At 59.8% G+C, this 229,219-nt stretch carries 204 protein-coding genes and 9 tRNA genes (1 of these 213 cut by a window edge); 124 read left to right on the top strand and 89 right to left on the bottom strand.

Annotated features, from left to right (window positions below):
* From AC559A_RS03440 to AC559A_RS03425, 4 genes are all read right to left on the bottom strand, one after another.
* Positions 1–599: the 5' portion of an ABC transporter substrate-binding protein gene (locus AC559A_RS03440; RefSeq protein WP_498816251.1), read on the bottom strand. The gene continues 565 nt to the left of window position 1, outside the view; 599 of the gene's 1,164 nt are visible here — the first part of the coding sequence; its start codon is at positions 597–599; its stop codon lies beyond the left edge, outside the window.
* Positions 600–779: 180 nt separating this feature from the next.
* Positions 780–1,517: an acetolactate decarboxylase gene (gene budA / locus AC559A_RS03435; RefSeq protein ID WP_028572463.1), complete on the bottom strand. Its 738-nt coding sequence runs from the start codon at positions 1,515–1,517 to the stop codon at positions 780–782.
* 65 nt (positions 1,518–1,582) lie between these two features.
* Positions 1,583–2,554, bottom strand: coding sequence for a UDP-glucuronic acid decarboxylase family protein (locus AC559A_RS03430; RefSeq protein ID WP_028572464.1), 972 nt, complete (start codon positions 2,552–2,554; stop codon positions 1,583–1,585).
* A 53-nt stretch (positions 2,555–2,607) separates the two neighbouring features.
* The gene (locus tag AC559A_RS03425; protein WP_211239050.1) at positions 2,608–3,282 is read right to left on the bottom strand and encodes a TMEM165/GDT1 family protein; all 675 of its coding nucleotides are present in this window, start codon (positions 3,280–3,282) and stop codon (positions 2,608–2,610) included.
* A 210-nt stretch (positions 3,283–3,492) separates the two neighbouring features.
* Here AC559A_RS03425 and AC559A_RS03420 point away from each other — a divergent pair, with 210 nt between their 5' ends.
* Both AC559A_RS03420 and AC559A_RS03415 read left to right on the top strand, forming a co-directional pair.
* On the top strand, positions 3,493–3,768 hold the full coding sequence (locus tag AC559A_RS03420) for an AbrB/MazE/SpoVT family DNA-binding domain-containing protein (RefSeq protein ID WP_028573522.1): 276 nt from the start codon (positions 3,493–3,495) through the stop codon (positions 3,766–3,768).
* Positions 3,752–4,081, top strand: a complete 330-nt coding sequence (locus AC559A_RS03415; protein WP_498816250.1) for a type II toxin-antitoxin system PemK/MazF family toxin — start codon at positions 3,752–3,754, stop codon at positions 4,079–4,081. Before AC559A_RS03420 ends, AC559A_RS03415 begins: the two co-directional genes overlap by 17 nt.
* Positions 4,082–4,159: 78 nt before the next feature.
* On the opposite strand, the gene AC559A_RS03410 is transcribed toward AC559A_RS03415, so the two are convergent.
* The gene (locus AC559A_RS03410) at positions 4,160–4,792 is read right to left on the bottom strand and encodes a peroxiredoxin (RefSeq protein ID WP_051434604.1); all 633 of its coding nucleotides are present in this window, start codon (positions 4,790–4,792) and stop codon (positions 4,160–4,162) included.
* A 320-nt stretch (positions 4,793–5,112) separates the two neighbouring features.
* Here AC559A_RS03410 and AC559A_RS03405 point away from each other — a divergent pair, with 320 nt between their 5' ends.
* The gene (locus AC559A_RS03405) at positions 5,113–6,285 is read left to right on the top strand and encodes a glucokinase (protein ID WP_498816249.1); all 1,173 of its coding nucleotides are present in this window, start codon (positions 5,113–5,115) and stop codon (positions 6,283–6,285) included.
* On the opposite strand, the gene AC559A_RS03400 is transcribed toward AC559A_RS03405, so the two are convergent.
* The 6 genes from AC559A_RS03400 to ald all read right to left on the bottom strand — a co-directional run bounded on the left by AC559A_RS03400 (position 6,286) and on the right by ald (position 12,229).
* Positions 6,286–6,714 carry a thioredoxin family protein gene (locus tag AC559A_RS03400; RefSeq protein ID WP_051434606.1) on the bottom strand — a complete coding sequence of 143 codons (429 nt, stop codon included), beginning with the start codon at positions 6,712–6,714 and terminating at the stop codon, positions 6,286–6,288.
* A 62-nt stretch (positions 6,715–6,776) separates the two neighbouring features.
* Positions 6,777–8,159 carry a sigma-54-dependent transcriptional regulator gene (locus AC559A_RS03395; protein ID WP_498816247.1) on the bottom strand — a complete coding sequence of 461 codons (1,383 nt, stop codon included), beginning with the start codon at positions 8,157–8,159 and terminating at the stop codon, positions 6,777–6,779.
* 39 nt (positions 8,160–8,198) lie between these two features.
* Entirely contained in the window at positions 8,199–9,341 is a 1,143-nt protein-coding gene (locus tag AC559A_RS03390; RefSeq protein WP_498816245.1) for a tetratricopeptide repeat protein, read from the bottom strand.
* A 302-nt stretch (positions 9,342–9,643) separates the two neighbouring features.
* Positions 9,644–10,291 carry an outer membrane lipoprotein periplasmic chaperone LolA gene (lolA, locus tag AC559A_RS03385; RefSeq protein WP_498816244.1) on the bottom strand — a complete coding sequence of 216 codons (648 nt, stop codon included), beginning with the start codon at positions 10,289–10,291 and terminating at the stop codon, positions 9,644–9,646.
* Between the two features lie 46 nt (positions 10,292–10,337).
* Positions 10,338–10,901, bottom strand: coding sequence for a bifunctional pyr operon transcriptional regulator/uracil phosphoribosyltransferase PyrR (gene pyrR, locus AC559A_RS03380; RefSeq protein WP_498816243.1), 564 nt, complete (start codon positions 10,899–10,901; stop codon positions 10,338–10,340).
* A 230-nt stretch (positions 10,902–11,131) separates the two neighbouring features.
* Complete coding sequence (gene ald / locus AC559A_RS03375) at positions 11,132–12,229, bottom strand: alanine dehydrogenase (protein WP_498816241.1); 1,098 nt, start codon at positions 12,227–12,229, stop codon at positions 11,132–11,134.
* A 261-nt stretch (positions 12,230–12,490) separates the two neighbouring features.
* Here ald and AC559A_RS03370 point away from each other — a divergent pair, with 261 nt between their 5' ends.
* The 4 genes from AC559A_RS03370 to AC559A_RS03355 all read left to right on the top strand — a co-directional run bounded on the left by AC559A_RS03370 (position 12,491) and on the right by AC559A_RS03355 (position 18,950).
* Positions 12,491–15,076, top strand: a complete 2,586-nt coding sequence (locus tag AC559A_RS03370; RefSeq protein WP_498816240.1) for a heavy metal translocating P-type ATPase — start codon at positions 12,491–12,493, stop codon at positions 15,074–15,076.
* An 88-nt stretch (positions 15,077–15,164) separates the two neighbouring features.
* Positions 15,165–15,473, top strand: coding sequence for an IscA/HesB family protein (locus AC559A_RS03365; protein WP_084032023.1), 309 nt, complete (start codon positions 15,165–15,167; stop codon positions 15,471–15,473).
* A 355-nt stretch (positions 15,474–15,828) separates the two neighbouring features.
* Positions 15,829–16,188 carry a hypothetical protein gene (locus AC559A_RS03360; protein ID WP_035261724.1) on the top strand — a complete coding sequence of 120 codons (360 nt, stop codon included), beginning with the start codon at positions 15,829–15,831 and terminating at the stop codon, positions 16,186–16,188.
* Positions 16,189–16,280: 92 nt separating this feature from the next.
* Positions 16,281–18,950, top strand: coding sequence for a TIGR03960 family B12-binding radical SAM protein (locus AC559A_RS03355; RefSeq protein ID WP_498816237.1), 2,670 nt, complete (start codon positions 16,281–16,283; stop codon positions 18,948–18,950).
* A gap of 11 nt (positions 18,951–18,961) precedes the next feature.
* On the opposite strand, the gene AC559A_RS03350 is transcribed toward AC559A_RS03355, so the two are convergent.
* Positions 18,962–22,345: a PAS domain S-box protein gene (locus tag AC559A_RS03350; protein ID WP_498816236.1), complete on the bottom strand. Its 3,384-nt coding sequence runs from the start codon at positions 22,343–22,345 to the stop codon at positions 18,962–18,964.
* A gap of 415 nt (positions 22,346–22,760) precedes the next feature.
* Between AC559A_RS03350 and rplM the strand changes: the two genes are divergently transcribed.
* The 4 genes from rplM (at position 22,761) to AC559A_RS03330 (ending at position 27,165) form a co-directional block, all read left to right on the top strand.
* Positions 22,761–23,189, top strand: coding sequence for a 50S ribosomal protein L13 (rplM, locus tag AC559A_RS03345; RefSeq protein WP_028572479.1), 429 nt, complete (start codon positions 22,761–22,763; stop codon positions 23,187–23,189).
* Positions 23,190–23,201: 12 nt separating this feature from the next.
* Entirely contained in the window at positions 23,202–23,594 is a 393-nt protein-coding gene (gene rpsI, locus AC559A_RS03340; RefSeq protein WP_028572480.1) for a 30S ribosomal protein S9, read from the top strand.
* Positions 23,595–24,001: 407 nt separating this feature from the next.
* Entirely contained in the window at positions 24,002–24,967 is a 966-nt protein-coding gene (locus tag AC559A_RS03335; RefSeq protein WP_498816234.1) for a DUF58 domain-containing protein, read from the top strand.
* Positions 24,964–27,165, top strand: coding sequence for a transglutaminase TgpA family protein (locus AC559A_RS03330; protein ID WP_498816232.1), 2,202 nt, complete (start codon positions 24,964–24,966; stop codon positions 27,163–27,165). The genes AC559A_RS03335 and AC559A_RS03330 overlap by 4 nt, the downstream gene beginning before the upstream one ends.
* Before the next feature lie 61 nt (positions 27,166–27,226).
* Here the strand turns inward: AC559A_RS03330 and AC559A_RS03325 are convergent, their stop codons facing one another.
* The 4 genes from AC559A_RS03325 to AC559A_RS03310 all read right to left on the bottom strand — a co-directional run bounded on the left by AC559A_RS03325 (position 27,227) and on the right by AC559A_RS03310 (position 30,181).
* Positions 27,227–27,997 carry a purine nucleoside phosphorylase YfiH/LACC1 family protein gene (locus AC559A_RS03325; RefSeq protein WP_498816231.1) on the bottom strand — a complete coding sequence of 257 codons (771 nt, stop codon included), beginning with the start codon at positions 27,995–27,997 and terminating at the stop codon, positions 27,227–27,229.
* Positions 27,994–28,575: a 5-formyltetrahydrofolate cyclo-ligase gene (locus tag AC559A_RS03320; RefSeq protein ID WP_498816230.1), complete on the bottom strand. Its 582-nt coding sequence runs from the start codon at positions 28,573–28,575 to the stop codon at positions 27,994–27,996. Before AC559A_RS03320 ends, AC559A_RS03325 begins: the two co-directional genes overlap by 4 nt.
* On the bottom strand, positions 28,575–29,882 hold the full coding sequence (ahcY, locus tag AC559A_RS03315) for an adenosylhomocysteinase (protein WP_498816228.1): 1,308 nt from the start codon (positions 29,880–29,882) through the stop codon (positions 28,575–28,577). Before ahcY ends, AC559A_RS03320 begins: the two co-directional genes overlap by 1 nt.
* Before the next feature lie 223 nt (positions 29,883–30,105).
* Positions 30,106–30,181 (bottom strand) — tRNA-His (locus AC559A_RS03310).
* Between the two features lie 328 nt (positions 30,182–30,509).
* Here AC559A_RS03310 and murA point away from each other — a divergent pair.
* The 8 genes from murA (at position 30,510) to AC559A_RS03270 (ending at position 38,043) form a co-directional block, all read left to right on the top strand.
* Positions 30,510–31,763 carry a UDP-N-acetylglucosamine 1-carboxyvinyltransferase gene (gene murA, locus AC559A_RS03305; RefSeq protein ID WP_028572484.1) on the top strand — a complete coding sequence of 418 codons (1,254 nt, stop codon included), beginning with the start codon at positions 30,510–30,512 and terminating at the stop codon, positions 31,761–31,763.
* A gap of 68 nt (positions 31,764–31,831) precedes the next feature.
* Positions 31,832–31,908, top strand: a tRNA-Arg gene (locus AC559A_RS03300).
* Between the two features lie 198 nt (positions 31,909–32,106).
* Positions 32,107–32,640, top strand: a complete 534-nt coding sequence (locus tag AC559A_RS03295) for a hypothetical protein (RefSeq protein WP_498816226.1) — start codon at positions 32,107–32,109, stop codon at positions 32,638–32,640.
* Positions 32,641–32,659: 19 nt separating this feature from the next.
* The gene (locus AC559A_RS03290) at positions 32,660–33,538 is read left to right on the top strand and encodes a patatin-like phospholipase family protein (RefSeq protein WP_498816225.1); all 879 of its coding nucleotides are present in this window, start codon (positions 32,660–32,662) and stop codon (positions 33,536–33,538) included.
* Positions 33,539–33,580: 42 nt separating this feature from the next.
* Positions 33,581–35,551 (top strand): DNA mismatch repair endonuclease MutL, encoded by a 1,971-nt coding sequence (gene mutL / locus AC559A_RS03285; protein ID WP_498816223.1) that lies wholly within the window; start codon positions 33,581–33,583, stop codon positions 35,549–35,551.
* Positions 35,552–35,738: 187 nt separating this feature from the next.
* Positions 35,739–37,151 carry an RtcB family protein gene (locus AC559A_RS03280; RefSeq protein WP_498816222.1) on the top strand — a complete coding sequence of 471 codons (1,413 nt, stop codon included), beginning with the start codon at positions 35,739–35,741 and terminating at the stop codon, positions 37,149–37,151.
* An 81-nt stretch (positions 37,152–37,232) separates the two neighbouring features.
* Positions 37,233–37,309, top strand: a tRNA-Pro gene (locus AC559A_RS03275).
* A gap of 185 nt (positions 37,310–37,494) precedes the next feature.
* Positions 37,495–38,043: a type I restriction enzyme HsdR N-terminal domain-containing protein gene (locus AC559A_RS03270; protein WP_498816220.1), complete on the top strand. Its 549-nt coding sequence runs from the start codon at positions 37,495–37,497 to the stop codon at positions 38,041–38,043.
* A 102-nt stretch (positions 38,044–38,145) separates the two neighbouring features.
* Here AC559A_RS03270 and AC559A_RS03265 read toward each other — a convergent pair whose 3' ends face one another.
* From AC559A_RS03265 to AC559A_RS03255, 3 genes are all read right to left on the bottom strand, one after another.
* Entirely contained in the window at positions 38,146–38,589 is a 444-nt protein-coding gene (locus tag AC559A_RS03265) for a PIN domain-containing protein (protein ID WP_498816219.1), read from the bottom strand.
* Positions 38,579–38,809, bottom strand: a complete 231-nt coding sequence (locus tag AC559A_RS03260) for a hypothetical protein (RefSeq protein ID WP_028572490.1) — start codon at positions 38,807–38,809, stop codon at positions 38,579–38,581. The genes AC559A_RS03265 and AC559A_RS03260 overlap by 11 nt, the downstream gene beginning before the upstream one ends.
* A 204-nt stretch (positions 38,810–39,013) precedes the next feature.
* Positions 39,014–39,715: a zinc dependent phospholipase C family protein gene (locus tag AC559A_RS03255; RefSeq protein ID WP_498816217.1), complete on the bottom strand. Its 702-nt coding sequence runs from the start codon at positions 39,713–39,715 to the stop codon at positions 39,014–39,016.
* Positions 39,716–39,965: 250 nt separating this feature from the next.
* Here AC559A_RS03255 and AC559A_RS03250 point away from each other — a divergent pair, with 250 nt between their 5' ends.
* The 4 genes from AC559A_RS03250 to AC559A_RS03235 all read left to right on the top strand — a co-directional run bounded on the left by AC559A_RS03250 (position 39,966) and on the right by AC559A_RS03235 (position 45,108).
* Entirely contained in the window at positions 39,966–40,964 is a 999-nt protein-coding gene (locus tag AC559A_RS03250) for a DnaJ C-terminal domain-containing protein (RefSeq protein ID WP_498816216.1), read from the top strand.
* 24 nt (positions 40,965–40,988) lie between these two features.
* On the top strand, positions 40,989–41,306 hold the full coding sequence (locus AC559A_RS03245; RefSeq protein WP_028572493.1) for a chaperone modulator CbpM: 318 nt from the start codon (positions 40,989–40,991) through the stop codon (positions 41,304–41,306).
* A gap of 66 nt (positions 41,307–41,372) precedes the next feature.
* Positions 41,373–43,979 (top strand): ATP-dependent chaperone ClpB, encoded by a 2,607-nt coding sequence (gene clpB / locus AC559A_RS03240; RefSeq protein ID WP_498816214.1) that lies wholly within the window; start codon positions 41,373–41,375, stop codon positions 43,977–43,979.
* Positions 43,972–45,108: a DUF1786 domain-containing protein gene (locus tag AC559A_RS03235; RefSeq protein ID WP_498816213.1), complete on the top strand. Its 1,137-nt coding sequence runs from the start codon at positions 43,972–43,974 to the stop codon at positions 45,106–45,108. The genes clpB and AC559A_RS03235 overlap by 8 nt, the downstream gene beginning before the upstream one ends.
* Here AC559A_RS03235 and AC559A_RS03230 read toward each other — a convergent pair whose 3' ends face one another.
* The 3 genes from AC559A_RS03230 to AC559A_RS03220 form a co-directional block, all read right to left on the bottom strand.
* A complete protein-coding gene (locus AC559A_RS03230) occupies positions 45,109–45,501 on the bottom strand; it encodes a PAAR-like domain-containing protein (protein ID WP_498816212.1) in 393 nt (130 codons plus the stop codon). It lies immediately after the preceding gene.
* Positions 45,502–45,646: 145 nt separating this feature from the next.
* On the bottom strand, positions 45,647–46,411 hold the full coding sequence (gene xth, locus AC559A_RS03225; protein ID WP_498816211.1) for an exodeoxyribonuclease III: 765 nt from the start codon (positions 46,409–46,411) through the stop codon (positions 45,647–45,649).
* Positions 46,412–46,420: 9 nt separating this feature from the next.
* On the bottom strand, positions 46,421–47,104 hold the full coding sequence (locus AC559A_RS03220; RefSeq protein WP_498816210.1) for a metallophosphoesterase family protein: 684 nt from the start codon (positions 47,102–47,104) through the stop codon (positions 46,421–46,423).
* A gap of 195 nt (positions 47,105–47,299) precedes the next feature.
* On the opposite strand from AC559A_RS03220, the gene AC559A_RS03215 reads away from it, so the two are divergent.
* The 3 genes from AC559A_RS03215 (at position 47,300) to rsgA (ending at position 49,704) form a co-directional block, all read left to right on the top strand.
* Positions 47,300–47,701, top strand: a complete 402-nt coding sequence (locus tag AC559A_RS03215; protein ID WP_498816208.1) for a VOC family protein — start codon at positions 47,300–47,302, stop codon at positions 47,699–47,701.
* Positions 47,702–48,229: 528 nt separating this feature from the next.
* Positions 48,230–48,637: an RNHCP domain-containing protein gene (locus AC559A_RS03210; RefSeq protein WP_051434610.1), complete on the top strand. Its 408-nt coding sequence runs from the start codon at positions 48,230–48,232 to the stop codon at positions 48,635–48,637.
* A complete protein-coding gene (gene rsgA, locus AC559A_RS03205; RefSeq protein WP_498816207.1) occupies positions 48,634–49,704 on the top strand; it encodes a ribosome small subunit-dependent GTPase A in 1,071 nt (356 codons plus the stop codon). Before AC559A_RS03210 ends, rsgA begins: the two co-directional genes overlap by 4 nt.
* A 47-nt stretch (positions 49,705–49,751) precedes the next feature.
* On the opposite strand, the gene cls is transcribed toward rsgA, so the two are convergent.
* The gene (gene cls, locus AC559A_RS03200) at positions 49,752–51,206 is read right to left on the bottom strand and encodes a cardiolipin synthase (RefSeq protein ID WP_028572501.1); all 1,455 of its coding nucleotides are present in this window, start codon (positions 51,204–51,206) and stop codon (positions 49,752–49,754) included.
* A gap of 175 nt (positions 51,207–51,381) precedes the next feature.
* Here cls and AC559A_RS03195 point away from each other — a divergent pair, with 175 nt between their 5' ends.
* A complete protein-coding gene (locus AC559A_RS03195; RefSeq protein WP_245590047.1) occupies positions 51,382–52,743 on the top strand; it encodes a glutamine synthetase family protein in 1,362 nt (453 codons plus the stop codon).
* A 66-nt stretch (positions 52,744–52,809) separates the two neighbouring features.
* On the opposite strand, the gene AC559A_RS03190 is transcribed toward AC559A_RS03195, so the two are convergent.
* The 5 genes from AC559A_RS03190 to yajC all read right to left on the bottom strand — a co-directional run bounded on the left by AC559A_RS03190 (position 52,810) and on the right by yajC (position 58,642).
* A complete protein-coding gene (locus AC559A_RS03190; protein ID WP_035263079.1) occupies positions 52,810–53,883 on the bottom strand; it encodes a KamA family radical SAM protein in 1,074 nt (357 codons plus the stop codon).
* Between the two features lie 336 nt (positions 53,884–54,219).
* Complete coding sequence (locus tag AC559A_RS03185; protein ID WP_498816205.1) at positions 54,220–55,266, bottom strand: ADP-ribosylglycohydrolase family protein; 1,047 nt, start codon at positions 55,264–55,266, stop codon at positions 54,220–54,222.
* A 211-nt stretch (positions 55,267–55,477) separates the two neighbouring features.
* Positions 55,478–56,563: a protein translocase subunit SecF gene (gene secF / locus AC559A_RS03180; RefSeq protein WP_498816203.1), complete on the bottom strand. Its 1,086-nt coding sequence runs from the start codon at positions 56,561–56,563 to the stop codon at positions 55,478–55,480.
* A gap of 15 nt (positions 56,564–56,578) precedes the next feature.
* Complete coding sequence (secD, locus tag AC559A_RS03175; RefSeq protein WP_028572505.1) at positions 56,579–58,180, bottom strand: protein translocase subunit SecD; 1,602 nt, start codon at positions 58,178–58,180, stop codon at positions 56,579–56,581.
* Between the two features lie 114 nt (positions 58,181–58,294).
* Positions 58,295–58,642, bottom strand: a complete 348-nt coding sequence (yajC, locus tag AC559A_RS03170; protein ID WP_028572506.1) for a preprotein translocase subunit YajC — start codon at positions 58,640–58,642, stop codon at positions 58,295–58,297.
* A 658-nt stretch (positions 58,643–59,300) separates the two neighbouring features.
* On the opposite strand from yajC, the gene AC559A_RS03165 reads away from it, so the two are divergent.
* Entirely contained in the window at positions 59,301–59,639 is a 339-nt protein-coding gene (locus AC559A_RS03165) for a P-II family nitrogen regulator (protein WP_028572507.1), read from the top strand.
* A 71-nt stretch (positions 59,640–59,710) separates the two neighbouring features.
* Positions 59,711–60,964, top strand: coding sequence for an ammonium transporter (locus tag AC559A_RS03160; RefSeq protein WP_035261734.1), 1,254 nt, complete (start codon positions 59,711–59,713; stop codon positions 60,962–60,964).
* 89 nt (positions 60,965–61,053) lie between these two features.
* Here AC559A_RS03160 and AC559A_RS03155 read toward each other — a convergent pair whose 3' ends face one another.
* The 10 genes from AC559A_RS03155 to AC559A_RS03110 all read right to left on the bottom strand — a co-directional run bounded on the left by AC559A_RS03155 (position 61,054) and on the right by AC559A_RS03110 (position 71,693).
* Complete coding sequence (locus AC559A_RS03155; RefSeq protein WP_498816202.1) at positions 61,054–62,538, bottom strand: beta-barrel assembly-enhancing protease; 1,485 nt, start codon at positions 62,536–62,538, stop codon at positions 61,054–61,056.
* An 83-nt stretch (positions 62,539–62,621) separates the two neighbouring features.
* The gene (gene rho / locus AC559A_RS03150; RefSeq protein WP_028572509.1) at positions 62,622–63,869 is read right to left on the bottom strand and encodes a transcription termination factor Rho; all 1,248 of its coding nucleotides are present in this window, start codon (positions 63,867–63,869) and stop codon (positions 62,622–62,624) included.
* A gap of 673 nt (positions 63,870–64,542) precedes the next feature.
* A complete protein-coding gene (locus AC559A_RS03145) occupies positions 64,543–65,085 on the bottom strand; it encodes a CarD family transcriptional regulator (RefSeq protein ID WP_028572510.1) in 543 nt (180 codons plus the stop codon).
* 83 nt (positions 65,086–65,168) lie between these two features.
* Positions 65,169–65,825 carry an aminoacyl-tRNA hydrolase gene (gene pth / locus AC559A_RS03140; RefSeq protein ID WP_498816200.1) on the bottom strand — a complete coding sequence of 219 codons (657 nt, stop codon included), beginning with the start codon at positions 65,823–65,825 and terminating at the stop codon, positions 65,169–65,171.
* A 183-nt stretch (positions 65,826–66,008) separates the two neighbouring features.
* The gene (locus AC559A_RS03135; RefSeq protein WP_028572511.1) at positions 66,009–66,620 is read right to left on the bottom strand and encodes a 50S ribosomal protein L25/general stress protein Ctc; all 612 of its coding nucleotides are present in this window, start codon (positions 66,618–66,620) and stop codon (positions 66,009–66,011) included.
* A 25-nt stretch (positions 66,621–66,645) separates the two neighbouring features.
* Positions 66,646–67,599 carry a ribose-phosphate pyrophosphokinase gene (locus tag AC559A_RS03130; RefSeq protein WP_028572512.1) on the bottom strand — a complete coding sequence of 318 codons (954 nt, stop codon included), beginning with the start codon at positions 67,597–67,599 and terminating at the stop codon, positions 66,646–66,648.
* 21 nt (positions 67,600–67,620) lie between these two features.
* Positions 67,621–67,695 (bottom strand) — tRNA-Gln (locus AC559A_RS03125).
* A 27-nt stretch (positions 67,696–67,722) separates the two neighbouring features.
* Entirely contained in the window at positions 67,723–68,601 is an 879-nt protein-coding gene (gene ispE / locus AC559A_RS03120) for a 4-(cytidine 5'-diphospho)-2-C-methyl-D-erythritol kinase (RefSeq protein ID WP_028572513.1), read from the bottom strand.
* 97 nt (positions 68,602–68,698) lie between these two features.
* On the bottom strand, positions 68,699–70,108 hold the full coding sequence (locus AC559A_RS03115) for a DegQ family serine endoprotease (protein ID WP_498816198.1): 1,410 nt from the start codon (positions 70,106–70,108) through the stop codon (positions 68,699–68,701).
* A gap of 127 nt (positions 70,109–70,235) precedes the next feature.
* Positions 70,236–71,693 carry an Ig-like domain-containing protein gene (locus AC559A_RS03110; protein WP_498816197.1) on the bottom strand — a complete coding sequence of 486 codons (1,458 nt, stop codon included), beginning with the start codon at positions 71,691–71,693 and terminating at the stop codon, positions 70,236–70,238.
* Between the two features lie 146 nt (positions 71,694–71,839).
* On the opposite strand from AC559A_RS03110, the gene AC559A_RS03105 reads away from it, so the two are divergent.
* From AC559A_RS03105 to AC559A_RS03075, 7 genes are all read left to right on the top strand, one after another.
* Positions 71,840–73,087, top strand: coding sequence for an ABC transporter substrate-binding protein (locus AC559A_RS03105; protein ID WP_028572516.1), 1,248 nt, complete (start codon positions 71,840–71,842; stop codon positions 73,085–73,087).
* Positions 73,088–73,092: 5 nt separating this feature from the next.
* Complete coding sequence (locus AC559A_RS03100; RefSeq protein WP_337833224.1) at positions 73,093–75,120, top strand: ATP-binding protein; 2,028 nt, start codon at positions 73,093–73,095, stop codon at positions 75,118–75,120.
* Between the two features lie 14 nt (positions 75,121–75,134).
* Complete coding sequence (locus tag AC559A_RS03095; protein WP_028572518.1) at positions 75,135–75,863, top strand: response regulator; 729 nt, start codon at positions 75,135–75,137, stop codon at positions 75,861–75,863.
* A 31-nt stretch (positions 75,864–75,894) separates the two neighbouring features.
* Positions 75,895–76,458, top strand: coding sequence for a TlpA family protein disulfide reductase (locus AC559A_RS03090; protein ID WP_498816196.1), 564 nt, complete (start codon positions 75,895–75,897; stop codon positions 76,456–76,458).
* A 72-nt stretch (positions 76,459–76,530) separates the two neighbouring features.
* A complete protein-coding gene (locus AC559A_RS03085) occupies positions 76,531–78,291 on the top strand; it encodes a rhodanese-like domain-containing protein (RefSeq protein WP_084032027.1) in 1,761 nt (586 codons plus the stop codon).
* On the top strand, positions 78,288–78,767 hold the full coding sequence (locus AC559A_RS03080) for a MauE/DoxX family redox-associated membrane protein (RefSeq protein WP_028572520.1): 480 nt from the start codon (positions 78,288–78,290) through the stop codon (positions 78,765–78,767). The genes AC559A_RS03085 and AC559A_RS03080 overlap by 4 nt, the downstream gene beginning before the upstream one ends.
* Before the next feature lie 288 nt (positions 78,768–79,055).
* On the top strand, positions 79,056–79,373 hold the full coding sequence (locus tag AC559A_RS03075) for a hypothetical protein (RefSeq protein WP_498816194.1): 318 nt from the start codon (positions 79,056–79,058) through the stop codon (positions 79,371–79,373).
* Positions 79,374–79,595: 222 nt separating this feature from the next.
* Here AC559A_RS03075 and AC559A_RS03070 read toward each other — a convergent pair whose 3' ends face one another.
* The 5 genes from AC559A_RS03070 to AC559A_RS03050 all read right to left on the bottom strand — a co-directional run bounded on the left by AC559A_RS03070 (position 79,596) and on the right by AC559A_RS03050 (position 84,974).
* A complete protein-coding gene (locus tag AC559A_RS03070) occupies positions 79,596–80,321 on the bottom strand; it encodes a 4Fe-4S dicluster domain-containing protein (protein WP_498816193.1) in 726 nt (241 codons plus the stop codon).
* A 13-nt stretch (positions 80,322–80,334) separates the two neighbouring features.
* Positions 80,335–83,373: a formate dehydrogenase-N subunit alpha gene (gene fdnG / locus AC559A_RS03065; RefSeq protein WP_084032028.1), complete on the bottom strand. Its 3,039-nt coding sequence runs from the start codon at positions 83,371–83,373 to the stop codon at positions 80,335–80,337.
* A 37-nt stretch (positions 83,374–83,410) separates the two neighbouring features.
* Positions 83,411–83,638: a hypothetical protein gene (locus tag AC559A_RS03060; RefSeq protein WP_028572525.1), complete on the bottom strand. Its 228-nt coding sequence runs from the start codon at positions 83,636–83,638 to the stop codon at positions 83,411–83,413.
* A gap of 85 nt (positions 83,639–83,723) precedes the next feature.
* Positions 83,724–84,581, bottom strand: a complete 858-nt coding sequence (locus AC559A_RS03055) for a transposase (protein WP_035261743.1) — start codon at positions 84,579–84,581, stop codon at positions 83,724–83,726.
* Positions 84,582–84,851: 270 nt separating this feature from the next.
* Positions 84,852–84,974, bottom strand: coding sequence for a hypothetical protein (locus AC559A_RS03050; protein WP_281172408.1), 123 nt, complete (start codon positions 84,972–84,974; stop codon positions 84,852–84,854).
* On the opposite strand from AC559A_RS03050, the gene AC559A_RS03045 reads away from it, so the two are divergent.
* The 18 genes from AC559A_RS03045 (at position 84,964) to brxL (ending at position 111,320) form a co-directional block, all read left to right on the top strand.
* Entirely contained in the window at positions 84,964–85,428 is a 465-nt protein-coding gene (locus AC559A_RS03045) for a universal stress protein (protein ID WP_028572526.1), read from the top strand. The genes AC559A_RS03050 and AC559A_RS03045 overlap by 11 nt on opposite strands.
* Before the next feature lie 54 nt (positions 85,429–85,482).
* Positions 85,483–86,541 (top strand): type IV pilus assembly protein PilM, encoded by a 1,059-nt coding sequence (gene pilM, locus AC559A_RS03040; protein WP_498816191.1) that lies wholly within the window; start codon positions 85,483–85,485, stop codon positions 86,539–86,541.
* Positions 86,538–87,122, top strand: a complete 585-nt coding sequence (locus AC559A_RS03035; protein WP_028572528.1) for a PilN domain-containing protein — start codon at positions 86,538–86,540, stop codon at positions 87,120–87,122. Before pilM ends, AC559A_RS03035 begins: the two co-directional genes overlap by 4 nt.
* Positions 87,115–87,756: a type IV pilus inner membrane component PilO gene (locus AC559A_RS03030; protein WP_028572529.1), complete on the top strand. Its 642-nt coding sequence runs from the start codon at positions 87,115–87,117 to the stop codon at positions 87,754–87,756. The genes AC559A_RS03035 and AC559A_RS03030 overlap by 8 nt, the downstream gene beginning before the upstream one ends.
* Before the next feature lie 26 nt (positions 87,757–87,782).
* Complete coding sequence (locus tag AC559A_RS03025) at positions 87,783–88,418, top strand: pilus assembly protein PilP (protein WP_498816190.1); 636 nt, start codon at positions 87,783–87,785, stop codon at positions 88,416–88,418.
* Between the two features lie 175 nt (positions 88,419–88,593).
* Positions 88,594–90,324 carry a type IV pilus secretin PilQ gene (locus tag AC559A_RS03020; protein ID WP_498816188.1) on the top strand — a complete coding sequence of 577 codons (1,731 nt, stop codon included), beginning with the start codon at positions 88,594–88,596 and terminating at the stop codon, positions 90,322–90,324.
* A gap of 137 nt (positions 90,325–90,461) precedes the next feature.
* Positions 90,462–91,574 (top strand): histidinol-phosphate transaminase, encoded by a 1,113-nt coding sequence (hisC, locus tag AC559A_RS03015; RefSeq protein WP_498816187.1) that lies wholly within the window; start codon positions 90,462–90,464, stop codon positions 91,572–91,574.
* Positions 91,567–92,316: a (d)CMP kinase gene (gene cmk, locus AC559A_RS03010; protein WP_498816186.1), complete on the top strand. Its 750-nt coding sequence runs from the start codon at positions 91,567–91,569 to the stop codon at positions 92,314–92,316. The genes hisC and cmk overlap by 8 nt, the downstream gene beginning before the upstream one ends.
* Positions 92,317–92,545: 229 nt before the next feature.
* Complete coding sequence (locus tag AC559A_RS03005; protein ID WP_498816184.1) at positions 92,546–94,654, top strand: SEC-C metal-binding domain-containing protein; 2,109 nt, start codon at positions 92,546–92,548, stop codon at positions 94,652–94,654.
* A gap of 504 nt (positions 94,655–95,158) precedes the next feature.
* Complete coding sequence (locus AC559A_RS03000) at positions 95,159–95,932, top strand: BrxA family protein (protein ID WP_498816182.1); 774 nt, start codon at positions 95,159–95,161, stop codon at positions 95,930–95,932.
* Positions 95,913–96,512, top strand: a complete 600-nt coding sequence (locus tag AC559A_RS02995; RefSeq protein WP_498816181.1) for a BREX protein BrxB domain-containing protein — start codon at positions 95,913–95,915, stop codon at positions 96,510–96,512. Before AC559A_RS03000 ends, AC559A_RS02995 begins: the two co-directional genes overlap by 20 nt.
* A complete protein-coding gene (gene brxC / locus AC559A_RS02990; protein WP_498816180.1) occupies positions 96,509–100,156 on the top strand; it encodes a BREX system P-loop protein BrxC in 3,648 nt (1,215 codons plus the stop codon). The genes AC559A_RS02995 and brxC overlap by 4 nt, the downstream gene beginning before the upstream one ends.
* Before the next feature lie 3 nt (positions 100,157–100,159).
* Complete coding sequence (locus AC559A_RS02985; protein ID WP_498816179.1) at positions 100,160–101,014, top strand: HEPN domain-containing protein; 855 nt, start codon at positions 100,160–100,162, stop codon at positions 101,012–101,014.
* 27 nt (positions 101,015–101,041) lie between these two features.
* Entirely contained in the window at positions 101,042–104,881 is a 3,840-nt protein-coding gene (gene pglX, locus AC559A_RS02980; protein WP_498816177.1) for a BREX-1 system adenine-specific DNA-methyltransferase PglX, read from the top strand.
* Positions 104,878–105,990, top strand: a complete 1,113-nt coding sequence (locus AC559A_RS02975) for an AAA family ATPase (protein WP_498816176.1) — start codon at positions 104,878–104,880, stop codon at positions 105,988–105,990. The genes pglX and AC559A_RS02975 overlap by 4 nt, the downstream gene beginning before the upstream one ends.
* Positions 105,987–106,682 (top strand): DUF4276 family protein, encoded by a 696-nt coding sequence (locus AC559A_RS02970; RefSeq protein ID WP_498816175.1) that lies wholly within the window; start codon positions 105,987–105,989, stop codon positions 106,680–106,682. Before AC559A_RS02975 ends, AC559A_RS02970 begins: the two co-directional genes overlap by 4 nt.
* A gap of 10 nt (positions 106,683–106,692) precedes the next feature.
* The gene (locus AC559A_RS02965) at positions 106,693–109,287 is read left to right on the top strand and encodes a PglZ domain-containing protein (RefSeq protein WP_498816173.1); all 2,595 of its coding nucleotides are present in this window, start codon (positions 106,693–106,695) and stop codon (positions 109,285–109,287) included.
* On the top strand, positions 109,287–111,320 hold the full coding sequence (gene brxL / locus AC559A_RS02960; protein ID WP_498816172.1) for a protease Lon-related BREX system protein BrxL: 2,034 nt from the start codon (positions 109,287–109,289) through the stop codon (positions 111,318–111,320). Before AC559A_RS02965 ends, brxL begins: the two co-directional genes overlap by 1 nt.
* 31 nt (positions 111,321–111,351) lie before the next feature.
* Here brxL and AC559A_RS02955 read toward each other — a convergent pair whose 3' ends face one another.
* The 3 genes from AC559A_RS02955 to AC559A_RS02945 form a co-directional block, all read right to left on the bottom strand.
* The gene (locus tag AC559A_RS02955) at positions 111,352–111,555 is read right to left on the bottom strand and encodes a hypothetical protein (RefSeq protein WP_498816170.1); all 204 of its coding nucleotides are present in this window, start codon (positions 111,553–111,555) and stop codon (positions 111,352–111,354) included.
* The gene (gene mazG, locus AC559A_RS02950) at positions 111,536–112,333 is read right to left on the bottom strand and encodes a nucleoside triphosphate pyrophosphohydrolase (RefSeq protein WP_498816169.1); all 798 of its coding nucleotides are present in this window, start codon (positions 112,331–112,333) and stop codon (positions 111,536–111,538) included. Before mazG ends, AC559A_RS02955 begins: the two co-directional genes overlap by 20 nt.
* 169 nt (positions 112,334–112,502) lie before the next feature.
* Positions 112,503–113,066 carry a CvpA family protein gene (locus AC559A_RS02945; protein WP_498816167.1) on the bottom strand — a complete coding sequence of 188 codons (564 nt, stop codon included), beginning with the start codon at positions 113,064–113,066 and terminating at the stop codon, positions 112,503–112,505.
* A 397-nt stretch (positions 113,067–113,463) separates the two neighbouring features.
* On the opposite strand from AC559A_RS02945, the gene AC559A_RS02940 reads away from it, so the two are divergent.
* The 6 genes from AC559A_RS02940 to AC559A_RS02915 all read left to right on the top strand — a co-directional run bounded on the left by AC559A_RS02940 (position 113,464) and on the right by AC559A_RS02915 (position 120,988).
* Positions 113,464–115,398, top strand: a complete 1,935-nt coding sequence (locus tag AC559A_RS02940; protein WP_498816166.1) for a DUF294 nucleotidyltransferase-like domain-containing protein — start codon at positions 113,464–113,466, stop codon at positions 115,396–115,398.
* A 24-nt stretch (positions 115,399–115,422) separates the two neighbouring features.
* Positions 115,423–116,157: a 3'-5' exonuclease gene (locus AC559A_RS02935; RefSeq protein ID WP_084032216.1), complete on the top strand. Its 735-nt coding sequence runs from the start codon at positions 115,423–115,425 to the stop codon at positions 116,155–116,157.
* Between the two features lie 165 nt (positions 116,158–116,322).
* On the top strand, positions 116,323–116,574 hold the full coding sequence (locus AC559A_RS02930; protein WP_028572539.1) for a DUF4212 domain-containing protein: 252 nt from the start codon (positions 116,323–116,325) through the stop codon (positions 116,572–116,574).
* A gap of 72 nt (positions 116,575–116,646) precedes the next feature.
* Positions 116,647–118,422 carry a sodium:solute symporter family protein gene (locus tag AC559A_RS02925; protein ID WP_028572540.1) on the top strand — a complete coding sequence of 592 codons (1,776 nt, stop codon included), beginning with the start codon at positions 116,647–116,649 and terminating at the stop codon, positions 118,420–118,422.
* Between the two features lie 233 nt (positions 118,423–118,655).
* On the top strand, positions 118,656–119,234 hold the full coding sequence (locus AC559A_RS02920) for a PAS domain-containing protein (protein WP_498816165.1): 579 nt from the start codon (positions 118,656–118,658) through the stop codon (positions 119,232–119,234).
* Entirely contained in the window at positions 119,162–120,988 is a 1,827-nt protein-coding gene (locus AC559A_RS02915) for a PAS domain-containing hybrid sensor histidine kinase/response regulator (protein WP_498816163.1), read from the top strand. Before AC559A_RS02920 ends, AC559A_RS02915 begins: the two co-directional genes overlap by 73 nt.
* A gap of 97 nt (positions 120,989–121,085) precedes the next feature.
* On the opposite strand, the gene amrB is transcribed toward AC559A_RS02915, so the two are convergent.
* Positions 121,086–121,889: an AmmeMemoRadiSam system protein B gene (amrB, locus tag AC559A_RS02910; RefSeq protein ID WP_498816162.1), complete on the bottom strand. Its 804-nt coding sequence runs from the start codon at positions 121,887–121,889 to the stop codon at positions 121,086–121,088.
* 357 nt (positions 121,890–122,246) lie between these two features.
* Here amrB and groES point away from each other — a divergent pair, with 357 nt between their 5' ends.
* From groES to AC559A_RS02895, 3 genes are all read left to right on the top strand, one after another.
* A complete protein-coding gene (gene groES / locus AC559A_RS02905) occupies positions 122,247–122,537 on the top strand; it encodes a co-chaperone GroES (RefSeq protein ID WP_028572557.1) in 291 nt (96 codons plus the stop codon).
* 71 nt (positions 122,538–122,608) lie between these two features.
* Positions 122,609–124,255 (top strand): chaperonin GroEL, encoded by a 1,647-nt coding sequence (gene groL, locus AC559A_RS02900; RefSeq protein WP_028572558.1) that lies wholly within the window; start codon positions 122,609–122,611, stop codon positions 124,253–124,255.
* 199 nt (positions 124,256–124,454) lie between these two features.
* Entirely contained in the window at positions 124,455–125,465 is a 1,011-nt protein-coding gene (locus tag AC559A_RS02895; protein ID WP_498816160.1) for a GGDEF domain-containing protein, read from the top strand.
* A 19-nt stretch (positions 125,466–125,484) separates the two neighbouring features.
* On the opposite strand, the gene hflX is transcribed toward AC559A_RS02895, so the two are convergent.
* The 3 genes from hflX to AC559A_RS02880 all read right to left on the bottom strand — a co-directional run bounded on the left by hflX (position 125,485) and on the right by AC559A_RS02880 (position 128,514).
* Positions 125,485–127,005 carry a GTPase HflX gene (hflX, locus tag AC559A_RS02890; protein ID WP_498816158.1) on the bottom strand — a complete coding sequence of 507 codons (1,521 nt, stop codon included), beginning with the start codon at positions 127,003–127,005 and terminating at the stop codon, positions 125,485–125,487.
* Positions 127,006–127,130: 125 nt separating this feature from the next.
* Entirely contained in the window at positions 127,131–127,742 is a 612-nt protein-coding gene (locus AC559A_RS02885) for an IMP cyclohydrolase (RefSeq protein WP_028572561.1), read from the bottom strand.
* A gap of 208 nt (positions 127,743–127,950) precedes the next feature.
* Positions 127,951–128,514: a tetratricopeptide repeat protein gene (locus AC559A_RS02880; protein WP_498816157.1), complete on the bottom strand. Its 564-nt coding sequence runs from the start codon at positions 128,512–128,514 to the stop codon at positions 127,951–127,953.
* 258 nt (positions 128,515–128,772) lie between these two features.
* Here AC559A_RS02880 and flgB point away from each other — a divergent pair, with 258 nt between their 5' ends.
* The 11 genes from flgB to AC559A_RS02825 all read left to right on the top strand — a co-directional run bounded on the left by flgB (position 128,773) and on the right by AC559A_RS02825 (position 138,700).
* Positions 128,773–129,183: a flagellar basal body rod protein FlgB gene (gene flgB, locus AC559A_RS02875; protein ID WP_498816155.1), complete on the top strand. Its 411-nt coding sequence runs from the start codon at positions 128,773–128,775 to the stop codon at positions 129,181–129,183.
* A complete protein-coding gene (gene flgC, locus AC559A_RS02870; protein ID WP_498816153.1) occupies positions 129,183–129,620 on the top strand; it encodes a flagellar basal body rod protein FlgC in 438 nt (145 codons plus the stop codon). Before flgB ends, flgC begins: the two co-directional genes overlap by 1 nt.
* Before the next feature lie 36 nt (positions 129,621–129,656).
* Entirely contained in the window at positions 129,657–129,962 is a 306-nt protein-coding gene (gene fliE, locus AC559A_RS02865) for a flagellar hook-basal body complex protein FliE (protein WP_028572565.1), read from the top strand.
* 130 nt (positions 129,963–130,092) lie between these two features.
* Positions 130,093–131,694, top strand: coding sequence for a flagellar basal-body MS-ring/collar protein FliF (gene fliF, locus AC559A_RS02860; RefSeq protein WP_498816152.1), 1,602 nt, complete (start codon positions 130,093–130,095; stop codon positions 131,692–131,694).
* Between the two features lies 1 nt (position 131,695).
* Positions 131,696–132,697 carry a flagellar motor switch protein FliG gene (gene fliG, locus AC559A_RS02855; RefSeq protein WP_035261753.1) on the top strand — a complete coding sequence of 334 codons (1,002 nt, stop codon included), beginning with the start codon at positions 131,696–131,698 and terminating at the stop codon, positions 132,695–132,697.
* Positions 132,684–133,406: a FliH/SctL family protein gene (locus tag AC559A_RS02850; protein WP_498816150.1), complete on the top strand. Its 723-nt coding sequence runs from the start codon at positions 132,684–132,686 to the stop codon at positions 133,404–133,406. The genes fliG and AC559A_RS02850 overlap by 14 nt, the downstream gene beginning before the upstream one ends.
* Entirely contained in the window at positions 133,406–134,731 is a 1,326-nt protein-coding gene (locus AC559A_RS02845; protein WP_498816149.1) for a FliI/YscN family ATPase, read from the top strand. Before AC559A_RS02850 ends, AC559A_RS02845 begins: the two co-directional genes overlap by 1 nt.
* On the top strand, positions 134,728–136,329 hold the full coding sequence (locus tag AC559A_RS02840) for a cobyrinic acid a,c-diamide synthase CobB (RefSeq protein WP_498816148.1): 1,602 nt from the start codon (positions 134,728–134,730) through the stop codon (positions 136,327–136,329). The genes AC559A_RS02845 and AC559A_RS02840 overlap by 4 nt, the downstream gene beginning before the upstream one ends.
* 2 nt (positions 136,330–136,331) lie before the next feature.
* Positions 136,332–136,991 (top strand): precorrin-8X methylmutase, encoded by a 660-nt coding sequence (locus AC559A_RS02835; RefSeq protein ID WP_498816146.1) that lies wholly within the window; start codon positions 136,332–136,334, stop codon positions 136,989–136,991.
* 69 nt (positions 136,992–137,060) lie between these two features.
* Positions 137,061–138,209 carry a cobalt-precorrin-5B (C(1))-methyltransferase CbiD gene (gene cbiD, locus AC559A_RS02830; RefSeq protein ID WP_498816145.1) on the top strand — a complete coding sequence of 383 codons (1,149 nt, stop codon included), beginning with the start codon at positions 137,061–137,063 and terminating at the stop codon, positions 138,207–138,209.
* Positions 138,210–138,265: 56 nt separating this feature from the next.
* Entirely contained in the window at positions 138,266–138,700 is a 435-nt protein-coding gene (locus tag AC559A_RS02825) for an MOSC domain-containing protein (RefSeq protein WP_028572571.1), read from the top strand.
* Positions 138,701–138,846: 146 nt separating this feature from the next.
* Here the strand turns inward: AC559A_RS02825 and AC559A_RS02820 are convergent.
* Positions 138,847–138,933, bottom strand: a tRNA-Glu gene (locus AC559A_RS02820).
* Between the two features lie 161 nt (positions 138,934–139,094).
* Between AC559A_RS02820 and AC559A_RS02815 the strand changes: the two genes are divergently transcribed.
* The 14 genes from AC559A_RS02815 to AC559A_RS02750 all read left to right on the top strand — a co-directional run bounded on the left by AC559A_RS02815 (position 139,095) and on the right by AC559A_RS02750 (position 151,474).
* The gene (locus AC559A_RS02815; RefSeq protein WP_498816144.1) at positions 139,095–140,207 is read left to right on the top strand and encodes a tyrosine-type recombinase/integrase; all 1,113 of its coding nucleotides are present in this window, start codon (positions 139,095–139,097) and stop codon (positions 140,205–140,207) included.
* A 74-nt stretch (positions 140,208–140,281) separates the two neighbouring features.
* The gene (locus AC559A_RS02810; protein ID WP_498816142.1) at positions 140,282–140,800 is read left to right on the top strand and encodes a hypothetical protein; all 519 of its coding nucleotides are present in this window, start codon (positions 140,282–140,284) and stop codon (positions 140,798–140,800) included.
* Positions 140,761–141,699, top strand: coding sequence for a hypothetical protein (locus AC559A_RS02805; RefSeq protein ID WP_498816141.1), 939 nt, complete (start codon positions 140,761–140,763; stop codon positions 141,697–141,699). The genes AC559A_RS02810 and AC559A_RS02805 overlap by 40 nt, the downstream gene beginning before the upstream one ends.
* Positions 141,700–141,807: 108 nt before the next feature.
* Positions 141,808–142,038, top strand: coding sequence for a helix-turn-helix transcriptional regulator (locus AC559A_RS02800; RefSeq protein ID WP_498816140.1), 231 nt, complete (start codon positions 141,808–141,810; stop codon positions 142,036–142,038).
* A complete protein-coding gene (locus AC559A_RS02795) occupies positions 142,025–144,070 on the top strand; it encodes an AAA family ATPase (protein ID WP_498816139.1) in 2,046 nt (681 codons plus the stop codon). Before AC559A_RS02800 ends, AC559A_RS02795 begins: the two co-directional genes overlap by 14 nt.
* A gap of 271 nt (positions 144,071–144,341) precedes the next feature.
* On the top strand, positions 144,342–144,887 hold the full coding sequence (locus AC559A_RS02790) for a hypothetical protein (RefSeq protein ID WP_498816138.1): 546 nt from the start codon (positions 144,342–144,344) through the stop codon (positions 144,885–144,887).
* 30 nt (positions 144,888–144,917) lie between these two features.
* Positions 144,918–145,997, top strand: coding sequence for an ATP-binding protein (locus tag AC559A_RS02785; protein ID WP_498816136.1), 1,080 nt, complete (start codon positions 144,918–144,920; stop codon positions 145,995–145,997).
* 15 nt (positions 145,998–146,012) lie between these two features.
* Positions 146,013–146,675 carry a ribonuclease H-like domain-containing protein gene (locus AC559A_RS02780; protein ID WP_498816135.1) on the top strand — a complete coding sequence of 221 codons (663 nt, stop codon included), beginning with the start codon at positions 146,013–146,015 and terminating at the stop codon, positions 146,673–146,675.
* On the top strand, positions 146,666–148,036 hold the full coding sequence (locus tag AC559A_RS02775) for a DEAD/DEAH box helicase (RefSeq protein ID WP_498816134.1): 1,371 nt from the start codon (positions 146,666–146,668) through the stop codon (positions 148,034–148,036). Before AC559A_RS02780 ends, AC559A_RS02775 begins: the two co-directional genes overlap by 10 nt.
* The gene (locus AC559A_RS02770; protein WP_498816133.1) at positions 148,026–148,481 is read left to right on the top strand and encodes a hypothetical protein; all 456 of its coding nucleotides are present in this window, start codon (positions 148,026–148,028) and stop codon (positions 148,479–148,481) included. The genes AC559A_RS02775 and AC559A_RS02770 overlap by 11 nt, the downstream gene beginning before the upstream one ends.
* Positions 148,429–148,695, top strand: coding sequence for a hypothetical protein (locus AC559A_RS02765; protein WP_498816131.1), 267 nt, complete (start codon positions 148,429–148,431; stop codon positions 148,693–148,695). The genes AC559A_RS02770 and AC559A_RS02765 overlap by 53 nt, the downstream gene beginning before the upstream one ends.
* A 144-nt stretch (positions 148,696–148,839) precedes the next feature.
* On the top strand, positions 148,840–149,376 hold the full coding sequence (locus AC559A_RS02760) for a hypothetical protein (protein ID WP_498816130.1): 537 nt from the start codon (positions 148,840–148,842) through the stop codon (positions 149,374–149,376).
* Positions 149,377–149,944: 568 nt separating this feature from the next.
* Positions 149,945–151,027 carry a hypothetical protein gene (locus AC559A_RS02755; RefSeq protein WP_498816128.1) on the top strand — a complete coding sequence of 361 codons (1,083 nt, stop codon included), beginning with the start codon at positions 149,945–149,947 and terminating at the stop codon, positions 151,025–151,027.
* Between the two features lie 159 nt (positions 151,028–151,186).
* A complete protein-coding gene (locus tag AC559A_RS02750) occupies positions 151,187–151,474 on the top strand; it encodes a hypothetical protein (RefSeq protein WP_498816126.1) in 288 nt (95 codons plus the stop codon).
* A gap of 221 nt (positions 151,475–151,695) precedes the next feature.
* On the opposite strand, the gene AC559A_RS02745 is transcribed toward AC559A_RS02750, so the two are convergent.
* From AC559A_RS02745 to AC559A_RS02680, 14 genes are all read right to left on the bottom strand, one after another.
* A tRNA-Glu gene (locus tag AC559A_RS02745) sits at positions 151,696–151,773 on the bottom strand.
* A gap of 13 nt (positions 151,774–151,786) precedes the next feature.
* Positions 151,787–151,860: transfer RNA gene (locus AC559A_RS02740), tRNA-Gln, on the bottom strand.
* A 104-nt stretch (positions 151,861–151,964) separates the two neighbouring features.
* Positions 151,965–152,312, bottom strand: a complete 348-nt coding sequence (locus tag AC559A_RS02735) for a hypothetical protein (RefSeq protein WP_028572572.1) — start codon at positions 152,310–152,312, stop codon at positions 151,965–151,967.
* A gap of 19 nt (positions 152,313–152,331) precedes the next feature.
* Positions 152,332–152,907 (bottom strand): DciA family protein, encoded by a 576-nt coding sequence (locus tag AC559A_RS02730; protein WP_051434621.1) that lies wholly within the window; start codon positions 152,905–152,907, stop codon positions 152,332–152,334.
* Between the two features lie 66 nt (positions 152,908–152,973).
* On the bottom strand, positions 152,974–154,143 hold the full coding sequence (gene metK, locus AC559A_RS02725; RefSeq protein WP_028572573.1) for a methionine adenosyltransferase: 1,170 nt from the start codon (positions 154,141–154,143) through the stop codon (positions 152,974–152,976).
* Between the two features lie 13 nt (positions 154,144–154,156).
* Entirely contained in the window at positions 154,157–154,810 is a 654-nt protein-coding gene (locus AC559A_RS02720; protein WP_051434622.1) for a DUF502 domain-containing protein, read from the bottom strand.
* Between the two features lie 26 nt (positions 154,811–154,836).
* Positions 154,837–155,175, bottom strand: coding sequence for an aspartate 1-decarboxylase (gene panD / locus AC559A_RS02715; RefSeq protein WP_245590051.1), 339 nt, complete (start codon positions 155,173–155,175; stop codon positions 154,837–154,839).
* Between the two features lie 28 nt (positions 155,176–155,203).
* Complete coding sequence (panC, locus tag AC559A_RS02710) at positions 155,204–156,055, bottom strand: pantoate--beta-alanine ligase (protein WP_498816123.1); 852 nt, start codon at positions 156,053–156,055, stop codon at positions 155,204–155,206.
* Positions 156,056–156,127: 72 nt separating this feature from the next.
* Positions 156,128–156,910, bottom strand: a complete 783-nt coding sequence (gene truA, locus AC559A_RS02705) for a tRNA pseudouridine(38-40) synthase TruA (protein WP_498816122.1) — start codon at positions 156,908–156,910, stop codon at positions 156,128–156,130.
* Positions 156,911–157,107: 197 nt separating this feature from the next.
* A complete protein-coding gene (locus AC559A_RS02700; RefSeq protein WP_028572578.1) occupies positions 157,108–157,764 on the bottom strand; it encodes a MotE family protein in 657 nt (218 codons plus the stop codon).
* A complete protein-coding gene (gene fliJ / locus AC559A_RS02695; RefSeq protein WP_028572579.1) occupies positions 157,724–158,167 on the bottom strand; it encodes a flagellar export protein FliJ in 444 nt (147 codons plus the stop codon). Before fliJ ends, AC559A_RS02700 begins: the two co-directional genes overlap by 41 nt.
* 3 nt (positions 158,168–158,170) lie before the next feature.
* The gene (locus AC559A_RS02690; protein WP_498816119.1) at positions 158,171–158,911 is read right to left on the bottom strand and encodes an adenosylcobinamide-GDP ribazoletransferase; all 741 of its coding nucleotides are present in this window, start codon (positions 158,909–158,911) and stop codon (positions 158,171–158,173) included.
* A 58-nt stretch (positions 158,912–158,969) separates the two neighbouring features.
* Positions 158,970–159,875 carry an NAD(P)-dependent oxidoreductase gene (locus AC559A_RS02685; RefSeq protein WP_028572581.1) on the bottom strand — a complete coding sequence of 302 codons (906 nt, stop codon included), beginning with the start codon at positions 159,873–159,875 and terminating at the stop codon, positions 158,970–158,972.
* A gap of 86 nt (positions 159,876–159,961) precedes the next feature.
* Positions 159,962–160,837 carry an Mrp/NBP35 family ATP-binding protein gene (locus AC559A_RS02680; RefSeq protein ID WP_051434624.1) on the bottom strand — a complete coding sequence of 292 codons (876 nt, stop codon included), beginning with the start codon at positions 160,835–160,837 and terminating at the stop codon, positions 159,962–159,964.
* 219 nt (positions 160,838–161,056) lie between these two features.
* On the opposite strand from AC559A_RS02680, the gene AC559A_RS02675 reads away from it, so the two are divergent.
* Positions 161,057–162,148 carry an NAD(P)H-dependent flavin oxidoreductase gene (locus tag AC559A_RS02675; protein WP_498816118.1) on the top strand — a complete coding sequence of 364 codons (1,092 nt, stop codon included), beginning with the start codon at positions 161,057–161,059 and terminating at the stop codon, positions 162,146–162,148.
* A 217-nt stretch (positions 162,149–162,365) separates the two neighbouring features.
* Here the strand turns inward: AC559A_RS02675 and AC559A_RS02670 are convergent, their stop codons facing one another.
* Positions 162,366–162,524: a hypothetical protein gene (locus AC559A_RS02670; protein WP_156932946.1), complete on the bottom strand. Its 159-nt coding sequence runs from the start codon at positions 162,522–162,524 to the stop codon at positions 162,366–162,368.
* Here AC559A_RS02670 and mgtE point away from each other — a divergent pair.
* Positions 162,523–163,899 (top strand): magnesium transporter, encoded by a 1,377-nt coding sequence (gene mgtE / locus AC559A_RS02665; RefSeq protein ID WP_028572583.1) that lies wholly within the window; start codon positions 162,523–162,525, stop codon positions 163,897–163,899. The genes AC559A_RS02670 and mgtE overlap by 2 nt on opposite strands.
* 109 nt (positions 163,900–164,008) lie before the next feature.
* On the opposite strand, the gene AC559A_RS02660 is transcribed toward mgtE, so the two are convergent.
* Positions 164,009–165,775 carry an ABC transporter ATP-binding protein gene (locus AC559A_RS02660; RefSeq protein ID WP_028572584.1) on the bottom strand — a complete coding sequence of 589 codons (1,767 nt, stop codon included), beginning with the start codon at positions 165,773–165,775 and terminating at the stop codon, positions 164,009–164,011.
* A gap of 48 nt (positions 165,776–165,823) precedes the next feature.
* Between AC559A_RS02660 and AC559A_RS02655 the strand changes: the two genes are divergently transcribed.
* Positions 165,824–166,930 carry a glycosyltransferase family 9 protein gene (locus AC559A_RS02655; protein WP_028572585.1) on the top strand — a complete coding sequence of 369 codons (1,107 nt, stop codon included), beginning with the start codon at positions 165,824–165,826 and terminating at the stop codon, positions 166,928–166,930.
* Here the strand turns inward: AC559A_RS02655 and AC559A_RS02650 are convergent.
* From AC559A_RS02650 to mutT, 6 genes are all read right to left on the bottom strand, one after another.
* Positions 166,902–168,236, bottom strand: coding sequence for a 3-deoxy-D-manno-octulosonic acid transferase (locus AC559A_RS02650; protein WP_498816115.1), 1,335 nt, complete (start codon positions 168,234–168,236; stop codon positions 166,902–166,904). The two genes, AC559A_RS02655 and AC559A_RS02650, sit on opposite strands and share 29 nt — an antisense overlap.
* Positions 168,237–168,311: 75 nt before the next feature.
* Positions 168,312–169,256 (bottom strand): aminotransferase class IV, encoded by a 945-nt coding sequence (locus AC559A_RS02645; protein WP_498816113.1) that lies wholly within the window; start codon positions 169,254–169,256, stop codon positions 168,312–168,314.
* Positions 169,257–169,555: 299 nt separating this feature from the next.
* Positions 169,556–170,581, bottom strand: a complete 1,026-nt coding sequence (locus tag AC559A_RS02640; protein ID WP_498816111.1) for an aspartate-semialdehyde dehydrogenase — start codon at positions 170,579–170,581, stop codon at positions 169,556–169,558.
* Between the two features lie 194 nt (positions 170,582–170,775).
* Complete coding sequence (gene metF, locus AC559A_RS02635; protein WP_498816109.1) at positions 170,776–171,651, bottom strand: methylenetetrahydrofolate reductase [NAD(P)H]; 876 nt, start codon at positions 171,649–171,651, stop codon at positions 170,776–170,778.
* A 65-nt stretch (positions 171,652–171,716) separates the two neighbouring features.
* A complete protein-coding gene (locus tag AC559A_RS02630) occupies positions 171,717–172,922 on the bottom strand; it encodes a type II secretion system F family protein (RefSeq protein WP_498816108.1) in 1,206 nt (401 codons plus the stop codon).
* A gap of 46 nt (positions 172,923–172,968) precedes the next feature.
* Complete coding sequence (gene mutT / locus AC559A_RS02625) at positions 172,969–173,388, bottom strand: 8-oxo-dGTP diphosphatase MutT (protein ID WP_035261764.1); 420 nt, start codon at positions 173,386–173,388, stop codon at positions 172,969–172,971.
* Positions 173,389–173,507: 119 nt separating this feature from the next.
* Here mutT and AC559A_RS02620 point away from each other — a divergent pair.
* Positions 173,508–173,584, top strand: a tRNA-Arg gene (locus tag AC559A_RS02620).
* A gap of 450 nt (positions 173,585–174,034) precedes the next feature.
* On the opposite strand, the gene AC559A_RS02615 is transcribed toward AC559A_RS02620, so the two are convergent.
* The 7 genes from AC559A_RS02615 to AC559A_RS02585 all read right to left on the bottom strand — a co-directional run bounded on the left by AC559A_RS02615 (position 174,035) and on the right by AC559A_RS02585 (position 185,091).
* A tRNA-Ser gene (locus AC559A_RS02615) sits at positions 174,035–174,126 on the bottom strand.
* Positions 174,127–174,430: 304 nt separating this feature from the next.
* A complete protein-coding gene (ruvX, locus tag AC559A_RS02610) occupies positions 174,431–174,856 on the bottom strand; it encodes a Holliday junction resolvase RuvX (RefSeq protein ID WP_498816107.1) in 426 nt (141 codons plus the stop codon).
* 17 nt (positions 174,857–174,873) lie between these two features.
* On the bottom strand, positions 174,874–176,280 hold the full coding sequence (locus AC559A_RS02605) for an NAD(P)-dependent malic enzyme (protein WP_498816105.1): 1,407 nt from the start codon (positions 176,278–176,280) through the stop codon (positions 174,874–174,876).
* A gap of 44 nt (positions 176,281–176,324) precedes the next feature.
* Entirely contained in the window at positions 176,325–179,918 is a 3,594-nt protein-coding gene (locus AC559A_RS02600) for an FAD-binding and (Fe-S)-binding domain-containing protein (RefSeq protein ID WP_498816104.1), read from the bottom strand.
* A gap of 107 nt (positions 179,919–180,025) precedes the next feature.
* Positions 180,026–182,368 carry a carbamoyltransferase HypF gene (hypF, locus tag AC559A_RS02595; protein WP_498816103.1) on the bottom strand — a complete coding sequence of 781 codons (2,343 nt, stop codon included), beginning with the start codon at positions 182,366–182,368 and terminating at the stop codon, positions 180,026–180,028.
* A gap of 136 nt (positions 182,369–182,504) precedes the next feature.
* Complete coding sequence (locus AC559A_RS02590; protein WP_028572596.1) at positions 182,505–182,987, bottom strand: chemotaxis protein CheW; 483 nt, start codon at positions 182,985–182,987, stop codon at positions 182,505–182,507.
* 76 nt (positions 182,988–183,063) lie between these two features.
* Positions 183,064–185,091, bottom strand: coding sequence for a methyl-accepting chemotaxis protein (locus AC559A_RS02585; RefSeq protein WP_028572597.1), 2,028 nt, complete (start codon positions 185,089–185,091; stop codon positions 183,064–183,066).
* Positions 185,092–185,478: 387 nt separating this feature from the next.
* Here AC559A_RS02585 and rpsU point away from each other — a divergent pair, with 387 nt between their 5' ends.
* The 6 genes from rpsU to AC559A_RS02555 all read left to right on the top strand — a co-directional run bounded on the left by rpsU (position 185,479) and on the right by AC559A_RS02555 (position 192,828).
* Positions 185,479–185,682 (top strand): 30S ribosomal protein S21, encoded by a 204-nt coding sequence (gene rpsU, locus AC559A_RS02580; protein ID WP_028572598.1) that lies wholly within the window; start codon positions 185,479–185,481, stop codon positions 185,680–185,682.
* Positions 185,679–186,125, top strand: a complete 447-nt coding sequence (locus tag AC559A_RS02575) for a GatB/YqeY domain-containing protein (protein WP_498816101.1) — start codon at positions 185,679–185,681, stop codon at positions 186,123–186,125. Before rpsU ends, AC559A_RS02575 begins: the two co-directional genes overlap by 4 nt.
* Positions 186,126–186,148: 23 nt before the next feature.
* Positions 186,149–188,494, top strand: a complete 2,346-nt coding sequence (locus AC559A_RS02570) for an endonuclease MutS2 (protein ID WP_498816100.1) — start codon at positions 186,149–186,151, stop codon at positions 188,492–188,494.
* Positions 188,495–188,559: 65 nt separating this feature from the next.
* Positions 188,560–190,365, top strand: coding sequence for a DNA primase (gene dnaG / locus AC559A_RS02565; protein ID WP_498816099.1), 1,806 nt, complete (start codon positions 188,560–188,562; stop codon positions 190,363–190,365).
* On the top strand, positions 190,365–192,131 hold the full coding sequence (rpoD, locus tag AC559A_RS02560) for an RNA polymerase sigma factor RpoD (RefSeq protein ID WP_028572602.1): 1,767 nt from the start codon (positions 190,365–190,367) through the stop codon (positions 192,129–192,131). The genes dnaG and rpoD overlap by 1 nt, the downstream gene beginning before the upstream one ends.
* Before the next feature lie 31 nt (positions 192,132–192,162).
* Positions 192,163–192,828 (top strand): thermonuclease family protein, encoded by a 666-nt coding sequence (locus AC559A_RS02555; RefSeq protein WP_028572603.1) that lies wholly within the window; start codon positions 192,163–192,165, stop codon positions 192,826–192,828.
* A gap of 65 nt (positions 192,829–192,893) precedes the next feature.
* Here the strand turns inward: AC559A_RS02555 and AC559A_RS02550 are convergent, their stop codons facing one another.
* The 3 genes from AC559A_RS02550 to AC559A_RS02540 are packed head-to-tail and all read right to left on the bottom strand — an operon-like array spanning position 192,894 to position 195,780.
* Entirely contained in the window at positions 192,894–193,334 is a 441-nt protein-coding gene (locus AC559A_RS02550) for a host attachment protein (protein WP_498816097.1), read from the bottom strand.
* A 59-nt stretch (positions 193,335–193,393) separates the two neighbouring features.
* Positions 193,394–195,190, bottom strand: a complete 1,797-nt coding sequence (locus tag AC559A_RS02545; protein WP_498816096.1) for a sensor histidine kinase — start codon at positions 195,188–195,190, stop codon at positions 193,394–193,396.
* On the bottom strand, positions 195,187–195,780 hold the full coding sequence (locus AC559A_RS02540) for a ferritin-like domain-containing protein (protein WP_498816094.1): 594 nt from the start codon (positions 195,778–195,780) through the stop codon (positions 195,187–195,189). The genes AC559A_RS02545 and AC559A_RS02540 overlap by 4 nt, the downstream gene beginning before the upstream one ends.
* A 107-nt stretch (positions 195,781–195,887) precedes the next feature.
* Between AC559A_RS02540 and AC559A_RS02535 the strand changes: the two genes are divergently transcribed.
* From AC559A_RS02535 to recR, 15 genes are all read left to right on the top strand, one after another.
* Positions 195,888–196,907, top strand: coding sequence for an Lcl C-terminal domain-containing protein (locus AC559A_RS02535; protein ID WP_498816093.1), 1,020 nt, complete (start codon positions 195,888–195,890; stop codon positions 196,905–196,907).
* Between the two features lie 188 nt (positions 196,908–197,095).
* Entirely contained in the window at positions 197,096–197,563 is a 468-nt protein-coding gene (gene nuoE, locus AC559A_RS02530) for an NADH-quinone oxidoreductase subunit NuoE (protein ID WP_498816091.1), read from the top strand.
* Positions 197,560–199,428, top strand: coding sequence for an NADH-quinone oxidoreductase subunit NuoF (nuoF, locus tag AC559A_RS02525; protein WP_498816090.1), 1,869 nt, complete (start codon positions 197,560–197,562; stop codon positions 199,426–199,428). The genes nuoE and nuoF overlap by 4 nt, the downstream gene beginning before the upstream one ends.
* Positions 199,429–199,485: 57 nt before the next feature.
* The gene (locus tag AC559A_RS02520) at positions 199,486–199,734 is read left to right on the top strand and encodes a type II toxin-antitoxin system HicB family antitoxin (RefSeq protein ID WP_028572609.1); all 249 of its coding nucleotides are present in this window, start codon (positions 199,486–199,488) and stop codon (positions 199,732–199,734) included.
* On the top strand, positions 199,734–199,952 hold the full coding sequence (locus tag AC559A_RS02515) for a type II toxin-antitoxin system HicA family toxin (RefSeq protein WP_498816089.1): 219 nt from the start codon (positions 199,734–199,736) through the stop codon (positions 199,950–199,952). Before AC559A_RS02520 ends, AC559A_RS02515 begins: the two co-directional genes overlap by 1 nt.
* Positions 199,953–200,040: 88 nt before the next feature.
* The gene (locus AC559A_RS02510; protein ID WP_498816087.1) at positions 200,041–202,566 is read left to right on the top strand and encodes a sulfide/dihydroorotate dehydrogenase-like FAD/NAD-binding protein; all 2,526 of its coding nucleotides are present in this window, start codon (positions 200,041–200,043) and stop codon (positions 202,564–202,566) included.
* Positions 202,567–202,635: 69 nt separating this feature from the next.
* Positions 202,636–202,884, top strand: coding sequence for a DUF433 domain-containing protein (locus AC559A_RS02505; protein WP_498816085.1), 249 nt, complete (start codon positions 202,636–202,638; stop codon positions 202,882–202,884).
* Positions 202,881–203,267, top strand: a complete 387-nt coding sequence (locus AC559A_RS02500) for a DUF5615 family PIN-like protein (RefSeq protein WP_498816083.1) — start codon at positions 202,881–202,883, stop codon at positions 203,265–203,267. The genes AC559A_RS02505 and AC559A_RS02500 overlap by 4 nt, the downstream gene beginning before the upstream one ends.
* A gap of 62 nt (positions 203,268–203,329) precedes the next feature.
* Positions 203,330–204,739, top strand: a complete 1,410-nt coding sequence (gltA, locus tag AC559A_RS02495; RefSeq protein WP_498816082.1) for an NADPH-dependent glutamate synthase — start codon at positions 203,330–203,332, stop codon at positions 204,737–204,739.
* A gap of 37 nt (positions 204,740–204,776) precedes the next feature.
* Positions 204,777–206,207: an Asp-tRNA(Asn)/Glu-tRNA(Gln) amidotransferase subunit GatB gene (gene gatB / locus AC559A_RS02490; RefSeq protein ID WP_498816080.1), complete on the top strand. Its 1,431-nt coding sequence runs from the start codon at positions 204,777–204,779 to the stop codon at positions 206,205–206,207.
* 39 nt (positions 206,208–206,246) lie between these two features.
* Complete coding sequence (gene mtnA / locus AC559A_RS02485; RefSeq protein WP_028572612.1) at positions 206,247–207,278, top strand: S-methyl-5-thioribose-1-phosphate isomerase; 1,032 nt, start codon at positions 206,247–206,249, stop codon at positions 207,276–207,278.
* A 15-nt stretch (positions 207,279–207,293) separates the two neighbouring features.
* Positions 207,294–208,745, top strand: coding sequence for a ribosome biogenesis GTPase Der (der, locus tag AC559A_RS02480; RefSeq protein WP_498816079.1), 1,452 nt, complete (start codon positions 207,294–207,296; stop codon positions 208,743–208,745).
* A gap of 302 nt (positions 208,746–209,047) precedes the next feature.
* Complete coding sequence (dnaX, locus tag AC559A_RS02475; protein ID WP_498816077.1) at positions 209,048–211,060, top strand: DNA polymerase III subunit gamma/tau; 2,013 nt, start codon at positions 209,048–209,050, stop codon at positions 211,058–211,060.
* A gap of 97 nt (positions 211,061–211,157) precedes the next feature.
* Complete coding sequence (locus tag AC559A_RS02470; protein ID WP_028572615.1) at positions 211,158–211,469, top strand: YbaB/EbfC family nucleoid-associated protein; 312 nt, start codon at positions 211,158–211,160, stop codon at positions 211,467–211,469.
* 12 nt (positions 211,470–211,481) lie between these two features.
* Positions 211,482–212,087: a recombination mediator RecR gene (gene recR, locus AC559A_RS02465; protein ID WP_028572616.1), complete on the top strand. Its 606-nt coding sequence runs from the start codon at positions 211,482–211,484 to the stop codon at positions 212,085–212,087.
* Between the two features lie 262 nt (positions 212,088–212,349).
* On the opposite strand, the gene AC559A_RS02460 is transcribed toward recR, so the two are convergent.
* The gene (locus AC559A_RS02460) at positions 212,350–213,813 is read right to left on the bottom strand and encodes a M23 family metallopeptidase (protein ID WP_498816076.1); all 1,464 of its coding nucleotides are present in this window, start codon (positions 213,811–213,813) and stop codon (positions 212,350–212,352) included.
* A 340-nt stretch (positions 213,814–214,153) separates the two neighbouring features.
* Between AC559A_RS02460 and AC559A_RS02455 the strand changes: the two genes are divergently transcribed.
* The gene (locus AC559A_RS02455; protein WP_028572617.1) at positions 214,154–215,107 is read left to right on the top strand and encodes a membrane protein; all 954 of its coding nucleotides are present in this window, start codon (positions 214,154–214,156) and stop codon (positions 215,105–215,107) included.
* Positions 215,108–215,127: 20 nt separating this feature from the next.
* Here AC559A_RS02455 and AC559A_RS02450 read toward each other — a convergent pair whose 3' ends face one another.
* From AC559A_RS02450 to AC559A_RS02430, 5 genes are all read right to left on the bottom strand, one after another.
* A complete protein-coding gene (locus tag AC559A_RS02450; protein WP_028572618.1) occupies positions 215,128–215,346 on the bottom strand; it encodes a hypothetical protein in 219 nt (72 codons plus the stop codon).
* On the bottom strand, positions 215,346–216,539 hold the full coding sequence (locus tag AC559A_RS02445; protein ID WP_498816075.1) for a tetratricopeptide repeat protein: 1,194 nt from the start codon (positions 216,537–216,539) through the stop codon (positions 215,346–215,348). Before AC559A_RS02445 ends, AC559A_RS02450 begins: the two co-directional genes overlap by 1 nt.
* A gap of 236 nt (positions 216,540–216,775) precedes the next feature.
* Positions 216,776–217,504: a TIGR04282 family arsenosugar biosynthesis glycosyltransferase gene (locus tag AC559A_RS02440; protein WP_498816073.1), complete on the bottom strand. Its 729-nt coding sequence runs from the start codon at positions 217,502–217,504 to the stop codon at positions 216,776–216,778.
* Positions 217,501–218,232, bottom strand: coding sequence for a TIGR04283 family arsenosugar biosynthesis glycosyltransferase (locus AC559A_RS02435; protein ID WP_051434632.1), 732 nt, complete (start codon positions 218,230–218,232; stop codon positions 217,501–217,503). The genes AC559A_RS02440 and AC559A_RS02435 overlap by 4 nt, the downstream gene beginning before the upstream one ends.
* 3 nt (positions 218,233–218,235) lie before the next feature.
* Entirely contained in the window at positions 218,236–220,722 is a 2,487-nt protein-coding gene (locus AC559A_RS02430) for a Lon protease family protein (RefSeq protein ID WP_498816072.1), read from the bottom strand.
* 427 nt (positions 220,723–221,149) lie between these two features.
* Here AC559A_RS02430 and AC559A_RS02425 point away from each other — a divergent pair, with 427 nt between their 5' ends.
* From AC559A_RS02425 to AC559A_RS02380, 10 genes are all read left to right on the top strand, one after another.
* Positions 221,150–221,425, top strand: coding sequence for an AtpZ/AtpI family protein (locus tag AC559A_RS02425; RefSeq protein WP_028572619.1), 276 nt, complete (start codon positions 221,150–221,152; stop codon positions 221,423–221,425).
* Entirely contained in the window at positions 221,391–221,822 is a 432-nt protein-coding gene (locus tag AC559A_RS02420; protein ID WP_035261769.1) for an ATP synthase subunit I, read from the top strand. Before AC559A_RS02425 ends, AC559A_RS02420 begins: the two co-directional genes overlap by 35 nt.
* Before the next feature lie 5 nt (positions 221,823–221,827).
* A complete protein-coding gene (gene atpB, locus AC559A_RS02415; RefSeq protein WP_028572621.1) occupies positions 221,828–222,520 on the top strand; it encodes a F0F1 ATP synthase subunit A in 693 nt (230 codons plus the stop codon).
* A gap of 69 nt (positions 222,521–222,589) precedes the next feature.
* Positions 222,590–222,913 carry an ATP synthase F0 subunit C gene (gene atpE, locus AC559A_RS02410; protein ID WP_028572622.1) on the top strand — a complete coding sequence of 108 codons (324 nt, stop codon included), beginning with the start codon at positions 222,590–222,592 and terminating at the stop codon, positions 222,911–222,913.
* Between the two features lie 108 nt (positions 222,914–223,021).
* A complete protein-coding gene (locus AC559A_RS02405) occupies positions 223,022–223,681 on the top strand; it encodes a redox-sensing transcriptional repressor Rex (RefSeq protein WP_051434633.1) in 660 nt (219 codons plus the stop codon).
* Positions 223,681–224,178, top strand: a complete 498-nt coding sequence (gene rfaE2 / locus AC559A_RS02400; protein ID WP_498816070.1) for a D-glycero-beta-D-manno-heptose 1-phosphate adenylyltransferase — start codon at positions 223,681–223,683, stop codon at positions 224,176–224,178. The genes AC559A_RS02405 and rfaE2 overlap by 1 nt, the downstream gene beginning before the upstream one ends.
* A 145-nt stretch (positions 224,179–224,323) precedes the next feature.
* Complete coding sequence (locus AC559A_RS02395) at positions 224,324–225,670, top strand: TrpB-like pyridoxal phosphate-dependent enzyme (RefSeq protein ID WP_028572624.1); 1,347 nt, start codon at positions 224,324–224,326, stop codon at positions 225,668–225,670.
* 773 nt (positions 225,671–226,443) lie between these two features.
* Positions 226,444–227,460 carry a DUF3089 domain-containing protein gene (locus AC559A_RS02390; protein ID WP_498816069.1) on the top strand — a complete coding sequence of 339 codons (1,017 nt, stop codon included), beginning with the start codon at positions 226,444–226,446 and terminating at the stop codon, positions 227,458–227,460.
* Positions 227,461–227,600: 140 nt separating this feature from the next.
* Positions 227,601–228,770 (top strand): ATP-binding protein, encoded by a 1,170-nt coding sequence (locus tag AC559A_RS02385; RefSeq protein ID WP_498816068.1) that lies wholly within the window; start codon positions 227,601–227,603, stop codon positions 228,768–228,770.
* 25 nt (positions 228,771–228,795) lie between these two features.
* Complete coding sequence (locus AC559A_RS02380) at positions 228,796–229,080, top strand: chromate resistance protein ChrB domain-containing protein (protein ID WP_498816303.1); 285 nt, start codon at positions 228,796–228,798, stop codon at positions 229,078–229,080.
* Positions 229,081–229,219 lie beyond the last annotated feature (139 nt).

Raw genomic sequence — 229,219 nt, 5'->3', positions numbered from 1 at the left:
TCGTGGAACAGCCGCAACTGCCGGGCGTAGCGTTCCGGTTCGACCTTGGCGTGGAGATGATCAAAGCCGGAATCGTCCATGCTCTGGATGATCCCAGAGGCCAGGGGGTTACTGGTGGAGGCGACCACCGTGGCCGTGGTGTGCTGGTCATTGGCCAGATCCAGTCCGGCCCAGGTGCCCAAGGCCAGGATCAAGTCCAGATCCTTGTCCCGTTCCAACCGTCCGAGCAACTCGGCCTTGGTGGCTTGACGCAAATCAACATTGAACTCAGAGGTATAAAAAGCGTCCTTGACGAATTCCAGGTAATCGGACTGGATGTTGTCCGCCACCCACTCCCAGGTCCGCCGATGATCCGGATCGTACTCCGTCGGCAACGACGCGGCCTTGATCCAGCCCAGATCCATCAGCCCAGCGACGATCCTCAGAAAAATCACCTCATAATCCGGAAAGGCTCCTCCCTCCAGATAACCGATCCGCCACTTTTGCCCGTTATTGTCCCGAGGCGCGGTGTCCGCGTCCTGGGCCCAAGACGCGGACGTCGCGAACGTTAAAAGGCAGATCATGCCGATGCAAACAAGAATTCTCCAAACTCGTCGCATATTCCTACCTCCGGATGCGTAGAGGTGAAGGGGAAAACAGAGGGATGGCCGAATTGCCAGCCCTTGTCGCGTCAATCCGTCATCGAAATCGCTATCGAGATCGAAATCGTTTTCTGACAAGCTTTCGATTTCGATTTCGATAGCGATTTCGATCCGGAAAGCGTCAGAGTGTCTTTGTCATCAACCCTGCTCGGTTTCCGCCTGGTGCAAGGCCTGGGTGGTGTCCCGGCTCAGGTCCGCGGTCAGGTAGTCCAGGGTCACGGGCAGGTCCATGCGCAGGCTGCGCAGGATCTGAATCCCGATACGGGCGCGCACGGCCCGGCATTGGAGGAGGTGCCCGCCGCGCTGGCGGTCCTCGGAAATGAAGTGCAGGTGCACTCCGGGCACGCTCAGGGAGGACATGAACCTCGGAGTGAAGAATCCGGCCAGAGTTCCGGAGAGATTGCTCATCTCAAAGGTGGGTTGATCCCTGGTCGCCTCGGTCAGGGGCCGATACTGGTCCTGCTTGGGCACGGACCGGGTGCGCACGAACTCGAAATCTCCGTCCACCCGCAGGGCGTACATCATGTTCGGAGAAGGAAACTCGTTTTCCAGCAGGGCCAACAGGGTCTCCAGATCCGTGAAGCCGGAGTCGATCTCCTCAAAGGTCAGTTCCCGGAAAAAACAGACGCAGGCAAAGGGCGTCAAGACGTCGTCCCCAGGCCTGTGCACCCGACCGTCTCCGGTGATCTGGAACGCCGAGCCGCCCAAGAGGACGAGTTCCCCGTCCAGATCGTTGAACGTCCCCAGCCCGAAATCTCCATGTTCCCTGAGCTGGCCCAGGGTGGTGTTCTGGCGGTAGATCCCTTCCACCAGGGCGTTCACCGGAGCGGAAAGGTACAGGGTGTCCCGTTCCGGTTCTCGAGAGTGTTCCGTCATGCTGACCTCCAGCGAGTCGTCGTCCGTCTATCCCGATTCGTCTAGCCCCGATCCGTCTAACCCGTCTAGCCAAGGATGCCCGCCGGACCGAATTTCTTGATCAGATGCTCGAAGAAGTCCACGGTCTTGACCAATCCGTCCTCGAGCTTGACCCGTGGTTCCCAACCCAGCCGCTGCTTGGCCAGGCTGATGTCCGGCCTACGACGTTCCGGGTCGTCTTTGGGCAGCGGCTTGTACACGATCTCCGACGCGGACCCGGTCATGGCCACCACTTTCTCGGCCAGTTCCTTGATGGTGAATTCCCCGGGATTGCCCAGATTGACCGGGCCGGTGAATTCGTCCGGAGAGTCCATCAGCCTTAGAAATCCGTCGATCAGATCCTCCACGTAACAGAATGACCGAGTCTGCGAGCCGTCGCCGTAAATGGTGATGGGCCTGCCCAACAGGGCCTGGACGATGAAGTTGGAGACCACCCGACCGTCGTTGGGATGCATCCTCGGCCCGTACGTGTTGAAGATCCGGGCTACCTTGATCCGCAGCTTGTGCTGGCGGTGGTAATCGAAAAACAGGGTCTCGGCGCAGCGCTTGCCTTCGTCGTAACAGGAACGGGGCCCGGTGGGATTGACGTTGCCCCAGTAACTCTCCGGCTGCGGGTGCACGGTGGGATTGCCGTAGACCTCGGAGGTGGAAGCCTGCATGATTTTGGCCCGGGTCCGCTTGGCCAGCCCGAGCATGTTGATGGCTCCATGGACCGATGTCTTCGTCGTTTGCACCGGATCGTGCTGGTAATGGATGGGAGACGCCGGGCAGGCCAGGTTGTAGATTTCATCCACTTCCACGAACAGCGGAAAAGTCACGTCATGGCGCATGATCTCGAAGTGCTTGTTGTCCAGCAAATGCTCCACGTTCATCCGGGACCCGGTGAAATAGTTGTCCAGGCACAGCACCATGCAACCGCGCTCCAGCAACCGTTCACACAGCCACGATCCCAAAAAACCCGCCCCACCGGTAACCAGAACACGTTTGTGAATATGCATCGAATCGTCCCTCTCCTGAAGTAAAATTGAGCGGCCACGGCCTTCCGTAGGTGCTACGAAATCGCTTGCCAAGTCTGAAAGGCCGCGAAGAGCGCCAAGATGATGAAAAATATCCCGCTGACGCGGTGCAGCAGTTTCATGGGAATGCGTTGCAGCACGGTGCAACCGGCCCAGATCCCCAGGGCGGAGGTGAGGATCAAGGCCGTCGTGGCTCCGGCCCAAACGGCCAGGGGAATACTCGTACTGCTCAAACCGACCACGGCCAACTGCGTCTTGTCGCCGAACTCGGCCACGAAGATCAGGGCAAAAGTGGCCAGGAAAATGCCGTGCCCGCTTGGCGGACTCGCGCATTCCCGGTCAGGCTCCTCCTCGGCCCGCATGCTCTGGATGCCGAAGACCAGAAACAACACCGCCACAATGGCATAGACCATCACCTCCGGAATCCAATTGGCCAGGGCCGCTCCGAAAACCACCGCCAGGGTGTTCAAGACCACAAAGGCCAATGCACTGCCGACCATCACCGGAAAAGCCCGGTGCCGGGCGGCCATGACCATACAGACCAACTGGCTCTTGTCGCCGATCTCCGCGGCGAAGATCAACAAAAAACTGGTTCCCGAGGCAATCAGAAAGTCGATCCCGCCAACGCCCAGCCCCGTGGCGGCCAAAACCGCAAGAACGTGCTCCATGGCTTCCTTGTTTATGACCAAGACCGTCGGCACGCGCCCCATTTGAAACATCCACGCCGACCAGATCATTCCCCGCGTTTCCGCGTCACCTCTAGCAGGGTGCACGGATGAAGGGCAAGCCGTCGGAGATGGTGTCGTGGGGATCACGACCGTTCCAATTGACACGACCGAAATATAGTAATTACAGTAATTATATTTCTATTGAAATGAAGCGGAACAGCATCTCGAACACGGCACAAAGGAGCACAACGCATGGAGCATCACGCCCGCTCACACCCCATCAAGCTCGTTCCCATCGGCAACTCGAAAGGCGTCAGGATACCGAGCAAACTCATCAAGAAATACGGTTTTCTAAGTACCCTCGTGCTGGAGGAAACCGAAAAAGGATTGCTCTTACGCGGAGAAAGGGACGGCAAGCTTAGTTGGGAGGACACATTCCAGACCATGGCCGAAGAAAAGGAGTCTTGGGACGATTTCGAGGCCACACTGCTGGACGGGTTGGAAAATGGCGATGACGACAATTTCTAGATACGAAATTTACCTTGCCGACCTCAACCCGACCATCGGAGGAGAGATCAAAAAGGTCCGCCCGGTGGTCATCGTCAGCCGGGACGAAATGAACCGACACCTGGAAACCGTGGTCGTCTGCCCACTGACCACGCGCCTGCATCCTCGCTGGCGCTCTCGCCTTCAGGTCGAATGCGCGGGGAAAAGCTCCGAAATCGCCGTGGATCAAATTCGAACCATCAGCAGGCAGCGGCTGATCCGGAAAATCGACCAGATCTCCGACGCCCAGGCAGCCCAACTGCGCACCCTGATCACGGAAATGTACGCCGAGTGACCCACGTAAAAAAAGAACGGGTCAACGTCACAAGGACGCCGACCCGTTCAATGGCCATTCCAGGGAAGGGATGACCGTCTATTCATTCAAGGATTCGTACACCTTGCCCACCAGCTTTTCCGACGGCGTCAGGGTCTTTTCGCCCTTGGTCCATTTCGCGGGGCAGGCTTCCGCCGGATGGTCCAGGAGGTAGATGTTGGCCTCCATCTTCCGCAGCAGCTCGTCCGAGTTCCGCCCCACGTTGTAGAAATTGATCTCCGAAGAGACCAAAACCCCTTCCGGATTGATGATGAACGTCCCACGCAGATCCAACCCGGTATGGCAGTCGTAGACCCCGAAATAGCGGGACACCGCGCCGTTGGGGTCCGCGGCCATGATGTACTTCACCTTCTCCAGCAGCTTCTCGCTGTTCCTCCAGGCCAAGTGTGAGAACTTGGTGTCCGTGGACACGGCGACCACCTCGCAACCCATCTGCTCCAGGGCCGCGTATTTGTCCGCCAAGTCGGCCAATTCCGTGGGGCAGACAAAGGTGAAGTCCGCCGGGTAGAAAAAGAGCACTACCCATTTTCCGGCCTTGTTCAGTTCCTTCAAGCTTACGGTCCCGAAAGACCCCTCTTTCGGGTCGTAGGTTTCCATGGTGAAATTGCAAACCTTCTTTCCAATTTTCACATGTTCCACCGGTTCATGATGCGGTTTGACGTCACATCCCATAACAAGTTCCTCCCTTGGTTGAGTAGGTTGAATGTCGCAACTGGCAGACACGAGTTCTTTATTAAGAGGAATGATTCACATTGTCAAGAATAAAATTTGACTCAACCGAGACGTTCCCGCGCCACAAATTGCCGTCATCGCGTCCCGCGGGGAAAAACGGCCTTCCTTGCAGGCTGATAACGCCTCTCCGCCTCGCCCAACCGAAGGCCCTGGCTCTCGGAATCAGCCGCTTTTTGGTTGCCGTTATCCCAGGCGTGGTGCTATTGGTAGCCGTTCCGATCTACAACGTCTCGCCCAGATTGATTCACAAGGGAGGAAACATGTCCGAAACAGGAAAGAGCAAGGGCCATTACGCGGGGCTTTTTGGGGATCAAAGCTCCCGATGTTGCGCCGTGGTGTTTGGTGAATCGGAGCAAACACCTCCAACCCCCCTGTATCTGGCAGCGGACATCGGAGGGACCACCAGTCGGTTCGCGCTGTTTGAGGATCTCGGCGGCACCATGCGGCTCCGCAGCGTGGAGCGGATTCCCACCTCTGAGGCAGAATCATTCAATGATCTATTGCGATTGCTCAAGGACGGCCCCCTGGGGCCGGAGTTGTCGCACTGTCGGGCCGGGGCTCTGGCCGTGGCCGGAGCGGTGCAAGGCGGGATCCAGGCCGACCCGCCGAACATCCCCTGGGCCATCGACGTCCGCTCCACGAACCTGTCCGGCCTCCCGGACACACTGATCCTGCTCAACGATTTCGCGGCCCAGGCTTATGCCTGCAAGACCGCGGCCCTGGATGAGGCCGTCACGATCAACGCCGGTCGGCGGAATGAACGGGGCATGGTGGGAGTGATCGGCGCGGGGACCGGGCTGGGCCATGGGATGCTGGCCCCGTTGCCTGAGCAGGGCTTGGGGGACTTTCCTGGGAGGAGCTTTCTGGCATGGCCTTCGGAGGCGGGACACGCCGCTTTCGCGTTCGTGAACCGAGAGGAGGCGGCCTTCGAAGACTTCGTGCGCCGCGAACTGGGGCTGGAGTATGTTTATGGGGATGTGGTCGTTTCCGGCCAAGGCTTGGCCTTGCTGCACCGCTTCCACTTCGGCCAGGACCTCAGGCCGGAGCAGGCTGCCGCCGCCATGGACGAAACATCGCCCGTGATGAGCTGGTTTGCCCGGTTCTACGGCCGGGCCTGCCGCCACTTTGCCCTGAATATTCTGGCCACCGGCGGAATCGTGGTCACCGGCGGGGTGGCGGCCAAAAATCCCGGCCTGATGCGACACCCGGAGTTTTTTCGCGAATTCACGGACAACCCCAACTACCGGGCTCTGCTCCAGGACATCCCGGTCGTCCTGAATACCAACCAGGACAGCGGACTGTGGGGCGCGGCCCTGGCAGCCAAGCTCGCGGCCCGGAGGCGGCCGATACCCTCAGCGACGCCGCCTGAACCGCACGGCAATCACGAGACAGGGAGAACGTGCGCTGAAGGGCGGCTCGTCGCCGACGGATGATCAGCCCGTCAAGCCAAGGCTCGAAAATCGGGACAGGATGTCCGCCTTGGACATATAGCCCTCGTAACGCAGAACCTCCCGTCCGTCCTGGTCAAAAAAGATCAGGGTCGGCAGGACGCGGATGGTCCCGAAGGAGCGCCCGATGTCCGGACGAAGGCCCACGTCGAAGGTGTAGATGCGAAACGCTTCGCCGTGCCCTCTCTCCAACTCCGCCAAGATGGGGATCATCCGTTTGCAGTGAATGCAGTTTTCGGTTTTCAGGTTCACCAGTCGCGGCAATTCTCCCGGCACCCCGGGCAGGGCCGGGGCCGGATCGATTTCCGGTCCGGTCAATTGGGACTGGGTGGTGGTGTAGTGTTGGATCAGCCCCACGGAAGCGAACAGGGCCATGAGGATGACGATGATTCCGGCTTTGCTGTAGGAGGTCATAATGTAAAGGTATGAGGGTTGGGGGTGAAACGGGTTCGGTTGCCGTTCTGCGCCAAAGGTCTTCAGTCCGCTGTCTTGAGGCCGAGACCACGGAGCTTTTTGTACAGATAGGTGCGCTCCATGCCGATGGTTTCCGCCAGCCGGGTGACGCTGCCGTTGCAGCTGTTCAGCTTATCCTCCAGAAACTTGGCCTCGAACTGGGCCCGGGCCGCCTTGAAGTCCACCGGCCAGTCGTCGTCCGGGTCAAAAGGTCCGCGACCGTTGCCCGCGCCGTGGTCCGTGACCAGCATCTCCGGCGGCAGCATCTCCGGCAGGATGGTTTGTCCGGGATACATAATGCACATCCGCTCCAGAAAATTCTTCAACTCGCGGACATTGCCCGGCCAGGGGTAACGTTGCAGTGCGGCCATGGTCTCCGGGGGAAAGCGCAGGGCTTTGAAACCCTGGGTCCGGATCAGGCCGCCCATGAAATCGGCCAGGAGCAGCGGAATGTCCGCGACCCGCGCCCGCAGGGGCGGGACATACAGCGGAAACACCTTCAGCCGGTAGTAGAGATCCTCCCGAAACCGTCCGGCGCGAATCTCCTCGGGCAGGTTCTTGTTCGTGGCCGCGATCACCCGGACATCCACCTGGATGGTCTTCCGCCCTCCGACCCGTTCAAAACGCTGCTCCTGCAGGATGCGCAGAATCTTGGCCTGGGTCTTCAGGCTCATGTCCCCGATTTCGTCCAGAAACAAGGTGCCGCCGTGGGCCAACTCGAACTTGCCCACCTGAGCCCGGTCCGCGCTGGTGAAGGCGCCTTTTTCATGACCGAACAGCTCACTTTCGATCAATTCCTCGGGAATGGCCGCGCAGTTCACCTCCACCAGGAGCTTGTTCACCCTGTGACTGAGCTGATGCAGGGACCGGGCTACGATTTCCTTGCCGGTGCCGTTCTCGCCGGTGATCAGCACCCAGGCCTCGGTGGGCGCGACCTGACGAACCTGCTGCTGCAACTGCTGGACCCGGGGCGTCTCCCCGGTCAATTCCTGGACCCGAGTGTCCCGGATCTGGCTGCGCAGAACCATGTTTTCCTGGCGCAGTTCCTTGAATTCCACGGCCTTGGCCGTGGTCACCAGGACCTTTTCCAGGGAGAGCGGCTTTTCGATGAAGTCGAAAGCGCCTTTCTTGATGGCCATGACCGCGGTTTCAATATTGCCGTGGCCCGAGATCATGATCATCGGCAGATGCGGCAACGCCCCGTGAACCCGATCCAGCACCTCCAGGCCGTCCATGCCCGGCAACCAGATGTCCAGAAAGCACAGATCCGGGTCGGCTTCGGCAAGCACCTCCAGACCTTGTTCCCCGCTGGCCGCCTCCCGGACCTCGTGGCCCTCGTCCTCCAGGATGCCCCGCAACGTGGTGCGAATGTCCTCTTCGTCGTCAACTATGACGATCTGGGCCATGGCCGTCCTCACGGGGTAAAAGGAAAATCGGAAGAACCATCACGGACAGTAGCCTTCCTTACGGGCAAAATCCAGGGTCGTGCAGCGGCCCAACGCGCAGGCCGCGCGCAGATCGTCGCATCCTTGGGCCAGTTGACCGAGTTGCAGAAGGACCACCCCGCGGTTGTTCAGGGCCCCGTAATTGTCCGGTTCCAGGCGGATCACCCGGGTGTAATCGTCGATGGCCTGGGAATACTGCTCCAATTCCTGGTGCGCCAGGCCGCGTCCCAAAAGGGCCTGGGGATGATCGGGCTCCCGGCTCAAGGTCTGGGTAAAGTCGGCCACGGCCCGTTGATGATCCGCGGCCAAAGCGTACAACGAGGCTCGGTGAAAGTGAATCAGCGCATCTCCAGGGGCCAAGCGTAAGGCAGTGTTGAAATCGTCCAGGGCGGAACGCAGATCGCCCTGAGCGCCGGAGGTCAGCCCTCGCTCCATGTAGGCCGGAGCGGTGGGCTCAAGGCGAATGGCCCGCGTCAAATCGGTCAAAGCCGGGTCCAGCCGCCCCAGTTCCCGCAAACTCTTCCCTCGCCCAAACAGGGCTTCGGCGGACTCCGGCGCCAACGACGCGGCCACGTCGAAATCGGCCAGGGCCTGTTGGTGATTGTCCCGTTCCAGATACAGCCGCCCCCGGTACAGGCGGCCTTCCAGATGGTTCGGGGAGGCCCGCAACAACCGGCTCAGCTCCTCCAGAGCGCGGTTGAGGTCTCCGGCTTCCAGACGGGCCCGAGCCAGTCCGAACAAAGCCCCTTCATTCTCCGGAGCCAATTGGACCGCCTGCTCGTAATCAGCCGTGGACCTGGCCCAATTGCCCATCCGGGCGTAGGCTTCTCCGCGCAGCTTCAGGACCGTGGGATCGCCCGGGGCCAAGCGCAGGGCTTGGTCCAAGTCCACGATGGCCCGTGGGAAGGATCGATTGGACATGTGCCGCTGAGCCCGGGCGATGTACAGCGCGGCGTTATGCGGATCATCGCTGATGGCCTGGTCCAATTCGTCCAGGGTCATGTTTGCGGCCGCGTCCGGAATGGCCGTGAAGGCCCGGTCCACGACCGGCGGAGCCAGCAGAAAAAGGCAGGCTGCCAGGACAAGAAAGAGGGAACGAAAAGGAGGGCGAAAAAAGAGTAGCGAAGATGTACCTTGATGCATGGAAAAACTCAGGAGCGTTTCCGAGGGTTCGACAAAAGAAGAACTTGCCGTAGCAGAAGGAAAAATGCAAACCCGGGCCACGGTGTGGTTCACGGTGCCGAATTGTTTGGTTGACATTGTTTCGATCACCCGGATTGAAGGTGATGGGTGCCGTAGGGGCGCACCTGTGTGTGCGCCCCTTGTGGGTTGAGGCGACGTCTCGAATGGGCGAAATTCACACGATTGAGCGGCAAAACGTTGCAAACGAAACCATCAAACCAGCGGGATCGGCCATCCGCAAGGGCGGACACACAGGTCCGCCCCTACCGCACCAGAACCCCTTTCGGCGGCGTGAAATCGAACAGCGTGGGCTCCAAGTCCGGATCGAGACGCAGGTTGTGCAAGGTAACCTGGTTGATATTGCCGTAAAAATCCACGGCCAGGACCTGCTGCAACAAGAACGTTTCCGGATCGACCCGGATCGTGGCCTCCACCAGGCTGGGCTCCGGAACACGGGGCCGGAGACGGATCACCGTGGCGGCTGTATCCTCGGCCAGGTCCACCTCGGTCAGAAAATCGTCGTCCAGCCGGGCCTGCCCGGAGAGAATCTTCAGCACCGTGGCTGAACCGAGCACGTCCTCCACGGCGTAGCGATACGCGATTTCCTCGTCCTCGAAATAGTTCCAGACCACTTCGGAACCGACGATGAGCAGTTCCGGTTCAGGACTGACGGTTTCCCAGCGGATCAGCCCGGGATACCGAAAATACAGGACTCCTCGACGCTCCTCGCTCTCCCGGCTGGCGGCCACCGTCAGTTCCTGAGTAAACTCGGCCTGGAACGACTGGATGGATTCATACCGGCGCTGAATTTTTTCAACGATCCCCTCCTCCGCCAGGGCCGTGCCCGCCGCACCCCAAAAAATGGCCGCCAGTCCGACAATCCCTACGAAAGCTCGAAAAAAATGGCCCATGACTCTCTCCCCTGATGTCGACTTCCGCTCCGAGCTCGGAGCGTTATCACTTCATCTCGCTCAAAAAAACCACGTCCTCTCCATCCTGCTCCTTGACGTACACGTCCACCTGTTCCTGCTGGGAGGTGTTCACCTTTTTCCCGACATAGTCCGCATGGATGGGCAGTTCCCGGTGACCGCGGTCCACCAGGACCAGCAGTTCCACTCGTTTCGGACGTCCATAGTCCAAAATGGCTTCCAGAGCCGCGCGAATGGTTCGCCCCGTGAACAGGACATCGTCCACCAGGATGATTTCCCGGTCGTCCACGGGAAACGGGATCCAGGTTTTGTGAATCTGCGGCTGGCCGTCCAGATTGGTCCAGTCGTCGCGGTACAGATTGATGTCCAGACTGCCAAAGGGAATTTCCCGCCCAAAGCGCTGCTCCAGGACGGATTTCAGCCGCTTGGCCAGCTCCACCCCGCGGCGTTGAATCCCGACCAGGGCCAGGTTCGCGCCCTCGCCGTGCCGTTCGATGACCTCGTAGGCCAATCGTTCCATGGTCCTTCGGATTTCCTCGGCGTGCAGCAGGGTCTTTTTATCCGTCTGCGCGCCTCCAGCCGGTGTCATCATGAGGAGTCTCCTTCATCGTCCGTCTCACCAAGCCAACTGACGGCTTTTATCCGTATTCAGCTTAGGGAGTTGTCTGATCCCAATTTACCATTTTTGCCCTGCCCGAGCTTTCTGCTCCGCGAGAGTGGGAGGAGGCATGTAAAATGGTGGGACAGGCATCTTGCCTGTCCGTGCAGGCAGGATGCCTGCACCACCCTATTCACAAACGCTCATTCAGTAACAGCCATCCCTTAAAATTCCGCCCATTCATACTCGCAGGCCTCAGCCACGGCCTTGTAGACCACCTTTCCGCGGACCACGTTCAAACCCTGACGCAGGGCCGGGTCTTCCTGGCAGGCTCGGGGCCACCCCTTGTCCGCCAATTGCAGGGCGTAGCGCAGGGTCGCGTTGGTCAGGGATTCCGAGGCTGTCCGGGAATACGCCCCGGGCATGTTGGCCACGCAGTAAAGATTGACGCCGTTGCCCACTCGAAAGCAAGGATTGTCGTGGGTGGTGGGCCGGGACAGTTCCGTGGATCCGCCCTGGTCGATGGCGATGTCCATGATCACCGAGCCGGGCTTCATGGCCTCGATGATTTGCCTGGTGATCAGCTTGGGCGCGGAGGCTCCGGGAATGAGCACGCAGCTGATGACCACGTCCGCCTTGACCACCTGGTCTTCGATATTCAGGGCGTTGGAGAACAGGGTTTTGATTTTCTGGTCCAGATGGTGGTACAGTCGATAAATTTTGGCCATGTCCACGTCCAGGACCAGCACGTCAGCTCCCAGCCCCACGGCCATCTGAGCCGCGCCCGCGCCGGAGATGCCCGCGCCGATGATCACCACCCGGGCCGGCAACGTGCCGGTAACTCCGCCCAGAAACACGCCGCCGCCGCCGTTATAGTGGCAAAGCATTTCCGTGGCTTTGGTCACGGACATCCGCCCGGCGATCTCGGACATGGGCGCCAGCAGCGGCAGGCTTTTGTCCGGCAACTGCACGGTTTCATAGGCAATAGCCACGCAACCGGACCGGACCAGGGCGTCGGTTAAGGTCTTGTTCGCGGCCAAATGCAGATAGGTGAACAAAGTCAGGTCTTCGCGCAGGTACCTGTATTCCTGGCTGAGCGGCTCCTTGACCTTGATCACCAGTTCCTGGCTCCAGGCCTCTTCCGCGGTTCCCATCCGCGCCCCTTGGGAGACGTAGACGTCGTCCAGGGCCCCGCAGCCGTCTCCGGCCCCGGATTCCACGACCACCTCATGCCCGTGCTCCACCAGGGCCTTGATCCCGGAGGGAAACAACCCCACGCGGCGCTCCTGCGCCTTGATCTCCTTCGGTACTCCGATCCGCATATGGTTTCTCCTTGCAAGATGGCGTCCAAATGTATCGACGATCAGTACGCATCGAAATCGGTCTTGGGCGAAAAATTTTCAATGCATGATCAGGGTGAGCTTTTTTCGATGTCGATTTCGATAGCGATTTCGATTGATTCCATGGTCGTTGTGAAAAGCCGGTTCACAACAGCGGAGAAAAATCGTACCGTACAAACCAAGCGACCGCGAGTTTTCGTGTCCCGCCCCACGCCCCCCTCTACCATCAAACCCGGAAGCGCCATGAACACTCCTCAGTCCAATGTCCATGCCCGGCACCCTAGTCAGCCCGAAGCCCGCCGCAAATCCGAATACGTCGTCCAGGGCATGACCTGCGCGGCCTGTGTGCGCCGCGTGGAAAATGCCGCTTCCGGGGTGGCAGGGGTCCGTTCCGTCTCCGTGAACCTGGCCACCGAAACCATGTCCGTGGAGTGGGACCCGAACGCTTCACGTTCCGAGGACCGTGAGGGTCGCCTGCTTCAGACCGTCCGGGATGCGGGATACGACCTGCGCGCTGACCCCGAGACCGACGCGTCCGCCGACCTTTCGGGCGGTCAGGTGGAGCTGGGCATTCGGGGCATGACCTGCGCGGCCTGCGTGCGTCGCGTGGAGCAGGCCATTGCCGGATTGGAAGGCGTGGATTCGGCCGAGGTCAATCTCGCATCTGAAACGGCTCAGGTACGCTTCCAACCCGAAAAGGTCAATCTTCCGGCCATTCTGGAGGCCGTCCGTGACGCGGGGTACGAGGCCTTTACCCAAGACTCCGGGCAGGGAGGGCCGCGGGAATCGCTGATGGACGCGCAACGCCGGGAAATGCTCAAGCGGCTGGCAACCCTGCGTTCCAAGCTGATCCTGGCCATGGCCTTCGCCGTCCCGATCTTCATCATTTCCATGGGTGAAATGGTCGGCCTGCCCATGCCGGGGTTGCTCAGCCCGCACCACTCCCCGCTGACCTTCGCCTTGGCCCAGTTTCTGCTCACCCTGCCCGTGGTCTGGGCCGGTCGGGAATTTTACCTGCGCGGCTTTCCCAACCTCTGGAAGCGGGCCCCGAACATGGATTCCCTGATCGCCGTGGGCACCGGCGCGGCGGTGGTCTACAGCACCTGGAACCTTCTGGAGATCGCCCTGGGACACGAACCCATGGCCAGGGCCATGGACCTGTACTTCGAATCCGCGGCCGTGATCATCGCCCTGGTCACGCTGGGCAAGTACCTGGAAAATCGCTCCAAGGTGCGCACCTCGGATGCCATCCGGCAACTCATGGCCCTCACGCCGAGCACGGCCACCCGAGTTCGTGACGGCCGGCGGGAAAGCATCCCCGTGGAACGGATCCAGCCCCAGGACCTGCTCCTGGTCAAACCCGGGGAGCGTATTCCCGTGGACGGCAAGCTCACCGAGGGCCAGACCAGCGTGGACGAGTCCATGCTCACCGGGGAAAGCTTGCCCGTGTCCAAAAAGGAGGGCGATCCGCTGATCGGCGGCACCCTGAACGCCCACGGCTCCATCTACATGGTCGCCGAGCGAGTCGGCCGGGACACGGTCCTGGCCAGGATCATCCGATTGGTCCAGGAAGCCCAGGGCTCCAAGGCCCCCATCGCCAGCATGGTGGACCGCCTCAGCCTGTACTTCGTGCCCATCGTGATCTGCGTGGCCGTGCTCTCCGGCCTGGGCTGGTATTTTTTGGCCGGGGAAGCCTTCACCTTCGCCCTGCGAATCTTCATCGCGGTGCTGGTCATCGCCTGTCCCTGCGCCATGGGGCTGGCCACGCCCACGGCGATCATGGTCGGTACCGGACGCGGAGCCCAGCTCGGCGTGCTGATCAAGGGCGGGGAAGCTCTGGAAATGGCCCGCGGCGTAAAGACCGTGGTCCTGGACAAGACCGGCACTCTGACCGAAGGCCGCCCGGCAGTGACCGACATCCTCATCCTGTCCGGCCAGGCCCTGTCTGAAAACGAGCTGCTGCGTCTGGCCGCCGGAGCTGAAGCCCGCTCCGAACACCCCCTGGCCGCGGCTATTGTCCAGTCGGCCCGTGAACGCGGCCTGGAAGAGCCTCGGGCCGATGACTTCGCCTATATTCCCGGACAGGGTATCCGGGCCCGGGTGGAAGGCCGTGTTGTGCTCCTGGGCAACAGTCGGCTCCTGGAGACCGACCAGGTTCAAGGTTGGGACTCCGCACAACTTCGGGAGATGCGCGACAAGCTGTCCGGTCAGGGCAAGACGCCCCTGCTCATGGCCGTGGACGGTGTCGCGGCCGGAATTCTGGCCGTGGCCGACCGGATCAAGCCCGAGGCCGGGGAAGTGGTCGCCAAGCTGAAGGGCATGGGCCTGCGGGTGGTCATGCTCACCGGCGACAACCTACGCACAGCCCAGGCCGTGGCGGCCCAGGCCGGAATCGACGACGTCCGGGCCGAGGTCCTGCCGGAGAACAAGGCTGAAACCGTGGCTGAACTCCAAGCACAGGGGATCAAGGTGGCCATGGTCGGTGACGGAATCAACGACGCTCCGGCCCTGGCCAAGGCCGATCTGGGCGTCGCCATGGGCACGGGCATCGACGTGGCCATGGAATCCGGGGACATGGTCCTGATGAGCGGCAATCTGCACGGCCTGACCACCGCCCTGACCCTCAGCCGGGCCGTTGTCCGGAACATCAAGCAGAACCTGTTCTGGGCCTTCGCCTACAACGTCATGGGCATCCCCATCGCCGCCGGCCTGCTCTACGCCTTCGGCGGCCCGACCCTCAGCCCGATGATCGCCGGAGCGGCCATGGCCATGAGTTCGGTTTCCGTGGTCACCAACGCCCTGCGTCTGCGTCTTTTTCAGCCGTCCTGATCCCTGCCGGGACCCTTGGAATTTGACAAAACGTGTTCACGTATTTAATTATGGTGGACTTGACGAACTATTTCACTTGGAGGTTACAATGTTTGAATTGACACCGTCCGCGAAGCAGCAGCTGGACAGCTATTTTCAGGGCAAGGACAGCTCGCCCATCCGCGTGTACATGGCCCCCGGCTGAGGCGGTCCGAAACTTGCTCTTGCTCTGGATGAGCAGAGGGATTCCGACAGTGTGCACGCGATCGAAGGCTACACTTTTGTCGTCGATCAAGATTTGATCAAGAATGCCGGCGGCATCAAGGTCGACATGACCCCTTACGGGTTCGCCGTCAGCTCGACCGTGAGCATGGGCGGCGGAGGCGGAGGCTGCTCAGGTAGTTGTTCTTCCTGCTAGCAGTGCCTTCGGCCCGCGAGGCCCTGGCAACGACTCACGACAACGCGGGTGGAGCCGTTCGGCTCTACCCGCGTTCCCTTTTTCATTCTCCAGCGTATAGGCGTCTTCATCGAAATCGAAATCGCGATCGCGATCGCGATCGAAATCGAAACCTCATCCATGAAGATGACGTCATCACAGGGTGATGAACAGTATTTTCCAATTCCGATTTCGATTCCGATTTCGATCGCGATTTGGATTTTGATAAGAACGAATCCCCCCCTGTTGATCTTCCGCCCTTCCTTGACAGCGGCGTATCCAGTCCATAGGTTATTTTGTTTTTTACATCTTTATTTCACGGAAAGGAGAGCAATTCATGGCTTACGATATCCGATTGGTGAAGCTGATCACCGGCGACCTGGCCCTTGGCAAGTGGGAGGAAAGCGAACACAAAATCAAGGACATCGCCGTCATCCAGACCATGCCCACCCAGAGCGGCGGCGTCCAGATGATGCTCCTGCCCTTCGGCTACCCCTTTGAGAACGAGATCACCGGCGAAATTTCCATGGACCACATCATTTACGTCTACAAGACCTTCCCGGACGAGCTGAAAACCAAATACATGGAAGCCAGCAGCAACCTGACCCTGTCCTCTCCCGGGGACCTGCAACGCCTGAAGAACATGGGCGGTCCCGGTGGAGCTCCCGGCGGGAAAGGCATCTCCCTGATCAAATAGCGTCCCTTCCGGCTTCGGACCCCTTCTTCGACAAAGGGCGGCGGTGCTCCCCATATCCCGCCGCCCTTTGTTCGTTCTATGAGACCCACCCCATGCGTGACCTGCTCCCCCTGCTTCCCCGCCCCAGCCAGTACCTGGGCACCGAGCCCAATGCCGTGCACAAGGACCCTTCCCGCGTGCAAGTGCGCGCGGCCCTGGCCTTTCCGGACCTGTACGAGGTGGGCATGTCCTACCTGGGCGGGCGCATCCTTTACCATGCGGTGAACGCTCATCCGGAGTTCTGGGCCGAACGGGCCTTTGCCCCGCCTCTGGAAGCGGCCCAAATCCTGCGAGACTCGGGAACGCCTTTGAGCACCCTGGAATCCGGCACCCCCCTGCGGGACATGGACGTCCTCGCCTTCAGCCTGACCCACGAGTTATGCTATACCAACGTTCTGTACATGCTGGACCTGGCGGGCATCCCGTTTCGCTCCCAGGACCGGGACGAGAGTCATCCCCTGATCCTCGGCGGCGGCGGAGTGGTTTTCAACGCCGAACCCATGGCTCCGTTTTTCGACCTGTTCCTGGCCGGGGACGGGGAAGAGGCCCTGCCGGAAATCCTGGCTCTGGTCGACCGTTGTAAGACCCAAAGCCTCTCCAGGGCCGAATTTCTTCAGGCGGCCCGGGAGATCACCGGCTGCTACGTGCCGTCGTTTTTTACCGTCGACGAGTCCGACGGCCCCACCGGACACGCCGCAAGCTTCTCAGCTGCGCTCCGCCCCCGTTACGCCAACTACGCCCAGGTGGAGAAACGCATCCTGCCGGACCTGAGCGCCGCGGACTTTCCCACGAACCAGGTTGTTCCCTTCGGGCCGGTGGTCCATGACCGTCTGAGCATCGAGATCGCCCGGGGCTGCACCCGGGGCTGTCGATTCTGCCAGGCCGGGATGATTTATCGTCCGGTCCGGGAACGCCGCCTGGACGAGTTGGACAGGATCATCCAGCAGGCCCTTGGACGGACCGGGTTCGACGAGCTCTCCTTTCTCTCCCTGAGCACCGGGGACTTTTCCTGCCTGGACGCCCTGTTTCAGCGCAGCCATGCCCGGTGCCGGGATCGGCAGGTCTCGGTCTCCCTGCCCTCGCTCCGGGTGGGCTCGGTCAGCGGCCAGGTCATGGACATGATCGCCGGGATCCGCCGCACCGGCATCACCCTGGCCCCGGAAGCCGGAAGCCAGCGCCTGCGGGACGTGATCAACAAAAACATCACCGAACAGGCCCTGCTGGACCATACCCGCGAACTCTTCGCCCGGGGCTGGTCCGCGGTGAAGCTCTACTTCATGATCGGCCTGCCCACGGAAACGGACGAAGATTTGCGGGCCATCGTGGACCTCTGCCTGAAAGTGGCGGCCACGGCCGGGGAGCGGGCCAAGCGCTTGCAAATCACGGCCTCCATCTCTCCCTTCGTGCCCAAGCCCCAGACCCCGTTCCAGTGGGAGGAGCAGATGTCCTTCGAGGAAACCCGGCGGCGTCTGAATCGGCTCAGGGACCTCTTTCGGCCGCACAAGCGGCTGGTGATGCGCTGGCATATGCCGGAAATGAGTTACCTGGAGGGCGTCTTTTCCCGCGGGGACCGAGCTCTGGCGAACGTGGTGGAACGGGCTTTCGCCAAGGGCGCGCTCTTTTCCAGTTGGGCCGATTCCCTGAGCCTGGAGTCCTGGCTGGAGGCCATGCGGGAATGCGGCCTGGACCCGGACTGGTATCTGCGGGCCAGAGACCCGGAGCAGCCGCTGCCCTGGGACCACGTTTCCAGCGGTATCCGCCGCTCCTTTTTGCTGCGGGAGCGCCGCCTGGCCCTGGAGGGCCGAACCACGCCGGACTGCCGCAACGGCAAATGCCTGGGCTGCGGCGTCTGCACCACGACCAAGGTCAAGACCGCGCTGCGCCGCCAGACCGGCCTGGACATTCGGCCTCGGGTGAATCAGGACGAGCACGCCGACAGCTTGGCCCCGTGGCTGGGGAATGGAAAGGATGGGAGAGATGGGACGGATGCGGAGGACGGCCGGAGCCGGTTGGTTCCGGCCCGGCAGCCCGAGGAGGACGTGGACCGGACACCAGAGCAAGTCCCTGAAGACCTGGGGGCCAAAGCCAACGCCCTGCGCATCGCCTACCGCAAGCTCGGCCCGGCGGTGTATTTCAGTCAACTGGAACTGACCCGGCTTTTCGAGCGCTGCATGCGCCGGGCCGGGGTGGCCATGAGCTTCTCTCAGGGCTTCCATCCCATGCCCCGGATGTCCTTTGGCCGGGCTCTGCCCGTGGGCGTGGGCAGTGTTCGCGAGGAAATGGTCGTGGTGCTGCGCGCGCCCATGACCGCCGCCGAACTGTGCGCCCGGCTGGCTCCGGAAGTGCCCAAGGGGCTGGAGATTCGCGGCGTGGAGGACGCCCCGCTCAAGGGGCGGGCCGATCAACCGGCTTTTGAGGAATACCTGCTCCACCTCCTGGGCCGCGAATCATCCTCAAGGGCTGAAGCAACGGCCATATGGCGGTCGTTCCTCTCCGCTGACCAGTTCCCCTTTGCCAAGAAGACCAAGCGCGGCTCACGAGAAATCAACCTCCGAGCCCTGTTCCGGTCCATTCGCTTCCTGGGCGAAAACCGTCTCCGGCTGCTCTTCGACTTCCGGGAAGACTACCTCAACCCCTGGGCCGCCATCACCGCCGTGACCCCGGAACTCTCCTTCCAGACCGCCCGACTGACCAAGATCCGGGGGTTGACCGTCGAGCCTTGAAAAATCCCTAACTATGCCTCCCTGATTTTGTCTTGCGAAAGCGTGAAGAAAAAGGTCGAGCCGAGACCAGGCGCGCTTTCAGCCCAGATCCGGCCGCCGTGCCGCTCCACGAATTCCTTGCAGAGCAACAGCCCGAGACCGCTGCCGCTCTCTCCTTCGGTTCCGCGGTTTCTCGTCTTTCTGGTCATGGAAAAAATGCCTTCCATGGTTTCCCGGTCCATGCCCACACCGGAATCTTGAACAGCGACGGTGACGTCGGCATTCGCTTCCACCGCGCGGATGTTCACCGTTCCCCCACGCTCCGTGAACTTGAGGGCATTGGAGAGCAGGTTGCGGATCACCGTGTTGAGCATGGCCTGGTCCGCGGAAACGACCAACTTCGAGGCCACCGTGTTGCTCAGGACGACCTCTTTTTGGATGGCCCACGGACGGAGAAGCCCTATGTTGGCGGCGATCACCTCGCGCAAAACGCACGGGACCGGCTCGAATGCCGTCAACCCTCGCTGCATCCGTGACCAGTCCAACAAATTCTCCAGCAACGCGAAAAGATCGCCCACGGTCTTGCCCATGATCTTCGCGATATTCCGCAGCTCTTTCGGGGACAGACCGCCGTCGTCCCGGCCCATCATCTCGGCCAATCCCAGCAGGCCGGACAAGGGAGACCTGAGATCATGGGCGATGATGGAGAAAAATTTATCCTTGTCCGCCAGAAGAGCCTTCAATTCCTCTCGGCTCTTTTCCAAAGCCTGCTCGGCCAACTTGCGCTGGGAGATGTCCTCCCGGATCAATATCCCTCCAGCGACCTTGCCTTCGTGAATGAGGGGCACTCCTCGAATGCTTGCCCAACCGCAGCCTCCCCCGGAGAATTCGGGAAAAAAGACCTCTCCCAGCTCGATACATTCTCCCTTGAGGATTTTAGCCGCTTCTCCGGCGACTCCCGCCTTCACCAGCCCCGGAAGTTCATGGATGAGCTTGCCCAAAAAGAAGCTTTTCTCCAGCTTACCCTGGGCAAACACGTTCATGTGCCAGTCGTTGACAAAGGTCACCCGCCCCTGGTGATCGAAGCGCATGATGGAAATTGGACATTTTTCCGCAAGAGTTTTGAATTCCTCCCGGCTTTCCCGCAAGGCCTGCTCGGTTCGACGCTGCTCGCTGACGTCCTGAAAGATGCAGTGGGTCCTTTGGAACCGGCCCTGCCCGTCTTTCTGAATCTTGCCGTTGAAAAAGACGAGAATGGTCGAGCCGTCCTGCTTGATCATCTCGAATTCAACGCCCAGGATTTCGCCCACCGCCTTGAATTTGGGAAAATTCTCCTTGAAATGGTCTTTCCAGCCAGGAGGCAAAATGTCACTGAAATTCTTGCCGATGAGTTCCTCTCGGCTGTAGCCAAGCACATCCAGAAAGGCTTGGTTGATGTCCAGGAAATTGCCCTTTTCGTCCAGGGACTGATAGGGCATGGGAGCGTTCTGAAACAGCAGCCGAAAGCGTTCCTCGCTGTCCAGTCGTGCCTGCTCGGCCAGCTTGCGCTGGGTCACGTCGGCCATGGTTATGAACGAACAATTGTTTGCGAAAAAATTCCCCCGAAATTCGACATGCTTGACCATGCCGTTCGCGCAGGTCACCGGGTATTCCCGAATTGCCTCGGCAGCTTCCCGTGTCGTCTGTTTCCAGTTTTCAATGACCTCTTTTCGCTGTTTTTCGTCCGGATAGGCCAAGGGAAACCAGTCCTCAAGCGTGCGAATCCTTCCCGGAGGATAGCCGGTCATTTCGTGAAATTCGTTATTGCTCTTCAGGAGGTTGCCCGCCCCGTCCCAGGCGACGACTCCCAGGGGAAGATTCTCCAATAAGCTCTCCAGTTCAAGGGTTTTGCGTTCAAGGGCCGCTTCCGTGTTTTTGAGCTCCGTAACGTCCATTATCATAATCAGGGAACCCCTGAAATTTTTCTTGGAGTCGAGGAGAGGGGTGGCGGAATGCAGGGTCCAGATCGCGCGCCCATCCTTATGGATCAGCCGGAGAAGGTGACGAACATGATTGCCTTCGCGATTCTTGGCTGCTTGGGTAGCCGCTCTATCCAGATCTTCCGGATGAAAATATGCAAGTGCGAAGGTATCCACTACTTCCTCGGGTGTGTAACCAAACAAGGCCTCAATCTTCTGGTTGACGAAGGTGATCCGCTGCTCCTCATCCACCATGACGATGCCTTCATTGGCCGTTTCCAAAATCTGACGATGCAGACGTTCGCGCTCTTCGAGACGCTCATGGATTTCCATGAAATACGTCAGGTCATGGATCGTGACCACCACGCCGGCCACGTCTCCGTTTTTGTGGCAGGGGGTGTAGATTACATGAACGTATTTTCGTTTACCATTCCGATACGTCCGCCATTCTTGAAAAAAAGCCGGTTGTCCGAGTTGCAGCGCCTTCTCGATTCTGGATTTCAACGTCTGATCAAAAAACTCCTGACCCCAATAATCAATCAGGAACTCGGCCCACTGCCTGCCCTCAATGTCGGCGGCGGACATGCCCGACAGTTTTTCGTGTGCCCGGTTGACCGCAACGATGACCCCGTCGGCGTCGACAAACGCCTGGGCGTCGTGGGAACTGTCCACCATCTGCTCGAAGATGCGCAGTCCTTTCTCCGCCTGTCTCCGTTGTTCCGCCTCCTGCTTGTACTTTTCCGCCACCTCGGCAAGATCCTGATTCTTTCGAACCACATAAGCTTCCAGCTCTTCCTGGCGCAGCCCGACGGCCTGGTTCAAGACCACACAATCCGTGACGTCCTGAATGATCAGTTGCGTCGCCGTCGGATCATCCGGACTGGGTCGAAACGTGTCCGGATTAAGCATCAGCTTGCGCTCCTGGTCCTGCCTGGTCACGATGTCGACCAACATGCCGGAATCCGCCCGTCTCTGAGTCGCCATCTCCAAATAGCCAGCCGTCGCTTCCTGCTGGGACGGATGCACATGCCGCAGGAAGCGTTTGATCGTCGGCTTGACGGAAAAAGGGGCGTATCCCAGTAAGATGTACAAAGACTCGGACCAGAAAGGCTTCAAATTCGGTCCGCCCATAACCCAGGTCGCCAGGCGGGCCATGAAGCAAAACTGTTTGCCCGAAGGCATCCGGGATTCGTTTGTCGGAGAAGGAATTATCGCGTTCGAGGTCGGTGGAGTACGGTCAAAGAGCAGAAAAAAATTCAAGGGCGGCGTCTCCAGGGCCAGGGCCAAGTCCTGGATCAGCGAGAAGGAGGGCAAGGCCTCGCCCCGTTCGACCCGGCCAACATGCGTCACACTCAACCCGACCCGAGCAGCCAGTTCAGCCTGGGTCATTCCTTTCAGTACGCGCAAGTACTTCAGTCGGCTGCCAAAGGATTGGGCAACACTTCCGCCTTTGGTCATCTTGCCTCCCGGCTCGCCATTCGCGACTCTGAACGCATCGGAAAGATACAATTCTCGATTTTATACGCTTTTTCGTCTTGCTTCGACTTGTTTTCAGGCATGTCCAGAACTGTGTGTGTGTGTGTGGGGGGGGGGGGGGCATCTTAGAGTTTCCTTGGTATTCTTCGGGATGACGTGCATCACCTGTCTCGTCCGTGACCGGACAATCCGCATTGTTTTTGTTTTTGTGAAGAATCTAACAAAAGATGCCCCGTGAGGAAACAACATTGGATGTGCTTTTTAAGCAGTTTTTGTACCTGAGGGAAAAATCGGACAAACCAATCCGAGCTTGTTTTTCTCGACTCATGGCTTGACAGACTTCACCCTCTCCGCTTATAGGCTTCCTCTTTCAGTTCTGAACGAGGAGACGGAGCGCATGAAGACATATTCCCCGACAGCGGCGGAGCTGAACCGCGAATGGTACGTGGTCGACGCCGAAGACAAGATTTTGGGCCGCCTGGCGAGCACCATCGCCATGCGCCTGCGTGGAAAACATAAGCCTGAATTCGTCCCGCATATGGACAACGGTGATTTTATCGTCGTGGTCAATGCTGAGAAGGTCAAGGTTACGGGCGCCAAGCTGGATCAGAAGATGTATAATCGCCATTCCGGCTACATGGGCGGCCTGAAGCAGACCAAGCTGCGGACCATGCTTCAGAAAAAGCCTGAGCACGTCCTGCAGCACGCGGTCAAGGGCATGCTGCCCAAGAATCGCCTGGGACGCGCCTTGCTCAAGAAGCTGAAGGTATACCCGGGTACCGAGCATCCCCATGCGGCACAACAGCCGAAACAATTGGATTTTTAAGAGAGGTCGCGCATGAGCAGTGAATTCTTCTACGGAACCGGACGCCGGAAATCCGCCGTTGCCAGGACCCGCATCTATCCCGGAAGCGGACAGATTCTGGTGAACAATCGGCCCTTTGACGAATACTTTCCTCGGGCCACTCTGCGGATGATCGTGCGCCAGCCCTTGAACCTGACCAAAACCCTGGGCAAGTTCGACATCAAGGCCACCGTGGACGGCGGCGGCGTTGCCGGACAGGCCGAGGCCCTGCGCCACGGCATTTCCCGCGCCCTGCTGGCCTTTGACTTAGAACTGCGGCCGACCCTGAAGCGCGCCGGCCTGCTGACCCGGGACGCCCGGATCAAGGAACGCAAAAAATACGGCCTGCGTTCCGCCCGAGCCCGGTTCCAGTACTCCAAGCGGTAATATCCGCCCTTTTCGACATTGCTTTTCAGGCGGATCTCTCCAGAGAGGTCCGCCTTTTTTGTTTTCTGCCTGTAACTACTCAGTACATTTTGTGTCCGCTCTTGCTCCGGCAATCGGTATCGGGGTCGGCGCTTCGCTATCGGAGTCGGAATCGAAACATGAAGAATTTAGAACGCATCCCAGCGTTTTCGATCCCGATTCCGATCCCGATTCCGATTCCGATTCCGACCCCGGCAGCAGAATTACTCTCTGTGCTGAGTAGTTGCACATTTTTTTACTTTCTCGGCATAAAATATCGTCCTTTCAGAACTCAAGCCAATTCTATGCCCAAACCCGGTGGTTAAAACCACCGGCTCTACGATTTCTCCCTTCCAGGGAGGATAAAACAAAATGCCACACGACCCTCCATGAAAAACAGACGGAGTGACCACCTCCCAGTACGGCTGGGGACCAACCGCATCTACATTCTGCCCACCAAAACCGGAACGACCTTTTTCATCCTGCTGGTCGTCCTGCTGCTGATCTCCATCAACTACAACAATCCGCCGGGCTATCTCCTGACTTTCCTGCTGACCGGCATCGCCCTGGTCGGTATTTTTCACACCCATCGCGGTCTCTCCGGGCTGCTGATCAGCCACGGTGCGGCATCGCCGGTTTTTGCGGGCGGCCGAGCGGAATTTCCGGTCGCGGTCACCAACCCGAGCCGGTGGCCGCGTCACGGGATTCAGGTCGGTTGGGCCCGGGTCGATACCGGACCACTCAAAGACGTCCCCGCCGCCGAAGAGCAGATATTTCTTCCGTCCTTGCCCGCAGCCACCCGAGGAGCATTGCGGCCAAAGCGGATCGTTGTCGCCACGGTTTTTCCCCTGGGCCTGTTCCGGGCCTGGTCCTGGGTCGCCCTGCCATTGCGCTGCGTGGTGTACCCGGCCCCGAATCCGAGGGCTTCCGTCTTTGATCAACAAAGCGCTTCCCTGGACCAAGGCGAGGACCGTCCACGGGCGGGAAACACCCTGGAAGGCGAGGAATACCATGGCTTGCGTGCATATCAGATGGGCGACCCCTTGCGTCGGATCGCCTGGAAGGCCGTAGCCAGGGGCACGGAGCTGGTATCCAAGGAGTTCGCCGACGACGCCCGTCAGGAGGATATCGTGCTGGACTGGAACGCCCTGCCCGGCGAGGAGACCGAGGCCAAGCTGTCCCTGCTCTGCCGTCTGGTGCTGGACGCGGAGGCCGCTGGGCAGGGCTACAGTCTGCGGATTCCCGGCCAACGCATCCCCGTGGGCAACGGACCGCGCCAGATGCACGCCTGCCTGACGGCCCTGGCGCTGTTCGCCATGCCTGATTCAGAGCCAGTCGACGAGGTCCGGCGATGATGATCCGTGCCTCGCGAACCCTCCTGCGTGATCCCCTCGGCCCCTGGGTTTGGATTCTCGGGCCGGCCTTCCTGGCCGCGTTGCCGCATTTCGCCAGATATCCGGCGTGGATCGGATTGACCTGCGTCGGCTTATGGACCCTGTGGCTCTCCACCTTGCAACGCCCAGGATTGACGCCGTCCAGAATGATCCGGTTCGCCTTGACTCTGGGCTGCGTCGGCGGCGTCTACTTCAGCTTCGGCTACTTGCTGGGGCCGGAACCCGGTACGGCCCTGCTCCTGCTCCTGCTGGCCCTGAAGCCCTTTGAGGCCAAGGGACGCCGGGATCAGATCCAGATTCTGTTCATGACGTACCTGCTGGTGCTGCTCCAGTTTCTGCACAGCCAAAGCCTGCTGGTGGCGGGATACATGATTTTGGTCGTGCTGATCGCCACGGCGGCCCTGGTTGGCGTCGCCCACCCGGCCAGCCAGACCGATCCGCGATTTCGGCTGCGCCAGGCAAGCGTCCTGCTGCTCCAGGCCCTGCCGGTAATGCTGATCCTGTTCGTGCTCTTTCCCCGCCTGCCCGGCTCACTTTGGGGCCTGTTCCAGACCCCGCGAACCGGGCTGACCGGGCTCAGCGACACCATGAGCCCGGGAGACATCAGCGAACTGCTGCAATCCTCGGAAGTGGTCTTCCGGGTCGCCTTTGACGATCAACCGCCGGCGGTCGGCCGGATGTATTGGCGAGCCCTGGTGCTCTGGGAAACGGACGGGCGGACGTGGCGGGTCGGCGAATCCGACCGAGAATCCGACCGAGAATCCGGGCGGAAATCCGGCCGGGAGTCCGGACAGTGGCAGGTCCGGCCCCTGAGCGAGCCCGTGGAATACGTCCTGACCATGGAAGCCCATGGCCAGCGGTGGCTTCCGGTCCTGGAAATGCCGCTGCAAGGCAACCAGGGAAGGCAACGTGGCACATGGGCGGACGCCTTGCCCGAGACGCCCCCCGATACGCCCCCTGGCACGATGCCTGCCACGGGCCCGGACACGTCACTCCCAGCGACTCCGGCGTCTCTTCCAGCCCCTCAGGGGCTCACGGCTGGGGAACTCGAACCGGCTTCGGACTTTCGTCTGGAAGTTCGTGAAGAACTGCGTCGCCGCGCCCGGTTTCAGCTCCAGGCGGCCCTGGAATTCGAGACGGACGCCCCGACGTCGGGAGAGCATCTTCGTGCCCTGGAGCTTCCGCCCTCCGGCAACGAGAGGGCCAGGGAACTCGCACGAAGTTGGGCCACGACGGCCATGGACGAGCGGACCGTGGTGGACCGAGCCTTGGATTTCTTCCGCGACGAGACCTTTGACTACACCCTGCGTCCGCCCTTGCTGCGCGAGGAGGCCGTGGACGACTTTCTGTTCCGGACCCGGAGCGGGTATTGCGAGCACTATGCATCGGCCTTCACCTTCCTGATGCGCGCCGCCGGCATCCCGGCCCGGGTGGTCGTCGGCTATCAGGGCGGGGACCGCAATCCCTTGGGAGACTACTTCGTGATCCGGCAGTATCACGCCCACGCCTGGAGCGAAGTCTGGTTGGAGGAAACCGGCTGGACCCGTGTGGATCCGACCACGGTGCTCGCACCGGAACGGATCGACGTGGGTGCCGGGGCCCTGGTGCCGAATATCGACATGCCCAGAGTGCTTTCCAGCCGGGAAATGGGGTGGGTGATCAGCGCCTGGCGCGGCCTGACCCAGGGCTGGGACGCGGCCAATACGGTCTGGAATCAATGGGTCCTGGATTTCGGCTTCGAGCGGCAGCGCCGTTTCCTGGAGCGTTTCGGCCTGGCCGGAACGACCCGTCTGGAACGCCTCGGCCATCTGGCCCTGGCCCTGAGCCTGAGCTTTGTCGCCGCGGCCCTGGTCTACGGTTTGATCCTGCTCCGCTCACGCCCGCCCGAGGACGTCCTGGACACAACCTACGCCAGGTTCTGCCGCCGTCTGGCCAAAATCGGCATCCCCCGCTTTCCTCAGGAAGGGCCAAGAGATTACGCCCTTCGAGCCGCCGGGCTGCGCCCGGACCTGGCCGAATCAATCATGGCCGTCAGCGAGGGCTACATCCGATTGCGCTACGGGGCGTCCCCGTCGCTTGCCCCGGACACGGCCTCTCTCAAGGCCCAACAGGACGAATTGATCCGGACGGTTCGCGCATTTCACCCCAAGCCGAACTGACCAGAACCGCGAGAGATGAGGTCGGAATATGCGCCCTGCCGTGCTACCTGACGGCACTGGATCAGGCGATCCGGATCAATCCGACCTGACGGCCGGTTGTCTTGTCGCGGCGGTAGGAGAAGAAGGTTTCAGGCAGGCCGGCGGTGCAGAGGTCCAGGCCGAAGACGTGGGCCGGGCGGAGGCCGGCGGCCAGGAGTTGATCCCGGGTCAGCCGCCAGAGGTCCACGGTTTTGGCTTCGGAGTCGAAGTAGTCGAGGAATGCGTCGCCCCATTCCAATTCAAAGTTGACGAACTCACTGGCGCCGGGTCCCAGACTGGGGCCGCGCACGGCCAGAACGTCTTCGGGACGAAGGTTGTAGGCCCGGCAAAACGCGGCTACGCCTTTTTGGGGGAAGCCCTGGCGGTTGCCGCGCCAACCGCAGTGCAGGGCCGCCACGTGCCGTCCGCCCCGATGGGCCAGGAGGATGGGCTGGCAGTCCGCGGTTTTCACGATCAGGGCCAGACCGGGGCGGGACGTGGCCGAGCCGTCGGCCTCCAGGGTGGGGCGCGGGGAGACGGCGTCATCACTCGTTCCCGCATCCGTTCCCGCACTTGGCGGGCCTGGTTCGATGATCATTTCCACGCCGTGGACCTGCCTGGTCTCGAACCAGTGGCCGAAGTCCAGCCTACGTTGCAGAATCTGACGGTTGGCCAGGACCCTGGCGTCCTCGTCCCCCACTTCAAGGGAGAAATTGGCCTCGGCGTAGGGCCCTTGGCTCACGCCGCCCAGCCGGGTGGTGAAGGCCGCCTGGATGTTCGGCAGGCCGGGAAAGGAAAAGGGGATGATGGTCATCGCGGGGGGCGGATGGTTTCCCGCTCCGTGCAGACCACGCGTACGGGCTGGTCGTGGGCTTCCCGGGGCAGGTGGTCCAGCAGGGTGTCGTGGAAGGTCGGGCCGATGGTCAGGATGTGTGGATCGAGCCGGGAGAGCAGGCGGTCATAGTAGCCGCCGCCAAAGCCCAGCCGGAATCCATCGCGGTCAAAGGCCAGGGCCGGGACCAGCACGGCGTCCGCGTCGTGCGGAGCACACTGGGTGCAAACCCGGCGGTCCGGCTCAAGGATGTCGTAGCGGCCGGGCAGCAGTTCGTCTTTGGACCGAAATTCCAGGAAATCCATTTCCCCGAAGCGCTCCGGGCAACAGCATGGGGCCAGGGTGCGCACACCCCGGCCCCAAAGTTCCCGGATCAGCGGCCACGTGTCCACTTCGCCCGGCAGGGGCAGATAGACCAGGACGGTCCGCGCCCCGCCGAGTATCCGGGCCCATTCGGGCAGGCCGCGAACCTGTTGGAGAATCCGCTCGTGGACCGCCGGGTCCGCGGCCGACGCCTCGCGCCGGACCCGCAACCCGCGGCGCAACGCGGCCTTGTCCATTAGTAGCGATAGTATTCCGGCTTGTAGGGGCCGTCCTGGGATACGCCCAGATATTCGGCCTGGGCCGTGGTCAGGGTGGTCAGGCCCACGCCCAGCTTGCCCAGATGCAGCCGGGCCACCTTTTCGTCCAGCAGCTTGGGCAGGACGTAGACCTTGTTTTCGTACTTGCCGGGGTTGGCCCACAGCTCAATCTGGGCGATGACCTGGTTGGTGAAGGAGGCGGACATCACGAAGGAAGGGTGGCCCGTGGCGCAGCCCAGGTTGACCAGCCGTCCCTCGGCCAGGAGGATGATCCGCTTGCCGTCCGGGAAAACGATGTGATCCACCTGGGGCTTGATGTTGATCCAGTTCAGTTCGCGGATTCCGGCCACATCGATTTCCAGGTCGAAGTGACCGATGTTGCAGACGATGGCCTGGTCCTTCATCACGTCCATGTGCGCCCGGGTGACCACGTCCCGGCAGCCCGTGGCCGTGACGAAGATGTCGCCGAGCGGCGCGGCCTCTTCCATGGTCAGCACCTGGTAGCCTTCCATGGCCGCCTGCAGGGCGATGATCGGGTCGACCTCCGTGATCAGCACCCGGGCCCCCAGGCCGCGCATGGCCTGGGCGCAGCCCTTGCCCACGTCCCCGTATCCGGCCACCACCACGACCTTGCCGGCCACCATCACGTCCGTGGCCCGCTTGATCCCGTCGGCCAAGGACTCCCGGCAACCGTAGAGGTTGTCGAACTTGCTCTTGGTCACGGAGTCGTTGACGTTGAAGGCCGGGCACATCAAGGTGCCTGCTTTTTCCATCTGGTAGAGCCGGTGCACGCCGGTGGTGGTCTCCTCGGACAGGCCGCGCACGCCCTCCATCAGTTCCGGGCGTTTCTCATGCAGCACCTGGGTCAGGTCGCCGCCGTCGTCCAGGAGCATGTTCGGGGTCCAGCCGTCCGGGCCCTGGATGGTCTGATCCACGCACCACCAGTATTCCTCCTCGGTCTCGCCCTTCCAGGCAAAGACCGGAATCCCGGCGGCGGCGATGGCCGCGGCGGCATGGTCCTGGGTGGAGAAGATGTTGCAGGAACTCCACCGGACCTCGGCGCCCAGGTGGATCAGGGTTTCGATGAGCACCGCGGTCTGGATGGTCATGTGCAGGCAGCCGGCGATGCGCGCGCCCGTCAGGGGCTTGGACGGTCCGAACTCCTTGCGCAGGGCCATCAGGCCGGGCATCTCGGTTTCCGCGATTTCGATCTCCTGGCGGCCCCATTGGGCCAGGGACATGTCGCGAACCTTGTAGTCCGTGGTGGTATCAGGAATTCTGGTCATCGGTCGTACTCCTTTGCGTTCGGCGAATAAGAAAAATGAAGATGAAACAAGGGGCGGGCCCCATCGGGACCGTTTGAGCCTGGCCTGGCTTGATCGAGCTTGGGCCGGATCGGGCGGGACGGTCGTGTTTGAAAAAAACGAGAAAAACCTATATCCCCCCACGGGTCAAGCGCGGGCAAGCAAAAGGGGTCAACCCGTGTCCGGATTGACCCCTTGAATTGCATGGGGTGGATGACGCGACTTGAACGCGCGGCCGCCTGGGCCACAACCAGGTGCTCTACCTACTGAGCTACACCCACCGTGTAAAAGATGACTTTTAAGCGAAACATCGTCTTCTCGTCAAGGGGATGCGTCGTCACACCCAGGGCCATTTTGTTCTCTGCAAAATTTCTATAATTTCAGAGCGGTAGGTTGCAGTATGTTCAAAGGGAACCCCCAGGGTGGGCCAGCAATCATCGGAATCGAAATCGCTATCGAAATCGCTATCGAAATCGGAAAGTTACCAGAAATCGATTTCGATCACGATTTCGATTTCGATACCGATTCAGTGCGCCCGTAGTGCGAGAACAAATCTGTCCTGTCGTCACACCCCATACCTTAACCATAAAGAATACTCCGGAGGATATTTTGGATAAACTGATCATCGAAGGGAACGTCCCCCTGCATGGGCGAATACGGATCAGTGGGTCGAAAAACGCGGCCCTGCCCATTTTACTGGCCTGCATCCTGGCCGAGGGCCCGATCCGCCTGCGCAACGTTCCCAAGCTCAAGGACATCGCCACGACCCTCCAACTGCTGCGCCTTCTGGGCTGCGAGGCAGAGCAGAACGGCGAGACCGTGGTCACCTGCGTGGGGGAGAATCTGATTCCCGAGGCTCCGTACGAATTGGTACGGACCATGCGTGCCTCGGTGCTCTGCCTGGGGCCGCTGCTGGCCCGCCTGGGCAAGGCCGTGGTGGCCCTGCCCGGCGGCTGCGCCATCGGCTCCCGACCAGTGGACCTGCACCTGCGCGGCCTGGAGCGAATGGGCGCCACCTTCGACCTGGAGGCCGGAAACATCATCGGCCGCTGCGACCGGCTCAAGGGAGCGCACATTCATTTCGATTTCCCCACGGTGGGGGGTACGGAAAACCTGCTCATGGCCGCCAGCCTGGCCGAAGGCGAAACCATCCTGGAAAACGCGGCCCGGGAGCCCGAGGTGACCAACCTGGCCGATTTCCTGAACGCCTGTGGCGCGAAGATCCAGGGCCAAGGCACCAGCATCATCCGCGTCCAGGGGGTGGAACGGCTTACCGGTGCCGAATTCAGCGTCATGCCGGACCGGATCGAAGCCGGAACCTTCCTGGTGGCTGCGGTGATCACGGACGGAGAACTCTATCTGGAGAACTGCTCCATGGCCGACCTGGACGCCGTGGTCTACAAGCTGCGGGAAATGGGGGTCTGGCTCCAGGAAGGCAAGACCGGCGTCCTGGCCAAGCGCGGGGCCGATCTGGTGGGAGTGGACGTGATGACCCAGCCTTTTCCCGGCTTTCCCACGGACATGCAGGCCCAGATTATGACCCTAATGGGCTTGGCCGAGGGTTCGGGCACGATCAAGGAAACCATCTTCGAGAACCGTTTCATGCACGTTCAGGAATTGGTCCGGATGGGTGCGCGGATCAAGGTCTCCGGCCAGAACGCCCTGGTCCGGGGCGTGGACCACTACATCGGGGCCCCGGTCATGGCCTCGGACCTGCGGGCCAGCGCCTCCCTGGTCCTGGCCGGTCTCGCGGCCAAGGGCACCACGGAAGTCCGCCGGATCTATCACCTGGACCGAGGCTACGAGGATCTGGAAGCCAAACTGTCCCAGGTAGGGGCACGAATTCGTCGCGTGGCCCAGTAAGCTTATCCCGCGCCCACGTTCGCAACGTCTTGACGTCGTGTTCCTCGGGCGTTAGGAAATCAGGTTCCGCTCCCGTAGCTCAGGTGGATAGAGCGATCGCCTCCTAAGCGATAGGCCGCAGGTTCGAATCCTACCGGGAGCACCATATTTTTCTTAAAAGCCACCGTCGTCACGACGGTGGCTTTTTTGCGGCGACTGCATCCCGGCCACAACGCACGGCTAGACATCTTGACCGTCCAAACGGTTTGCAAGTACCGATTCGGATCGACGCGCAAGCGGTTGGGGACGAAGCATCCTTTCGCCGCCTGTCTCCAGACTCCATTCAAACCCATAAGGAGAGGCCATGGCCGCTTCCCCCATTTTCTCCGAAATTCCAAACTTTTATCGCATCATTCCGCTGAAGCAACTCCGGAAAACCCCAGGAGTTTCCTTTGACAACGTGCCCATGGAATTCCTGCCCCGGATCGACGCCATCGACCGGGTGCTGCACGCTCGGAGCGCGGTTTCTCCCGGTCCGGTGGGAGAGGTGGCCCGGCCCTGGTACATGCATCTTTCTCAGGACGACAACCTGATCGTTTTGTACGGGACCCGGCATGTGGACATATACATCCAGGATCATGGGATGCGCAGCTTCACCGTAACGCCGACCCAAATTCTGCAGGACGGCGCGGTGCTGTTCAACGGACCGGCCATGCTGGTCTGGCCGCGTTTCGTGTTCCATCGGATCACCAGCGGCCCGGAAGGGTCGGCCTCGTTGAATTTCGCGGTGCATTACGAAGGGCTGGACATGCGCACCAACTTCAACATCTACGATCTGGACACCGAGACCGGCGAACACCGCGTGATCCGCGAAGGCTTTCGCGATCAGAACAGTTGATCCGAAAAGAGCGCGTTTCATGACCGGAGACTCCGCTTCTTCCCCTCCGCGCACCCCACGCGCCCCATGCAATTTAGACGACCTGCGTTCCGCCGGACTGGGTCTGGTCCTGGGCGGAGGAGCAGCCCGAGGGTTCGCCCATATCGGATTTCTTCAGGAGCTGATTCGGGCTGAGTTGCGTCCGGCTTGTCTTGCCGGCTCAAGCATCGGCGCGTTCATCGGCGCGGCCTACGCCGGCGGGGATTGGCCGCGATTCGTGGACCGGGCCCTGACGCTGCAACGGCTGGACCTGCTGCGCATGATCGACCCCGTTTTGCTGAAGTGCGGGCTGATGGACGGGGACAAGATTCTGGAGTTTCTTGCCGGCTTCCTGCGCGTCAAGAACCTGGAGGAGTGCGATCCCCCACTGGCCGTCAACGCCACGGACGCGACATCCGGCGAGGAAGTGGTCATCACCTCCGGCCCGATCATCCCGGCCGTGCGGGCCAGCATCGCCCTGCCGGGCATGTTCACTCCGGGCAGGGTCGGAGACCGGCTCCTGCTGGACGGAGGGCTGATCAACCCTTTGCCGGTCAACATCTGCCGCGGGATGGGGGCCGAGGTGGTGATGGCCGTGGACCTCAACGCCCATGTCCTCGAAACCGGAGGTTGCTCGGCCGATTCCGCCACGGACCGCAAGCCCGGTCTGATTTCCGTGCTGATCCACAGCATGTACATCATGCAGCGGACCGTGAACCTGATGCGCCTGGAAAAAGAGCCGCCCGACTTCCTGATCCAGCCGGAACTGCGCGACTTTCGCCTGCTGGATTTTTTCAAGGGCCCGGCCTGTTCGAACGCCGGAGCCCGGGCGGCCCGCGCCTTTCTTCACGATTTGGAATGTCCTGTTCAGATCGGATGACCCCCGAGAACAAAGCGGACCAACCACGCGCCACACCGACATATGCCTGAACACAATCCGTCCATTCGTATCCTGCCCCCGGAACTGCAAAACCAGATCGCCGCCGGCGAAGTGGTGGAGCGTCCGGCCAGCGTGCTTAAAGAGCTTCTGGAAAACAGCCTGGATGCCGGCGCGACACGGATTCAGGTCGTGGTGGATCGCGGCGGTCAGGGGCTGATCCAGGTCCAGGACGACGGGTTCGGCATCGCGCCGGACCAGTTGGAACTGGCCGTGACCCGGCACGCCACCAGCAAAATCCTGAGCAGCGAAGACCTGTTCTCCCTGCACAGCTTTGGATTTCGGGGCGAGGCCCTGCCCAGCATCGCTTCGGTCTCTCGCCTGCGTCTGACCTCCCTGGCCAGGGGGGACGAAACAGCCACATTCATCGACGTGGACGCCGGGCGCATCGTCGGCAACGGTCCGGCCGCCCTGCCCGAAGGTACCCGGGTGGAGGTCCGGGATCTGTTCGTCAATGTCCCGGCCAGGCTGAAATTCCTCAAGACCACCACCACCGAGGGCAAGCGCTGCCAGGACATCTTTTGCCGGTTGGCCCTGGCCCATCTCGGGGTGCATTTCGACTATACGGTAGGTGGGCGGGCGGCGTTGAATTTGCCGCCCACGGGGGATCTCCGGCAGCGCCTGGCCGCGATCTGGCCGCCCGCGGTCACGGACAGCCTGTTGGAAGTGGACCTGGTTCGCGACGGACAGGGTCTGCGCGGAATGGTCGGCGCGCCCGGTACGGCCCAGGGCCAGGCGGACCGGATGCTGCTGTACGTCAACCAGCGTCCGGTGCAGGACAAGCTCCTGCTGCGCGCGGTCCGGGACGCCTACCAGGGGCGGCTGTTGTCAAGGGAGTATCCCCAGACGGCCCTGTTCCTGGAGATTCCTCCGGAAGAGGTGGACGTCAACGTCCACCCGGCCAAGTCCGAGGTCCGGTTCCGCGACCAGCAGGGAATTTTTTCCCTGGTCCGGGCCGCCGTGTCCCAGGCTCTGGAACGCTCCGAACCCAAAACCTTCTCCTTGGGCCCCGCCTCCACCGAGCCGCTTGAAGGAGGGAATTCCCCTGGCTGCCTCGCTGATGGTCTCGCGAGAGTCCAACACGACCCTTTCTCCCCAGGAAGACCACCCACCCAGGAAACCGCCTATCCGGACGATCCGCGCCCGGGTAATCGTCCCAAGTTTTCCACCCTCCGCGAATACCAGCGACTTTTTCCCGCGGACTCCCGGCCTTCCTCATTCCCGGTCGCGTCAGTGGAAACAGCGGGTGGCAACGGAGAAACGGCTGGTCCGTTTTTTCAGCCCGCCCCCCCTGATCCGATCTCCAAAACACCTGACTCGACCGAATCCGCCCCGGGGGATGTTCACTATCTGGGGCAGGTGCTGAACACCTATCTGGTTCTGGCCACGGCCGAAGGCCTGCTGCTGGTGGACCAGCACGCGGCCCATGAGCGGGTTCTATTTCAGCGCTTGCGTCATTCCGCCCGTCCTGTGCCCCGTGACCTGCTGGTCTCCCTGGAACTGTCCCTGCACCCGGCTCAGCAGGAATCTTTGGAACAGCTCTGGACGACCTTGCCGGAAATCGGGTTTCGCTTGGAGAATCCCCGGCCCGGCCTGCTGCTTGTTCGCGGTCTGCCCGAACATATGGCCACCGGCGCGGCCAAGGAATTCCTCCTGGATCTGCTCAACGACCAGCCCGTTGACCTTGATTTAGGCCGCGACCAGGGCCAAGGACAAGAAGCGAATCTGAAGACGGAAGCGGCCCTCTCCCTTTCCCAAAAGCTGGAGCCGATCTGGCACCTGATGGCCTGCAAGAGCGCCATCACCGCCGGCCAAAAGCTGGATCGCTCAGAAGCGTTGCACCTCTTGGACGCCTGGCTGACTTGCCCGGACCGCTCTTTTTGCCCGCATGGACGCCCCATTACGGTCCGTCTGGGGGCCAATGAACTGGAGAAGCTGTTCAAGCGCAAGGGGTAATACCATTTCAAATTCAAAGCTTCTCTTTCGGTCTCGGTATCGGCATCGGAATCGGGGTCGAATTCGGATTGTTGGCGAACAAACAGTATCGATCCCGATCCCGACACCGACCCCGATAACTGTATTTTTTCAAGCGAATAACGCATTGCCGAAGTAGAATCGGTATATGACAATGGACCTCAAATCATTGACCCGAATTTCCCCCTGGGTGTGGGAGCTGCCGCGAAGCGGGCCGATGCGCGTTCCGGCCCGGATCGTCGGTGACCGCGCCCTGGTCGCGGACATGGACGAGACCGTGGCCCGGCAATTGGCCAACGTGGCCGCCCTGCCCGGCATTGTCGAGGCGGCCCTGGCCATGCCGGACGCCCACAGCGGGTTCGGGTTTCCCATCGGCGGCGTGGCGGCCTTTGACCCGGACCAGGACGGGGTGATCTGCATGGGGGGAGTGGGCTACGACATTGCCTGCGGGGTCCGGGTTCTGCATACGGGCATGCACCGGGATGGGATCCAGTCGCACCTGGAGGCATTGCTGCATGCGTTGCAGCTTCTGGTCCCCGCCGGAGTGGGCAAGGGGGGCGACATGTCCCTCACGGCCCGCGAGTTGGACCGAGTGTTGACCCAAGGGGCCCGGTGGGCGGTGAGCCGGGGATACGGAGAACAAGGGGAGCTGGAGCGGCTGGAAGACGGAGGGACCATGCCCGGCGCGGACCCGGATCAGGTCTCCGTCGCTGCCCGCCAACGCGAAAAACGTCAGCTCGGCACCCTGGGCGCAGGGAATCACTACCTGGAAATCCAGGTCGTGGAGGAGGTCTTGGAACCGAACGCGGCCCAGGTCCTCGGCGTGGCCCCGGGCGATGTGCTGCTCTCCGTGCACTGCGGCTCCCGGGGGCTGGGGCACCAGATCGGCACGGATTTTATCCGTGTCCTGGGCCAGGCGGCCCGCAAGTACGGCATCCCCGTGCCGGAGAAAGAGCTGGTTTCCGCCCCGATCCGTTCCCCGGAAGGCGAACGCTATTTCTCGGCCATGGCCTGCGGCGCCAACTACGCCATGGCCAACCGCCAGATGATCGTCCACCTGATCCGGGACGCCTTTGCCCGGGTTCTTCCCCAGGCCGTCTTGCGCACGCTGTTCGAGATCAACCACAACACCTGCCGCAAGGAACGCCACCCGGTCCAGGCAGCCACGAAAAGCTTGTTCGTGCACCGCAAGGGCGCCACCCGAGCCTTTGGCCCCGGCGATTCCCAAGTCCCGCCACCGTTTCAGACCATCGGCCAACCCGTGCTGGTGGGCGGAAGCATGGGCACGGCATCCTATATTCTGGTCGGTCGGGAAACCAGCCGGACCACCTTTGCCTCCACCTGCCACGGGGCGGGCCGGGCCCTGAGCCGGTCTCAGGCCCTGAAGCTGGCCAAAGGCCGGGACGTTCTGGACTCCCTGGCCTCCCAGGGCATCCTGATCCGGACCAACCACCTCAAGGGCCTGGCCGAAGAATCCCCCGCGGCCTACAAAGACATCCATCAGGTGGTCGAAGCCACGGCCCAGGCCGGCCTGACCGCCAAAGTCGCCCGCCTTGCTCCCCTGGCCTGCCTCAAGGGCTGAGGAATCCGTTTCGGTACAAGCTTTTTTTGTCACCGCTGATTGACAGTTCAAGGAAGTATGGCGTAAAGATACTTTCTTTGACGGGATGTAGCGCAGACTGGGAGCGCACCTGAATGGGGTTCAGGGGGTCGGAGGTTCAAATCCTCTCATCCCGACCAGAAATTTCAAAGGGTTACGGTGCAAACCGTAACCCTTTTTTGCGTTAAATTCCTGCCACTTTTAGAGCTGGCTTACCAAATAGTACCCTGGTGGATGAGTTGACCTCTCTTTTCTTGCTCCTTAACACTTGTTTTTTGAAGGGACTGTCAAAGGACTTTTTCAACACTCAAATAAGGAGCACTCCGTGCATGAAGTAAGCCTCGGCCAAAGTATTCAAGACTATCTCACCGGAGAAGAATTGGAACTGACCACCTACGAAGACCTGCGCCAGGGATTGGCCCGGCTGCTGGTGGAGGAAAAAGGCTACCCCAAGGCCAATCTGTCCCCCAGAGTTCCCATCCAGTTCCTGGTGGACGGCAACCCCTTTTCCCGCAATGTGGACATCCTCGTTCGCAACGAGCACGGCGATCCGGCCCTCGCTCTGCTCTTCTGCTCCGGCACCCCCGAGACCTACACGCGGGAAGCGGTGTACGCCGCCAGGCTGCTGCCCGAAGCTCCCGCACCCCTGGTCATCGTCACGGACAGCAAGGACGCCAGACTCCTGAGCGCCGCCAGCGGCAAGGTCCTGGCCAGCGGCTTCACCGCCATTCCCTCCTGGGAGGAACTGCAAGACCTCCTCGCCCAGCACCCGGCCCCTCAACTGGACCCGACCCGCCTGGCCCGGGAACAGCGAGTCTTCTATATGTACAGTGGTTTTCTGGAAGGCTGTTGCGGCCAGGAATGCCCCTCCTGAGACGTCTTTGCGCCAGAGATTTGAGGCCGGGACAGGAAGCTGAAGATCGAATTTAGGCCGAATCCTGCCGTAATTCAGCCAAAGACCCGCCCATTGGCTGGATTACGGGGTGATCATGTCTTGTTGGCCGAAGAACGGATTGTAAACGAGTACTCCTTCAATGGATTGCCCGGCATTGAGATCTTCGCTGATGACGATATCGGCTCCGGACTTGGAAGCGGAAACGATGATCATGGCATCCCAGAACGAGAGGCTGTTTCTTTCTTGAACCTCGGATGCGCGGAGCACGTCCTGGACTTCCGGTGTCATGACTTCCCAAGCGCAGTAGTTTTCAATGAGGCCGCGAGCAATGGAAGGCGTCAAGGGCTGCGGGATTTTCCTGGTGATGTTGACATAGAACTCCTGCAAGACCTGGATACTGAGTACACCCTGTCCGGTATCCCAAAGTTCCGCTACAAGCGAGGCGGCCACGGCATGACGCCGCCCCGCGTCCAGGTCGTGGGCGTAGATCAGGATGTTGGTGTCCAGGAACCGCTTACCGGGCATGGAGATCTTCCCTTGAAGCAGGACGTCCGCCAAAATGGTAGCCTTGGCGCAGGGAGGCCAGCGCCCTGTTTTTGCACTGTTCGTATTGCTTTTCCTGCTCCACGATTTCCCTGAGTTGGCTGCTGAGCATCCCGCTGATGGACATGGATTTCCGGGCGGCAAGGACTCTCAATTCAGACAACAGATCTTTTTCCAGGGCCAGCGTAATATTCTGTTTCATCAGCAACCCCCATTTTTCACGTAAATTCGTGCCACACGCATAACACGTGAAACAATGAGAAGACAAGGCACGTCCTGACACTCATTAAAAATAAGACCGGGGGCGGACTGATCGCTGATCATCCGCCCCATTTGGAGCGCGGGCTTTTTGGAAAGGCGGAAAAAGGCGACGGGCCTGAAGAAACGGAAGGAAAGGGACGGCCGATCAGTGCTTGACGGCCATGGGATTTTCCTGGAGCACCAGGGATTTTTCGCCGTCTCGGAGCAGACTGATCATTCTGGCCAGGGAATTGTCATGAAGTTCGAGGATGTACTCCTGGTCCACCCGAATCTTGCGGCGGACGTTGAGCAGAGAGAGGAAGACGAGGCTTTTGTAGATTTTTCGGTTGGTTTTGAACGAAAAGATATAGCTGTCCAGGGAGCTTTCCAGAAAACGGTCGTTGCGCCGCTGCACGGCCCGGCTGAAGCTCACGGACTGCAACCAGTAGGCACGGTGAATCATGGCGTCGGCCTGCATCTCCAGCCAAGCATGGGACTGATCCTGCTGCTCTTCCACCAGAATCCCGTGGGCCACGGTATCGGCGGCCAAGTGACAGAGGTAGCCGTAGGCAAAGGCCTTTTCCGAGTCGTTCTGGGCCTGATCCAGAAACCGCTTCCCCGTAGTCCAGCTGTGCGGGCTCTTGTCCTCGGGCAGATAGCTCTTGCCCAAAATCATGTCCGCCATCAGATTTCCGTATAAAAAGTCTTGACGATATTTCGTCATGAGCCCAAATATTGCGCTTGGGATGATCGAGGCGTAGGCGAAGAGTTCGCTAGCCACGTAGATGTGGGTCAGTGGGCCCCAGGCCCAGGCCGTGGAAGGAACGACGAGCAGTCCGATAAGGACGAGCAGACATTTGATGAGCATGAAGATTCGGTTTCCTCTGAAGTTGAATCCGGGTTCTCTAGCCGAACCCGCCCGAGACCGCAAGACGCGATATTTTTTGCGCCCACTTTTTCTCGTGCAGCGCATCAAGTATACTCGTTTCATGCAAAGTCCAGGGTGTCTCCTGAACCATTTTAAGTCAAAAACTTGACAGAAAACATTTTCTTCCTATCTTAGGCATTCATTTCCACATCTTGCCACTTTGATTCTTGCGCAAGGAGAATAATCGACCATGAGTGTTTCTTTCAAAGACTATTACCAACTTCTGGGCGTTTCCAAGACCGCGTCCCAGGACGAGCTTTCCAAGGCCTTCAAAAAAATGGCCCGGAAATATCATCCGGACCTGAATCCGGACAACGCCGATGCGGAGAAAAAATTCAAGGAACTCAACGAAGCCTATGAAGTGCTCAAGGATCCGGAGAAGAGAAAATTGTACGATTCCCTGGGCCCAAACTGGCAGCACGGCCAGAATTTCCAGCCGCCGCCGGGCTTCGATTCCAGCCGCTTCCGTTCGTACTCGTCAGGCGGTCCCTCTGGAGGTCCGCAATTCGAGGGCGGTTTCGGCGGGTTCAGCGACTTTTTCGAGACCATCTTCGGGGGCCAGTTTCGCGGAGAACAAAGCTATCAGGGCGACCCCTTCGGTTCCGGCGGGTTCGGTCCCCGGCAGACCAAAGGTCGGGACGTGGAGGTCGGCATGGAGCTGCCCCTGGAGGACGCTTTTTCCGGCGGCGCCAGAGCCATTTCCTTTCAGGAGCAGGTGATCGGTCCGGACGGGATGCCGCACATGGAAACCAAGTCCTTGCAGGTGAACATCCCGGCCGGAATCAAGAACGGTTCCCGGATTCGGCTGGCCGGGCAAGGTTCGCCGGGAATGCGCGGCGGTCCCAACGGGGATCTGTATCTGAAGATCAAGATCGCCCCGCACCCCAAGTTCAAACTTGAGGGCAACTCCATTGTCTACGACCTGCCCCTGGCACCCTGGGAAGCTGCCCTGGGGACCAAGGTCCGGGTTCCAACCCTGGCCGGGGCCGTGGAAATGAACATCCCCGCCGGGACCGGCAGCGGAAAAAAACTGCGCCTGCGCGGCAAGGGCCTGGGCAAGGGCGACCAGCAAGGCGACCAACTGATCCGCGTGATGATCACGGTCCCTGAAAAACCCAGCGACCAGGAGCGCGAATTGTGGGAGCAACTGGCCCGGACGTCCACGTTTCAGCCCCGACATGACGACTGATCAGTTCACAGGGAGCAAAAATCCATGGCACTAAGCATCAAAATACTGAACGAGGAACTGCCCGCGACATCGGAACTGGTGATTTGGTCCCGGTTCATTGAGTTGACCGGAATCCACCCGACCAGACTGGGCGAGCTGGTGGAACTGGGCTGGCTCTGCCCCAACAGGACCCAGGAGGACTGCTACCTGTTCCACCCCCGGGACGTGTACAAGGTCAGCAAGCTGGAGCGAATCTGCACCGACTTCGAACTTCCGGCCCTGGCCGGGACGATCATTATCGACCTGCTGGAACGCATTGAGGACCTGGAACTGCAGGTCCGGGATCTGCGCCGCTTGCTGTAGCCCCCATGCCCCCATCAATCCCATAACTCCCATACGTTCCATTCCACCTCCAAGGAGGACCCGCATATGGACATGAACAAATTCACCCAAAAATCCCAGGAAGCCCTGGCCGAAGCCCAAGCCGCGGCCATCCGTTTCGGACATCAGCAAATCGACGTGGAGCATCTGCTCCTGGCCCTGGTCAACCAGGAAAACGGCTTGGCGCCTCGCCTGTTGGATCGGGCCGGGGTCAAGCCGCAAAATTACGTGCAGGCCCTGGAAAGTGAGATCGGCAAGCTGCCCAAGATCAGCGGTCCCGGAGCCCAGCCCGGCCAGGTGGTGGTGACCCCGCGTCTGAACGGCGTCCTGCTCAAGGCCCAGGATCAGGCCAAGAAGATGCAGGACGAATACGTCAGCGTGGAGCACGTCCTGCTGGCCATCCTGGAGGAGCCCTCCTCCACGGCCGCCGGGCGGGTGAACAAGCAGTTCAGCCTGACCCCGGACCGCATCCTGGCCGTGCTCACCGAAGTCCGCGGCAACCAGCGGGTCACCTCGGCCAATCCGGAAGACACCTACGAGGCCCTGCAGAAATACGGTCGCGACCTGGTGGAGGAGGCCCGCAAGGGCAAGCTGGACCCGGTCATCGGTCGGGACCAGGAAATCCGCCGCTGCATCCGCGTCCTGTCCCGACGAACCAAGAACAATCCGGTCCTGGTGGGCGAAGCCGGGGTGGGCAAGACGGCCATCGTGGAAGGTCTGGCCCAGCGCATCCTGAAGCAGGACGTGCCCGAGGGCCTCAAGAACAAGACCGTCTTCTCCCTGGACATGGGCGCGCTCATCGCCGGGGCCAAGTACCGCGGCGAGTTCGAGGAACGACTCAAGGCCGTGCTCAAGGAAGTCCAGCAGTCCGAGGGCCGGATTCTGCTGTTCATCGACGAAATTCACACCATTGTGGGCGCGGGCAAGGCCGAGGGGGCCATGGACGCCGGCAACCTGCTCAAGCCCATGCTGGCCCGGGGCGAACTGCACTGCATCGGGGCCACCACCCTGGACGAGTACCGCAAACACATCGAGAAGGACCCGGCCCTGGAGCGCCGCTTCCAGCCCGTGCTTGTGGAGGAACCCAGCGTGGAGGACACCATCTCCATCCTGCGCGGTCTGCGGGAACGCTTCGAGGTGCACCATGGGGTGCGGATCAACGACAGTGCCATTGTCGAGGCCGCGGTGCTCTCCCACCGCTACATCACGGACCGCCAGCTTCCGGACAAGGCCATTGATCTGATCGACGAGGCCGGTGCCATGCTGCGCACGGAAATCGACTCCCTGCCCTCGGAACTGGATGAGATCAACCGCAAGGTGCTCCAACTGGAAATCGAGCGCGAAGCCCTGAAACGGGAAACGGACGAAAGCTCCCGGGACCGCCTGGAAAAGCTGGAAAAGGAACTGGCCGATCTCAAGGAATCCCAGGGGACCCTGCTGGCCCAGTGGGAAAAGGAAAAGCAGACCATCGACGAGCTGCGCAACGTCAAGGAAACGATTGAAAAAGTCCGCCTGGAAATTGAGGAGGCCGAACGGGCCTATGATCTGAACCGGGTGGCTGAATTACGCTACGGAAAACTGGCCCAACTGGAAAAGATGCTCACCGATCAGGACGACAAGATGACCGCGGATTCCGGCGGGGCACGGATGGTCAAGGAAGAAGTCGGCCCCGACGACGTGGCCGAGATCGTCTCCCGCTGGACCGGGATTCAGGTTTCGCGCCTGCTGGAAGGGGAGCGGGAAAAGCTGCTCCGCCTGGGCGACACCCTGCACGAACGGGTGGTGGGCCAGGACGAGGCGGTGACAGCCGTGGCCGACGCGGTGCTCCGGGCCCGGGCCGGGCTGAAGGACCCCAACCGGCCCATCGGCTCGTTCATCTTCCTCGGCCCCACCGGCGTGGGCAAGACCGAGCTGTGCAAGACCCTGGCCCAGGCCCTGTTCGACACCGAGGAGAACATGGTCCGCCTGGACATGTCCGAGTACATGGAAAAGCACACCGTGGCCCGACTCATCGGCGCGCCCCCCGGATACATCGGCTACGACGAGGGCGGCCAGCTCACCGAGGCCGTGCGCCGCAAGCCCTACAGCGTGGTCCTCTTCGACGAGGTGGAAAAGGCCCACCAGGACGTGTTCAACGCCCTGCTGCAGATCCTGGACGACGGACGGCTGACCGACAGCCAGGGTCGGACCGTGGACTTCAAGAACACGATCATCATCATGACCTCCAACCTGGGCTCCCAGTACCTGCTGGAAGGCATCACCCCCGAGGGCGAGCTGCGGCCCGGCACACGGGAGCAGGTCATGAGCACGTTGCGCTCCCATTTCCGGCCCGAGTTCCTGAACCGGGTGGACGAGGTGGTCCTGTTCAAGCCGTTGCTCCTGGAACAGATCAAGCAGATCATCGACCTGCTGCTCCAAAGTCTGCGCGGTCGCCTGGCGGATCGCAAGATCGAGCTGGAGCTGACCGACCAGGCCCGGGAATTCATCGCCCGGGAGGCCTACGACCCGATCTACGGGGCCCGACCCTTGCGGCGCTATCTCCAGGCCCGGCTGGAAACTCCTCTGGCCAAGGCGATCATCTCCGGCAAGATTCTGGACGGCCAGAAGATTCGCATCGACGTGGGCGACGACGGGTTGGTGTTGGACAATGGGTGAGGTGACGGGAAGAATTCAGAATTCAGGAGTCAGGAGTCAGGAGTCGGAAGGGGGGAGCCGGAAGGAGTGCGCAGCGCGGGAGTTTGAAGAGGGGCCGCGCTCGGTTCTGTGTCTGGACATCGGCAGCGGGACCCAGGATGTATTGCTGCACATCCCCGACGAGCAACCGGAGAACTGCCCCAAGTTCGTGCTGCCCTCCCCGGCCCGGGTTGTGGCCGGTCGGATCGCGGCCCTGACCGCGGCCCGGCGGGCCGTCTGGCTCTACGGGGACAACATGGGCGGCGGCTTCTTCCGGACCGCCAAGGCCCATCTGGAGCAGGGCCTGCCCCTGGCCGCCCATCCGGAGGCGGCTTTTTCCCTGGGGGACAATCCGGATCGGGTCCGGGCCCTGGGCGTCGACCTGACCGAAACCTGCCCGCCCGGCCACGTCCCGTTGCACTTGGCCGACTTTGATCCAGGCTTCTGGCGGACTTTCCTGGCCGCCGCCGGGCTGGACTACCCGGACCTGATCCTGGCCGCGGCTCAGGATCACGGCTACCACCCGGATTCCAGCAATCGCGTCGGAAGATTCCAGCTTTGGCGCGACTTCCTGCTTCAGGCCCAGGGGCGGCCCGAAGCCCTGGTCTTCGCCGACCCGCCCGTGCAGCTGACCCGTCTGCGCACCCTGAAAGCCCGCATTGGCGCCGGGCTGGTGGCGGACACCGGCGCCGCCGCGGTTCTGGGCGCGCTCTTCGAGCCCGAGGTCCGAGAGCGCCAGAAAACTGAAGGCGCCTGCGTGGTCAATGTGGGCAACAGCCATGTCCTGGGCTTTCTGCTTTTCCAGGACCAAATCCTGGGCGTCTACGAGCAGCATTCCAACCGGAGCCGGGATGACGTCCTGGCCGACCTGGACCTGTTCCGCCAAGGCCTGCTGACCCACCAGCAGGTCATGGACCAGTACGGCCACGGCTGCCTGACCCTGGACCTGCCGCCGCAAGCCGGAGCCTTCGCCCCCACCTACGTCCTCGGCCCCCGCCGCGCCCTGCTCCGGGACACCGGAGCCGTGTTCCTCGCCCCGGGCGGGGACATGATGCTGGCCGGGTGTTTCGGGTTGCTGCAAGGCTGGGAGTTCACGCGCCAGGGCCGCTGATCAGGACAGGATCATCACCTTGCCCTGACTGGGTTCCAACACCCGCCCTACTCCATTGCCGCCGTTGAGCACCGCGGCGTCGTTCAGGCGCACGGCCGGACTGCCCTCGATCATCACCTTGGCGCTGCCCGTGCTGAACGAAGCCGACCCCTTGACCTCCCCGGAAATCACTCCCCCGGCGACCCCTTGTTCATTCCCCGCGCTCGGCCCGCAGGACGAGTTCCGGTGCAAGGCCGGCATCCCGGCCACCAACAGCTTTTGGGCCTTGGGCTTTCCCTGGGCCGGGGACACGGTGTTGGCATAGACTTCCGGGGTGGTCCCCGCTGCCGAAGGCGTCCCACAAACATCCAAATCTCCGCCGATCCGACCGGCGTTGGTGGTTACGGCAAACATCAGCGCTCCGTGGTTATGAATTCCAGTGCAACAATGCAAAACTGACGCATCCTTCCGATTCGGTGCTCGGCCACGTTCAGCACGGGCGATATCAAGGTGATGATTTTACCCTGAACCGCGCAAGGTGATGAAAAAGGTGAGCCGACTACAATGCCAACTCCAGCCCCACCGGACAATGATCCGACCCCAGGACCTCAGGTTCGATCCAAGCGCGGCGGACGTTGGGCTTGAGTTCCTCGGAGACGAAGAAGTAGTCGATGCGCCATCCGGCGTTGCGGCTTCGGGCGCCGAAACGGTAGGTCCACCATGTGTATTGGTCCGGCTGGTCGTTGAACATCCGGAAGGTGTCCACGTATCCGGCGGCGATGAAGGAATCGATCCAGGCCCGCTCGATGGGCAGAAAGCCGGAGGTCTCGGCATTGGCCTTGGGGTTTTTCAGGTCGATTTCCCGATGTGCGGTGTTGAAGTCCCCACAGACCACGATGGGTTTGGAGCGACGCAACTCCTGGACATGGTCCAGAAAGGCGTCGTAAAAGCCCAGCTTGTAGTCCAGCCGCTCCCGGCTCATCTGGCCGTTGGGGAAGTAGATGTTGAAATAATGAAACTCCGGAAAATCCAGCCGAAGCACCCGCCCTTCTCCGTGAAAGCGCTCATCGGGCAGTTCCTCGGCCACGGCCAGGGGCTCCCTTTTGCTGAAGCAGGCCACCCCGGAATAGCCTTTCCTGGTCCGACTGGGATTCCAATAGTCCAGATAACCGGAAATCCGCCGGTCCTCATCGGCGAGTTGATCCGGCGTGGCCTTGATTTCCTGCAGGCCCACCACGTCGGCGTCGGCCCGGCGGAACCATTCCCAATAGCCTTTGTTCAGCACGGCCCGAAAGCCGTTTACGTTCCATGAGTACAGTTTCATGGTCCCTCGCTATGACCGCGCCTTGCCGGTCATCCGCAACTCGCCCCGCAGGCCGGACTCCGTCAACCGGATCAGGGCGTATCCGCCCCCGGCCAGGGGGCCGGGATTGATTACCTGGGTCTTGCCGATGCGATCCTCGGCCCGGGCTTCGTGGATATGCCCGGTCAGGCAAACCTCCGGCTGAATCGTCTCAATGAAGGCGCGCACTGCTCTGCTGCCCACGGACGTCCTGCCGCCGACCTTGTCCGCGGCAGTGTTGAAGGGCGGATTGTGGGCCACCAGGAGCAGGTGCGGCAGGTCCTTGACCGGCTCATGGGCCTGGACCAGCCAAAGGCCCAATTGCTCGTCGGAGACTTCACCCGGCGTACCGAAGGGCGTGGGGGTGGAGTAGCCCACGCCCATCAAGCCGACCCCGTTTCCCAGGTCCAGGCCGCGGGCATGGATGTTCATTCCCTGGAGATTCAGAAAATCCTCGACTTCCGGATAGTCCATGTTGCCGATCTGGGCGAAAATTCTGGGATTGATGCGCTGGATATCCCGAAGTATCCGCTCGGCGGCGTTCTTGCGGCCACGATTGGTCAGATCTCCGCTGACAAGGACCGCCGCGGCGTCGGCCAGTTCCGGGATCAGGCGAATGTTCGCGGTCTGTTCATGAATGTCGCCGAATCCGATCCAAAAAGGGAGTGTGCTCACGGTCTTCCTCCGTGGGGGTGAAGAGTTGTGTCTCAAAGCATCGTGCATATTGATATCCTGTTTCCTTTTCGTTTTGAAGAGCGGATTCACGGCACGAGCCATCGACTTCTAACACCAACCTCTTCAGGTCTTGATGGTTCGAACCGGATTCCGTAATGGACACGGAACCATCACCCAAAACACGGGAGGAGAAACATGAGCGACAGGTTTACAACGAATGGAGCGTTCAGCTGGAGCGAGCTGCTGACCAACGACGTGGAGGGAGCCAAGAAATTTTATGGGGATTTGCTTGGCTGGGAGATCGAGGACATGCCCATGGAAGGCATGGATTACACCGTGGTCAAGGCCGGAGGAGAGGAAGTGGGTGGGATCATGGCCATGCCGCCTCAGGCGCCGGAGGGCATGCCGCCGCACTGGGGGACCTACGTTACGGTAACGGACGTGGACGCCGTGGCCCGCAAAGCCCCGGAACTCGGAGGGCGGGTGCTCCTCCCGCCCACGGACATCCCCGGCGTTGGCCGGTTCAGCGTTATCCAAGATCCTCAAGGAGCGGTCCTGTCCGTAATCACTTATACATTCCAAGCTGTTGGCAAATGATTTGCCAGTGAGTTGTCGGCGCGGGACACTTCGGCGGGAACGACTCCAGGTGGACGACTTGCCCTTGTGAAGATATTCCTCGCCGCCGACCGAACAGAAGGCAAGGCGTGATTAAACGGCGCGATCTCCAAGGTCGTGCCGTTTTTTTATTTGGGATATGGTTGGGGTTGTCGTGCTCTCGTCGAATTTTCGATCATTCCCTCTTGACAGACCGCCGAATCACATGAAATAGAGCGCGGCTGTTTTTCAACACCATTCCATAAAGGTTTTGCATGTCCGTGTTTGTCGTTGAGAGTGGCGCAAGTGTAGGAGCGGCGTAGGCGTCGAGTTCCGGCTTTTCGGTACTTGATTTCCTTCGTCCGGTCCCGTCCGTTTTGGGTCGCCCCCGACCCATCGCGTCACAAATCCCCCGTCCCTGGAGCGCTCGGGCTGAGGTCCGTGCAGGCGTCCTCCGATTCGATCCGCCTCCTCGGCTGTTCGAAGGCGCGTCGCCTTATCCAAACAACGACAAGACACAGGACAATTCCAATGCGAACCAGATCCGACATGCGCGGTCGGGGCGGCGCTTTGCCGTCTCCCAACGCCTTTCTTTGCGGTCACTGCAGCCGCACCGTGCCCGGGGAAGCTCCCGGCACCCAGCATCGAAATCATTGCCCCCACTGCCTCTGGAGTCTTCACGTCGACCTGCGTACCGGCGACCGGAGAAGCGGCTGTCACGGACGAATGGAACCCGTCGGCGTTGCCGTGCGCTATGATGGCGACTGGGCCTTGTTGCATCGCTGCCAATCCTGCGGGTTGATCCGCATGAACCGCATCGCCGGCGACGACAACCCGCTGGCCCTGCTTTCCTTGGCCGTGCGTCCCTTGAGCAAGCCTCCGTTCCCCATGGACCAGTTGCCGCGACTGATACCCGGCACCGAGGAGGTGCGACCATGAACCTCCATTCCTTGGGCTGGACCTCCAGCTTGACTGATGCCTTTGCTTCCAGACCGCGGCCCGGACTCGTTCCGGCGCGGGTCAGTCGGGAAGACCGGGGGGTGTACACCCTTTTGTACGAGCATGGACGCTTTCAGGCTGAAGTGAGCGGAAAACTCAGGCACCGAACCGCGGCCCGCGCCGATTATCCGGCCGTGGGCGATTGGGTGGTCACGGAACCGGGAGATGCATCCTCTCGGGGCGTGATCCACGAACTTCTGCCCAGAAGGTCGGCTTTTATCCGGCGCATGGTCGGCGGGCAAAGCCAGGGACAGGTGGTCGCGGCCAACGCAGACATCGCCTTTCTGGTCAGCGGGCTGGACCGGGAATTCAATCCCCGACGCATCGAGCGTTATTTGACCTTGGCCTGGGAGTCCGGGGCCGATCCGGTCGTTCTTCTGAACAAGGCGGATCTTCACGCCCAGCCGGAACTGGCCCGGCTCCAGGCCGAAGCCATTGCACCGGGTGTTGCCGTGTTTTTGATCAGCGCCGCAACGGGAGACGGCTTGCGTGACCTACTGGCGCTCCTCGGTCCTGGGCGGACCGGCGTGTTGCTGGGCTCCTCCGGAGTGGGCAAATCGTCGATCGTCAACGCCCTCATCGGCCGGGAAGCCCGGAAGACCTCAGTCGTGCGCGAGGCGGACGGCAGGGGCCGACACACGACCACGCACAGGCAACTCATGGTCCTGCCGACGGGTGCGATGCTCATCGACACGCCCGGCCTGCGGGAGATTCAACTTCTGGCCGATGAAAAAGCCCTGGACCGGTCCTTTGAGGACATCGACGAACTGGCGGCTTCATGCCGTTTCCGGGATTGCTCACATAACGGTGAGCCGGACTGCGCCGTGCAGCATGCTCTTGCGGAGGGATTGCTGGAAATGGATCGATACGAGAGCTGGCTGCGTCAATGCAAGGAAACCAGGTTTCATCAACGAGAGCAGGATGTCCTGCTGAGGATTCAGGAAAAGAAGCGCTGGAAAACCATCCAGAAGACGGTTCGGGAGGTATATCGATATAAAGGGAGATGATGAACGGATCAGCGTCTTGCCCCGGCGTTTTTCACCGGGGCAAGACGCTAAAGCAGATTGGACGCCAGGCGCATGGCCGAGTTGCGGAACACGGCGAGTCTGGAGAGGGAGCGCAGGCGGGCCGGGGTGTATTCCTCGCAGGACTCCAGGTCCTGCTCGAAGATGGCGTCGTGGCGTCGGGCCAGATCCTCGTTCAGGAACCAGACCATCAGCTCCTTGTGCAGTTCCAGGCTGCGCATGTCGATGTTCATGGTCCCGATGGCCAGCAGGTTGCCGTCGATGGTCATGGTCTTGGCGTGCAGGAAGCCTTGCATGTAGTAATAGATCCGGCCGCCGGCCTCCAGGAGCGGGCCGAAGTAGGTTTGGGCCGCGTACCAGGCGGTGCGTTTGTCCGGCAGGCCGGTCATCATCAGGCGGACGTCCACTCCGGCCAGGGCCGCGTTGACCATGGTTTCGTAGATCTGTTCGTCGGGCACGAAATAGGGCGACTGAATCCAGATCCGCTTGCGGGCGTGACCCATGGCCAGCACGTGAGCCCGACGGGCGGTTTGCCACTTGTCCTCCACGCTGGTGGCCGTGATTTGGACCGGAACGCACGTTCCGGGCATGGGATACTGTTCCGGAAAAAAACGCGTTGAGAACAGGTTTTCCCGGCTGGCCTCGGACCAGCGCAAGGCGAAGAGCTTCTGGAGTTCGGCCACCGCCGGACCGCAAAAGCGAACATGAGTGTCCCGCCAAGCCGGAAAGCGCCGGCCTCCGTCGATGTATTCCTGGCCGACGTTGATCCCGCCGGTGTATCCGCGTACTCCGTCAATAACCACGATCTTGCGGTGGTTGCGGTAATTGGCCCTGTTGAGCTGCCGGACATCGAAGCGGACCTTGGCCCCGGCCTTGGCCAGCCGGTTCAGTTCGGTCTTGCGGTAGGGCAGATTGCCGATGAAATCGTTGAGCATCCGCACTTCCACCCCGGCCCGCAGTCGCTCCAGGAGGATGGCGCACAGTTCCGCGGTCAGCCGATCCCGCTCCCAGATGAAATACTGGATATTGATGGTCTCCTTGGCCTGGGCCAGATCTTCCTTCAAAAGCGCGAACTTTTCCGCGCCGCTGGGCAGGATGCGCACGTCACAAGCCGGCAGGGGCGGGGTGAACTCGGTTTGCTCGATGAGCTGGACCAGCCGGGAGTAACCTCGTTCTTCGGCCCACTCCCGACCGGTTTCCGCCATGTCCGCGTGCCTGGCATGAACGGAGCGCATGGTCGGACCGGCCATGGCCCGGTGCCGTTCGTGCAATCCTCGCTGCTCGGCGAGCTTGCGCCAGTTGCGGCCGAAAAAATAGTACAGAGCCAAGCCCAAAAGAGGCAGAAAAGAGAGCAATACCAGCCAGGCCAGGGTTTTGGTCGGATCGCGCTGGTCATTGATCAGGACCACCAGAACCGTCAGCCAATACAAAAAAAAGGCAGCCCCGAGCAGAGCGGGCCAGTTCTCCATGAATTGCCATTCCATTCAGCACTCCGGGGTTCGAGAACTTAGGGACTCTGGGGGCAGGGCGTGGAGCATGAAATCAGCCGTGGGTTATTGAGAAACGAAGTTTTTTTCACTAGGTCTGGGATGCATCACAGGACACGGAGACATGGTTACTCCGTTATGTCATCGGTAACCCGAGATCAAGGAGGACGGCGTGCGGCAGGAAGATGATGGAACGCGAACCGATTCGGAAACGGTTCCGGATTTGGCCCGGGAAACGACCGCGGCGTGGAAGGACGAGGAGGTGGAGTTCATTAAAATTTTTTTCACGGACCTGAACGGACGGCTTCGGACCTTGACCATCAATCCGGAGTTCATGGACCAGATCGTGGAAAAAGGTGTCGGCTTTGACGGCAGTTCCATTGCCGGAATCACCACGGTGGACGACAGCGACCGACTGTTGCTCCCTGTACCGGAGAGTTACCGCGTACTGGAGTTCAACAGTGAGCGGATCGGCTTCTGTATCGCCCGGATACTGAATTTGATGGGCGGGCGGTCTCTCTCCGATCCGCGGGCCGTCCTGGAGCGGACCCTGGAGCGGGCCATGGACGAATTCGGCGTGCGCTTTCAGGTGGCTCCGGAGTACGAGTTCTTTCTCCTCAAAAGCGACGACTTCACCAAAAACATTCATTCGGACAAGGCAGGCTATTTCCACTCCGATCCCCACGACAAGGGCGGCTTCGTGCGCAACCAGATCATCCGCACCCTTAAGCGCTGCGGCATCCGCCATGAAAAGACCCATCACGAGGTCACGGCCTCCCAGCACGAGATCAATCTGGAACACACGGACGCCCTGTCCGCCGCGGACAGGACCCTGCTCTTCAACTATGTCGCCGAACGGGTGGCCGCGGAAGAGGGCATGCACATGACGTTGATGCCCAAGCCCTTTGACGGCCAGAACCGCAGCGCTTTCCACCTGCATATCTCCATGTGGGATCAGAACGGAGTAAACCTGTTCCACGATGCCCAGGGCGAGCACCGGCTGAGCAGCCTTGCCCGGCAATTCATCTCCGGGATTCTGAAGTACGCCCGTCAGACGTCCATCATCATGGCTTCCACGTACAATTCCTACAAAGCCTATGTGGCCGAACGCGAAGCGCCCATGGTCGTGGGCTGGGGGATCAAGAACCGCAGCTCCATGGTCCGCCTGCCCCACTGCGCCAGCCCGGAAAGCACCCGCCTGGAACTGCGTAGTCCGGACCCGTCGGGCAACGTGTATCTCCAGATGGCGACTTTGATCGAAATGGGGTTACAGGGGCTCCGGGAAGGGGCAGAGTGCGGACCGCCGGACGTGGGCAGCGTTTATCGTGGTCTTTGGGATTGCCGGGTATGGGACGAACGCTTTCTGCCCCGGAGCATGTACGAGGCCTTGGTGGAGGCGGAGCGCAGCGAATTCTTGCGCAACCTTCTGGGCGAGAGCATCTACAAGCACTATATGTGCTTGAAAATCGCCAGTTGGGAAGAGCACCGCACCCACGTCACGCCGCGGGAGCTGGGGAATTACTTGAGCTGTTAAACGAGAAAGCCAAGGGCCCGGAGGAAGCCTCCGGGCCCTTGGCCGGAAACGGAATGAGCGTAGTGGCTATTCCGGGATATTCGGCCACTGGGTGGTTTTGCCCTGGTAGTTGCGCAGGGTGTATTCCTTTTCGTCCTTCCCCTGAATGTAATAGTCGGGCATCAGCGGTATTTTGCCGATATTCGTGGCGATGACGTACATGGGCTGGGCCAGGCCGGTGGTGTGGCCGCGGATGGCGTCCCGGATCAGTTCAGCGCCTTTTTCCACCGGGGTTCGGAAGTGGTCGATGCCCGGCGCGGGCTCGCAATAAAAGACGTAGTAAGGCCGGATACGCACGGTCAGCAACTTTTGATGCAGTTCGCGGAAAGTGGCCGGATCGTCGTTGATCCCCTTGAGCAGCACCGCCTGGTTGCCCACATTCACCCCGCAGGTGAGCAGGTCGTAAACGGCCTGTGCGGTTTGCTCGGTGATTTCCTTGGGGTGGTTGCACTGGGTGTTGATCCAGATGGGCACCCGATGGCGGCCGGCGAGGACCTTCTTCAGCCCCTCGGTGACCCGTTGCGGCAGGACGATGGGGGTCCGCGTTCCGAAGCGGATCATCTGCAAGTGCGGCATTTCGCGAAGCTTGCGGATCAAGTAGTCTAGTTTCTCATCTGAAAACAGGAAAGGATCTCCCCCGGTGATCAACACGTCCCGCACTTCCGGGTGCTCCCGAATCCACGTCAACCCCTCCTCGACGTCGAAGCGCAGTTGCAGGTCCCGGTCCACGACCAGCTCCTTGCGGAAGCAATGTCGGCAATAGATGGCACAGGCATCGGAAACGGTGAAAGCGACCCGATCCACGTATTGTCTGGCGATGCAGTCCGGCCGAACTTCCGAAGTGTCCCTGTTTTCCTTCCAGATCAAATAATTGGGAACGCCGTAAGTGTTCTCCCGTTCCTGGATGCTGGGTACCACCTGTCTGCGGATCGGACAGTCGGGGTCGTCCCGGTCCATCAATGCGGCGAAGTAGGGGGTGGTTCCCCAGCGGGTCGGCATTTCCGTGATGGCCCGTTCTTCCCGATCCGTGACGGTGATGTAGTTCTTGAGTTTGTCCAACGTGTTGACGTGATTTCGCATCTGTTCCTGCCACAAATCCATGATGAACCTCCGATCGATGCTCATTTTTCCGCGTACCCGGTCGCTGGAGCGTTCGGGTCCGGGATGCAAAGCCCTCGTTGTGCCGAAAAAACGATGCGGCATCAAGGGGTTTTCATTTTTCGGTCAAAAGTCGGTCAAAAGCAGCTCAAAAAAGGACTGAAGCGCTCCGCTCGCCCCAGACTCACGCTCTCACCTGAAAAACGATCCTTCCTGGATGAGAAAAGCGCTTGCGTGAGCAGAGTTGCTGGAAACGGCTTCACAAAAAACGGGGGCAGAAGCTGTAGACAGCTTCTGCCCCCGTTGATTCCACGATGGAGGACGCGACGTTGACTGCTGCTAGGCGAGGACTCGGGCGTCGTCGGTCAGGTAGGTCATGAATCGAGTCGGAGGGGCCAGCAAACCGTCGATCCAACGCTCTGGCCAGGCCCGTTCTCCATGCATGGCCCCTAACAGGGCACCGAGCACGGCACCCCGGTAGCAGTTGTCGCCGCCAAGATTGGTGTTCACGATCAGGGCCTGCTCCGGATCATCCTGATATTTCCAAGCCAGATAAAACGCCAGCGGAAGGGATTGCTGGACGTAACAGGCCGTGCTGAAGACATTGAGGGCCACGTCCACATCGTCGCGATCCGCCAGGTCTTCAAAGGAATGGTCGGTGAAAAAGCGCGACTTCTCCGGAAGTTCCTGTTCCAGGGCTTGGCGGATGTCCATGCCGTCCAGAACGGATTGCAGGGTCAGGCTGAAAGCAGAGAAGGCGTCGCTCATGAGCGGGCCGGGGTGGGTCAATTCCAGGTGACGTTGGCCGAGCAGGAGGCCCCTGTTCGGCTGGTCGTGGAAGAAAAGCAGGATCGGAACCGGCAGACACAGTCCGCCGATGTGTTTCTCTTCCGGCGCGGCCGCCGTCATGCCTTTCCTGCGCAAGACCCAGGCCTTGAAAAACTCCCGGTGAGACTCTTCAATATAGGTATCGTGATGTTTGCCGGGGGTGGTCATGAACGCGACATATTTGGCGAGATAGCGGTCAGGATCGTAGCCTTCGGACTCCAAGAGGTGCTCCATGAGCAACCGGCTCAGCTTGATGTTCAGGGTGTTTTCACCGGCCTGCAGGAATTGATGATAATGTACGCCCCGTTCGCCCCAGAACATGGCTTGATTGTGCAGGATGTCCGCCTCCGGACCGGCCGGGCGGTAGCGGGAGCGCCAGAGAATGCTGTCCGGATGGGGGTTGCGGGGTTGCTGGTAGTCCCGGACGAGGCCGTAGTCCTTGTGCAAGGAAAGCCGATCATAATACCAGTGCACGGGCATGGCCAGGGCGTCCGCGATCAGAAATCCATAGAGCGCCCCGGAGAGGCGGGAGCTGATTTCCGGTGTATGTTTGAGCATGGCTGCATCCTTGTTTGAAGGGTGACGGGCGACTTCTTCCGTTCAGTAATAAGTCTTCATCAGCCATGGTCAATTGTCCATGATGGCGATTGCGAGGAACTTTCGAGCATCCCCTGAGCGGTTCGCTTCCTTCAAACAAAACGGCCCGGCGGATATCCGCCGGGCCGTTCTCAAAATCCAATATGTAAGCCGATGCAACACGTTCAGCGGGTCACACCGCGACGGTGTCGGTCTCCCGTTCGGCCTCCAGGTCCACGTCCGCGATCTTGGACAGGCCCAGCAGGATCGGGCTGGCGATGAAGATGGAGGAGAAGGTCCCCACGGCGATGCCTATGAGCAGGGCCAGGGCGAAGTCGTGGATGACGCCGCCGCCAAGCAATACCAGGCAGAGCACGACCATCAGGGTGGTTCCGGAGGTGAGGATGGTCCGGCTCAGAGTCTGATTGATGCTCAGGTTGATCACCTTGGGCAGGGTCATGTCCACCTTGTCGCGGATATTCTCCCGGATGCGATCGTAGACGATGATCGTATCGTTGAGGGAATAGCCGATGATGGTCAAAAAGGCGGCGATGATGGCCAGGTCCAGATCCTTGTTCAGCAGGGAAAACATTCCCAGGGTGATGAACACGTCGTGGACCAGGGCGACCACCGCTCCCAGGGCGTAGGAGAGCTTGAGCTTCCAGCACAGGCCGATGGTGATCAGTAGCGCAGCTACCACCAGCAGTTCCATGGGCAGGCCAAGCCAGCGCAGGGCCGCGATACCCCCGGTCAGGCCGGCGGCCATGATCACGGCTGGGAACCAGCGTTGTTCGAATCTGCCTGAGATGTAGATCGCTATCAGCAAAATGGCGTAGAACAGCGCTTCCATGGCCTGGGCGCGGAGATCAGCGCCAACTCGTGGGCCGACCATTTCCAGGCGCTGGATGTCGAATCCGACGCCAGCCAAATTCTGATCCAGACTGTTTTGGATATCCCGGCGGACCTCGTCGGAAACAAGATCCGAGGACGAGGTCCGCACGAGGAACTCATTGTCCTGGGCCGTGCCGAAGCGCTGTACCCCAAGACCGGGGAGGTCGGCATCCCGGAGGGCCTGCTGGACGCGGCTCAGCTCCACCGGTTGGTCGAACTTAATCTGAATGATCATGCCGCCGGAAAAGTCGATACCTAGTTGGGGCCCGCCCTTGACGACCAGGGAAAGGAGGCCGGCCAGAATCAGCAAGCCGGATATGAGGAAGGCCCCATACCGCATTTTCAAAAAGTTGATCCGGGTGTCCGGACGAATGATTTGCAGTCCCATGCTGTCACCTGTTCCTTATATGCTCAACGGCGTACCGGGCTTGCGCCATTTCAGCCAGAAATCGAAGAATATCCGCGAGACGAAAATCGCGGTGAACATGGACGCCAAAATACCCAGGGACAAGGTCACGGCAAAGCCCCGGATCGGCCCGGTGCCGAACTGATACAGGACGATGGCCGCGATGATGGTGGTGATGTTGGCGTCCAGAATGGCCTTCAGCGCACGGCTGTAGCCTTCGTCGATGGCAATGGCAGGGGTAAGACCGCGTCGTATTTCTTCCCGAATGCGCTCGAAGATCAGCACGTTGGCGTCCACGGCAATACCGATGGTCAGGATGATGCCCGCGATGCCGGGCAGGGTCAGGGTGGCCCCGAAAGCCGCCAACCCGGCCATGACCAGCAAAATGTTCAAACACAGGACCGCGTTGGCTACGATTCCGGACATGCTGTAATAGACAAGCATGAAAACAAGGATCAGCGCCCCGCCGATCAGGGCCGCTTGCAGGCCGCGCTCAATGGATTCCCGACCCAGGGAGGGGCCTACGGTGCGCTCTTCCATGATGTGCACCGGGGCGGGCAGTGCCCCGGCCCGGAGCACCAGCGCCAGGTCAGTGGCTTCCTCGGTGGTGAAGCGCCCGGTAATGCTGGCCCGCCCTCCGGCGATGCGCTCCTGGATCACCGGCGCGGAATGGACGTTGCCGTCCAGGACGATGGCCAGCCGTCGGCCGGTGTTCTCTCCGGTGATCCGTTCGAACAGCCTGGATCCGCGCGCATTGAAGTTCAGCCCGACGTAAGCCTGGTTGAACTGATCGAAGCTGACCCGGGCATCGGTGATGAATTCCCCGGTCATCAGGGTGTCCCGCTTGATGACGATGGGGGTTTGGGAAACCGAGCCGTCCGGGTTGCGGGTGTGCATGGAGGCCAGTTCCGCATCCGGGGGCAAAATGCCGCGCAAGGCGCGGTCGATGTCCGCCTGGTCGTCCACCAGCTTAAATTCCAGATGGGCGGTTTGTCCGATGATGGCCACGGCCCGTTCCGGATCCTGAAGGCCGGGCAGTTGAACCTGGATACGTCCGTCTGCTTGGCGGCGGATGTCCGGTTCGGCCACGCCGAACTGGTCGATGCGGTTACGGATGGTCTTGATGGCCTGCTCCACGAGCAGATCCTCGACATGGGCCCGGTATTGCTGGGTCATGCCCACGGCATAGCGAATCTGCCCCGCTTCCTGTGTTTCCTTGGAGAGGATCTGCAGGTTGTCGAAGCGGTTGCGGAGCATCCGCTCCAGGTCATCCTGTTGTGCGCCGCGGGCCAGCGTGAATTCCAGTTTCACGTCGTTCACCACTTGCGGCCGGAGGATGAAAATGCCTTCATCCTGGGCCTCGGAGCGGATGTCCTGGCCGAATTGGGCCATGGTGTTGGCCACGCCCCTGGGAATGTCGACGCCCAACGTCAAATGCATCCCGCCCCGCAGGTCCAGACCGAGCCGGATCTCGCTTTCCGGCAGGACTTTCCCCAAGAACGTACCCTGGAGGTTGGTCAGGGCGGGCAAAGCATACAGGCCGCCCAACAAAAGGCCGATCACGGCCAGGACGATCCGTATTCGCAAGCTCATCTTCATGGCTGTTCCTCAGAGTGGTTCCAAGCAGGCAGGCGAGCGTTCCCGGCGCGGAAAGCGCACGGAATGGTCCGGCGCGTCGCCGCGGAGACGCTCTCTACGAGTTGTAGGGAAGTGTTATTTGGGGTCCCGACTGACCGGTTTGACGTCCGTCTCGGCGAGGCCGGCGATGTAGTTGCGGTTGGCCTGGATCTTGACGTTGTCGGCGATTTCAAGGGTCAGCATGTCGTCATTGATGGAGTGGATGCGTCCGTAAAGACCTCCGGCGGTCAGGACGCGGTCGCCTTTCTTGAGGTTGGTGAGGACTTCGCGGTGCTGCTTGGCTTTTTTCTGTTGGGGACGGATAAGCAGAAAGTAAAAGATCGCGAACATGACGATCAACGGAACGAACGCGGTGATCGGATTGCCCTGGGCTTCGGCCCCGGAGGTTCCCATGGCGTAGGCCAAGCTTGGTTCAAAAATCATCGTGCACTCCTTAAGGTTCTTGTGTGGATAAAATTCGCTTCCGTGTTTTCCAGCGAAGCTTTTTTTCGCGCGTATCGGACGTTGATATCAGTCGCTGAATTGGTCTGCCGCGTGCCTGAAAGGGCAAATCCCTACATGACATCATGGCGGATGTACAGGGCTTTTGTATCGCGTGGAAACACGGCACCTCCGAAGATGAGCGGACCGATCCTGAACGCGAGCGCGCTCCAGTGATTTTTACTACAATTATGGAAAGACATCTCGGCGTCTTTTTTCGTCACTCCGGGATGCGCTTGAGGAAATTTCTCGGGTTCGCGTCGCGTTTGCGATCCCAGAGCGCTTCATCGAGACAAAAGGTTTTCAGGTACCATCCTTGATTTCCGCGACCCAAAGAGACAGGGGAAAATACAAAAACGTCATGCTGTGCCCCTGGATGGCCAAAAAACATCTTTGAATTAACAAAAATGTTGCACACGGAACACGATCAATCGCGAGCGCAAAGAATATTTCATTATATTCCAGCAAAATAACATCCTTGGTCCGCGCTTTGCTTTGCTTCCGAACATGATGAATTCAGTGGCTGTTTACGGAGTTTGCTCTTTGCATGTGTCATGCGGTTTTTGTAAATCTTTATCATACGTAAGGGAGGCACTTGATTATGAAATGGATCACAGCAGTCATCAAGCCGTTCAAGCTGGACGATGTCCGGACCGCGCTCATGGAAATCGGCGTTCAGGGATTGACCGTGACCGAGGTTAAAGGGTTCGGGCGACAGAAGGGGCACACGGAAGTGTATCGCGGGGCGGAGTATGTCGTGGACTTCCGGCCAAAGCTCAAATTGGAAGCGGCGATTGCCGACGATCAGGTGGACAAGGTGATTCAGACCATTCAGAAAGCCGCCCATACCGGAAAGATCGGCGACGGAAAGGTTTTTGTCTTTGACCTGGAAAAATGCCTTCGGATCCGGACCGGGGAAACCGGAACGGAAGCCCTGTAATCAGTAGAAGCGGGAATCGATTCGTCGCTACGTAACGCTCTTTCTCAAAATGGAGGGAATATACCGTGGAAATGTTGCTTGAAGTCAGTTACGCTCTGGATACCTTCTATTTCCTGATGTCCGGGATGCTGGTCATGTGGATGGCCGCCGGGTTCACCATGCTGGAGTCCGGGCTGGTCCGCTCCAAAAACACCGTGGAAATCTTGACCAAAAATATCGGCCTCTACTCCATCGCCTGCATCATGTACATGCTTGTGGGCTACAACATCATGTATGGAGACTCTTCCAGTTCGATCATCCCCGGCTTGAGTTTTCTGGTTGGCGGAGACAATTCCGTCGCCGATGTCGTCGCTGGTGGCGAGGACGCCCCATACTATTCGAACATCGCCGACTTTTTCTTTCAGGTCGTCTTCGTGGCCACGGCCATGTCGATCATTTCCGGCGCCGTGGCCGAGCGGATGAAGCTCTGGTCGTTCTTCGTCTTCGCCGTGGTCCTGACGGGCTTCATCTATCCCATCCAGGGGTACTGGAGTTGGGGTGGTGGTTTTCTCGACGGGCTGGGATACTCGGATTACGCCGGATCAGGCATTGTGCATATGGCCGGTGCGAGCGCCGCCTTGGCCGCGGTCCTGCTGCTCGGGGCCCGTAAGGGGAAATACGGTCCGGACGGGCAGATCAACCCGATCCCCGGCGCGAACATGCCTTTGGCGACCTTGGGGACGTTCATCCTCTGGATGGGGTGGTTCGGGTTCAACGGCGGTTCCGAGTTGAAGGTGTCCGACGTGGAGTCGGCCAATGCCGTGGCCATGGTCTTCGCGAATACAAATTTGGCCGCCGCTGCTGGGGTCATCGCCGGACTCATCACTGCACGGGCGCTTTTCGGTAAAGCGGACCTGACCATGGGACTGAACGGAGCCCTGGCCGGTCTGGTGGCCATCACCGCGGGGCCGGACACGCCCTCCATGCTCCTGGCGACCATTATCGGCGCTGTCGGCGGCGTCATCGTCGTCTTCTCCATCGTCGCCTTGGACAAATTGCGCATCGACGATCCGGTGGGCGCGATTTCCGTACACGGCGTGGTCGGCATCTGGGGGCTGCTCGCGGTGCTTCTGTCCAACGAGGACGCGACCCTGGTGGGCCAGTTGGCCGGCATCGTGTGCATCTTCGGGTTCGTTTTCGTCACCAGCTTGATCCTCTGGATGATCCTGAAGGCGACCATGGGGATCCGCGTGGACGAGGAAATGGAATATCAGGGCATGGACCTGGCCGAATGCGGTCTCGAAGCCTACCCGGAGTTCACCGGATCGGGGGGCTCCCGAAAGTAACCTCCAAGCTTTTCAACCTCCTCGAAAAAACGGACGGGCGGCAAAGGTGCCGCCCGTCCGTTTTCTATTTTCAGTCCCCTCAAGGCGTCTTACAAAAACTCTTCACGTTCCTTGAACACCTCGCGAAGTTTGCTTAGTTCGGCTTCATCCCGGGTATGTGAATGCTCCTGAGCCCGCGTCAGATGAAACTGGTATTGCCGTTTGTCTCTGGAATAGAGAGCGGCATAGGCGAGATGGAGATGCGCGGAAAAAAGACGCCCTTCCTGTCCAAGGACTCTGCCCAACAAGGCATGAACCGCGGACTGCTCGGGAAGCTGAGCCAGGATGCGTTCCAAAAGAGGAATGGCTTCGGTGGGTTGGCCAAGGGCGATTCGCGCTCTGGCGTAATGATAGAGCGCCATTTGGTCCTTGGGGTTGCGCAGAACCGCATCCTGGAGGTGGCGAACCGCGACGTCGAAATCCCCCTGGCGCAGAAAAAAGTCACCTGCCTCCCGCAGGACCAGGGAGTCTCCGGAAGCACAGGCCAAGGCCTGTTCAAAAGCGGATCGAGCTTCAAGGATTTGGTTGCCCCGATCCAGAGCAATGGCTTTTCCGAGGGTGTTCAGGCAGGGATCAAGCCTGTCCTCATGAAAAAAGGCCAAGGCTTTGTCCGGTTCCGTATAGCGGGCCATGACCAGCATCCGGGCCCGCTGGTAGGCGGTGTTGCGCTCCTGGCGGTTCCGGACTTCCGGGGGCATTCTGTCCACGCGATCCTTGAGATAGGAAATCCGCTCTTCAACTCCAGGGTGGGTGCTCAGATACAAAGGGAACGAGCCGCCGAGCCAGCGCAGCTTCCGGATGGTTTCAAAGGATTGGACCATGCCTTGTGGTGGAAATCCGGCGGCCACGAGATAGTTCATCCCAACCTGGTCGGCTTCCCTTTCATCCTCTCGACTGTAGGCGAGCATGGCACTGTGCCCAGCGGCCACCGACCCGTAAACCATGGCGGACTGGGCGTCTCCTCCCAGAAAAACTCCGGCAAGAATTCCGAGCAAGGACGCAAGATTGACGAGTTGGGCCTTTTCAATGCGGCTGGCGATGTGGCGTTGGGAAACGTGGGCCAGTTCGTGGGCCACGACCCCGGCGAACTCCGATTCATTGTCCAGGTGTTGCAAAAGGCCTGTATGGACGAAGATGTGGCCCCCGGGCCCGGCAAAGGCGTTGAGCGCACCATGCCGGATCACCCCGACCTGAATGGGGAACGGCTGTGGCGGCATATGGACCCGTAACTGCTCCACGACGCTTTCGACATAGGTGAGGACTTCCGGATCCTCGACCAGGGGCATGCGGGACCTGATCAGAATGTTGAATTTACGGCCCAGTTCGATTTCATCGGAGATGGTAAACCGGCCCAGGGACAATTGGGCGGAAGCCGTTGGGGGCCGTATCGCGGAAAAGGCCAGCGCCAGCAGGACGACGATTCCGAGGAATGCGACATAGAAAGGCTCGAGCCGACGGATTGTTCTCGGAAACGGCCGAATTGCCGGGCGTCGGGTTTGGGCCGATCGGAGTCGAGGGGAGAGCAACGGAGGCATCCTCCGAATATAGTCATGAAAAGGCAGCGTGCAAGACGACCGGCGTCGCCCTTGGCGATGTTTCGCCGGAACTTCGCTGAGGACTATTTGTTCATCATGTCCAAAAACTCGCGGTTGCCTTTGCTGCCGCGCATCTTGCCCAGCAGAAAGTCCATGGAATCGTGGGTATTCATGGGAGAAAGCACCTTGCGCAAAATCCAGACGCGATTCAGGACGTCCTCGCTGAGCAGGAGTTCCTCCTTGCGGGTCCCGGAGCGGTTGATGTCGATGGCCGGAAACATGCGTTTGTCGGCCAGATGCCTGTCCAGATAGATCTCCATGTTACCGGTTCCCTTGAACTCCTCGAAGATGACCTCGTCCATGCGCGACCCGGTGTCGATCAATGCCGTGGCAATGATGCTCAGGCTTCCGCCTTGCTCAATGTTTCGCGCCGCGCCGAAAAATCGTTTCGGGCGCTGGAGGGCGTTGGCGTCCAGGCCGCCGGACAGGACGCGACCGGAAGAGGGGGTGACCGTGTTGTACGCGCGTCCCAGGCGGGTGATGCTGTCGAGGAGAATCACGACGTCGTACTTGCGTTCCACCAAGCGCTTGGCTTTTTCCAGAACCATTTCGGCAACCTGCACATGCCTGGTCGGGGGCTCGTCGAAGGTGGAGCTGACGACCTCCGCGTTGACGGTCCGCGCCATGTCCGTGACCTCTTCCGGACGTTCGTCGATCAACAGCACGATCAGGTAGATGTCCGGATGGTTGGTGCTGATGGAGTTGGCGATGGTTTGCAGCAGAACGGTTTTCCCGGTTCGCGGCGGCGCGACGATCAGTCCGCGTTGTCCCATGCCGATGGGCGTGAGCAGATCAATGATCCGCGAAGCGTAGTTTTCCTTGCCGTTTTCGATGACAAAGCGCTTGTCCGGGTAAATGGGAGTCAAGTTGTCGAACAGGACCAGTTGCTTGGACTTTTCCGGTGGGGCGAAGCCGATTTCCTTGACCTTGAGCAAGGCGAAATATCGCTCGCCGTCTTTGGGGGGGCGGATTTGTCCGGAGATGACGTCGCCGGTACGCAAACCGAATCGTCGAATTTGGGATGGAGATATGTAGATGTCGTCCGGCCCGGGCATGTAGCTGTACATCTGCGAACGAAGAAAGCCGAACCCGTCGGGAAGGATCTCCAATACGCCTTCTCCGAATATGGAGCCGTTTTGTGATGAGCAGGCTTGCAGAAGCGCGAAAATAAGCTCCTGTTTCCGCAAGTTGCTCGGGTTCTCCACCTTGAACTGGTTCGCCAGTTCAGTCAACTCATACATGGACTTGGTTTTCAATTCGGACAAGTTCATAATTCGTACCTTCGCTCTAATCTCCCGCAAGAAGTTTCAGTAAAACGGCATTGCTGATCTATTCAAAAGAAGAACAAAAATATGATTGGACATGGAATGAGTCATGTCGCAACACGATTGAAGAACCGATGTTAAATCAAAACACCGGAAAAAAGAAATGGCCTAAAACAAGGAAGAGTGGTGTGTCGAAAATAGGCAACGTTATGTGATATGCAAAAAAGCGGATATGCTACGCTAGTATAGTAAGTCGTGTGAAATCGACGTTTGACGTCGCACGGCGTCCCGGAATATTGCGCCGGAGAAACTAAGTATGAAGATGGTCATGCGTGGATGGAAGATGGCCTTATATGGAAAAAGAAATTTTGACAAGCGGTCGGTGCAATAGAGAAGCGATGAGTCAAATTTGCGTGGATGGAATGGAATGAAAATGAAAAACCGAGACAGTTCGACACCAATGACGCGTTCTTTTTAACCTACCGAACAACAGCTCGATTTGGCAAGATTTTTTCGAAGCTCCAGCGAGGTGCTTTGCTTGGTGGAAAGAAATCGCTGCTTTAGATTGTTGCTGATGATCAAGACCCCGCTCATGCCGGGATCAGGCCGGGAAATTCAGTCTTCGTGAGGAAAAACGGCCTTGGCCGTAAGTCGAGTCGAAGAGCAAGCCGACGAGGTCTCACTTTTCCTCCTGCTCCGGCTCGGTGCTTTGATCTTCTTCAGCGGGCTTGAGAATGTCTTCAAAAAAAGAATAGATTTTGGTACGGATGTCGGCCGGAGTGCTGTCCAGACAAAAAGCCAGTTCCGTGGTAATTAAATGCAAAGCTTGTTCCAGTAGGCGTCGCTCTCCGAAGGACAGCTCCTTGTCCTTGCCGATCAGGATCAGTTCCTTGAGGACATAGGCAACATCCCGGAGGTTTTCACTTTTAAGTTTTTCCGAGTATTCGCGGTATCTTCGGTTCCAGTTTTGACCCGTGTATCCGGTAAAGTCGGATCGGTCCCGGATATATCCCAACATATCTTCGCCCTGTTCGCTGGTGCATAAGGCGCGAAGGCCGACGTTCACGGCGTTGTGCACGGGAACCATGACCATGACATTGTTGTTCAAGATACGAATAATGTACAGGTTCGTCGGACAACCACCGATTTCCTGACTTTCGATTTTCTCGATTTTTCCAACACCTTGTGCCGGGTAAACTACCAAGTCGTTAACCGAGAACACGTTCACCACTCCTGATATGAGGTACTGATCGAGCATAATCCCCTAATGACTTTTTTCACAATATCCTGAAGTCGACGAAGAGTCTATAATTTTCTCTCATGAGAAATCAAAGGAGGGTCGGTCGGTTTGGCTCGAAGCTCGGCTTTCCGTTGACTGCCGTGTAATTCTTGCATTCCCGCGGCCAACCCCTTGGTGCAAAACATCGTGACCGCCGTGACCGCCGTGGTCAGTGTCCCGGAAAGGGCGGCCAGCCCTTCTCCGTGAAAGGGGCGCAAGACATAACCCGCCGGATCATGACCGGACGGAGGACGGCCTATGCCGACGCGCAGCCTGGGGAAAGCGTTTGTTCCCAAGGATTGAACGATGGACAGTATCCCCTTGTGCCCGGCGGCGCCTCCTCCCATTTTGAAGCGCAGGACGCCGGGAGGGAGGTCAAGTTCATCATGAACCACGAGGATTTGCTCCGCGGGGATGCGGTACCATCGGGCCAGCGGTCCAACGGCGTCTCCGCTGCGATTCATGTAGGTCAAGGGTTTGACGGCCAACCAGGTTGAGCCGTTGCTCTCTCCTCGATGGAGTTCACACTTTCCCACTGGAGCCTTTACGGCTTGCCAAACGTTTGGAGAAGCGGAAAAAAGAGCATCCAGGGCCAAAAAACCCATGTTGTGCGGAGTGCGCTCGTATTCCGGGCCGGGATTGCCCAGACCAACAATGAGCCCGCGAAAGCCTCGGCTTTGCATGTGGAGCTAAGGAAAAAGAAGAAAGGAGTTCGAGCGGCGTTACCCGGGGGTGCCGCGGAGCCATACGAAATTCGTACGCCGTGACGATGAATTGCCGGGAAAGCGGAGGGCGGCGACGCCCGGAGAGAAAAAATCTCCGCCTTGGCCAAAGGTTTAAGAAGTTCGGCCAAGGCGGGAGAATGATTACTCGCCCTTTTCCGCTTCCCCTTCCTCGGTCTCGGAATCGCCGGCCGAGGGGCTGACGACGCCGACCACCGCGAAGTTGTCTTCAAATACGAACTCCACGTTATCGGGGAGCTTCAGGTCCTGAACATGCACGTTGTGGTTGATCTCCAACGCCGTGACGTCGATGACGATTTTCTTCGGAATGGACATAGGCAGACCGACGACCTCAAGTTCGTCCCGAAAAATTTCCAGCATGCCGCCGAGCACGACGCCTTTGGGCTTGCCGGTGACTTCAACGGGGATGTAGACATTGATCTTCTTGGTCAAGTCCACTCCGAAAAAATCGACATGGGTGATGGCACCCTTGACGGGATGGTACTGAATATCACGGATGATCGCCGGGTGTCGCTGGGCTTCACCGTCTTGTTTGATTTCCAGTTGAAAGACCTGCGAGAGCCCGACCTTGTTGTACAGTTTTTGAAGCGGTGTCCGCTCAGCGGAAAAAAGCACGTTCGCTCCTTGGGCATTGTAAAAAATGCCCGGGACAGAAGCCTTGTTGCGCAGCCTGCGACATTGCCCCGTACCGGTTTCAGAGCGGACATCGACGCTAAGGGTTGATTGATTGGACATGCCTGTATCTCCTTAAGGGAATTGATTAGACAAAGAGGACGCTGACCGAGGATTCGGTGTGGATGTTGTGCACCGCCTTGGCCAGAATGCTGGCCACGGACAGCGCATGGATCTTGTCGCAGGCTAGGGCCTCGCTTTTCAAGGGAATCGTGTCCGTAACGTAAACTTGGTTGAAGGCCGAATCCTGCAAGCGCTTCACGGCGGGACCGGAAAGAACGCCATGCGTGGCGCAAGCCACGACGCTTTTTGCCCCCTTGTCCATGAGCACTTTGGCTGCCTGGACCATGGTCCCGGCGGTGTCGATCATGTCGTCGAGCACCACCGCGACCTTGTTTTCCACGTCGCCGATGACGTTCATGGCTTCAGCCTGATTGGGGCAGACCCGGCGTTTATCGATGATGGCCAAGCTCGCGCAAAGGCGTTTGGCATAGGCTCGGGCCCGCTCCGTACCGCCGGCATCGGGTGAAACGATAACCAAGTCTTCGGGAACGTCGGTCAATTTCTTGATATTGTCGAGCAGAATCGGGGCCGCGTAGAGATTGTCCACGGGAATGTTGAAAAAACCCTGAATCTGTCCGGCATGAAGATCAATGGTCAACAGGCGATGCACACCGGCGACGGTCAGAAAGTCGGCCACGAGCTTCGCGCTGATAGGCGCACGGGGGACCACCTTGCGATCTTGCCGGGCGTAGCCGTAATACGGAATCACGGCGGTGACCCGCTTGGCACTGGCTCGCTTCAGAGCGTCCAGCACAAGGCACAGTTCCATCAGGTTGTAGTTGACGGGGGCACAGGTGGGCTGCACGACGAAGACATCGTCTCCGCGGACATTGTCGCCGATCTCGACTCGAATCTCTCCGTCGCTGAATGTTTCAACCAGGCAAGGCGTCAATCTGGTACCCAGGTGATCGCAGATGGCCTTGGCCAGGGGGGGGTTCGCGGAACCGGAGAGGATTTTCAGTTCGCCATGGAGAGCCATGAAGAGATTCCTTGAATTAAATGGCTGGGGTGGGAGGATTCGAACCTCCGAGTGCGGATTCCAAAGACCCGTGCCTTACCGCTTGGCGACACCCCAATTGATCAATTTGCCGAGTTTCGAGGGCTAGAGAGGATAGACGTACGTAGGAATGTCCCACTCCCGGACGCGGCCGGCCGCTTTCTCCGCTTGGGCGGATGCGCGGAACACGGCGAACAAGCTTGCTCCACTTCCACTCATGACCGCGCCGCCGGCGCCGCAGGACAAAAGCATTTCTTTAACGAGCCGCAATCGTGGATGCGCCGCGAACACCGGCAACTCAAAGCTGTTGCGAAAGACGGAAATTGGCAAAGCGGGGAACATATCCTGAGCGATTTGCGGTGTCAAGGGAAAGGGGGGCGATGTTTTTTCCAGGCACGTCTCGTCCCAGGCCTTGTAGGCCCAGGCTGTGGAAACATGGACCCGGGGGCAGGCCAATACCACGGTCAGCCCGTCAAAAGGAAGGCAAACCGGAGTCAAGCGATCGCCTCGTCCGGTGGCCCATGCCGGGCGGTTAAGCAAAAAAAACGGGACATCCGCTCCAAGATTGCCCGCCAAGGAAATGAGGTCGGCGTCATTCAAGCGCAAAGCACCGGCTCTGTCGTTCAGGAATTTCAGGAAGGCCGCCGCGTCGCTGCTGCCGCCCCCGAGTCCGGCACCCATGGGGATGTCTTTTTGCAGGTGAACGTTCACGTCCGGTCGAAAACCCGTCGTTCTACCGAAATACTCATAGCACCTGGCGAGGATGTTCTCTTCGTGAGGCACCGCATCCTCGGAGCAGGTCAGCGTCAGTCCGGTACCGGAGGCGCTGGGGGTGACGGTCAAAACGTCGTGCGGGGTCGGCAGCGGCAGGAACAGCGTCGCCAAGTCGTGGTATCCATCGTCTCGAAGCCCGAGGATTTCCAAAAAAATATTGACTTTGCAGCCCGCGAGCAGTTTCGTCGGCAAAAAATGAGGCGTGGACATGATCGTTGCCGCATAGTCGATCCACGGAGAAATCACAATAAAAAAAGGGCGGCGTTTCGAAGCGCCGCCCTTTTGAGGTTGCTTGAAGCGAGAGAGTCTATTCCAGGGGAATGGTCCGGAAGATGGTTTGGGCCTGTCGGCGGATAAGCAGCATGACCACGCCCTTTTCCGTGGCGTCTTCACGCAGGACCCGTTGAAAGTCGTCTACGGAGTTGACGGGCTGTTGGTTAGCTTCCATGACGATGTCGCCGGCGCGAACATCGGCTCGGGCGGCTTCGGATTCGACCTCCACGGCGGTGACCAGCAGGCCTTGCGGACGGGTCATGCCCATGGCCCTGGCTTCACGCTCGTCGATGGGGCGCAAGGAGACCCCCAGGGATGTTTCCTGGTCCTCCGCCCTGGGGGACGGCGCACCGCGTTGGGCCAGACGCTCCGCATCCCTGGTGCCCAGGGTGACAGTAAAGGACTGCTTTTCGCCTTGGCGCATCACCTCGACCTTGACCGATTCACCGGGAGTCTGCTGGGCCACGACCCGCAAAAGAGAGCCGGAGTCCACCACTGCCTGTCCGTTGATGGAAACCACCACGTCCCCGGAGCGCAGTCCCGCCTTGGCGGCGGGTTCGTCCGGGATCACCTCGGCGATCAATGCGCCTCGGGTGGACGTCAGACCCAGAGCTCTGGCCGAGTTATCGTCTAGATCCTGAATGGTCACGCCCAACCATCCACGCTGAACCATCTTGTTTTCCTGCAACTGGGCGATGATTCCGCGGGCCATGGTGCTGGGGATGGCGAAGCCGATGCCCTGCCCCGAGGCGACGATGGCCGTGTTGATTCCGATCACCCGCCCCTGCATGTCCAGCAACGGACCGCCGCTGTTGCCGGGGTTGATGGAGGCGTCGGTCTGGATAAAGTCGTCGTAGGGACCGGAGCCGATGATTCGGCCCTTGGCGCTGACGATCCCGGCGGTCACCGTATGGGCCAAGCCGAAAGGGTTTCCGATGGCCACGACCCACTGACCGACCTTGGCCTGGTCCGAATCTCCGAACTCCAATACGGGCAAGGGCCGATCCGCCTCAATCTTCAGCAGGGCCAAGTCCGTTTCCGCGTCTCGCCCGACGACCTCGGCTTGGTAGGAGGTGTCGTTATCCAGCAAGTTGACAGTGATCTCCGAGGCGTCGCGGATCACATGATTGTTGGTCACGATGAAGCCGTCTGCAGAGATGATGAAGCCGGAACCCAGCGACTGAGAACGCCTGGTCGGAGCCTGATCACCGAAAAACCTCTCGAATTGCTCAAAAAAATCATCAAAAGGTCCTCCTCGACGCTGAAACGGAGAGAAAAATTGTCGCAAACTGTCATCTCCGGAAACAATGCGCACGGAACTGATGTTCACCACCGCCGGAGCTGATTTTTCGGCCAAGTCGGTGAATTCGGGGAGCCGGGCGTGAGCGGGTGAGCAAAAGAGCAGGAACAGCAGTAAAAGGGGAAAAACTTTCCTAGGGAACATAAAAAACCTCCAGAACGCGAAATTACCGGCATGGAGATGAGTGAGAAGAATGTTCGTCTCCATGCCGGGGGCAATTAAATGGAATATGGCCGGAGCGGGCTAACTTCACCGCTCCGGTCAAACAGGCTTAGGGTTGAATGTAGGTAAGAGTCCTTGACACGTTGTCAACCCTGGCGGTCACGGTTGCGGTATCGCCCGGGTTCAAATTGGTGACTCCGGCCTCAGCGATTCCGTTTACATTGGTAGTACCTGTAGCAGCGATGGTTCCTTCGCTGATTCCGAAGTTGACTTCAACATTTGGTACAGGACGACCCGCAGCGTCCTGCACAGTTGCTCGAACTTGCGTACTGAACTGCTCAAGCCTGATGCTGCTGATGCGTGGTCTTTCAGGATCATCAAAGGTTACATTGAGGGTTGTTGTCACACCCTCAGAGGTTGCGGTGATCCTGGCGGACGTTGTTCCAGGCGGTGCAGACCAGGTCGCTGTAGTCATGCCGTTGGCGTCGGTAGCATCAGGAGCTGTAAGCTCACCGATATTCGTGCTGAAGTTGACGACCTTTCCAGGAAGAGGCTGGTTGCCAACGCCCAGGACTGTAGCTCGGATAATATTGTTTCCGAAAGCTTCAAGCCTGATGGAGTGCACTCTTGGGATGTCGGCGTCGTATTGTACGGTAATGGATTCGGTCACTCCCTCGGAGGTAGCGGTGATCCTGGCGGACGTTGTTCCAGGCGGTGCAGACCAGGTCACTGTAGTCATGCCGTTGGCGTCGGTAGCTCCAGGAGTTGTAAGCTCACCGATATTCGTGCTGAAGTTGACGACCTTTCCAGGAAGAGGCTGGTTGCCAACGCCCAGGACTGTAGCTCGGATAATATTGTTTCCGAGAGCTTCAAGCCTGATGGAGCGCACATCCTCGTCAGGACCCCGGCCCCCAACTTGAATGGAGACAGAAATCCCACCGGCTGTGGCCCAGACTCTGGCACCTTGGTTATGAGGCAAGCCGGATAGAATGGTTTCCGTTTGGCCAGCTTCGTTTGTAGTTGGAGCCGCCGACAGGCTGCCGTTGTTGGTGCTGAAATTCACATTGACTCCAACAAGAGGCATTCCGCTGGTGTCAGTTACTGTGGCCCTGATCCGCCATGCAGCAGATGGTCCTACGCCAACACCAGAATCGCTGAATGCTTCGAGGCGAATATTTCCGACGATGTTAACTGCACCAACGTAAATGGTCACTGTCGCCCGTGCTCCGCTTTCAAAAGAGGCCTCTACAATATCCACACCGTCTTTTGGACCTGCGATGAAATATGCCTTGGCTAGACCACTCCCGTCCAGTCTGTCGTTAATAACGTCCAGTGTGGCGCCAGATTCATTATGGCGCAAAGAAAATGCGACTTTTTCTCCGAGAGTGTTGCCGGTCACGCTGGTCTGAGCACTGGCGACAAGAATTGTACGCGCTCCTTTCGAGAGATTGTAATTCCCGTCTTCGGACGTCAAGGAAGCTGAAGTAACCGTACTCCCTCCGCCGCAGGAAATCAGAAGCAGGGTGACGAAAACGAGAAAGTACCCGCGGAATGAACGTAAAATCATGATTGTGCCTCTCGAAGGTTATTGTCAGACATATGGTGAATGGGTTACAGGGTTACTAAGTTAAGAGAAAATTTGCCCCGCGGCAAGCGACTCGCTCATTTTGCCAATTATATCGAGAGTGAATTGCCAACATCTTCAAGGAGATCATGTTCGTGAGAATTCACCATATTCTTGTCATGGTTGCCGTGACCGGCCTTCTCCTCTCCTGTTCCCAAAGCGTCCATGACGACTCGCCCCTGAACGATGTTCCTGGTGTGAACGAATCGGAGATTTTGATCGGCTCGTCGTTGGCGCTCAGCGGGCATGCCGGTTTTTTGGGAACACAGACCCTGAACGGGGCGTTGTCCTACATCAATCATGTCAACGAGCAGGGCGGGGTGCATGGACGCAAGATTCGGGTGATCGCCTATGATGACGGATATGATCCGCCAAGATGCCTTGCGAACACGCAGAAGCTGATCGTTGACGACCAAGTTTTCGCGCTCTTCAGTTACGTCGGCACTCCGACCACTGTCAAGATTCTCCCATTGATCGAGCAAGCTCAAATACCCCTCCTGGGAATCTTCAGCGGGGCGAACGCGTTTCGGGAACCGTTCAATCGGAATATCGTAAATATTCGGGCCTCGTACTATCAAGAAACTCAGGAAGTCGTTCGCCATTTTGTCGAAGACCTCGGCCTGACCAGAATCGCCGTATTTTATCAATATGACGCGTATGGTTTCGATGGATTGAAAGGAACCGAGCTGGCCCTGCGGGCGTATGATTTGGCGCCGGTGGCCAGGGGCAGTTACACCCGCGGCACCCAGGACATTGATGAGGGCTTGGAGGCCATCATGGAATCCCAGGCCGAGGCCGTGATCATGGTCGGAACCTACGACGCCTGCGCGAAGTTCATCAAGCAGGCCCGTTCTCGCGGGTTCTCTCCACTATTTCACAACGTTTCGTTCGTGGGATCCGAGGAATTGGCCCGCATCCTGGGCAAGGACGGAGACGGGGTCATCATCTCTCAGGTGGTTCCTCCTCCGGACTCGCTGGAATCGCAAGCCTTGCTGTGGGGCGTGGTGGAGTATCTGGAGCGGCATAAACGTGCCTTTCCGGAGGATCAGCCCAACCTTGTGGCCCTGGAAGGCTACATCAACGCCAAGGTCTTGGTGGAGGGGCTGCGACGGGCTGGACGCAACCTGAGCAGGGCGCGCTTCATCGACGCCATTCAATCCATCCAGAACTATTCCCTGGGCATCGCCAACACCCTGTCTTTCGGGCCGACGAACCATCAAGGGTTGGAGCGGGTTTACTTCACGATCATCCAGAATGGACGGCTGGTGATCTTGACCGATTGGAACCGGCTCACGGCGGAAGTGCGGCATGATCCGTCGGCGACTTGTTCGGAATAGACCTCATGCCGGATACGAAACGGTTCGGATCGACCCCGAGGAGCATGATGAGTTCCTTGCGAGAAGCCAGCCTCAAGAACAAGATATTTTTCTCCACCCTGGCCATGGTGTTGGTCATCAGCGCGGCCATCGCCCTGTTGGCGAGGTGGATTCTGATCTCCAGCCTGGTCAATGAACTGACCGGTCGCGGCATCGCCATCGCTCAAAGCATTGCGGACCAGGGCCGCGGCTACGTGTTGACCCGGGACCACCCGAATCTGGTCAGTCTGATCTTTGACGCGGCCCAACTCGGCGAGCGGCGGATGCTCGTGGAATACATCTTTATCCTGGACGATGAGCGAAACGTCCTGTCGCATACCTTCATCCGTCCGTTTCCGGAACCGTTGATTTCCGCCAACCCCATTCCAGCGGACAAGCAGTACAGCGTGACCAAGTTGATCATCGACGACGCCTCGGTCTACGACATCGCCGTGCCGATTTGGGAAGGCATCTACCCCATCGGCACCGTTCACGTCGGTTTGAAGCAAAAACACATCGACCAGTTAATCGGCAAGTTGCGCATTACATTCCTTGGCTTTATATGCGCAATTTTCCTTATTATTTTTCTTGTCAGCCATAAACTCTCCAAGTACGTGACCAGATCGTTGACCCAGTTGACCAAACTGGCCGACGAGATCACCCGGGGCAACCTGGACATGAAACCCTTGGGACTGGAGGATGCGGACAAGGAGGAGCACTGTCCGGCCTACTACAACATGGACCTGCCCTGTTGGTACGTGGACAAGACCCTGGGCCGGGTCAGCCCCGACTACACCCCGGAGAAACCCGCCTACTGCACGGATTGCGTGGTCAAAAAGAAAAAGTCCGGCGACGAGGTGGAACAGCTGGCGGATTCCTTCAAGCACATGGTTCGCAGCATCAAGCTCTACCGCAACCGAGTCCGGGAGTCCGAGGAAAAATACCGCTCCCTCTTCCGAAGCGGTCCGGCCCCGATTTTCGTGCTCAGCACCCGCACATTCCGAATTTTGGACGCCAACCCCAGCGCCTTGAGCACGTACGACTATTCCAAGGAGGAGATGCTGAAGACGTCGTTTCTGGAGCTGGCGCCGGAGTTCAAGAATCGGTTTACCGCCTATTTCCAGGACAATCCTGGCGCTGAAAGCTTCATCTATCCCAAGGCCATGCATTTCAAGAAAGGGGAAGTGCCCTTTTACGTGAACGTGGTGGCCTGCAAAACGCGCTACCTGGAACGCGACGCGATCATCGTATCCACCTCGGACATCACGGAAATGCTGGAAAAAGACGCCCAGTTGATCCAGGCCAGCAAAATGACCAGCCTGGGCCAGCTTTCCGCGGGGATCGCCCATGAACTGAATCAACCGTTGAACATGATCAAGATGGGCAGCGAATTCCTGGACATGGCGGTGAATGAGCAAATGCCGCTTTCCAACGAAAGTTTGTGCGAAATCAGCAATGAAATGAGCGCCCAAGTAGACCGGGCAACGGAGATCATCAATCATTTAAGGGAATTCGGTCGCAAGTCGGACTTCTCCAAGGAGCCCATCGACATCAACAAGCCGGTGCGCGGAGTGATGTCCATCATGGCCCATCAGTTGAGCCTGCAAAACATCGTTGTTACCCTCGACCTGGGCGAAAACCTTCCACCGGTGTCGGCTCATGTGAATCGTTTGGAACAGGTCTTGTTCAATCTGGTCACCAATGCCAGGGATGCGATTCAAAGCCGCTACAAGACCCTGGAAGAGGAAGGACGCCGGGAGATCGTGATCCGCTCCTTCCTGGATCAAGACCGGGTTTGCCTGACCGTGTCGGATACCGGGTGCGGAATGAGTCCGTCCGTGGCGGAAAAGATTTTCGATCCGTTTTTCACAACAAAACAGACGGGGATGGGCATGGGGCTTGGGCTGTCCATTTCTTACGGCATCATCAAGGATTATGATGGGACTATCGACATTAAGAGTGAGGAGGGTGAAGGTACGACCTTCGTGCTTTCGTTTCCCGTTACTCAGGAATGAATGGAGGCTGGCTGATGCGCAAAATACTCGTTATCGACGATGAAAAGCCGACCCTGTCCATGTTTCGCCTGTTTTTGAACGCCTACGGATTTACGGTGTTCACCGCGGAGAACGGCGAGGATGGGTTGGTCGTTTTCCAAAAAGAGCAACCGTCCATCGTGATTACGGACATCAAAATGCCCGGGATGGACGGCCTGGAGGTCCTCAAGCGCATCAAGGAGATCAATCCCCTGGCTGAAGTGATCATCATCACCGGGCACGGGGACCTGGATCTGGCCATCCGTGCGCTGAACATGAACGCCACGGACTTCATCAACAAGCCGATTCAGAAAGCCGCCCTGGACCAAGCCTTGCGACGCGCCGAGGAACGGCTGACCATGGCCGAAAACGAGGAAAGGGAGATTTCCTGGGTCCAGGAGGACGATATGGCCTGCATCGACATCCGCGGCAACGTCAACGCCGCCTCCGAGCCGGTGCTATTGGAGGCTTACGGTCACATCTCGGCCTGGAACGTCCCCAAAATTCTTTTTCGCTTCAACGAGAACGCCTCGATCAACGGCGCCGGCATCGCCGTTCTGATCCAGCTCCTGACGGAGAGCAAGCAGCGCGGCCAATCCGTGATCCTCACCGGTCTGGCCGAGAATTTTCGCAAGGTGTTCGAAATGGTCGGGGTGACCAAACTGGCCCGGATCGTTCAGGATGAAGCCGAGGCGCGCTCCGTGTTGAGCGGCATGCCGGCTTAAACCACTTTCACGTAATCCTCGGAGAACAAATATGCGCGGATTTGCAGGCAGATACTTGGTTCTGGTATGGTTGTCGCTGGCGTTGCTCGTCGGCCAGGCTTTCGCCGCAGGACCTCTGGGCGTCGGTGAACGACATCCGGAGATTTTGGCCTTTACGTTCCCCGCTCCGGAGGTCCCGGACCATCGAATTTACCTGAGCCTCGAGGAGGAACAGGACAGCTTGGCTTTGGCGGACATGGAGCGGGACCTCTTTTTGATTGAGATCGTCGGCGTTTACTGTCCTATCTGCCATAACCAGGCTCCGGACATCCTGCGCCTGTACCAACGAGTTCAGCGCGACGCGGAAATGGCGGGCAAGGTAGCCATGGTCGCCGTGGCCGTCGGAGCCACGCCGATGGAAATCGCGCACCTTCACCGGACATGGCGCTTTCCCTTTCCCATTCTTCAGGATGGGGACTATGCCTTGCACAAACTGATCGGTGAACCGGACACCCCGTACACCTTTATCCTGGATCGTGACGGCTCCGTCCTCTACACTCACCTGGGCCGCACGGATATCGACAGTCTCTTCAATCGGCTCAAACAGTTACCCTGAATCTTGTTTTCCTGATTCCAGACCACCGATTTCCCCAGCGTCTCGCGCCGGGGATTCGGTCGAGGATACGACATGGATCAGCGCCGGGCTCCGAACCCCTCAGCGGGACCGCCTTTACAGCCCCCTGTAGAGGCTTCCAGAGAGTCATCCGGAGAGCGTCGTGCCTTTCATCTGGACGCCTTGTTCGAGACGGTCAGCGAACTGAGTCGGTTGACCGACCCGAAGGAGGTCATGGAGACTTTCGTCCTGATGAGCATGGGGGCTCTGGGAACGGCTCAGGGCTTGCTCGTTGCCCAGGATCGCCGTTCAGGCCGGCAGCATCTCGTCTTGCGCGGACTGCCCGAGTCCGACAAGGAACGGCTGCCCGATGCAGTTCAGTCCGTATCCGCCAAAATCCACAACGAAGGCGAGATGCTTTCCCGGCAGGTTCTGGTCGTGGTGATCAACGAGTCCCCCGAAAAGCCCGGTCTGCCCGAGCCGTTGCGCGTCGTGGTGGAGTGGTACCTGGACGAGCATCGTTTCGGAGTCTTGGGCTATGGCCCCAAGGTCAACGGCTCGGCCTACGACCACCAGGATGAAGATTTCGTGCTGCAACTGGTCACGGCCTTTATGGACGCCCTGGCCTCCGCAAGCGTGAATGAGACCATCCGCGGCCTGAACGAAGAACTGCAAGCGAGAAACACCGAGCTTCAGGGGGCGTTGCTGGCTTCCCAGGACATCCAGACCCGCCTGGATCGCCGTTACTTTCACTTCAAGTCCATCTGCGACACCACTCGGGAACTCAGCGGAAACCTCCACGCCAAGACCCTGCTCTCCTCATTTCTCCTGTCGGTCATGGGCACGTTCAGCGCCCAACAGGGGTTCATCGTGCTGTGGGATCGACGTGACAACCGGATCGAAATCGTGACTCGAGGGTTCGGCGACGATACTTCTCCGGTCTTTGATGCCCAGCGCTTGGATGCCGTCTTCCGTTCCCTGCTGCATCCTCCGTTTGTCCCGGCCCAGGGAGAAAAGCACTATCAGGTGCTGACCCAAGACGAACTCCAGGCCTTGGAATTGGCCGAGACGTCGCAAGTCGGCGCCGCGTTCCTGTTGGATGACAATTGGTATGGGCTCGCGGGAATCGGAAACAGTCTTGCCCGGTCCGAGGACGATCAAGGGGAGCGGGAATTGTTGCCCGCCCTGCTCCAGGGCTTTCTGGTCAGCCTGGGCAATGCCCTGGCCTTTGAAACCATCCAAAAACTGAACAGCGACCTGTTGCGCAAAAACGCCGAACTGCGCCAAACATTGGACGAACTGCAACAAAGCCGCCAGACCATCAGCCTGCTGGAGGCGACCGCCAATCGCTTCAGCTCCTTGCTGCGCTCCGAAACCCTGCGCATTAAACGGGTAAGCCTGTTCGACTGTCTGGCTTTGGCCTTGGTCAGTCTGGTCCTGGCCTTGGTCTTCAACGCCTCCAGTCCCGGCGGCATTTCGCTGTTGCCCGAAACCTGGGGTCAGCCTCGGCCCGATTATATCGACGTGGCCTGGGCCAAGCTCAAGCATGAGTCACAAGGCGCGCTGTTTTTAGACGCTCGGCCCACGGAGTTTTACAATCAGTCGCGTATCGTCGGCGCGGAGAATCTGCCTTTGAACCTGTTCGACTTCGTCTATTCCATGCGCTTCGCCATGCTGGATCCGGAAAAGGACGTTGTCGTCTACGGCCGCAACATCAGTAGAAGATATGACGAACAGGTGGCTGCCAAGCTCAAGGAGCGCGGCATGGTCAATGTGCGGGTCATGGAAGGTGGCCTGCGGCAATGGCAACGCAACGGGCTTCCGGTGGAGCCATGACGAAAAATCCGCTGGTCAGACTACTGACCCATGAGTACGTGGCCCTGGCACTGCGATTGTATATCGGCGGGCTGTTCATCTACGCGAGCATGTACAAGATCAGCTATACCGCTGAGTTCGCGGAAACCATCGCCAGCTACCAGTTGGTCCCCTACTGGGCGGTGAACGTGCTGTCCGTGTTCATGCCCTGGTTCGAGCTGGTTTGCGGCGTCTTGCTGATCATCGGTTTCCGGGCCAAATCCGCTGTGGTGCTGATCGGCGGAATGCTGGTCATGTTTACCATTGCCGTGGTGGTCAACCTGCTGCGCGACTCGCCCATCCCCTGTGGTTGCTTCAGCAGTGTCGAGGACCCGATATCCTGGTGGACGGTGGTCCGCGACCTGATCTGGGTGGCCATGACCGTCCACATCTACTACTTCGACAAGATTTTGCACCTGGAGAACCATTTCACCTCCAGGATTGAAAAAATTGCCTGATCCAGGCACTTCAGCGACATTTTGGGGATCATCCAAAATCTCGATAATTTCAGAGTGGCAGATTGCAGTATGTTCAGGAGGAAACTCCAGAGTGGGCCAGGACTCATCGAAATCGCTATCGAAATCGAAATCGAAATGCTACCAGAAATCGATTTCGATCACGATTTCGATTTCGATTCAAAGCGCCCGTAGAGCGGGAACAATTCTGCCCCTCCCCCTGCCCTCTGACTTCTGACTTCTGACTTCTGACTTCTGACCTCTGACTTCTGTCTTCCGGCGAGGTGTTCCATGCTCAGATTACTTTGTCTCGGTGTAGCAGGCTTGGCTTTTTTCCTGATCACTGCCTGCTCCGACCCGTCGCACCTGGTGGGCAAGTATCAAAGCCCTTCCGAAGCGGAGCATTTTGTGTTGCTGGACTTGCAGCCCAATGGTCAGGGGACCTGGGAGACGGATTTCGACGTGGTATCGTTTCGCTGGAAGCAGCGCGGGGGTGAGATTTGGCTGCATACCCGAACCGGAGGCGTGATCACCGGGGACATCGTGGAGGCGACCCGGCTAAAAGTTGACATTCCCGGCGTCGGGGTGATCGTGCTGGAGAGGCAATAAAAAGCGTAACTACTCAGCACCGAGTAGTGCCGTTGCCGGTGTCGGTATCGGGATCGAAAACGCTGGGATGCGTTCCCATTTTTTTCTGTTCCGACTTCGATACCGATACCGATACCGATTGCCGGAGCAAGAGCGGACGCATAATGTGCTGAGCAGATACTAAAAAAGCGACCGGGGCCCACGGGGCCCCGGTCAAGACGAAGGAGGGTGAGAGAAAAGAGACTATCCGAAAATCCGTCTGGCCGGCGAGACTGCCTTGGCCAGAGCGGCTTTACGGCTGAGTACAGGGATGTCCGCGGATGCCACGGCATACCTGAAGTACTCCCGAGGATTGTCCTCGGTAAGGAAAATCACCCGGACGTCGTTGGGATCGGTCAGCGCGGCGTTGGGTTTGTACTTCTTGACTTCTTCCAGCCGCTTTTTAGCGATTTCCAGGATTTCATCCGAATCCCCGAACTGCATGGTTCCGGTGGGACAGCTCAGCACACAGGCCGGGAGCAAACCGTTCTGGACCCGGTCGATGCACATGTCGCACTTGGTTTGAATCTTGGTTTCCTCATCCCAGCGGGGGATGTCGTACGGACAGGATTCCCTGATCTGCTGCCCGTCCAGGTTCTTAGTCCGTTCGGTGAACAGAACCGCCCCGGTCTCCTGATCATGCAGAATGGCTTGGTCGTCGTCATAGTCGCCGACCATCTTGCAGGGCGGGTAGACGCAATGTCGGCACTGGTCCGGAAAGAAATACCACTGCTTGAACTTCTCGCCTTCCATGGCCTCGGTCATCCGCACCAGTTTATAGGTAATGAAGGACAGATCCTTGGGGTTCTGGAACGAGCCCCAGTTCCTGGTTTCTTCCGCCGGGAGTTTCTTCCACTGCTTGCAGGCCACCTGGCAGCCTCGGCAGGCCGTGCACTTGGTCAGATCGACAAAGAAGCTTTTACCTTGCATATCGCACTCCTCCTTAGGCCTTGCGGATGTTGACCATGAATGTCTTGGTCTCGGGAATGAAGGTGTTCGGGTCGCCTACGGACGGCGTCAGCAGGTTGGCCGAATCGCCTCCATCACGAGGATGCACCCATCCGTAGTGCCATGTGGTGCCGACCATGTGAATGGTCTGGCCCATGGATTTTATCGGCTGTAGGCGAGGCGTGACGATGGCCACGGCTTCGATCTTGCCGCGCATGTTTTCCACGATGACCTTGTCACCGCTTTCAATGCCGCGCAGCTTGCCCAGCTCGGGATCAATTTCCACGAAGTTCTGCGGCATGCATTCCAACAGCCAGGGCGTCCAGCGGGTCATGACCCCGGACTGCCAGTGTTCGGTGACCCGATAGGTCGTGCCCACGAAGGGATACCGCGGATCGCAAACCGCGCGTTTGATCGCTTCACCGGCGAACTCCAGGGCCGTGGGATTGTGCAGACGGCTGGAGAAGGGATGCTCCTCAAAAGGACATTCCATGGCTTCGAAGTGCTCGGGGAAAGGACCGTCGGCCATCCCCGGACCGAACAACCGGCCGTAGCCTTCCGCGGTCATGATGAAGGGATGCCGCTCGCTTGGTGCCCATCCTCCATCCGGCACATCGCCGACCCACTTGCTGCCGTCCCAGGCGATGACAGCCTTATGCGGCGCATAGGGCTTGCCTTGCGGATCGCAAGAGGCCCGGTTGTACACGATGCGGCGGTTCAGGGGCCAAGCCCAAGACCATGCCGGGAAGATGCCGATGTTGGCCTGCATTTCAGTCTGGGTCTTGTCGCGGCGGGCCATCATGTTGCCGGCTTCGGTGTAGCAACCGCTGTAGACCCAGTTGCCGCAGGCCGTGGAACCGTCGGCCTGGAGAGCGGTGAAGTTGGGCACCTGGGTTCCGGCCTTGTGGGTGGTGTCCCCAATCTTCACGTCCTTGACGAAGTAGCCGTTGAGCAGCTTGGCCACTCGATGCGGATCGAAATCGTGCGGGAACTTCTTGTCCGGATTGGTAACGCCAGCGGTGTTGAAGTTCATGATCGGATCCGGGAAAGCACCGCCTTCTTTTTCATACAGAGCGCGGACCCTGCGCACCAACTCCAGGGCCATGTCGCCATCCGGGATGCAATCGCCCATGGGCTTGGGACCGGCATAGCGCCACTGCACCCAGCGTCCGGAGTTGGAAATGGAGCCTTCCTTTTCGCACCAGACAGCCGGAGGCAAAACAAAGACCTCGGTCTTGACCTTGGCCGGGTCCATGTTCGGGCCTCTCCAGAAGGAGGCGGTTTCATTGTCGAACAGGTTGACCACTACCAGCCAGTCCAACTGGGCCAGAGCGTTTCTGGTCTTGTTGGAGTCCGCACCGCAGGCCGCCGGGTTCTGGCCCCAGGCAAAATAGCCTTTGAACTTGCCCTGAAGCATGTGGTCGAAGAGCACCAACCAGGAAGCGTTCTGGCCGGCGTCCAGCTTGGGCATGTAGTTATAGCTTTCGTTCGGGTCCTTGTCCGGATACATGGCCTTGAGCAGGCTGGCCACGTACTTGGGTCTGTTCTGCCACCAGTTGGCGCTCTTGGGGTCGTTGGACACCGGAGTCGTGGCCTTCTGGTAGTCTTCGAAAGTGGCCATGGCAGCCCGGGGTGTGGGGTTATAGCCGGGAATAATGTGGAACAGCAGAGCCTGGTCAGTGGAACCCTGAACGTTGGACTCGCCGCGCAGGGCGTTCACCCCGCCACCGGCCATGCCCATGTTGCCCAACAGGAGCTGGATCATGGCCATGGTTCGGATGATCTGTGCGCCGGTGGTGTGCTGGGTCCAGCCCATGGCGTACATGATGGTCCCGGACTTGTCCGGAGCGCCGGTGGCCGCAAAGGTTTTGTACAGGGCCAGAAGCTGGTCCTGGGGTGTACCCGAGGTTTTTTCGATCCGGTCCAGATCGTAGCGCTCGTAGTGCTTTTTCATCAACTGGAAGACGCAGTTGGGATCCTTCAGGCTGGGATCCTTTTTGGGGATTCCCTGCTCGTCCATCTGGAAGGTCCAGGTGGCCTTGTCGTAGGAAGCCGTCTCGGGATTGAAGCCGGTGAACAGGCCGTCCTCGAAACCGAAATCGGGATTCACCAGGAAGGCGGCGTTGGTATAGTTGACGACGTAGTCCTTGAAGTACAGTTCGTTGTCGATGATGTACTTGATCATCCCGCCCAGGATCGGGATGTCCGTTCCCGAACGCATGGTCACATAGAGGTCGGACTTGGAGGAGGTCCTGTTGAAACGAGGATCCACGTTGACCAGGGTCGCGCCTTTTTCCTTGGCCTTCATGACCCATTTGAAAGAAACGGGATGGTTTTCCGCCGGGTTGGCGCCCATCATCAAAATGCAATCACTGTTCATCAGGTCGATGTAGTGATTGGTCATCACACCGCGTCCGAACGACTCTCCCAGAGCCGCTACAGTGGCGCTGTGTCAGATCCGGGCTTGGTGTTCTATGTACACCAAGCCGAAGCAACGCATTAAGGAGGAGATGTACCAGCATTCCTCGTTGTCTAGAGCCGCTGAACCGGTATGGGCGATGCCGTCGGTGCGGTTGACCACTTGGCCTTGGGCGTTCTTGGCGACGAACGTGGCGTCACGGGCGTCCTTGACCTTGCGGGCGATCTGGTCCAGAGCCCAGTCCCAGGTCTTTTCCTCGAATTTGTCGGAGTTGGGAGCGCGGTAGAGAACCTTGGTCATCCTGTCGTTGTTTTCGACGAGCTGCCACAGGGAAGCACCCTTGGCGCACAAGGAGCCTTCGTTGATCGGATGGTCCGGGTCGCCTTCGATGTTTACGGCCCGGTCTTTGTAGGGACCGCTCTGGGCCGTATGCACGATCAGCCCACAGCCCACGGAACAGTAGCAACAGATTGAGGTTGTTTCCTTGGCCTCCTTCAACTGGAGCAATTGCGCCTTAGCCACGGTGGGCTTGAGGTCGAACCCCAAGCCACCGAAGGCCAGCGCCGAGCCGGCCACGGCTGAAAATTTAAGAAAATTCCTGCGGTTAATCTGCATACGGCCTCCTTAGCCTAAAGACGGTTGATGAAAAAACTCACTGACCGCGGATCTCTCGTGCCTGCATGACCAACAGATCGTATCCAGAGGCCCGGGGGATGCCCGTCTCGCGCTCGCTTCCCGGACGGCACCCAAGCCGGGTGCTCCGGAACGCCAAGAGCATGGCCTTCCGGACACGGCCCAGAATTTGGGTCGCGAACGGCCTGATCCGGAATCCCAGCCCGACGAAGGGAAGGTTTTCCGCAAAGGAAACAAGTTGGGACATGGCGATCTCCATGAGGCTTTTTCTAGATTCGATCTGTTAGGTACCTCTTGAAAGAAATCGCAAAAGCGGTCAATAAAAAAGCTGATTACCCAAATTTTGGCACAAACCGGCAGAGCAGCCCAGCGGTTTCAGTGAAGATGTCCGCGTTGCGATGATTGTAGCGAAACTCCAGTTCCTTGACGTACAGGGGGAATTTTTCCGGAGAGAGGCCGCGGTAACGGCGGATCTTGTCCAGGAGGTAGGTGAGGAAGTCGGGGGAAGATCCGGGAGAGGGTGTTTGCGAAGGGAGGGTGAATTCCAGAAAACGGGGCGGAGGGGCTGTGGTGCAGAAGAGCAGGGCATGGTAGCGTTGGTACGGCGCGCTGAAGTAGGTCTTGCCCCAGTGCCCCAGTTCCAGACCGAAACTCTGGTGAAAGTGGAAGACCGTTTCAGGCCGCAGGCCGAGGACGAGGTCCACGAAGGCCACTCCGGAATGCTCAATGACCCCGAAAACCGGCGTGGAAAGCTTTGTGGATGGAACAACTCTCAGAACCCGACCGGAGGTGTTCAGCTCAATGCTCCGCTCCGGGCCGAAAAAATCCTTGGCGTCGATGGCGCTGGCCGCGATGGCGCAGCGGATGGTGGTCACGGCCTTGTACACCGTGTTATAGGCCAGATCCACCTCCTTGCTCATGGCCAGTACGGTCAGGTCCATTTCAAACAGCTTGATGATCCGTAGCCAATTCCGGCAGCTCAGGTCGCAGTTGTTGACCCAGCGTCCGCTGAAGTCATGGTAGGTGTAGGAACACTGAGCGCATCGGCGTCGGCGGTCGGTCAGAGGGTAGTTCTTACGTTGCCTGCAGCGCGGGCAGAACCGCTGGTGGTTTTTCCAGCAAAATTTCAGCAGATAGCGACGAGCCGTGGATTCGCTTTTTATGTAGTGTTCATAGTCGATTAACCGCATGATGAGGCGACACCCGATAGTTCTGAGTCAAAGCAATATGTTTTGAAGGCGATTTGGCTTCTATCGTTTTTTTCTCCTTTGGGCCATCCCCTTTTACCCGAAAAGCAGCCTCAGGTAGAGGGTTCGGCAAGCGGGTTCGAAAAGAACATCCAGAAGGGCGTCGTCGTGTGCTCTGGGGTAATACTTGGGTGATAATCAGGAAAATCAAATCCTTGGAGAATCGGCATCGCTCCCATGAATCAATAAGGAAGCGCTCCCCATCCTTGCCATTTATTTAACACTTTGGCAGAACCATAAAGACATGGCATTGAAGAAGCGGCGATTGTCGCCGATTTTTGCTTGAGGTTGTTGCACTTCACCCAATCCGCGGGAGGATATGACGATGGTGGACATGAAAAAAATTCTCTGCGCCATTGATTTTTCGGAAGTCAGCCCCATGGTTTCGGAGTACGCGCATTCCCTGGCCAAGGCCTTTGGAGCGGAGGTGATTCTGCTGTACTCGGCCCCGTCACTGAACCAGTACGTCAGCTTTCACGTCCCGCCCAACTCCATTGAAACATTCGTCGGGGAAATCGTCTCCGGAGCGGAACAGAGCATGGAATCCTTTATTTCGCAGTATCTGCCGGACGTCAACGTAACCGGGCGCGTGGTCAGCGGATATGCCGCGGAAGAGATCGTGAAATGCGCCGACGAGGAAAGCGTGGACATGATCGTCATGGGCACCCACGGTCGCAAGGGGATCGACCGGATACTCTTCGGCTCGGTGGCGGAGAAGGTCGTCAAAAGCGCCAACTGCCCCGTCCTGACCCTGCGGCCCTTCTGTCCCGTGGACTTCCCCGGGAAATGACCGCCTTGATTCCCAGGCTGATCATCGCCGACATCAGCGCACGGAGTTCCGCCATTGGCTATTACCATTGAACTGCGTAAAAAAAGCCCCCCCCCTGGGGTAGACCTGGGCAGCGGCTGGATGAAGGTCGTCGCCCTGAGCTTGCGACGACGCAAGCCGATCTTGAACCGGATCGGCCGCATTCCCCTGGCCGTCGGCGACATGGACAAGGGCGAAAAGGCGGCTGACCGGCTGGCCGAGCTATGGCGGCATCTGGGCATTCGGGAGAAAGGCGTGATCTCGGCCATGACCGGACATGCCGTGATCGTCAAGAAGGTCAACGTGACTTCCGAGGCCGCGGCGAACATGGAAAGTTTTCTGGCCAAGGAAGCCAAGCAGTACATCCCGTTCGACCTGCAGGACGTGTATATCGACCACCAAAACCTCGGTCCCGGAGTCAAGGAGGGGACGGTGGACGTGCTCTTAGTGGCCAGCAAGAAACGGGAAGTGGAGGACCGGTTGAGCATCCTGACCCGGGCCGGTCTGGAGGTCCGGGTGATGGACGTGGACGCCTTCGCTCTGAACAACTGTTTTGAATTCAACTATCCGGAACTGATCGACCGTCCCCAGTACATTTTGGACATCGGCGGCCAACTAAGCGTGTTTTGCGTGGTCTGGAACAAGCAATTGGTCTTTCACCGCGAATTGAGTTTCGGTGGCCTTCAGCTGACCGACCGGCTGGCGAAATTGATGAACCGGTCCAGGGCGGAGTGCGAAAAATTGAAAATCAACGGCCCGGGCGACTTGCCGTCCACGGAACAGGCCGTGATCGTGGATGAACTGGAGGACGCGGTGGTCTCCTGGGCGGGCGAGGTGCGGCGCCTGATTGGATTTTATCTCGGTTCGGTACCGGAAGCCAAACCCGCTGAAACCCTGTATCTGTGCGGAGGAGGCAGTCTGTTGGCTGGGCTGCCCGGTCGGATGGGGCGAGAGTTGGAACTGGACGTTCGCCACCTCGACCCCTGGCGCAAGCTGGAGCCGGACCCGGCCCGGTTCGACGCGGCCTATCTACGTTCCGTGGGGCCGCAATACGCCGTGGCCGCCGGGCTGGCCCTGCGGGAGGCGGTCCCATGATCCGCATCAACCTCCTCCCCCCGGAAAAACGACCGCGGATTTCCACCCTGCGCCTGGACCTTGGCGCTTTGATACTGGCCTTCGTCCTCGTCGGGGGCGCGATTTTATTGACCCATCTATGGATCAGCTCCGAAGTCCGGGAACTGGAACGCGTTCATGAAGCCAGGGAAGCCGAAAACTTGGCCTTGATGGCCGAGGTGGCCCGGGTCCGGCGAATGGAGAACGAGCTGAAGTCCATTGAGTCAAAAATCCGAATCATCACGGATATCCGAAGTATCCAGACCCTGCCGGTACGCTATGTGGACGCATTGATTTCCCTGCTGCCGGAAGAGCGGATCTGGTTCGAGACCTTTCACCTGGAAAAGAACGGGGTTTTGCAACTGCGGGGCGTGGCCATGGACAACCAATCCTTTGCCGCCTATGTGGAAATACTCCGGACCTCGGCCTTTGTCCGCGGCGTGGTGACGGAGCGAACCTTGCGCCGGGAGGTGCAGGGCCTGTCGCTGGTGGAGTTTCATTTTCGGGTCTCCTTCGGTCCCCCACCGGCCGACTACTTCCTGGAGAGGGCCGAGCATGGATAGTCGCGCCGTGGTCAAGCGGCTGGAGAACCTGAACAAGCTGCATAAGCTGGCGATTCTCGTCGTTTTGATCGTCGTCGTTGTGGGCGGCTACGCATTTTTTTCGCTCATGCCCAATCTTGAGCGCAAGGCCATGCTGCAAGAGGATATCCGGAACCTGGAAACCTCCATCGCAGCCAATCGCCGACTGGCCGCCAGGCTGCCGGAATTGGAGGAGGAAATGGAGGCCCGGGAGTACGAGTTGCTCCTGGCCAAGATGCTGCTGCCCGAGGACGCCCAGGAACGTGAACGACTTTTGGCCGCCATTGAGCGGCTGGGCATGGATGTGGGGGTCGAGTTCATGCTCTTCCAGCCCGGCGACGAGGTTCAGCACGATTTCTATGCCTCCCGCGAGGTCCAGTTGCGGATGCGCGGCGAGTTCCATAACCTGATCACCTTTTTTGACCGCATGGCCCGATTGGACCGACTGGTCAGTCTGGATCGCCTTCGTTTGCAGCCCACCGCCGCGGCCGGGACCGGCCCGGTCATCCTGAACGCCGAAAGCACCATCCAGGTCTACCGGGCCCTGACCGAGCAGGAAATCAAGGCCGCGCAGGAACAGCAAAGCCAGCAGCAACAAACCAGGCGGCGCAGATAGTCCGGCGCTCTTCGCCGAGGAATTCCATGACGCCCACGCAGCAGGACGCATCCCGGATAAGCCGGCAAGCCGGTGCGCGGAGAAGATTTCCACGCAACCGGGTGGGCATTTTGTTCTTTTCCTCTGGACTGTTTCCGTGCTTTTTTCCAGCGCTGATGCTTTTTTTTCAGCTTGTTTCGCCACGCACCGGCTGGACGGTCGAAGAGGATGACAACGGGGTGGAGGAGCTGTTCATGGGCACCACCCTGGAACTTCCGGACTGGCTGCGTACCCCGGACGGCTACGTCTTCCGTCCGGAAGGCAAGCCGGATCCGTTTCGCCCGTTCGTCCGCCCTGCCCCGCCGGAAGAGTCGTTTCGGGCTCAAGCTCCGGCCAGGGCGTTGACCCCGTTGGAACGCGTCGAGGCGACCCAGTTGCGGGTGATCGGCATTGTCTGGGCCGTGGATCGTCCCGACCAGGCTCTGGCCATGGTCGAAATGCCCGACGGCAAGGGATTCGTGCTCCGGCCCGGAGTGGGCGTGGGACGGTACGGCGGTAAAGTCCGCCGGATCACTGCCAACGAGGTGATCATCGAGGAACATGGCCTGGACATCGCCGGTCGCGAACAGGTCAGGGAAGTGATCCTCAAGCTGCATCCAAGCGAGGGAGATGATCATGGGTAGCGCCCTGAAAGCGATAAAGATTCGAGCGAGAGGACGGCGGACGAACCGACTACCGATCCTTTTTTGCGGCGCGATCATGTTCGTGCTGGTGACGGTTTATGGGGGCACTTCCATCGGTGCCGAGGCAATCGCCCCGGAACCCGTACCCGAGGAAAGAGTGTCGTCCGAAGCAAATGTGACGCAACCGGTCGAGGATTTCCTCGGAGAATCAAGGACGGTTGATTCACGGCCCGACATGCGCCAGGCGACGTTTTTCCAGGCCGACGACGTCGTGGGCATCCGTCTGGAAGCGACCGGCGAACTGACGTGGCGATCCGTTTCAGCTCGTCCGGGCCAAATTCGGATACTGTTTCCCAGTGCCGTCATACCGGCGACGGCTGCCCGACTGCACCAGCTTCACGCCTTCGGACATCCGGTGAAAACAGGGTTGCTGCGGAATACCCCCGACGGCGGCGAGTTGATATTGACCGCCACCGACCCGATAGTCATCGAGCCCGAGGAGGTGCCGGAAGGGCTGATCCTGCGTTTCGTGGACGCCCAGGCCCGAACGGAAGATGCCAAGCTTTCCGCCATGCCGACGGTTCGTCCGGAGCCACGGGAGCATCCGGTCCAGGATGCGTTGGAAACGCGCTTTCCCGAGGAAGAAGCGCTGTTTCCGGGAATGCGCGAAGAGTACGTCGGGACGCCGATTTCCATTGATCTGCAAAACGCCGAAGTGGAGCACGTGCTGCGGCTCATCGGCGAGGTGGCCGGGTATAATCTGATCCTGGACGCCGGAGTCGGCGGTCGGATCTCCATGAAACTGGACAATGTGCCCTGGGATCAGGTCCTGGACCTCGTTCTTGTCCAGCGCAATCTGGGAATGGTGGTCCGGGGCAACATCCTGCGCATCAGCACGGCCCAGCAGTTGGAGAGCGAACGGGAACAACGCCGCCGCGCCCGGGAGTCCGCCATGCAGGCCCAGGAGACCATCGAACGCCTGGAACCGTTGCAGACGGCCTACATTCAGATCAATTACGCCACCGCGGCGGAGATGGACGCCAGGACGCGACCCTTTCTGAGCGACAGGGGCAGGCTCAGCTTTGACCCACGGACCAACACGCTCATCCTGACCGACTCTCCGTTGCGAATTCGGCAGATTCAGGGAATCATCGACAGACTGGACCAGCCCGAACGACAAGTGATGATCGAGGCCAGGGTCGTTTATGCCTCGGACGAGTTTCAGCGCGCCATCGGACTCCGCTGGGGAGGCGGTATTGAAGGCGTCACGACGGAGTACTACCGAGGCGTCTATGGCGCGGCAGGCGGCGGAGTCCCGATCAACCAGGGCGGCGTCGGGCAGACCGGATACCTGGTCAATACGCCGATAGCCATGCCCCCCACGTTTGGAATCGGAGGCTTCATCTCCAAGCTCATGGGGCCGGATATGTTTACCCTGGACGTCCAGTTGCAGCTTGGAGAGCTGCAGGGCGAGTCCAGGACCGTCTCCAGCCCGCGCATCGTGACGTTGAACAACTCACGGGCGGTGATCAAGCAAGGCACGCGGGTGCGGGTCAACGTGCTTGACGACGCCGGCAATCCTCAGCCTGCTTTTGAAGACGCGGTTCTCGAACTGTCCGTCACGCCACAAATTACTCCCGACGACCAACTCATTCTTGATCTTGTCGTCAAGGACGACGTGCCAATTGGGGAAAATATCGACACCAAATCCGCCGAGGCAAAGTTGATCGTCAACAACGGAGAGACAATCGTCCTGGGGGGGGTGTTCAAGGCGGCCGAAGGCCAACGCGAGAACCGCGTGCCGGGGCTGGCGAACATTCCAGGGTTAGGGGTTCTTTTCAAAAGCAGGATCACTGAAGAAAGAAAGGAAGAGCTGCTTATATTTATCCGGCCCAGTATCCTGTAAAGCCACTGAAAGTGGCTGGGCCTCGTAGAGTGGAAAGCGTGCCTGACAAGTTCCGGTTCGCCTGTAGCCTTGGGTCTGGGGAGATGTGCTCTCCCTGGTCCCGAGGCTTTTGTCATCACCGATCGTGAGGATTCATCGTGCAACAGCACCCCTTTCTCCGTCCTGAAATTCAAGGTTTCAGTCCCTACACTCCAGGGCTTTCCATTGATGAAATCCGTGAGCAATACGGTTTGCAGCGGGTGATCAAGCTGGCCAGCAACGAGAATCCGCTGGGCGTTTCGCCGCTGGTTCAAAAGGCTTTGCAAGATCACGCCGACGGAGTGTTTCGGTATCCCCGGTCGGGCAGCCCGGAGTTGCGGGCGGCTTTGGCGGCGCATCTGGACGTGCCGGAGGAGTGGATCGTGGCCGGCAACGGTTCGGACGAGATCATCGACCTGTTGATCCGGGTCGCGGTCCGGCCGGGTCGTGATCACATCCTGATCTTCGAGCCCAGCTTCAGCATGTACCGCTTGCTGGCCAGGCTCAGCGGCGTGGAGATCCGCACCGTTCCCCTGGGCGAGGAGTTTCATTTCCCCTGGGACAAGTTGCTGCACGCGGCGACCGAGCAAACCGCCCTGGTTTTCGTGACCACCCCGGACAATCCCACGGGGTACGCCCCCCCGGTTCAGGAACTGGAAACCCTCGCCCGCCGACTCCCGTCGCGGACGTTGCTGGTGGTGGACGAAGCCTACATGGATTTCGCCTCGCCCATGGACCAGTACTCCTTGCTGTCTCGGCTGCGCGATTTTCCCAACGTGGTCGTGCTGCGGACATTTTCCAAGCTCTACGGGCTGGCGGGGCTGCGGCTGGGATACGGGGTCATGCCGCCCTGGCTGGCGGATGCGTTGATCCGGGTCAAGCCGCCCTTCAGCGTGAACATCCTCGCGGAAAACGCCGGTCTGGCCGCCTTGCGCGACGTTCATTTCGTCCAGGCCTCCCTGGAATGCGTCCAGGCCGGAAGGGCCTGGCTGACGACGGAATTGACCCGGCTCGGTTGCCGCGTCTTTCCTTCGCAGGCCAATTTCCTGCTGTTCAAGCCAGGGCACGACGCTTTGTCCGCCTTGGACGTCTTCCAGAAACTCCTGGAGCAAGGGGTGATCATCCGGCCCCTGAAGAGTTACGGAATGGAGGAATATCTGCGGGTGACCGTTGGAACGGGAGAGGAGAATCGAATTTTCGTCCGGGAACTGGAGGCCGTGCTCCATGGCTGAACATCATCCCGCGCGGACATCAAAAGATCTTCTTGAACAGCCTTTGGTCGTCACCCTGGACGGGCCGGCCGGATCGGGCAAGACCACCGTGGCCAGGATGGTCGCCGATGGGCTGGGCATTGCCTACCTGGACAGCGGAGCCATGTTTCGGGCTTTTGCCCTGCGCCTGGGAGCGCAAAGCTGGACCTGGAGCGAGGAGGTTCTGCGGGAACGCCTGGCCGGGTTGGAATTCACCCTGCGGGGACAAGGCGGTCAGGCCGCGCTATTCCTGAATGGAGAACCACTGGGCGAGGAAATCCGGCGCGAGGAGGTCGGGATGTGGGCCTCAAATCTGGCCAAGGTGGGCATGGTTCGGGAAATCCTCAAGCAGGCCCAGCAGCGCCTGGGAGCCGGAACCTCCCTGGTGGCCGAAGGCCGGGACATGGGCAGCGTGGTCTTCCCCCGGGCCCGGTACAAATTTTTTCTGGACGCGGCGCCCGAGGAGCGGGCCAGACGGCGCTGGCTGCAACTCAAGGAGATGGGCGTCGAGGAGGACCTGGACGCCCTGATCGCCAATCTGCGCCACCGCGACGATCAGGACCGCAACCGGGCCCTCGCCCCGCTCAAGCCCGCTGACGACGCCGTGATCATCGACACGGCGGGTTTGACTCCGAGTGAGGTTGTCGAAAAGATCGTCGAAATCGTGTTGCCTGCTCCGGCGACGGAAGCTGAGAGCACAGCTTCAAAGGTAACTGCTCAATAACTTGTGGCAAGCATGGACTGGATACCGGCCTTCGCCGGCATGACGAGATTGGGAAAACGTATTACTTGAAGTCATTCCCGCGAAAGCGGGAATCCAGATGCAGATAACTTGCAGGCTGTGCCCGACCTTATTGAGTAGTTACCTTCAAAGTAATAGAAACTGACGGACATCAGCGAGGATATCCAAAATGCAAAAAGAATTATCAGATTTTATCGACCTTGAACGATTCATGAGGGATGCCGTTGCCGAGATCCTGCGACATGAAGACTCGTCCGGGTTTATGGACTGGGCCCGCCAGGCGCTTCCGGATTATCTCGGCCAAAATCCCCAGCTCGATCAAATCGACGCCATGGTTCAGGATCAGTTGGCGACAGTGCTGGCCCGGATGATCTGGAACTCTACCCCGCTGCCCGGCAACGACTTTCGTCCCCAGCCGCTGCCCGCGCCTCGCAGAAATGATCGTTGCGATTGTGGTTCCGGGAAAAAATACAAACAATGTTGCGCCATGATCCCGTCCATGGAGGCTTTGGACGAGGAGGCCTTCTGGCACATCGTGGTGGATACCTTGCCGCATGAAGAACTGATCAGTGCTTTGGAGCGCAAGCGCATTCCCCGCAACGTCATCACTTCCGTGGCGGAACGTTTCCTGGAGCGTGGGCAGGGGGAGATGGCCGTGACCATTTTGGAATCAATGTTTACCGGAAAGCTGAACCGCCTTGACCCGGAAATGGGGGAATACGCCTTTGATCTGCTGATGGACGCGTATGATCGGCGTCTTCAAGTCGCGCGCAAGGTGGCCATCATCGAACGTATCCTGGCCAACGCCCCTCGTGGGCCGCTGCGCTCCGTGGCCCTGCAACGCAAGGCCACCATGCTGGCGGACCAGGGCAACCTGACCGAAGCCTGGGAGGCGTTCAGCCAGGCCATGCGGGACGATCCGGAGTCGCTCTCCTTGTGCATTCTGGAACTGCAACTGCTGATGGTTGAATCCCGCTGGCAGCAGGCCAAGGACCGGGCCGTCTTCTGGCATGCCAAGATTACCAAGCTGGCGGACAAGCTGGAAAATCCACAACGTTTGCTGGATTTCCTGCGATCCGTCATGGAAAATCCCCAGGAGGCCCGGAAATCGATGATGGCTCCCAGCCTGGACTGGGATGAGGATGATCTGGACGAGATTGAGGAGATTGTGGAGGAAGACGCCGAACTCATGGACCGGATTCAGAGATTGCAGACATGGATCGTTAGTCAGGTCAACCAGCCCATGAAGTCGCATCGTGCTTACCCCCTTGAGCACTTTGGCAAGGACAGGGAAGACGGGCACAAAAAACTGCTTCTAAAATTTTTTGCAAGCATTGGTGTGGCTGACGACGCGCCTGAGGTGATCGTCACCGAGACAATGCAGGCTTTGCAAGACGAGGTCCGTGATCCGGAATCCCTGATCTCCCAAATGGGCCTGGACACCTGCCGGGTGATCCAGCCGGAGGATGACGACCTGATGGACCTGGAGCAGTCCTGGGGAGAGGTGTTTCCCATGCCCAAGCCGCGGGGTGTCGTGGTGGACGACGATCAGGATGATGGCGAGTCATATGTCTGGGAGAAAGACGATTTCGAAGAATGGATGGAACTGCTTGAGGAGCATCCCGAAGCCATTGGAAGTCTGTATATCCTGGACGACCTGCTCCTTGCCATGCTGCAGCTTCCTGATGAAAGCATACCCGTCCGGTCGATATCCGCGTCGGTCGCGATGCTGTCGCAAAGAGCCGGAGAAAGCATCAAGCAGGTCAAGCTCGAACCGGAAGAGAAACTGCCCTGGCTCCTTCCCCAGAATCGCCCCATGTTACGCTGCTTGGCCAGATACATAGAAATGCATCTTGCTCTTGAAGACATGAATGAAGTGGAGCGGTCCGCCAACCTGTATCTGCGGCTCAACCCCACGGACGAAGAGAACATGGTCTCGCTGCTAGGTACGGCGTTGCTGCGACTCGGCAAGGATGATCAGGTTTTGAGCCTTGCGGAGGATAATCCCGAAAATGGTCGGCCAGAACTGGCCTATTGTCGGGCCATCGCCCTCTTTCGGCAAGGCAGAAAGGATGATGCCGAATCAGCCATGGTGGAAGCCATGGAAAACTTCCCCATAGTTCCCGAATATTTGTTCGAGCCGGAGATCGGTGAACCGGATGAGGACGATTATGAAGGCGATGAAGATGATGGATTTACCTTTCATGACGCGAACGTGGCCTGGGATTATGCCCGGATGAACCGGGATTTTTGGGAGTCCGTGCCGGGATTGATGGAATGGGCGGAGGAGTTGTTTGATCGGATGGAGGAAGAAGAGTAAAAGTCTTGATGTTTTGGCAAATGCACCCGGGCTGTGACTATTTTTGTGTACCTGGAAAGGTTTCGACAAGAATTCAATCCGGCGAACGATATGGCAATGTCTCAATTAATTAAGGCTCATTATGCGTTTCGGACTGTTTTCTTCCTCCGGGAATCCCAACGGGATTCAGTCCCATAGCCCAGGGTTGCGGCGCACCGCCGCTACCCTGGGACCAGCGCCGTGTTTCCTCCGCCAACCCCAACGGGGTTGCGTCCGCAAAATGAAAACCCGGCCAGTAACGAACGAGGACGTATCTGACGCAACCCCGTTGGGGTTGTTTCTCTTTCATTCAATTATCCCAGGGTAGTCCAGCCTTTGGCTGTTCAACCCTGGGCTGGTGGACGATGCCCCGTTGGGGCATAAACCGATGGCAAAATCATACCCAGGCGGAGCACCCGTCCGAAACGCATAATGAGCCTTAATGAAATATTTTTCGATCTGCTTGATTAGTATCATGATATTGCCATGAGCAGTCCACGATCACCATATACGACCAGGATCCAAAAAGGGGGCGCCCTTTTGGAGGACATGCGCATGCTTGTCCGGTCATGGCGGGAGGAGGGAGCGGGCTCGGAGAGTGAAATTCGCAAGCTCCTGGGCAAGCGGACCCTCGCGCGGTCCAAGGATACACTTGTGAGGGCCTTCATTCCGAGGTTTGTTCACGGCGATCCATCGCAAGCCTGGAAGATTCTTCAGTTGCTGGAAGCGCGAAACGTTATGCCCGAGGTGCTTCGCCCACTCTACTACTGGGTCACGGCCCGAAGCGACAGGCTTTTGTACGACTTTGTGGCCGGTGAATTGCGACTGTCCGTGCATTCTGGGAACGGGAGCGTGCGCACCGAGGAAACCGCGCTTTGGATTGCCAAACAGCTCAAGTTCAACGGACAGGCCTGGAGTCCCACGGTCACCCTCAAAGTCGGACGCGGCATGTTGGCGGCCTTGAGGGATTTCGGGATACTCGAGGGCACGGTGAAGAAACGCGTCGCACCGGTGCATCTGCCCTTGGAGTCGTTTTGCTGGATCGCCTTTTGGCTTTGGCGGCTGGGAAGCAGCGGGGAAAGCCTGGTGCGTCATCCGGACTGGGGTCTTTTCCTGCTTGGCCAGACCCAGGTCGAGACCATGTTTCTGGAGGCGCATCAGCGCAATTTTCTCGACTTCCAATCTGCAGGCCGCATCTATCGAGTCGACTTTCCGACCGAGTCGCCAGGAGCCTATGCCGATGACCTTTTTGGAGAGTAGCCTGCAAACCCTGGCAAGGGACCTGGTCGCGGAGCCGTTGCGGATCAGCGCGTATCATGACCTTCCTTTCGCCATTTTCCGGTATGATCCCGGCCAGGAATTCGAGTTGCGCCGTCAGTTGCGGCTCCTGGCCCATGGCTTGGAGCAGAATCATGCCAGGCAGGTGCGATTCGTGTCTTTGGCCGAGGTTGTCTGGACAGTGGTTGCTGAAGAACAGGGGCTGGATGATCTGGTCAAGGTGGAAAAGCTCCGAGGGTTCAATGCGGCCCAGAACCATGTGCACAGTCTTCTGAGCAGCGAATTCTTCCGTCCGGCGGCTGACGAGGTGCTCTCCCGCCTGGAGGGACTGAATCCAAAGAATTCGCTGGTGTTTTTGGTCCGGGCAGGTGGGTTCGCTCCGGCTGTCTACCGTCCGTCGCTGTTACTGGACAAGCTGCACCAGCGAACCATGGTCCCGATCGTTTTTTTCTATCCAGGAGGAACCAGGGGGGCCACGGAGCTTTGTTTCTACAATCTGCCGGGATCGGGTGATCTCGGAGCCTACAATTACCGTGTGAAGGTTTATGGAGCCGAGGCATGAAGACCATACGCGAAGTTTTTGCCAAACCGATTGATCGGACCATCGAGGAAGTGATCAAGGTTGAGCAAGCCGATGAAAAGGCCGTGCTGGTGGAGTTGGATGAATATGTGCCCACGGAGTTCCTGCAGGAACAGTACGCCCGCATCCTGGACGCTATTGCCGCCGGTCCCGCGAGTCCTCGTGAGGGAATCGGCGTGTGGGTCTCCGGGTTCTTCGGCTCTGGAAAATCCATTTTCGCTAAAATCCTCGGGTACACTGTAGCGGCCAGGAAGGTCGGCGGCAGGACGGCATCCGACATCTTCAAGCTGAAGGTGAACAACTCCAGAATCTCGGCACTTCTGGATTCCATCAATGCGCGCATTCCCTTCCATGCCGTCATTTTCGACGTTTCCATGGACCGGGGCGTCCGCCTGGCCAACGAGCGTCTGACCGAGATCATCTACAAAGCCTTGCTGCGGGAACTGGGCTACTCGGAGGATTTCGACCTAGCCGAGTTGGAGATCACGCTGGAAGGGGATGGCAAGCTGGATACGTTCATCCGACGGTTTCAGGAAATCCACGGGCATCCCTGGACCAGGCGACGGCTTCTCGGCTTGGCTCTGAACGAGGCCAGCGCGGTACTGCACGACATGGCTCCGGAGACCTACCCCACGGCGGATTCCTATGCCGTTTCCGTGGGCAACGGGAGGGCGGACATCACCCCGAACAGGCTGGCGCAAAGGGCCTTTGAGCTGGCCGAGCGCCGCCGGCCCGACCATGCCATGATCTTCATCATTGATGAAGTGGGTCAGTATGTTTCGCGTAGCGTTGACAAGATGCTTGATTTGCAGGCTATTGTTCAATCGTTGGGCGTGGAGGGCAAGAACCGGGTGGAGCACAAAAGGGCCGTGTCGCCCTGCTGGCTTGTGGTCACCTCCCAGGAAAAGCTGGACGAGGTCGTCAATGCTTTGGACTCCAGGAAGATCGAACTGGCCCGGCTGCAGGACCGTTTTCGTCTTACCGTGGATCTGAAGCAGTCCGACATTGCCGAGATCACCGCCCGGCGGGTTCTGGAAAAGACACCTGAAGCCAAACAGGTTCTCGGCGGCCTGTACGACGCCAACGAGGGGCGGATCAATGAACTCGGGCGGCTGGAACGGACCAGCCGGGACACCTCCGTGAGCAGGGACGCTTTTCTGCGCCTGTATCCCTACCTGCCGTACCAAGTTGAATTGAGCGTGGACATCGTGGCCGGTCTGCGTCTACGCCGCGGTGCGCATCGGCACGTGGGCGGCAGCAATCGGACCATCATCAAGCAGGCCCAGGAGATCATGATCAATCCCAGGACCCGCCTCGCCGACGCCCCCCTGGGTGATCTGGTGACCTTGGACAAGGTCTACGAGCTGCTCTATCTCGGCAATTTACTGCCCAGCGAGATCAGCCGAGAAATCGACGACGTGACCAGAAACCTGCCGGACAACGCCTTGGCCCAAAAAATCGCCAAGGCCATCGCCCTGCTGGAGCCGGTCAAGGATTTGCCGCGCACCGCCGGCAACCTGGCCGCGGTCCTGTTTCCCTCGGTGACCGCCGGATCATTGATGGGCGAGGTGGAAAAAGCCCTGGTCGTGCTTGAGCGGGCCCAGGTCGTGCGCAATTCCGAGGACGGCTACAAGCTGCTGACCGTTCAGGAAAAGAACTGGGAAACCAGCCGCAACAGCCTTGCCCCCCGCGAGGCTCAGCGCAATCGCATCAAGCGGGAGGCGCTCAGGGACATCTTCGCCGATCCCCAGTTGCGAAAGTATCAGTACAAGAATCTCCGGTCATTCCGAAACACCCTGGTGGTCGAGGGAGACGTGGTGGAGTCCTCGGGCGACATTCCGTTGAATCTGCTTTTGGCGGATTCGATACAGAGCCGGGCCGACCGGATGAGCGAGGCCAGGGAGGAAAGCGGGGTTCGCCGCCAGGATGTTTTTTGGGTCGTTACCCAGACGGATGAAATTCATTATCTCGTGGATGAGACGTGCAGGTCCCGCGAGATGATCGCAGAATATGAGCGACTTCAGTCCCAACAGCGCCTGACGCCGGAGGAGTCCTCCTGTCTGGCCGAGGAAAAGAACAGGGGGGAGTCGTCCTACCGTAAGCTCCGTGCCAAGCTGCTGGAGGCGGTCAGGTCAGGGACCGGTTTTTTCCAGGGGGTCCAGCACGATGCCACAGCCTTGGGCTCGGGATTTGCTGAAATTTTTCACCGGCTGTTCGATATCGTCACGCCGGTTCTCTATCCCAAGGTCGAGATCGGCGTGCTGCCGCTCAGGGGCGACGAGCCGGAAAAGCTGATCGTCGCGGCCAACCTGAACGGCCTGCCCCAGGTTTTCTACCACGACAGGCCGGAACAAAGCCTGGTCGTGAAGCAGAGCGGCAAGCACGTACCCAACCTCGGGGCGGACTTGTGCCGGGAAATCCTGGACTACCTGAGGAAGGAACATGCCTACGGCAACAAGGTTACCGGCAAGGCTCTGGAGACCCATTTTTCAGGCATCGGCTTCGGATGGGAACGCGAGACCCTGCGCCTCGGACTTGCTGTTCTGTTCCGGGGCGGGGCCGTGGAGGTCACCCATCAGGGCCGCAGGTACCGCAACTACAGCGACCCGGCCTGTCGGCCCCCCTTTGTGAACAGCCCGGCATTTCGCGCGGCCTCTTTCGCTCCCCGGGAAACCCTGGATTTGAAGGTTCTGGCCCGAGCCGCCCAAGCCTATGAGGAGATCACGGGCAAGGACGTCAACATCGAAGAAGGTGATATTGCCAGCGCATTTCAGATGGTGGCCGCCGCTGATCGGGAGAAACTTTTGCCTGTGGCTGCCCGGCTCTCGGCCCTGAAGGTTCCTGGTGCGGAATCCGTGGTCGCGCACCTGCAATGGGTCGAAGGCATTCTGGAGATGGCCCCGGATGATTGCGTCAAGACTTTGGCTGGCGAGGGGAAATCCTATCTTCAGGCCCGGAAAAGTGCCTTGATTCTGGAATCATTGGCCACGGACGAGAACCTGGTTCTGTTGGATACGGCTCGGAGAGTGCTGAACGAACAATGGCCGGTCCTGCGGGAGCGCCGACCGACTCCTGAGTCTCGGGAGGCCGCCCGTGAGCTGTCCGAGGCGCTCGGGACGGAGAACGTTTTTGACCATCTGGAGCGGGTCCGACAGGCATCGCGCGTGCTCATCGACGAGTATGGGCGATTGTATAGCGAGGTCTTCCAGCGTCGCAACCAGGTCTATGAGGCCGCGATCGATCATGTGAAAGGGCTTCCGGAGTGGGTTGAGGTCAGCCAGAATGTGAACATGCCCGAGGAAGCTCATCAGAATTTGCTTCAGCCGCTGGTTTCGCGGCTTGGGCAGGCGCTTGAGCTGGAACCGGGTGATACGCTCTGCCGCATCGCCCGGGCCACCATTTCCCAGATGGAAAGCGACATCGCGGCCGTCGAGGGCCTGACCCGCGAGGTGATTCTGCGGCTTCAGCAGGTCATGGAGCCTGAGGAGCAGGTGGAGCGATTCCGCATTTCCCAGCATTTTTCCGGGAGAATCGACACGCAGGAGGAACTGGACGCCGTCCTCGCGGCGCTGCGGGACAGACTGGAAAAGCTCCTGGCCCAGGGGTGCAAGGTGATTCTGGAGTAGGTTATGCGCGCTTATGATCTGGCAGTCCAGAACTTTTCAGTGGCCGAACATCTTCTTGACTTGCACCAATTGTTCCGCAATCTGCGGGAATGTCCCTCAGACAACCAACTCCATCTCGCCGTGTGCAAGTGCCTCGATGTTCCGGAAAACACCGTGCTCAGGCATGCCAGAAATGATCAACTGGTCATGGTGGCCAAGGCCGCCTCACCGATTCCGGCCAGCCTTCTGGTTCAGGACGGCGCGAATTTCCTTTTGCGGCAGGCGGTTGTCGTGGCCTGTACGGCCCTGGAATCGTTTTTCTGGGACGCCCTGCGCGAGAATGTGTTGACCATCGTCCGGGCCCGCAAGCGCCGGACGGATGACTCATTGCGGAAGATCTCCCTTTCCCTGGACGATTATCTTTCCCTGGAGGGGTACGATGATCCAGATGTCCGCCTGCAGCAGATCATTCTGAAAAATTTCGAGCGGGGCACCATTTACGACGCCGCATCCATCGAAAACATAGCCAAAATTCTCACGGTCAAGAATTTCTGGGCCCAGGTTTCGGAGAAGACCGGCAACCCGGACAACGACATCAAGCGACACATCAATGAGATCATCCAGCGGCGCAATCAGGTCGCGCACCGGGCCGATCGCCCGGATGGCGGATCGGATGCCGGAATAGGACAGCAGGAAACAGTGGACGGTCATGGGCTCAGGGTCATCAACTATGCCTGGGTCAATCCGCGCATTGCCACCACCAAGAGCGTCGTCTCCGCGGCTTCGGACATTTTTGCCCAGACCTTGCGCCAATTGAAAGCGCAACTGGCCCAGGAAGATGAACAACGGCTCGCCCGCGCCACCATGCGCCCGTCTTGAGACGTGCGTCATGAGGAGACGGAAACCATGAACGACGCCCTGATCACGCAGATCCAGAACTTCACCCTCCAGGCACGGGCGGTTTTGGAGGCCGAGGCCGCGCAGCAGCTCGAGGGGATTTACGGTTGGCTGCCGGACGGACGGTTTGCGGACGAGGGGTCGTATCCGGCCTTGGGGGAGCTTCAGGAGGCCAGGGAAACCCGCACTCGACTGGAGGCTTACGCCAGTGAGGAAAAGGGGGCCGGGGTCGGACCAAAAGATGCACGGAGCAGGCTGGCCAGGGAGATCGCGTTCACCTGGCTGAACCGGCTGGTGGCCTTGCGAATGATGGAGGAGCGCCGGCTGATCAAGCCCACGGTGGCCAGACTGGACAAGTCCAACAGCTTTATTTTCTGGCTGACCGCGGACGGCAACGAGGAGCGCTACGCCCGGCATCAGCAGGGCGGCCTGCCCCGCAACGCCATGGGTGAAGGCCCTAGCGACGAGGTCTACCGATTCTTTCTGCTTGAGGAGTGCGCCCGACTGGCCGGGGACGTCTCGGTGCTCTTCGACCCGCGCAACCTCCCCAGCCGCCTCTTTCCCCGCCCGCTGGCCTTGAAGACCATTGTGGAGTCCATGAACCAGGAGGGAATCAAGGACGCTTGGCAGGCCGGGAATGAGGAAACCATCGGTTGGGTGTATCAGGCCTTCAATGCCGAGGAACTCCAGGCCGCATTCACTGCGGCGCGGTTGACCAAGAAAAAGTTCGAAGCCGGGGATATCCCCTCAGTGACCCAGCTCTTCACTATCCGCTGGGTGGTCACGTTTCTGGTGCATAACTCCCTGGGCCGTCTCTGGCTGGAGATGCATCCGGACAGCCGTTTGCGTGATTCCCTTACCTATCTCGTCCCGTCCCAACATTCTGCCCGGCCCATTAAACCCGTCAGGCAGATCACGTTTCTGGACCCCAGCTGCGGGTCCATGCATTTTGGTCTGGTGGCTTTTGATCTGCTGGTTGAGATGTACAAGGAGGAAATGGACATGGCCGGCCGGCCAGGCTGGCCCGAGCGGGCGAGCGTGGCCTCGGTCGACGACATACCCGCAAGCATCGTCGCCAACAACATCCATGGGCTGGATATTGACCTGCGTGCGGTGCAGCTTTCGGCCCTGGCCTTGTTCCTCAAGGCCCGCACCATGAATCCGACATGCGTCTTTACCGACCGCAACCTGGCCTGCGCCAACGTGGAGGCCGTGACCGGCGGGCGGCTGGACGCCTTCATCGCCGAATCCCATTTTTCCAGCCCCATCTATGAGCGTGTCCTGCGGGCCGTTGCCGCCAGCTTGAAGGATTCCGACCAGCTCGGCAGCCTACTGCGCCTGGAAAAGACTCTGGATGCGCTTATCGCCGAGGAGCGCGGGCGGCTCAACGCCAGAAAGCAGCATGGTTTTTTCTTCCCCGGCATATCTGAAGTGCAGTTCACCACTGCGCAGGGCGTCCAGGAATTTTTCGAAGTCTTGCACATTCAAATCACCCGTCACCTGGACAACTTTGTCCGGGAGTCCCGCGGCATGGACAACGAACCTGCCCATTTTGCCACGGAAACCGCCAAGGGGCTGAGATTCCTCGGGCTCGTCTCCCAGAAATATGACGTGGTGGCGACCAATCCGCCGTATCTTTCCGGTCGGAAAATGAACAATCGGCTGGCCGACCTGCTCAAGGTAAACTATCCAGAGGGCAAGTCCGACCTCTATGCCGCATTCATCCTCCGCTGCCAGGAGCTTACGCAATCCCAGGGATTTTTAGGCATGCTGACCATGCACTCCTTCATGTTCATCAGCAGCTACCAAAATTTACGCGAAACTTTGCGCCAGCATGTCTGCGTGGAAACCCTGGCCCATTTCGGCGGCGGTCTGTTTTCCGTGGGCAATCCCGGCACCCTCCAGACCGCGGCCTTCATCCTGCGCAAGGAAGAAAATGAACAACAACGCCTGGAGCATCAGGGCGTCTATTTCCGTCTGGTCCGGGAAAAGAATTCGGAAGCCAAAAGGATAGCGTTTGAGAATGAGTTGAATATTCTACATTCTAATTATTCCGATAGGTTGGCCTATACTGTAGGGCAAGAGAGTTTCGATGAGATTCCGGGAAAGCCGTGGAGCTATTGGACGGGAGACTTCGTTCGCGGACTTTTCCGGAAATTGGAGGTGTTAGGAAAATCCACTCCTCCGAGGGTGGGCTTGCAGACTGGTGAAAACGCTCGCTTCCTTCGTAAATGGTGGGAAGTCGGTTTACAGCGTGTAGAACAAAAAGCCACTTCGTGCACTCAAAGCAAGAGCACAGGGAAAAAATGGTTTCCTTACATGAAAGGCGGTTCCCCGAAGCCGTGGTTTGGAAATCAAGAGCACGTTGTGAATTGGTACAATAACGGATCTGAAATTGATGCTTTTCGTCCACGCGCAGTCATACGTAATCCCAACTACTATTTCTCGATTGGCATAACTTGGAGTGATGTAAGTTCCAGTGGGTTTGCAGGTCGAATTTCACCAGGTGGTTTTATCCATGATGTCAAGGGAATGACGTGTTACCCTCAAGAAAGGGAAATCTATGCTATTTTAGGTTTATTTAATTCAACATTGGCAAAATTCATCTTAAATGCATTAAATCCGACAATTTCATTTCAAGTTGGAGACATCGAACGCCTTCCCATTCCTGACAGCGTCTCTGAACCCCTTGATGTCAAGGTCCAGCAGGCCATTGCTCTGGCCAGGCAGGACAGCGCCGACAAGGAAACCACATATGACTTCCTGCAGCCGCCCTTTTCCGTGGGCCAAGTGGATGAGCGGCATGCCCGGTTGCGCACGGTGGAGGAGGAAATCGACAGGGAGGTTACCCGATTGTACGGCCTGACAGAGGAGGATCGGTTGGCCCTGAAGGCGGAGCTTGAGGGCGGTGCTGCTGTTGCGGAGGCGGAGGATGATGCCGGGGAAGGCGATGACGGCGCGGATATCGAGAGCGCCTGGACTGATTCGGGCTTGGGACGGGCCTGGATCAGTTACGCTTTGGGCGCGGTGCTGGGCCGGTACGCTATTGGCGAGCCGGACGGGTTGGGCCGGGGCGAGTTTGGCGAACCGACCGCGGCCGCAATTCGGGCCCTGGTGGACGAAGACGGGATCATGGCCTCGGAGCCGGGCCATCCCCAGGACATCACAGCCCGGACGTTCGCCTGCCTGCAATTGATGCGCGGCCAGGAAGCAGCTTGCGAGATTATCCGCTCGGCAACCGGTTCGGCGGCTGCGCCGGAGGAGGCTCTGCGCGCCTATCTGGACCGCTTCACCGGTACGCCGGAGGTTTCCTTCTGGCGGCACCACCTGCAACTGTACCGCAAACGCCCCATCTACTGGCCTCTCCAGTCTCCCAGGCGCACCCTGACCGTCTGGGTCTTTCAGGGGCGGTTCACCACGGACACGCTGTTCAAGGTCCGCTCGACCTTTGTCGATCCCAAGGTCCGCTGGCTGGACGCCCGGATCAGGGAACTGCGGTTCAAGGCCGAGGCCGGCTCCGGGACGGAAAAGCGCCGGGCCGAAAAGGATGCCTCTTTGCTGGCGGACCAATTGGACGACGTGCAGGAGTTTTCCACCCGGATCAACGCGGCCATCCAGCGGGGCTATGTGCCACGCATCGACGACGGCGTGCTGCTCAACGCCGCCCCGCTTTGGGAACTGCTGCCCTCCTGGCAGGACACGAAAAAGGCCTGGGCTGAACTGGAGGAAGGCAAATACGACTGGGCGCATCAGGCCATGGATCACTGGCCGGACCGGGTCCGGGAGAAGTGCGAGACCGATAAATCCTACGCCATTGCCCACGGACTGGAACAAGCGGGGTCGGCATGAACAGAATTACTGCCGTCGGCATCGAGGGGTACAAGTCCATCCAGCGTCTTGAGCGTCTGGAGCTGGGGGCGGTCAATGTGCTGATCGGCCCCAATGGGTCCGGGAAGTCCAATCTGGTCGATTTTTTTCAGCTGCTCAATTACGCCATGACCGAGGCTTTGCAGGAGTATGTCCGCAAGCGCGGCTTCGCGGAAAGTTTTCTGCACCTGGGGGCCAAGAGGACGTCCAGGATTGTCGGGGAGGTGGAATTTCTGGCCGAGCGGGGGACGAACCGCTACCGGTTCGTCCTGGAGCCGGCCGCCGGAGACAGCCTGGTTTTCGCGGAAGAGGTTTTTTTCTTCCATGCCGAGGGGCATTCCCGGCCCATTGAAGTCGCCCTGGAACCGGCTGGGCGGGAGAGCGTCCTGGCGAGGAACGGGATTGCCGGCCTGAACAAGGCCGAAGCGGAGGCGGCCCGGGACATCAAGAACCAGCTTGCCCGAAAGCGGGTTTATCAGTTCCACGACACGTCCCTTGAATCCAGGCTGCGGAAGGCGTCCGACATTGAGGACAACCGGCGTCCGCGGTCGGACGGCGGGAACCTTCCGGCGGTCCTGTTCCGGCTGCTTCGGGACAAGCCTGAATACTACCGGGCCATCATCCTTCAGCTTCGGCGCATGATCCCCGGATTCCGGGATTTCGTCCTGGAACCGGAGGGGAATCACGTACTGCTCCGCTGGCGAGGCCATGACCCGGAATATGTGTTCGGCCCGCATCAGGTCTCGGACGGCAGCTTGCGACTGATGGCCCTGGCGACTTTATTCCAGCTCCCACCGGAGGACCTGCCGGACATGATCATCGTGGACGAACCCGAACTTGGGCTGCATCCCCAGGCCGAGGCTCTGCTGGCTGGAATGATTCGATCCGTTTCAGCCCGCTGTCAGGTCCTGCTGGCAACGCAATCGGCAAGTTTCGTGGATCATTTCGAGCCCGAGGACGTCATTGTCTGCGATATGAAGGACGGCGCAAGCCGGTTTCACCGGCTTGCGCCTCATGCGCTGGAGTCCTGGCTGGATGACTACACCCTGGGCGATGTCTGGCGGAAAAACATCATCGGCGGCCAGCCATGAAGGTGGTCGTCTTTTACGTCGAGGGGCCTTCGGAGCAGGAATTCGTCAAGGAGGTCCTCGGCCCCTATCTGAACGATCGCGGGATCGTCTGGCACCCGCCTATTCTGGCGGCCAACAGCACACGCAAGGGCAGGGTGGCCAGAGGCGGCGTACGCTCCTATGAGCCCGTCAAGAAAGACTTGCTGCGTCTTTTCCGCCAGTTTTCCAGCGATACGTTCATTTTCACAACCCTGCTTGATTACTACGGCCTTCCGGATGATTTTCCATCCAGAAACCTTCCGCTCATCGCCGGCATGACGCCTCTGGACAAGGCGCGAAGCATTGAGACGGCCTGGAAGGACGACCTTGGCGACCGACGTTTTCTGCCGAACCTGCTGCTGCATGAATTCGAGACCCTTGTTCTGGTTCGTCCGGAATCCCTCCTGGCCCCGTATCCGGACATGCGTCAGGCGGTTGCCGAGCTTGCGCAAAGCATCTCCGGATTTGCCAGTCCCGAGGAGATCAACGACAACCCGGACACCGCTCCGTCCAAGCGGATACGGCGTGTTTTTCAAAAGCATCGCAGGCGATACGACAAGATTTCCGGCGGGGTGCTGGCCGTTCTGGAGCTGGGCCTGGAGGCGATCAGGGTTGAATGCCCCAAGTTCGATGCATGGCTGGGTGAGCTGGAATCCCGGGCAGGAGAGGAATAGAGGTTCATAGATGGCCAAGCTGTCCGACAGGATTCGGGGCATGATCGCCCGACAGGTGCGGGAACGGGGGATCGTCGTCTGGTACGATCCGGATCAAGCCTATGCGGGTCTGGTCCGGAATCTGGAACTGCCCGATACCGTGATCCTCCAGTATGTGGATTCGTTTTTTCGACTGCGTCGGGAACTGGAGCCGCATCTGGAATTTGTCGGGCCGGATGGACGGCCCATGGACGGTTGCGGAGTGCCGCCGAACGTGGTCGTTTATGTGCCCCTGGCACGGGAAAGCACGTCCTTTGCCCTGGTTGAAGCCGAGACCGCCGGCATTGTCGTGGAACCCGGAGCGGAATCCCTGGAACGCAACAGCCGATTGCGGGTTCAGGCCGAGACTTTTTTCCTGGAGGTTGCGCCGGAAAAGGCCGCGCATTTGGCGCGTCAGGTGGAAGAAGGGCTGCTCACGCTGGAGGATTTGGACCGCATCTCCGAGGAGGTCAACAGCATAGCGTCGGGAGCGTTGAAGCTCATCTTCGGCGCGGCCTCGCCCATCGAGTCCATCATCCTTTTTGCCTCGGGACCCTCCAGGGATGCCGACATCATGGCCAAGAGGGCCCTGGGCGAACTGCGCAACCTGATCATTTCCGAACTGGGCCTGGATTTCGGTGAGACGTCGATCCCGGATGAGGCCCGCCAAAAGCTGCGCCGGATAATCCTTCTGGCGGAGTTCGCCTCCGCCGTCCCCGTTGTCGACCGCCCTCAGGCCCTGGCCGCGATGGAACTGCCCCAAAATCCCGTCCAACAGGATGCGTTGCGGCATCTTTGCGAGACGTGGCGCAATCGGGTGGACCTCCGGGACGGTTACGTCCAGGCGGCACGCGACGTGGAGGATGCCTTGGGTCTTGGCCGATTGTCCCTTGATCCCGCGCACCTTGCGAATCTGGAGACGTTTCCGGGCATCGAGACGCCGCTGCTGCGATCCGCGCAAAGCGCACTGCTTCAAGGCCGGATCAGCGAGGCCCTGGGCCTTGCCGAAACGCGAGGCCGGTCCTTCTGGAGTCGAGAGGCGCCGGAGGTGTTTTTCAAGTGGGCGGCCCTTTCCCTGGCCTGCCAGGTTCTGAGCAAGGCGGCGGGCATACGGGAGCAGATCAAGAGCCGGGATTTCACCGCAGCGGAGATGGTGCGGGCCTACGCGCTTTTTTCCGAGCCCTGGATGATGGTGGACCGCTTGCATCGTCACTGGGAAAGCCGTTTGCTCAACCTCGACCCCGAGACCCTGGAGGAAGACGATTTCGAGAAGGTCACGGTCATGGTTCGCCGGGTGTATGCCGATCTGGTCGACGAAATGAACCGGAGTTTTGTTCACCACTTCCATGAGGCCGGGTTTGTCGTGCAAGGGGTCCTCGCCCAGCAACGGATTTTCAGCGAACGGGTCGCACCGCTTCTGTCCGGAAAGCAAAAGACAGCCTATCTGCTGGTGGACGCCCTGCGCCATGAAATGGCCGATGAACTGCTCGACGGGATGGACAAGGACTTTGAGACGTCCCTGGAACCGGCCATAGGCGCCTTGCCCTCCACCACGCCCGTTGGCATGTCCGCCCTGTTGCCCGGGGCGGAGCACGGGCTGCAAGTCACTCTGGCCAAGGGACGTTTGAGCGTGCTCGTGGAGGGACGGGCCGTGGGGGATCGCAGGAATCGCCTTGCTTGGCTGGATGAGCAGGTGTCGGGAAAGGTCGAGGCGTTGCGCCTGGCCGATGTGTTGCGCATCGGTGCAAAGCGGAAAAAGGAGTTGAAAGCGGCGGACCTGATCGTGGTCACGTCCCAGGAGATTGATTTTCTCGGTGAAGAAGGAGAGGGCCATCTGGAAACGCGACGGTGGATGGACGACATCCTGGAGCAGCTGCGCCGCTCGATCCGCATCTTGGCCAGGTTGGGCGTGGAGCGGTTCATCCTTGCGGCAGACCATGGCCATCTCTTCACGGACCGGTTTGATCCCGGAATGTTCATGGATTCCCCCGGCGGAAACGTGACGGAGCTGCATCCGCGAGTCTGGATCGGCAAGGGCGGAACGGATGCCGAAGGATCGCTCCGCGTTCCAGCCGGTGCCCTGGGCTATCCGGGCGACCTGGAGTTCGCCTTTCCGCGCGGTCTGGCCTGTTATCGGGTCAAAGGCGGGGTGGGTGGGTATTTTCATGGCGGCATTTCCTTGCAGGAGTTGGTGATTCCGGTTGCTTCCCTGCGCCCCAGGGCGACGACGACCACCGGCTCGTCAGCGGTCAAGGTCAGTCTGAGCATAGGCAAGTCCGTCATCACCAATCGTTTTTTCTCCATGGTCGCAACCCTTGGAGTGCATGGGTTTCTCGCACCAGATGAGGTCAGGGTCCGGGCGGTGGTGCTATCCGGAGACCGGGAGGTCGGGTTTTGCGCCATGGCCGCTCAGGGCTATGAAGAAGGGACGCGGGAGATCGTTCTGCGGCCTGACGCGCCCAACGCCTTGACGTTCATGCTCGCCGAGGACAAGGGCGTTGAGACCGTGATCGTAAGGATACTGGACTGCCAAACACAGCTTGTGTTGGCCTGCATGTCGGATATTCCGGTGAAGCTGGGGATGTGATGATGGACGATGCGCTGGATCGAAAGGCGACGGAAGTTTTCGCGGGCAAGGTGGTCAGGAAGGACCTGGTCCGAAAAATCAAGGTGGGCGCCAATGTTCCAGTCTTTGTCCTGGAGTATCTCCTGGGCAAGTACTGCGCCACCGATGATTCCGCGGCCATTGAAGCCGGGTTACGCGTGGTGAACAATATTCTGGCCGACAGCTTCGTCCGCCCGGAGGAAGCCAACAAGGCCCAGGCCTTGGTCAAGGAGAAGGGCAGACACTCCTTTATCGATAAAGTGAAGGTCCGGTACCTTTCCCACGATGACAAGTACTGGGCTGAGCTGGTGAATTTCGGGAACAAGTATCTGCATGTTCCGGATCGACTCGCTCGGGAGTACGACCGGTTGTTGATGGGCGGGGTCTGGGCCCAGGTGGAAATCCGTCATCAGTATGATGAGGAGGCCCGAGGGCGGCGCAGTCCGTTCTGGATCGAGGAGTTCACACCCATTCAGTTGGCCAGCTTCAGCCTTGAGGATTACAGGGCCGCCCGCTCCCAGTTCAGTGTCGATGAGTGGATTGATCTGCTCCTGCGCAGCGTCGGGTTTGAGCCCGGCCGGTTTTCGCGCCGGCAAAAGCTGCTTTTTCTCCTGCGTCTGGTTCCACTGTGTGAAAGCAACTACAATCTTGTTGAACTTGGGCCCAGGGGCACGGGCAAGTCCTTTGCCTACCAGGAGTTGAGCCCCTATGCCATTCTCCTGACCGGGCCGACCACCGTGGCCAATCTGTTCTACAACATCGGGTCCGGCAAGATCGGTCTGGTGGGGCTCTGGGATGCCGTCGGGTTCGACGAAGTGGCGGACCTGCAGAAGATGCCCAAGGAGGTGGTCACCACGCTCAAGACCTATTGCGAATCAGGGTCCTTCGCCAGGGGCAAGGAGGCCCTGGCCGGGTACGCCTCCATCGCCATGTTCGGCAATACCAACCACCCCGTGGAGGTCATGGTCCGCTCCTCGCATTTGTTCATGCCCATGCCGGAGGTGATCCGGGACGATCTGGCTTTTTTGGATCGAATCCACAGCTATCTCCCGGGCTGGGAGATCCCCAAGATGCGCATGGAGTTTTTCACGGACCATTACGGGTTCGTCGTGGACTACCTGGCCGAGGCCTTGCGCGAACTGCGGCGGCACAATTTCACGGAGTTGCTGGACAGGCATTTTTCCTTCGGAGACCATCTCAATGCCAGGGATGTGAAGGCGGTGCGCAAAACGGTGTCCGGGCTGATCAAACTGATTCATCCGGCGGGAGAAGCCAGCCGGGAAGAACTGGCCGAACTGCTGGAGCTGGGCCTGGAAAGCAGGCGTCGGGTCAAGGAACAGTTGAAAAAAATCGGTTCCTTCGAATACCATCAGACGTCCTTTTCCTATCGGGATCGCGACACATTGGCGGAGACCTTCGTGGGCGTGCCGGAGGAGGGAGGGCGCAACCTGATTTCCTCTGACCCGCTGGCCCCGGGGTGTCTCTATGCGGCGTCAGTGGATGGAGAGGGGAAGGTCGGTTTGTATCGTATTGAAGTCGGGGTGTCCGCGGGAACAGGCAAATTGCGGCTTGCCGGCGGGCTGCAAAACAAAATGAAGGAGTCTGCTCAAAGAGCTTTTGCCTTTCTCCAGGGCAACAAGACTCCCATGGGCATTGCCGCCATATTCGACACCTCGGATTTTCATGTCGAGGCCATCGATCTTCTGGGCAACAAAACCGTTTGTGAAGCCGGAGTGGCTTTTGTCGTGGCCATTTATTCCGCGGTGAAGAAAACCCAGGGCCTGCCCGGTTTGATCATATTCGGCGACATGAGCATCCAGGGCAATATCAAGGCGGTCCAATCCCTGGTCGAACCGCTGCAAACGGCCATGGAAAACGGGGCCAGACGGGCCTTGATCCCGCTGGAGAACAAGCGCAACTTTCTCGAAGTTTCCGGAGAGATCATGGAAAAGGTCGATCCGGTCTTCTATTCCGATCCCCAAACCGCGGCCATTAAGGCTTTAGGTTTGAAGTAGCTTTTTGTGAGAGATTGAGGAAGAGCGAAAATCAATCGCCGTCCGCCACCTTGTCCATCCGGTGATCCATGGCCTCGCTGAGGCGCTGGGCCACATCTTCGCGGCGCAGGTCGATCTTTTCCTGGACCCGGCACCGGAAGAGGACTTTTTTCAGATCCTTGGCGAGCTGTTCCAGTTCTTCCACGGACAGTTCAGCGCAGAGGCCGAGGATTTGGTCAATCTTGGCTTGGCTCATGGCGTTGTTTCACCTCGTTCCACAGGGCGTTCCAGGAATCCAGGTCCAGCCCTTCCAGGTCGATCCCTTTGGTTTCGGCCAACTGGGCCAGCTTGTCGAAGCGGTTCAGGAATTTGCGGTTGGCCCGGTCCAGGGCTTCGTTGGCCTTTAGTCCATGCCGTCGTCCGTATTCCACCAGGGTGAACAGGTAGTCCCCGTATTCGTCCAGGGCTTTTTCGGCTGAATTGCCGTCTTCGCCCTGGACGGTGTGCCATTCTTGCCATTCCTGGTTCAGTTGTTCCCGCACACCGTCCGTATCCGACCAGGTAAAGCCCAGCCGTGCGGCCTTGGAATTGATGCGGTAGGCCCGCAACAGGGGTGGCAGCGTCGACGGGATGCCTTCAAAAGGGCCGCGGTCGGCCTTTTCCTTCTTTTTTTCCTTTTCCCAGTTGGCCCAGAGGGCGTCCAGGTTCGCGAAAGAGGCGTCGGCAAAGACGTGGGGATGGCGTCGGACCATCTTGGCCGCGGCCTGGTCCAGGACGTCTTCCAGGGTAAAGCGTCCGTCCCGTTCCATCAGCCGGGTCACGAAAAGCAGCAGGAACCAGACATCGCCCAGTTCCTCGCGGACGTCGTCCGGTTTGTTCGAGCGGATGGCGTCCACCAGTTCATGCACTTCCTCAACCAGATAGTCGGCCAGGGTCGGCGGGGTCTGCTCCCGATCCCAGGGGCAGCCTTCAGGGCCGAGCAGTCGTTCCAGTACGTCCCGCAGGCGCAACAGCGCGGTTTGATCGCCGTCCATTATCGTTGTCCTCCCTGGTCACCGGATAATTGGGTGTTGAAAAAGTCATTATTCGGCAGTCCGTTCAAAAATCCCAAGTGCAAGGAGCAAAAAAAGCTCAAGCTCGAAGCGTATTTATTCATACGTGAGAGTTTGAACTTTTTGCGGCGACGCAGCAATTGGGAGTTTTTCAACGGACTGATAACCGTTCCTGAACGTTTTCGCGCCAGGTCTGGCGCAAGGGCTGGCTCTTTTCCTCGAATTCAAGGCGCATCTCCCTGGGCAGCAGATCCGCCAGGATGGCCGCGAAGCGATTGACCTGGGGGGCCATCCGGGATGAGGCCAGAATCTCGGCCTTTGGCGAAAGAAACGTGGTCAGAACCAGGACCAGAAGAACGCAGATCAATCCCCCCTTTAACAGGCCGATCACGCCTCCGGCAAAGCGATCCACCCAGCCCAGCAGGACGACCTTCAACAGGTGCCGCAGGACCGCGGCGACCATCAGGACGCCCACCAAGCCGGTGCAGAAGACCAGGGCGTAGCTGATCAACTGGGCCGTGCCGCGATCCGGGAGAATGCTCTCCACCAGGGGCAGGAGCATGGTGTGGTATTTGTTGGCCAGGAAGAATCCGACGATCAGGCCGGCGACGGAGGAAATCTCACCGATGAATCCGCGAAACAGGCCGCGGATCAGGGTGAATCCCAGGGTGACCAGAATCAGGATGTCCAGGGTGTTCAAATCAGCTATAGGCATGAGGGTGTCCAGAGATAGGCGTGAGGGTGAGCCCGGGAAGGGCTTTCGTGATGGATACGGGACGTGAACGGCTCGTATCATCTGACGAACGACGTTTGGAATCTGCCATGTTTCGCGGGTACGGGCAACACCGGCGGCTCGTGTCGCGGTCAGGGTTCCGGATGATTCGTGAAAGGCGGAATACCCAGGTTCAGCGGTTAGGGTGAGCGGAGCGGAAGGCCGGTCTTTCGGCCCTGTGCTTGTTGACGGTTTTTTTTCCGCCTTTGACCTAAAAACGAATGCCTTGGCAAAAAGCACCAAGTAAACAAAAACTGACCGGAAAGAACCTGATTTGAAGAGCAGCGTCGGGGAGCGCCCTCCACGGCGTACCGGTCGAGAATCCCAGGAGATTATGGAAATGTTCACCGTCAAGGCACCACAAAGTCACTCGCTCAATCCCGGCGTTGTCCTGGAATTTCTGCAACGGACCCTGCCGTTTAACGAACTGAGCCCTGGTGGCCTGGAAGAACTGGCCGAGGACGCGGCGTTGGATTTTTTCCCCAAGGGGACCGTGGTCCTGACACAAGGGGTCACGGACATCGTCCATTTGTACCTGATCCAAAAAGGCGGCGTGAAGCTCTATTTACAGGACGAATCCGGAGAGGTGACCCTGAAGGATTTTCGCGGCGAGGGCGGCGTGTTCGGAGCCTTGGGCATCATCCGCGGCGCCAAGGCCAGCATGACCGTGGAGGCTCTGGAAGATACGTTCTGCTTCTTGTTGAACAAGCAGACATTCTTGAACCTGGTCAAGAACGATCCTCGCTTGGCCCAGTACTACCTGAAATCTTTTTCCGAAAATTACATCCACAAGTCCTTTTCCGAGCTGCGCCGACAGCGGCTGACGCCCAAAGGCGAGGGCTCCTTGATCCTGTTCAGCGTCCCTGTTTCGGACATGATCAAGCGCGACGTGGAGGCCGCTCCTGGAACCTATTCCGTACAAAAGGCCGCGGAATACATGGCCCGGCACCGGATCGGCTCCCTGCTGGTGGAGGACGCCAAGGGCATTGTCCGCGGGATCATCACGGACAAGGATTTGCGCTCCAAGGTGGTGGCCAAGGGGCTGGAATACCGTACGCCGCTTCGGGAGATCATGAGTTCCCCGGTGCGGACCATCCCGGCGGACGCGGTCTGCTTTGACGCCCTGCTGGCCATGATGACCCACCAGATCCATCACTTGGCCGTGGAGGACGGGGGCAAGATCGTCGGCGTGATCACCAGCCATGACATCATGGTGCTCCAAGGCCAGTCGCCGTTGTATCTGTTCCGGGAAATCCTGGCTCAACAGACCTTCGAGGGCATACACGAGGTTTCCAGGCATGTTCCCCAGGTGGTCCGGCCGCTGATCGAGGAAGGCGGGAAGGCCAACAACATCACCCGGGTGATCACGGTGCTCAACGACCTGATCCTGGATCGCCTGTTGACCATGCTTCAGGAGCAACTCGGTCCGCCGCCGTTGCCGTTTTGTTGGATGCTCATGGGCAGCGAGGGCCGCAAGGAGCAGACCTTTCGCACCGACCAGGACAATGCTCTGATTTACGCTGATCCCCGGGACGACCAGGAAGCCCAGCGGGCCGATGCGTACTTTACCAAGTTCGCGGAAGAAGCCATCGAACATCTGGTCAAGTGCGGCTTCCCCCGGTGCTTGGGGGACATCATGGCCTCCAATCCCAAGTGGCGTTTGCCGTATTCAGGTTGGCGGGCCAACTTCGACCGCTGGGTCAGCGTGCCCGAGCCCCAGGAAGTGCTGCACTCCACGATCTTTTTCGATTTTCGGGCCGGTTACGGCGACAAGGCCCTGGCCGAGCGGCTGCGCGACCATCTGACCAAGACCGTGCAGGGCAAGGAGCTGTTTTTTCGCCATTTGGCCCAGGACTGCTTCACCTCCCGCCCGCCGCTCTCGTTTTTCCGCAACTTCATCGTGGAGCGCGACGGGGAGCACAAAAACCGACTGGACCTCAAAGCCAGAGGCCTTGTTCCCTTCTGGGATTTCGCCAGGCTGATGGCCCTGCGCCACGGCAGCCAGGAGACGAACACCCTGCGCAGACTCAAGGCCGTGGCCGACGGCGGGCATATCCCCGAGGAGCTCTACCGCAAAGCCCGAGAGGCCTACGAGTTTCTGATGCAACTCCGGCTGGTGCATCAACTGAAGTTGCTGGAGGGGGGCAAGACCCCGAACAACTTCGTCGATCCGGCGGAACTGACCGACCTGGAAAAACAAACCCTGAAAGGCGCGTTTTCGGTAATCACCAGCCTGCAAAACTTCTTGAAGTCGGCCTTCATGCTCAACGTCTAACCTGCCGTAATGCATATGCTGACCATGACTCATCCATTGCAAAGCCTCTTCTCCTGGTGGCCCTTCTTGCCCTGGAGCCGCCGGGACGAACACGCCCTGCTCAAGGCCAACCGCGAGTACTTTACCGCTTTCAGCCAGGACAAACCCCTGACGGAGTACGAGTTCGTGGTCTTTGACACGGAATTGACCGGCTTGAACGAGCGACGGGACGAGGTCGTATCCATCGGCGCGGTGCGGATCCGGGAAATGCGCATTGATCTGCAGAACTGCTTTTACACCTGTATTCAGCCGAATCAATACGTTCCCAAAAGCAGCACCCTGATTCACCGGATCACCCCTTGTCAGACCGAAGAGGCTCCCAAGCTGGAGACCGTACTTCCGGAGTTCGTCTCGTTCTGCGGGCAGGCCCTGCTGGTGGGGCACAACATCGGGCTGGACATCGGGTTCATGAACCGGGCCTTGAAGAAGCATTTGGGCGGGGCCCTGCACAACCCCTGCCTGGATACCATGCGACTGGCCATGCTGTACAAGGAGTCGCAGTGGGAGAACTACTACGACCGCTACAACCTCAACGTTTCCTATACGCTGACCGACCTGAGCAAGGAGTACGGCCTGCCCCTGTTCGACGAGCACAACGCCCTGCAGGACGCCATGCAGACCGCGTACTTGTTTTTGTTCTTCGTGCACAAACTGCACGGAGGGAAGATCAAGACCCTGCGGGATTTGTTCCTGGCCGGGAGGAGCTGGCGCTGGGTATAGATCAGCATCGAAATCGAAATCGAAATCGTGATCAAAGTCGGTGCTTGTATTATATCAATTTAGCAGAGAACAAATTTGCCCTGGCGGCACCCTGCAAAGGGATGGACAATAGGGTCCATTCCAAGCAGTTTTTGTATAGACAACCTGAATCCTTGGGAGGGGAGCATGAAGACACGAATGGATGAGTACTGGGGGAAGAACTTGCGATTGATCGCCATTCTTCTGGGGATTTGGGCCGTCGTAGGCTATGTGTTCGGGATCCTTCTGGTGAACCCGCTGAACAATTTCAGTCTGGGTGGATTCCCGCTGGGCTTTTGGTTCGCCCAGCAGGGGTCGATTTACGTCTTCGTCGTGCTGATTTTCGTCTACTGCTATCTGATGAACAAGATGGACAAGGAATACGACGTACAAGAGTAGCGGTATTCATTGGCATTCATGTCCATGATCCGGCATCGCCGGTGCGTCATGGGCGAACACGAGGAGCATCCCATGTCGATCTTAGCCTGGACCTATATCATGGTCTTCATAACATTCGGATTGTATTTAACCATTGCCTGGCGCTGCCGCGTGCAGGACACCAAGGGGTTTTACGTTGCCGGCGGCGGGGTGCCGCCCCTGGCCAACGGCCTGGCCACGGCCGCGGACTGGATGAGCGCGGCCTCGTTCATTTCCATGGCCGGGATGATCTCCTTTCTGGGTTACACCGGCGCGGTGTATCTGATGGGCTGGACCGGCGGCTACGTGCTCTTGGCCTTGCTTTTGGCCCCGTATCTGCGCAAATTCGGCAAGTTCACGGTGCCGGACTTCGTGGGCGACCGCTACTACTCCAGCACGGCCCGGCTGGTGGCCCTGATCTGCGCCATCTTCGTCTCCATCACCTACGTTGTCGGCCAGATGCGCGGCGTGGGCATCGTGTTCAGCCGGTTTCTGGAAGTGGACGTGAACACCGGGGTGTTCATCGGGATGGCCATCGTTTTTTTCTACGCGGCCCTGGGCGGAATGAAGGGCATCACCTGGACCCAGGTGGCCCAGTACTGCGTCTTGATCACGGCCTTCGTGATCACCGCCGTGTCCTTGTCCATAAAAGTCACGGGCAATCCCATCCCGCAGTTGGGCTTTGGCTCGACCATCGCCGAGGGCCAGTACGCCGGGCAGTACCTGCTCACGGCCCTGGACAGTATTGCCACGGACCTGGGATTTCGTGAGTATACCTCGGCCTTTGGCCCGGGGAACATGAACATGCTCTCGGTGATCTGCATCACCATGGCCCTGATGGTCGGCACCGCCGGCCTGCCCCACGTGATCATCCGCTTCTACACCGTGCCCAGCGTGAAGGCCGCCCGGATCAGCGCGGGTTACGCCCTGCTGTTCATCGCCATCCTGTACACCACCGCCCCGGCCGTGGCCGCCTTTGCCCGGTACAACATCATCGACAGCCTGAACGAGCAACCTTATGCCGATGCCCCGACCTGGTTCACCAACTGGGAACAGACCGGATTGGTGGCCTGGGTGGATAAGAACGACGACGGGATCATGCAGTTTAGAGCCGGGGCGCCTTTTGTTGGAATCCCTCGGTTCACCGGAGAAACCGGGCCGCAAGGTCAGCGGTTGGTGGCCAACGACCCCACGGACAATCCCAACGAGCTGTACATCGACCGGGACATCATCGTGCTGGCCAACCCGGAAATCGCCAACCTGCCGAACTGGGTCATCGCGCTGGTGGCGGCCGGAGGTCTGGCCGCGGCATTGTCCACGGCCTCGGGATTGCTGATCGTTATTTCATCCTCGGTGTCCCATGATCTCTACTACCGGATGATCAACCGCCAGGCCACGGAAAAACAGCGCATGCTCGTCAGCCGGATCATGATCGGCGTGGCCGTGGTCATTGCCGGGTACTTCGGCATCAATCCACCAGGATTCGTGGCCCAGATCGTGGCCTTTGCCTTCGGTCTGGCCGCCTCGTCCTTCTTCCCGGTGATCATCATGGGCATCTTCTCCAAGCGGATGAACAAGGAAGGAGCCATCGCCGGGATGACCGCGGGCATCGGGTTCACCATGTTCTACATCATCCAGACCCGCTTCTTCGGCGTTGACCCCTGGTTCTTCGGGATCACCGCGGAAGGCATCGGGACCATAGGCATGCTCTTGAACTTCGCCGTGGCCCAGATCGTCTCCTCCATGACCAAGGCGCCGCCCCAGGAGATCCAGGACCTCGTGGAATCCATCCGCTCGCCGCGCGGCGCCGGAGCGGCCGTGGATCACTAGTGGATCACTGGTGGATCACTAATTGACTTGACGCGATCCCTCGCGCTTGAAGCAACAGCCCCCTTCCCGCATTCCACGCGGGAAGGGGGCTGTTTTTTTGGTTGATCCGCAGAGCTTTCCAGCTTTTCTTCTTGCGGGGGACCGTTGATTTTGGCATGAGTTGAAACCAGGAATGGAAGTGTCCATCCTTTTGCACACCTCGCCACTGATCCCCTTCAGCCATGGGGCCGCTCATGCCGGAACAGAACACCCAAAACGACAGTGATCCGCTTCCTGGCTTTGATCTCCAGGACATCTTTGACAACGCCCCCATCGGCATTTTTACGTCCACGCCCGAGGGACGCTTCATTTCGGCCAACCCCTCTATAGCCAAAATGCAGGGATATGATTCACCAGAAGAGCTGATTGAATCGGTCACGGACATCGCCGCACAGGTGTATGCCGACCCGGAAGACCGGAAGAAATTCATCCGTTTGCTGGAAGAGCACGGCGAGGTGGTCAATCATGAATGTCGGTTCCGTCGTCGTGACGGGACGGCGTACTGGGTATCCAGCAGCGTTCGGACTTTGAGAAATTCCGAAGGGCGTATTGTTGCTTATCAAGGATTCACCACGGATATTTCCGAGTGTAAACGGATCGAGCGACACTATCAGGACCTTTTGGAGAACATCAACGACGTCGTTTTTTTGTGGATTTGGACGGGCGGATCACCTACCTCAGTCCTTCCGCAAAGAATTTCATGGGGGAAAAAGCTGTTGACCTTCTTGGTCGTAACTTTCGTGAACTCATCGATCCCAGAGATATCCCCCTGATTGAGCACGCTTGGGAAAATGTTCTGCGAGGCCGGTTGGAGCCCGATCAATACAGGCTCTGCCTGGAACCAGGCGAAACTTTATGGGTGCGCACCTCAAGCCGTCCGATGGTGAAAGATGGTGTGGTCTGCGGCATTGTCGGTGTGCTCACGGACATCACAGAGCAGAAACGGGCCGAGGAGGCGCTGTGCGAGAGTGAAGCACGGTTCCGAAGCTTGTTTGAACATGTCCCCACCGTTGCTGTTCAAGGGTATGGAATGGATGGCGTGACGCTCTTTTGGAACAAGGCTTCTGAGAGATTCTATGGATACTCACCGGATGAAGCCATAGGGAAAAACCTTGTCGACCTGATCATTCCGGATGAAATGCGAGCGGGTGTTGTTCAGGAAATCAAAGCCATGTCCGAAACCGGAACGCCTGTTCCAGCCGCGGAACTTCATCTCAAGCGCAAGGACGGGTCTCGTATCCAGGTTTATTCCAGCCACGCCATTATCCACAGACCCGGCCAACCTCCTGAGCTGTTCTGCATTGATGTCGATCTGACTGAGTTGAAGCAGGCCGAGAGAGCCTTGTTGGCAGCCAAGGAGCAAGCCGAAGCCTCCAACCAGGCGAAATCCGAGTTCCTGGCAAACATGAGCCATGAAATCCGCACTCCGCTCAACGGGATCATGGGCATGATGCAGCTTTTGGAAGATACCACATTGGACTCCGATCAACGACAGTACGTCCAATTGTGCATGTCCTCGGCCAACCGACTGACCCGGCTGCTCTCGGATATCCTGGACCTGTCCAGGGTCGAAGCGAACAAGATGACCATCCATGAGGCCGAGTTCGTCGTCCAGGAGCTTGCCGACTCCGTGTCCGGCCTGTTCACCTTCAATGCCCAAGCCAAGGGCGTGGCCTTGGAGTGCAACGTTGATTCTGCAATCCCCTTTAAACTCATTGGAGACGAGGCACGGGTCAGGCAGATTCTTTTTAACCTGGTTGGCAACTCCCTGAAGTTTACGGAAAAGGGACATGTCCGAGTCGAGATGACGTTGTCGGCGTCGGATACGAATGATAACGCCGATGTGCTTTTCACCGTCACGGATACGGGCATCGGCATTCCTGAAGATGGGGCGAAACACCTCTTTGACCCCTTCTTTCAGGTGGACGCTTCCTCTACCCGAAATTTTCAGGGAGCCGGTCTTGGCCTGACTATTGTCAAACGGCTCGTGGACCTGATGGGCGGAAAGATTGCCGTGGAAAGCGAAGTCGGCCAAGGAACCACCGTGCGTGTGCTCTTGCCGTTCAAACGGCCTGCCGGTGCGGGCATCCCTGACCAGATCGAGGTGACGGGCCAACTTCATGAAGCCAAGCACAAACTGCGCATCCTGTTTGTTGAGGACGAACCGTCAAACGCCCTGCCGACCCGCAAACTGTTGGAAAAGGCCGGTCATGCGGTGACGCTGGCCGAGGATGGGCAACAGGCTTTGGACTTGTTCAAAGATCAGGATTTCGACGTTATCCTGATGGACATCCAGATGCCGGTGATGAACGGAGTCGAAGCCACCAAGGGCATTCGCTCATCCACCGACCTCGGTCCCAAGAAAGACATCCCCATCATCGCCCTGACCGCCTATGCCATGTTTGGAGATAAGGAAAAATTCTTGGAGGCCGGGATGGACGATTATTTGGCCAAACCGGTGCGGATGGAGGATTTGGAAAAAGTGCTGGAAAAACACTTACGCACAATCCAAAACATGGAGGAGTAAATGAGTCGAGCCTGAAAAGCCATTATCGCCAATAGAGCGCACCATGTGCTGCGGAGTGCGGCGGATGGCTTTTGGTTGAACCGAAACCGGCATCATTCTACTCCACCACCACCCCGGCGTAGCCCACCACCTGGGAATAGTCCCCGGTCGCGTCGCCGGAGGTGGCGTAGGCGATCAGGCGGGCCTGGGTCGCTCCAAGTGCGTTGGCCGCGGCCAGCCCCAGGGTCATGGGCAGCATCCCGCACATGGAGATCCGCTGGTCGCGCACCGTGGCGTAGAGCTTTTCCGGGTCGCGTTCCAGGGCGGCTTGCAGGGCCAGGCCGTCCAGTTCCTTGGCCCGCTGGGCGGAAACAAAGTGACTCATGTCCGAACTGACGAGGATCAGTACTGGTTTGGGCCACTTTGCGAGCACCTCGGCCAGTTCCCGGGCCGTGCGCAACAACACGTCCAGGCGCGGTTCGGCCACGGCCAGCGGGACGATCCTCGTTTGGGGTTGGACGGCCCAGAGAAAAGGCAGGAGGACCTCCAGGGAGTGCTCCTGGAGATGGGCCTGGTGGTCCGCTTGAATTGCGGGAGCAGCCTCCAGGATGTGTCCGGCCAGCCTTTCGTCCACGTCCAGGTGCGCGCCGGGCAGCAGCCAGCGACCATCGGGCCACAAGGCCAAGGGCTGTCCGAGTCCGGTATGGTTCGGGCCCAGCAGGAGCACGGTTTCCGTCGGGATCACTTCAGACAGGGTCTTGCCGCCCACGGACCCGGAGTACGCGTATCCGGCGTGTGGCAACATGGCCAGCAGGGCTTTGCGCGGCGTGGATTCCGGGGGGAGATGGCTGCGGACTTCCGCCTCCCAGGCCTGCCTGGTGCCGGGATAAAACCGCCCGGCGACAACGGGGTTGCGGTCCATGACGATTCCTCCGATCAAGATTTAGGATGGCGGGTTCAGAGCGGTTGAAAAACACCAAGACAGTCGGGCAGCAAGGCCCAAATCCTACGCCAAAACCCCAACGCTGCCCAGGCGTGACGGTGAAGAATTTTGCTGCATTTTTATCAAGATGACGCATTCAATAGCTTAAATTTAAATTATTTTGATATCATCTTTAAATTTAATCTTTAGCTTCCAATTCAATACAAATAGCCAATAATCTTGATATTCAGCTCAAAAACAGGCTTGCCTTTCCTGAGCATCTCATGAATAAGTCGCCTTGCTAGCACTCACCGTCTTCGAGTGCTAGCAAAACAAACCAATTCGGAGGAGAAAAAAATGAAACTGAAGCCATTGAATGATCGTGTTCTGGTAAAGCGGCTCGAGGGCGAGGAAGTGACCAAGGGAGGGATCATCATCCCTGATTCCGCCAAGGAAAAGCCGATGAAGGGCGAAGTGGTCGCCGTGGGCCCCGGCAAGGTGGGCGACGACGGCAAGCGCGCCGAGATGGCCGTGGCCGCCGGAAACAAGGTGCTCTTCAACAAGTACGCCGGCACCGAGATGAAGGTCGACGGCGAAGAGTTCCTGGTGATGCGCGAGGACGACATCCTGGCCATCATTGAAGACTAGGCCTTTCGCATCGCGATTCGACCAGGCACATCAACGACACCAACGAATTTTAGGACGCAAGGAGAATAACCATGGCTGCTAAAGAACTGCTTTTTGACACCAAGGCGCGTGAACGACTGAAGAAAGGCATAGACACCCTGGCCAACGCCGTAAAGGTAACTCTGGGACCCAAGGGCCGCAACGTGGTCATCGAGAAATCTTTCGGTTCCCCGATCATCACCAAGGACGGCGTAACCGTTGCCAAGGAAATCGAGCTGACCGACAAGTTCGAGAACATGGGCGCCCAGATGGTCAAGGAAGTGGCCAGCAAGACCAGCGACGTGGCCGGCGACGGCACCACCACCGCCACCATCCTGGCCCAGGCCATCTACACCGACGGCGTGAAGCTGGTAACCGCCGGCCGTAACCCCATGGCCATCAAGCGCGGCATCGACAAGGCCGTGGAGGCCGTGACGGCTGATCTGGTCAACCAGACCAAGCCCACCCGCGACCAGAAGGAAATCGCCCAGGTCGGCACCATTTCCGCCAACAACGACCCGACCATCGGCAATATTATCGCCGAGGCCATGAACAAGGTCGGCAAGGAAGGCGTGATCACCGTTGAGGAAGCCAAGGGCCTGGAGACCACCCTGGAAGTGGTGGAGGGCATGCAGTTCGACCGCGGCTACCTCTCCCCCTACTTTGTGACCGATCCGGAAAAGATGCTTTGCGAATTGGACGAGCCGCTGATCCTGATCTGCGAAAAGAAGATCTCCAGCATGAAGGACATGCTGCCCGTGCTGGAGCAGGTGGCCAAGATGTCCAAGCCGCTGTTGATCATCTCCGAGGATGTGGAAGGTGAAGCCCTGGCCACCCTGGTGGTGAACAAGCTGCGCGGCACCCTGCAGGTTTCCGCGGTCAAGGCCCCCGGCTTCGGTGAGCGCCGCAAGGCCATGCTCCAGGATATCGCCATCCTGACCGGCGGCCAGATGGTTTCCGAAGACCTGGGCATCAAGTTGGAGAACATCTCCCTGAACGACCTGGGCAAGGCCAAGCGCATCGTGATCAACAAGGAAAACACCACGATCATCGACGGTGCTGGCGATCCTGAGCAGATCAAGGCCCGGGTGCGCCAGATCCGCAGCGAAATCGAAGAGACCACCTCCGATTACGACCGTGAAAAGCTGCAAGAGCGGCTGGCCAAGATCGTCGGCGGCGTGGCCGTGATCAACGTGGGCGCGGCCACCGAAACCGAGATGAAGGAAAAGAAGGCCCGGGTCGAGGACGCTCTGAACGCCACCCGCGCCGCGGTTGAGGAAGGCATCGTGCCCGGCGGCGGCGTGGCCCTGGTTCGTGCCGTGAAGAGCCTGGATGCCATCAAGACCGTGGACGACGACGAGGCCGCCGGTGTGGCCCTGGTCCGTCGGGCCATTGAGGAGCCGCTGCGGATGATCTCCGCCAATGCCGGCTTCGAAGGCTCCATCGTGGTGGAGAAGGTCAAGGACGGCAAGGACGGCTTCGGCTTCAACGCCGCCACCGGCGTCTACGAAGACCTGATCGCCGCCGGCGTCATTGATCCCAAAAAGGTGACCCGCATTGCCCTGCAGAACGCCGCTTCCGTGGCCGGTCTGCTGCTGACCACCGAATGCGCCGTGGCCGAAAAGCCTGAGCCCAAGAAGGACATGCCCATGCCCGGCGGCGGAATGGGTGGAATGGGTGGAATGGGCGGAATGTACTAAACGCCTGTCCACGAGAACGGATACTGCTTCGCAGCAAAAGGCCGGACATTTTTGTCCGGCCTTTTGTTTTTGGTGCGACAAGCAGGTCTTGCGCGAATTGCCGGGTTTGCTTTAACACGGTTTCAGGGCAAGGGTATGCGCGGGTCTAGTTGCCTGGTTTTCGAGAACGACATGAATCGTATGGGCAAGGGGTGGTCGGATGAAACGATGCTTTGAAGATCTCTGCGGAACCATGGATCGGCTGGGGGTGCCCCGGGAGTCCAAATGGCGCGGCTTGATACTGTATATGCGCAGCATCAGGGACTACGATTTTTTGACCCCGACACAACGCGAGCGAACCCAGGAACTGGTCATGGAGGTGCTGCGCAAGAAGGACTTTTCCGATGAAGCCTTCCGCAGGCTGGTCCGGGACAACGAGGGGATCATCAACGACCAGTGGCGGGAAAGACTGACCGAGGCCCTGCAGGATACCGCGCAGTTGATCAAACAGTTTCAGGAGCTGTTGGCGCACAGGAAAAACGACGTCCAGGAATTGAGCGCGATGACCCTGGAAACCATTCAGAGCGAACAACCCCTGGACGAAATGGTGCGTGGTATTCAGGGCGGCTTTCAGAAGATCGAGGGCCTGTTGCAACAGGACCTGGAAACCATCGTCTCCATGGGACTGACCGACGATTTGACCAAGCTGAACAATCGTCGGGCCCTGGACGCCTTTCTGAGCCGGGCCATTTCCGAGGCCGTGGCTTCCGGAAAACCCTTGTCCCTGATCTTCATGGACATCGACCACTTCAAGAAATTCAACGACGACTACGGCCATCTGGTGGGGGATCAAGCCCTGGTCACGGTGGGCGCGATGATCCGATCCTTCGTCGAGTTCCAGGCCAAATTGAATTCGCGCGATTTTTTTCCGGCCCGTTTCGGAGGAGAAGAGTTCGCCCTGGTTCTGCCCGGGATTTCCGGGGAGGAGGCCGTGGCGCTGGCCGAGACGATCCGCAAGAAGATCGAGAACTACAATTTCCTGGTTCGCGACGCCGACGGCGAGGTGCTCTCGGCTGGAATCAAAATCACCATCAGCGCCGGGGTCGGGGAACTGCATACCGTGTGCGGGCTGTGTCCGGGCATTTCCTCCCTGCTCGACGTCGCGGACAAGGCTTTGTATCAGGCCAAAAGCAACGGCAGGAACAGGGTCGAGTTGTACTCGAAGGACTAGGACGGGGAAAAACTCTCCCCTACGCCACCGACGTCGGCAGGGCGGCCATGATCCGTTGGACCAGGTGCTCCAGCCCCTCGCCGGACGCCACGGAGATCCCGACGCCTTCCGGAAAAAGTCGGCCAAGTTCAAGCCGATCTTCCGCGGCGAGCAGGTCGAGTTTGTTGAGCACCAGCAAAGCCGGAATTTCGTGCAGCCCCATGTCCGTCAAAATGACACGGACGTCCCTGACCTGGCGCTCCAGCTCCGGATGAGCGGCGTCGGCCACGTGCAGAAACAGGTCCGCCTCGTCCAACTCTTCCAACGTGGCCCGGAAGGCCTCCTTGAGTTCCGGCGGCAGACGGCGGATGAACCCCACGGTATCCGTGAGAATTACTTCCCGGTGTTCCGGAAAACGGACCCGGCGGCTTGTTGGGTCCAGGGTGGCGAAGAGCTTGTTTTCGGCCAGCACCTCGCTGGACGTCAGCACGTTCAACAAGCTGGACTTGCCCGTGTTGGTATAACCGACCATGGCCACGACGGGCAGCCCCACCTTTTGCCGCCTGGTCCGGGTGGCTTCCCTCCGGCGGCGAAGCACATCCAATTCCTGCTTGATTTTGGCGATCCGCTGGCGGACCTTGCGCCGATCCAACTCCAGCTTCGTCTCCCCCGGTCCTCGTCCCCCGATCCCTCCGGCCAAACGGCTCATGGCCCTGTCCTGACGGACCAGCCTCGGCATGGCATAGCGCAACTGGGCCATCTCCACTTGCAGTTTTCCGGCTCTGGTCTTGGCGTGCTGGGCGAAAATGTCCAGAATCAGCTGGGTCCGGTCCAGGACCTTGCGCTCGCTGAGCTGGGTCAGGTTGCGGATCTGAGTGGGACTTAAATCCTGATCGAAAAGCAGCAGGCCGGCATTGGCCCGCAGGGCTTGGACCTCCAGTTCAGCCAGCTTGCCCTTGCCCAGAATGTGCTTGGGATTTTGGCGCGTCACCCGCTGGATCACCAGGCCGACCACGTTGATTCCGGCGGTCCGGGCCAGTTCCGTCAGTTCCTGGAGGTTGCGCTCCTGCTCGGCCCGGGAGAGCGTGTCCACGCTGACCAGCAGGGCCCGGTCCCCGGGCCGTCCGGCGTCCGGAGAGGCGTCCTGGGCGGCGATGGTCCTTCCCAGTTCCTCTTCAATGGCTTCGGTTTGCTCCACGAAATCGACGTGCACCTGGTCCCAGGAGACGGGCTTGGAAACGCGGTACGGTCCCTGGTCCGACGCACCGGGCAGCAGATGAGCCCAGGACAGCACGCTGGGCAGGCCCGAGGGGTCCAGACCCAGGGCGGCGATGGAGTCCAGACGCAGAAAGATCAGGTCCATCAGATCTTCTTCGTTCAGGGAGTCTTGATTCAGGTGGGTGTGCAGCAGGCGCAGCCCGCGCAGACGACCCGGCCCGTGGCGGCCGGGAGGGAGTTCAGGGATGAGAATGCCGTGAGCGTCGCCCACGACGATGATTTTCGGACGACCCTGGCGATCAATGAGCAGTCCGATCTGGCGGCCCAGGTCCGTGCTGAGCATGGCCAGCTCCCGGGCCTGTTCCAGGGTGTAGCCGCCCAGCGCGGGGTAGCGCCGTTGGTGGAGACGGGTCAGGGCCTTGATCTGGCTCGGCTTGAGTCCGGCGGTGTTGCCGTGAACTTGGGCGGCTATGTCGCGACCTCTCCGAAGTCTTTTTCCAGATAGCCCGCGATCATCGCGTCATAGGCGGAGGTCAGACGAAAGGTCTTGGCCGCGGTTTCACGGCGCAGGGCCAGGCTGACATGATAGTGCTGGGAGCCCAGTTCGGCCATGATCCTGGGATAGTCGTCAGGGCCGGGAACCACCAGCACGCTGTGAAAGTTTTTCGCTGCGGCGCGGAGCATGGTCGGACCGCCGATGTCGATCTGTTCGACGCAGGCCCTCAGGGCCAGATTTTTCGCCAAAGCTTTGGCGAAATCGTACAAGTTGACGCAGATCAGGTCCAAGGGCAGCAGGTTGCGTTGGGTCAGGGTCCGAAGGTGTTCGGGATTGTCCTTGTCCGCCAGCAACGGGCCATGGATGTGCGGGTGCAGGGTCTTCACCCGCCCGTCGAGGATTTCGGGGAACCCGGTGACCTCACTGACGGCACGGACCGGAAGTCCGGCGTCCAGGAGCGTCTTGCGCGTCCCTCCGGTGGAAATGAGCCGGACCCCGCCCTGGTGCAGAAACGTCGCGAACTCCGCCAAGCCGGTTTTGTCCGTGACGCTGAGCAGGGCCTGTCTGATGGGCAATAATTGCATACCGTCCTCCCTGGCTTCGGACATGCCACAAGCCCGAAATCTTGGCAAGACGGCGCCTTGGCCCTGTATATGGGGAAATCCTTTCCTCTGGACGATCCGTCCGGACCGGGACTGAAGCCCGACCCGGACGATTTCGGTCACGACAGAGGAGAAATCACGGGATGCGCAGTGGTCTTTGGCAAAGGGAGTTTTTCAACGTCACTGGTTGCTACTGGGCCAGTTCCATCAGGAGTTCTTTCGCCGGATCATAGGAGGGATCGCTCTCCAGGGCCCGTTCAAGTTGTTCGCGAGCCTTACCCACCTGACCAAGCTTGACCAGGATGCCTGCCAACGTGAACCGGATTTCGGCCTTGTCCGGATTGAGTTCCAGGAAGTTCTCCAAAGGGACGAGGATCGCGTCCAGACGGTTCAGGCCGTGGCCGGCCTGGACGAGACCGTAGAGGGCCACCAGATTTTCCGGATTGTGTTCCAGGGCTTGGGAGAAGTGGGTAAAGGCGCTGTCCAGAGCGCCGGTTTCCATTTCCACCAGGGCCATTCCGGCCAGGGACTTGTCGTTGGCTTCGATTTCCGAGGCTCGACGATACAGGCTGAGGGCGTTTTCCAGGTGCCCGCGCTGCACCGCCACCGTGGCCAGGCCCAAGTAGGGATCCGGATGGGTTCCGTTGGAGTTGGCGGCCTTTTCATAATATTGCTCGGCCTTGTCCAGTTCACCCATGAACAAATAGCATTCCCCAAGTTCCTTGTTGATTTCGTAGTCGAGATGGCTGGTCATGATGGTCTCTCCTCTGAGTTGTTTGATCCGTATTGACGTCTGTTCGACTGACGTCCGACCTTGTTGCGGAAGCTTTGCATCCTTCATGCCAATAATTCGCTGCAATCCTTGCCGCGCTTGGTCGGCCCGCCTTCATCCGATCCTCTGTGTATCGTTGGAACGGGAGTTGCTAATATCCATGGCAATCAACCGCGCCCATCGGGCTTGTTTTCGGGCTGATAATTACAAACACCCCGAAAATACAGGAGGAATGAAATCATGAAAAGCCTGTTCAGTTCACATATCCATCTTCAAGCCAAGGTTCTGGACATGCGTCTGGAACGTCAAAATGTCGTCGCGGGAAATCTGGCGAACATCAAGACCCCCGGCTACAAGGCCCGGAGCCTGGAGTTCGAGGAGGACCTGCAGCGGGCCTTGGGATTGGACGCCCGGGGAAAGATGACCCGAACCAACGCTGAGCACATGCCGGCAAAATTCGACGCCAAGAGATTTTCCGCAGACTTCATCAAGGACCTCAAGCCACGGGTGGTGCAGGGCGAGGACGCCGTGGACCTGGACAAGGAAATGACCACCATGGCCAAGAACACCTTGCTTTACAACACGCTGATCACCACGCTGCAGAGGAATTTCGAAGGACTGAAAACCGTCATTTCCGAGGGAGGCAAATAATGGACTTCATGACCGCCCTGGAGATCGGAGCGTCGGGTCTGAGCGCCGAGCGGACGCACCTGAACATCATCTCCATGAACCTGGCCAACGTGAATACGACGCGGACTCCTGAAGGCGGACCGTATCGTCGCAAAAGCGTCGTCTTTCAATCCACGCCCCTGGATTCTCCCTTTACCAAGGCCATGCGTTCCGAGTTGGAGCGGGAAGTCAAGGGCGTGAAGGTTTCCGGCGTGGTCACGGACCAGCGGCCCTTCAAACGGGTTTACGACCCCGGACATCCGGACGCGGATGGGCAGGGCTACGTCAGCTTGCCGGACATCAACGTGGTCGAAGAGATGGCCAACATGATGACCGCTCTGCGCACCTACGAAGCCAACGCGGCCACGATCTCCTCGGCCAAGACCATGTTCAACAAGGCCCTGGAGTTGGGCCGATAACCTTCTTTTCGCTGACGCGAATTCACGGAGGACGTTATGTCCATATCCCCCATTGCCTTGAAGGCCTACAACCAAGCATCGCAAATGGCGCGGCCCGAGACCATCAAGCCGCATGAAGAGGTCCGCTCGTTCACCGATACGTTGAAGGGTTCGCTGGCCGAGGTGAACAACCTCCGTCATGAGTCCATCGGGATGATCGAATCCTTTGCCTCCGGCTCGAATCAGAACGTGCACGAGTTGATGATCTCCATGCAGAAAGCCAGCTTGTCCATGAGCATGACCTCCGCCGTGCGCAACAAGATCATGGAAGCCTATAAGGAAGTGCTGCGGATGCCTTTCTAATGTTTGAGGGTTCAGCGTTTACGGTTCATGGTTGGGGCAAGCGGCTCCGACCTTTGATCCATGCTCATTCCCTTCCAACCTCTTCCCGAGAATCTTCAGCCAACCTTCAACAATCACGTCGGAGCCAGCCATGCCTCCTTTTCTGGAAAATCTGAAAGCCAAGGCCCTGCAAATCTGGAGCGATTCCAGCGCCTCTCAGCGCATCATGGTCGGCGGTTTGGCGGCGACCCTGGTTTTGGTCTTTTTCCTGCTCATGTACTGGATCGGTCGCCCGGATTACGCGGTTTTGTACGACCGCCTGACTCCCGAGGACGCCAGTCGGGTGAGCACCATCCTGCAGACCGGCAAGGAACCGTACCGGCTGGCGGACAACGGGCAGACCATTCTGGTCCCGGCGGATCGGGTTCATGAACTGCGGTTGCGTGTCGCCGGGGAGGGAGCGCTGCGCGGTCCGGGGTTGGGGTTCGAGTTGTTCGACGACGTCAAACTCGGCCAGACCGACTTCATCCAACGCATCAACTACCAGCGGGCCCTGCAAGGCGAGCTGTCCAGAACGATTTCCGAATTTCCGGAGGTGGAAAGCACCCGGATTCATTTGGTCATTCCGCATCGCAGCCTGTTCATCGAAGAGCAGAGTCCGCCGTCCGCGGCCGTGATTCTGACTATGAAACAGGGCTCCAGGCTGGACAACCGCCAGGTCCAGAGCGTGGTCAACCTGGTTACATCCTCGGTGGAAGGATTGACTCAGGATCACATCACCGTGTCCGACACCACCGGGCAGGTCCTGTACCAGCCCAAGAGTTCGGACACTTTGGAAGGCATGACCAACACTCAGTTGGAGTACAAGCTGCAACTGGAACAGAACCTGGAACGGCGCATCAGCCAAATGTTGATTCCGCTGTTCGGCCACGACCAAGTCATCGCCAAGGTGAACACGGAACTGGATTTCAGTCGACGGACCATCGTCAGGGAACTGTTCGACCCGGACAGCGCCGTGGTCCGCAGCGAACAGAAAAGTGACGAAACCAGCATCGGACAGTCCAACCTGGAAGCCGGGGTTCCCGAACCACAGTTTCAGGGGGACGGCTTCGCCGGCCAGGGTACCTATCAGGAAAGCGCTCGTTCCCAGTCCACGACCAATTTTGAAATCAACCGCGAAGAACAGCAGATCGTCATGCCTCTGGGCGAGTTGCAGCGATTGAGCGTGGCGGTTATCGTCGATGGAACATACGAGCCGGTGACCGAGGGCCAAGGACATGTCTTCGTGCCGCGCAGCGCCCAGGAACTGCAACGGATCGAACAGCTGGTCCGCAACGCCATCGGCTTTGATGGGGCCCGGGGCGACAGCGTGGAGGTCTCCAGTATTTCCTTCGGCGCTCCGGAAATGATCCCGCCGCCGAGCCTGGCGGACGTCATTCTGGATTACGGTCGGCAGTTCGGCAAACCGATCCTGAATTTCCTGCTGGTCCTGCTTTTCCTGCTCCTGGTGGTCCGCCCCGTGGTGATGGCCATGATCCGTCCGCGTGTCGCCGAGCAAGACGAGGGCGCGATGGATGAATTGGAAGGGACGGAAGCGATGGCTCTGGAAGGTGCCGAGGCTCAAGAGTCCGAGGGTATGTTGGCTCAGCGCCGCCTGGAAGAGCTGAAGCAGGCCACCGCGGAGCTGTTTCAGAAGAACATGGAGCAGAGCGTCCAAGTTCTGAAGATCTGGCTGAAAGAGGAGAACGCCTGAAGTGGCAGATAAAATATCCGGTACGCAGAAGACGGCCATCCTGCTGTTGGCCTTGGGAGACAAGTGCGCCGTGGACGTGTTCAAACGCCTGGATCGTCGCGAGATCACCCAGGTGAGCAAGGCCATGGTGGAGATGGATTCGGTCCCCAAGGAGATGGTCGAGGAGGTGCTCAAGGAGTTCAACCAGGTCCTGGCCCTGGGCGAAAACATGCTGGTCGGCAGCCCGGACCGGGTGCGCAAGATGCTCCAGGGGCTGGACAGCGAAACGGCCAAATTCGTCTTGGACTCCTTGGAACTGGACACCGGGCCGGGGCCGTTCAAGGCTTTGGAAAGCATCAGCCCGAAGTTGCTGGCCCAGATTCTGCGCAACGAACACCCTCAGACACTGGCCTTGATTCTGGGTCACCTGGAGTCGGAGCAGGCCGCCGGGCTGCTCCAGAACATGACCGCCGGGGTCCGGGCCGAAGTGCTGATCCGCTTGGCCCGCCTGGAGGCCGTTCCCGCGGACATGCTGGAGGACGTGGGCAAGGTGCTGGATCGGCAACTGATCGCCATGGGCGGTCGCGAAGGCAGGAAAGTCGGCGGAGTGTCGTCGGTGGCCGAGATCCTCAACGCAGTGGAACGCGCCACGGAAGAGGAAGTGTTGGCGGACATCGAAGAGGAATCCACTCAGCTGGCCGAGGAAATCCGACAACTCATGTTCGTGTTCGAGGATATCAAGACCCTGGACGATCGCGGCATTCGGGAGCTGCTCAAGGAGGTCAGCAACGACGAACTGACCCTGGCCTTGAAGGGTGCCAGCGAAGAACTGCGGGCCAAATTCTTTTCCAACCTGTCCGAACGCGCGGCTACCATGATCAAGGAAGATCTGGAAATCATGGGACCGGTCAAGCTGTCCGAGGTGGAAACGGCCCAGATGAACGTGGTCAAGGTGGTTCGTCGGCTGGAAGCCGAGGGCCGGATCATCATCACGGGCAAGGGAGGCGGCGATGTCCTTCTCTAATCCTGATGGCGTCCGATCCGGAGGGAAAATCCTCATCGGTCCCCGCTCCGTGGGGTTGTCCGACTTGACTCTGGCCGGCGGGCGTCAAGCCGCCTGGAGCATGGAGGCCGAAGAGGAATATCTGGTCCGGGTCCGGGCCAAGGCCCAGGTCATGGCCAAGGACATTCTGGCCCAGGCCATGGAAGAGGCAAAACAAATCAAGGCCCAGGCCAGGGACGAAGGCTTTCGCGAGGGACAGGCCGAGGGCGATACCCAGTTGAAGCAAGTCCTGGAGCAGGCCGCCGGGCAATGCGCCGCAGTGATCAGCTCCATTGAGGAACAGGGCCGAGCCGTGTGGCAAACCCACCGCGGCGACCTGGTGATGCTCTTGCACGTCATGGTGGAAAAAGCCATCGCCGTGGAGTTGGACGTGCATCGCCGGGAGAGCATGGCCAATCTGCTGGACCAGGCCGTGGACATGATCGACGCCAAGCGCAAGGTGATCATTGCCGTCAATCCGCAAGACCGCGGACTGATCGAAGACCTGCTGACCTTGGGAAAATCGGACGACGACCGCCTGACGGCCTGGAAAATCAAGGATGATCCACGAATCGAACCCGGCGGGCTGATCCTGGAGTGCGATCATGGGATGGTGGACAACACCGTCGCGTCACGCAAAGCCGGCCTGCGTGAAATTCTGGACCAACTGACCCTGGAGGAAAACGGCTGATGGGGCTTTGTCCGCAAAGTTGCGCCAACGTGCTCCGGGAGACGGACCCGGCCCGAACCTTCGGCAAGGTTTCCAAGGTCGTCGGCCTGCTGGTGGAAGGCCGGGGCATGAAGGCTTCCCTGGGATCGTTCTGCCGCCTGCTCTCGGACGACGACCCGGAAGGCATTCCCGCCGAGGTGGTCGGATTCCGTAACGGTTCGGTGCTGTTCATGCCCTACGGCGAAATGCGGGGCATCCGGCCCGGCAATCTGATTCAGAATTCCAACACTCCGCCTCTGTTCCCCGTGGGCAAGCGGATGTTGGGTCGGGTCCTGGACGCCTTCGGCCAACCCATGGATTCGGGCCCCGTGCTGCAACCATCCCAGTACTATCCCCTGCACGCCGAACCGCTCAACCCCCTAAAACGCCCTCGGATTCACGCTCCGCTGGACACCGGAGTCCAGGCCATCAACGGTCTGCTGACCCTGGGAAAGGGCCAGCGGGTGGGGATCATGGCCGGTTCCGGGGTGGGCAAGAGCACCATGATGGGCATGATCGCGCGCTACACCAAGGCGGATGTGAACGTCATCGCCCTGGTGGGCGAGCGGGGACGCGAAGTTTTGGATTTCATGGAAAAAGATTTGGGACCGGAGGGCTTGGCCCGCTCGGTGCTGATCGTGGCCACCTCGGAACAGGGGCCGCTGGTCCGGATGCGGGCCGCGTTCGCGGCCACGGCCGTGGCCGAATATTTCCGGGACAAGGGCCAGGACGTGATCCTGATGATGGACTCCGTGACCCGGTTCGCCATGGCCGCCCGCGAGGTGGGCCTGGCCGCCGGAGAGCCGCCCACCACCAGAGGGTACACGCCCACGGTGTTCGCCATGCTGCCCCGGCTCCTGGAGCGGGCCGGAAACAGCGAGCAGGGCAGCATCACCGGGATTTACACCGTGTTGGTGGAAGGCGATGATTTTACCGAACCCGTGGCCGACGCGGTCCGCTCCATCCTGGACGGCCACATCGTGCTCACCCGGGAGCTGGCCGATCAGGGCCATTACCCGGCCATTGACGTGCTCAAAAGCGTCAGCAGGTTGCGCGCGGACGTCACCCCGCCGGAAGTCCTTCAGGCCGGCCGGGAGGTAATTCGCTCCCTGGCCACGTTCAAAAAGGTGGAGGATATGGTGAATATCGGGGCCTATGCCAAGGGCAGCAGTCAGGAAATTGACATGGCACTGCAACGCATCGGCCCGATCCAGAACTACCTCCGCCAACAGGTGGACGAGTGTCGCCCCCTTGAGGACAGTTTTTCCGGGCTGTTCACTTTGTTGGACAAGGACGCCGGGAAGTGACGCCATGTCGTGAAGCCGACCGGGACAACGGACCGTTCGGCAAGGCCAGGGGACTGGTGGTGGCCGGAACCCACAGCGGATGCGGCAAAACCCTGGCCACGATGGGGCTGGCGGCCGCTTTCCGGGAACGAGGGCTCCAGGTCCAGGGATTCAAGGTCGGGCCGGACTTCATTGATCCCACGCATCTGGCCGCGGTCAGCGGCCGTTTCGTCCACAATCTGGATGGCTGGATTCTGAGCCGAGACGTGGTTTTGGAGCTGTTCCACCGGTACGCCCGGGACGTGGACGTCTGCCTGGTGGAAGGGGTGATGGGCCTGTTCGACGGCGCATCCGGCTCGGACGAGAGCGGTTCCACGGCCCAGATGGCCAAATGGCTGGGCTTGCCCGTGGTTCTTGTGGTGGACGCCCGGTCCCAGGCCCGCTCCGCCGCGGCCCTGGTGCGCGGCTTTCGGGACTTTGATCCGGAACTGCGACTGGCCGGGGTGATCTTTACCCAGGTGGGCGGGCCAAGCCATGAAGCCTTGCTCCGCGAAGCCATGGCCGCGTACCTGCCGGAGCTGCCTTGCCTTGGTCTTTTGCCTCGCCGACCGAATCTGGTCCTGCCCTCCCGGCACCTCGGGTTGGTCATGGCCGCTGATTTGGGCCGGTCCCCGACGGAAAAGTCGTCCGAAGACGCGACGGGGGGGACATCAGGGGGGATATCGAGGGCAGAAAATCAGGGTCGGGAACAAACCACGTTCTGGGACTCCCAGCGTCGGGAAAGCTTGGCCGCCTGGGCCGAACAAGGACTGGATTTGGATCGAATCCAGCGAATCAGCGCACAGCCGGGCTTCGCGAACCCTGCTTCAGCAGGCCGGGCGACCGAATCGGCGTCGCCACTCAGTATCTGCCTTAGGATCTGCCCCAAGGTGGCCCCCAGAGTGGTCTCCGGAGTGCCTCACGGAGTGACCATCGGCGTGGCCAGAGATCCGGCCTTCTGTTTTTATTACCAGGAAAACTTGCGATTACTGGAACGGGCCGGGGCGCGGCTGGTCTTTTTTTCTCCCCTCACGGACGAGCGGTTACCAGAAGGCGTGGCCGGATTGTACCTGGGAGGTGGTTACCCGGAACTCTATTCCGACGGGCTGGCCGCGAACCATGCCCTGCGCGAGGCGATTCGAACGGCCGCCCAGGAAGGGATGCCCGTTTATGCCGAATGCGGGGGCATGATGTACCTGCTTTCCGAGCTGGAGGACGTGGACGGGAAGCGTTTTCCCATGGTCGGCCTTTTACCGGGTCGGGCCAAGATGCTTTCCCGATTCCAGGCCCTGGGCTACAGGAAGGTGGAACTGCTTGCCGATAGCGTTTTGGGGCCCGTAGGGACCGTGCTGCGCGGCCATGAGTTTCATTATTCCAAGCTGGAAGGGCTTTCGGAAAACGCCTGCGAGCCGGCCTTTCGGGTCGCGGATCGCCGGGATCAGGAGAGCCTGGCTGGTTTTCGACACAGCAACGTGATGGCCTCGTACGTCCACCTGCATTTCGGATCTCATCCACCGGCCGCCGCCGCGTTCACGCGGGCCTGCGAGCGTTTTGCGGCCAACCGCAACCAAAGGATTTGATCATGACCGAGTTGGAGCCGATCCCCCTGAATCCCGCCGGGCTGGATATCGAGAACGAGTCCATGCGGATCATCGATGCCGAAGTTCCGCCTCCGAGGCCCTTTGGCGACGCCGAGTGGCCGGTGGTCCGGCGGATGATCCACGCCAGCGCGGACTTTGAACTCTTGGACCTGGTTCGGTTTCACCCCCGGGCCGTGACGGCCGGGCTGGAAGCCTTGCGCCGAGGTTGTCCGGTGATCACGGACACCCGCATGGCCCAGGCGGGCCTGTCTCCAAGGCTGTACGCTCCCCTCGGGTGCGAGGTGCATTGCCTGATCAGCGACCCTGAAACCCTGGAACAATCCCGGCTTACCGGCTCCACCCGCGCCGCCGCGGCGGTGGACGTGGCGGCCCAGCTCTTCCAAGAGGCCATATGGGTGGTGGGCAACGCCCCCACGGCTCTGCTCCGTCTTCTGGAGTTGATACAAGGCAAAGCCGTGATCCCGAGCCTGGTCATCGGCATGCCGGTGGGGTTCGTCCAAGCCGAGGAATCCAAACAAGCCCTGCTGGAATCCGAAGGAATCCCCTTCATCCTGATTCGCGGCCGCAAAGGCGGTTCGGCCCTGGCCGCCGCGGCTCTGAACGCCCTGGCCGGGATGGCCCTTGCCGATGTTCCGGTGTAGGGGCGACCGGCCGGTCGCCCCTACGGTCGTTGACACGGAAAACCGTACACAGAATCCTTCCATCCCGACATGAACCATCGCGCCAAGGTACGAATCGGCTTCACCACCGGGTCTTCGGCCACGGCCGCGACCAAGGCCGGGGTGTTGTTTCTGGTGCGCGAGGTGAGGCCCAAGCGCGTCGACATTCCCTGCCCGGAGGGGCATGTCCGGCTGGTAATCCCGCTGGAAAGCCTGGAGGTGGAGACATCGCCCGCCGGCGAGCGTGCAGTCCTGGTCACGGTGCGCAAGCAGGCCGGAGACGACCCGGACGCCACCCACGACGCGGTCATTTCGGCTCGCGTCCATTTGGAACCGTGGCCTCGGCCCGAGGTGGTGGTCCGGGGAGGAAAAGGGGTGGGGATGGTCACCAGGCCCGGATTGCCCGTGTCCGTGGGCCGGGCGGCCATCAATCCGGGGCCGCTGCGGCAGATCCAACGGGCTTTATTGGAAACACTGGAGCAGCTTGGATGCGTCGCCAGAGTCCACGTGCTGGTGGAGGTCCCTCGGGGCGAGGAACTGGCGGCCAAGACCCTGAACCCCAGATTGGGCATTGTCGGCGGGATTTCCATCCTCGGGACCCGGGGCACGGTGAAGGCCTTCAGCCATGCGGCGTGGAAAGAGACGATCATCCAGTGTCTGGACGTGGTTCGGGCCGAAGGCCTGGACACCGTGGCCCTGAGCACCGGGGGGAAAGGGCAGCGCTTTCTGGAGGCCGCCTTCCCCCGACTTCCCCGAACCGCCTTCATTCAAGCAGGGGATCATCCAGGATTCGCCATGCGCCAGGCTGCCCGACGCGGGATGCGCAAGGTGATCTGGGGGGGCTTCTGGGGCAAGCTGCTTAAAATGGCCCATGGACGACCGCAAACCCATGCCCGACTTTTTGCCGTGGACCTGCCTGCCTTGGCCGAACTGGCGGCGAGCTTGGGCATGGAATCGGATGCAACCGAGAAAATCGCTCGGGCCAACACGGCCAGAGAAGCCCTGGACATCCTGCGCAGCAGGGATCGCTTCGCCGCAGTGACGTCGGAAGCCCTTGTTCGAGCTCTTGATCACTGCCGCATTTGGGGTCGACAATTGGTGGACGTGGAATTGATTTTATTGGACTATGATGGTCAGATATTGCACAGGGCGGAACACAAGGCCTCCAACTCGACGGAGAGCCGTTCGACTTCCGCCTGAGCCTCGAATCCCGACAACGAACGACACCCGACAACGACATCGGAGGAAATCAAACCATGGGAAAAATTATCGCGGTCTGCACCAGCCCCAAGAAGGGCCAGCGGAAAAAGAATATTGATCAGGGAGAACTCGTGGCCGAGCATGGCCTGCAAGGCGACGCCCACGCCGGGCCCTGGCATCGGCAGGTCAGTCTGCTGGCCATGGAAAGCATCAAAAAAATGCAGGCCGCCGGCCTGAAGGTCGGCCCGGGAGACTTCGCGGAAAACCTGACCACCGAAGGCATCGACCTCCCCAGCCTGCCCCTGGGCACCAAGCTGCGCATCGGCCCGCAAGCCCTGGGCGAGGTCACCCAAATCGGCAAGGAATGTCACACCCGATGCGCCATTTTTCACCAGGCTGGAGATTGCGTGATGCCCAAAGAAGGCATTTTCATCCAGGTCCTGACCGGAGGGACCGTCCGAGTGGGGGACGTGGTGGAAGTGGACAACTGAGGAGGAAGAGACGCCTTTCGCCACTATCTTGAAAAACGAGAACAGCAGGGTCACGCTTTCCGAAAACAGCAGACATGGAATAACCGGCCTGAAGGTCGGAAAGAAAAAGGGTTGCAAGCACAAGCTTGCAACCCTTTAATTTTAATTGGCGTCCCCAAGGGGATTCGAACCCCTGTTACCGGCGTGAAAGGCCGCTACATATTTATTTCTTTTTTGCCGTCTTTTGCTGCTTTGTACTTATCGCTAAAAAAATAGTTAATAAAAATTACCTCTTGACTACTTTTCTTTACTGTGTATTGTGGGGGCGCGTGCATTTTTTTTACCATGTATTGCGGGGGCGCGTGTGGGGGATGATGTGGGGGAGCTTTCACCAGTTCAAGCAGGGGAGGACGGTATGCCCAAGCAAAGCAGGCAGAAGACGAAATATGCAGGTGTTTACGCGGTTCAGAATTCAGACGGATCACGGGCTTTTTATATTCGGTATCGGCGGCCCGGCGAGGCCAGGCTGATCGAAGAGAAGGCCGGAAGCTCCGCCCCTCCCGACCTGATGACGGCGGCGAAAGCGAACCAGCTTCGGACGGATAAGATAGCGGGCCGGACCAGCGCGAACACCGTACAGAGGGAGCAAGGCAAGTGGACCTTCAAGCGGATATTCGGCGCATACATTGAAGACAGGGGGGATTCCCTTCGCGGCGTCATCTCTGACAAGGGAAGGTGGAAAAATTACGCTGAGAAGCCTCTCGGGAGCAAAGCCCCCTCCGAAGCCACCACGCTGGACATGGACCGCATCAGAAAGAGTATGGAGAAGGAAGGGCTTTCCGCTCAGTCGATCAAGCACGTCTTCGCCCTCGTCAAGCGGTTGCTCCACTGGGGTGTCCGCAAGGGATTGATCGACATGCCTTCACAGAAGAAATTGCGCATCGACATGCCCCGCGTTGACAATGAAGTGACCGAGGACTTGAGCGAAGATCAGGTGGGCCGGCTGCTGGCCGCCCTGGATGAAGAAGAAAACCAGAGCATAGCCGACGTTATGCGGCTGGCATTGGTTTCGGGTATGCGACGGGGAGAAATCTTCAGCCTCCAATGGTCCGACGTAAGCCTTGATCGTGGTGCCGTGACCATCCGGAATCCAAAGGGCGGAAAGACCACCTCTCTGCCCCTGAATGACTCCGCCCTGGAGATCATCCGGCGGCAACCCAAGCGCGGCCTCCATGTCTTTACAACCATCGACGGTCACCGCCTTTCTAACGGTTCATATCGGACACTTCGACGGATCAGGGAAAAGGCCGGGCTGCCCAAGTCCTTCCGCCCACTGCACGGCCTCCGCCATGCCTTCGCTTCCCGGCTGGCTGCTTCCGGCGTGGATATGTACGTCGTTCAAAAACTGCTGACCCACAAAAGCCAGGCCATGACCCAGCGTTACAGTCACCTGCGCGACGAGGCCCTGAAGAACGGCGCGGAGGTCGGCGGCAAGGTACTTCCCCTGCGGCCCGCTGCGAACGGATAGCCCACAACGGAACGGCCCGGGCGGGTGGTGATGCACCTGCCTGGGCCTGACCAGAATCATACGGAGGTATGACCATGGCTGAAACTCAATTATCGAACGTGTTGGCTTTTGAAAAGCCCAAGGGGCGGCGCGTGTTGGACCTTCCCGAGGGGTGCATGGCTCCACGGGTGCCCTTCGATTTTCCCGTCCAATATCCGCTTCAGGAAGATGACGACGACACCCATCATTACCAAGCGTTTTTGGATGGCCTGCGGGCCTTTTACTTGCTCATCGCTGCCTGGAATTCTGACTCCGGAAAAGATACTCCGGAACTCCCCGCGAACGGACTCCGCCTTTGGGTCGCGGCTTTGCGTGCTCAATACATGGAGTTGACGGAACGGGGTAACGAGTTTGACGGCCTTGTCCAGGGGCGGGTTGGTTATTGTGGCGTTGCCAACGGACTGGCAGTCCTTGAGAGTGTCCTAAAGAATTACGATTCCGGGATGGTCGGTTGCGGATACGATCTCGGTTGGATAGCTGAACGGCTGGAAGAGCACCGCTTGCAAATATTGGCGTGGCTGAAAGAATTGGAAGCCGATCGCAACCAGAACTGAACACCACACCAAATGACCAAATTTCCCGGCCTACTCGCGGCCTGATCAGTTGCGGGGAAAAGTCGCCGACCCTGGGCGGCCTGGCCGGGCTCACCATCAGGGGAAGTGAGGGGCTTGTGATGTTATCCCATGAAGATCAAATGATGCTGGCAAGGGCGATCCAAAAACATACAGATGCCGAGAATCCCCAGCCTATTGATGTGGAAGATTTCAGGCTGGCATTTCCGGAGCCGGAAACACAAGCACCTTTGAGTGATGATGAGGCCCTGGAATGGATCGCTTTCAGCCCTGAAAGCATCGGCCATGATTTTATCGCTGATCGTATCGCTTCTTGGGCATGGCGTGCTCGTGAAAATCCAGAAGATAATGAAGCACATCTTTTGATCCAAAGGTTGGGCAAAGCCCTCTCAAAGGGCGAGATACGCTCAAGAGGTGGGCAGGAGAAATTCCGCCCCTCAGACGTGCATTATTTCGCCATGTGTTTGAGGCTGGCACATGATTGCATTGCCCCATGGTTTCGGGATTGGAAAAAGGAGCAGGTCAAGATGGATCTGCGTGGCCGCGAAAATTCCTTTGCGACCCGTGTTTCAGAAAGCGTCCCTCCCCAAATGAAATCTTTTGGCGGCCATGGGCGTAAGTGGGGGGCCGTGTTTTATGATCAGTTGATGAAAGGTGGCTCTGAAGCGTCTGCCGACAAGAAGCATGTAAAAAGCCTTCTCGGCTTTCTCATGGAAAAAACAATCCTGGAGTTGCTTGGCAACACAGACTCCAAAACCATTGCCAAGCATCTCAGGCCCGCCAAAGCGCTGGCCTATGCTGATGACTATTCCAAGCGTTACGGCAGAATAGAATTCGGGAAGCCTGCAAAAGACCAAGGGGTGCCGTTCATCCTGCGGTAGCCTCACCCATTCCCCCTCCCTTCGCTCATTCACGAAAAGGGCCAATGAATCGATTGATTCGTTGGCCTTTTTCTTTTGATAGCAAGGGATAGTCTCCAATCCAATCACATGGAAACAGGAGGTTATCCCATGGAATACGTCAATGATGTGGCTGCTGCTGCAAGACTCGGGTTGTCAGTAAAGACGCTGAGGGCCTGGAGACTTCAGGGCCGTGGACCTCGTTACCTCAAGCTCGGGCGGGCGGTGCGGTACCTGGTGCAGGAATTGGATGCTTGGGCTTCCCGGCGAACCGTGATCCCGATCCAAGAACGGGAAGGAGGTCGCCATGCAGCCTCCTGAAAATGAAAACCCCGGCGCAGGGTGGGCACCGGGGCAAGGGGAAAAGCTGGCTGGAACGGCTTCACTTTGCCCCAATCTCCCCGGAAATGCAAGCTTTTCCCGCGACGGAATCTTGAAATCCCTGGCGTCCATCCGCTCCGAGATTGAGCGGCGGCCATGCGGTGGTGCGGAGATGAGCGACCACACCCGCATCCAGGAATTTCAATCTCACATCGAGGCGGCAGGGCTGCGGCCCGGCCATGTTCTGGCGGACGGCACTATCCATAGGTGCCCGGTTGAAAATAAGCCCGGCGCGAAAGATGGAGCGTACATTCTCCACCTGGACGCTCCATGCTCAGGCTATTTTTGCAACCACAGGACGGGCGAATCAGGCACATGGACGGCATCCAATACGGAGGGCATGTCCCAGGCTGACCGGGACCGTATCCGTCAACGGATCGACGCTGCCCGCGCCGAGGCCCAGCGGCAACGGGAAGCTGATCAACAGGCTGCGGCGGAGCGTGCGCGGACCCGGTACGACCGGGCGCGGCCTGCGTCCCCGGATCATCCTTACCTGATCAAGAAGGGCATCAAGCCCCTGCCCGGCCTGCGTCAGTCCGGAAATCTGCTGATCGTCCCGATCATGGACGAGGCCGGGAAAATCGTCTCACTCCAATACATCAGCCCGGACGGTCAAAAGCGCTTCCTGAAGGGCGGGAAGACAGGCGGCGGTCTCTTCGCCATCAAGGGGAGCGGAACCCTGGCCGTCGGCGAGGGCCTGGCTACCAACGCAACCATCCATGAGGCCAAAGGCTGGACCGTCCTTGTTGCCTTCAATGCGGGGAATCTCCGGCGCGTGGCTGAAATCGCCCGGAAGAGATACCCGGATCGGCGGATCATCATCTGCGCGGACAACGACACCGAAACCCAAGGCAACCCCGGCCTGAATGCTGCCCAGGACGCGGCGCGGGCGGTATCCGGCCTGCTGGCGGTCCCGGACATGGGCGGGCGGCCTTGCGACTGGAACGACTACCACCAAGCCCACGGCCTGGAGACCGCCCGGGCGGCCCTGGAGCAAGCCACTCCCCCACCTCCACCAGAACCAAATGCGGAACGGGATCAGAAAGCCAAGTGCCCCCGCATGATCGTTCCAGTTTCCATTGCGGATTTCCTGGCAATGGACTTTCCGCCGCGGCGTAACCTGCTGGCCCCATGGTTGCCTGCGCAAGGACTTGTGATGGTGTTCGCGGCCCGTGGCATCGGCAAGACCTTCTTTTCCTTGGGCGCGGCATATGCCGTAGCTTGTGGGGGCGTCTTCCTGGGCTGGCAAGCGCCCCGTCCGTCCGGCGTGCTGTACCTGGATGGGGAAATGCCCGGAGCAGTGATGCAGGAACGCTTGGCGGCTCTGGTGGCGTCCTCCCAAGAACCCCAGGCCCCTTTGATCCTGGTCACACCAGACCTTCAGCCTGAAGGCATGCCCCGGCTGGACACCACGGAAGGACAAGAGGCCGTCGAGGGCATCTTGACCCCGGACATTGACCTGATCGTCGTGGACAACATCAGCACCCTAACCTGCACCAAGGAGAACGAGGCGGACGGGTGGACCCCTGTTCAAGCCTGGGCGTTGCGTCAACGTGCTCGCGGTCGTTCCGTCCTGTTTGTTCACCATTCGGGCAAGGGTGGCCAGCAGCGTGGCACCTCCCGGCGCGAAGACGTTCTGGACACCGTTCTGAACCTGCGCCGGCCAGTTGACTATGAGCCAGATCAAGGCGCTGTGTTCGAGGTCCACTTTGAAAAAGCCCGTGGACTGTTCGGAGAAGACGTGCATCCGATCGAGGCCCGGCTGTCCATGGACCAGACGGGCAACATGACCTGGACCACTCGCCAGGTCGAAGCCTGCAATTATGAGCGGGTCGTTTCCTTGCTCAACGAAGGCATGAGCCAGAAGGACATTGCCGTCGAGTTGGGGTTGAACAAGTCGAACGTATCCCGGCACGCCAAGAGGGCGAAACATGAAGGACTCGTAACACCGAAAGCGAGGGCCGAGTCATGATTCACAGCGCAACCGGCAGCGCAACTCATGCGCAACTGCCCCCCGCAACCACCTCTGAAAAGCACCCCCAAAACACCCCGAGTTGCGCAGTTGCGGCACCTAGGGGGCGCAACTGCGCAACTCAAGGCCATTACAGCGCAACCGGCAGCGCAACCAGTGCGCAACTACCCCTGAAAAACAGCGCAACTCAGAGGCCCAAAATCAGCCCCAAAAGTTGCGCAGTTTTGAGCCAGAAAAAACGCCTTTGCCAGCGCAACCGGCAGCGCAACCAGTGCGCAACTCGGAAGAAATCAGTTCTCCGGCTCGGGAGTTTTTAGAGTTGGCTGTCAGGGAATTCGTAACACTCCACACCGACGGGCGCGGCGGGCTTTGGTGGTCGTCTCAGAAGTATTTCGATGACCCCGGCTCCTTGGGCTACGTCTCTGAAATCTGGAGCGAGGCATGGCCGTGCTTGTTCAAGCTGCTGACCTCGGGCGGCCTGGACCACCTCCTGCACCGGCGGACCACCTCCACCTCCCCGTCCTTGCCCCTGGAGCGGCCCAGGCGGAAGCGGATCACCAAAGAGATGCTGGAGCGCTATCGAAAGGCGCGGCCCTGGATCGAGGCGCACATGCCTGCACTCCTGGCCCAGGCCTGGACCCGGCGCACCCTCTTTCGGGCTGGGCGGCATCCTCACCCCTGCGGGCAGTGGGGTTTGGCCTGGTCCTCGGGCTGGACCTCCCCCCACTTGGCCCGCGTGGAGATCGGCGAAGACGGCGTGGCCTTCGTCCTGGCGGAACCTCACCGGACTGTCACTCAGACGGCCCGGCCCGTTTAATACAACCACCAACCAACTGGAGAAAATATCATGCAATTTCAAAAGGCACAGAGAAAGAAGGCGAAACTTCGGCTTGCCCTGTCCGGCCCGAGTGGATCCGGGAAAACTTATTCCGCCCTGCTCATCGCCAAGGGACTGGCACCCGGCGGACGTATCGCCATGATCGACACCGAAGGCGGCTCCGGTGAACTGTACGCGGACCACGAAGGCATGCCGGAATATCACTGCTTGCAATTCTCACCGCCATACTCCCCGGACAGAGCCGTGAAGGCGATCCAGGCGGCGAAGAGCGCCGGTTTCGATGTTGTGATTTTCGATAGCCTTTCCCACATCTGGATGGGTGAAGGCGGCCTGCTGGAGATGGTCGACACTGCGGGGAAAGGGCTTAGCGGGAACACGTTCGCGGCATGGAAAGCGGTACGGCCGCACGAAAAGAAATTCCTGGAAGCCCTGGTGCGGACGGACATTCACATCATTGCGACCATGCGCACCAAGACGGCCTGGGAAATCACGAAGGACGAAAAGACCGGCAAGGCCAAGCCCGTCAAGCTGGGACTGAAACCGGAGCAACGCGAGGGCCTGGAGTATGAATTTACGGTTGTCCTGGACTTGGCCGTGGAAGGCAACGTGGCCTCGGCATCCAAGGACCGTACGGCCTTGTTTCGCGGGAAATACTTCGTCCCTGGAGAGGCCACCGGGGTTCAGCTTCGCTCCTGGCTGGACAACGGGACCGACGCCCCGGCCCCGGCAACTCCCTCGGAAGCACAGCAACCGACGTGCCCCGCACCGTCGGCCCCCGCGGCTTCCGCTCCGGAACAACCCCAGGGCCCGGGCATGCAGGTGGACATGATCAGCGAACCCCAGCGCAAGAAGATTTTTGCTATGGGCCGGGAACTCGGCCTGGACAAGGATGAAATCCTGAGCAGGGCCAACGTCTGGTTGAAGAAGGTCAATCGCCCCGAGGTGGCCAGCATTGCCGATCTGGATAAGTGGTCAGCAAGTGGCTTGATCGAGGCCATGAGCAAGGCCAAGCCCCAGGCCGAAAAAGCCCCTGAGCAGGCCCCGGCCCCTGAACCCGCAAACCCGCCCATGGACGCCATGCCCTGGTAGCAGAAGGAGATTATCATGCAACACACCATCTTCATCGACCTGGAAACCTTGCCCGGTGAAAGCCGTCCTGATCCCTCGGAAATTCAAGCCCCGGCCAACTACAAAGACCCGGCCAAAATTGCGGCGTATCAGCTTGAGAAGGTGGAAGAAGCCTATCGACGGCAAGCCTTGGACTCCATGACCGGGCGCATTCTGACAATCGGTTACGCCATCGACGACGCGGACCCCGTGGCCCTGACCGTGGGCATGACCGTGGAGACCGAGACCGAGGCCCTGGAGCGGCTGGAAGATGTGATTGATCCCCTGCCACGGCCAATCGTTTGGGCAGGGCACAACGTCAGGGCCTTCGATCTTCAATGGTTGTGGCGGCGATCGATCCGCCATGATTGCGCAAGGCTGGCCCAGACGATCCCCAGGGAGCGGTACAGCAAGTACGTGATCGACTCCATGGAGATTTGGGCAGGCCCGGACTACCAGGCGCGTGTTTCCCTGGACAAGGTTGCCCGGTTTCTCGGGCTGGGTGCGAAGACGGAAGGCATGGACGGCTCCAAGGTTTTCGACTTCTGGCAGGACGGCAAGCTGGAAGAGATCAGCGAGTATTGCCTTCAGGACGTAGCCCTGGCCCGTGATGTGATCCGCGTCCTGACCTTCGGGCAAGGGAGGCTGACATGCAACTGATCTTGGACAATCAGGCGACCTTGGCCGGGCTTTCCCCCGGCCCGGTTCGCCGGGAAATAGAGCTGGCCCTGTCCATGAAAAACCCCGCCTTCACCGAAGCCGAGAAGCGCGGGCGCTGGACCGGGAACATCGACGAGGTGCTGAAGTTCTACAAGCCAGTGGTGGACGGCATCCAGTTCCCCAGGGGCGCGGCACGTATGGCCTGGAACGTCCTGCACAAGCACGGAATCAAGCCGGAGGTCGTGGACAACCGTTTGACCCTGGAGCCGGTCAAAATGGCGTTCAAGGGCAGTTTGCGGCCCTACCAGGAGGCAGCAGCCAAAGCAGCCTTCCGCGTGTGTGACGGTGTGCTTCAGGCCGCAACCGGCGCGGGGAAAACGGTCATGGCGCTGAAGGTCGCCGCCGTTCGCAAGCAACCGTGTTTGGTCGTCGTTCATTCCAGGCCGCTCATGGATCAGTGGGCGGATCGGATTGAAGCCTTCCTGGAATGCAAGCCGGGAATGGTCGGCGGCGGGAAATTCGATGCCCGCCCCCTGACCGTGGGCATGGTTCAGACCATCAAGAATCGGCTCCCGGAGTTGGTCAAGCTGTTCGGTCAGGTCATCGTTGACGAGTGCCACCGGACGCCCTCCACCACGTTCGCGGAAGTGGTCCGGGAATTCCCCGCCAAGTTTCGGCTTGGAATCTCCGCAACCCCGTACCGACGCGACGGGCTGACGCCCCTGATCCACCACGTCCTGGGGGAAACCGTTCATCGTGTTGACCCGAAGTGTCTTGCCGAAACCGGCGCCGTCCTCCGCCCCCGGGTGCGGTTGGTCAAGACGGGTTTTTCGTACGACTTCGCCGACGACTACGCGGACATGATCAGCGCCCTCGTGGATGATCAGGTTCGGAATTTCCGAATCCTCCGCGTGATCCAGGAGACCGCCAAGCCCGCACTGGTGGTCAGTGATCGGGTGGAGCATCTGCGGACGCTGGGGGCAATGGTTGCGGACAAATGCCCGGACCTGCGGCCCGCGATCCTCCACGGCAGCACCCCGGCCACCAAGCGGACCAAGATCATCGAGGCCCTGGCCGAAGGGCGCGTGGATGTGCTCCTGGCCTCTGCTTCACTTGTGGGCGAGGGCTTTGACGCTCCCGGATTGAGTGACCTGATCCTGGCCACTCCATGCAAGTGGTCCGGGCGGCTCATTCAGATTTGCGGGCGCGTCCTCCGGCCTGCACCGGGGAAACAGCCCACGATCCACGACGTCGCCGATACGCTGCAACCGGTCCTGGCGCACCAGGTCAAGGAACGGGTGAAGGTTTACCGGCAGGAGTTTGACTATGATCCTTCCGCGGAGGTGGACGATGACGAATAAAGCATGGCTGGGCGTTGATCCCGGCGCATCCGGCGCGGCGGCCCTGATCACGAACGAAGGCGAGGCCCTGGTTATGGACTGGCCCGGAAGTATCCCCCTTGCCCTCGGAACGCTTCGGGCCTGGAAGCTGGAGCACCGCATTGAACTGGCCGCCCTGGAATCTGTTCACGCCATGCCCAAGCAAGGCGTTTCAAGCATGTTCAAGCTCGGCATGAACTTCGGAGCATGGCAGGCCATACTTGCCGCCCTGAGCATCCCCACGGTGCTGGTACGCCCTCAGGAATGGCAAAAAGGATGTCTCCATAAAAGCGACGGCACGGACACCAAGTGTCAAAGCCTGGAAGCAGCCCGGAGGCAATGGCCGGACGTGGACCTGGACCTGAAAAAGCACCATGGCCGATCCGATGCCCTCCACCTGGCCGAGTATGCGCGAAAGCGAGGATGATGAGCCAAAAGCCTTGGCCGATCTCCTGGCTGATCTGCCCGAGTGGATCAGCCGGAGGCAGGCCGCAAACCTGATTCCTGGGCTGATCACGGCCAAAGCGCTGGCAAATCTGGACCACCGGAGACGCGGGCCATGGAAGTGGAGATACACCGGGCGGGGGATTCAGTACGAGACGAAAGCCTTTCTGGTGTGGCTGGAAGAGAAGTTCCTGTGATCAAAACTTTTCGGCGGGAATGACCCTTACATGCACGAAATAGCGGGCTTGCTTGTCAACTTTCTCCCCCGAAACCCCGCATAACCATTCACTTAATCCAAAACATGCTTGCAATTTACAAGCATCGATGGGGGCTAAAAGCATATGACGAAAGGAAAAATCAACGATCGCAAGTTAAAACAGATGCTTAGGGAAGGAAAAAGCAAGAAGCACTGTGCCGCTCACTTCAACTGCTCCGTTTCCGCCATTGATCAGCGCATCAGGAAGCTGGAAATCGTCGTCTCCAAGGATTTGGTGATGAACGTCAAGCGGGCCGAGAAGGTTGCCGAGGAAAGCTTTGACGCTGTTGCACAGTTGAAGCGCATCCACAAATCCGCCACGGACAGCTTGGCGAAACTGGAAGGCGTTATGAGTGGGAAGGTGGACCCGAAAGAGTTGCAACCCCTGCTCTCAGGCAAGACCAGTGTTGCCGAAGCTCACGTCAAATACCTGGCCGAGGTCCGCAAGCAGTTGGACTTGAGCCATAACATTTTCAGAAGCCTGTACGACATGCGCCAAGTTCAGAAATTCCAGCAGGTGGTCATCGAGGAATTACAGCAGGCGGATCCGACACTGGCGAAACGAGTGATTGACCGGCTGGCCGTGCGCAGCGTGGTGAACTCATCCCTGGCCCTGACCTGATCCGCCCAGGGCGGTTTCGCTGCCCCATATTTACGCTGTACGGGCTTTTCTCCAAGGGGGTTGAGATCTATCCCCCTTTGTTTTTTCTCCATGTGGCGGGGAGAGGTTCAAGATTTTTCGGAAAAACTCCCGGAGCATTTTTTCCGGTGGGCGGGGATCGGAATGAATGCCGTCAGGGTTGGGGAGGGGATTTCGAGGAAGCCGGGGTGGGGGCAGGGCAAAAGATTTTGGTAAAATATACCGTCGCGTTTACAAGTGGGGAGGTATATGGAGCGAAAAAAGTTTTCGCGGCCACTACGGGGGCATGGGGGGGGCAAGGGCACGGGGGGGGCTGGGGGTGGGTAGCGGCTGGCCAAGCCACGCGAAGGCACGGGCTTGATGGTCGACGCTCCTTGCGTCCATCGTCGTTCCATTGGCTTGTCGCTCTTGCGCTACACGTCTTCATGATAAACGTGGTGGCTGGTCTGTCTCTGTATAGTAGACTGTACCAACAAGCCTTCTTGATGTATGGTGTTATCAACAAGTAAATGATTCCCGGTTCATTATCCTTTCAAAGCGAGGTACTGAGATGGAAACAAGTTTTGCCGTTGAGAGTCCAAAGGCTTCCGGACAGAAACAAGCCAGACCAAACCCCAACATTGTTATCTGGGATGACGAATGGGTTCCAAATGACGATAAGAAATTCTGGAACTTCTTGGATAACACAAAGCTCAGACGAAGCGCTGAGCATAACAACCTTCCAAATCCTCATGATGTTGTTCACATGTGGAAGAATGACAAAGAATTCCTTCAGCAGTCACCGGAGCGTCAAAAGGCTTTGGTCAACAATCTGTTCGAATCCTATTCGGAGTTCATGAACAGGAGCCAAAAGCGAGCCTTTGACGAGGCCTTTGGTGAGGAACAAGACGGCTGGCTTTCCCCTCCGACTGCTGAAGAGCTTCGGAATCACCGCGAGGGCTGGCTTTCCCCTCCCTCCCCTGAAGAGTTGGCCGCGTGGGAAGCTGAGAACCGCCAGCCTCCTATGACTGAAGCCGAGTTCGATGCCTTATGGAGGGAAAACTACGACCCCAACTCGGCGAGCATCCGGCTCCAAACCGGGTTGGACAATGCGGCCCGAAGCGTGATCTCTGCTCCTGGCCGGGCTGTTCGGGCTGTTCGTGATGGTCTGGATCGTCTTCGACCCGAGCAGCGGGCGTGGTACAATCCCGCCCCGGAAGAGATCGAAGCGCAAACGCGAAGGGACGAATCCCGGCAGGCAGCGCCCAGGCAAGCCCCTGGTGCTGGATCAAGTCCGTTAAGGATGACGAACGATGTCCAGTTGCGGCCCGCGGGGGAAGCGGTTGTGGAGGCTGGTCGCAGCATGATGGATTATGGCCGGCGCGTCATTGGCGGCCTCGGTGAGTACTTTGCCCGTGCGCGAGAGCAACCGCCTGTGCGTGTACAACACGCGCTCCGGGTGGTTGAGGGTTTGCAGGCAAAGATGGAGAACGGCCAGCAGCTCACCCCGGAAGAGGGCCAGCTTTTCGCGCGCGAAGTCGCGGTCCTTGAACGCTCCGGGCAAGGTCAACACGTTGTCCGGACGGGGATTGACAGGAAGACCGGGCGGCCCGTGGCCCAGGCTGCGGACGGGCGGATTGGGTTCTTGAATTAGGGTCTTGCCGTTGCCTTGCTTTCCATGCTTGAATGATCCTCGAAGCCCGCTCCCAGGTCGCGACGACTACAGACAGGCGCGGCTTGCGTAGCTCCGGATGAGCACAAACCTCACCGGCTGCACCGGGCTTCTCCCCTCACCCTTCACCAGGATCACGCCATGCAGCCAGACAAAGACAATAGTCTCTTGACTCCATCTGAGATCGAAGCGCTCAGGAAAGACAAGAAAGAGGCCCACGAGCAGCTAAAGGGCAGATCGAAACATCTGTTTGAGGGGCTGACTGTAGCCCCGGCCAAAGGGGGCGATGACGGCCCCGTGTCTTCAATCAATCGTCTCTTGACGCCCTCCGAGATCGAATCGCTCAGGCAAGACTTGAAGCAGGGAGTGGAACAGTTGAAGGGCAGGTCGAAACACCTGTTCGAGAATCTGAAGGATCGGCAAGGCTGAACACGTCTCTGGTGATTGAAGGGGGGTGTCTATTTGACAAGCCCCGGCCTCCCGGCAGGATCATCGCCCAGGAAATCGCCGCGAGAGAGTCCCGACTCCGGGTGTCAGATCGAGGGCGGCGACTTCCAGAACGATGCCCATTTTTGCCTTGCATGTGGGGGATAGTGTGGGGGGAAAAGAAAAAGGGTCACGGATAAAATCCGTAACCCTTTAATTTTAATTGGCGTCCCCAAGGGGATTCGAACCCCTGTTACCGGCGTGAAAGGCCGATGTCCTGGACCAGGCTAGACGATGGGGACACTGGGTATGATGTGGCTGGGGGACTAGGATTTGAACCTAGGTTGACGGAGTCAGAGTCCGTAGTCCTGCCGCTAGACGATCCCCCAGCGCAAAGTCCGTACAACTATGCAAAAGGGGGCCGTTTGTCAACATTTTTTGCGAAAAAAACCTTTTTTCCACTCAAGACCGAAAAGAAATATTTCGGAATCCGCTATGCAGCAGCCGCCAAACGGCGAGTCCGCTTTTTCAACAGATTAATTTTGCGGCGCAAGCGATTCCGGTCCTTGCGCTGGGTGCCGGGCAGTTGATCTTTTTCAGTGCGCAGCGTGCGCACCTGACGCTTCAACGACCAAATCTGGTCCTTATACGGAGAAGGCCCCTTGTTCTCTTCGTCCGTACTGAAACCAAGAGCTTCGCGCACGGCGACCACGAGGGCGTCTTTATCCATTCCGCTGGCCCCGGTAATCTGGGGAATCTGAGAAATGCACAATTCACGAAGTTCCTTGGCGGTCATCTTGTCCAAGGGTTTTTTCAAAACAATATTCTTTTCCTCACTCATTCCTTTCTCCTTGACTATCTCACTCGGGGCGGTCGTCCACCCGGTTCGTTGTTGCCGCGCACGGTTCGCTTTTGTTGCGCGATTTCACCTGTTCAAGCGATCGAACATATTTCCGGTAGCAACGCTCAAGCGCTGGGACGGCGGAAAACCGTTTAACCGGGTGGTTCGTTCCTTCCAGCCTCACGCCTGCTTGCACATAGATCTCCGGCGAAAAGCGCGAAGCGGTCTTCTTCCCTTCCCGCAGAGCGGTTCCCATTGCATCCGCTACCGCGACCAAGGAAGATCGGCCACCTAGCAGATCAAGGCGGACTTTGTCAAAGACTTTTTCTCCCAAGGCGGCATTGACGGCTCGCAGAATCGTCGGCGCGTGGAAATGCATCTCCTGCATTACCATGGGGTCCTCAACGCCCAGCAGCAGCGTGGTCTTGTTGCGACCCAAGGGCTTGGCCATATCCGCGATTTCGGGACCGACCACAATGGGCCAGGACGACCAGATTTCGGCAAGCCGCCATTGGAATCGGCGCTCCGCCCTGTTCCAAAAATCATGGAGGATGTCGCGCGCTTGGTACGTCATGTCAAAAAGGCCGCAAAACAAACGTCACGCGCCGTTGTACCTCCCGCCCGGCATGCCGAAGGTTGGCGGCGCGTGACGTCGATCATGCTAGATCTTGGCCGCGGTGCGCAGATCGGCCACGGCGTCCGTGGTTTCCCAGGTGAAGTCCACGTCTTCACGGCCAAAGTGGCCATAGATCGAGGCCTTCTTGTAGACGGGCCGCTGCAGATCCAGGCGCTTGCTGATGTAGAACGGGCGCAGGTCGAAAACCTCGCGTACGGCCTTGGTCAGCACTTCGTCGGAAACCACGCCGGTGCCCCAGGAGGTGACCAGGGTGGAGATGGGCTCGGCCACGCCGATGGCGTAGGCCACCTGCACTTCGCAGCGGTCGGCCAAGCCCGCGGCGACCACGTTCTTGGCGATGTAGCGGGCCATGTAGGCTCCGGAACGGTCCACCTTGGACGGGTCCTTGCCGGAAAATGCTCCGCCGCCGTGGTTGCCCATGCCGCCGTAGGTGTCCTGGATGATCTTGCGTCCGGTCAGCCCGCAGTCGGCCAAAGGGCCACCCAGGACAAACCGTCCGGTGGTGTTGATGAAAATCCGCGTCTTTTCGTCGAGCATTTCCTCGGGCAGGCTCTTAAAAATGACTTCCTTCTTGATGGCTTCCACCAGGTCCGCGTAAGCGATGTTCTCGTTATGCTGACAGGCGATGACCACGTTGTCGACCCTCTTGGGCTTGCCCTGCTCGTATTGGATGCAGACCTCGGTTTTGCCGTCGGGGCGCAGAAAGTCGAGAATGTTGTTCTTGCGAACATAGGCCAGGCGGCGGGAAAGCTTGTGGGAATAGAATATTGGAGCAGGCATCAGGGTCGCGGTCTCGTTCACGGCGAAACCGAACATCATGCCCTGGTCTCCGGCTCCTTGTTCCTCGGGCTTGGTTCGGTCCACGCCCATGGCGATATCCACGGACTGTTTGTCGATGGAGGAAATCACGGCACAGGTGTCCGCGTCGAAGCCCATCTCGGAACTCGTGTAGCCGATCTCCCGGACGGTTTCCCTGACGATTTTGGGCAAATCCGCGTAGGCGTTGGTGGAAATCTCACCGGCGATGAAGGCTAGGCCCGTGGTCACCAGAGTTTCGCAGGCCACACGGGCCGTGGGATCCTGAGCGATGATGCAGTCCAGGACCGCATCGGAGATCTGGTCCGCGACCTTGTCCGGATGACCTTCCGTGACGGACTCCGAGGTGAAGAGATAGGAACTGGTATTCCCGTGCATGCGTCTTTCCTCCTTAATGGATGTTTTTTTTGTCCGGGCTGATGATGCCGCCGGAAACCAGCAACTTGAAGGCGTCTTCCACGCCCATCTCCATGGGGATCACGGAGTGCTCAGGGACCATCAGAAAAAAACCGGATGTAGGGTTGGGTGTAGTAGGAACAAAAACATTTAAAACATTGAGACTAGTCTTGCGTTGGGTCTCGCCGGTGGCGACACCGGTAACGAACCCCAAAGCATAACTGCCTTCCTTGGGAAACTCAACCAGGACGACCCGCTGAAAATCCTGGGGGGAACGGTTGAAGATGGTCTCCACCAGCTGCTTGACCGCCAGATAGAGCTTGTTGACCAAGGGAATGGCTTCGATGATCCGGTCCCAGACGCTGACCAGCTTGCGGCCCAGATAGTTACGGACCAGAAATCCGGTGGTCAGGACGACAACGAACACCAGGATCAAGCCCAAGCCGGGAATACGGAACGGCAGAAAATTTTCTGGCCGCAGAGGTGGAGGAAGAAAGCGCAAGAATCCATCCACCCAGTTGAACAGAAGGCGCAGGAAGAAGAACGTGGCCAGGACCGGGGTCAAAAACAGGATCCCGGCCAGAAGGTTCGTCTTGATGAAGTGCTTCAGCCTGGACAATGGGCCGCGAGGGGGGGCGTCTCTGAGCATCACTGATGGTCTCCACCTGGGCCTGATCAACCGGCCTGCTCGACGATCCGGTTCGCCGCGTCCACAAGCACGACCTTAGGCTGCAAATCCGCGTATTCATCCAGGGTGAGCCAGGCATAGGCGACGATGATCACCATGTGGCCCGCGGCTCCCTTCAGTGCGGCGGCCCCATTCAGGCACATTTGACCCGGTTCGCCAAGAATGGCGTACGTCCGCAGCCGCTCGCCGTTGGTCAGGTTGTACACGTCCACCCGTTCATGCGGAAGAATGCCCGAGGCCTCCAAAAGATTCGGGCAAATGGACAAGCTACCTTCATAATCCACCCGCGCCTCGGTGACCGTGGCCCGATGGATTTTTCCGATCATGAAACAGCGACGCACCATGGAATCCCCATTATTTTCTTGAAATCAAAATGTTATCAATCAGTCTCGCGTTGGCGAAGCGCACGGCCACCGCGATCAGGACCGGGCCGACCACCTCTTCCACGGGATAGAGCTGATCCGGATCCACCACGGCCATGTACTCAACATGGCCCAAAGGTATTTCCCGGTCATATATTTCGCCCAGGGCGGCCAGCAGTAGGGTTGCGTCGGCCTCTCCCTCTCCGACCAGCCGCGCTACATACAACAGGCCGCGATGGATGGCCGGAGCCTGGGCCCGTTCCTCGGGGCCAAGATTGACGTTGCGCGAACTCATGGCCAGACCGTCGGACTCACGCACCGTCGGCCTGCCGTGTATCTCCACGGGAAGATTCAAGTCTCTTGTGATTCGCCGGATGACGGCCAACTGCTGCCAATCCTTTTCTCCGAAAACGGCCAAGGCCGGGTTGGTCAGCACGAACAGCTTGGCAACCACCGTGGCCACGCCTCGAAAATGTGTCGGCCGCTGCACCGCGCACAATCCGCGGCACAGGGACGGCGCTTCCACCCAGGTGGCATAACCTTCCGGGAACATGGCCTCGGCCTCGGGCATAAACAGGACGTCCACGCCCGTTTCCTCGGCCAGTCGGGCGTCGCGTTCCGGATCACGCGGATAGAGCTTCAAGTCTTCTCGCGGCCCGAATTGGGTCGGATTGACGAACAGACTGACCAGAAGCGCGTCAGCGTGTTCCTTGGCCCAGCGCATCAAGGCCAGATGCCCTTCATGAAAAAAGCCCATGGTCGGCACCAGGGCCAAACGTTCGCCGACGCAGCGCCGCTGCATGGTCCAGGATTGGATCTCGTCCGGCTGGGTGATGATTTTCATACGCTCCTCCACCATAGTGGTTGCTTGTCGCGACAAACCGTCTGCAGACGCGGCGTCCAACAATACCCGGATTCAAAAAACCTCGCCAGACCCGTCCCGGTAGTCCACCCGCTCCAGGCACAGCCCACGAGCCGGAGCCGTTGCCGGAGCCGATTCACGGCGCCCTTGCGCGAGAATGTTCATGACCTGGTCCGTGGTCAATCGGCCCTTGCCGACCATGACCAGACAGCCCATAAGGTTGCGGACCATCTGCTTCAAAAAGCCGTCGGCGGTGAACAACCAAACGCTTTCTTGCGGATATATTCCAGCCCGGACATGAATGTCTTGCACCGTGCGCACCGGGCTGCGGACCGGAGTGCCTCGATTTTGAAACGCGGACCAGTCCCTGCGGCCAAGCAGTTTCAAAGCTGATTGCGCCATGGCGTCCCGGTCCAGTTCGCCGACCTGCCAGACATAGGCCCTGCGCTGGGGCAACAGCCATCGCGGTTCGTGCCAGAGGGTATAAGTGTAGGTTTTTTGGATCGCGTCGAAACGAGCGTGGAAGGTTTCAGAAACCTGCTCCAGGCGGACAATGGTCACGTCCGGGGGCAAAAGCGCGTTTAAAGCACGCTGCCACGGGAGATCGCGGCGGTTTGCGGGCACGTCCACATGGGCGACCTGCCCCAGGGCGTGAACTCCCGCGTCCGTCCGTCCCGCCCCATGGACCCGGACGGGGCGACCGGCCAGTCGCTCCAAGGCGGCCTCCAGGCATCCCTGGACCGTACGGGCACCGTCCTGAAGCTGCCAGCCGTGGAATCCGGTCCCGATGTAGGCGACCTGGAACTTCAGGCGGATCGCGGGATCAATCTTCGTCACCGGCTTCTACCAATTCTCCTTCGGCAATGCGTTTTTCGCTTGAAGAAAATGCAGTTATCGGGGTCGGCGTCGGGATCGGGATCGGGATCGGGATCGGTATCGGGATTGATACTGTTTGTTCGCCAATAAGCCTGATTCGACCCCGATGCCGATACCGATACCGATACCGAAAGAGAAGCTTTGAATGAGAAATGGTCTTACTGCAAAGGGAGTTGCATCCTGGTCAGGGCTTCGGTCAGGCGAGCGGCCTTTTCCGCGTCCACGAAGGAGAGCACCTCGCCGGCGTTGCGACCGCGCATCCCGGACAAAATCTTGACGGCCACGGGTTCTTCCAACGCCTCCAGGGCCTTGGCCGCCTCACGAGGCTTCATGTTGGAGTAGACGTCCACAAGATGTTTCATCTTGCGATCCTTGAGCACATCCGCTTCCTCAAGCATGCCCTGAATCCGGGACTCCAACGCCTGGAGGCGATTCAGCTTGGCGTCGAGTTCGTTTTCCAAAGCGCGCAAGGTCTGCTCCTGTCGTTGAACCTCCTCCTGACGTCGCCGCAGATTTTGCCACTCCTCGGAGAGGTCGCCCTGGGCCGCCATTTGTCGTGGTGCCCCGGCGTTTTGGCCCGGTGCGTCGGCCTGGGCCACGTCCCACGCTCCGGGGATCTCCGCGGCCGGGCCTTCTTGGGCGTGGGCCGGTTTCGTAGTGGCCAGGACGGCCTCGGCCACGACGCTTCCCGGATGATCCGAAACGTCGGTTCCGCTCCAGACGGCCAGGAAGATCAGCTTGCACAAGCTGAGTACGGCCACGGCGGCCAGAAGATTAGAAATCTTTATATTGATGCCGAATGGTTGCCATTTCATCGAGGTCCTTTTGCTCGTTGCTTTTTTCTTGCGCATGGAATTCCAGGGCTTTTTTGTTTCGAAGTCGTTCCAGAATCTTGGCGTCCTTGGATCGTTGGATCAGTTCGCCCCGACATGAGGCGACCCGGTTCGCCAGGTTTTGCAGTCGATACTCTTCACGCTGCACATCCTGCAAAAGGCGTTCCCTATAGGTGCTCCACAGCCAGAACTCGTCGGGCGTCAGCAGGTGACGGCTTTCCAAACGAGCGCCCGCTTCGTCCTGTTTGGCGCGGAGCTGTTCGACTCTCCGGGCCTGGGTCTGATAGTCTCGCTGAGCCGCCGCAAGCTCCAACCGGGCATTGTCCACAAGTTGACGCCGGTAGTCCAGAACGTTTTCCAGGGAAAAATGAAACGGCTTGGGCATGATTCATGTACCGGCGAGTATCCATCCGAGAAAAACGCCCAGCTCGCACCAGACGATTCCGGCTCCCAGGAAGTCGCCGTTGACGCCGCCCCGGAGTCGAGCCAGGCGGATCAAAAACAGCAGGCCCGCGCAGCCCAGCAGGCCGCTGAACAAGAGTGCCTTCCAGGGCACGAACGCGATTCCCAGGGCCAAGGCCGTCCCGACGGCCCAGGCCAAACGCCGGCCCGTGGCCGCGGCCAGGAAAATCCCGGCCAGGCCCGGTCGACCCAGCTCACGGGTCCGCCAAGCCAGGCCCACGGCCGCGGTCCGCCCCAGGACCGGAGCCCAGATCAGCACTCCCCACGCTCCATGGGCGAATATTTCCGGCAACAGGATCACGTACCCCGTCAGCCCCATGAACAGCCCCATGCCGCCGAAGGCTCCCATCCGGCTGTCCTTGAGCACCTCCCAGAAGCGCTCCCCCCGGGCCCCGCTGCCCCAGGCGTCGCACAGGTCGACCCAGCCGTCCCAGTGCAAGCCGCGAGTCAAAACCATGGTCAGCCCCAACCACAGCCAAGCCTGAACCCATGGGCGGCCCTCGCCCAGGCCGAGCATGAAGGGCAGCGTCGCGAGAAAGCCAAGGTACAGCCCGACAAGAGGGAACCAACGCACCCCGCGACCCAGGGTTTCGGCGTCGGCGATCCGGGCCGGAGCCAGCCGGGTCAGAAACCCGGCGGCCAAGATGAATTCATGCCATATTCGCAAGCAACGCCTCGCGGGTCTGATAATAAACAAATATTCGTAACCACTAAGAAGGACGCGACTACGGCTTCATGGCTTTCAGGGCCTGATACAGGGCCTGGGTTCCGTCGCGGCCGTGACCCAGGGCCGAGGCTTCCTTGTACAGCCGTTCCACCAGGTCCAGTCCGGGCAAATGGATGCCCATGCGCCGGGACTCGTCCAGGGCGATGCCCATGTCCTTGATGAAATGGTCGATCATGAATCCCGGGGCATAGTCGCTCTTGAGAATGCGTGGGGCCAGATTTTCCAGGCTCCAGCAGTTGGCCGCGCCTTTGGTCACGGATTCCAGAACCTTGGTGGGCTCCAATCCGGCCGCCGCCGCGTAGATCAGACTTTCACAAACTCCGATCATGGTCCCCGCGATGACGATCTGGTTGCACATCTTCGTGTGCTGACCAGCCCCGGCCGGTCCCTGATGGACGATGTTCACGCCCATCAGTTTGAGCAGGGGAAGCACGGCCTGAAAAGTCGTTTCGTCCCCGCCGACCATGATGGACAGCTTGGCGTTGCGCGCCCCCACGTCCCCTCCGGAAACCGGAGCATCCAGGGCGGTGGCTTGGCGTTGCCGCGCGGCTTCGGCGATTTCCACGGCCAGGCTGGGACTGGTGGTGGTCATGTCCACGCAGGCCCGGCCCGGTCGCAAACCGGCCACCAGCCCTCGTTCCCCGAAATACACTTCCCGGACATCCGGAGGGAAGCCGACTATGGTGAACACCACGTCCGCGGCTTCGGCCACGGCCTTGGGCGAGTCGGCCCAGTCCGCGCCGTTATCCAGCAAGATTTGGGCTTTGGCCTTGGTCCGGGTGAACACCACGGCCTTATATCCGGCGTCCAGAAGATGCCCGCACATGGACAACCCCATCACCCCGGTCCCGATCCATCCAATCCTCGTAGTTTCCGGCGTCACGACACTCATGTCGTTAGTCATCGTTTTCCTCCTTGGCTTATTGCATTGGACATCGCATTGTCCGTGGGCCGCGTCAGCGATTCTCACGCGACGAACACGGCCAAGCGTCAAACCTGAAGCGGCTTCTCCGTCGGGCTTCCGGCCATGGCCAGGATGGGTGCGATGATCCGGGTCATGGCCTGAGCCGTGGGGCCGTCGGAGTGGACGCGCAAAAAGGCGAATCCTTCGTCCCCGGCCCGGGCCACTTCCGGGTCCAGGGGGATTTTTCCCAGAAACGGCACTCCGGCCTCTCCGGCCAAGGCCTCGCCCCCGCCGCTACCGAATATATTTTCCACCTGGCCGCATTTGGAACAGACGTGACCACTCATGTTTTCCACGATGCCCAGCACCGGATTGCCCAACTCGGCGCAGAAGGTCACGGAGCGGCGGACATCGTCCACGGCCACTCCCTGAGGGGTGGTCACGATCAAGGCCTTGGCCTCCGGTCCCAGAAGCTGCAAGACGGAAAGCGGCTCGTCTCCGGTCCCCGGAGGGCAGTCCACCACCAGATAATCCAGATCGCCCCAGGCGACGTCGCGCAGAAACTGCTTGATCACGCCCATCTTGGCCGGTCCGCGCCAGATCACGGCCTCGCTGGCGCTGGACAGGAGAAACCCCAGGGACATGACCCACAGATTCGGTCCGGCGCTGAGCGGTTCCAGCCGCCCGGCATCCAGCCGGGCCCGTTCTCCGCCCAGGCTGAGGAGCCGAGGCAGACTTGGTCCGTGGACGTCCACGTCCAACAGCCCGGTCTTCATGCCGGCCATGGCCAGGGCCTGGGCCAGGTTCACGGCCACCGTGCTCTTGCCCACGCCGCCCTTGCCGGACAGGACGACGATTTTGTTCTTGATCCTGGCCAAAGCAGTGCACAGGGCCTGCTCTTCCTCGTTTTTCCCGCCGCATCCCTGCTTGTCCGAGCAGGATTCGCACGCATGGTTGCTCATAATCTCAAATCTCCTCAATGGTTGGTTTGCAAAACAATCTGAAGCAAGCGTCTCAGGCAAGCGTACCCGGCCCGGACGAACAAGGCCGGACGAATTGCCGACGACTCGAGAATGGTATAAGAACACGCGCAAAACAAGAGACAAACGCGGTTCAGCCACTAACCCCGATTCGTCGACAGGGGAAGGCCCGGTCCGCCTAATTTGGAGGTCAAACACATCATGACGTTTCCCAGTTTACGTTTTGGCGACATGGTTGCCAAGGTTCCCATCGTCCAAGGCGGCATGGGCGTGGGCATATCCCTGTCCGGCCTCTCCTCCGCCGTGGCCAATCAGGGCGGAGTCGGCGTGATTTCCGCGGCCATGATCGGCATGAGTGAGCCGGATCTGGCCAAAAATTACGCCGAGGCCAACATCCGCGCCCTGCAGCGGGAAATCCGCAAGGCCAAGGAAATGACCAAAGGCATCCTCGGCGTGAACATCATGGTCGCGCTGAGCAATTTTGCCGACCTGGTTCGAACTTCCATCCAGGAGAAGATCGACGTCATCTTTTCCGGCGCCGGCCTGCCCTTCGACCTGCCCAAGTATCTCACCGAGGACTCGCAAACCAAGCTGGTTCCCATCGTTTCCTCGGGCCGGGCCGCGGCCATCATGTGCAGAAAATGGCTCTCCAAGTTCAACTATCTTCCGGACGGCTTCGTGGTCGAAGGGCCTCTGGCCGGCGGACACTTGGGCTTTAAGGCCGAGCAGTTGGACGATCCGGAATACCAGCTTGAAACCTTGGTCCCTCAAGTGATCGACGCGGTCAAGCCCTTTGAGCAGGAACACGGACGGGCCATTCCGGTGATCGCCGCGGGCGGCATCTTCAGCGGGGCGGACATCTGCAAGTATCTGCGTATGGGAGCCGCCGGGGTCCAACTGGGAACCCGCTTCGTGGCCACCCACGAGTGCGACGCGGACTTGGCCTTCAAACAGGCCTTTGTCGACGCCAAGGAGGGCGACGTCACCGTGATCAAAAGCCCGGTGGGGATGCCCGGTCGGGCCCTGAAGAACCAGTTCCTGGCCGATGTGGAGGAAGGCAAACGCAAGCCGTACAAATGCCCCTACCACTGCATCGTCACCTGCGACGTCAAGAAAAGCCCGTATTGCATCGCCCAGGCTCTGTCCAACGCCAAAAAAGGGCGTTTGAATCTCGGCTTCGCCTTCGCGGGACAAACGGCGCACCGGGTGAAAGAGTTGCTTTCGGTCAAGGAATTGATGGAATCCCTGGAGGCCGAGTACGAAGCCGCCTGCGCGGCCCCCGCGTCGGCGTAGTCTCATCGGTTGTCGAGAACACGAAAAAGACGAGGCGTCGTGGCCTCGTCTTTTTTCGTGTCTCTTGAATTCACGCCTGAAACCAGTTACGAACCATCTGCTTGGTTATGGCGTTTTTTTTCGCCTTTTTCCGGGCCGGTTTCAAAACGCCCGTTTCCGATTACCTCAAGACGGAGTCTATACGAATGGACGAAGGTGGCAGTAGCACCCGACAATCTCAACCTCCCTCGGCCTTGCCCGCGAGTCGGCACGGCGCACCGCTTTTCGGGGAAACCACGCAGTAGCAGCGCGTAGTCCGTTCCCGAGGAGTCCCTTCTTCGGCGCGCCCCTGCTCACGACCACGGGCCACAGGACCACGGGTCAGGACGCGCTCCATGAAAGATCCACAAATCATCTCGACGCTGAACGAGTACCTGGAGGCCGGAAATCCCAAAGCGCTCCGGGATTTCACGGCATCCCTGCACCCGGCCGACCTGGCCGATTCCCTGGATGAGCTGTCCACGAAGGATGCGGCCCAGGTCCTGGAGATCCTCTTTCCGCACCACAGCGCGGAAGTTCTGGGACAACTGGACGCGGACCTGCAGGTGGACATCGTGCTCCGCCTGTCCGACAAGCGGCTGGCGGAAATCATCACCAACATGTTCTCCGACGAACGGGTGGACCTGATCCAGCTCCTCCCGGAAGAACGTCGCCAGAACGTCCTGCGGCTGCTGGCCAGGGCGGAGCGGGAGGACATTATCCGTCTGGGCGCTTACGAAGAGGGAACCGCCGGGGCGATCATGACCTCGGACTACGCGGTGCTCAAGCCGTCCCTCACCGCGCGGCAGGCCCTGGACAAGCTGCGCCTGGAAGCCCCGGACAAGGAGACCATCTACTACACCTACGTCATCGACGAGGAGCGTCGCTTGATCGGCCTGGTCTCGCTACGGGACCTGATCATGGCGCCGCCGGAGAAGCAAGTCGAGGACGTAATGCGCCGAGACCCGGTCACCGCCCATGTCGACGACGACCAGGAAGACGTGGCCAAAACCATGGCCAAGTACGACATCCTGGCCGTGCCGGTGGTCGACGAAAAGGACGCATTGATCGGAATCATCACCTTTGACGACGTCCACGACGTCATTGAGGAAGAGGCCTCCGAGGACTTCCACCGTATGGGCTCCATCGCCGAAGGGTTCGGTCCGTCGGCCTCGGACCTGAGCGGGTTCAAGCCCGCGGACCTCTACTACCTTTTCTTGAAGCGCGTCCCCTGGCTCCTGGCCCTGGTTTTCGTGAACATCTTTTCCGGGGCCGGCATCGCCTATTTCGAGCACACCATCCAGGCCGTGGTGTCCCTGGTCTTTTTCCTGCCCCTGCTCATCGGCAGCGGCGGGAACGCCGGATCGCAATCCGCAACGCTGATGGTCCGCGCCCTGGCCACTGGGGAAGTCCACATGAAGGACTGGTTCAAGCTGCTTAGCCGGGAAATCCTCATCGCCCTGGCCATCGGGCTGTGCATGGGCATGGCGGTGTCCATGATCGGGATATTCCGGGTCGGGCCGGACGTGACCGTGGTCGTGGCCCTGAGCATGGTCACCATCGTCCTCATGGGCTGCCTGATGGGCATGTCCCTGCCCTTCCTGCTGACCCGCCTGCGACTGGACCCGGCCACGGCCAGCGCCCCGCTGATCGCCTCCCTGGCCGACATTTTCGGAATTTTAATTTATTTCGGCATCGCCACCTGGTATCTCGGTCTGCAACATGTCGTATAAAGCCAGGGGAGCAGCGCCTTCGGATCTGAAACTCCGCAAAACACTCTCGACGACCAAGAGAAAAAAAGGATTTCGCGGATAGGGATGGGAAAAATCAAGCATTCATCGCCTACGCCATATACTGCTGATCATAGAGCTTCTTGTAGACGTTGGACGTGATGTAGAGCTTTTCGTGGTCCCCGGTGGCTTTGATCCGACCGTTTTGGAACAGGAAGATTCGTGACGCCAGCCGGATGGTGCTGAAGCGGTGGGCGATGATCAGCACAGTCTTGTCCTGGATCAATCCGGACAGGGCCTGCTGGATCATTTCCTCGCTGGTTGCGTCCAGGGCCGAGGTGGCCTCGTCCAGGATCAGGATCGGGGCGTTGCGCAGGAAGGCCCGGGCCAGAGCCAGGCGCTGCTTTTGGCCGCCGGAAAGGCGCATGCCCTTTTCCCCGACCACGGTTTCATATCCGTGGGGCAGTTCCTGGATGAATTCGTGGGCGAACGCCCGCTGCGCGGCGTATTCCACGGCCTCGGGCGGGGCGTCCTGGTTGCCGGCCAGAATGTTGGAGCGCACCGTGTCGTTGAACAGCACCGGGTCCTGGGGCACGATGGCCATGGCCCGGCGCAAGTCTTCCTTGCGCACGTCGCGCACGTCCAGGCCGTCAACATGGATCGCACCCGCGGAAACGTCGTAGAACCGGGGAATCAGGTTCGCGAAGGTGGTCTTGCCCGCCCCGCTGGGCCCCACCAGGGCCACCACCTCGCCGGGAGCAATGGTCGCGTTGACGTCCTGGAGCACCGGGATGCCCTGCTCATAGGCGAAAAAGACCCGCTCGAAACGGATTTCCCCGCGCACCTGGCCCAGTGACAGGCTCTGAGGAATTTCGGGATCTGGGACCGTGTCCTCGGTGTTCAGAATATACTCCAGGCGCTCCAGGGAGGCTTCGCCCTTGCGGATTTCATTATGGATCCGCCCCAGTTTTTTGACCGGCTCGTAAGCCATGTACAGCGCGAAAATCAAGGGGAGGATCGTCTCCAGGCTGACCCCTCTGGAGGCCGCATAAAACACGGCCCCGGCCACCCCGACGGCGGCCACCACTTCGATGGTCGGGGAAAGAATGTTCGAATACTTGACCACCTTCATGGCCCAGTGGAACAGACTCTGGGCGGCTTGCTCGAACTTGCGGATTTCCCGCTTTTCCAGGCCGAAGGCCCGGACTTCCTTGGTCGCCGTGAGGTTTTCGTTCAGAATGGTGGTCAGGTCTGCGGTCTGGGCCAAAAACCGGTGCGCCCGGTGGAGCAGTTTCTTGCCGATGATCCGGATGGGCAGGATGCAAATTGGCACCAGTAGCAAGGCCAGCAGCACGAAGAGCAGGTCCTGCTGCTTCATGGACAGGTAGACCACCGCGCCCAGGGCTCCGACAAAAGTCAGCGGCTGCTTGATCAGGTCGTTGGCCACGGTGGTCACCACCCCCTGCAACTGCCCGGTATCGTTGACCACCCGAGCCAGAAGGTCGCCGCTTTTGTTCTTCTGATAAAAGGCCAGCGGCAGTTCCTGCAGTTTGCTGAAGACCCGCACCCGCAGCGCTTCCAACACCTTCCCGCCGCAGTAGTGGATCAGATAGACGTTCAGGAAGCCGCTGGCCGCGCGGATCAGAAAGACGACGGGAATGAGCGCGGTCACCGCCAGCAGCATGGCCGTGGATGGCGGTTCCGGACCGAAAATGACCGGAAAAACCCGGTCGGCCATGAAGGGTAGCCCGAAGCCGCTGGCTATGCCGAAGATTACCCCGAAAAAGATGGCCGCGGCGAAATGCAGCCGCACCGCGCCCAGCAGGGCGAAATAGGGCAGAAAACGTTTGAACAATCCTTCGCTTTGCTTTACTCGCATCGTAGCGCGTCACCCCCTGCAAGTACTCCATCGGTATATAGTATCGTCATGCATTCTCCCACGGTTCTGATCATCAAGCCTTCGTCCCTCGGGGACATCGTTCACGGACTACTCGTCGCCCAAATGATCAAGGTCGGATTTCCGGAGGCCCGGATCGACTGGGTCTGCCGGGACGTTTTCGCGCCGCTGGTGGCGGCTTGTCCGGTGGTGGACGACGTCCTGCTCTTCCAGCGCCATGGCGGGCCAACGGGGTTTCTGCGCTTGATCCGCGCCGTGCGCAAACGGCGCTATTCCCATGTCCTGGACATGCAGGGCCTGGCCCGTAGCGGACTGATCGCCTTGGCGGCCCGGGCCGACGTGGTCGTCGGTCGCGACGACGCCCGTGAAGGGGCGAGGATCGCTTACCATCGGCGCACGCCCTTGCCAACCGCCGGCCGCGACGCCCACGCCGTGGACGTCTTGGCCGAGTTTCTGCCTCTTTTGGGCTTGCCCAGGAATGTCGTCGCCCGGCTGCCTTTCCGGTCGCCCTCCCGATCGCCTTTCCGGTTATTTGGACGTTTGCCGGAAATGCCGCCCGGAACCCTTCGCGACAACGTTCACGCAGACCGCCCCGGATCGCCAGAGCTTTCCACGAAAAGCCCGACGCCAGGCCAGACCTCAAACCAGACTTCGGGCCCGATCCTGCTGTTTCCCGAAAGCAGTCGGCCCGAAAAAAATTGGCCGGGCTATGCGGCGCTGACCAAGTTGCTGCTCGACGCCCTACCCGACGCTTTCGCGGCCTGGGCCGGAGCCCATGCCGTGCCAAGTCCCTCCGGTCTCGCGGGCTTTTCGGAATCGAACACTCCGCGTTTTCTGAACATGACCGGGCAAACCTCCCTTTCCGAATTACCCTGGCTCATCGCCCAGGCCCGTCTGGTGGTCGGCAACGACAGCGGGCCGCTGCACCTGGCCGCGGCCATGGGCGTGCCGACCCTGGCCCTGTTCGGTCCCACGGCCCCGGCCAAGTACCGCCCGTATCCCGGAGACGACCGACGCAATCGTGTCCTGTGCGCGCCTGGTGGCGACATGGGGTTGCTTCGGCCCGAGGTGGCCTTGGGGGCGGTGCTGGAGGCCATCCGGATACAACTCAGCGATTTGGCTCAAGAAAGCGGGTGATCGCGTCCACGGTCCGCCGCGTAGCTCCCTTCCCGGCTCGGTGCCAGTTCCTGGCCACCCGGCCCATGTCTCGCCGCGCGGTCTGATCGCGCAACAGCATCGCCACAGTGTCGAACACTTCCGTTTCATCCCGGACGACCTGGCCGGCCTTTGCCGCGAGCATGGAATCGACCACGGCCCGGAAATTCTGCATGTTCGGGCCGAACAGAACGGGTTTGCCCAAGGCCGCGGCCTCGATGGGGTTCTGACCTCCCTTGTGCGGGGCCATGCTTTTGCCCACGAAGACCACATCCGCGGCCTGGAGCAAAACGACCATCTCTCCGGTGGTGTCGGCCACGGCCACATTCACCGGACCTTCGGCCAAACCGGAAGAGCGAAAGTGCGCGGCGACGGCCTCCTTGATCAGCAAACCCCTCAGCTCGGCCCGACGTTCGGCGTGTCGGGGGATCAGCAGGAGCTTGCACGGCAGCCCGTGGTCCGTGAGCTTGCAGGCCACCCGGAGAAGCATTTCTTCTTCCCCCGGCCAGGTGGAGGCTCCAGCTAAAACCAGAGGGCGTGCCGGGTCTTCGCAGTCCGCACGATCCCCCCCCGCCTCCAGACCCAGGCCCAGGTCCGTACGCAACTGCTCCAATTCCGCGGAAACCAGGATCGGGGCCGGGGTCATATCCAGTTTGAGGTTTCCGCTGGTCACGATGCGATCTTCCGTGATCCCCAGTCGCGCGAAGCGCCGCCCGTCCTCCTCCGAGGCGGTCACAATCCGTGACAGCATGGCGAAGGGTTCGCGCAGCGGACGCGGCAAAGCGTGCCAGCGGCGAAAGGACCGCTCCGAGAGCCGGGCATTGATCAACACCGTGGGGACTCCCCGGAGCCGGGCTTGATGCAGGTGCTCCGGCCAGATTTCCCCCTCCATCAGCAGGCACAGGTCCGGCTGAAGTCGACTCCAGGTCCGTCGGCTGATCGGCCAGAAATCCACCGGAAAATAGCCGAGGTAGGTCAAATACGGCTCGTACTTGCGTTCCGCCAGAGCGTAGCCCGTGCTGGTCGTGGTGGTCATCACGATTTGAATCGCCGGATGCTCCTCGCGCAACAACTCCAGCAGCGGCCCCAGGGCTTGCAGCTCACCGACGCTGACGGCATGAATCCATATCCGGCGCACTCCGGCAGGCTGGGGCGGCAGTACCGGCACCCGCCCCAGACGCTGGCCGAAGTGCCGGGCATAGCCGCCCCGGCGAAGCATCCGCGGCAGGTAGAACGGCAGGGCCGCCAGCAGGGCAACGGGGAAAAGCAGGCGATAGAGCAGGAGCATGCGCCGTTTCAACGCAACCAAGACGGCTTGGTCAGGAGATTGCCTCGGACCGCGTGAGACTTGGGACAGGCTCGGCTACAGGGCAATGCCGTTATCCTGGAGATCCTGGATCAGAAACCGGCGCATTTTTTTGCTCACCGGCCCCGGCCGCACGTCATGGATGGGCTTCTTGTTGAAGCGGACCACGCTCAGGGCGTCGATGGTCGTGCCCAGAAGGATCACCTCCCGCGCCAGGTAGACGTCGTCCTCCGTGACCTGGCGGAAGACCACCGGCATTTCGTCCTTGACCGCATCCAGGGCGCGCATCAGAGTCGTCCCGGTCAGAGCGTTGTTCAGCTCCGGAACCACCAGGCGTCCCTGGGCGTCCACGAGGCAGACGTTTTCCACGGCCCCTTCGGCCAGGAATCCGTCGTCGTCAAAGCACAGGGAATAGTCGCAGCCCGATTGCACGGCTTCGCGCTTCATCAGCACGTTGGGCAGATAGTTGACGCTCTTGATCTTGGCCATCAGGCCGCGCTTGGCGGGCATGGAGCAGCGCGAGGCCGTGACGCCTTTTTCATAGGCGGACTCGGGCCGCGGATGCAGGGCATAGGCCACGATGTACAGGCCGGCCTTGGGGCATTCCCGGGCGTCGATGCCGAATCCTCCGGGCCCGCGTCCCAGGAGGATGCGCACCATCCCCTGGTCCGTATTCGCGGCCCGGGCCACGTCCACGATCATGGTCTTCAGGTCCTCCCAGGGGCAGGGCGGCTCCAGAAAAATCGACCGGGCCGAAAACATCAGCCGGTCCACGTGCGGATCAAGCTGGTAGAGCTTGCGCTCCACGAATTTCATGGTCTCAAAAACCCCGTCTCCCCGGTGGACCATGTGGTCGTCCAGGGGCAGCACCATCAGCCGCGGGTCCGTGCCGATCACGCCGACCCGGTGATCGTAAAAGGCCGTAACTTCGCCGATCCCCGGCCTGGGGGCCTGGAGCAGCCGCTCCAGATAGGCATCTGAATCGTTAACGACGGTAAGCATCATCCTACTCCGAATTCGTCCCATACAATGTCATGCGGCCCGAAAGTCGGGCCGCGAAAAACGAGAACCAGTTAGTGAGTGTTGAAAAAGTCCTAACTCGACAGTCCGTTCAAAAACCCCAAGTGCAAGGAGCAAAAAAAGCTACCGGGACACGTCCTGTGTCCGGCCCTTGCGGGCTGTGGCTGCGCCACATTTTCGATTTGCCGTCCTGGCAATCGAATCAAGGTCGAAACGTATTTACTGATACGTGAGAGTTTGAACTTTTTGCAGCGACGCAGCAATTGGGAGTTTTTCAACTGCTAAACCCTGATCAGGTCCCGCTCCACCAGCGCCTCCGCGATCTGCACGGCGTTCAGGGCCGCGCCTTTGCGCAGGTTGTCCGCCACGACCCACAGATTCAGTCCGTTGGCAATGGATTCGTCCTCGCGGATGCGGCCGACGAAAGTCAAGTCCTCCCCCGCGGCGTGGATGGGCATGGGATAGATTTTCTCCCTGGGATTGTCCAAGACCTGCACGCCCGGAGCCTGAGCCAGGATCACCCGGGCCTCGGCCGGAGTGATCTTCATTTCGGTCTCCACGTTCACGGACTCGCTGTGACCATAGAACACCGGCACCCGGACCGTGGTGGCGGTCAGCCGGATGGTCTCGTCGCCCATGATCTTTTGGGTCTCCAGGACCATCTTCATTTCTTCCTTGGTGTAATCGTTGTCCAGGAAGACGTCGATGTGCGGGAGGCAATTGAAAGCGATCTGGTATGGATACACCTCGGCCTCGGGTTCCTGCATGTTGAACATCTGGCGAACCTGGGTCTCCATCTCCTTGATGGCCTTCTGGCCGGTCCCGGAAACGGCCTGGTAGGTGGAGACCACCACCCGCTTGATTTTGCCGACGTCGTGCAGAGGCTTGAGCACCACGACCATCTGGATGGTCGAACAGTTGGGATTGGCGATGATTCCCTTATGCCGGGCCAAATCGTCCGGGTTCACCTCCGGAACCACCAAAGGGACTTCCGGATCCATGCGCCAGGCGCTGGAATTGTCCACCACCACGCACCCGGATCGGACGGCGATGGGCGCGTACTTTTCCGACGTCCCCCCCCCAGCGGAAAAGAGCGCCAAGTCCAGCTCGTGAAAAGAATTTTCGTCAAGTTCTTCCACGGTCAATTGGCCGCCCATGAACGGGATTTCCTGGCCAGCGGACCGGGAGGAAGCCAGGGCACGAACACTGGTCGCCGGAAATTCCCGCTGTTCCAGCGTCTTGAGCATTTCCCTGCCCACGGCTCCCGTGGCGCCCACCACGCCGACTCGCAACTGCTTGGCATGCATATCGTGTTGCTCCTTGTTGTATTGTATTCAGTTTTGCGATCAACAGGCCACGAATAGACGTGCTCGCAATCGCAATCGATGGTCTCACAACGCGGTTCTTGTTTTTCTTGCTTTCGATTTCGATTTCGATTTCGATAGCGATTTCGATTTCGACCTTGATTCCAATGCTCCGTTACGAATTGCGACGAACGCTGTCAGCGCCGGACCTGCTCCATAATCCGCAGGCATCCGTCGGATCGGTTCATGGTGTACAAATGAACCCCCGGCGCGCCGTTGTCCAGGAGATCCTGGATCTGGGCAGCGGCATGGGCCATGCCCACTTCCTGAACCGCCGCGTCTCCGCCTCGGGCGTCCGCCTGCTCCAGATCCCGCAGGAAAGCTGGCGGCAGGGTCGCGCCGCACATGGAGGTGATCCGCTGAATGAACTTCAAGCTGAAAATGGGCATGATCCCCGGCAGGATGGGCTTGGCGATCCCGGCTTCACGGGCTCGCTGAACGAACTTCCAATAGCTGGCGTTGTCGAAGAAAAGTTGAGTCACGGCGAAGTCTCCGCCCAGATCCAGCTTCATTTTCAGGAAATCCAGATCCTCCTTCAGGCCGACGGCTTCGGGATGTCCCTCCGGGTACCCGGCCACCCCGACGCCCATGCCCGGATATTCCGCGGCGATAAACCGGACCAGGTCCGAGGCGTGACTGAATCCGTCGTCCGATGGGACGAACGCGGTCTCTCCCTGGGGCGGGTCGCCGCGCAAGGCCATCACGTTGGTTACCTCGGCCCGGATCAGATCGTCCAGAAACGAGCGCAGAACCTGGGTGGAGGCCCCGACGCAGGTCAGATGGGCCATGGGCTCCATGCTGAAATCCCGTTTCAAGGTGGTCACGATCTCCAACGTGGCGGCCTGGGTGCTGCCGCCGGCTCCGTAGGTCACGGAGACGAACAGCGGGTCCAGGGCTCGCAGCCGCTGGGCCGTATCAAAAAACTTCGGCCACAAGGCCCGGTCCTTGGGAGGAAAAAATTCCAGGGAAATTCTCGACCGTTCGGGTCGTTCCAGCAAATCCTTGATTTTCACGATTGTACTCCAGTCTGTTTCAGCACGTGATCAGTGATTGAAAACTTCGGCTTACCCGCCAGCAGCTACATGATGGTCTCGCCGATCTGAAAAATGGGCAAATACATGCTCACCACCAGTCCCCCCACCACGACCCCCAGAAAGACGATCATCATCGGCTCCAGCAGCGAGGTCAATGTTTCCACGGCCACATCCACCTCGTTGTCGTAAAAGTCGGCGATCTTGGCCAGCATATGGTCCAGGTTCCCCGTGGTTTCTCCAATGGAAATCATCTGGACCACCATGGGCGGAAAAACGCCCGTGGCTTCCAGGGGGTCGGCCAGGGTTTGGCCCTCGGCGATACTTTTCTTGGCTTCCAGGACACCGCGCTCCACGGTCTTGTTCCCGGAAGTCCTAGCCACGATGTCCAAGGCCCCAAGGATGGGTACCCCGCTGGAAACCATGGTGCTTAAGGTACGTCCGAACCTGGCCACGGCCACCTTGCGCAGCAACGGACCGAACACCGGCAGGGTCAGGACCCAGAAATCCACCATGATCTTGACCCGCTCGATGCGATACAGCCGTTTGAAGATGATCGCAAAGGCCACGGCTCCCAGGAATATGTACAGCATATTGTCCTGGGTGAAACGGCTCATGTTGATCACGATCTGGGTCGGCAGCGGGAGGGCCGCGCCGAAATCCGCGAACATGGTTTCAAAGGTCGGGATGACGAATATCAGAATGATGGCGATGACCGCCACGGCCACGGTGACCACCACGGCCGGATAGACCATGGCCGACTTGACCTTGGCCTTGAGTCTGGCCGCTTTTTCCAGATAATCCGCCAAACGCAACAGGATCACGTCCAGAACGCCCCCGGCCTCGCCGGCGTTGACCATGTTGGCGTAGAGGTCCGTGAAAACCTTGGGATGCTTGCGCATGGCGTCGAACAGGGAACTGCCGCCCTCGATGTCATTGCGGACCGTGTAGAGCACCCGCCGCAACAGCTTGTTTTCCGTCTGTTCGCACATGATCTGCAAGGACTGCAAGATGGGCACCCCGGCGTTGATCATGGTGGAGAACTGGCGGCTGAAAATGACCATGTCCCGGTCGGAGATTCTCCCCTCAAGGAAGGTGCCCTCCAGCAGATCCTTGGGTTTGGGCTTGACCTTGAGCTGGGTGAATCCCCGCCGACGCAAGGCGTTTTCAGCCATTTCCAAGGTCGGGGCGTCGAAGTCGCCCTTGACCCTCCGACCCAGCTTGTTGCGACCTTTGTACAGAAATATGGCCATTCCAGCGCTCCTGATCCGTACCCGGCAGCCCGGGCACAGTCCTGTGTCAGCTCCGCGGTCCGAACATCGCGGCCAACTCCGCCACGACACCCAGGTCGGCCGGCAAAAACGGCAACGCGTTTTCCGCCGGCGTCACCCAGGCCATACTTTGGCCTTCACGGGGGAGGGGCTCCCCCTGAAACGCGTTTACCATGTAAAAAAATACGTGCACATGCAAATCCGGGTACCGGTGGACTCTATCCCGCCAAAGGCGGGAATCCGCGACACAAATTCCCAATTCCTCACGCAACTCCCGCGCCAATGCCTGATCCGGCGTCTCCCCGGCTTCGATCTTGCCTCCGGGAAACTCCCAGTATCCGGCCATATGCTTGCCTTCCGGTCGTCGCACGGCCAAGTACCGGTCACCGTGCCAGACAATTCCCGCCACGACCCGCAAGGGAGCCGCCTCTTCCTTCCATACCGTCATGAATTCCACCGATTAGCCCAAAAGACCGCATTTGACCAGAACGACCAAACCCAACTCTCAACTTCACCAATCAAAACATCTCTTGACGCCCCAACCAGGACAACCTAAACAACTCCCATGCGCCCGTAGCTCAGCCGGATAGAGCGTCGGACTTCGAATCCGCAGGCCGGGAGTTCGAATCTCTCCGGGCGCACCAAAGAAAATTAAGGGTTTAGGCATAACGCCTAAGCCCTTTTTTGTTTTTTTGTCAAAAGATTGCCAAAAAACGGCTTAAAAACCCGCCTAGCGAGCCAGAAAAAAAAGCTGGGTCTGGAAAGCTGCATCCGGAACTTTTCCAAGGGCAAGGAAGCGAACTTCGTCGTCCTGTATCCGACCTGCACGCCTTTGATGCGGTATCGCATGGACCGAACCACGTCGCTGCGTGAAAAACTCTTGGTGCTGATGATGCTGGGAAATGACCGTGCCGTCAAAACCTACCTGGAGGGCGAACCGGCCATGGCGAAGTAGATTTCAAGAGTGTCCGAACGGAAAGAAAGCCGGGGCATTGCGACTTGCCCGGACAAATTCTGGAGCGCTTGGCGAGGCACCTGGGGGCCATTTGGCCAAAAAAAAAGCCCCCGTTTCCGGGGGCTGACGTCAGCGGTAATGGCGGAGAGGGAGAGATTCGAACTCTCGGTACGGGGTTAGCGCACACACGATTTCCAATCGTGCTCCTTCGGCCAGCTCGGACACCTCTCCTGCTTGAAAAAAGAGATTACCTAAAGAATTGTTCGGAACTTGGCAAGTGTTTTTTGACTCGAATATTGCAACATGGTTCCTGAAGCCGCTTAGCGCCCGTCAATACTGCTTTCGTCGCTTTTTGGACTTCCCTTGCGCCGGCTCCGGATTCTTCGGCTGCGTACCGCAGCCCTTGTTGGCCGGACCTCAGCCGGAAAAACCGCCGCCTTTGCGCATGATGAACGCGAAGACGACTACCACCAGGATGATGAATATCGAGGACAGAATGGTTTCCATGACGCCTCCTTGTCTTTTCCGATCAGGTTCATGGGAGTTGAGACTGTCTGGAGCATTCCAGGTAGTCGTTGAGGATGACCACGGCGGCCTGCTGGTCGAGCACGGCCTTGACCTTACGGCCGCGACGGCCCCCGTCGCGCAGGTTGCGCTCAGCCTCCACCGAGCTGAAGGCTTCGTTCTGGAATACCACCGGGACGTCCGTCCGACGACGCAGGCTTTCAGCGAAATTGCGGACCTGGCGGGTGGTTTCCGTTTCCTGGCCGTTCAGGGCCTGGGGTAGTCCAAGCACGATGGTCCGGACGCCTTCCTTGGCCACGATGGCCAGCAGGTCGGCAAACAGCTGTTCTCTGGTGGTCCGCTCCAGGGTTGCATAGGGGTGGGCCAGAAGCCCCAGGCCGTCGCTCAGGGCCAAGCCCACCCGCTTTATACCATAGTCGATGCCCAGCGCACGCATTGGGAATCCGGCTGCGGTTATATTCTGGCAACTCCGGAATCCCGGGCAGCCTGTTCCACCCGTTCGGCCACGGCGTCGGCCACCCCGGGATGGAAGGCGCTGGGGATGATCACGCCCCGGGCCAGTTGTTCGTCGTCCACGCAATCCGCGATGGCCTGGGCCGCGGCCAGCTTCATGGCCTCGTTGATGTCCGAAGCCCGGCAGTCCAGAGCGCCCCGGAAGATGCCGGGGAAGCAGAGCACGTTGTTGATCTGGTTTGGGTAGTCCGAGCGACCGGTGGCGATCAGGCAATCCAGGTCCGCTATTTCCTCGGGCAGGATCTCCGGAATGGGGTTGGCCATGGCGAAGATGATCGGCTTGGGGGCCATCTTCAGCACGTCCTCCCGTTTCAACGTATCGGGTCCGGATACGCCCACGAAAATGTCCGCGCCCTTGATCACGTCGGCCAGAGAGCCTTGTTCGTTGTTCGGGTTGAAAATCCGGGCGCACTCTTCCTTGACCGGGTTCATGCCTTTGGTCCGGCCGCGATAGACCACGCCCGTGCGGTCGCAGGGAATGATGTTTTTCACCCCGGCCTCGGCGAACATTTTGGCGCAGGCCACTCCGGCGGCCCCGAACCCGTTGACCACCATTTTGAGATCCTCAATCTTCTTGCCGGTCAGCTTCAGGGCGTTGAGCAGGGCAGCCAAGGCCACCACCGCGGTACCGTGCTGGTCGTCGTGGAACACCGGGATGTCCAAGCGCTTCTTCAGTTCCTGCTCCACGATGAAGCAATTGGGCGCGGCCACGTCTTCCAGGTTGATTCCGCCGAAGGTCGGAGCGACCTTTTCCACGAAGTCGATCAGTTCTTCCGGGGTCGTGGTCTTCACGCACAGCGGGAAAGCGTCCACCCGGCCAAAGGCCTTGAACAGCACGGCCTTGCCTTCCATCACGGGCATGGCCGCCAGGGGCCCGATGTTGCCCAGCCCCAGAACCGCGGTGCCGTCGGAAACCACGGCCACGCAGTTCTGACGGATGGTCAGGTCAAAGGCCCGCTCCGGATCCTTTTGGATCGCCTGGCAAACCCGGGCCACGCCGGGCGTATAGGCCATGGCCAGCTCGTCCGCGTTGTCCACCGATAACGTGGGCGCGATTTCCAGCTTGCCGCCGTCGTGAATGGCCATGGTCGTGTCCGTGGCCCAGGAATCCAGCACGCAGGGCAGGGCCTGCACCGCGGCGACCACCTTTTCCCCGTGTTCCACGGACGTGGCGTAGAACTCCAACGAAATTTCCTCGGCCTCCCCGTCTTCGCCCACACGGAAAAATTGGACCAAGCGCGCGCCTTCACGGCCCAAGGTCTCCAACAGCAGAACGCGATTCTCCTGCTTCTTCTCCAGCCGGATATCCATGGTAAAACTGTAACTTGCGGAAAAATGGGTGCTCATGGTGAGTAAGGCTCCTCTTGCTAAATGGTTATTATGATACCGTCTCACCGCTCCGGAACAAACCGGGCCTGAGTGATGCGTTTGACGGCGTTCTTTTCCCAGTCCGGGCCGCCGAGCAGGGAGGCGAGGTATTCGACGGTGTGCCGGACCTCCCGGGGGCGTCCCAGTTCGTTCAGGCATCTGGTCAGCCCGATGCGGCAGGACGGGCATCCGACGAGGATCGGCTCTGGGGAATCCACCTGACTGATGTCCGTGCGCAACTGGTCGATCTTGCGCCGGCGCAGCTTGTTGTAGATGGCCGGGGAGGTCATGGCCCCCAGACCGCTCTCTCCGCAGCAGTGCGGGCTGACGCGGACCTTGGCGTCCAGGAGCTTGCTCAGGGATTCGGCATAGGTTCTGGCCGCCTTGACGCCCTCCACCCCGGACCATTCGGCGTGACACGCGGCGTGATAAAGCAGTTCGCGCGAACCACCGGCCTGGAGAGATTGGATCAGCGATCTGTTCTGTTTTTGGGCCTGCTTGTGTCCCTGTTTCTGACTTATGCGTTGAAGGAGAAACTGCAAGGCGTCCTGGTGCTCCAGGGCCGGGCCCGAAGACGAAGCCAGATTGTAGTCGCGCAGCCCTTCCCGACAGGAGCCGCAGGCCGTGATCACGTGGGAAACCGTGAAGCCTTGGGCTCTGACCCTGTTCAGCAGGCGGTTCAACGCGGCGATGTTTCGTTCCCGGTTGGCCCCGAAGGCCTGTTCGCCGCCGCTGGCCAACAGCGGATACCCGCAGCACAGATGCGCTTCGGGCAGGATAACCTGACAATCCGCGTCCAGGAGCAAGGAGATGGTGGCCAGGCCGATGGAACGGAAAAACAGTCCGGCGCCGCATCCGGGAAAATAGAGTACGGTTTCCTTGTTCGGGATCGAGCCGCCGTTGCCGGCCGGGAGAAAGACGCTGCCCTTGGCCAGGTTCAGGCTCTCAGACAGGTTCTTCATCTCCATGCTCGGCCCCTTGCCCTGGAGCAGCGGGCTCTCGGCCCGTCGACGCCACTTCGAGGGGATCAGCCCCACGGCGGTGTTCTGGATGGCCTGGCCCACGGCCAGAAACTTGGCCGCTCGGGGCAAACGACACGCCGGGTCCTTGGCCAGATAGTCCAGGATGCGGTTCTTGAACGGATGGCCGTCCGCCCCCTTGCCTTTGAGATAGCCGCGCAAATCCAGAATCACATCCGGGGTGTTGATCTTCACCGGACAGGCGGACATGCATTTGCCGCAGCCCGTACAGTGCTCCATCAACCGTCCCAGTTCCTTGAGCAAACGCTGATCCGGCTGTCCGGACTGGAGCTGGGTGTAGAACACCGCCTCGATCATCGCCCCCATGCTGATGTTCTTGTTCCGGGGATGGAACAACAGCCCCTTTTCCGGGAGATACATGGGGCAGACCTGCTTGCACTTGCCGCACCGGGAGCAGGTCTGGATGCTGGTCAGCAGCTTGATCAGCCGCGCCCGCTCCGGCAGGCCGCTTTGGCGCAGATCCTGAATCAGACGGTTAAAGGAAAAGGTGAAGGGCTGGACCAGCTGCTCCCGGCTGGTCAGCTTGCCGGGATTGATGATGTTCCCGGGATCGACCTTGGCCTTGTAAGCCTTGAGGGCCTTAATCTTTTCCTCGGGCAGAAAGGCGATCTTGGTAATCCCGATGCCGTGCTCCCCGGACACCGCGCCCTTGAGTTCCAGGACCTTTTTGAAAACCTCGCCGGCCGCTTCCTCGGCCTGGTGCAGCATGTGCGGGTCGTTGGAGTTCACCGGGATGTTCACATGGCAGTTGCCGTCCCCGGCGTGCATGTGGTTGGCCACGATGACCCGGGTCCCGCGCATCCGGGAGAGGATGGCGTCCAGCTGGGCTTGCCGGCGGGGATAGCGGTTGCGCAGATCCTGAAAAAAGAACTGGGTCTGAATCTCGAACTCCTGGTCGGAAAGCTCCTTGGCCGAGATCTCCCCGCGCAGGATCCGGGCGCAGTAGTCCAGTTCCATCTCCACGAACTCGTCGCTGTCCGGCAGCCCGTCCAGGCCGCCCACTTCCTGAAGCGCCTTGCGATACGCCTTGGCCAGGTAGCGCAGGTTCAGTTGCTCCAGAAAGTCGGAAAACTCCGGAATCACCTTCAAAGGGATGACGATGTCCTCGTTGATCTTGAATCCGCTGGTCCGGCGGGTGATGGCGCTCAGGCGGTGTCGATCCTCCCAGAACACCTCGGCCTGTCGGGCGTCCATGGCCGTAAACACCTCCACGTTTTCGTACGGCCCGACAATGTCCACCACCATGTCCACGGCCTCGCCCAGGGCCGCTTCGTCGTCGGAATCCATCTGGATCAGCAGCACGGAGATGGGGTCGCCCTCGTAGCGGGAGGATTTTTTCTGGTACTCGATGGCCTGGACGTACTTCGGCCCGAACTCCTCCAAAGCGGACATTTTGACTAGGTCGCCCTGCTCCCGGATGGTGTCGCGCATCCCCACCAGGTCATTGATCACCAGCATGGCCGGGTGCATGCTCCGTCCGAAAAATTCCAGGCACAAGGTCCGGGAGAAGGCCGGCTGGGGATACAGGGTGAAGCAGGCCTCGGTGATCACCCCGTCCACGCCTTCCTTCTGAATGCCCGGCAGCCCGCCCAAAAATTTATTGGACACGTCCTTGCCCAGATCCGCGCCCCGGATGTCCCCGCCGTGCAGGGCAATGGATTCCGTGACCCGGCCCTGGTCGTCCAGGATTTCGAACACCGCGGTTTCCTGAGGCAGAATCTTGTGCCGGGGATGATCCTTGCGGCGCACCTCGATGCGCTCTCCATTGGGCAGGACCATCACGTAGCTGAGAAGGTTGTCCAGGGTGGTCCCGTACTCAAAGGCAAAGGGTCCGCCGGCGTTCTCGGAAATGTTTCCGCCCAGGGATGAGGCGGCCTTGGAAGCCGGGTCCACGGTGAACAGCAACCCCTGGGCCGCCGCGGCCTGAATCGCGTTCAGGGTGATCATCCCGCTCTGGGCGCACAGGACCTTTTCCTGAACGTCGATGTTCAAGACGGCCTTCATCCGACTCAGGCTGAGAATCACCGTCCTTCGACCCGCCGGAATGGCCCCTCCGGTCAGGCCGGAGCCGCCCCCCCGGGGCACGAGACTGAACTCCAGCTCATTGGCCAACCGGATGATGCACTGAACCTGTTCCGTGTTTTCCGGAGCCAGAACGAGCAAGGGCAGTTCCAAGCGCAGGTCCGTGGCGTCGGTGGAACACTCCACCAGGGCGTTGGGATGATTGTTGACGCACTCCTCCGGCAGGCACTGCCGGAGGCGCTTGATCAGGTTCTGCTTGAACGTCTGCTCCGCTTCGTAGTCCCGCCAAAAATGCTCCACGGCCTCTTGCAGTGCCGTGGCGTACTCCGGAGCCAGAGACGGGACGATGACCGCCAACTGGTTGTCCACGCTGCGACGGACCATTTCCTGGGGGATGAACGGGTTGTAGCGCAGCAGAAACAGCTCGGCGGCCAGGTCCACGGCCAGGGTGCGCACGGTTTCCGGCCAGGACTCGACCTGGTCCTGGGTCAGATTGAAAACTCGGGGCAGAAGACGAATATGGGGGACGGAAAGATGGGGTCCGCGCTGGGTCATGATGGGTACCAACTTGAAAAAGGCGAAAAAGAAGAAATGTTAGTCAAGACGCCATGGAAACACAAGGCGGCCTTTTTCGCGATTCAAAGCAAGAAAGTACGGCGTGATCAGCCGCGCTGGAGCAGGATTTTGCCGTACATGGCCTGGCCCAGGGAAATGCAGGCGTCGTTGGGGGGGAGGTGGGCGTGAACCAGGGGAATCAGGCCGCGATGGGACAGGGCTGGGGGCAGCAGCGTGCTCAGGGTGGCGTTCTGCATCACCCCGCCGCTCAGGCCCACGGTGCGCGTACCGGATCGCTGGGCAAGCATGGCCGCCAGCTCGGCCAGCCCCTGGATCAGGCCCAGATGAAAGCGCCGGCTGATAGCCCCTATCGGCACCCCGGTCTCCCAGTCCGCATGGACCTGACGAAACAGCAGCAGGGTATCCAGCCGCACCGGATCACGGTCGGCCAGCACCGGGCAGACGTAAGGCGTGGCCTGATCGTCGAGGTCTTGAACCCGCTCCAGGATAATCGCGGCCTGTCCTTCATAGGCCATGACGTGCTTCAGGCCGAGCAGGCCGGCCACGGCGTCGAACAGGCGACCGCAACTGGTGGTCGTCGGGCAGTTGATCCCTTTTTGGAGCATGGTCCCGACAAAGGCGTCGGCCTGGGTGTGTTCATCCAGCCAAGGCCAGGGCCGATTTCCGGGGACCGTGATCCCGATGCTCCACAAGTAGCTTCTAGCCATGCGCCATGGTTCCCGGGCCGCGGTCTCGCCGCCGGGCTGGGCCACCGGCGTGAAGTGGCCCGCGCGGTTGAACTCTCCGCTTTGCGGGTCCACCAACAGGGCCTCGCCGCCCCAGATGGTCCGATCCGTGCCCAGCCCGGCCCCGTCCAGGGCCAGCCCCAGACTTGGCTCCTCGTGCCGATTCTCGGCCAGGACCGAGAGGATATGGGCCACATGGTGCTGCACCTGGGCCAGGGGCATTCCTTGCCGCTCGCTCAGCTCCTTGCCATGGCCGGTGCTCATGTAGTCCGGATGCAGGTCCGCGACCAGCATTTCGGGCTGGACCCGCAGAATGGATCGCAGGTGGCTGATGGTGTCCTGATAAAAGGAAAACGTTTCCAGGTTGGTCAAATCCCCGATATGCTGACTGACAAAGGCCTGATCCCCCTTGGCCAGACAGACCGTGGCCTTGAGTTCCGGCCCCAGCCCCAGCACGCACGGACCGCCGCGGTTCAAAAAAATCGGCGACGGCGTGTATCCCCTGGCCCTCCGGAGCATTTCAGGCCGCCCTGTTTCCCGGTTCACGCGCAGCACCGAATCGTCGCAACGGATCAGGATGTCCCGGTCGTGGAGCAGGAACAGATCGGCCAAGGGCGCAAGACGTTCCAGGGCTTCCCGGTTGCCCAGGGCGATGGGTTCGCTGCTCAGATTGCCGGAGGTCGCCACCAGGATCGGGAGCCGCTTTGGCCCGGCCGCTTCCCGAAACGCGTCCAGCAGGACATGATGCAGGGGCGTGTAGGGAAGCATCAGCCCAAGGCGATCCGTGTCCGGGGCCAGATGCTTTGAGAGCGCCGGCCCAGCGGCGGAGGTCAGGCGCTGTAAGAGTACAATGGGCCGTTGGGCGGACAACAGAAGCTCCCGCTCCACCGGGTCCGCCTCCACCACCCTGAGGGCGGTTTCCAGGTCCGGAGCCACCACGGCCAGCGGTTTTTCCCAGCGCTGCTTGCGCCGTCGCAACTCGGCCACGGCCGCGTCGTCGCCCGCATCACAGACCAGATGAAATCCGCCCAGCCCTTTCACGGCCAGAATTTTCCCTTTTGCCAGGCCTGTGGCCGCCGCGCTTATCGCCTCACTCCCCTCGGCCAGACGCTCCCCGGTCGGCGAACTCAGCCAGACTTGCGGCCCGCAGACCGGACAGCAATTGGGCTGAGCATGAAACCGGCGATCCAACGGGTCTTCGTATTCCCGCAGGCACTGCGGGCACTGCGGGAAGCAAGCCATGGAGGTCATGGGCCGATCGTAAGGGATGCTCCGGGTGATGGTCAGGCGCGGCCCGCAGTTGGTGCAATTGATGAAGGGATAGCGGTAACGGCGATCTCGCGGGTCAAACAGCTCCCGCAGACAATCCGCGCAGGTGGCCGTGTCCGGGCTGATGAGCACCTGGTGGCCATCTCCGGCCGTGCTTTGCAGAATCCGGAAGGCCGCTTCGTCCGGTTGGGGCACGATCCGTTCGGTATGCAACGAGGTGATCCGAGCCAAGGGCGGCAGGGCTTGTCGGAGCCGGTCGCCGAAGGAGGAGGTCGTGGCGTCCGGTCCCTGAACCTCGATGATCACACCCTCGGGAGCGTTGCGGACGAACCCGGTCAACTCGGCCCCCAGGGCCAGCTTGTACACCGTGGGCCGGAAGCCCACGCCCTGGACCTGGCCGGTGACCACGAGACGATGACGCGTTAAGGAATGCATGGGTGCGGGTGGGGCGATTTTGGCGGTCCGGCCCGAAAAAACATCCTTCAGGACGAGATCAAAAAAGCCCCGAGGCGGAACAAACCGCCTCGGGGCACGGGGGAGGGAAAGAAAAGTCGGTGAAGATGGCGGCGTCCTACAATCCGGAGAGCATGTTCTGCTCGCCTTTGCTCAGCAGCCGGTCCAGGTCCAGCAGGATCAGCAGGCGGTCGGCCAGCTTGCCCACCCCGCTGATGTATTCGGACTCAATGCCGGAGATGATCGGCGGTGGCGGTTCCACGGTGTTCGCCGGAATGCGCAGCACCTCGGACACCGAATCCACCACGAAGCCGATGATGACGGAGTTGATCTCGATGACGATGATCCGGGTGTGCTTGTCGTGGTCCTGGGCGGCCATACCGAAGCGTTTGCGCAGGTCGATGATCGGGATGACCTTGCCGCGCAGATTGATCACACCCTCCACGAAATCCGGGGCCTTGGGCACCCGGGTGATGCCCATCATCCGGATAATTTCCTGGACCTTGAGGATCTCCACCCCGAATTCTTCGTCGCCGATGTGAAAGGTGACCAGTTGGAGCAGGGCGCTGTCCTTTTCCTGCCGGGCATAATGTTCTTGCATACGATTTCTCCCTAAGCGGTGAACGGCTCAGTGACTGTTCGGAACTATCTATCAGCTGAAAAGCAGACCGGCAACACTAAACGTTCTTCAGTTCCCGGACAAGATTTTGCAGCTCCTGGGCCTGCCTGGCCACTTCGGAGATGGCCTGGGCCGACTGGTTCATGACCTCGCTGGTTTCCGAAGCGATCCGGTTGATGTCCTCCACTCCACGGTTGATCTCCTCGCTGGTGGCGGACTGCTGTTCCGCGGCCGTGGCAATGGATCGGACCTGATCCGCGGCCTGCTCGGCCAAGACCAGAATTTCCTTCAGGGCTTCGCCAGACTTGTTGGCCAATTGGGTGGCTTCCTCTATGGCGACCACGGACTGGTCCATGCCCTGAATGTTGTTCCGGGTACCCTGCTGAATGGCGGAGATGGCCTCGCCCACTTCCTTGGTGGCGTTCATGGTCTTCTCGGCCAGCTTACGCACCTCGTCGGCCACCACGGCGAACCCTCGGCCCGCGTCTCCGGCACGGGCCGCCTCAATGGCCGCGTTCAGGGCCAGCAGGTTGGTCTGGTCCGCGATATCCTCGATCACGTTCATGATCCGCCCGATCTGTTCGGCTTGCCGGCCCAGGTCATTCAGGTTCTCCTTCATTGCTCCGGCCTGCCGCTGGACCTTGTTAATAGCGTTGACTGAGGCGCTGACCACGTCCGCGCCGTTCACCGCCTTGGTCCGGGCCATATCCGAGGCCTCGGCGGCCTGGGAGGCGTTCTTGGCCACTTCCAGGACAGTGGCGTTCATCTCCTCCATGGCCGTGGCCGTCTCCCCGGTCCGGGCGCGCTGCTCCTCGGATCCGCGGCTGGCCTGCTCCACCTGGGCGGCAAGCTGCTCGGAGGCAGACGTCATTTGTTCCACCACGCCTTCAATGCTCCCTGCGGCCTGAAGCATGCCGTTTCGTTTGGCCTGCTCGGCCTGGCGTTTGGCTTCCTCGGCCTCCTGGGTGGCCAGGTTGCATTCATGGGCCTTGCGATCGGCTTCCTCGGCTTTGTCGTCGGCCTCTTGGATCTTGGCCTTCAAGTTGGCCACCATGGTTTTCAAGGCCTGGGCCAATGTGCCGATTTCGTCCTTGCTCTTGATGTCCAGCTGCTCATCCAGTCGACCTTGGGCCACCAAGGTAGCAAAACTGGTGGCGCGTCCGATGGGGCCGGACAAGGTCCGGGCGAAAACCGCGCCGACGGCGATCATCACCGCGCCGATAATCACGCTGACCAGCAAAATGGACGTCAAAATGCTGCTTTGAGCCTGCTCGATGACGCTGCGCTCGACCCCGATGAAAAACATGCCGCCCACGTTACCCGTCGCGTCGATCAGTGGCCAATAGGCCGTATCGTAGTTTCGCCCCAGAATCAGATTTCGGTCGAAAAATGTCTGTTGTTGGCGCAGCACCGTGGAAATCACGTTCTGATTGTCCATCTTCGTGCCCACGACCCGCTGTCCGTCGCGCATGATGGTCGTGGCCAGCCGAGTGTCGCCCTCGAAAATCGTGGCTTCCACGCCGAAGCGCTGTTTCAGCTCATCGACGAACTGAAAGTTTCCAAGGTCGAATCCCGGCGTGACCACGCCGATGATCCGGTCTCCCATCTTTACCGGATACCCGGCACGAAGCGAAAATTTGATCACCGTACCCTGCTCGATACCCACGCTGGGCTGCCCCCGCAAAGCTTTTTGGACGTTAACCTGCCCGGCAACACTGTCTCCGACATTTTCTGAATGCCCCCTGGACACAACCACGCCGCGGGCGTCGGAAAAGGTCAGAAAGTCTATCCCGGTTTGTTCAATCACGTCTCGGGCCAGGGCGCGCAGGAAGCCGGTGTTGTGCTCATCAATGGCGTGCTGCACCTCGAAATTGGCGGCCAAGAGCATGCCCACGGTTCCGAGCAGCACCTCCCAATCCTTGATCTCCGCCTCCACGGCCCCCTTGAACCCGCCGAGTTCCTCCAGAGCTTTTTCGTCGAATCCTTTGGTGACATAGTGGTTCGTGGTCAAAAACAGGACCCCACTGGTCAGGAGAACCGCCAGGACGATGATGCCGATCAGCTTACCAAAAATTGGAATACGCATCTTTTCAAGCCCTCCCAGGCTGCAAAACAAGATGGAAACGTTAGGAACCGATTATCGGCCGGTTTTGAAATATCTTTAACCCCAGGAACGGCGCGAAGACGTGCCGTCCCAGCCGTTGCCGACAATTCTTGCCAGAACGACCCCAAAAAACAACTAAACATTGTGAATAATATCACAACGCCACAACCCTGTAAACACAACAGAGTAAACTGAACGGTTTGCCTCCCAAACCAGCCGTTGGGATCAGCGAAAGTCGTTTTGTTTGTACACGAACTGAAATATTTTGCTTGCCACCCTCCCTGCTTTTGGATATAATCACACTCTTTTTGAAAGTTTCTCTCACGAACGCAAATCCTAACCGTCGTGAGTCCGGGAGGTGAAGACAACTTGCCAGGAATTGTTTTGAGTGAAAACGATCACTTTGATTTTGCCTTGCGTAAATTCAAGAAACAGGTGGAAAAGGCCGGCATCCTTTCCGAGCTGAAAAAGCGGCAGCACTACGAAAAGCCCAGCGTTCAGAAGAAGAAGAAGGAAGCCGCCGCCCGCAAGCGCGCCGTCAAGAAATCCCGAAAAATAAACACTTCACGATGAGCCTTCAAGAGCGGATCGAACGCGATTTCATCGCCGCTTACAAAAACAAGGACACCGACTTGGTGGCCGTCTTGCGCATGCTCAAGACGGTCGCCAAGAATCGTCAGGTGGACCTCCAGCGCCCCCTGACCGACGACGAAGTCCTCGACCTCGTGCTCAAGCAGATCAAGCAGCGCCAGGAATCCATCGACATGTACTCCAAGGCCGGCCGGGACGAACTGGCCGCCAAGGAGGCCGCGGAACTGGAACTGTTGCGCGCCTACCAGCCCCAGCCCCTCTCCGCCGACGAACTGACGGCGCTGATCAAGACCGTGGTCGCTGAACAGGGGGCCACGTCCGTCAAGGACATGGGGCGGGTCATTCAGGCGATCATGAACACCCACAAAGGGCGGGTGGACGGCAAGGCCGTCAGCGAACTGGTGCGGAACCGCCTTTCTTCCTAAAACACGCCCGGTTCCATTCTGCGATGGAATCCCGAACACTTCTTCTTCTCGAATTTCCCAAGATCCTTGAGGCGCTGGCCGCCTGTTGCCGTTCCGAATCCGGGGCCCGAGCCGCGAGCGCGGTAACCCCGGCTTCGACTCTGGAAGATGTCTCCCGGCGTCAATCCCGCCTGCGCCAAGCCTTGGCCTGGGTCGGCGAAACACGGGTCGACTGCCCGGGCTTTCCGGACGTGAGCGGGGTATGGGCCTATGTCCAACCCCAGAGCCAGATATCCCGCGTTCTGGACCTGGACGCCCTGTGGGCCTTGGGCCGGTTTTTGGCAGCGGCCAAGGAACTCCGGGGGGGGCTGCTCGCCACGGATGGGCCGACGAATGCTCCGAAGGACGCGCCGCGTTGGCCGGACCTGCGCCTGGAGGCCGAATCTCTCTCCTGGCCGGAACTCACCGCCGCTGCCCTGAAACGCTGTGTCGGCGACGACGGTCGGCTCAAGGACGAAAGCTCTCCGGAACTCTGGTCCGTGCGCCAGGAAATCCGCCGGATTCATCAGCAATGCACCAAACGGGTCAAGGACTTCGTCACGGATCAGGGTATCGGCCATTATCTGCAGGACGACTTCATGACCATCTCCTCGGACCGCTACGTCCTGCCGTTGAAAAGCAATTTCAAGGGCAAGGTGGCCGGGATCATCCATGATTATTCCCAGACCGGGGAGACCTGCTACATCGAACCGATGTTTCTGGTGGAGGTCAACAACAAGCTCCAGGAGCTGAAACAGGAGGAGCGGGAAGCCGAGAACCGCATCCTGGCTCAGCTCACCGGATTGGTCCGCCAGGAACTGGATCGGTTGCGGCCCCTCTTCCAATGGCTGACGGACATGGATCTGCTCCTGGCCGCGGTCCATTTGGCCCACCGGATGGAGGCCCGCCCCGTGGAGATTGCCCCGGACGGCGAACTGGACCTCAAGCAGGCCCGACACCCTCTGCTGCTCCTCGCCGGTCACGCGGCCAAGCCCGTGGACATCCAGCTCAAGGGCGACCAACGGGTCCTGATCATCAGCGGCGGCAACGCCGGCGGCAAGACCGTGGCCCTGAAAACCGCCGGCCTGCTGGCCGTGATGGCCTTTTCCGGGCTGGCCGTAACCGCGGCCGAGGGCGGAACCCTGCCGCTGTGGCGGGACATCCACGTGTTCATGGGCGACGAACAGAGCCTGGAAGGTCAGTTGAGCACGTTCTCCGCCCAGATCAGCCACGTGGCCGCGGTCTGGGAGCGCATCGACGCCCGCAGCCTCGTTCTCCTGGACGAGTTCGGGGCCGGGACCGACCCCAGCCAGGGCGCGGCTCTGGCCCAGGCCGTGGTGGACGGCCTGCTGGACAAAGGCGCCTGGGCCGCTGTGGCCACCCACTTTCCGTCCCTCAAGGCCTACTCCCTGACCCGGGACGGCGTGCGCTCGGCCTCGGTGCTCTTTGATCCCAAAACCAACAAGCCCCTATACACCCTGGCCTACGACCAGGTGGGCGCCAGCCAGGCCATGGAAGTGGCCCGGGAGTACGGCCTGCCCGCTTCGATCCTGGCCAAGGCCGAACAGTACCTGCTGCTGGACGGGGCGGACACCACCCGACTGGTGGAGCGCCTCAACGCCCTGGCCGTGGAGCGGGAGAAGGAACTGGCCGAACTCGCTGAACTGCGCGCGGATCTGCGTCAACGCAAGGCCAGGCTGCGGGCCGAATTCGACCGGGACAAGACGGCCCTGCTCCAGGACATCAAAAAACAATCCCAGGACGTGCTGGCCAGGCTGCGCGAGGAAAAAATCTCGCGGCGCCAAGCCTTGCGCGAATTGGCCGAAACCCGCAAGCACCTGGAGACAAATTCACGGGCCGACGCGTCCGAGAACCAGTCCCCCGCCACCTGGGAAGACTACCAGGTCGGCGACCAGGTCGCGTACCCGGCCTGGAACAAGACCGGGACGGTCCAGGAAAAGGACGAGCGCAAGCAGACCTTGAAGGTCGAGTTGGGAGGTGTGTCCCTCTGGCTATCCCATCGGGACGTTGCGCCGCATGGCCGCCAAGAGGGGTCTTCCCCTCCCGGCCCCGTCGCTGCAACCTTGCGCTCCGCCCAGGTCGCTCCGGCTCCCCTGCGCCTGGATCTGCGCGGCCAACGGGCCGACGAGGCCCTCAGCGAACTGGCCGCCTTTCTGGACCGATCCTTGCTACGCGGTTCGGAGCAGGTGGAGGTCATCCATGGCCGCGGCACCGGGGCCCTGCGTCGGGAAGTGCATCAATTTCTCAAGAGCCACCCGGTAGTCTCCGCGTATGCCGTGGCCAATGAGGACCAGGGCGGTGATGGGGTGACCGTGATCACTTTGCGGTAAGACGGGCGACTTCCGGCAACGACAATTTGATGGGAAGGCGTGCCGGAAAAGAACAAGGAGAGGCCATGGACAGGACCGCCGTGCAACGGGTCAAGTCCCGGCTCGATTTCGTGGAACTGGCCCAGCGCTATCTGGAACTGCGCCCGAATGGAGAACGCTGGAGCGGCCCCTGCCCGTTTCATCAGGAGACCAAGCCCTCGTTTCACGTCAATCCGGGCCAGGGATTCTACTATTGTTTCGGGTGCCAGGCTTCGGGGGACGTGATCGATTTTTACGCCCGGATCAACGGCCTGGACTTCAAGCAGGCATTGACCCAGCTGGCCAAAGAAACCGGGGTGGAGTTGGACTTCGGCCCGGTGAGCCCTCAGGAGCGCAAGGACCTGGAGGAGCGGGACGCGGTCCTGCGAATGACCGCCCTGGCTGCGGAGCACTTCCGACGCAACCTGGATTCTCCGGCGGGCGCACCGGCTCGGGACTATCTGCTGCGGCGCGGCGTCAGCCCGGAAATGCTGGAAGCGTTTCAGGTCGGCTGGAGCCGGGCGGACTGGCACGGGCTGGAGGAATTTTTCCTGACCCAGAGCTTCACCCGGGACCAGGCCGTAGATTGCGGACTGCTGGTGCGCAACGACCGGGGCAAGGTCTATGACCGTTTTCGGGGCCGGATCATGTTTCCGATCCACGACCTGACCGGCCGGATCATCGCCTTCGGCGGACGGGCCATTGACAGCGACGAACCGAAATATATCAACAGCAGTGAATCGCCGATCTACACCAAGGGCCAACATTTGTACGGGCTGCACCAGGCCCGAAAGACAATTGTCCGGGACAAGCGGGCTCTGTTGACCGAAGGCTACCTGGACGTCATCGCCCTGCACCAATTCGGCTTCAGCGGAGCCGTGGGCGTGCTGGGCACGGCCCTGACTCCGGAGCAGGTCAAGCGCCTTGGCGGGTTTTGTTCTCGGGTGGATTTGCTTTTTGACGGCGATCAGGCCGGACAAAAGGCCGCGCTGCGAGCTGCGGAGATGTTCCTCGGTCAGGGGCTGGCCTGCCATGTGGCCACCCTGCCCCAGGGCGAGGACGTGGACAGTCTTTTGCACGCCCAAGGTCCCGAGGCCCTGCGGGCCGTGTTGGACGCGGGACGCGACGGCCTGGACTTCTGCGTCCGGACCGTTTCCGGAACCTACGCTCCCAGGGAGATCATGGACTGGGTGCGCCGCTTTCTGGAAAACGTCGCGGCGGACGACCTGCGCGGGTTCTACCTGCCCCGGCTGGCCGCCGGACTGGGCATGTCCGAGGCCGAGTTGCGCCGAGGCCGCCCCGCGCGTCCGACGCAACCAGCATCCCAGGCCGCGTCCAATGTCGCTCAGTCTGGAGTAAACCGGCCCTCAACGAACCAGTCCGGCACGCCCCGGTTGACGACCCGTGATCGCCAACTGCTCGCCTTTGCCGTAAGCTGCCCGGAGTACCGCCCTGAGCTGGCGGCTTCCGGGCTGGACGCCGTGCTGGAGGATGCCTGGGCCAGGACGCTCTGGGACAAGTTGCGCGCCTTAGACGCTTCCGACGCTTCCGACGCTTTTGACGCTTCCAACGTCGCCCGCGAAGCCCACGCGAACGCATCCGGGTACGACTACTCCGTCCTGGAAGAGTCCGAGCGTCGACTTTGCTATCAGCTCCTGGCCGAAGCCCCCCAGCGGGACCAGGCCGAAAGAGCCGCGTTTTGGGCCGAAGTCCAGGAATTTATGACGAAAAATCAATTCAAGAAACGACAACAAGAGATGCTGCAAGCCTTGCGTGACGCCCAAGCCCGGGGCGACCAACAACGCGTGTCCGCGCTTCTTCAAGCTTATCAAGATCTCGCCATGGAGGCATAATGAGCAATATCAAGGAAATCCAACAGATCAAGACGCTGATCGCCGAAGGAACCAAGAAGGGGTTTCTGACCTTCGAAGAGCTGAACAAAGCCCTGCCCTCGGAGATCAGCAACCCGGAACAGATTGAAGAAGTCATTAATATTTTCGACCAGTTGGACATCACAATCATTGATGCCGGCAAAGTGACCAAGGGCATCCTGACGGAAGAAATCGATGATGCACCGGCCACGGAAACGACCGGGGTCCAGTTCGCGGAAGGCGAGGACGCCGAATACGCCCCTCGCGGCTCTGATCCGGTGCGCATGTACCTGCGGGAGATGGGCGCGGTCCCGCTGCTGGACCGGGAAGGCGAGGTGCATATCGCCAAGAAGATCGAGGTCGGCGAACTGGAAGTGCTCTACGCATTGGTGGAAGTCCCGGTGGTCATCGAGGAGTTGGTCAAGATCGGTGAAGACCTCAAGCAGGGCCGGATCAAGCTCAAGGACGTGGTCAAGACCATCGAGGAGGACGACCCGTCCGAGGACCAGATGAACCAGCGCCAACGGGTGTTGTTCCTGCTGGAGGAAATCCGGGGCATGTTCAAGAAGAAGCGCAAGGTTTACCAGAAGCTGGACCAGTGCGCCCGCTTGGATCGTCGGGTGCATGGGATGCAGATGGAAATCGTGGCCTTCAAGGAGGAAATCGTCGCCTCTTTGCGGGACATCAAACTGGAAAAGACCCTCATCGACCGGCTGATTGAGACCGTGGAGGATTTTGTCCGGCAGATGCACAACTGCCAGCGGGACATCTCCGCCTACATCCTGTCCGTGGGCAAGAATCAGAGCGAAATCAAGGACATCTTCGACCGGCTGGATAAGCGCGAAATCAGTCCCGTGGCCGCGGCCGACTCCCTGAACATGACCATGGACGAACTGTTTTCCTTCAAGGAGATGCTGGCCGGAAAAATGGAAATCCTGGAACGGCTGCGGGAACAGTGTCAGCATACCGTCCAGGACTTGGAAGAAGTGCTCTGGCGGGCCAAGCGCGGCAACATCGCGGCCCTGGCCGCCAAGCAGGAGCTGATCCGCTCCAACCTGCGCCTGGTGGTGAGCATCGCCAAGAAGTACACCAACCGCGGCCTCCAATTTCTGGACTTGATCCAGGAGGGCAACATCGGGCTGATGAAGGCCGTGGACAAGTTCGAGTACCAGCGCGGCTACAAGTTCTCCACCTACGCCACCTGGTGGATTCGTCAGGCCATCACCCGAGCCATCGCGGATCAGGCCCGGACCATCCGCATCCCGGTGCATATGATCGAGACCATCAACAAACTGATCCGCACCTCCCGCTACCTGGTCCAGGAGCTGGGCCGCGACCCCTCGCCCGAGGAGATCGCCGAGCGCATGGACTACCCTCTGGACAAGGTCAAGAAGGTGCTCAAGATCGCCAAGGAGCCCATTTCCCTGGAAACGCCCATCGGCGAGGAAGAGGACAGCAGCCTGGGCGACTTCATTGAGGACAAGAAGGCCTTGGCCCCGGCCGAGGAGGTGGTCAACGCCAAGCTCTCCGAGCAGATCGCGGAAATCCTGTCTGAGTTGACCCCGCGCGAAGAGCAGGTGCTGCGCAAACGCTTCGGAATCGGTGAGCCCTCGGACCACACCCTGGAAGAGGTGGGCAAGTTGTTCAACGTCACCCGGGAGCGCATCCGGCAGATTGAGGCCAAGGCCCTGCGCAAACTCCGCCACCCCGGCCGCAGCAACGTGCTGCGCTCATTTTATGATGGCTGATCAACGACAATCCGCCTCCAGGAGACCCGTCATGACCTCGTCCTCCCCGATCCTCCACGCCGCCAGGGCCATGCTTGTCGCCCTGCTCTGCCTGCTTTGGACCGTATCCGTCTCGGCTTCCGAGGTTCAGGTTAAATGGGTTCCGGACGGGGATACCATTCACCTGCAGGACGGTAACCGGGTGCGTCTGTTGGGTATCGACGCCCCGGAGATGGGACGGGACGGCGGGCCGGATCAGTATTACGCCCGGGAGTCCCGGGACTATCTGCGCCGCCTGATCGATGGCCGATCGGTTCGCCTGGAAACCGATGGTCAGGAACCGGACCGATATGGCCGCCTCCTGGCCTATGTTTTTTTGCCGGACGGAAGGATGGCCAACGAGGTGCTCGTGGAGGAGGGACTGGCCTTTTTCTACCCGCACTCCCACCAGGACCGGGAGTTCCAACGGCGCATGCTCGAAGCCCAGAAACGGGCCATCATGGCCCGCAAAGGCTTCTGGCCGCGCATTCTTTCCCTACCCCAACCGCCGACAGGTTGGATGGGCAACCGCCGCAGCAAGCGCTTTCACCACCCGGAAAGTCACTACGCCGCGCGAATCAGCCCCAAAAACCGTGTAGCTTTGTTCTCCCTGGAACAGGCCTTTCTCGAAGGCTACGCCCCGGCCCGAACCAGCTCGCCCTGGCCGGACGCGGACTGAGGCAGGGAATTCTCGGCATGAAGAGATCCATGCGCAAAATGTCGTTTTGCGCATGGATCTGATTTCTATTTGTCCAGTTCCGCGTTCAGATGCTTCTGGATCTCAGGAATCGTCTGGGCGGAGATGTTTTTGGGCACTTCGAGGAAGACGGCGCCGGCCACGGACTTGGTCATTTGATCGCGCAGCATTCCCAGAAACGCCGGTGCGGCGAAGACCCCGAGCTGCTCGAACCGGCGGTCGCCATACGCCTTTTCCAGCACGTCGGCCACGATCCGGGAGAAGATCAGGGCCTCCTGTTTTTTGGGATCAGAGGACGACTCCAGCCCGTGACGACCCTGTCCTCCTCCGTCCAGGGACAACCCCGGACGGTCCCTGCTCATTTCCTGCTCCGGGAGACGGCTTTCCGGGTGCGTCAAGGTTTCCAACTCCTCAAGCTTTCCGCCCACCGGAGCATTGAAAATTCGGGCCTTGCTGCTGTCGGCGACAACGATCCAGCGTTTCTTCATCGTCTCCTCCTTCTGGTTGTCGGGGTGTGAAAACTCTTTGCGCCAAGCCGCCTCCCTGCTCATGCTGAACAGGCGCTCGGCGGAATCAGGGGAAGCTCCACCGTGACTCGCGTCCCCTGTTCTTCGTTGGTGCTGAACGTGATGCGTCCTCCGTGGATTCGGGCGATGAGCATGGCGCTGTAGGTTCCCAGGCCGGTGCCTCGCGGCTTGCCGGCGGTGACATAGCGGTCGAAAAAATGTTCCCGGATCTCCTCCGGAACCACGCCCATGTTGTGCGTCTCCAGGGTCCAGGCCGCATCCGCGCGCTGAACACGCAGGGCGACCGAGGTGCCCCGAGGGGCGGCCTCCACGGCGTTATTCAGCAAATTGAGCAACATGGAATGGACATGACGTTTTTCGGCGACCATTTCCAGGGACACGTGCCAATCCAACGGATCGTCCCCCAGCAAGAAAGCCGCCTTGACACCGCGTTGTTCGCGCAACGGACGGGTTTCTTCATCGAGCATCCGGATCATGGCCGTCAGGTTGAACCGTTCAGGCCGCAACACGTACCGTCCCTCTTCCATGTTAAACAAATCCATGGAGTTGGTCAGCATTTCCAGCATCCGCCGACCGGACTCGATAATGTGCTCCGAGTACGTGCGGACCAACTCCGGATCGTTCTCATCCATCATCAATTGCGCTACGCCGAGGATCCCGACCAAGGGCGTCCTGAGGTCATGGTGCACGATCCGCTCGACATCTTTGCGCAGGTTGGCCACCCGGTTCTGCTCCGTAACGTCCCGCTGCATGAAGACCAACTGATGAACTTCTTCGTTTTCGTTGACCACGGGCCAGGCCGCGACCTCCAGGAACATCGCCCGACCCGAAACCCCGCTGAACTTCACCTGAACCGGTTGCGAACCTCCGGTATTCCGGAAGGCTCCGATGGGGCATTCGTGTCCGTTTCCGCTCCACCTTCCGGCATGGAGAAGGACTTCCCGGATGTCGGCCCCGATCAGATCGGCCCGGCTCCTTTCGTAAAACACCTCAAAGGCCTCGTTCACGTCCAGAATGGATTGGGTCGATACTTCCACCAGGGCGATGGCTTCGGGAATGCCGCTCAGGATGGTCCGGCCGAGCATTTCGGACCGCCGCAACGCGGCGGTCCGCTCCTGGACCAGGTCTTCCAAATGGGATTGATATTTCTCCAAGGCCTGAATGTTCGCCGCCAAGGCTTGATCGCGACGGTGCAGGGCGGAAGCCAGGACGCCGATCTCATCGGACCGCCGCTCACCGGGATACTCCGGCGAAACGTCCCGGAATTCCGTCTCTACCCGCTCCGTCAACCGGGAAAGGTCCAGCAGGTAATGGCCGCTGATCCGCCAGACGAGATAAATGAAAAGCGGAACAAAGCCGATGAACAGCAGCACCCCGACGCCCAAAACGTACAACATGCCGGTTCGGATCGGCTGGCTGGAAAAGGCCACGTCGATCCTGCCGGTCACGGCCCCCTCCACGGCGATGGGCTCACTGAGCACCGCGCCGTTCATCGTACCGCGCTCCAGGAGGGCATGGCCGTTTTGGTCCAGAATCCGCGCTCCGATGATGCCCTCGTACTCCATTACCATGTCCAGCTGACGCTGGAGCCCAAGATAGTCCATGGACAGCAGGGAGGGTGCCAGGGCAACCGAGGCCAGGCGCATGTGGGAGCGGATGCTCGCTTCATGGCTGCGGGCCAGATAGGCGGTTCCGGTCCAGAAACCGATCCCCACGCCGACGGCGGTCATCACGGCCGCGATCAGGGCGATCCGGAGCGCAAGGCGCGTACGCAGGGAAAAATCGGAAAACCGAGGGATCATATCGGCGACGTTCAAACCTTCTCCAGAAGGTCGTTGAAAATATTGCGATGCAGGATTTCCGCGTCCCGGATAGCCACGACCGCCGTGCGCAACGCCGGCTCCAGGTCGTGCTCCAAAATCTCCGAATACAATTCCACGGCGCTCTGCTCCGCGGCGATGTCCAGCAGCACCAACTGGCGAGGCCCATTTCCGGTTCGGGGCGGCCAGACCGCCAGGGTGGGCGTGACGCCCCTGGCGATCAGGGCGTTGACCAAGGTTACGGCGTGATCGACCTCGTCGGCGATGATCTCCTGAAAAGTTTTGGAAAATATGGGATTGACCCAATGGGACAGCAGCCCGGCGTGGTTGGCGTACTGGATCACGGCGCCGTGTTCGTGCTGCAAGGCCATGACCATCAATTCCTCGGCCTGGCTCAGCCCGGAAGCCGTGCCGCGATCCTGGGCCGCTGCCTCGCCCCGGGACCAACGCAGAGCCGGGGCGACCAAAATCAATCCCGCCGCGCCGATTCCGGCCCGGAGCAGCTGCCTACGGTTGCCAGCCATGTGCACTGAGTGGCAGGATGCGGAATCAGCACTGTTTCCGGCATTGGTTTGGATATCGGTCATGCGGAAATCCTCCATATGCGGATAATTGATCACATTCGAGCAAAGGGTGCAAGTCCGACCTTCCGTCGTTTGCACCCCAAGGGCGACAACGCAAAGGACAGCCGAACATGATTCTTCAAACGGGCCAACTTCATTGCTATGATGAACAAGGCAAGGTGTTGGATTGCGGTCAAACCTTGCAAGATGGCCGGTTCCGGCATGGGCTGGCCTGGCCGGAACCGCGGTTTGAGGCGGACGACCAAGTGGTCCTGGATCAATTGACCGGGCTGGTCTGGCCCCGCGACGCCAATCTCGGCGAGTTCCCGATGAGCTGGGCCGAGGCCATGGATTTCGTGGTGGAAATGAACCGCGAACAGGCCCTGGGCTTCGCCGACTGGCGACTGCCCAACCGCCGCGAGCTGCGCAGCCTGGTAAGCTACCAGGCCAAGCGTCCGGCCCTGCCCCAAGAACACCCCTTTCGCGACGTCGTACTCGGCTGGTACTGGACCTCCACCTCCGCGGCCGTCAATCCGGCCTACGCCTGGTACGTGCACATGGAGGGCGCTCGGATGTTCTACGGCCGCAAAGACCAATATTACCTCACCTGGCCGGTGCGGGCAGGGAATCCCGCCTGTTTTTTCCGCACCGGGCAGAGCCGCTGCCATGACCAATACGGACGGGAGACGGACTGCGCGGGTTCTCTGCAGGACGGGGCGATCCGGTTCGGCACGGCTTGGCCGACGCCGCGCTTCTCGGCCCACGAGGAAACGGTTCGGGATGAACTGACCGGGCTATACTGGCTCCCGCGAGCCGACCTGATCGGACGCCCCGTTGCCTGGGTCGAGGCCTTGGAAGCCGTGGAGCGTCTTCGGAAACAACGATTCGGCGGGCGAGACGACTGGCGATTGCCCAACATCAACGAGTTGGAGTCCCTGGTGGACTGCTCCACGCATGACCCGGCCCTGCCCGGCGATCACCCCTTCACTCATGCCGGAGAAGGCTACTGGTCCTCCACGACCAGCTTTTTTGAAACGGACTGGGCCTGGGTGCTCTATCTGCGCAAGGGCGCTCTGGGCGTCGGGTTCAAGACCAACCCGGACTTTCTGGTCTGGCCCGTGGCCGGAGCACCCGAAATGCCAGAACAATGAGCCGAAAACCCTAGAAACGAATGGTTGAGAAAATACGGGCCGACGGGTAATGTATTAAGTTTGACCATCGGTGAAGGACGGCTGCGGAACGAGAGCGCCGCTTTTCCGAACTTCCTTTTGGTCGCCCATTTTTCATGCACCATCGCGCAATGCTTGCGAGTCCCTATTTCAAGGACGGCGGAGACGACATGACGACGACCGAGGACCTGACCACCTCTTTGCGAACTATTCTGGAAAAGTACGACACCAGTCGGGACAACCTGATTCCCCTGCTCCAAGATATTCAGGAACATCTGAACTATCTGGCTCCGGAGGCCGTCGCCATGGTGGCCGAACACCTCGACCTTTCCGAAAACGACGTCTACGGCGTGGCCACGTTCTACGCCCAATTCCGGTTCCATCCGCCGGGACGCCACCGGATCAAGATCTGCCAAGGCACGGCCTGCCACGTGCGCGGCGGCGGCATGGTCCTGGACGCGATATCCCGGAAGATCGGCATCGTCCCCGGTGAAACCACTCCGGACGGGAACATCAGCCTGGAGCGAGTGGCCTGTTTCGGTTCCTGCGCCCTTCCGCCGGTAATGGTGGTTGACGATACGGTCTATGGTCGGATGACCCCCCGGAAATCGGAAAAATTGATTGAGGACCTGAAATGAGCTTCGCCGAAATCCAGCAACAAGCCCGCCGAAACTGGGAACGATTTCAAAGCGGCGAAACGCCTCGGGTGCTGGTGGGCGCGGCCACCTGCGGCCGGGCCGCCGGGGCCATGGACGTGATCCGGGCCTTTCGCGAAGCCCAAGCCGCGGATCCGGCCTTGGCTTCCGTGGAGATTCAGGAAGTGGGCTGTCTGGGCATGTGCTACGCCGAACCCCTGGTGGAAATCCGCGGGCCGGCGGCAGACCGAGTGCTTTACGAAAACGTGACCCCGGCCATGGTTCCCGATCTGGTTCAGGAACATCTGCGCCAGGGCCGTCCGATTTCGAAAAACGCCCTTTGCCGGATGCCGGACGGACAACAAGGCAAGCTTCAGGACGAAATCCCATTGTTCACCGACCTGCCCATGATCCGCCATCAGCTCCGGGTGGTGGTCCGCAACTGCGGGTTCATCGATCCCTCGGATATCGACCATTATATCGCCCGGGGCGGGTATTCCGGTATTGCCCGGGCCATGGAAACGGGTCCGGACACGGTCATCGAGGACGTCAAGCTTTCCGGCCTGCGCGGCCGGGGCGGGGCCGGCTTTCCCACGGGCCTGAAGTGGAGCTTCGCCCGCAAGGCCCAGGGGGACGTGAAGTACGTGATCTGCAACGCGGACGAAGGCGACCCCGGCGCGTTCATGGACCGCTCCGTGCTGGAAGGCGACCCGCACGCCGTGCTGGAAGGGCTGCTCATCGCCGGTTACGCCGTCGGCGCGAACCAGGGCTACGTCTACTGCCGGGCCGAATACCCCTTGGCCCTGGAACGGTTGCGCACGGCCATCGACCAGATGCGGGACAAGGGCTTTTTGGGCGAGAACATTCTCGGTTCCGGCTTCGCCTTTGACGTGACCATCAAGATGGGCGCCGGGGCCTTTGTCTGCGGCGAAGAGACGTCCCTGATGCAAAGCATCGAGGGACGCCGGGGCATGCCCCGTTCCCGCCCGCCCTTCCCGGCCAATGCCGGATTGTTCGGCAAGCCCACGAACATCAACAACGTGGAGACCCTGGCCGCGGTTTCGGCGATCCTGGAAAAGGGCGGCGCGTGGTATGCCGCGATCGGCACGGAAAAGAGCAAAGGCACCAAGACCTTCTCCCTGGCTGGAAAAATCACCCGTACCGGGCTGATCGAGGTGCCCATGGGCATCAGCCTGCGGACCATCATCGAGGACATCGGCGGCGGGGTCCTGGAAGGCAAAAAATTCAAGGCCGTGCAGACCGGAGGCCCCTCCGGGGGGTGCGTGTCCGCCGAACACTACGACCTGCCCGTGGACTACGAACACCTGGCCCAGGTGGGGTCGATCATGGGTTCCGGCGGGATGATCGTCATTGACGAGGAATCGTGCATGGTGGACGTGGCCAAGTATTTTCTGGGCTTCACCGAAAACGAATCCTGCGGCAAGTGCGTACCCTGCCGCATGGGCACCCAGCATCTGCTGCGCCTGCTCACCGCGATCACCGAAGGCCGCGGCGCGGAGGACGACCTGGAAACGGTCCGCAAGATCGGCGACACCATGAAAAAGGCCTCCCTTTGCGGCCTGGGCCAGACCGCCCCCAATCCGGCTCTGACCACGCTCAACGCCTTCATGGACGAATACCTGGTCCACATCCGGGACCACAAATGCCCAGCCGGAGTCTGCAAGGCCCTGATCAGCTTTTCCATCGATCCCGAAGTCTGCACCGGCTGCATGGCCTGCGCCAAGGTCTGCCCCGTGGAGGCCGTCTCCGGAACCAAAAAGCAGCCCCACGCCATTGATCAGCAGATATGCATCCGCTGCGGCGCCTGCCGCAGTGCCTGCAAGTTCGGCGCGGTGCGGGTGGAGTAGTTGGACAACGTCCTTACCGAATCAATTTGAAGCGCATCCCTCCGGGAGGCCATGATCATGCTGATGGAATATTATCAGGAAGCCCTCAATCACGCCCAATATGAGATCATTGAGGATGACCTGCCCTACTACGGAGAAATCCCCCAACTCCCAGGCGTCTGGGCGTCGGGGAACAGCCTCGAGGAATGTCGTCGCAACCTGGCTTCCGCCCTGGATGATTGGCTCTTGATCAGTATAGCCAAAGGATTGCCCATTCCGGTGCTCAGTGGATGCTCGCTATCGTACCCGGAACGAGTGACCGCCTGATGGTTCGCCTGGCTCCAATTTCTCGTCGTGAATTCATCCGGAGAATGCTCGCACTAGGATTTGACGGCCCTTTCGCGGGTGGCAAGCACGAATTTTTGATTCGTGATGAACGGAGGCTGATTCTTCCCAATCCGCATCAAGGAGAAATCAGTGTCGCCCTGTTGACGAGGCTGCTGCGTCAGGCAGGTGTAACTCGTGAACAATGGGAACGGGCGTGAGTTTTGGATTTGATGAAAATGCCATGCCGACCATGCAAGAGCCGAGGAAAATCAAAATGATTCACGCAGGCAAGGAGAATACGAGACTGTGATCAACCTGACCATTGACGGCAAGCCCGTGGCCGTGGAGCCCGGAGCCACCGTGCTGGATGCGGCGCGGCTGGCAGGGGTGGCCGTTCCGACCATCTGCGACCACAAGGACTTGAGCCCTTACGGGGCCTGTCGGATGTGCATCGTGGAAATCGAGGGCGTGCGCGGCTTCCCGACGTCCTGCACCACGCCGGCGGCCGAGGGCATGCAGGTACGGACATCGACCCCGGAGTTGATAACCCTGCGCAAACGGACCCTGGAGCTGATGCTCTCCGGGCACCCCAACAGTTGCCTGGTCTGTCCGCACCGGGAGGCCTGCGAGACCATGCGTCCCAAGGCCACCAAGGCCGGGAGAAGCACGCGCTGCGGGTTTTGCAGCAACAAGGAGGAATGCGACATCCGGACCATGGCCCTGGAAGCCGGGAGCCGCGATCTGAACCTGCCCACGCTCTACGCCGCGCACAACCTGGAACGCGACGACCCGTTCATGGACCGGGACTACAACCTGTGCATCCTCTGCGCCCGGTGCTGGCGGATCTGCGAAAAGATCCACGGCAAGCCGGCCATCAGCATCATCAACCGGGGCAAGGACGCCCGGGTGGGCACGGCCTTTCACAAAAGCCACGTCCATTCCGGCTGCACCTTCTGCGGGTCCTGCATCGACATCTGTCCCACGGGAACCCTCACGGACCGCTTCGCCCGCTGGTACGGCAAACCGGACGCCAAGACGCCCTCCGCCTGCCTGCTCTGCCCCGAAGGCTGTTCCCTTGTCGCCCAGACCCATTCCGGAAAGCTGGTGGCCGCGACCATGACCGCGTTCCAGCCCGAGGCCAGCCTGTGCGCTTTGGGCCGGTTCGGCTACGCCCAGATCGTGAACGCCCCGACCCGCCTGCTCCGACCGACCATCCGGGAAAACGGGGACGCCTTCACCGTGGACTGGGACACCGCCCTGGATACCGCGGCCGGCGGCTTGAAACAACATGCCGGTCGAGTCGGCGTCCTGATCAGCGCGGCTACGTCACGGGAGGAACAATACCTCTACGCCCGGCTCGCCGCCGGACTCGACGGCCGCTTCGCCGTGGTCCCGGCCCTGCCCGCCGGACGGGACGCGTCTCCGCCGAAGTGGCTGGCGGAATGGCTGGCGGACATCCAGAGCGGCAAGATTTCGGCCCTGGTCCTGGGAGGGGATTTCCTGGACCGAGAACAGGCGGACGGCCTGGATTTTCTGGTAATCGTCGACGGCCTGCCCGTTCGGGTCCAGGACAAGGCCACCGTCGTGCTGCCCGCGGCTCTGCTGGCGGAGAGCACCGGAACCCTGCGCACCGCGGCCGGAGAGATCAAGCCTTTGGCCCGTGTCAGCCGGGCTCCGGGCCAGGCTAGGCCGGAATGGGAGATCGCCCGGGACATCGGTCTCCGGCTGGACCTCCAGGGATTCCAGTTCACCACGTTGGACCAGGTCACGGCGCTGATCCAGGACGACGCCCCGCCCGCGCCGTTTCCGGGCAATCCTCGCCAGGATGTCTTCTCTTTGCCGGCCACGTACCGCGGCCACCTCTTGGCGGACATTGTCCCGGCCCTGACCGCCTTCGGCCTGCCGACCACGCACAGTCCGTCGCTGGACGACCAACCCACCGAAGGCTTCGAGCTGCTGGAAATTCGTGAATTGGTCCCGAACATGCACCTGCTCCGGATCCACGCCCCCCAGGTGGCCGCCCACGCCAAGCCCGGCCAGTTCGTGATCCTGATGGCCAGGGAAACCTCGGAACGCACGCCCTTCACCCTGGCGGACTGGGACGCGAAGGCCGGGAGCATCACCCTGATCATCGAGGAAGTGGGCCGGTCCAGCCGGGAACTGATCTCGTTGTCCCAAGGCGCGCGGCTGGCCCATGTCAGCGGTCCGCTGGGCCAAGCCTTTCCCATCGAGCACAAAGGCACGGTGGTGCTGGGCGGCGGATGCTACGGCATCGGGGCCATCCTGCCCCTGGCCCGGGCCCTGAAAGAAGCCGGGAACCGGGTGATCAGCGTCATCGAAGGCTCCAGCGCCTATTTGCTCTACTGGGAGGACGAGGTGCGCGCCGTGAGCGACGAACTGCGCATCGCCACCAAGGACGGCACACGAGGGACCTACGGAGGCGTGCAGGAGGTCTTCCAGAATATTCGGGAGCAGGAAAGGGCGCGAAACACGTCCATCGACATGATCGTCGCCGTGGGGTGCACCTTCATGATGCGCATGGTCTCCGAGCTGACCAAGCCTTGGGCCGTGCCCACCTTCGTGGCCCTGAACCCGATCATGGTCGACGGCACGGGCATGTGCGGGGCCTGCCGGGTCTCCATCCACGACGAAACCAAGTTCGCCTGCATCGACGGCCCGTTCTTCGACGCCCACGGGGTGGACTGGGACGAACTGGCCTGCCGCCGCGGCGCCTACGCCCGGGAAGAGGTTGAAGCCCTGCCCCAGACCGTGGACCTGAACGCCCTGATGTTTCCGGAAAACGCGAAACAAGGCTGCGGGTGCGGACGATAACGACTCTTGCGTCCTGATCACTGATTTGGCAATAGTCCCATAATCATGGAGATTAAGGAGTGTCACCCAATGACGCACAATGACGAGCTACTTTCCAGAATCACGATCAATCCGAGCGTTATGGTTGGAAAGCCAACCATTCGAGGCATGCGGATAACCGTGGAGCATCTGTTGCGTGCATTATCCGCCGGCATCTCTGAGCAGGAGTTGCTTGAGGAATATCCTGACCTGGAAAAAAAGGACTTTCAAGCAGTCTTCGCCTATGTGACCGATCTTGTAGAAGAAGAGCGCGTGTACCCTGTTGGAGTGCCTGCATGATCCAAGCCGGGCTTAAATTTTTAGTTGATGTCAGCACCGGCAAGGCAGTTGAAACGTATCTACGAAGCAAAGGGCATGATGTTCGGGCAGTGCGAGACATTGATTCCCGCATGGAGGATGAAGAAATCATCCGCCTCGCCGTCGATGAACAACGTATGATTGTCACCATGGACAAAGACTTCGGGGAATTGGTTTATCACTGCTTGATGAAACATTTCGGCATCTTGCTTTTGCGCTTGGAAAACGAAACTTCTGCCGAAAAACTGCGTATCTTGAAGTATATCCTGGAGAATCATAGTTCACAACTTCAAAACAATTTTTGTGTCTTTTACAATGACAAACTCCGGGTCAGGCCGTGTATTGCCACCCGTATTCAGGCGTGAAGATGCAATCGACCCAAAAGTATCAGATGAGCACCTCGACACAGAACATTCCAGATAAATCCATGAAAAGACGCCCCAAAATTCCCCGCCAACCCATGCCCGAGCAGGACCCGCGGCGGCGGCGGTTCAATTTTGAGGAGGTGCCCCGGGGCTATTCCGAGGCAACCGCCAGGCTGGAGGCGTCCCGGTGCTTGCAGTGCAAGAAGGCAGGCTGCATCACGGGGTGTCCGGTGAACATCAATATTCCGGCCTTCATTGATCTGATCGCCAAGGGGCGTTTTGCCGAAGCCGCGGACAAGCTCAAGGAGCAGAACGCCCTGCCCGCGGTCTGCGGCCGGGTCTGTCCTCAAGAGAGTCAGTGCGAGGCCGGATGCATCCTGGGCAAGAAAGGCGATCCCGTGGCTATTGGTCGGCTGGAACGCTTTGCCGCGGACTACGCCCGGAATCACGGCCATGAGCCGCCGGTCTGCGCCGCGACGTCCACCGGCAAGCGGGTGGCCGTGGTCGGGGCCGGTCCGGCGGGGATCACCGTGGCCGGAGACTTGATCCGCTGGGGGCACGAGGTGGTGCTGTTCGAGGCCCTGCATCTGGCCGGCGGGGTGTTGATGTACGGCATTCCTCAATTCCGCCTGCCCAAGGAAATCGTCCAGTACGAGATCAACACCCTGAAGAAGAGCGGCGTGGAAATCCGCACGGACATGGCCATCGGCATGACCCAGACCGTTGACCAGCTTCTGGAAAGCGGGTTCGACGCCGTGTTCGTGGGCACGGGGGCCGGGCTGCCCATGTTTCTGAACATTCCCGGCGAGAACGCCATCGGCGTGTTCTCGGCCAACGAATTTCTGACCCGGATCAACCTGATGAAGGCCTATGATTTCCCCAAGTACGCCACGGCCCCGATCCGACCCAAGCGGGCCGTCACCGTGGGCGGGGGCAACGTGGCCATGGATTCGGCCCGCACGGCCCTGCGTCTGGGCGCGGAATCAGTGATCGTCTATCGTCGCAGTCTTGAGGAAATGCCGGCCCGGGCCGAAGAGGTGCATCACGCCCAGGAGGAAGGCGTGGAGTTCCACTTGCTCACCGCGCCCAAACGGATCCTCACGGACGCTCGCAATCGGGTCACGGGCCTGGAATGCCTGCGCATGGAACTGGGCGAGCCCGACGCCACCGGACGCCGCCGTCCCATGCCTGTGGAGGACAGCGAGTTCGTGGTGGCCGCGGACACGATCATCGTGGCCGTGGGCAACCAGCCCAACCCCCTGGTCCCCAGAACATCCTCGGGCATCAAGGTGGGCAGGCGCGGGACCATCGTGGCGGACCCGGAAACCATGGCCACCTCCAAGCCTGGCGTCTTCGCCGGCGGGGACATCGTCTCCGGCGCGGCCACGGTGATCAGCGCCATGGGGCAGGGCAAACAGGCGGCCCGGGCCATGCACAGTTACTTGACCGGAGAAGAGCCGCCCTGCGTATAATCTGTTAAGAACCATAGAACGACAAAGGAGACGCGTCGTGTCCGCGTATGAAGCCGTAATCGGCCTGGAGGTGCATGCCCAGTTGCGCACCCGGACCAAAATTTTCTGCTCGTGTTCGACCCAGTTCGGTCGGGAGCCCAATTCCAATGTCTGCCCGGTCTGCTCGGGCATGCCCGGGGTGCTGCCGGTGCTCAACCGAAGGGCCGTGGAGTACGCGGCCAAGATGGGGCTTGCCGTGGATTGCACCGTCAACCCGCGCTCGGTGTTCGCCCGCAAGAACTATTTCTACCCGGACCTGCCCAAGGCGTATCAGATATCCCAATACGAACAGCCCCTGGCCGAACACGGTCGGTTGCGGATCACCGCCAACGGGACGGAAAAGACCATCGGCATCACCCGGATCCACATGGAGGAGGACGCCGGCAAGTCCATCCATTCCGCCACGGAGAACAAAAGCTTCGTGGACCTGAACCGCACCGGGGTGCCGCTCATCGAGATCGTCAGTGAACCGGATCTGCGGAGCGCGGACGAGGCGGTGGCCTATCTCAAGGCCCTGCGCTCGATCCTTGTCTACCTGGAGATCTGCGACGGGAACATGGAAGAAGGCAGTTTCCGCTGCGACGCCAACGTGTCCATCCGGCCCAAGGGGGCCACAAAACTGGGCACCCGAGCCGAATTGAAGAACCTCAATTCCTTCCGCCACGTGCACAAGGCCATTGACTACGAGATTTCCCGCCAGGCCGTCCTGCTGGAGGACGGCGAGCGGGTGGTCCAGGAGACCCGGCTGTACGACGTGGACAAGGGGGTCACCGTGTCCATGCGCGGCAAGGAAGAGGCTCACGACTACCGGTATTTCCCGGACCCCGACCTGGTTCCGCTGCGGATCTCCCCGGAACTGCTGGCCGACCTGAAGCGCTCCATCCCGGAACTGCCCCAGGCCCGGGAAGCCCGGTTCATCGCCGAGTACGGCCTGCCCGATGCCGCGGCCCAGACCCTGACCGCGGAGAAAGACCTGGCGGACTACTTCGAAGCCGCGGTCCGGCTGTATCCGGAGCCGCAAAAGATCAGCAACTGGATACTCTCCGACCTGTTGCGGGAACTGAACCAGGCCAAGACCGCCGCGGCCGAGTCGCCTTTGACCCCGACACACCTGGCCGAACTGCTGGGCATGATCGACTCCGGCCAGATCAGCACGCGCATCGCCAAACAGATCTTTCCGGACGTCTTCGCCTCCAAAGAGTCCCCGCGCGAGATCGTTGAGCGCAAAGGGCTGGCCCAGATTTCAGACACCGGCGCCCTGGAAGCCGTGGTGGATTCCATCCTGTCCGCCAACCCCAAGGAGGTCGAGGCCTTCAAAAACGGCAAGACCAAACTGATGGGCTTCTTCGTCGGCCAGGTCATGCGCCAGACCAAGGGCCAGGCCAATCCGGACCTGGTAAACAAGCTGATTTTGGAGAAGCTGCAATAACGCTCTTCCGACAAACACACCGATTCTCACGAGAACACAATGCACCCGCACATCCAATTCAAGCCCGAAGCCAATGAACTGCACCTGCTGGATCAGCGACTCCTGCCGCTGACCGAGGAGTGGTTCGTCTGCCGGAACATGGCCGACATTATTACCGCTCTCAAGGAAATGGTCATCCGCGGCGCTCCGGCCATCGGGGTGACCGCGGCCTACGGCTGTTGCATCGCGGCCGGCAATATCGACCCGACCTCCCCGTCATGGAGCGCGGACCTGGACGCCCAGTTGGGAGACCTGGCCCGGGCCAGGCCCACGGCGGTGAACCTGACCTGGGCCGTGGCCCTGATGCGCCAAACCTGGCAAGACCATCCGGACTTGGGACTGGAGGCCCTGCGTACGGCCTGGCTCATCCAGGCCGTGGAACTGCACCGTCGCGACGAGGCCGTGAACCGGGAAATGGGTCGGCACGGCGCGGCCCTGCTCCGGGACGGCGACACGGTGATGACCCACTGCAACGCCGGGGCCCTGGCCACCGGGGCCTACGGCACGGCCCTGGGCGTGATCCGGGCCGCCGTGGAAGCCGGCAAGAACATCTCCGTGCTGGCCAACGAGACCCGGCCCTTTTTGCAAGGCGCCCGGCTGACCGCCTACGAGCTGGCCCAGGACGGCATCCCGGTGACCGTGTGCTGCGACAACGCCGTGGGCCTGCTGATGGCCAAGGGCATGGTCCAGGCCGTGGTCGTGGGCGCGGACCGGGTGGCGGCCAACGGCGACGCGGCCAACAAGATTGGGACGTACACCGTCGCGGTGCTGGCCCAACGGCACGGGGTTCCGTTTTATGTCGCGGTTCCGTTTTCAACCATCGACTTCGCCACGCCCACCGGCATGGACATTCCCATCGAAGAGCGCACGCCCCGTGAGGTGACCCATATCCAGGACCGCCGCATCACTCCCAAGGGCGTTCCGGTGCTCAATTTCGCCTTCGACGTCACCCCCGCCGAGCTGATCACCGGCTTGATCACGGAAAAAGGCGTGATCAAGCCCTCGGATCTGCATCGACACGCATCAACCTAAGGATTCCCAAACCCCATGAATCAAGAACTGCCCGTCGTGGCCCTGATCGGTCGGCCAAATGTCGGCAAATCATCTCTTTTCAATCGACTGCTGCGCTCTTCCAAGGCCCTGACCCACGACATCCCCGGCGTGACCCGGGACAGGATCTACGGAGAGGTGCTGCGCGGCGCGAAACCCTACGCCCTGGTGGACACCGGCGGCCTGGAGCCGGAATCCAACGAGGACATCAAGCAGGCCGTGCTGGGCCAGGCCCGGGAGGCCCTGCGGGAAGCTGCCCTGGTGCTGATGGTCGTGGATGGCCGGGAAGGACCGAACGCCCTGGATGAACAGGTGGCCGGGCTGTTGCGCGCGGCCAACAAACCGGTGCTGTTGATCGTCAACAAGGTGGACGGCGCGGAGAAGGAAGACCTGTTCACCGCGGACTTTCACCGGTTCGGTTTCCCCCTTCTCGCCGTGTCCGCGGCCCATGGTTACGGCCTGAATCATCTCCGGGAGACGATCGTGGACCGGCTGCCGATCCCGGCTGTTGCGGACAATGGGCCTGGGGACGCGCCAAAAGAAGCACCAAAAGAAGTGCTAGGCGAGCTAGAGGAGCCAGACGATCAGGACGAGCCGACAGGGGACGAGGCAACAGAGGATGCGCAGGAGAAGGGCGATTCCAAGGTCGGCGGGTTGCGGCTGGCGCTGCTCGGACGGCCCAACGTGGGCAAGTCCTCCCTGATCAACGCCCTGATCGGCTACCATCGGGTGATCGTCTCCAACGAAGCCGGAACGACCCGGGACAGCGTGGACGTGACTTGGCAGGCGGGGGACAAGATGTACACCCTGGTGGATACCGCCGGAGTGCGCAAGCGCACCCGTATCCAGGACAGCCTGGAGCGCTTCAGCGTCCTCAAATCCCTGCGCAGCAGCCAAAAAGCCCAGATCACCCTGCTGGTTCTGGACGCCGTGGAGGGCCTGACCGGACAGGACAAAAAGCTGTTTTCATTCCTGGACCGCGAAAAGACCCCATTGATCGCGGTGATCAACAAGATCGATCTCATCCCTCGCAACACACTGAACGCCTTGAAGAAGCAGTTTAAGGACGAATTGTCCTTTGCCGGACACGTCCCCCTGGTCTTCACGTCCACCATGACCCGTGCCGGACTCGGCGGCCTGCTGCCCCTGGCGGAACGAACCTGGGATCAGTGCCAGACCCGGATTTCCACGGGCCAATTGAACCGCATCCTCGGCGACGCCACCCAAAAACACCAACCCGCCGTGGTCAATCGCCGACGGGCCAAATTCTTCTACGTCACCCAAAGCGACGTGGCCCCGCCGACATTTATTTTTTTCGTCAATGACCCGGAATTGGTCAAACCGGCGTACTCCCGATACCTGGAAAACCAAATCCGCAAACGGTTCAACCTGAACCTGACTCCGCTGCAACTCTATTTCCGCTCCAGCCATGAGCAGAATCGAAAGTAGTCAGGATACCCCATGTCGCTGATCAACGTGATTATCCCGGTCCTGGTCGCGGCCGCCGCCTTCGGCCTGCTGCTGCGCAAAAAGGGCTCGCGCTGCCTGCCCTGACTGTACATCTACGTCCCGCTGGGAGCGGGGCTGCTGACCTATTACGTGCTGTCCGGACGGTTTTGAAATCCGGTGGAATTGTCAGGGAATCGGGAATTGATTAGAAGTTCTTTTCGCCTTTTTCGACTGCCGCTTTCCTTTTCGAATCCGCCGTTGGATCGCTTTTGCACCAACCCGCCTGAACAGCGTTCATCCCCATGTCCCACGTCCAACTCACCGCCAAGCACCGCCCCCAAACCTTCGCCCAGGTCGCCGGGCAGGAGGAAATTCGGGCCATTTTATCCCGGGCCGCTGCCCAGGACCGCGTGGCCGCGGCCTATTTGTTCAGCGGCACCCGGGGCGTGGGCAAGACCACCCTGGCTCGGATTTTCGCCAAGGCGTTGAACTGCGAGACCGCCCCCACGGCCGAGCCTTGCAACAAGTGCCACCACTGCCGCCAGATCACCATCGGCTCCGCGCCGGACGTGGCCGAGATCGACGGGGCTTCCAACCGAGGCATTGAGCAGGCCCGCAGGCTCAAGGAAGACGTGGGCTACGCTCCCTTGGAGTGCCGCTACAAGGTGATCATCATCGACGAAGCGCACATGCTGACCAAGGAGGCCTTCAACGCCCTGCTCAAAACCATGGAGGAGCCGCCGCCCCGGGTGACCTTCATCATGGCCACCACCGAGCCGCACAAGTTTCCGGCCACGATCATCAGCCGCAGCCAACACTATGTTTTCAAGATGCTTTCCCAGGCCGGGCTGCAAACCCACCTGGAGCGCATCCTGGAACTGGAAGGCCGGGAATACGAGCCGGCCGCAACCGCATTGCTGGCCCGACGGGCCGCGGGCAGTGTCCGGGACGGCATGTCCCTTCTGGAACAGGTGCTGACCATCAGCGACCAGGCCTTGCGCCTGGAGGACGTCCGGCAAACCCTGGGACTGGCCGGCGGGGAGCTTTTTCAGCGACTGATCCAGGCCATGCGCGAGCAGGACTGTCTCGCCGTGCACGACGTGCTCGGGGACCTGCTGCGTGACGGGTTGGATCTGGGCTTTTTTCTGCGGGAGCTGGCCGGGTTGTGGCGCAATCTCTTTCTGTTGCGCCAAGCCGGGGACAAGGCCTTGCCTTTACTGGAGCTGCCCGAGGAAGAAGGACGGGCGTGGCTGGGCGTGGCCGCCGACCTTTCTCCCACCTACATCCACGCGGCTTGGCAGATCACCCTGGAAGCCCAACGTAAGGTGCTGACCAGCCTGGAGCCGGCCCAGGCCCTGGAAATGCTGCTCCTGAACCTGACCTATCTGCCCGCGCTGGTACCCTTGGACGGCGTGTTTTCAAGCGAGCCGCCGCAAACCGGCCCGGTTCGACCCGTAGCCTTTCCCCCTAGCCAGCCCAAAGCCCCATCCGACAAATCATCCGACAAATCATCCAGGCAAGGACTCGGCGTCGGTCCGGAACCGATCCCGGCGGATCGAGGAACGTCCCCCAGGCAGTCCTGGCGGGAGCGCTCCCAACAGTCCCCCAGGAAAATGTCCCAAACCGTTCAGGGACCGTCCGAAGCCGATCAGCCTGTTCAAACTCCAAAGTCCGCTCCGCCGCCTTCGAGCTCCCCGGTTGGTCCTTCACCGAGACCACAGGCAAAAGTCGAGGCGGTTGAGGGACCGACGACAGCCGAAACACGCCCAGGGGCCGTGGAAGGCTCGGAGCAACAACTCGGACTCGACGGCGAATATCCTCCGCCCGCTCCCCTCTCCGCCGCGGCCCGAAACGTCCACGAGCCGCGATCTCAGCTCGATCCGTCCATGGAGACAGCGAATGGGACTCCGCCGCCGTTCTCGCCGAAAACGGCGGATTTGACGTCTTCAGCCAAGACCTTGGAAAATTTTCTCGCGCACTATGACCGACTGTGCAGCGCGGACCAGGCCCGCTATCCAAAACTGCGCCAGATTGAATACGCCATGACGGAGCAGGGGCTGACGCTGCGCTGCCGACACATGATCCAGTACAACTTGCTCAGCGACCCCAATAAGCTTCGTATCCTGGAAGATGTGGCCCGGGAATATTTCGGACGCCCCCTCCAACTGGAGCTTGTGCCGCCGCAAAATGGCGGTCAAAGACAGGGTTCGCCGCCCACCACGGCGTTTGCTCCGGACAAGCATCCACTGGTGGCTGAGTTCGTCGAACAGTTCAAGGCAAAAGTGGTTTCCGTGGAGCCACGACAAACTCATTAACCATTCTTCCGAGCCCGCGTGAAACGTTGTCGGAGCGCGCCGCCTTCGAATCAGCGAAGTGCCTCGGAAGCAACCCCTGAAGGAGCGTTTTATCATGATGAAAGGAATGGGCGACCTGGTCCGCCAGGCGCAGGTGATGCAGAACAAGATTTCCAAACTGCAAGAGGAAGTGGGCCGCAGGACCGTCGAGGCGGCGGCCGGCGGCGGGATGGTCACGGTCACGGCCAACGGGGCTCAGGAAGTCCTGGCCATCAAGATCGACCCGGCCGTGGTCAACCCCGAGGATGTGGACATGTTGCAGGATCTGGTTCTGGCCGCGGTGAACGAGGCCATGAAAAAGGCCGGCGACATGATGAAGGAAGAGATGGCCCAGGTAACCGGCGGGATCAAGATCCCCGGAATGTTCTAGGGGAAGTCCGACGTGCGGGAGTTGCCCCAGACCTTGCGGGATGTGGTGGACCAGTTGGCCGCCTTGCCGGGACTCGGTCCGAAATCAGCGCTCCGTGTGGCCCTGACCCTGCTGAAATGGCCCAAGGAGCGAACAGCCGACCTGGGGCGCAGCATTCTGGAGTTGCGGGACAAGCTCTGCTTGTGCGGCTCCTGTGCCGGCATTTCGGACCAGGACCCCTGCTCGATCTGTTCCGACCCCGGTCGATCCTCCGAGCTGCTCTGCCTGGTGGCCGAGTGGGATTCCATGCTGATCATGGAGCAGTCCGGCGGGTATCGGGGCAAGTACCTCGTCCTGGGGGGGCTCTTGTCGCCCCTGGACGGCGTGAAGCCGGAAAGCCTTGAAATGGGCCGCCTCCGCGAACGATTGTCCGAGAATCAGGTTCAAGAACTAATCCTGGCCCTGGGCACGACCCTGGAATCCGAATCCACGGGTTCCTACGTCAAAAACCTCGTTGAACGAGACTTTCCCGGCGTTCAGGTGACCCGTCTGGCCCAGGGCATCCCTCTGGGCACGGACTTGAAATTCATCGACAAGGAAACCTTACGCCAATCCATTACCTACCGCCAAACGCTGTAGGTTTCGTAACTATTCAGCACAAAGTAATGCTGTTGTCGGGGTCGGAATCGGAATCGGGATCGAAAACGCTGGGATGCGTTCTACATTCTTCCTGTTTCGATACCGATTCCGACCCCGACCCCGATTGCCGGAACAAGAGCGGAAACAGAATGTGCTGAGTAGATGCTGGATTTCAAAAACAAAAGGCCCGCTTTTTCGCGGGCCTTTTGTTTTTGAAATCTTTCAGAGCCATGCCGGGGTTTGAGCGTTCTCCCGAGCTGTTTCACTCCACCCGCGACTCCGAATCGGGTTGAACCGCGCCGGCCACGATTTTACCGGTCAAGGCTGCGTACTGGGCTTGGACCTGTTCGGTCATGGCCTTGAACAGTGCCAAGTCCTGTCCCTCCAAGGTTCGTCCAGGAGGCGACTCCACCGAGGCCGGATTCACATGCTGGCCGCGAAGAAGAACTTCGTAATGCAGGTGCGGCCCGGTGGACATGCCCGTGGAGCCGACATAGCCGATCACCTGGCCCTGCTTGACCCGAGTGCCGCGACTGATCCCGCGTCCCAACCGGCTCATGTGCGCGTACAGCGTCGTGTATTCATTGGGATGCCGGAGTTCCACGGTGATCCCGTAGTTCCCCTTGCGTCCGGCATGGGTGACCACGCCGTCCCCGGCGGCCATGATCGGAGTCCCGGTGGGCGCGGCGAAGTCCAGGCCGCGATGCATCCGGCTGTAGCCGAGAATCGGATGTCGGCGCATGCCGTATCCGGAGCTGAGCCGTGCTCCGTCGATGGGAGTCAGCATCAGGGTCTTGCGGACGCTCTGCCCGCGCTCATTGAAATAATCCGTTTCCCCATCCAGGGCCGTAAAACGAAAAATCCTCAAGGCCCGTCCGCCGGTTTCCAGCGTGGCGTAAAGCAGCGGTCCTTCGCGTACCGCTTGGCCGCTTTCGTCCAATTCGCGCTGGAACAAGGCCTCAAAACGATCGCCGGGTTGGATGTCGCGCTGAAAATCGACATCAAACGAAAGGGCTCGGATCATTTGAATCAACACGGGGCTGGGCATGCCCGCCCCCACGGCGGCGTTGTACAGGCTGGAGGTGATCTCCCCCTGGGCCGCGAAGGGAGCGACCTGCAATTCCCACTGCTCTTCCTTGGCCAAAAATTCTTCGTCGCTCTCGCGCAGGACCATCACATTGCGGTCCACGTCCACCTTCATCCGCAGCCCGGCGAAAAAACCATCCTCTTCGTCCTCGGCTCCGGGAACGAAGGTCAGGACCACTTCATGTCCGGGCTTGAGCGAGCGGGGATTGTAGACCTCCTGCAGCGCGGAAACCGCGGCATGGGCCTCGGATCGGGCCAGACCGGCGTCCAGAAGAATACCCATCAACGTGTCGCCCCGGGCCACCCGGACGATCTTCTCCAGGACGCTGTCGGTTTCTTCGACGACGGGTTCGACCTCCGCGACGACTTCTTCAGGCGAGGCAAGGCCTGCCGTGTCGGTGGAAACGAACTTTTCCGACTTGCCAGCCCCTTTCCGCTCCAAGGCGACCAGTTCGATATTTTTCAATCCGTCGAGAGAGGATGAAAGGATGGGGGCCTGCCCATCCGTAATCTGGGAAAAGGCCAGCATGGCCAGCTTGGGCAAGGCCAAAAGCAGGGCGATCGCGAAAAAAATCCGTCTCCATCGAATTCCCTTTGGTGAAGACGGACGCGATCGAGGTATGTAGGTGTTGCGTTTCATAAATGCCTCCGGCATGAAAACGTTCGCCCGCGACCATCTGGTCATGGGCACGCGGAAAAGAACGTCATGTCGACTTTCACTCGCGAAGGAACGGCAAAACTTTCAAGGCTTTGCCCCGTATGCGGAAGAAACGACAACCCGCTGAACGCCGAGGTAATATGGAAGTTTGGAAGAACCGCTCCGAGACAACGTACTGCCTAACCGCAATCCCCCCTCCGTGGCAAGTCTTGACATGACATTTCGGGCAATTAAGGAGCCGTGTCGCTGAAGAGGCCAAAAACAGGCGAAATAATGGCCCAAAACATCTTGAAAATCAACCTCACTGGAAGCAAAAATACCCATGGACGTCGTGGAAATTTGGACGGCCTTGATCCGGCCCCTACTCAAGCTAACCATGTTCATCAGCTTAGGCCTGCTTGTCGGCCAGCTGATCGAGGCCCTGAACTGGACCAGGGTGGTGGCCGCCGGCGTCACGCCCTTGCTGCGCCTGGGGCGGCTTTCGGACATTGCCGGAGCCAGTTTCTCCTTGGCATTTTTTTCAGGCATTTCAGCGAACTCTATGCTCGCGGACGCTTACGAACAGGGCCGGATCAGTCGTCGTGAACTGATCATGAGCAACCTGTTCAACAGCCTGCCCACGTACTTTCTTCACCTGCCCAGCGTTTTTTTCATCCTGGTCCCGCTGATCGGCGCCGCGGCCGGGGTCTATCTGGGGTTGACCATCGGGTCGGCCATGTTGCGGACCGTGTTCATTCTGCTGTTTTCCCGATTCTTCCTGCCCCCGCCCACAGAGCGATGCGTTTCCTGCCGACTGGATGAAAAAGGCCCGGTTTCATTCAAGGATGCCATTAAGCGCACGGTCCAACGATTCAAAAAACGCATCCTTCGGGTTCTGTCCATCACCGTGCCGATTTACGTCTGCTTTTTCCTGCTCAATCGCTGGGGCGCGTTTAGAGCGGTGGAAGAATTTATGGCCCAAAACCTGGGATGGCTGTCCTGGCTTTCACCGCAGGCCGTGAGTGTCGTGATTTTCCAGATGGCCGCCGAGTTTTCCGCCGGAGCCGCCGCCGCCGGAGCGTTGCTCTCAGCGGGAAGTCTGAGCCAGAAAGAGGTCGTGCTCGCCCTCCTGGTGGGCAACATCCTCTCCTCGCCCATGCGGGCCGTGCGGCACCAGTTCCCGTACTACGCCGGAATCTTCAAACCGGCCCTGGCCGCGAAACTGATCTTCTGGAACCAGGGATTGCGGATAATCAGCCTGATCCTCGTGGGCGCGGCCTATTCCGTATTGGTCTGAGCCGTCGTCTTTTGCTTTGCTCAGGTGTCGATCAGGTTCTGCCCTTTCAAAGAGAGCCGCTCGTTCAGGGAGTCGATCCGCTCCTGAAGAGACGCCCGCCGAACCGGACTGGCTTCCTGATACAACTGCTTGAGCAAGTAGTTGCGGCAGTGGAACAGGGTGTGCCGTTCATCCGGCCGGTGGACCATCTTGCCGCAAACCGGACAGGCGCGAATATCGGATTGGCGAAGTGGAGACATCAGTCGTTCGCGATTTTATCGAGTGTTTTGTTATCAGCCGCCACTGGAGCGTTTTTGTCGTCGTTCCATTCCACCTTGGTGAAGAGCCGATACAAGTCCTGGGCCTCGGAATGGTCTTTATTCAACTGTAAACATTTGCGAATACTGAGCAAGGCGTCATCAAACCGCTTCGCGAACATTTGGGCCTTGGCCAGATTGTAATAGATGTTCTCGTCTTTCGGAGATAACTTGAGAGCGTTGATATAGGCATGAACCGCCTCGACGTACATTCTCTTGTGACGCAGTTCAATACCCAGGGTGTTGTAGGCGTTGGGGGCGTGAATGTCGTACTTGGTGATCTTGGCGAAAATACGTTTGACCTCGGCGAACTGATCCAGGCGGGCGTATTCATCAGCGGCTTTTTGCAGATAGATCTGATAATTCTTCATGTCCTCCCGACCACGATACGCTTCGGCAAGACCTTCGTACGCCTTGATAAACAAATTGTTTAATCGGAGAGCATTGTTGAAGGCGACAATAGCCTTGCCGAACTTGCGATCCAGCAGATACTGCATGCCCATGTCGAAATACTTCCGGGCTTCATCGTTCTCGTCGTTGGTGTTTCCGGCGACGATCTCCTCGAATTCCTGGATGGCCGCATCGTAGTCGCCCTTCGCAAGGCTTTCCTGGCCTTGCGACAACAGCTCCTCGCTCACCTGGATAGCGTCTGCCTCCGGCTTGACTTTGGCATGGCGTAAGAGCGTCTCCAGCGTATAAGGACGGATGATGAAACCCGTACACCCTGCCGTGATGGCGTCGATGACGAAACCTTCGTCGGAAACATCCGAAATGACGATCATGTTCAGAGGGGTGCCGCGCAGGTATTTCCGAATCTGAAAGATCAACTCGTGCAGAGGACAGCCGGAGACCGAAGAATCGAGGATGATTGTCTGAATGGAGTTGTGACGGATGAAGTCCAGAACCGCTCCTGCCGAGGTCAGCCGACAGCTCATAACCAGCCCGATCTTACGCAAGTTTTCCCGGTCCTGCTCATAATTTACGTCACTGGACGTGGCGATGACGTAAGCGGGCAACAGGCTGCCAGGCGCGCCGCCGGACGGAGCCGCAGGCGCCAAAACCGACGGTTTGGTCGGCTGAACCGCCGATCTGCTCATGGCTGGAGAGGAAAGTGGGGACTGGGTGGACTTTTGCATCGACGGAACCAAGCACGCTCCAGATGTTTAGGCGTTTCGTTCTCCGTAGCCGGGGCGCACTCTGAAATCAAGAGGCACTCGCGTCCCACGCAGGGCCATTTTGTTCTCTGGAAAATATCCATACTTTCAGAGTGGTAGATTGCAGGGTGTTCAAAGGGAACCTCCATGGGTGGGCCAGCAATCATCGAAGTCGAAATCGCTATCGAAATCGGAATGTTGCCAGAAACCGATTTCGATCACGATTTCGATACCGATCCAGAGCGCCCGTGGTTCGAAAACAAAATTGCCCTGGCGTCCCTCGACGCCAAACATATTCGAGTGGCCGCGTCGTGGGGCAGCAGATTTCGCTGGACGAGTTGCCGCAGACCCGCTTCATCGTCCACATCGGACCAGGGTCCCAAAAGACGCGGCTCCAGGCCGCTTCGAAGCAGGGCCGCCCGGCACTCGGCAAGAACCCTCGGCGTACTCCAGGGGACGGTGGTGAACAGGCCGGGTCGAAAAGCCCGCCGAGCCCACCCGAGCAGATAAAAACCGCCGTCCCGGGCCGGGCCGAGGACGACCTCACGGCGGTCCAAAATCCGGAACGCCTCGACCAGCAGGCTTCCGGGCAAATCCGGCAGGTCGCTTCCGATGAGCACCACCCGGTCGTGTCCCGCCTCGAAGGCCCGGAAAAAAGCGTCGTCCATTCTCGCGCCGAGGTCAGGTCCGACCTGGGGCTGGAACCAGCGCTCACTTCCCAGCCACGCCGCGAAATCCGCCCGCATGTCCCAGGGGGCAATGCTCAGCAGAACGCGTCCCTCCAAGGCGTCCACGGTACGCAAGACGTCCTGGACAAAGCACCGATACAAGGCAGCGGCGTTCTCCGCTCCCAATGTCGCGACCAAGCGGGTCTTCACCCGCCCGGGTTGCGGATGCTTGATCATCACGACCACGCAGTCCGAAAGGGCGGCTGTTGAAAGGTTCATGAGGGCGGGAAAGGGCGCGCGCCTGAATCGAGGGACTCGGCGGTGGGATAAAATCGCCGCAACCTCGCGGGAGACGCGCCGAAGTGATAGAGGAGCCGAACGCCCCAGTTACGCAGGGTGCAGTTCCAGACACCTTCCTGTTCCCAGCGCCGGGCCGAAGTAAGCGCGGCCTCGCGAAGCAGAACCACGGGCCATCTCTTGCGCCGAACCCGGCGCATCAGTTCCAGATCCTCCATCAGGGGAATGTCCGCGTATCCGCCCAGTTCCTCAAAGGCCGCACGACGCAAAAAAATGGCCTGGTCGCCATATGGAACCCTGGTCAGCCTGGTGCGCAGATTCGCCGCGGCGGCGATCAAGCCCAGGGCCGGACGGGGCGAGTCGATGGCCAGCCTGAAGGCCCCGCCCACAAGCCGGAGATTTCGGAGTGCCTGAAAAATCAGCGTATCAGCGCCGGGCGGCAGACGGGTGTCCGCGTGCAGGAAGAGCAGCACGTCGCCGCGCGCCTGGGCGGCCCCGGCGTTCATCTGACGCGCCCGCCCTGCATCCGAGCCGATCCGGATCACGTCCCGGCCTTGCAGGGCGACCAGGGTGCGCTGCTCCGAATCGCCGTCCACGACCAGGATTTCCGCCGTTTCCCTCAGGGCGCGGGAGGTTAAATGGTCCACCAGGGACGTGATGCCCCGCTCCTCCCGAAAGGCGGGAATGATCACGGACAGCCGGACGTTCACGAATTATCCCCGAGGTCGCCGTCCTTTGACTTCGGCGGAGAGCGGCGCCGCAATGGCCTTCTTCGCCTTGGGCGACGCCCGACGCGGCTTTCGCGACGAGGAATCCCGTGTGGCCAACTCTTCCAGTTCCTTGAGCCGGTCATCCGCGAAGCGGTACAAGCTGCCCGCGGAGAAGGAACCGTTTTTCAGCCGCCGCCCGGCCGGCAGCCCGGTCAGAATCTCCAAAGCCTCTTCAATGCAGCAGACCGGATAAATATGGAATCGTCCTTCCTCCACGGCCTGGATCACGTCCTGTTTGAGCATCAGGTGGACCACGTTGTCCTCGGGCAGAATCACTCCCTGGCTGCCGGTCAGACCGCGACGGCGGCAGACCTCGAAAAAACCCTCCACCTTGCGCGTCACCCCGCCCACGGCCATGATCGCCCCGGATTGACTGACTGCGCCGGTGAAAGCCAGGGCCAGGTTGTTCGGACGACCGGAAAGGGCCGAGATCAGCGCGGCCAGTTCAGCGCCCGAAGCGGAGTCGCCGTCCACCTGGGCGTAACTTTGCTCGAAACAGAGGCTGGCGGTGAGGACCACGGGCTTGTTCTGGGCAAAGAGCTTGAGCAGGTAACTTTTGAGAATCATCATGCCCTTGGTGTGGATCGGTCCGCCGAGTTCGGCTTCCCGCTCCAGGTCGATGATCCCGCCGTGTCCGACGCCGACGCTGCACGAAATCTGATGCGGCAGCCCCATCTCGTAGTCCCCCAGGAACGAGACGGACAGACCGTTGGCCTGGCCCACGGCGCTGCCGGTGGTGGCCACCTTGATCAGCTGCCGGTCGTACTCGGACAAAAATTCCTCTTCGTACAGATTGGCCCGGTAGTTGCGGGCCTCCCAGGCTTCCTCCAGGGTTCGCCTGTCGACCATGGCGGCCTGGCGCATGGTTCCCATGGCCGAGGCCTCGATCATCAGTTCGCGGACGATGGGCAAACGCAGGGACAACTTCTTTTGGTCCTCGGCCAGCCTGGAAGCGAAGTCCACCAGCCAGGCCAGGGCGTCCCGGTCGAACGGCAGCAGGTCGTCCTCCCGGATCATCCGGCCCATGGTCTGAACGTACTTGTGAATGGAATCCGCGTCCCGGGTCACGGTGTCCTGAATCTGCCCCTTGATCTTGAACAGCTTGGGGAACCGGTCGTCGTAGGCCAGGAGCAGGTCGTAGGCCTCGTCCGTGCCCACGAGAATCACCTTCACGTCCAGGGCGATGGGTTCCGGAGTGATGGTCTTGGTACGGATCGTTTCGTGATGATCACCCGGGTCTTCGATGCGAATCTGCATGGAGCGCAGTGCCCGCAAAAGACCTTCCCAGGCCTGGGGATGCTGGAGAACGTCTTCGATGTGCAGGACCAGAAACCCGCCGTTGGCCCGGTGCAAGGCGCCGGGCTTGAGCAGGGAAAAGTCGGTGAACAGGGCCCCCCATTCGGCCTCGCGCTCGATGCAGCCCAGAAGGTTGAAGAACGTAGGATTGTCCTCGACGATGATCGGCGCTCCGCTTAAACGGCTGTTGTCCACGAACAGATTGACCATATACCGATCGAAAAAGCCTTCGTTGGAGGCCATGGCTTCCGGCCCTCCGCCCTGGGGCCCCGGCTCCTTCGGCTTGAACTGATCCAGGTTGTCCAGCAGGTCCCCTCGCAGTGCCGTCAAGAAGGCATGGAGGCGTTCGTGCTCGACATGTTGAGCGATGAAAGGCTCCAGGGCTTCGACCAGCACCTGTTCCAGCACGTCTCGCTCCAAATTGCGTTCCGCCTCCCGCAAATCCTGCTCACGGGCGTTGATCTGGCGCAGCAGGCCGAGCATCGCGTCCAAGGTTTGATCGCCTTCGTTGCGCAGCTTCAACCGCACCCCCGATTCCAGCTTCTCCACGTCGCCGCTGTTCAAAACCTTCCCGTCCACGACGGGAAACAGGTTGACGTTGCCCTGCTCGTCGAAGGAGAGGTTGAACCCGTGTCCGTCGGCCTGTTCCTCCATCTGGAGAATCAACTCCTCCTTGGAGTTTTGGAACTGGCGGACCAGTTTTTCCTTTTGCCGTAAATACTGGTCCTGGCTGAAACGGTTCGGCACCTCGTCACGGATGCGATGCACCACGGCGGTCAGCTCGGTCTTGAACGTCTTGGCCGCGCCGGGGGCCAGGGAGACGGCCAGAGGACGATCCGGATCCTCGAAGTTGAAGACGTAGACCCAATCCGGCGGGGTCGGCCGTTGCGCGGCGCGCGGGGTCAGGTAGTTCTGAACGAGATAGGTCCGCCCGAGTTGCGGCTCACCGACAACGAAGATATTGTATTCCTTTTTGGGGATGTTCAGGCCCAACTCCAGGGCGTGCAAGGCCCTGGGCTGCATGGGCGGAGCCGGGTCCTCGCGGGGGATCTGGGTGCTGTCGGCGTAGCCGATGTGCTCGGGGTCGAGCCGCGCGCGCAGACTTTGGGAAGGCAATGCTTTAGGTATGGACATGACGAATTCCGGTTTCCTCCAAACGATTCCAGTGATTTCTATTGTTTTCAGGGAATACCCGCGCTCCCCGGCGAACGGTGGCGGACGGGACGACATTCGGCCGTCCGTCGCCTCGGCCACTGCGCCGTGTCGGGCAAGAAGGATTCCTATTCGCTTCCAGGAAACTTGTCATCCCGCCACGAGGCCCGCCGCCCACGGGGCAGGCCATTGAAAGCCGGCGACACGAAGAGATGCTTTCACGAAGGCGGCCACGTTGTTTTTTTTCGCCGACCTCGTTGACTTGCTCCGGAGCGCTGTGATAGACGCCGTGGGCATGTGAATGTTTGCACGAAGAGACGGGGCGGACGAAAAAATTTTCCTTCCGAAGCGGAATCGTATCGATCCGGCGAAAACGCACGACACTCACACCAAAGAGTCGAACATAAAGATGTTTTTTCGATCCAAGTCCAAGTACAAAGACCTGATGCAGCCGTTCTCCCAGGCCGGTCTTTTGGGCATCCACCTCGTCGCGTCGACGTTCGTGGGTGCGCTCATCGGGTGGTACCTGGACAAATGGTTGGACACCAAACCCACGCTGTTTCTGCTTTTCTTGGTTTTCGGGATCATCGCCGGCTTCAAGAACATGTACATGGAAACCAAGAAAATTCAGAGGGAGTTGGACAAGCAGGATGCGGCCGCTCGACAGAACAAACCACAAGATTGAGGCCTTTTTACGGCGCAACGGTTTCTACCTGGACGACGTACGCATTCTGATTCGCAATCAGCTGTATTTTCTGTTTTTAGGGTGCGCCCTGATGGCCTTCTCCGGGCTGGCCCCATGGGCTCTGGCCTTTGGAGCGGGGTGCGCGCTCAGCACGATGAACTTCTGGATGCTGGCAAAAGGGTTGCAATCCATCGTTCATCGCCCTGACGGCGCCGTCGCCGTCTCGCTGATTCGATTCTACGGACGACTTGCGTTGACCGGCGTGACGCTGTTCGGATTGATCGCCTGGGCGGGCCTGCCCCTGGCGGCCCTGATCGTCGGGCTTTCGACGGTCGTTGTGAATATTCTGTTCTGGGGCGTGTTCCGGTTTCACCGGCAAAAAGTGAAGGAGGCTTGACCAAAATGGCTGGAGACATTCAATACGTTCTAATTTTGAAAGAAGGCCTGGATGCGGTGGGGATAAACTTTCCCAAGGAGTACATTCACATCGTGTACTCGTGGGTCATTATCGCCGTGCTGATTTTTCTGGGCTGGCTTGCCACCAGGAGGCTCACCCTCGTCCCGGGAAAAAGTCAAAACGTCTGGGAGACACTGATCGGCGGCATGGAAGATTTCGTCGTCCAGAACATGGGCGAGGCAGGCCGCAAGGTGTTCCCCGTGCTCTTTACCCTGTTCATCTACATCCTCTTCATGAACCTCACCGGCCTGATCCCCGGCGCGGACGCCCCCACGGCCAACATCAACACCAACGTGGGCATGGCCATCTTCGTCTTCCTTTACTACAACTACTGGGGTTTCAAACTCCACGGCCTGCACTATATCAAGCACTTCACCGGCCCGTTCTGGTGGCTGGCGCCCATGATGCTGCCCATTGAAATTATCAGCCACTTGGCCCGCCCGCTTTCGCTCACCCTGCGACTTTTCGGAAACATCCGCGGCGAGGAAATCGTCATCGCCCTGATGTTTTTCCTGGCACCCGTACTCGGCTCCCTGCCCATCTTCATGCTCTTCGTGTTGATGAAGACCATGCAGGCCTTCATCTTCTTCATGCTCTCCCTGATGTACCTCAAGGGAGCCTTTGAAGAAGCCCACTAAACACCTCTCGGGGGAAATGGTCATTTGACCAACAACTATAACACTCTCTTTTAAGGAGGACGTAGTCCAATGCGCAAACTGTTTTTGATCGCCCTGAACACCGTGGCCCTGATGGGTTTGGCTTCCGTTGCCTTTGCCGCCGATGTGGCTCCCGGCACCATCTCCATGATCGCCATGGCCACCGCCCTGGGTATGGCCATTGCCGCCTTCGGCTGCGGTATCGCTCAAGGTATGGGCCTGAAGGCGGCCTGCGAAGGCACCGCCCGCAACCCCGAAGCCAGCGGCAAGATCACCGTGACCCTGCTCTTGGGTATGGCCTTCATCGAGTCCCTGGCCATTTACGCCCTGGTCGTGAACCTGATTCTGCTGTTCGCCAACCCCTTCATCGGCTAACACGGCACATTTCTTCACTCGAAGAACAAAAAAGACCGCTCTCGACAAGAGGGCGGTCTTTTTTGGCCGCAAACATGTTCCTATTTTCACAACTCGTCACACATACCTGTGAAAAGCAAACACATCCCCAGGGCCACGATCCAGCGCCTGGCCGTGTATCTCCAGGTACTCGAGGCGCTGAACGACGAGGAGATCGAAGTCGTCTCCTCCGAGGCGCTTGCTCGCGCTTGTGACGTCAACCCGTCCCAAATCCGCAAAGATCTTGCCTATTTCGGCGAATTCGGCGTCCGCGGTGTCGGCTATTACGTCGGCAAGCTGATCCAGTCCATCAAGGTTTCCCTCGGCACGGACCGCATCTGGCGTACCGCCCTGATCGGCGTCGGCAACCTCGGGCGTTCCCTGCTTCGCTACAAAGGCTTTCCGAAGCGTGGATTCCAAATAGTAGCCGCCTTTGACTGCGATCCGTTCAAGATAGGGGAAACCATCGCCGGTTTGGAAGTGATGTGTCCGCGACGGATGAAAGAAAACGTCAAGGACATGCGCATTGAGATCGGCATCATCACCACACCTACGGATCGCGCCCAGCGCGCCGCCAACTACCTCGTAGAATCGAACATCCACTGTATTCTGAACTTTTCAGCGGCCCGCATTCATGTGCCGGACTATGTCTTCGTGGAATACGTCGACTTTTTCCACCACCTCTACGCCCTGACCTTCAAGTTGAATACCAGCGCCGTCCAACGATTCGAGGCTTTTTCCAAAAATTGATGCCCCCATCGGAACTCACTCACCCCAAAATTCAGTCTTTGGAAGCGTTTTGTAACCGCGCCAGCGCCCATCCACGCCCCCTCGTCTTCACCAACGGCTGTTTCGACATCCTGCACGCCGGCCATGTCCACCTGCTTCGCCGCGCCCGCGCCCACGGCGACATGTTGGTCGTCGGCTTGAACAGCGACGCGTCCATCACCAGACTGAAGGGTCCTTCGCGACCCGTCACGCCGCTTAAACAGCGCGCCTACGTCCTGGCCGGCCTGGAGTGCGTGGACGCCGTGATCGCTTTCGATGAGGACACTCCGCTGGAGCTGATCAAGGCCATTCAGCCCGACGTGCTCATCAAGGGCGGCGATTGGGCCAAGGATCGCATCGTCGGCGCGGCGGAGGTCGCATCCTGGGGCGGCGGGGTTTTCAGCCTCGATCTGTTGCCGGGCTTTTCCACCACGGCCATCGTGGAACGTATTCTTCGGCTTTCTCCTCCGCTCCGCTGATCAACACGCCTCGTCACCATCCGAGCGCATCCCCGGCGCATGTTGACAGTTTCACGCCTTCCGGCCAAAAAACCCCATCGGCTATCACGGCCTCACGGCGACTCGCCGCCCCTATAAACTATCGACCCAGCAGGAGACCCACTTCATGGATTATCGCATCAACTTGCCCGAGAAGGACATGCCCCGCCAGTGGTACAACGTGCTGCCCGACCTTTCCCCGCCCCTGGCGCCACCGCTCGACCCCGCTACCCAACAGCCCCTGGGGCCGGAAAAGCTGGCCGCCATTTTTCCCATGTCCGTCATCGAGCAGGAGATGTCTTCGCAACGCTGGATCGACATCCCGGAGCCGGTCTGGGACATCTATCGCCTGTTTCGGCCCACCCCCCTGGTTCGGGCGCACCGCCTGGAAAAGGCCCTGGGAACCAAGGCCAAGATCTACTACAAAAACGAGTCCCTTTCCCCGGCCGGCTCCCACAAGCCGAACACGGCTATTGCCCAGGCCTACTACAACAAGCAGGAAGGCGTGCGGCGTCTGACCACCGAAACCGGGGCCGGGCAGTGGGGCACGGCGCTGTCCTTCGCTTGCAAGATGTTCGGACTGGAATGCACCGTGTACATGGTCCGATGCAGCTACGAGCAGAAGCCGTACCGGGGCGTGTTGATCCGATCCTATGGGGCCGAGGTTTTTCCCTCGCCTTCGAACAAGACCAATGCGGGAAGGGCCGTGCTGGCCGAGAATCCCGATTCCGGCGGCAGCCTGGGTCTGGCCATTTCCGAGGCCGTGGAAGACGCGGCTACCCATGACGACGCCAAGTACTCCCTGGGCAGCGTGCTCAACCACGTATTGCTCCACCAGACCATCGTCGGCCTGGAAACCCAGAAACAACTGGCCCTGGCTGGAGAAAAACCTGATGTCCTGGTTGGTTGCGTAGGCGGAGGCAGTAATTTCGGCGGTCTTGTCCTACCGTTTGTGCCGGAAAAGATGCACGGCAAGGGCCCGCGCTTCGTGGCCGTGGAACCCAAGGCCTGCCCGACCCTGACCAAGGGCGAATTCCGCTACGACTACGGCGACATGGCCAAGATGACCCCGTTGCTGAAAATGCACACCTTGGGCTCGGGCTACTTCCCGCCGCCCATTCATGCCGGAGGCCTGCGCTACCACGGCGATGCGCCCATCGTCTCTCACCTGGTTGACCAGGGTATGGTGGAGCCTCGCGCCTATTATCAAAACGACGTCTTCGATGCGGCAAAGCTGTTCCTGCAAACCGAAGGCTTCCTGCCCGCGCCCGAAACCTCCCACGCCATCAAGGCAGCCATGGACGTGGCCAAGGAAAGCGACCCTGATACCGTCATCGTCTTTCTCTATTCCGGACACGGCCTGCTTGATCTCGGAGCCTACGACGCCTTCAACCAGGGCAAGCTCAAGGACGACGAGTTCGCCGAATGCGACCTCCAGAAAGCCTTGGCTACGTGTCCGAAGATCAACGTATGACCTTTTACCGTCGCAGGCGGCCTGCGGATCGAGATCCAAATCTCTTTCCGTGAGCGAACCAGATAGCGGCAAACTGCCATCAGGCGGTTTGCCGCTGCCTTTATGAGTCGAACGCTGGAAACGTCTTTCAGATTACCGAATTGAGAATAATTTCTTTTGCCTGTCCCTACCCACGGTTGCCTTCCCTACTAGAAATTTTCCGTAACTGATTGTTGAAAAAGTCCTTTGTCGGCTGTCCGATAAGGGGAGAAAGGTGGATTCGCTGAAAGAGAATTCTTTCGGCGAAAAAGAGGGAATCGCATTTCGGGTTTCTGACCGATGACGAATTGGCCGACATGGAACACGCCGTCCGCAAGGATATGCGAGGAACTGAGTTTAACTGAGTTTTAAAAGTCCTTATCCACAGTCCGTTCAAAAAACATCATTGCGGAACATGTCAATGAAAACGAGACACCGTTGGTCATAAAATTACTGTAGTGTTTGTTGCAAGCTTGGCGGAAGAGCTTGTGGCAGAAGAGTTCGTGAAGTAAGCAAGATTGGGTCATGTACTCTGAAAGAGCCTGTATCGGCTTATAATGATGTTTTTGAGGGCAAAATGAGGCTTCTAAGCTCTGAAAACATACTGATTTGGGACATTTGTCCTGATATTTGAGCATGATGGCTAGGTCCGACCCTAAAGCCTCTAGGGACAGGCGATGTGAATCCGCGCGGCAAGTTGTACGTACGTAACGTCAAAAAACAATTCTATTCTATCGGAACCGGAGCACTGAGTCATGAACCTGATTAACATTAAATTCTTGACGATTGCAGTCTTGGTAAGCCTATTCCTTGCCGCATGCGGAGGTGGCGGAGATAGTTCTCCGGTTCATGTTCGAACCGATTACTCACAGGACACGCATTGGTTGTCGATTCCTGTTGTATCCCATAACGTGGATGTTTTTTATCTTTATCCGACGGCTTGGCAAAAGATTCATGACAGCGATCCGAACATTTGTGACATCGACAATCCATCCATGCTGGCCGGTTCCGCCTCCGTCTATGCGCGACAGGCGACCGCCTTTGAAACCTTTGCCAATGTTTATGCGCCTTACTATCGGCAAGCGGATGCGGCCTATGCTTTAACGCTGCCCTTGCCTGAGCATGACGCCCTGATAGCTGGCATACCGACAAGGGATGCCGTTGCGGCCTTCGACTACTACATCAGGCACTTCAATGCCGGACGGCCGTTTATTTTAGCCGGTCATTCGCAGGGGGCTAACGTCTTGATTAATCTTTTGACCGGATATCTGAAAGATCATCCGAAGGTTTACCAGAGAATGGTTGCCGCCTACGTAATCGGCTATCCCGTAACGGCTCAAAATATGGCGGACCATCCGCATTTGAAATTCGCTGAAGGCCCGGACGACACGGGGGTTATCATTTCTTACAACACTCAGGCGCCTGATGTTGTGCCGGGCGTCAATCCGGTCTTATCCGGACTGATCGGCCTTGTGATTAACCCCATCAGCTGGACGAGAACCGAGACGCTCGCCACCAGGGACGAGGGGCTGGGATCGATCATGCCAAATCCTTCGACCCTGACATTTGAACCGGTGCCACAATACGCCGACGCCCGTGTCGATATTGCAAATGGTGTGCTGATCTGTACGACGGCCGATGAAGACGTTCTGTATGAATTAACGCGGCATGGATTCCCCAGGGGTGTATACCATAGCTTTGATTACCCATTTTACTACTTTAATATTCGCACCAACGCTCAAAACAGAGTGAACAAATACTTAGGCAATTAGAGAAAGCATTTTATGAAACCTAGTATATTAACAGGTTGCCGGGTGTACAGATGACTTGCAGCGACGCAGCAATTGGGGATTTTTCAATGGACTGATAAAACTACCTTGCAAATTCACCACGCGATGGATAGATTGCAAGCATGATTCCGCGACGCATCCTTCCTTTCATCCAGTCGGCTCTGAAACGTCAAGCCGCGGTGGCCCTGATCGGGCCGCGTCAGGTGGGGAAAACCACTCTGGCCTTGGCCATCGGCAATGACCTTCCATCACTGTATCTTGACCTCGAAGATCCCGGAGATCGTCAGAAGTTGGCGGAGCCGGTTCTTTTTCTGAGCAGGTATGAGGACCGTCTGGTCATCCTTGACGAGATCCACCGTGTGCCGGAACTGTTTCAGTCCTTGCGAGACATTATCGACCAGGGACGAAACCGTGGCCGGCGAGTCGGCCGGTTTCTGCTTCTCGGCTCCGCTTCCATTGAGCTGCTCAGGCAGTCGGGTGAAAGCCTTGCCGGTCGGATCGCATACGTGGATATGGGGCCGTTCGACGTGCTGGAGGTTGCGGATGTTCCGTCGAAACAGTTCGACCTCTGGATTCGTGGCGGTTTCCCGGACAGTTTTCTCGCTGAAGACGACCCGGCAAGCCTGGCCCTGCGCAAGGATTTCATCCGGACCTACCTGGAGCGGGATGTTCCGATGTTCGGTCCGCGCCTGCCCGCGGAAACGATGCAACGATTATGGACCATGCTTGCGCATGGGCAAGGCACGCTCCTGAACGCCTCCCGCATTGCGGCGAGCCTTGGGGTAAGCGCCCAAACCGTAACGCGGTATATCGACCTGCTCGTGGACCTGCTGCTGGTGCGCAGGTTGTCGCCCTTCCATGCCAATCTGGGCAAGCGACTCGTCAAATCACCGAAAATCTATGTGCGCGACAGCGGCCTGCTGCACGCACTACTGGACATCTCAGACCATAATGAACTTGCCGGGCATCCCGTGGCCGGCGCGAGCTGGGAGGGATTTGTGATCGAGAATCTCCTGGCCGCGGCCCCGGTTCGGACCAGGGCGAACTTCTTTCGTACGGCAGCGGGCGCCGAAATCGACCTGCTGCTGAGATTTCCCGGTGACGAACTCTGGGCCGTCGAAATCAAGAACAGCCTGTCCCCCAAGCCTGAAAAAGGATTCCATCTCGCCCTCGCGGACGTGAACCCTTCCCGGGCATTCGTCGTCTATCCGGGAGAAGAACGGTATCCGATCAGTGAAACCACGGAAGTCGTCAGCCTCCATGAAATGTGCATGATCCTGGCGGGAGGGTAAGTTGGAATGAACGGTTGCGGGCCGCATCGCATCGGTCTGGCTGATCCGGCGGTTCATTGACCCCGCGGCCGGTTTCCGCTTTGACGCCAAAACGTTCTCGCCCGGTGAGGTCCGTTTCGACATGGCCGAAGCGGAGTTCACCCATGAAGGAGCGGAATGCACATTTGAGGTCATGCTCCGCCGCTTCGGACTGCTGGACGACCCGGCCCTGAAGTCGATGGGGGTGATCATTCACGACATCGACCTGGAGGAACTCCATCCCGCCAGACCCGAATCGCCCGGCGCACGAACGACGACCAGGAACGCCTGAATCAGGGCTTCCTGATCCTGGACAGCCTGCTGCAATTCTTTTGTGGTTCTTCGACGTTGGACGTGGAAATGCTATGGAACGAGTAGTTCCCTGATGGGTGCTCCGATCAGGTAGATCACAGTGATGAATGTCATCTCGT

The organism is Desulfonatronum zhilinae (genome assembly GCF_900182865.1).
Lineage (GTDB): Bacteria > Desulfobacterota > Desulfovibrionia > Desulfovibrionales > Desulfonatronaceae > Desulfonatronum > Desulfonatronum lacustre.
Note: the sequence above shows the minus strand (reverse complement) of the source record. Positions and strands in the feature narration are given on the sequence as shown.

What these genes read in the sequence shown, in the direction of transcription:
- budA (WP_028572463.1), bottom strand. Translation starts at nt 1,517, where the DNA reads ATGACGGAACACTCTCGAGAACCGGAACGGGACACCCTGTACCTTTCC.
- AC559A_RS03430 (WP_028572464.1), bottom strand. Translation starts at nt 2,554, where the DNA reads ATGCATATTCACAAACGTGTTCTGGTTACCGGTGGGGCGGGTTTTTTG.
- AC559A_RS03425 (WP_211239050.1), bottom strand. Translation starts at nt 3,282, where the DNA reads ATGGGGCGCGTGCCGACGGTCTTGGTCATAAACAAGGAAGCCATGGAG.
- AC559A_RS03420 (WP_028573522.1), top strand. Translation starts at nt 3,493, where the DNA reads ATGGAGCATCACGCCCGCTCACACCCCATCAAGCTCGTTCCCATCGGC.
- AC559A_RS03415 (WP_498816250.1), top strand. Translation starts at nt 3,752, where the DNA reads ATGACGACAATTTCTAGATACGAAATTTACCTTGCCGACCTCAACCCG.
- AC559A_RS03410 (WP_051434604.1), bottom strand. Translation starts at nt 4,792, where the DNA reads ATGGGATGTGACGTCAAACCGCATCATGAACCGGTGGAACATGTGAAA.
- AC559A_RS03405 (WP_498816249.1), top strand. Translation starts at nt 5,113, where the DNA reads ATGTCCGAAACAGGAAAGAGCAAGGGCCATTACGCGGGGCTTTTTGGG.
- AC559A_RS03400 (WP_051434606.1), bottom strand. Translation starts at nt 6,714, where the DNA reads ATGACCTCCTACAGCAAAGCCGGAATCATCGTCATCCTCATGGCCCTG.
- AC559A_RS03395 (WP_498816247.1), bottom strand. Translation starts at nt 8,159, where the DNA reads ATGGCCCAGATCGTCATAGTTGACGACGAAGAGGACATTCGCACCACG.
- AC559A_RS03390 (WP_498816245.1), bottom strand. Translation starts at nt 9,341, where the DNA reads ATGCATCAAGGTACATCTTCGCTACTCTTTTTTCGCCCTCCTTTTCGT.
- lolA (WP_498816244.1), bottom strand. Translation starts at nt 10,291, where the DNA reads ATGGGCCATTTTTTTCGAGCTTTCGTAGGGATTGTCGGACTGGCGGCC.
- pyrR (WP_498816243.1), bottom strand. Translation starts at nt 10,901, where the DNA reads ATGATGACACCGGCTGGAGGCGCGCAGACGGATAAAAAGACCCTGCTG.
- ald (WP_498816241.1), bottom strand. Translation starts at nt 12,229, where the DNA reads ATGCGGATCGGAGTACCGAAGGAGATCAAGGCGCAGGAGCGCCGCGTG.
- AC559A_RS03370 (WP_498816240.1), top strand. Translation starts at nt 12,491, where the DNA reads ATGAACACTCCTCAGTCCAATGTCCATGCCCGGCACCCTAGTCAGCCC.
- AC559A_RS03360 (WP_035261724.1), top strand. Translation starts at nt 15,829, where the DNA reads ATGGCTTACGATATCCGATTGGTGAAGCTGATCACCGGCGACCTGGCC.
- AC559A_RS03355 (WP_498816237.1), top strand. Translation starts at nt 16,281, where the DNA reads ATGCGTGACCTGCTCCCCCTGCTTCCCCGCCCCAGCCAGTACCTGGGC.
- AC559A_RS03350 (WP_498816236.1), bottom strand. Translation starts at nt 22,345, where the DNA reads ATGACCAAAGGCGGAAGTGTTGCCCAATCCTTTGGCAGCCGACTGAAG.
- rplM (WP_028572479.1), top strand. Translation starts at nt 22,761, where the DNA reads ATGAAGACATATTCCCCGACAGCGGCGGAGCTGAACCGCGAATGGTAC.
- rpsI (WP_028572480.1), top strand. Translation starts at nt 23,202, where the DNA reads ATGAGCAGTGAATTCTTCTACGGAACCGGACGCCGGAAATCCGCCGTT.
- AC559A_RS03335 (WP_498816234.1), top strand. Translation starts at nt 24,002, where the DNA reads ATGAAAAACAGACGGAGTGACCACCTCCCAGTACGGCTGGGGACCAAC.
- AC559A_RS03330 (WP_498816232.1), top strand. Translation starts at nt 24,964, where the DNA reads ATGATGATCCGTGCCTCGCGAACCCTCCTGCGTGATCCCCTCGGCCCC.
- AC559A_RS03325 (WP_498816231.1), bottom strand. Translation starts at nt 27,997, where the DNA reads ATGACCATCATCCCCTTTTCCTTTCCCGGCCTGCCGAACATCCAGGCG.
- AC559A_RS03320 (WP_498816230.1), bottom strand. Translation starts at nt 28,575, where the DNA reads ATGGACAAGGCCGCGTTGCGCCGCGGGTTGCGGGTCCGGCGCGAGGCG.
- ahcY (WP_498816228.1), bottom strand. Translation starts at nt 29,882, where the DNA reads ATGACCAGAATTCCTGATACCACCACGGACTACAAGGTTCGCGACATG.
- AC559A_RS03295 (WP_498816226.1), top strand. Translation starts at nt 32,107, where the DNA reads ATGGCCGCTTCCCCCATTTTCTCCGAAATTCCAAACTTTTATCGCATC.
- AC559A_RS03290 (WP_498816225.1), top strand. Translation starts at nt 32,660, where the DNA reads ATGACCGGAGACTCCGCTTCTTCCCCTCCGCGCACCCCACGCGCCCCA.
- mutL (WP_498816223.1), top strand. Translation starts at nt 33,581, where the DNA reads ATGCCTGAACACAATCCGTCCATTCGTATCCTGCCCCCGGAACTGCAA.
- AC559A_RS03265 (WP_498816219.1), bottom strand. Translation starts at nt 38,589, where the DNA reads ATGCCCGGTAAGCGGTTCCTGGACACCAACATCCTGATCTACGCCCAC.
- AC559A_RS03260 (WP_028572490.1), bottom strand. Translation starts at nt 38,809, where the DNA reads ATGAAACAGAATATTACGCTGGCCCTGGAAAAAGATCTGTTGTCTGAA.
- AC559A_RS03255 (WP_498816217.1), bottom strand. Translation starts at nt 39,715, where the DNA reads ATGCTCATCAAATGTCTGCTCGTCCTTATCGGACTGCTCGTCGTTCCT.
- AC559A_RS03250 (WP_498816216.1), top strand. Translation starts at nt 39,966, where the DNA reads ATGAGTGTTTCTTTCAAAGACTATTACCAACTTCTGGGCGTTTCCAAG.
- AC559A_RS03245 (WP_028572493.1), top strand. Translation starts at nt 40,989, where the DNA reads ATGGCACTAAGCATCAAAATACTGAACGAGGAACTGCCCGCGACATCG.
- clpB (WP_498816214.1), top strand. Translation starts at nt 41,373, where the DNA reads ATGGACATGAACAAATTCACCCAAAAATCCCAGGAAGCCCTGGCCGAA.
- AC559A_RS03235 (WP_498816213.1), top strand. Translation starts at nt 43,972, where the DNA reads ATGGGTGAGGTGACGGGAAGAATTCAGAATTCAGGAGTCAGGAGTCAG.
- AC559A_RS03230 (WP_498816212.1), bottom strand. Translation starts at nt 45,501, where the DNA reads ATGTTTGCCGTAACCACCAACGCCGGTCGGATCGGCGGAGATTTGGAT.
- xth (WP_498816211.1), bottom strand. Translation starts at nt 46,411, where the DNA reads ATGAAACTGTACTCATGGAACGTAAACGGCTTTCGGGCCGTGCTGAAC.
- AC559A_RS03215 (WP_498816208.1), top strand. Translation starts at nt 47,300, where the DNA reads ATGAGCGACAGGTTTACAACGAATGGAGCGTTCAGCTGGAGCGAGCTG.
- AC559A_RS03210 (WP_051434610.1), top strand. Translation starts at nt 48,230, where the DNA reads ATGCGAACCAGATCCGACATGCGCGGTCGGGGCGGCGCTTTGCCGTCT.
- rsgA (WP_498816207.1), top strand. Translation starts at nt 48,634, where the DNA reads ATGAACCTCCATTCCTTGGGCTGGACCTCCAGCTTGACTGATGCCTTT.
- cls (WP_028572501.1), bottom strand. Translation starts at nt 51,206, where the DNA reads ATGGAATGGCAATTCATGGAGAACTGGCCCGCTCTGCTCGGGGCTGCC.
- AC559A_RS03190 (WP_035263079.1), bottom strand. Translation starts at nt 53,883, where the DNA reads ATGGATTTGTGGCAGGAACAGATGCGAAATCACGTCAACACGTTGGAC.
- AC559A_RS03185 (WP_498816205.1), bottom strand. Translation starts at nt 55,266, where the DNA reads ATGCTCAAACATACACCGGAAATCAGCTCCCGCCTCTCCGGGGCGCTC.
- secF (WP_498816203.1), bottom strand. Translation starts at nt 56,563, where the DNA reads ATGGGACTGCAAATCATTCGTCCGGACACCCGGATCAACTTTTTGAAA.
- secD (WP_028572505.1), bottom strand. Translation starts at nt 58,180, where the DNA reads ATGAAGATGAGCTTGCGAATACGGATCGTCCTGGCCGTGATCGGCCTT.
- yajC (WP_028572506.1), bottom strand. Translation starts at nt 58,642, where the DNA reads ATGATTTTTGAACCAAGCTTGGCCTACGCCATGGGAACCTCCGGGGCC.
- AC559A_RS03165 (WP_028572507.1), top strand. Translation starts at nt 59,301, where the DNA reads ATGAAATGGATCACAGCAGTCATCAAGCCGTTCAAGCTGGACGATGTC.
- AC559A_RS03160 (WP_035261734.1), top strand. Translation starts at nt 59,711, where the DNA reads ATGTTGCTTGAAGTCAGTTACGCTCTGGATACCTTCTATTTCCTGATG.
- AC559A_RS03155 (WP_498816202.1), bottom strand. Translation starts at nt 62,538, where the DNA reads ATGCCTCCGTTGCTCTCCCCTCGACTCCGATCGGCCCAAACCCGACGC.
- rho (WP_028572509.1), bottom strand. Translation starts at nt 63,869, where the DNA reads ATGAACTTGTCCGAATTGAAAACCAAGTCCATGTATGAGTTGACTGAA.
- pth (WP_498816200.1), bottom strand. Translation starts at nt 65,825, where the DNA reads ATGCAAAGCCGAGGCTTTCGCGGGCTCATTGTTGGTCTGGGCAATCCC.
- AC559A_RS03135 (WP_028572511.1), bottom strand. Translation starts at nt 66,620, where the DNA reads ATGTCCAATCAATCAACCCTTAGCGTCGATGTCCGCTCTGAAACCGGT.
- AC559A_RS03130 (WP_028572512.1), bottom strand. Translation starts at nt 67,599, where the DNA reads ATGGCTCTCCATGGCGAACTGAAAATCCTCTCCGGTTCCGCGAACCCC.
- ispE (WP_028572513.1), bottom strand. Translation starts at nt 68,601, where the DNA reads ATGTCCACGCCTCATTTTTTGCCGACGAAACTGCTCGCGGGCTGCAAA.
- AC559A_RS03115 (WP_498816198.1), bottom strand. Translation starts at nt 70,108, where the DNA reads ATGTTCCCTAGGAAAGTTTTTCCCCTTTTACTGCTGTTCCTGCTCTTT.
- AC559A_RS03110 (WP_498816197.1), bottom strand. Translation starts at nt 71,693, where the DNA reads ATGATTTTACGTTCATTCCGCGGGTACTTTCTCGTTTTCGTCACCCTG.
- AC559A_RS03105 (WP_028572516.1), top strand. Translation starts at nt 71,840, where the DNA reads ATGTTCGTGAGAATTCACCATATTCTTGTCATGGTTGCCGTGACCGGC.
- AC559A_RS03100 (WP_337833224.1), top strand. Translation starts at nt 73,093, where the DNA reads ATGCCGGATACGAAACGGTTCGGATCGACCCCGAGGAGCATGATGAGT.
- AC559A_RS03095 (WP_028572518.1), top strand. Translation starts at nt 75,135, where the DNA reads ATGCGCAAAATACTCGTTATCGACGATGAAAAGCCGACCCTGTCCATG.
- AC559A_RS03090 (WP_498816196.1), top strand. Translation starts at nt 75,895, where the DNA reads ATGCGCGGATTTGCAGGCAGATACTTGGTTCTGGTATGGTTGTCGCTG.
- AC559A_RS03085 (WP_084032027.1), top strand. Translation starts at nt 76,531, where the DNA reads ATGGATCAGCGCCGGGCTCCGAACCCCTCAGCGGGACCGCCTTTACAG.
- AC559A_RS03080 (WP_028572520.1), top strand. Translation starts at nt 78,288, where the DNA reads ATGACGAAAAATCCGCTGGTCAGACTACTGACCCATGAGTACGTGGCC.
- AC559A_RS03075 (WP_498816194.1), top strand. Translation starts at nt 79,056, where the DNA reads ATGCTCAGATTACTTTGTCTCGGTGTAGCAGGCTTGGCTTTTTTCCTG.
- AC559A_RS03070 (WP_498816193.1), bottom strand. Translation starts at nt 80,321, where the DNA reads ATGCAAGGTAAAAGCTTCTTTGTCGATCTGACCAAGTGCACGGCCTGC.
- AC559A_RS03060 (WP_028572525.1), bottom strand. Translation starts at nt 83,638, where the DNA reads ATGTCCCAACTTGTTTCCTTTGCGGAAAACCTTCCCTTCGTCGGGCTG.
- AC559A_RS03055 (WP_035261743.1), bottom strand. Translation starts at nt 84,581, where the DNA reads ATGCGGTTAATCGACTATGAACACTACATAAAAAGCGAATCCACGGCT.
- AC559A_RS03045 (WP_028572526.1), top strand. Translation starts at nt 84,964, where the DNA reads ATGGTGGACATGAAAAAAATTCTCTGCGCCATTGATTTTTCGGAAGTC.
- AC559A_RS03050 (WP_281172408.1), bottom strand. Translation starts at nt 84,974, where the DNA reads ATGTCCACCATCGTCATATCCTCCCGCGGATTGGGTGAAGTGCAACAA.
- AC559A_RS03035 (WP_028572528.1), top strand. Translation starts at nt 86,538, where the DNA reads ATGATCCGCATCAACCTCCTCCCCCCGGAAAAACGACCGCGGATTTCC.
- AC559A_RS03030 (WP_028572529.1), top strand. Translation starts at nt 87,115, where the DNA reads ATGGATAGTCGCGCCGTGGTCAAGCGGCTGGAGAACCTGAACAAGCTG.
- AC559A_RS03025 (WP_498816190.1), top strand. Translation starts at nt 87,783, where the DNA reads ATGACGCCCACGCAGCAGGACGCATCCCGGATAAGCCGGCAAGCCGGT.
- cmk (WP_498816186.1), top strand. Translation starts at nt 91,567, where the DNA reads ATGGCTGAACATCATCCCGCGCGGACATCAAAAGATCTTCTTGAACAG.
- AC559A_RS03005 (WP_498816184.1), top strand. Translation starts at nt 92,546, where the DNA reads ATGAGGGATGCCGTTGCCGAGATCCTGCGACATGAAGACTCGTCCGGG.
- AC559A_RS03000 (WP_498816182.1), top strand. Translation starts at nt 95,159, where the DNA reads ATGAGCAGTCCACGATCACCATATACGACCAGGATCCAAAAAGGGGGC.
- AC559A_RS02995 (WP_498816181.1), top strand. Translation starts at nt 95,913, where the DNA reads ATGACCTTTTTGGAGAGTAGCCTGCAAACCCTGGCAAGGGACCTGGTC.
- brxC (WP_498816180.1), top strand. Translation starts at nt 96,509, where the DNA reads ATGAAGACCATACGCGAAGTTTTTGCCAAACCGATTGATCGGACCATC.
- AC559A_RS02985 (WP_498816179.1), top strand. Translation starts at nt 100,160, where the DNA reads ATGCGCGCTTATGATCTGGCAGTCCAGAACTTTTCAGTGGCCGAACAT.
- pglX (WP_498816177.1), top strand. Translation starts at nt 101,042, where the DNA reads ATGAACGACGCCCTGATCACGCAGATCCAGAACTTCACCCTCCAGGCA.
- AC559A_RS02975 (WP_498816176.1), top strand. Translation starts at nt 104,878, where the DNA reads ATGAACAGAATTACTGCCGTCGGCATCGAGGGGTACAAGTCCATCCAG.
- AC559A_RS02970 (WP_498816175.1), top strand. Translation starts at nt 105,987, where the DNA reads ATGAAGGTGGTCGTCTTTTACGTCGAGGGGCCTTCGGAGCAGGAATTC.
- AC559A_RS02965 (WP_498816173.1), top strand. Translation starts at nt 106,693, where the DNA reads ATGGCCAAGCTGTCCGACAGGATTCGGGGCATGATCGCCCGACAGGTG.
- brxL (WP_498816172.1), top strand. Translation starts at nt 109,287, where the DNA reads ATGATGGACGATGCGCTGGATCGAAAGGCGACGGAAGTTTTCGCGGGC.
- AC559A_RS02955 (WP_498816170.1), bottom strand. Translation starts at nt 111,555, where the DNA reads ATGAGCCAAGCCAAGATTGACCAAATCCTCGGCCTCTGCGCTGAACTG.
- mazG (WP_498816169.1), bottom strand. Translation starts at nt 112,333, where the DNA reads ATGGACGGCGATCAAACCGCGCTGTTGCGCCTGCGGGACGTACTGGAA.
- AC559A_RS02945 (WP_498816167.1), bottom strand. Translation starts at nt 113,066, where the DNA reads ATGCCTATAGCTGATTTGAACACCCTGGACATCCTGATTCTGGTCACC.
- AC559A_RS02940 (WP_498816166.1), top strand. Translation starts at nt 113,464, where the DNA reads ATGTTCACCGTCAAGGCACCACAAAGTCACTCGCTCAATCCCGGCGTT.
- AC559A_RS02935 (WP_084032216.1), top strand. Translation starts at nt 115,423, where the DNA reads ATGACTCATCCATTGCAAAGCCTCTTCTCCTGGTGGCCCTTCTTGCCC.
- AC559A_RS02930 (WP_028572539.1), top strand. Translation starts at nt 116,323, where the DNA reads ATGAAGACACGAATGGATGAGTACTGGGGGAAGAACTTGCGATTGATC.
- AC559A_RS02925 (WP_028572540.1), top strand. Translation starts at nt 116,647, where the DNA reads ATGTCGATCTTAGCCTGGACCTATATCATGGTCTTCATAACATTCGGA.
- AC559A_RS02920 (WP_498816165.1), top strand. Translation starts at nt 118,656, where the DNA reads ATGCCGGAACAGAACACCCAAAACGACAGTGATCCGCTTCCTGGCTTT.
- AC559A_RS02915 (WP_498816163.1), top strand. Translation starts at nt 119,162, where the DNA reads ATGGGGGAAAAAGCTGTTGACCTTCTTGGTCGTAACTTTCGTGAACTC.
- amrB (WP_498816162.1), bottom strand. Translation starts at nt 121,889, where the DNA reads ATGGACCGCAACCCCGTTGTCGCCGGGCGGTTTTATCCCGGCACCAGG.
- groES (WP_028572557.1), top strand. Translation starts at nt 122,247, where the DNA reads ATGAAACTGAAGCCATTGAATGATCGTGTTCTGGTAAAGCGGCTCGAG.
- groL (WP_028572558.1), top strand. Translation starts at nt 122,609, where the DNA reads ATGGCTGCTAAAGAACTGCTTTTTGACACCAAGGCGCGTGAACGACTG.
- AC559A_RS02895 (WP_498816160.1), top strand. Translation starts at nt 124,455, where the DNA reads ATGAAACGATGCTTTGAAGATCTCTGCGGAACCATGGATCGGCTGGGG.
- hflX (WP_498816158.1), bottom strand. Translation starts at nt 127,005, where the DNA reads ATGCTCAGCACGGACCTGGGCCGCCAGATCGGACTGCTCATTGATCGC.
- AC559A_RS02885 (WP_028572561.1), bottom strand. Translation starts at nt 127,742, where the DNA reads ATGCAATTATTGCCCATCAGACAGGCCCTGCTCAGCGTCACGGACAAA.
- AC559A_RS02880 (WP_498816157.1), bottom strand. Translation starts at nt 128,514, where the DNA reads ATGACCAGCCATCTCGACTACGAAATCAACAAGGAACTTGGGGAATGC.
- flgB (WP_498816155.1), top strand. Translation starts at nt 128,773, where the DNA reads ATGAAAAGCCTGTTCAGTTCACATATCCATCTTCAAGCCAAGGTTCTG.
- flgC (WP_498816153.1), top strand. Translation starts at nt 129,183, where the DNA reads ATGGACTTCATGACCGCCCTGGAGATCGGAGCGTCGGGTCTGAGCGCC.
- fliE (WP_028572565.1), top strand. Translation starts at nt 129,657, where the DNA reads ATGTCCATATCCCCCATTGCCTTGAAGGCCTACAACCAAGCATCGCAA.
- fliF (WP_498816152.1), top strand. Translation starts at nt 130,093, where the DNA reads ATGCCTCCTTTTCTGGAAAATCTGAAAGCCAAGGCCCTGCAAATCTGG.
- AC559A_RS02850 (WP_498816150.1), top strand. Translation starts at nt 132,684, where the DNA reads ATGTCCTTCTCTAATCCTGATGGCGTCCGATCCGGAGGGAAAATCCTC.
- AC559A_RS02845 (WP_498816149.1), top strand. Translation starts at nt 133,406, where the DNA reads ATGGGGCTTTGTCCGCAAAGTTGCGCCAACGTGCTCCGGGAGACGGAC.
- AC559A_RS02835 (WP_498816146.1), top strand. Translation starts at nt 136,332, where the DNA reads ATGACCGAGTTGGAGCCGATCCCCCTGAATCCCGCCGGGCTGGATATC.
- cbiD (WP_498816145.1), top strand. Translation starts at nt 137,061, where the DNA reads ATGAACCATCGCGCCAAGGTACGAATCGGCTTCACCACCGGGTCTTCG.
- AC559A_RS02825 (WP_028572571.1), top strand. Translation starts at nt 138,266, where the DNA reads ATGGGAAAAATTATCGCGGTCTGCACCAGCCCCAAGAAGGGCCAGCGG.
- AC559A_RS02815 (WP_498816144.1), top strand. Translation starts at nt 139,095, where the DNA reads ATGCCCAAGCAAAGCAGGCAGAAGACGAAATATGCAGGTGTTTACGCG.
- AC559A_RS02810 (WP_498816142.1), top strand. Translation starts at nt 140,282, where the DNA reads ATGGCTGAAACTCAATTATCGAACGTGTTGGCTTTTGAAAAGCCCAAG.
- AC559A_RS02800 (WP_498816140.1), top strand. Translation starts at nt 141,808, where the DNA reads ATGGAAACAGGAGGTTATCCCATGGAATACGTCAATGATGTGGCTGCT.
- AC559A_RS02795 (WP_498816139.1), top strand. Translation starts at nt 142,025, where the DNA reads ATGCAGCCTCCTGAAAATGAAAACCCCGGCGCAGGGTGGGCACCGGGG.
- AC559A_RS02785 (WP_498816136.1), top strand. Translation starts at nt 144,918, where the DNA reads ATGCAATTTCAAAAGGCACAGAGAAAGAAGGCGAAACTTCGGCTTGCC.
- AC559A_RS02780 (WP_498816135.1), top strand. Translation starts at nt 146,013, where the DNA reads ATGCAACACACCATCTTCATCGACCTGGAAACCTTGCCCGGTGAAAGC.
- AC559A_RS02775 (WP_498816134.1), top strand. Translation starts at nt 146,666, where the DNA reads ATGCAACTGATCTTGGACAATCAGGCGACCTTGGCCGGGCTTTCCCCC.
- AC559A_RS02770 (WP_498816133.1), top strand. Translation starts at nt 148,026, where the DNA reads ATGACGAATAAAGCATGGCTGGGCGTTGATCCCGGCGCATCCGGCGCG.
- AC559A_RS02765 (WP_498816131.1), top strand. Translation starts at nt 148,429, where the DNA reads ATGGCCGATCCGATGCCCTCCACCTGGCCGAGTATGCGCGAAAGCGAG.
- AC559A_RS02760 (WP_498816130.1), top strand. Translation starts at nt 148,840, where the DNA reads ATGACGAAAGGAAAAATCAACGATCGCAAGTTAAAACAGATGCTTAGG.
- AC559A_RS02755 (WP_498816128.1), top strand. Translation starts at nt 149,945, where the DNA reads ATGGAAACAAGTTTTGCCGTTGAGAGTCCAAAGGCTTCCGGACAGAAA.
- AC559A_RS02750 (WP_498816126.1), top strand. Translation starts at nt 151,187, where the DNA reads ATGCAGCCAGACAAAGACAATAGTCTCTTGACTCCATCTGAGATCGAA.
- AC559A_RS02735 (WP_028572572.1), bottom strand. Translation starts at nt 152,312, where the DNA reads ATGAGTGAGGAAAAGAATATTGTTTTGAAAAAACCCTTGGACAAGATG.
- metK (WP_028572573.1), bottom strand. Translation starts at nt 154,143, where the DNA reads ATGCACGGGAATACCAGTTCCTATCTCTTCACCTCGGAGTCCGTCACG.
- AC559A_RS02720 (WP_051434622.1), bottom strand. Translation starts at nt 154,810, where the DNA reads ATGCTCAGAGACGCCCCCCCTCGCGGCCCATTGTCCAGGCTGAAGCAC.
- panD (WP_245590051.1), bottom strand. Translation starts at nt 155,175, where the DNA reads ATGATCGGAAAAATCCATCGGGCCACGGTCACCGAGGCGCGGGTGGAT.
- panC (WP_498816123.1), bottom strand. Translation starts at nt 156,055, where the DNA reads ATGAAAATCATCACCCAGCCGGACGAGATCCAATCCTGGACCATGCAG.
- AC559A_RS02700 (WP_028572578.1), bottom strand. Translation starts at nt 157,764, where the DNA reads ATGAAATGGCAACCATTCGGCATCAATATAAAGATTTCTAATCTTCTG.
- fliJ (WP_028572579.1), bottom strand. Translation starts at nt 158,167, where the DNA reads ATGCCCAAGCCGTTTCATTTTTCCCTGGAAAACGTTCTGGACTACCGG.
- AC559A_RS02685 (WP_028572581.1), bottom strand. Translation starts at nt 159,875, where the DNA reads ATGACTAACGACATGAGTGTCGTGACGCCGGAAACTACGAGGATTGGA.
- AC559A_RS02680 (WP_051434624.1), bottom strand. Translation starts at nt 160,837, where the DNA reads ATGAGCAACCATGCGTGCGAATCCTGCTCGGACAAGCAGGGATGCGGC.
- AC559A_RS02675 (WP_498816118.1), top strand. Translation starts at nt 161,057, where the DNA reads ATGACGTTTCCCAGTTTACGTTTTGGCGACATGGTTGCCAAGGTTCCC.
- mgtE (WP_028572583.1), top strand. Translation starts at nt 162,523, where the DNA reads ATGAAAGATCCACAAATCATCTCGACGCTGAACGAGTACCTGGAGGCC.
- AC559A_RS02670 (WP_156932946.1), bottom strand. Translation starts at nt 162,524, where the DNA reads ATGGAGCGCGTCCTGACCCGTGGTCCTGTGGCCCGTGGTCGTGAGCAG.
- AC559A_RS02660 (WP_028572584.1), bottom strand. Translation starts at nt 165,775, where the DNA reads ATGCGAGTAAAGCAAAGCGAAGGATTGTTCAAACGTTTTCTGCCCTAT.
- AC559A_RS02655 (WP_028572585.1), top strand. Translation starts at nt 165,824, where the DNA reads ATGCATTCTCCCACGGTTCTGATCATCAAGCCTTCGTCCCTCGGGGAC.
- AC559A_RS02650 (WP_498816115.1), bottom strand. Translation starts at nt 168,236, where the DNA reads ATGCTCCTGCTCTATCGCCTGCTTTTCCCCGTTGCCCTGCTGGCGGCC.
- AC559A_RS02645 (WP_498816113.1), bottom strand. Translation starts at nt 169,256, where the DNA reads ATGCTTACCGTCGTTAACGATTCAGATGCCTATCTGGAGCGGCTGCTC.
- AC559A_RS02640 (WP_498816111.1), bottom strand. Translation starts at nt 170,581, where the DNA reads ATGCATGCCAAGCAGTTGCGAGTCGGCGTGGTGGGCGCCACGGGAGCC.
- AC559A_RS02630 (WP_498816108.1), bottom strand. Translation starts at nt 172,922, where the DNA reads ATGGCCATATTTCTGTACAAAGGTCGCAACAAGCTGGGTCGGAGGGTC.
- mutT (WP_035261764.1), bottom strand. Translation starts at nt 173,388, where the DNA reads ATGACGGTATGGAAGGAAGAGGCGGCTCCCTTGCGGGTCGTGGCGGGA.
- ruvX (WP_498816107.1), bottom strand. Translation starts at nt 174,856, where the DNA reads ATGCGTGCGCTGGGCATCGACTATGGTATAAAGCGGGTGGGCTTGGCC.
- AC559A_RS02605 (WP_498816105.1), bottom strand. Translation starts at nt 176,280, where the DNA reads ATGAGCACCCATTTTTCCGCAAGTTACAGTTTTACCATGGATATCCGG.
- AC559A_RS02600 (WP_498816104.1), bottom strand. Translation starts at nt 179,918, where the DNA reads ATGACCCAGCGCGGACCCCATCTTTCCGTCCCCCATATTCGTCTTCTG.
- hypF (WP_498816103.1), bottom strand. Translation starts at nt 182,368, where the DNA reads ATGCATTCCTTAACGCGTCATCGTCTCGTGGTCACCGGCCAGGTCCAG.
- AC559A_RS02590 (WP_028572596.1), bottom strand. Translation starts at nt 182,987, where the DNA reads ATGCAAGAACATTATGCCCGGCAGGAAAAGGACAGCGCCCTGCTCCAA.
- AC559A_RS02585 (WP_028572597.1), bottom strand. Translation starts at nt 185,091, where the DNA reads ATGCGTATTCCAATTTTTGGTAAGCTGATCGGCATCATCGTCCTGGCG.
- AC559A_RS02575 (WP_498816101.1), top strand. Translation starts at nt 185,679, where the DNA reads ATGAGCCTTCAAGAGCGGATCGAACGCGATTTCATCGCCGCTTACAAA.
- AC559A_RS02570 (WP_498816100.1), top strand. Translation starts at nt 186,149, where the DNA reads ATGGAATCCCGAACACTTCTTCTTCTCGAATTTCCCAAGATCCTTGAG.
- dnaG (WP_498816099.1), top strand. Translation starts at nt 188,560, where the DNA reads ATGGACAGGACCGCCGTGCAACGGGTCAAGTCCCGGCTCGATTTCGTG.
- rpoD (WP_028572602.1), top strand. Translation starts at nt 190,365, where the DNA reads ATGAGCAATATCAAGGAAATCCAACAGATCAAGACGCTGATCGCCGAA.
- AC559A_RS02555 (WP_028572603.1), top strand. Translation starts at nt 192,163, where the DNA reads ATGACCTCGTCCTCCCCGATCCTCCACGCCGCCAGGGCCATGCTTGTC.
- AC559A_RS02550 (WP_498816097.1), bottom strand. Translation starts at nt 193,334, where the DNA reads ATGAAGAAACGCTGGATCGTTGTCGCCGACAGCAGCAAGGCCCGAATT.
- AC559A_RS02540 (WP_498816094.1), bottom strand. Translation starts at nt 195,780, where the DNA reads ATGACCGATATCCAAACCAATGCCGGAAACAGTGCTGATTCCGCATCC.
- AC559A_RS02535 (WP_498816093.1), top strand. Translation starts at nt 195,888, where the DNA reads ATGATTCTTCAAACGGGCCAACTTCATTGCTATGATGAACAAGGCAAG.
- nuoE (WP_498816091.1), top strand. Translation starts at nt 197,096, where the DNA reads ATGACGACGACCGAGGACCTGACCACCTCTTTGCGAACTATTCTGGAA.
- nuoF (WP_498816090.1), top strand. Translation starts at nt 197,560, where the DNA reads ATGAGCTTCGCCGAAATCCAGCAACAAGCCCGCCGAAACTGGGAACGA.
- AC559A_RS02520 (WP_028572609.1), top strand. Translation starts at nt 199,486, where the DNA reads ATGCTGATGGAATATTATCAGGAAGCCCTCAATCACGCCCAATATGAG.
- AC559A_RS02515 (WP_498816089.1), top strand. Translation starts at nt 199,734, where the DNA reads ATGGTTCGCCTGGCTCCAATTTCTCGTCGTGAATTCATCCGGAGAATG.
- AC559A_RS02505 (WP_498816085.1), top strand. Translation starts at nt 202,636, where the DNA reads ATGACGCACAATGACGAGCTACTTTCCAGAATCACGATCAATCCGAGC.
- AC559A_RS02500 (WP_498816083.1), top strand. Translation starts at nt 202,881, where the DNA reads ATGATCCAAGCCGGGCTTAAATTTTTAGTTGATGTCAGCACCGGCAAG.
- gltA (WP_498816082.1), top strand. Translation starts at nt 203,330, where the DNA reads ATGAAAAGACGCCCCAAAATTCCCCGCCAACCCATGCCCGAGCAGGAC.
- mtnA (WP_028572612.1), top strand. Translation starts at nt 206,247, where the DNA reads ATGCACCCGCACATCCAATTCAAGCCCGAAGCCAATGAACTGCACCTG.
- der (WP_498816079.1), top strand. Translation starts at nt 207,294, where the DNA reads ATGAATCAAGAACTGCCCGTCGTGGCCCTGATCGGTCGGCCAAATGTC.
- dnaX (WP_498816077.1), top strand. Translation starts at nt 209,048, where the DNA reads ATGTCCCACGTCCAACTCACCGCCAAGCACCGCCCCCAAACCTTCGCC.
- AC559A_RS02470 (WP_028572615.1), top strand. Translation starts at nt 211,158, where the DNA reads ATGAAAGGAATGGGCGACCTGGTCCGCCAGGCGCAGGTGATGCAGAAC.
- AC559A_RS02460 (WP_498816076.1), bottom strand. Translation starts at nt 213,813, where the DNA reads ATGAAACGCAACACCTACATACCTCGATCGCGTCCGTCTTCACCAAAG.
- AC559A_RS02455 (WP_028572617.1), top strand. Translation starts at nt 214,154, where the DNA reads ATGGACGTCGTGGAAATTTGGACGGCCTTGATCCGGCCCCTACTCAAG.
- AC559A_RS02450 (WP_028572618.1), bottom strand. Translation starts at nt 215,346, where the DNA reads ATGTCTCCACTTCGCCAATCCGATATTCGCGCCTGTCCGGTTTGCGGC.
- AC559A_RS02445 (WP_498816075.1), bottom strand. Translation starts at nt 216,539, where the DNA reads ATGCAAAAGTCCACCCAGTCCCCACTTTCCTCTCCAGCCATGAGCAGA.
- AC559A_RS02440 (WP_498816073.1), bottom strand. Translation starts at nt 217,504, where the DNA reads ATGAACCTTTCAACAGCCGCCCTTTCGGACTGCGTGGTCGTGATGATC.
- AC559A_RS02430 (WP_498816072.1), bottom strand. Translation starts at nt 220,722, where the DNA reads ATGTCCATACCTAAAGCATTGCCTTCCCAAAGTCTGCGCGCGCGGCTC.
- AC559A_RS02425 (WP_028572619.1), top strand. Translation starts at nt 221,150, where the DNA reads ATGTTTTTTCGATCCAAGTCCAAGTACAAAGACCTGATGCAGCCGTTC.
- AC559A_RS02420 (WP_035261769.1), top strand. Translation starts at nt 221,391, where the DNA reads ATGCGGCCGCTCGACAGAACAAACCACAAGATTGAGGCCTTTTTACGG.
- atpB (WP_028572621.1), top strand. Translation starts at nt 221,828, where the DNA reads ATGGCTGGAGACATTCAATACGTTCTAATTTTGAAAGAAGGCCTGGAT.
- atpE (WP_028572622.1), top strand. Translation starts at nt 222,590, where the DNA reads ATGCGCAAACTGTTTTTGATCGCCCTGAACACCGTGGCCCTGATGGGT.
- rfaE2 (WP_498816070.1), top strand. Translation starts at nt 223,681, where the DNA reads ATGCCCCCATCGGAACTCACTCACCCCAAAATTCAGTCTTTGGAAGCG.
- AC559A_RS02395 (WP_028572624.1), top strand. Translation starts at nt 224,324, where the DNA reads ATGGATTATCGCATCAACTTGCCCGAGAAGGACATGCCCCGCCAGTGG.
- AC559A_RS02390 (WP_498816069.1), top strand. Translation starts at nt 226,444, where the DNA reads ATGAACCTGATTAACATTAAATTCTTGACGATTGCAGTCTTGGTAAGC.
- AC559A_RS02385 (WP_498816068.1), top strand. Translation starts at nt 227,601, where the DNA reads ATGATTCCGCGACGCATCCTTCCTTTCATCCAGTCGGCTCTGAAACGT.